Genomic DNA, 230,686 nt, shown 5'->3' on the forward strand with positions numbered 1-230,686 from the left:
CAATCTGCTTGGCGCCGACAAGCGCATCACCAATTACGGCGGCGGAAACACATCCGCGAAGGTGCTCGAAACCGATCCGCTGACGGGCGAGAAAGTCCGCGTCATGTGGGTTAAAGGGTCCGGCGGCGATGTCGGTACCATCAAGCTCGATGGTTTTGCGACGCTTTATCTCGACAAGCTGGAAGCGCTAAAGGGCATTTACAAGGGTGTCGAGGATGAGGACCGCATGGTCGGCTTCCTGCCGCATTGCACTTTCAACCTCAACCCACGCGCCGCCTCCATCGATACGCCGCTGCACGGCTTCGTGCCTTTTGATCATGTCGATCATATGCATCCGGATGCGATCATCGCGATTGCCGCCTCCAAAAATTCGAAAGAACTGACGCAGCAGATCTTTGGCGATGACATCGGCTGGCTTCCCTGGCGCCGTCCCGGTTTCCAACTGGGTCTCGATCTCGAGGCTTTCGTAAAAGCCAACCCCGAGGCCAAGGGCGTTGTGCTGGAAAGCCACGGTCTGTTCACCTGGGATAACGACGCCAAGACATGTTACGAACTGACGCTCGCCATCATCAACAAGGCGATCGAATGGTTTGCGGCCAAGACCGAAGGCAAGACGATTTTCGGCGGTGCCGTTGCCAGGAGCCTGCCACTTGCCGAACGCCGCGCGATTGCTGCGCGGTTGATGCCGGAAATCCGTGGTCGGATCGGCCGCAAGGAGCGCAAGCTCGGCCATTTCGATGATCAGGACGCGGTTCTGGAATTCGTCAATTCCAAGGATCTGAAGCCGCTCGGAAATCTCGGCACCTCCTGCCCGGATCATTTCCTGCGCACGAAAATCCGCCCGCTGATCCTCGATCTCGATACGGCAAATCCCGATGTGGATGCGCTGACAGCCGGTCTCGACAAGGCGCTAGAGGCATACCGCGCCGACTACGTCAGATATTATGAGGCGTGCCGCCATGATAATTCGCCTGATATACGCGACCCGAACCCCGTGATTTTCCTGATCCCCGGTGTCGGCATGCTGTCCTTCGCCAAGGACAAGGCAACCGCCCGTATCGCCGGTGAATTTTACGTCAACGCCATCAACGTCATGCGCGGCGCTTCCACCGTGTCCGAATATCAGGGCCTACCCGAACAGGAAGCCTTCGATATCGAATATTGGCTGCTGGAAGAGGCAAAGCTCCAGCGCATGCCGAAGCCGAAAAGCCTTGCCGGACGCGTGGCCTTTGTCACCGGTGGCGCCGGCGGCATCGGCCGGGCGACGGCGGAAAGGCTGGCAGCGGAGGGCGCCTGCGTTGTTCTCGCCGATATTGACGAGGCGGCGCTGGAAGCGGCCAAGGGCGATTTCGCGAAGCGCTACAGTGCTGATGCGGTGCGCAGCGTCAGGCTGGATGTGACGCAGGAAGACGCGGTCATTTCCGCCTTTGCGGAAGCGAGCGTGGAATTTGGCGGCGTGGATATTCTCGTCTCCAATGCCGGCATCGCCTCGTCTGCACCGGTGGAAGACACGACGCTTGCCATGTGGAACAAGAATATCGATATTCTCGCGACGGGCTATTTCCTCGTGTCGCGGGAAGCATTCCGGCTACTCAGGCGTCAAAATCTCGGCGGCAACGTGGTGTTCGTCGCCTCTAAAAACGGTCTTGCCTCTTCGCCCAATGCTTCTGCCTATTGCACGGCCAAGGCGGCGGAAATCCATCTTGCCCGTTGCCTTGCTCTGGAAGGGGCGGAAGCCGGCATTCGCGTCAACACCGTCAATCCCGATGCCGTTCTGCGCGGTTCGAAGATCTGGAACGGCGAGTGGCGCGAGCAGCGCGCGGCCTCGTCCAAGATCGAGGTGACCGATCTGGAGGAACATTACCGCAAGCGCTCGATGCTGAAGCTCAATGTATTCCCGGAAGACATCGCCGAAGCGATCTACTTCCTGGCGTCCGACGCGTCGGCCAAATCAACCGGCAATATCATCAATGTCGATGCCGGCAATGCGCAGAGCTTTACGCGGTAGGAATTTCGGCACGTCTCACCTCCGTCATCCCGGCTTAACGCCGGAATGACGGAGGGGGCGATGATCGAGCATGCACTGGACCGATTCCGGGGAGGAAGAGATGACCGACACCAAAATCGCCGCCGATGTGATCGCGGCCGAAAACGACAAGCGCGCCGCCGCGCTGAAGGACGACTATGATGCGCTGGGCAACCAGCTCGCGCGTCGCAACATCGATATCGATGCTGTCACCGCCAAGGTCGCGGAATTCTTCGTCGCTGTTCCATCCTGGGGCGTCGGCACCGGCGGCACCCGTTTCGCCCGCTTTCCGGGCGAAGGTGAGCCCCGCGGCATTTTTGACAAGCTGGATGATTGCGCCGTCATCAACCAGCTGACACGGGCGACGCCGAATGTCTCCCTGCATATTCCGTGGGACAAGCAGGACCCGAAGCGTTTGAAGGACCATGCCGACACGCTGGGTCTCGGCTTCGACGCCATGAATTCCAATACCTTCTCGGATGCACCGGATCAGAGCCATTCCTACAAATACGGTTCGCTCAGCCACACCGATGCCGCAACGCGGGGCCAAGCCGTGGAGCACAACATCGAATGTATCGAGATCGGTAAAGCCATTGGTTCCAAGGCGCTGACGGTGTGGGTTGGCGATGGTTCCAACTTCCCCGGCCAGAGCAATTTCACCAGAAGTTTCGAGCGCTATCTCGCGGCCATGGCCGACATCTACAAGGCGCTGCCGGATGACTGGCGCATCTTTTCCGAACACAAGATGTTCGAGCCGGCCTTCTATTCCACCGTCGTGCAGGATTGGGGCACCAATTACCTCATCGCCAATACGCTCGGTGAAAAGGCGTTCTGCCTCGTTGATCTCGGTCACCATGCGCCGAACACCAATATCGAGATGATCGTCTCCCGGCTCATCCAGTTCGGCAAGCTCGGTGGTTTCCACTTCAACGATTCGAAATATGGCGATGACGATCTGGATGCCGGCTCCATCGAGCCTTACCGCCTGTTCCTCGTCTTCAACGAGCTGGTAGATGCCGAACATCGTGGCGTGAAGGGCTTCCATCCCGCCCATATGATCGACCAGTCGCACAATGTGACCGACCCAATCGAAAGCCTGATTTCCAGTGCCAACGAAATCCGCCGCGCCTATGCGCAGGCGCTGCTGGTGGATCGCGCGGCTTTGGATGGCTACCAGCAAGACAATGATGCGTTGATGGCCTCCGATACGCTGAAACGGGCCTATCGCACCGATGTCGAGCCGGTTCTCGCTAAAGCAAGGCAGTTGGCGGGCGGCGCGATCGATCCTGTTGCCACCTACCGGGCGAGTGGTTATCGCAAACGGGTTGCGGCGGAACGCCCGGCTTCGATCGGTGGCAGCGGCGGGATTGTTTAGGGGTTGGGGTTTGAGGGGACAGGCGGAGAAGCCGAGCCTACTTACAAACCTTGCCTCAAACGCGACGTCATCCTCGGCCTTGTGCCGAGGATCTGCCGACATTTCACAAAATAGATAGGTAGCAGATGCTCGGGACAAGCCCGAGCATGACGAAGGTGAAGGTGTATGTCACCACCTCACCAACTCCTCTGCGCCGTTCCCTCACTCCGCCAAAGGCGATTGCCTGCGGACCTGAAACGTATGCTCCGGCCCCGGAAACGCACCGGAGCGCACCTCTTCGGCATAACCTGCCGCTGCCTGTGAAACGGTCGCACCCAGATCGGCGAAACGTTTGACGAATTTCGGTTTGAAATCGGTGAAGAGACCGAGCATGTCGTCGGAAACCAGCACCTGCCCATCGCAGGCCGGTGATGCGCCGATGCCGACAGTCGGGACGGAGAGTTTTTCGGTCAATTCGCGCGCAAGCGGCTCGACGGTACCTTCCACGACAATGGCGAAAGCACCGGCCTGATCGACCGCAATCGCATCGCGCCAGATTTTCTGCGTTTCCGCATCTGAATGTCCAAGAGAGCGGAAACCTCCGGCGGTGTGGACCAGCTGCGGCATCAGCCCGACATGGCCGAACACCGGAATGCCGCGCGCCACGAGAAAGGCGATGGTTTCGGCCATTTCCTCACCGCCTTCCAGCTTCACGCCATCACAGCCGGTTTCCTGCATCAGCCGCACGGCGTTGCGGAACGCCTGTTCCTTTGATTCCTGATATGTCCCGAAGGGGAGATCGACGATGACGCAGGCGTGTTCCACACCACGCATGACGGCGCGGCCATGGGCGATCATCATATCCAGGGTGACGCCGACCGTCGTGTCCATGCCATAAAGCACCATGCCGACTGAATCGCCAACCAGCAGCAGGTCGCAATGCGGATCGAGCAGGCGGGCAATCGGCGTCGTATAGGCGGTGAGGCAGACGATGCGCGCACCGCCTTTCATTTGCTTGATGGAGGCTGTCGTCAGCCGCTTCTGTTTCGCGTGCGTGCTCATCGTGCAGCCTCCTGTTTGCCGGTTTTATCACGTCCGATGACGCGGTTGTCGAGAAGGCGGGTGCTGCCGACCCGCACGAACAGTGCCACTAGCACAGGCCGGGCCTGCAGCGAAGCCACGGGGGCCAGCGTGTCGGGATCGCGCACTGCCACGACTTCGGGCAACGCCAGCTTCTCCTTGGCGATGAATTTTTCTATTGCTGCTTCGAACGCGGCCGGGTCGTCGCATCCCTCATTATACAGCCGCTCGGCCTCATCAAGCGCGCGCGGCACAATTACGGCGGCGGCACGCTCTTCAAGGCTCAGGTAGACATTGCGCGAGGAGCAGGCGAGCCCATCCGCCTCACGTACGGTGGCGACGGGAACGACGCGGACTGGCTGGGCGAGATCGTCCACCATGCGCCGGATCAGCGTTACCTGCTGGTAGTCCTTTTCACCGAAATAGGCGGCATCCGGCTGCACGAGATTAAAAAGCTTGGTGACAACAGTCGTAACCCCGGCAAAATGCCCCGGCCGTACCGCACCTTCCAACTGGCTTCCCAGTTCCGGCACATCCACCACGGTCTGCATCGGGCGCGGATACATCTCCGTAACCTCGGGTGCGAAAAGAATGTCGACACCTGCCTCTTCCAGCAGCGCGCTATCGCGGGCGAGATCGCGGGGGTAACGGGCAAGATCCTCATTGGCCCCGAATTGCAGCGGATTGACGAAGATCGAGACCACCGTCACGTCGTTCTCCGCCTTCGCCCTGGCAACCAGCGTCAGATGGCCGATATGCAAAAAACCCATGGTCGGCACGAAGCCGACGGTCTTGCCATCGCGACGAAACTTGGCGGTCAGACCGCGCAACTCGGCGACGGTTTTTACAAGGCGCATAGGTTCTCCTCCGGCTCCCCGATCGCCCTCCGGCGAAAGGTGGTGGATAGAACTCGATTTGCCGAACGGGGTCAACGCGGCTGTGGGCATTATATCGATTAAGACCTTGAGCGGTGGTTCAGGACCCGCCAGCCCAAATCGGCGGGCGTTTTCCAGCGAAGGCGTCTCTGCCTTCGCGCGCCTCCTCGCTGCTGCTGATCTTCGCGATGACGCTTTCGGCAAAGGCGAGCCGTTCACTGGCCGGCATGTCGCGCATCGTCAGCAGCGCTGCCTTTCCGGCGGCGACTGCGCCCGGCGCGTTCTGCCGCAAGCGGGCGAGTACTCCCTCGATCACGCCATCGAGTTCGGCACGTGGCGCCGTGCGGTTGATGAGGCCGATGCCTTCGGCCTCTGCGGCGGTGACCGGTTGCCCCAGATAGGCCATTTCGTGGAGGCGGCTCAGCGGTATTTTGGCCAGAAGTTTCGCCGCCACCATGGCCGGGAAAAGCCCGACGCGAACTTCCGGCAGGCCGAACTCAGTATGATCGGCAGCATAAGCGAGATCGCAGGCCGCGATAAGGCCTAGCCCACCCGCCAGCACCCGGCCATTGACGCGGGCGATGACGATTTTGTTGCAGGTCTCGATAGCGCGCATCACATTGGCGATGGGGTTCGTTCCGTCTCGCGAGAGGAACATGCCACCAGCGCTTTCCTTCAGATCGGCCCCTGAGCAGAAGCTACGGTCGCCCGCCGCCGTTATCACCACGGCACGCAGGTCGCCGTCGCTGGATGCCGTCCGGATCGCATGCGTCAAGGCGTCCGTCATCGCGGCGTTCATGGCGTTGTGGACGTCCGGCCGGTTAAGCGTCAGCCACAGAACGTCCTTGCGCTTCTCGCTCAACAGCTCACCCACCATGTGCATTATCCTCCATCTTTACGGCAAGCAGTGCCTTACCGGCGCGTGCCGCATTTGCCCTGCCGAGATGGCGACTTATCCAGTCTCCCGTTCTCGCCACCGCCATCAGGTCGATGCCGGTTTTGATGCCAAGCCCGTGCAGCAGATAAACAACGTCTTCGGTGGCGACATTGCCGCTTGCGCCCGGCGCAAAGGGGCAACCGCCGAGCCCGGCCACGGAACTGTCGAACACACAAATACCTTCCTCAAGCGAAGCCAGCACATTGGCGACGCCCTGCCCATAGGTGTCGTGGAAATGCATGGCGAGTTTTTCGCGCGGGATGCGGGTCGATACATGTTGGATGAGCTTGCGGATTTGCCCGGCAGTGCCGACACCAATCGTATCGCCGAGCGAGATTTCGTAGCATCCCATGGCGACAAGCGCTTCGGCCATCGCCGCCACATCTTCGGGTGCGACCGCGCCGTCATAGGGGCAACCGGCGATGCAGGAGACATAGCCGCGCATGGGGATGTTACGGCTGGCCGCTGCCTCCGAAACATCGCGCAGGCGCTCGAGGCTTTCGGCGCGCGAACAGGCGATATTGTGCTGGCTGAAGCCTTCGGATGCGGACACGAAAACGGCTATCTCCGTCACACCGGCTTCAACGGCGGCCTCGAAACCCTTGATATTGGGAACGAGCGCCGGATAGGCGGTATTGGGATGTCGTTTGAGGCCTAGAAGCACCTCCTTCGACCCTGCCATTTGCGGAACTTTTTTTGGCGAAACGAAGGCTCCCGCCTCCACCACCGCCAATCCGGCCGCAGCCAGCCGCTCGATCAACCTGATCTTGATGGCGGTGGGAACCTCAGCAGTTTCGTTTTGCAGGCCATCACGTGCACCGACCTCGACGATCTTGACGGTTTTGGGCAATGCCATCTCATGCGCCCTCCGGTTCGAAATCCACCAGCATGGCGCCGGCTTCGACCATATTACCTTCGGCGCAGTTGATGGCGGTGACGGTGCCTTTTGCTGGCGCACGGATAGTGTGCTCCATTTTCATCGCTTCCATAACCACAAGCGCGTCACCGGCCTCAACCGCTGCGCCCTGCTGGCTTAGAATGGCGCGGATGACGCCGGGCATCGGGGCTTCCAGACCGCCGGTATGAGCGGAGGTATCCGCTACATCGACGGGGTCGGGCTGGCTGATGCGATAGTGCTCGCCATCCAGAAAAAGCGCGTGGCCGTTATCGCTGGCAAAGAAACGGCACTGTCTTTGCCTGCCATCGACGGTAGCCCGCAGTATGCCGTCTTGTGAGATGCTGCCATGAGCGCGGATAGCCCGCGTGCCGATCTCCAGTGAAAAACCATCTGGCTCATGTGTAACGGCGACATCGACCGGCTGTTGATCCAGGACGAAACGCAGGGTTTCCCGCGCTGGCGCATTGAGGCGGAAAGAGTTCGTATTGTTCCAAGGGCTATAAGGATCGGCCTGCGGCTTGGCCCCGTTCCGGCGTGAGAGAAGCAGGCCGAGCGTGGCCAAAGCTATTTCGTTCTCGCTCGTGGCTCCGGGGGCAAAGAGCGCCGCTTCGTTGCGGGCTATGAAGCCGGTATCGAGTTCGGCGGCGGCGAAAGCATCCAGCCCCGCAAGCCGTGTCAGAAAGGCGGCATTGCTGGTGACGCCGCAAATCGCCAGTTTTTCGAGTGCAAGACGCAGACGCCGCACGGCAGACGGACGGTCGTAGTCCCAGACGATCAGCTTGGCGATCATCGGATCATAGTGCACGCTGATGGCGTCGCCGGTGCGTATGCCGCTATCTATCCTAAGGTGAGGTCCTTCTTCCGGAAAGGCGAGGTGGCTGACCGTGCCGATTGACGGCAGAAAATCATGCGCCGGGTCTTCGGCGTAAATCCGGGCCTCGATGGCATGGCCGTTGATGCGCAGATTGCCCCAGTCGTCCGGCAGCGCCTCTACATTCGCAACACGGATCTGCCATTCGACCAGATCGAGCCCGGTAATATATTCCGTGACCGGATGCTCGACCTGAAGCCTGGTGTTCATTTCCATGAAATAGAACGCGCCGGACGGGTCGAGCAGGAACTCCACCGTTCCAGCCCCGCGATAGTCGATGGCGCGGGCGGCGGCCACCGCCGCGTTGTACATGCGTTGCCTGAGCGTATCGGGCAGGCCGGGGGCAGGGGCCTCCTCTATGACTTTCTGGTGCCGGCGCTGGATCGAGCAATCGCGCTCGAAAAGCGAAAGACAATTGCCATGGCCATCGGCAAAGACCTGCACCTCCACATGTCGCGGCCGTTCCAGATATTTCTCGATCAGCATACGGTCATTGCCGAAGGCGGCGAGCGCTTCGCGTTTTGCGCCGGCGAGCTCTGCCGCAAATTCACGCTTTTCACGGACAACGCGCATGCCCTTGCCACCGCCGCCAGCTGAAGCCTTGAGTAAAACCGGATAGCCGATGGCTTCTGCCTCGCCGGCAAGCTTTTCGTCGGCCTGATCCTCGCCGTGATAGCCGGGCACCACGGGAACGCCCGCCTGCGCCATAAGCGCCTTCGCCTCGCTTTTTCCGCCCATGGCGCGGATGGCATCGGGTGTCGGGCCGATGAAAATGATGCCGGCAGAGGCGCAGGCTTCGGCGAAACCGGCATTCTCCGAGAGAAAACCGTAACCGGGATGAATGGCTTGCGCGCCGCTTGCCTGTGCGGCGGCAATGATCTTTTCAGCATCGAGATACGACGAACGAGCGGGTGCCGGGCCGATGGCGATGGCCTCGTCGGCCAGCGCCACATGCATGGCGTCGCGGTCGGCATCCGAATAGACCGCGACGGTGCGGATGCCCATCTTGCGGGCGGTGCGGATGATTCGGCAGGCGATTTCGCCGCGGTTGGCGATCAGTATTTTTGAGAACATCGTCGCCTCACATCCTGAATATGCCGAAACGGGTGGGTTCAATCGGCGCGTTCAGCGCGGCCGACAGGCCAAGGCCGAGCACGAGGCGGGTGTCCTTCGGGTCGATGATGCCATCGTCCCACAGTCTTGCACTGGCATAATAGGGGTGACCTTCCCGCTCGTATTTTTCCCGGATCGGCTGTTTGAACGACTCCTCGCCCTCCTTGGACCAGTGGCGGCCATCCGCCTCGATGCCGTCGCGCCGGATTTGCGCCAGAACGGATGCCGCCTGCTCGCCGCCCATGACGGAAATGCGGGCATTAGGCCACATCCACAAAAAGCGCGGCGAATAGGCGCGCCCGCACATGCCGTAATTGCCCGCACCGAAGGAGCCGCCGATGATGACGGTGAATTTCGGCACTTTAGCCGATGCAACGGCCGTAACGAGCTTGGCGCCATCCTTCGCGATACCATCAGCCTCATAGGCCTTGCCGACCATGAAGCCGGTGATGTTCTGCAGGAAAACCAGCGGAATGCCGCGCTGGCAGCAGAGTTCGATGAAATGCGCGCCCTTGAGCGCCGATTCCGAAAACAGAATGCCGTTATTGGCGACGATGCCGACGGGATAACCGTGGATATGGGCGAAACCGCAGACCAGCGTCGTGCCGTAAAGCGCCTTGAACTCGTCGAATTCGGAACCATCCACCAGACGCGCGATGATCTCGCGCACCTCGAAAGGCTTGCGCGTATCGGTGGGCACGATGCCGTAAAGCTCCTCCGATGGATAAAGCGGTTCTGCGGGTTCGCGAATATCCAGCTCCACGCGTTTGCGGCGATTGAGGGTGGAGACGATCCTTCGGGTCAGCGAAAGCGCGTGGCGGTCATCGTGGGCATAGTGATCAGTCACGCCGGATTGCCGCGAATGCACATCCGCGCCGCCCAGTTCTTCCGCGCTCACCACTTCGCCCGTTGCGGCCTTCACCAGCGGCGGGCCGCCGAGGAAGATCGTGCCCTGATTTTTGACGATCACGGACTGGTCGCTCATAGCAGGCACATAGGCCCCGCCAGCCGTACAGCTTCCCATCACCACGGCGATCTGGGCGATGCCTGCCGCCGACATATTGGCCTGATTGTAAAAGATGCGGCCGAAATGATCGCGGTCGGGAAAAACCTCGTCCTGATTGGGAAGGTTCGCACCGCCGGAATCGACCAGATAAATGCAGGGCAGGTGGTTTTCGGCAGCGATCTCCTGCGCGCGCAGATGTTTCTTGACCGTCAGCGGATAATAGGTGCCGCCTTTCACCGTCGCGTCATTGGCCACGATGACGCATTCACGGCCTGCGACCCGACCGATGCCAGTGACGATGCCGGCAGCCGGAACGGGTTCGTCGTAGACCTCGTATGCTGCGAATTGCGAGAATTCGAGAAACGGACTCCCGGGATCGAGCAGTGCTTCTATCCGGTCGCGCGCAAGCAATTTGCCGCGTGACAGATGCCGTTCGCGCGCCTTGTCGCCGCCGCCCTTGGAGATTTTTTCGACATGCTGCCGCAGGTCATCCACCAGGCCCGACATGAAGGTGACGTTGGCGGAAAAGGTAGGATCGCGGTTCAGACTGGATGTAAGCTTCATCGCATTCCTCACCCATTGCCTTTGACCAGTTCGCGGCCGATCAGCATCCGGCGGATTTCGCTGGTGCCCGCGCCGATTTCATAAAGCTTGGCGTCCCGGAGCAAGCGACCCGCCGGACTTTCATTGACATAGCCGGAACCGCCGAGAAGCTGGATTGCATCCAGTGCAACTCGCGTCGCCCGCTCGGCGGCAAACAGGATCGCACCTGCCGCATCCTGCCTTGTGATGCGGCCATTGTCGCAGGCGCGCGCCACGGCATAGACATAGGCGCGGGAGGCGTTCATAGCCGAATAGATATCGGCAAGCTTTCCCTGCACCAGCTGGAATTCGCCGATCGGCTTGCCGAATTGCTTGCGCTCGCGCGCATAGGGCAGCACCAGATCGATAGCCGCCTGCATGATGCCAACAGGGCCGGCAGCCAGAACGGCGCGTTCGTAATCAAGCCCGCTCATCAATACCGTCACGCCGTCGTTCAAACGCCCGAGGATGTTTTCCTCCGGTACCTCGCAATCCGTGAACACCAGTTCGGAGGTGGGTGAGCCGCGCATGCCAAGCTTGTCGAGTTTTTGTGCGGGGCGAAAACCCTTGAAGCCTTTTTCGATCAGAAAGGCCGTGATGCCACGCGCACCGGCGGAGATGTCCGTCTTGGCGTATACAACCAGCGTGTCTGCCTCGTGACCGTTGGTGATCCACATCTTTGTGCCGTTCAGCACATAGACGTCGCCCTTACGTTCCGCCTTCAACCGCATCGAGACGACATCCGAGCCGGCTTCCGTCTCGCTCATGGCGAGCGAACCGACATGCTCGCCCGACACCAGCTTGGGCAGATATCGCCGCTTTTGCTCTTCCGTTCCCCAGCGATGAATCTGGTTGATGCAGAGGTTGGAATGGGCGCCATAGGACAGGCCGATGGACGCGGAAGCGCGGCTTATCTCCTCCATCGCCACGCAATGAGCGAGATAGCCCATGTCAGCACCGCCGAATTCCTCCGAAACGGTAATGCCGTGCAGACCGAGTTCACCCATCCGCGGCCAGAGCTGGCGCGGAAACTGATCGTTGCGATCGATTTCTGCGGCGAGCGGCGCTATTTCATCGTCGGCGAATGCTCTTGCGCTGTCGCGCAATGCTGCGATTTCCGGGCCGAGATCGGCATCGAAAATGGCGGCGAGGTTCAAACTCATCGCGTCTCCTCCTCCGGACGGCCGTTTATCTCCGTCCCTCTCGTCAGCGGCCAGCACCTCCTCCGTGCTGGCAACTCTCATTTATGGCGCGTCACCTCCGGTGAAGGCGGCGGAACGGCGCACGAATGTCTTGATGGCGAAATTGGACTGGATGCGCGACACACCGGGAACCGTGGTCAGGAAATCCAGAAGCTGCTGATAATGCGGTAGATCCCGCACCATGGCATGAATGAGATAGTCGGAGCTGCCGCTCGTCTGGTAGCCGCCCACCACTTCCGGAATGGAGGCGACATGGTGCTCGAACGTCGTCAGCGCTTCCTTGATCTGCCGTTCCAGCGTGACGGAAATGAAGACGCCCATATTGCCGAGCAGCCGGTTCTCATCGAACACGGCGGTATAACCGCGAATGATGCCTTCTTCTTCCAGCTTGCGCACGCGGCGCAGTGTCGGGGTGAAGGAAAGCCCGATCCGGGCCGCCAGATCGCGCCAGCTCACACGCCCGTCATCGCCAAGCACATGGAGAATCTTCTGGTCGAAACTGTCGAGCTCAATCATGGATCATTTGCTCTATGATATGACTAATTGTTGGATCAAAGATATCGCCAATCAAAAAACTGTCAATCAAAATAGCTTTGAAATGAATTCGAGATAGTGATAGCGTTCACGTCAGTCGCGGTCTGGAGGAGATTGCGATGACGGTCGTTCTCTCGGTGGGAGGATGGCCAAGGGAGGTGAATTTGGCTGTGCATGACCCTGTCGTTATCGTCGGGGCCGCCCGTACTGCTATGGGTGGGTTCCAGGGCGAATTCAAATCGGTGGCGGCGTCCGATCTCGGGGCGGCGGCAATCCGCGCGGCCGTCGAACGGGCTGCAATTTCTTCCGCTGACATTGACGACGTGTTGATGGGCTGCGTGCTCTCAGCCGGGCAGGGACAGGCTCCTGCCAGACAGGCAGCGATTGCCGCCGCCATTCCCAACTCGGTTGGCGCAACAACAATCAACAAGATGTGTGGCTCGGGCATGAAAGCGATCATGCTGGCACATGACCAGCTTGTGGCGGGAAGCTCTTCCATCGTGCTTGCAGGTGGCATGGAAAGCATGAGCAACGCCCCTTATCTGCTGGACCGCGCCCGCAACGGCTATCGTCTTGGCCACGGCAAGCTCACCGACCACATGTTTCTCGACGGTCTCGAAGACGCCTATGACAAGGGCAGGCTGATGGGGACTTTTGCTGAAGATTGCGCGCAAGAGTATCAATTCACTCGCGCGATGCAGGATGATTTTGCGCTCGCCTCACTGGAACGGGCACGACGCGCCATAGAGGAAGGTGCGTTCGAAGCGGAAATCGCGCCTGTTGGCGATGATGGCGTGGACGAGTTGCCGGGGAAGGCAAAGCCGGAAAAGATACCGCAGCTTAAGCCCGCCTTTCGCGACGGCGGAACGGTGACGGCGGCGAATTCCAGTTCTATCTCGGATGGTGCAGCCGCTCTCGTTCTTACGCGCCGTTCCGAAGCGGAAAGACGAGGCCTTTCACCGCTGGCGACCATTATCGGTCAGGCATCCCATGCGGATGCACCCGCCGGATATCCGACGGCTCCCATCGGCGCGATGACAAAGCTGTTCGAAAAAACCGGCTGGTCGGCGAAGGATGTCGATCTGTTCGAAATCAACGAGGCTTTCGCGGTTGTGGTGATGGCGGCCATGCGTGATCTCGATCTGCCACATGAGAAGGTGAATGTGCATGGCGGTGCCTGCGCGCTCGGCCATCCCATCGGGGCTTCCGGTGCACGCATCGTCGTCACGTTGCTGGCCGCTTTGCAGCGTCACGGACTGAAACGCGGCGTTGCCGCCGTCTGCATCGGCGGCGGCGAGGCGACTGCGCTTGCGGTCGAGCGGCACTGAAGGGAGGCGGAGATGATCCTGAACGAAGCCCAGCAACAGATCAGGGACATGGCCCGCGATTTCGCCCGCGAGCGGCTCGCCCCCGGCGCTTCCGCGCGCGACCGGGAAAGCCGGTTCCCGAAAGACGAGCTGAAAGAAATGGGTGAACTCGGCTTTCTCGGCATGCTGGTCTCGGAAGATTATGGCGGGTCGGAAACCGGTGCGGTCGCTTACGCCCTGGCGCTGGAGGAAATCGCTGCCGGTGACGGCGCCTGTTCCACCATCATGAGCGTCCACAATTCGGTTGGCTGCGTGCCGATCCTGAAATTCGGCACGGAAGAGCAGAAGCAGCGTTTCCTCCCCAAGCTCGCCTCCGGCGAATGGATCGGCGGTTTTGCGCTGACCGAACCGCAGGCCGGTTCCGACGCCTCCAATCTGAAGACAAAAGCGCGGCGCGATGGCGACCGCTATATCATCGACGGCGCAAAACAGTTCATCACGTCGGGCAAGAATGGCGATGTCGTCATCGTCTTCGCCGTCACCGATCCTGCTGCTGGCAAAAAAGGTATCACGGCATTCATCGTGCCGACAGATACGCCCGGTTACGAGGTAATCAGGGTCGAGGAAAAACTCGGTCTGCATTCTTCGGATACCTGCCAGATTGCCTTTACCGACATGGCGGTCCCAACCGAATTGCGGCTCGGTGAAGAGGGGCAGGGGTATCGCATCGCGCTCGCCAATCTGGAAGGCGGTCGTATCGGCATTGCCGCACAGGCGGTTGGCATGGCGCAGGCGGCTTTCGAGGCGGCACGGGATTATGCCCGCGAGCGCAAGGCCTTCGGGCAAGCCATCATCGAGCATCAGGCCGTGGCGTTCAGGCTTGCGGATATGGCAACGCGCATAACGGCGGCGCGGCAACTGGTGCTGCATGCGGCGGCGCTGAAGGAAGCGGGCGAGCCCTGCCTTTCGGAGGCCTCGATGGCCAAGCTCTTTGCCTCGGAAATGGCGGAGCGTGTCTGCTCGGACGCCATCCAGATTCACGGCGGTTACGGCTACATGGTGGATTATCCGGTGGAGCGGATCTATCGCGATGTGCGCATCTGCCAGATTTACGAGGGAACCAGCGATGTCCAGCGCATGGTCATCGCGCGAAACCTCTGAAAATTGTTTCGTCGTCTGGAGGAGATGGCGATGGGAGGAGTAGAATGGATATTACCGAAACCACGCATCTCAGCCTGCATGTTCCCGAACCAGCGGTGCGGCCAGGCGACCAGCCGGATTTCTCCAATGTGAAGATACCCAAGGCCGGCTCCGTGCCACGCCCGGAGGTGGACGCAGCACCTGAAGACATGCGCGATCTGGCCTATTCCATCATCCGCGTCCTCAATCATCAGGGTGAGGCTGTCGGCCCGTGGGCCGGGCTGCTTTCGGATGAGGATTTGCTCGTCGGCCTGAAGAACATGATGCGGCTGCGGGCTTTCGATGCCCGCATGCTGATGGCACAGCGGCAGGGCAAGACCTCCTTTTACATGCAGCATCTGGGTGAGGAAGCGGTCAGTTGCGCCTTCCGCAAGGCGCTCTCCAAAGGCGACATGAATTTCCCGACCTACCGGCAGGCGGGTCTGCTGATCGCCGACGATTACCCGCTCGTCACCATGATGAACCAGATCTATTCCAACGAACTGGACCCGCTGCATGGGCGGCAATTGCCGGTTCTTTACTCCTCGAAGGAGCATGGCTTCTTCACCGTGTCCGGCAATCTTGCCACGCAATATGTGCAGGCGGTCGGCTGGGCGATGGCATCTGCCATCAAGGGCGATACGAAGATCGCGGCAGCATGGATCGGTGACGGCTCAACGGCGGAATCGGATTTCCACTCGGCGCTGGTCTTCGCCTCCACCTACAAGGCGCCGGTCATACTCAACATCGTCAACAACCAATGGGCCATTTCCACCTTTCAGGGTATCGCGCGCGGCGGTTCCGGCACCTTTGCGGCCAGAGGCCTGGGCTTCGGCATTCCGGCGCTCCGGGTCGACGGCAACGACTATCTCGCCGTTTATGCCGTGGCACGCTGGGCGGTGGAGCGGGCGCGGCGCAATCTCGGACCGACGCTGATCGAATATGTGACCTACCGTGTCGGTGCGCATTCCACTTCCGACGATCCGAGCGCTTATCGCCCCAAGACCGAGTCCGAGGCATGGCCACTGGGTGACCCGGTTCTGCGGTTGAAGAAACATCTCATCCTGCGCGGCGTCTGGTCGGAGGAGCGGCACCGGCAGGCGGAAGCGGAAATTGCCGACGAGGTGCTTGAGGCGCAGCGTGAGGCGGAAAGCCACGGTACGCTGCATGAGGGCCGTAAGCCGCCAAAGAAGGATATTTTCGAGGGCGTTTACGCCGAGATGCCGCCGCATCTCGCCCGCCAGCGCCAGAAGGCAGGGTGGTGAGACATGACAAGAATGACGATGATCGAAGCCGTCCGCAGCGCCATGGATGTGTCCATGGAGCGCAGCGACGATGTGGTGGTTTTCGGTGAGGATGTGGGCTATTTCGGCGGCGTGTTTCGTGCGACGCAGGGCTTGCAGGGCAAATATGGCAAGACCCGCTGTTTCGACGCGCCGATCAGCGAATCCGGTATTGTCGGCACGGCCATCGGCATGGCCGCTTATGGCCTGCGCCCCTGCGTCGAAATCCAGTTCGCGGATTACATGTACCCGGCCTATGACCAGATCACCCAGGAAGCGGCGCGCATTCGTTATCGCTCCAATGGCGATTTCACCTGCCCCATAGTCCTGCGCATGCCGACCGGCGGCGGCATTTTTGGCGGGCAGACGCATAGTCAGAGCCCGGAGGCGCTTTTTACCCATGTCTGCGGGCTAAAGGTGGTGGTTCCCTCCAATCCTTACGACGCCAAGGGGTTGCTGATCGCCTCGATCGAAGACCCGGATCCGGTGATGTTTCTGGAGCCGAAGCGGCTTTATAACGGTCCCTTCGACGGCCATCACGACCGGCCGGTAACGCCATGGTCGAAGCACGAGATGGGCGAGGTGCCGGAAGGGCATTACACCATTCCGATCGGCAAGGCCGAAATCCGCCGCGCCGGGCAGGATGTCACTGTCATCGCTTACGGCACCATGGTGCATGTTGCGCTCGCCGCAGCGGAAGAAACGGGCGTGGATGCCGAGATCATCGATCTGCGCAGCCTTTTGCCACTCGATCTGGACACCATCGTGAAGTCCGTTGCCAAGACCGGCCGCTGCGTCATGGTGCATGAGGCAACGCTCACGTCAGGCTTCGGCGCGGAAGTCGTGTCGCTGGTGCAGGAACACTGCTTCTATCATCTGGAAGCACCGGTCGTCCGTGTGGCTGGTTGGGATACGCCTTATCCCCACGCGCAGGAGTGGGATTATTTTCCGGGGCCGGCCCGCGTCGGGCGCGCTCTCGTCGAAGTCATGGAGGCCTGAAGATGGCGGAATTTGTTATCACTATGCCTGATGTCGGCGAAGGTGTTGCGGAAGCCGAACTGGTGGAATGGAATGTCAAACCCGGCGATCCCGTGCACGAGGATATGGTGCTGGCCGCTGTGATGACCGACAAGGCGACGGTTGAAATCCCATCGCCGGTTGCGGGCGTCGTCACATGGTTGGCAGCGGAGGTGGGTGATACGGTGGCGGTTAAGGCGCCGCTGGTGCGCATCGAAACCAATGCCTCCGCTGTTGCTGCTGCCCCCGCGGATGTAACCGAGCCGGAAGCGCCATCCGACATGACGGAAGAGCCGCCAGCGGCTGAAATCCAGCCCGCCCGCGAAATACAGGATGCGCCGCCTTCCCCTGAGGTGGAACACCATAAACCTCTGGCGTCGCCAGCCGTTCGCCAGCGCGCCGACGATCTCGATATCGATCTCGGACAAGTGAGGGGAACAGGGCCGGACGGGCATATCACCCACGCCGATCTCGATACATTTCTGACCGCACGGTCGCAATCTGAGCGGCCCGCTGCGCCGATAGCTTCCCGCGATAGCGCTGTCGAAGAGGTGAAGGTGACAGGGCTGAGGCGCAAGATCGCCGAGAAGATGACGCTGTCCGTCTCCCGCATTCCCCACATCACCTATGTCGAGGAAATCGACGTGACCGATCTGGAGGATTTGCGCACGACCATGAATGGCAACCGCCGGTCAGGACAGCCGAAACTGACGATCCTGCCGTTCCTGATGCGCGCACTTGTGAAAACGGTCGCCGATCATCCCGGCATGAATGCCACCTTCGATGACGAAAAAGGGGTCGTCAGTCACTACGAAGCGGTGCATATCGGCATAGCCACGCAGACACCTACGGGGCTGATGGTCCCGGTCGTTCGCCACACGGAAGCGCTCGGCCTTTGGGAGTGTGCTGCTGAAGTTGTGCGCGTGGCCGAGGCGGCGCGCACCGGCGCCGCGCAACGGGACGAGTTGACGGGGTCCACCATCACCATCAGCTCGCTTGGCCCCCTTGGCGGTATCGTTTCGACGCCCATCATCAATCACCCGGAGGTGGCGATCATCGGCGTGAACAAGATCGTGACGCGACCGGTCTGGGATGGTAGCGGTTTCGTGCCGCGCAAGATGATGAACCTCTCCTCCAGTTTCGATCACCGGGTCGTCGACGGCTGGGATGCCGCCGTCTTCATTCAGGCTATCAAGGCGCTGCTGGAAAAGCCGGCGCTGATCTTCATCGACGGCTGAGCTTCGTTCGAAAAGGATTTTCTTCCGTGAAGCACTTCAGCTTCACGGAACTGTTTCGGTGTCGGTATAGGCTTGCGTTCGCGATCTTCGAGTATAGAAGAGAAAGAACGAGAAGCGTGTTTTCTCATCATGATCATAGTGGCGGACGGGGGCGCTCCGGTGCTCAGCGCTTCGCTGTTCGTCGGCAACCGAATGAAGAAGAAGGTCCTTTCATGAGCACTCCCAAACCCGTTGTCCTGACTATTCTCGATGGCTGGGGACTGAGCGAGGACACGTCCAGCAATGCGCCGGTACTGGCAAACACGCCCACCATGGATCGGCTTTTCGCCACCTGCCCGAATGCGCGGCTGACCACCTTCGGCCCGAATGTCGGTCTGCCCACAGGGCAAATGGGCAATTCGGAAGTTGGACACACCAATATCGGCGCCGGTCGCATCGTCGCCATGGATCTTGGCCAGATCGATCTGGCTATCGAGGACGGCAGCTTTTTCAGGAACGCTGCGATGCTCGATTTCGCCGCCAAGGTGAAGGCTGCGGGCGGCGTGGCGCATGTGATGTGCGTCGTCTCCGATGGCGGCGTTCACGGCCACATCGTCCACGGTCGGGCGGCGGTGAAGCTGCTGACCGATCTGGGTTTGAAGGTCGTCGTGCATGCCATCACCGATGGTCGCGATGTCGCACCGCAGTCCGCGGAAGGCTTCGTCGCCGCATTTGCGGCAAGCCTGCCGCAAGGCGCCAGCATTGGCACGGTGATCGGCCGTTATTATGCGATGGACCGCGATAATCGCTGGGAGCGTGTTGAAAAGGCCTATGACGCCATGGTTCTCGGCCGGGGCGAACATGCGCCGGACGCGGTGAGCGCCGTTGCCGCAAGCTACAAAAATGATGTTACGGACGAATTCATCCTGCCAACGGTCATCGGTGGTTACGAAGGCTTCAAATCCGGCGACGGTCTCTTCTGCCTGAATTTCCGTGCCGACCGCGCTCGTGAAATCCTGCTTGCCATCGGTGCGGACGATTTCGACGGGTTCGTGCGTGAAAAGCCAGTGCTTTCGGCGCTGCTTGGCATGGTGGAATATTCCACCAAACATGCGACCTTCATGACGACGGCTTACCCTAAGCGCGATATTGAAAATACGTTGGGCGCCTGGGTTGCCAAGCAGGGTCTGCGGCAGTTCCGTCTGGCCGAGACGGAAAAATATCCGCATGTCACTTTCTTCCTGAATGGTGGCAAGGAAGAACCTGAAGTGGGCGAAGACCGCTTCATGCCGAAGTCTCCCAAGGTTGCGACCTACGATCTGCAGCCGGAAATGAGCGCGCCTGAGGTGACGGAGAAATTCGTCGAGGCGATCGGCAAGGGTTACGATCTCATCGTCACCAATTACGCCAATCCCGACATGGTGGGCCATACCGGCGATCTGCAAGCCGCGATCAAGGCTTGCGAAGCCGTGGACCGGGGGCTCGCCGCAGTCGTTGCCGCTCTGGAAAAGGTTGGCGGCGCCATGTTGGTGATTGCCGACCACGGTAATTGTGAAACCATGGTCGACCCGGTAACCGGTGGCCCGCACACCGCGCACACCACCAATCCGGTGCCGGTGATCCTGTTCGGCGGACCTGAAGGCGCGAAGCTGCATGACGGTATCCTCGCCGATGTCGCTCCCACGCTGCTGCAATTGATGAATGTGCCGCTGCCTGCGGAAATGACGGGCAAAAGCCTGATCGACCTGTAATCCAGCGACGATGCGCGAGAGCCTGCTGCTCTCGCGCATGTCCAGGCAAGGCGGAAATGCCTACCGTTTGGCGTAGATTCGGTCGTGAACGAGCATGCCGGCGATCATGGCGCAAACGAAGAGAATGACCGGCATTAGGCCGAGAGCAAGCGCCGATATCGCCGGGCCGGGGCAGAAACCGGCAAACCCCCAGCCTGCGCCGAAAATAGCCGAGCCCACAACCAACGGCGCGTCGACCCGAGTTTTGGCGGCAAGGTGAAATTCCGCACTGAGAACTGGTTTGGCAAGGAAACGGCACAACAGAACGCCCGGCACGGCGACCAAAACCGCACCGCCGAGAACGAACATCAGGCTCGGATCCCAATGGCCGCTTGCCACGTCGAGAAAGCCTGAAACGCGGGCAGGATCGATCATGCCGGACAGGGAGAGGCCAAATCCGAACAGTGCCCCGGCCGCAAGTGCCACCACGAAACGCGCCATGACCTGATTTTTCATGACAGCGCTCCGGTTATCGTAGCGGCAAGGATACCGGTGATCAGGAAGATGGCAGTGGCGGTGATGGAGCGCCGGGAAAATCGAGCAAGACCCATGATGCCATGGCCGGATGTGCAGCCGGATCCCATGCGCGTACCGAACCCCACCAGCAGCCCAGCAATGACGATCAGCGGCCAGGGTGCAGATATGGTGAGCGCGGGAAAGCGGCCGAATGCGGCGGCGTAAAGATACGGGCCTGTCAGCAAACCTGCGACGAAGGCCACATCCGTCAAGCGCCGTTCCTTGCCGAGCACATTGCCCAGGATGCCGCTGATACCGGCGATGCGGCCGTTAAAGAGAAACAGAAGAATACTCGCGAGGCCGAGCAGCATACCGCCGAATAGAGAGGGCCAATAGGCTGTCACGGGTTTTCCTCCGGCGCACAGAAGATGGTATAGAGAGCCTCGATCAGCTGCGCCGCTTTTTCCTCGGTTAACCGGTAGAAGATCTGTTTGGCCTCGCGCCGCGTTTCAACAACGCCCGCCTCACGCAAAACCCCAAGTTGTTGGGAAAGTGTGGGCTGGCGGATATCCAGCTTGGCTTCCAGCTCGCCAACAGAAAACTCCCCCTGCGCCAGCGTGCAGGCGAGCATCAGCCGCGCGGGATGGGCAAGTGTCTTCAAGAGTATGGCGACCTCGACTGCGCGTTCCTCCATCTCGGCAAGCGGGATTTCGGTGATATCAGGTATCTGTTTCCGCATGTTTTCCTTTACCATGTGCTGCCCCCCAGCACGTCAAGCGGGAACTTCAGATAACGTTTGCCATTGGCCTCCGGCTCAGGCAGGCGCCCGCCACGGATATTGACCTGCAAGGCGTGCAGAATGAGCTTCGGCATCGGCAAGGTGCGATCCCGCGCCTCACGCAGCTGGATGAAGCCTTCCTCTGTCATGCCAGCCAGATGCGGATTGCCGCGTTTCTGTTCTCCAACAGTGCTTTCCCATTTGGGCGCGCGGCCACCGGGTTGATAGTCGTGTCCGGTGAAAAGCCGCGTTTCGTCGGGAAGGGCGAGAATCTCCTGAATGGATGCCCAGAGTTCTCTGGCGCTGCCGCCTGGAAAATCGGCGCGCGCCGTGCCGGAATCAGGCATGAAAAGAGTGTCATGCACGAATGCGGCGTCGCCCACCACGTAGGTTACGGAGGCGAGCGTATGTCCGGGTGAAAACAGCACGCGAACTTCCAGCGAGCCGATGTTGAACCGGTCTCCCGCTTCAAACAGCCTGTCCCATTGCGAGCCGTCTGTTTCAAGATCGGGCCAGTTATATTTCTCCTGCCACAGCCGCTGCACACCGGTGACCTTGGCGCCGATTGCCGTTTTCGCGCCGGTTCTTTGGCTGAGATAGTGGGCGGCGGAAAAATGGTCGGCATGCGGATGCGTGTCTAGAACCCATTCCACCGCCAGGCCTTGCTCCTTGACATAGGCCAGAATGGCATCGGCATTCACCGTGCCGGTCGCCCCCGATTTCTCGTCGAAATCGTAGACCGGATCGATGATGGCGCAGCGCCGGGTTGCGGGGTCGGAAACGACATATTGCACGCTCGATGTGCTCTGATCGAAGAAAGCCTTGACGTGCGGCTTTGCCGCAGCCTGCCGCTCCAGCCAGCGGACGGCGCCGGCAAGATCGAAACCATGCTGTTGGCCGAAAGTCGCGATCTCGCTTTGTTTCATGCGCCCGTCCAGCGCTTCGCCAAGCACATAGAGGGTCAGCGCTCGCGCTCCACCCTTGCAATGGGCAAATACGGGGCCTTTTGCCTCGGTCATCGTCTGCTGAAAGGCACGAATATCGGCTTCGGTAATAGTCGGGCCATTGACCGGAATGAAACTGTAGGCAAGACCCGCAGCATTGGCGGCGCTTTTTTCATGTTCATTGCCCGGCTGGCCGGGCTCTTCGCCATCCGGCCGGGCATTGATGATGCTTTTGTAGCCCTGATCGGAAAGCGATGAAAAGTCGGAGATATCCGGCTGGCCTGCGACCGTCAGACGTTCGTTGATCCTCACGGCACTCATCGGCTTCTCCTGTAGCTCTAAATTAATATACGTTATCATATAATGTATATTGTTCGGCGGCAACAGACGGAAGAGAAAATTTCAGAGGTGGCGATTTCCTGTGTTCGCGACGAAATCACAAGCTTGCCCGAAGGGGATCGAGCAAGTGTGCTTTTCCGGGAAGCCCGCAGGTGAGTGTGGGCGGGGGCTGGCTTCAGGCTAAAAGCTTGCGGCGCGTCGCTTTCCAGCCAAGACAGATTGCCGCAACAAGCAGGGCGAGTTGAGCGACAAGGAATGGTGGTTCGTTGCCGTTTGGAGCCAGTGCGTTCAGTGCCTCGACCTTGAGAAAGGACTGAACGATCAGCACGAACATATTCAGATAAAGGCCCATCGTAGCGGTGATCGAATAAACAGTTCGCGCCCTGCCATTGAGACCGTATCCGTAAAGCGCGACCAGCGCGACCGCCAGAATGATGGTCGAGATGATGCCGACGCCGAGTGCCGGTGTGAAGTTGCCGATTGGAAACAGGAAGCCGGTGAGCGTTGTGGCGAGCGTGGTGACGAGAAACAGCGCCATCATGCGCGGCATCCATCGCCCTGCCGCATAAGCGGGCAGGGCGATCAATCCGGTTACGATGCCTATGAGGCTCAAGGCAACGTGCAATGTCGTGAATTGGGGAATGGTCAGTCCGAGGATCATGATGCGTCTCCCTCTATTCAGTTTGGGTTGCACCATACCGACTGGCGGCATGTGCATGCGATAGATTGGGCCTCAATGCAGCGCGGGCCGCAAGGAAATTTTCAAGGTCTGCCGTATCCGGCAGGGAAGGAATGGTCAGCGTCTCGCCCAGATCAAGACCGGCCAGGGCTGCATCCACCATCTCGTGAGCATCCATGACCATGGCGGCGGGAATGGCGTCGAGACGTTCCTCTTCCCAGATGGCCGTGCGGGTGATGCCCGGCAGGACACCTTGAACCCGAACGCCGGAAGGGGAAAGCTGCGCGTGCAGCGCCTCGGTGAAGGCAAGCACAAAGGCTTTGGTCGCCGGATAAACGGCGGTAAATGCCGCCGGCATCAAGGCAGTGACCGAGGTGATATTGATGATCGTGCCCTTTCCATCTGCTGCAAGACGCGGTGCGATCGCCGCTGCAAGCCGGGTGACGGCAAGGATATTGAGATTGATCATCGTCGTGACATGGGCCGGGTCCAGTTCCGTGATAGCGCCGTCTCCGGCAATACCGGCATTGTTGACGAGACCGGTGATCCGTCGGTCCTCGCGCAGCCGTGCCTCTACCCTTTCGAGGTCTTCCGCCCGTGAAAGGTCTGCTGCCAGAACCTCGACAGCGATCTGGTGATCCTTTTCCAGCCGCTCGGCCAGCGCCTTCAGCTTTTCGGCGCGTCGCGCCACGAGGATAAGATCGTGGCCGCGTTTTGCGAGGCGCTCGGCATAAACAGCGCCAATGCCATCGGACGCGCCGGTGATGAGAAACGTATTCTGTGTCATGTCCCGTGTTTCCTTTGTCTGGTGGTTTCAGGCGTTGATGAAAGCAAGAAGGTCGGCGTTGAACCGGTCCTGATGGGTCTGTGTCAGTCCATGGTCGGCGCCCTCATAGACCTTGAGGGTCGCATGTTTGACGATCTTGACCGTGGAGAGCGCCGAAGCGCCGATCGGCACGATCTGGTCGTCGTCGCCGTGCAGTACGAGCGTTGGCTTGTCGAAAGCCTTCAGGTCCTGATAAAAATCGCTTTCCGAAAAGGCGCGGATGCTGTCTAGCTGGCCCTTGAGGCCGCCCATCATGCCCTGCCGCCAGAACTCGTCGCGAATACCTTCAGAAATCACAGCACCTTCACGGTTATAGCCGTAGAAAGGAATGGTCAGATCCCTGAAGAACTGGCTGCGATTGTCGTAGGTACCCTTGCGGATGCCGTCGAAAACATCGATCGGCAGGCCGATGGCATTGCTTTCCGTCTTCAGCATCAGCGGCGGTACTGCGCCGATGAGGGCGATCCTGGCGACGCGGGCCGTACCATGGCGGCCGATATAGCGCGTTACCTCGCCGCCGCCGGTGGAATGGCCGACGAGAATGATGTCGTGAAGATCGAGCTGTTCGATCAGCTCGGCCAGATCGTCAGCATATTGATCCATGGTGTTGTTGTGCCAGACCTGGTCGGAGCGGCCGTGGCTGCGGCGATCATGGGCGATGGTGCGGAAACCGTTATTGGCAAAGAATACCATCTGCGCGTCCCATGCATCGGCACTGAGCGGCCAGCCGTGGGAAAAGATGATGGGCTGGCCGTCTTTCGAACCCCAGTCCTTGTAGAAGATGTGCGTTCCGTCTCTGGTGACTATCGTTGTCATGGCTCTCTCTCCTGTTGCGGGTGGTTTGCTTGCGTCCTGTGGGAATAGAGATACTCTGGAGACAGCCGGGGCTGGATTGGCGCTTCTGACAGAAAACGAGCCGAAACTGACAAAACGGGGATGTGGGGCATGGCGGGTGTTGCGGGAAGTGCGCTGGAAGTCGGTCTGGTTCTCTACCGGGACTGTCAGGTCGCCATGGTGCACGGCATCACCGATCTTTTTGCCATCGCGTCGGTCTTCTCAGAGGATCGTGGTGGGCCGAAACTGCGCGTCAGCCACTGGAGCATGGGTGAGGGCGGTGAGTTTTCCCGTTGTCATGACACCGAGCCGGGCAGGCCGGGGCATCCCGATATCTTCGTCGTACCCGGCCGGCTGACCGGGCCAGCCGAAATCGACGAGGCCGGGCCCTATGCCCGCTGGCTGCTGGACCGGCATGCGCAGGGCGCGACGCTGGCCGCCAGTTGCGGAGGTTCCTTCATCGTCGCTGCGACAGGTCTTTTGGCCGGCCGCCCCGCCACTACCCACTGGCTGTTTGCGGAACGGTTTCGCGAGCGCTTTCCCGATATCCGCCTGGAGATAGACAAGATCGTCATCGAAGACGGCGATATCATCACGGCGGGTGGGCTGATGGCATGGACCGATCTTGGTCTGCGCATTGTTGACCGGCTGCTTGGGCCTTCGGTGATGATCGAGACCGGTAAGTTCCTGCTGATCGACCCCTCCGGTCGGGAGCAGCGACATTACAGCAGTTTTGCGCCGCGGCTGACGCATGGCGACGAGCCGATCCTGAAGGTTCAGCACTGGCTGCAGGCGCGCGCGGGGAGGGCGACCAGTGTCTCCGATATGGCCGCACATGCCGGGCTTGAGGAGCGAACCTTCCTTCGCCGCTTCAAGGCCGCCACCGGTATGAAGCCTATCGAATATGTCCAGCATCTTCGTGTCGGCAAGGCGCGGGAACTGCTGGAATTCACCCGTCGTTCGGTAGACCAGATCGCCTGGTCGGTGGGATACGAGGATGCCGCTGCCTTCCGTCGTGTATTTCACCGTATTCTCGGCCTCTCGCCGGGCGAGTACAGAAACCGCTTTTCCAGCGGTTCGGCCATGGTGGCCGCCTGAGGGCAAATCCCGCTGTTGCGACATTGCCGCTTCGCAACGAGGTTGGTGCGAGAAGCGCGGCCCTTGCAATGTGGCGGGTGTTTGCTAACATGCCAGACAAGTTTAAAACAGGTGGGCCGGAATGGACGTTGAGAGCAGCACGAAGCCGGGAATATCGCTCGCGGCGAAAATCAGCTCCGCATTGCGGCGGGATTTGTCTGAAGGCGTGTTCCGTCCCGGCGACCGTCTCCCGAGTGAGAGCGCGCTGACACGCGAATATTCCGTCAGCCGCACCGTGGTGCGTGAGGCCATCGCCATTCTGCGCGCGGATGGTCTCGTTGAGGCCCGCAAGGGAGCGGGCGTTTTTGCCATTGAGGTGAAACCGGCCAAGGAAGTGCCTTTCAATGATCTCGCCGTGGGGCGGATCTCCTCGGTAATCGAACTGCTGGAATTGCGCACCGTCTTCGAAGTTGAGTCCGCCGGGCTTGCGGCATCGCGCCGTTCCGCCGTGCAGGTGGAGTCGATTGTCGATGCGCATCGGCGCGTTGGCGACTGTCTCGCCGCCGGGTTGCCGACGCGGGATGCCGATTTCGAGTTCCATCTGGCCATTGCACAGGCGACGCAGAACAGGCGATTCCCCGAGTTTCTTCAACTCATCCGCTCCGGCATCATCCCGCGTGGCGAATTACAGGGGGCGGCGCCCGGTTCCCGTCCGAAGGACTACAATCTTCATCTCCAGGAGGAGCATGCGAAGATCGTTGACGCCATCATCGAAGGCGATGCCGATGCTGCCCGCCAATATATGGCGGCGCATCTGCGCGGTAGTCTTGAGCGCTACAAGGTGCTTTTGCGCTCCCGTACAGCCGCCGAATAACTCGGAAATTTCAGCTTTTTCAGCAGGTTAAGCGCTCGCCCGTCGGTAGAAGGCAAGAGAGGCGGCAAGCGTCAAAAGTGCGCCGCCGCAAATGCGGTCGAGCCATAACGCCCCTGACTTCCGCAACAGTCTGACGGCCTGCGAGCCCAGCAGGGCATATCCGAACATGACGATGAAATCGATGCCGGCAAAAACCAGCGCAAGCACCGCATATTGCTGAATCTGCGGTGCTGCCGGATCGATGAATTGCGGCAGGAAAGCCGAAAAGAACAGATATCCCTTGGGGTTGGTCACGGCCACAAGGAAGCTTTTGAGGAAAATCGAGCGGGCGGAAGTGGCCCCGGAAGTGTCTGCCGATTGAAGAGCGCCATCGAGCGAGCCTCTGGAGCGCAAAAGCATGACGCCCAGGAAGGCGAGATAACAAACGCCGACCCATTTGACGACGCCGAACCAGAACTCCGAGGCGGCGAGCAATGCTCCCAATCCCAGTGCAACCGCGCCGATCAGGACGAAATCTGACAGCACCGCACCAGCCATGCCGGTCAAGGCACGGCGGACCCCGAAACGCGAGCCATTCGCAAGCGCCAGCAAAACCGTCGGGCCAGGTGTGGCAATACCGATAAAGGCAACTATCGCAAATGCCAGAAGTGTCATTTCCGCCATCTCTTACTCCCCCTTGAAGCAGGAGATATGCCGGTGCCAGACCGGCATCTCCCAGGCAGTTCGAAGCGAAGAATACAGGCTTTTGTCATCGCGGCAATATGTGTGATTCCTTTCTCCGGCAAAGCAAAGAACCGCTAGATTTCGGATGAAATCTCGGTCTTGAAAGGCAGCGTTGTTGCCTGCTTCAGTCATTTTCCAAGCGTGCCGCAGGACCAATTTTATCGGCATATGCTTGACAGCTCTCCACACCTGTGACAACTTGCGAATAGTTGTCAGACAGGATTGCGCCTTTGTTATTTTGTGCAATCGACTTCTGGCAAGGGAGGAACCATGCCAAAAAGACGCCTTTCGCCGTATGGCCTGTCCGGCCAGATCGGAAGTATTGCGGTCACGCTGCTCGGATTGCTGCTGCTGACCTTTTTCATCGGCCGCCTGATGCCCGCTGATCCGGTGCGGGCCATCGTCGGCGAGGACGCGACCCGCGAAACCTATGAGCAGGTTTACCATGCGCTCGGTTTCGACCGTCCGCTCTGGCAACAATTCATCTATTATCTCGGCGATGTGTTCACCGGCGATTTCGGAACCTCGATCCGCACGGGCCAGCCCGTCATCCAGGATATCATACGCGTCATGCCGGCCACGATGGAGCTCGCGACCTTCGCGATCCTGATCGGTGCCGGCCTTGGGATTCCCATGGGGGTTTATGCCGCCGTCAAGAAAGACCGCTGGCAGGACCATTTGGTCCGGGTGCTCAGCCTGTTCGGCCATTCCATGCCGATTTTCTGGACCGGTATGATTGCGCTGATCGTTTTTTACGCTCATCTCGGGCTTGTCGGCGGCGGTGGCCGCATGGACCAGTTCTATATCGGTCTCGTGGAGGAACGAACGGGCTTCCTCCTCATCGACAGCCTGCTGGCGGGCGATATGGAAGTCTTCTGGTCGGCCATCAATCACCTCATCCTGCCCGCCGCTCTGCTTGGTTATTCATCGTCGGCCTATATCACCCGTATGACGCGCAGCTTCATGCTCGACCAGCTGGGCCAGGAATATGTGACGACTGCGCGCGTCAAAGGCCTGTCGCAACGCCAGACGGTGTGGCTGCATGCTTTCGGCAATATCCGCGTGCAGCTCGTCACCATCATTGCCCTTGCTTACGGCTCACTGCTGGAAGGCGCTGTCCTTATCGAGACCGTCTTCGCCTGGCCGGGCTTCGGCCAATATCTCACCAGCAATCTTATCATCGGCGACATGAATGCCGTGATGACCTGCGTACTTATCGTCGGCGTCATCTTCATCGGGCTCAATCTCCTGTCCGACATTCTCTACCGCTTTTTCGATCCGAGGACCCGCTGATGACGGCTCGTGCAGAAACTTCCTTGCGTCTTCCCGTGCCATTGAACGCGCTGAAGAACATCATTGTCTTCCTGCTGAAAAGCCCGACATCGGCCTTCGGCCTGGTGATATTGCTGCTTCTCGTCATCGCGGCGATTTTCGCGCCCTGGCTTGCGACGCATGATCCTTACGTGCAGGATCTCGCCAAGACGCTGCAGCCGCCCGGTAACGGCCATTTCTTCGGCACGGACGAGCTTGGACGCGATATTTACAGTCGCCTTCTGTGGGGCGCGCGCATCACTCTCACCATCATCACGCTGGTGTCGATCATCGTCGGTCCGGTCGGTCTGCTGGTCGGCACGGCCTCCGGTTATCTCGGCGGCAAGTTCGATACGGTGATGATGCGCATCACGGATATTTTCCTGTCGTTCCCGAGCCTCATCCTGTCGCTCGCCTTCGTGGCCGCGCTCGGACCCAGCCTCAACAATGCGATCATCGCGATCGCGCTCACCTCATGGCCGCCGATCGCGCGGCTCGCACGCGCCGAAGCGATGACATTCCGCAAGGCGGACTACATTGCCGCCGCAAGGCTTCAGGGTGCTTCGCCGCTGCGCATCATCATAAAATCGATCATGCCAATGTGCCTGCCTTCGGTCCTGATCCGTCTGACGCTGAATATGGCGACCGTCATTCTGACCGCCGCAGGCCTCGGCTTCCTAGGCCTTGGCGCGCAGCCGCCCCTGCCTGAATGGGGCGCGATGATCGCGACCGGACGCCGTTACATGCTCGACAGCTGGTGGCTCGTCACTTTCCCCGGCGTTGCGATCCTTTCCGTCAGCCTTGCCTTCAACCTTCTGGGTGACGGCCTGCGGGATGCGCTCGATCCGAAGCAGATGAACCGGAAATAGGGCCATGGAAAAACCAATCCTCGACGTCGAAAATCTTCGCATCCGTTATGGCGGTTCGCCCACCGAGGCCGTGCGCGGCATCTCCTTTACCCTTGGCCGGGAGCGTCTCGGCATTGTCGGCGAAAGCGGATCGGGCAAGTCCACCGTCGGCCGGGCTTTGCTGCGCCTCCTGCCATCGGCGACGATAACGGCCGACAAGCTTGATTTTGATGGCCTCGATCTTCTGTCGCTCAGTGAGAAGGAGATGCTGAAGGTTCGCGGACGGCGCATGTCGATGATCCTTCAGGATCCAAAATTCTCTCTCAATCCCATCCGCCGTGTCGGCGATCAGGTGACGGAGACCTATCTGCGCCATTTCAAGGCGTCGAAATCGGAAGCCCGGGAAAAGGCGCTCGCCATGCTCGATGCGGTCAAAATCCGCGACGCCGCGCGCGTCTACGAGCAATATCCGCACGAGATTTCCGGTGGCATGGGCCAGCGCGTCATGATTGCGATGATGCTGCTTGCCGATCCTGATCTGGTCATTGCCGACGAGCCGACCTCCGCGCTGGATGTGACGGTGCGGCTGCAGGTTCTGAATATTCTCGATGGCCTCGTTCGGGATAGAGGCATCGGTCTCATCATGATCAGCCACGACCTCAATCTCGTGCGCAATTTCTGCGACCGGGTACTCATCATGTATGCTGGCCGGGTGGTGGAAACGCTTGCCGCGCGCGACCTCGATCAAGCGCAGCACCCCTACACGCGCGGCCTGCTCGCGGCGCAGCCGCGGATTGGCGGCACGCGTGCGCCACTTGCGGTGCTGGATCGCCGCCCTGAATGGCTGGAGGAGAAAGTATAATGGCCGTTTCCGTTGAAACCCGCGATCTCTCCATCACCTTCGGCAGCGGCCACACGGCGCTGAAAGTGCTGCCTTCGGTGTCCTTTCGCGTCGAGCCGGGTGAGTGTTTCGGTCTGGTCGGTGAAAGCGGTTCGGGCAAATCAACAGTGTTGCGCTGCGTGTCGATGCTGAATGATTTCTGGAGCGGCGAAATCCTCATCAATGGAAAGTCGGTTCGCGACATGCCGCTGATCGAGCGATGCCGCACGTTGCAGATGGTGTTTCAGGATCCCTATGGTTCGCTGCATCCGCGCCAGTCGGTGCGCACCGTTCTCGGAGAATCGCTTGCCATCCATAAACTGGGCGATCGTGAAGAGCGCATGCGCAAGGTAATTACGGATGTCGGTCTGCCCGTGTCGTTCCTGGACCGCTTCCCGCATCAGCTTTCCGGCGGCCAGCGGCAGCGCGTGGCGATTGCGCGTGCGCTGATACTTGAACCGTCTCTGCTTCTGCTCGACGAGCCGACCTCGGCGCTCGATGTTTCGGTGCAGGCCGAAATCCTCAACCTGTTGCAGCGCCTGCGCGAAGAGCGCGGCTTCACCTATATCATGGTGACGCACGATCTCGCCGTGGTCGACCACATGTGCGACCGCTTCGCTGTGATGCTGCGCGGCGAAATCACCGAAATCCTGCCGCGTGAGGCAATCGCCGGCAATGGCGCGACACATCCCTATGCGCGCGAACTGATCGGCGCCTCGCTGGAATATGAAGGCGCATGACACCTCCCAAAGCGTGATCGTCCTCCTCCGGGGCATCACGAATAATAAAATCCTCCTTCCTTGCCCGGCCTTCAGTGCCGGGCAATTTTTTTTGGATGGCTACGGCGGGAGGGCGGGCCGCCAACTGCGCTTAGGCTGCTCACACAAGACCCCGGATCTCGTCCGGCGTGACAGAGTGCGGAGGCTTCGCTTGCGCCTAACACATTGGGTGAATGGAGCTTCATTACAGCAAAAAGGCGCGGGGTTAGCCGCGCCTTCTCCTACTCGCAGATATGGCAGCCGATCACCGCTCCTTGCTCACCTCTTCAAAGCGCGAGAGCCAGGGGCTGACGATCATACCCTTGATGTCGCTGCGGAAAGCGGCGGTGTCGACGACTTCGGAGAATGGCTGAATGGACATGACGATCTCGTCCATATAGGCCTGAAGGTCCTCGTAGAGCTTCGTCTGTTTCGCCACGTCGCGCTCGACAAGGGCTTCCTCGATCATCTTGTTCAGCTTTTCATCGAAGAAGCTCGTGCGCCAGCTCTGATAGTTGGTGAGCTTGGCGTCGTCCGCATTGTTCGGATTATAGGCGATGGAGCGCAGGTTGTTGTCCGGATGCGGCTGCTGACCGCCGCCGCCGCGGCCGAGAAGCAGTTCGAAGTTGCGCTCGCGCATGGCGCCGTAAATCTGGTCGCCGGAACCGCTGATAAGTTCGGCCTGGATGCCGGCCTGGGCCAGTGTGTTCTGGATTGCCGTTGCCGCTTTCATGAAGGGGTCTTCCGAGAGCACGCGCAACGTCGTCTTGAAACCGTTTGGATAACCGGCTTCAGCCAGAAGCGCCTTGGCTTTTGCGATGTCGAGCTTGTAGCCCTGATCCGGCAGCGCGCCCATCACACCGGTGCTGAGAGAGCGCTGATGCAGCTTGCCGTAATAGGGCATGACCGCCTTGTCGAGACCGTCGTAGTCGATCAGGTAACGCAGGGCTTCGCGCACTTTCTTGTTCGCAAAGCGCTCGTCTTTCATCGAAACGCTGAGGTAATAAAAACCGGAGCCGGGTGTGGATTCGATGGCGATGGTCTTGTCGGCTTCGAGCGACTTCAGGTCCGGCGCCTGCAGGGAATAGGCGACATCAATATCGCCCTTTTCCAGCATCAGCCGCTGCGATTGCGATTCCGGCAGATGGCGCATCAGGACGCGCTTCATCTTGGCTTTTTCACCCCAGTAATCGTCGTTGCGGGTGAGAATGATATATTCGTTGGATTTCCACTGGGTTAGCTTGAACGGGCCGGAGCCCGCCGAATTGAGCGTCAGCCACGCGCCACCGAGATCGCCGTCCTTTTCGTTTGCAAGCGCCGTCTGGCTGTCGATGATCGAGCCGGGCCCATTCTGTGCAAGGATCATCAGCAGCAGGTTGGGATCATCAGGCTTCGGAATATTAAGCACGAAGGTCTGGTCGTTTTCGGCGACGAAAAGCTTGTCGGCATCCTCCAGCTTGAAGCCGCGCGTTTTGAGGAAAGACGATTGCGCCAGATTGCGGGCGAGCAGACGTTTCAGGCTCCATGCCACGTCCTTTGCCGTCACGGCGTTACCCGACGCGAACTTGGCGTCGGCGCGCAGGTGGAAGCGGATCGATTTCCGGTCCTCGCCGATTTCCCAACGTTCGGCAAGGCGGGGCTGGACGCTGCGATCTTTGGGCGAAAGCACGACCAGCGTGTCGTAGATATTATTCAGAACCTGCACCGTCTCGCGGCCGGTAATGGCGGCTGGATCAAGGGTCAGGATATTGCTCATGGTCGTGGCGACGATGAGCTGGTCCTTCGGCGTTTCGGCAAAGACGCTGAGCGGCACGGCGCCGATCAGCAGTGCACCGAGGGCTGCGGTTGCAAGAAAATGTCTCATTTTTCCTCCCATATGGCCGGTTCATACGGCCTTCCACGTTTCGATCCGCGCGCCTGTTCCTCCACAGGCTTCGTGTGATCAGCCAAGAATGTCTCTGACCGGAGCGGCGAGCGCCCGGCCGATTGCGGCCGTTGCCAGCGCTTCCAGATGCACGCCATCCACTGGCGAGGCGCTGGCGACCGATCCGGCATCAAAGAAGTGATGCCCAAGTTCGGCGGCGAGTTTGTGATAGAGCGGCGCAAGCCGTAGTGATTGTCCGATATCGCGGCCGCCCGCCGGTTCTCCAGCGGGGCCGGCGACGCAGGGCGGCGGCGCGACGATCAGAAGCTTAGGCACTGCATCTCGCGGCTTGTAGATGAAGGTCTCGACGATTTGCGCCAGCCGCCGCATGCCCGAAACGGCGGCTTCCGCGCGACCGCCATGTACCGGCTTGATGTCGTTGGTGCCGAGCATGACGATGACGAGATCAAGCGGCATGTGGCACGAAAGCGCGACTTCAAGCGCTCGCGCGCCATTGCGGCAGGCCGGGCCGGCATGGTCGTCATAACAGGTGGTGCGTCCGCCTAGCCCTTCGGCATGAACCTTCGCCATTCCGGAAAGCTCTGCCTCCAGCACCTCCGGCCAGCGATGCTCAGGTCGGTGGCGGAGACCCGTTGCCGGGTCTGCGCCCCAGGTGAGGCTGTCTCCAAAGGCGAGCACGGTTTTCATAGCCTTATCTCACCCGGTTGTTGTCGATGAAATCGAAATCGATATCCTCGCCAAGGCCCGGCCGGTCGGGAACGTGAACGAACCCATCGCGGTCCATTGGGTCGGACAAAGACTTCAGATAGTCGTGGCCGTCATCATATTCGAGGAAGGGATGCAGGAGGCCACGCTCGTACCAGCGGCAATTCTTGGTGGCGGCGACCACATGCAGGTTCATGGCCGTATTGCCATGCACCTCGCATTCCATGCCGAAGGCTTCGGCCAGATGCATGGTCTTGAGCGCCGGCGTGATGCCGCCTACATCGTTGACGCCGGTGCGAAGAATATCGCAGGCGCCGGCCTTGATCCATTCTGCGCGGTGCCAGTGCTTGCCAGCAGCACTTTCCGGGCCGACGACGGGAATATCGAGATTGTCGGCGAGCCACTTGTAGGAGGAGAGCGACTGCTCATCCATCGGCTCTTCGATCCAGTCGAAGCCGAGCTTTTCAAGGCCACGTCCCAATGCCAGCGCATCGGTGCGGGAATACCAGTGAAAGGCGTCGATCATCAGGCGGATATCGGGCCCGACCGCTTCGCGCACGGCCGCGCAGGCCTTGAGGTCCATCTTCACATCCGGCGCCCAGCTGACGGGCGGCATCCAGGTGTGAAGCTTGATGCCCTTGTAACCGCGCTTCACCAGCGTTTCGGCAAACCGGCCGTAGTCTTCAGGCGTTGCTAGGCCGCCTTCCAGCTCGTCCCCGCACATGATCGAGCCATAGGCGAGCACCTTGTCGCGATAACCGCCGATCAACTTGTATACAGGTTGTCCGAGGCTGCGACCGGCAAGGTCCCAGAGCGCGCAGTCCACCACCGCCAGCGTGCGGTCCGTCAGCTGCGCCGCCGAGCCGCGTTGCCAGTGAGCAAGGTCCTGCCAAAGGCGTTCCCGGTCGCGATAATCCTCGCCGATCAGCACCTTCTTGACGAATTTTTCGATGACATGCGGGCGAACGATTTCCGGCGCTGTGAAGGAATGGCCTTCTTGCCCGTCTTCCGTGCGGATGGTCAGCATGGCCTGTTCCACCTGATGCGCCGGACCCGGATGTGCGTGACCGGCACTGTCCGAGTGCCGACGGGTCGTCGTGCGGAAAACACGGACCTCGACGTCGGTGATGATCATAATTCCTCCCTCATGCAGGTATCGCAGCGTTCGTGATGGCTGCAATGTCATACATGTATGCATTATTTGTCAACATGTATGATAATCTGTATTACATGTTGGGGAGGAAAATCAAGGGCATTCGCGCGGCGCTCGATACGTCGGCGTATTTAAAAGGATGGAGAGGGGACAAAGCGACCGCTCCTTGAGGATTAATCTATAATTTTAGTAGACTACTGAATCGCGCAACGATCTTTCAAAAATCGCCGGGACTATAAAAGACCATGCCGCGCCAGCGATGCCGGTCATCGTGCATTCTGCTTGGGTATGCGCGGTACAGGATGATGGCCGCACCTGCGCTGTCTGAGCTTCATCATGCCTCAACAAACATTCCCGGATGCACACCATGCCTATTTCCCATATCTCGCATTTTGCTTTTCTGGTTCCCGGCAACTATCACGATGATGATCCTGCGCAGGGGCTGGAGGAAACTCTGCAGCTTTTCGAAGCCGGCGAGGCGCTGGGTTATGATAGCGCCTGGGTCCGCCAGCGCCATCTGGAACGCGGCGTGTCCTCGGCCGCCACCTTTCTCGCGGCGGCGTCGCAGCGCACCAAGCGGATTGGCCTCGGCACCGCCGTCATTCAACTGGGTTATGAAAACCCTTTCAGGCTGGCGGAAGATCTCGCCACCGTGGATGTGCTGTCACACGGACGGTTGAATGTCGGCGTCTCTGTCGGCGCGCCGCCCTTCGCCCATCTGATTTCGGATTATGTCGATACGGCGCCCGATGCGGATTACAGCCATGCCCGCGCCGAGAAGCTCGCCAGGGCCTTGAGATCAGAACCGCTGTCCAGCGAAACGGAGGCGGGCAATGCAGCGGGCGCGCAGGTGCCGCGCCTTCGGCCCTTCGCCAAGGGGTTGACCGACCGGCTGTGGTATGGCGGCGGATCGCAGAATTCCGCTCGCTGGGCGGGGAAGGCGGGATTCAATCTGCTGACCGGCAATATCGTCAGCGGTGAAAATACCGATGATTTTCTGACGGCGCAGGCGGCCCTCGTTGCCCGGTTCCGGCAGGAATGGGCGCATGAGCGCCAGCCGCGCGTCGCCCTTGGCCGCGTGATTTTACCGACGGACAGTGCCAGCCCTTCGACACGCCGCCGTTATGCGGAGTTTGCGGCCGAGCGCGACAAGCGCACGCATACGCCGCATGGTGCGCGCCGCACGCTTTTTCTGCCTGATATTGTCGGGACGACGGATGAAATTCTGGAGAAGCTGTCGCGCGACCCCGTTCTGCCGCATGTCTCGGAATTCCGTCTGGAACTGCCCTATGAATTCCAGCCGGAAGATTATCGCCAGATCGTGACGGATTTCGCCTCTGTGCTGCCGCAGCTTTCCGGCGAAAGGCCGGTTTTGAAAGTGGCAACAGCTCAATAGTGCGTTCACAACGTCGCCATTCCTGCGCCGAGCGTGGGAATGGCGAACGAGGCGAACAGCGTCAGTTTGGTTGAGGCAGGTCGTATCTCTCGCGTATGGTCGTGCCTTCGTATTCGCGCGGATAAACGCCGCGGTCTTGCAGCACCGGCACGACTTGTTCGACGAATTCGGCGATATCGTCAGGGGCACGGGGCGGCTGCAATGTGTAGCCGTCAACCGTTCCGTCCTGCCAGAGACCGATGATGCCGTCCGCCACCTCTTCCGCTGTGCCGAGCAGCAGCCGGTGATGCCCCTCCGAGCGCCGCACGGCCTCGCGGGCGGTGAGCTTTTCATGGGTCAGCAGTTCGGAAAGGCCAAGCCCCATGCCGACAGCCCATTGCCGGTTCTGGTCGGGAATGAAGCGCTCGCCATCCAGTTTCGCATCGGGATCGAAATCGCGGGGATCGATACCGTTTTCCTTGGCGAAGCGTGCCAGAAGACCGTCTTCCGAGCCGGTTCCGCTGTAGAGTTCGTGTTTGCGCAGCGCTTCCTCGCGCGTCTCGCCGAGAATGACGACGAGGCCGGGAACGATGCGGATGCCGGAGGGATCGCGGCCGAAAGACACTGCGCGGTCACGGACCTTTTTGCCAAAGGCCTGGCCGGCGGGACGGGACAATATGTTGCAATAGATAATCTCGCCATGACGTGCCGCCAGATCGATGCCGCCCTCGGAAGCGCCCGCCTGGGCGATGACGGGGTGCCCCTGCGGTCCACGAGGGACGTTGAGCGGGCCTTTGACATGAAAATATTGCCCCTCGTGATCGATGGTCTCGGCCGTCGCCGCATCCCAGAAGCGGTCTTCCGATATCTCGCCTTCGCGGCGCGGATCCCAGCTCGACCAGAGCTTTTTCGCGACATCGAGAAATTCCGTGGCCTTGGCATATCGCTCATTGCGCGGCGGCAGCGGGTCGTTGCCGAAATTGGCGGCGACGTTCGGATTGAAGGAGGAGACGATGTTCACGATCAGCCGACCGCCCGTGACGATATCGATGGATTGCGTTCGTCTCGCAAAATTATAGGGCGAGTTATAGGTGGAGGACACGGTCGCCACGAACCCGATGTCCGGCACCTGTGCGGCAAGCGATGTGGAAAGGATGAGCGGATCGATGGTGTGAAATGGCCGGCTTGTCGGGTCGGTCAGCAATGCCGGGTGATCCGAAAGGAAAACGGCGTCGAACCGGCCTTTGTGAGCCAGTTCCGTCAGTCGCCGGTAATAGCCGATATCGTTGATATCGTGCCGGTCTCCGCTTCTGTATTTCCAGGCATTGGCGAGGTATCCGGTGGTATTGATGCCGACATTGAGATTGAGCCGGCGTTTGTTCGTGCTCATGCTGCCACTTTTTCTTTCAGGTCTGTTGGATTGCCGGCTTGCGGGTCCGGCGCAATTGCGGGGAAGCGTAACAGCCGGTGTTCCGGTCGCGAGTTAAAAATCCTTGCTGTCAGGAGAAGAAAAACTTCCGAGCCATGGCCGACGCTCCCAAGGAGAGGCTCACATCGCGTGCCGCTCTCAGCCGAAGTATCGCTCGCGAATGACGCCGTTTCCGAAAGGATATTTTACCGGAAGCACGAAGCCATGCTGATATGGAAACGAATTTCCTCAATGGCCTCTCAAATAGTACACTTTATCTATAGAAAATATTTTATGGCGTGTAGCGTGTCGTAGAGATCGCAATTGAGAGGACGAACGCCATGGCTGATGCGGCCCTTCGCCAGATAACCCACCCTGAAACCGTCTGGTACACGCGCTGCCCGGCGCCGACGCCGCTTTCCATCGCGGTGCAGCTTGGCTGGATCGAGGAGAGTTTCGCCGGCCACGGTATTACTGTGTCCTCCATTCGCGATGCGGCGGATCCGGCCATTCGCCAGAGCCATTTCGATCACCGTCTGGACTGGTCCTTCCGTCAGGGCGGCAATATTCCGCCTATCTGGGCAAAATCCGGCGGACGCCAGACGCGTCTGGTGGGGTTGACCAGGACCGACGAGTTTCAGGCGGTCATAGCGCTGCCAGCCAGTGGTATAACAAAGGGCGGCGAGCTGAAGGGCCGGCGCATCGGGCTGCCGAAACGACCGAACGAAACCATCGACTTCCAGCGCGCCACATCGCTCAAGGGCATCGTGTCGGCACTGACCGTTTCCGGCCTTTCCGTGGCGGAGGTCGAGCTGGTCGATCTCACCGCAACCGAGCCGGTGCTGCTCGGACCGCCTGACGACAGGTTCCATGGCCTGCACCGACGGCTGCCCTATGGGGAGGAGATCGCGGCACTGCATCGCGGAAAGATCGATGCGTTTTTTGTCAAAGGAGCGGAGGGCGTCACCGTCGCCAATCTCATTGGCGCGCACGTCGTCGTGTCGACCGGGTTTCACCCCGATCCGAAAATCCGCATCAATAACGGCACGCCACGTCCTTTGACCGTGGATGCCACCTTTGCCGATGAAAGGCCCGATCTCGTCGCCGACCTCGTGGCCACGGTACAGCGGGTTGCCGGCTGGGCGAATGACAATCCGGCGGAAGCGGTGCGTTTCATCGCCCGCGAGATCGGCGTCAGCGAGGAAGCGGTTATCGTCGCCAACGGGGCGGATGTGTACCGAAGCCTGAGGCTCGATCTCGATCCGGCGGAGCTGGATGCGCTCAGCCACTTCAAGGATTTCCTGCTGGAATGGAAATTCATCCCTGACGATTTCGATGTGAACGACTGGGCCGATCCGCGCGCCCTTTCTTTACTGCAACAGGCTGCGGCGAAGTGAGGGCGTCATGACAGCAACCATTCTTGTAACGGGTGCAACCGGCAAGCTCGGCCAACGCGTCGTCAGCCGCCTTTTGCAGAAAGAGGCGAAGGTTAGGGTGCTGACCCGGCGGGGTGAGGACGCGCTCAAGCTTTGGGGCGACAGGGTGGATATTTCGGAGGGTAATTTCTCCGATCCCGCCAGCCTGAAAGAGGCCTCACGCGCAACAGACACGGTGTTCCTGCTTTCCCCAATCGGTGAAACGCTGGCGGCGGACCAGAAAGCGGTCATCGATGCCGCTCTCTCCGCCAGCGTATCGCGGATCGTGAAAATATCCGGCTCCGACTGGACCATCGCCAATGCCGCACGCTCCATCTCGGGTGCCGCCCATGCCGAGGTCGAAAAACATCTGGCCGGGAGCGGCATTGCGCATACGGTGCTGCGGCCGAATGCCTGGATGCAGGCGGCGCTGGAACCCGTCGTCGCAGCACTACGCCAGGGGGAGGATGTGCCCGCCCGTTTCGGCGATGCGGCCGTTTCCTTCATTGATGCCGACGATATAGCCGATGTGGCGGTTCACGCCTTGACTGCGAGCACGTCTGTTTCCGGCGCCTTGGTGCTAACCGGCGGTGAAGCCTTGACGGCACTGGAAATCGCCCGCATCGCGGCCCGTATCCTGCATCGCCCCGTGGGGATATCGCATCATTCCGCTTCCGTTTTTCCGCCGCATATCGGAGCGTTCGAACAGACGGCGATTGGTGAATTTGGCCAACTCATCCGCGAGGGCCTCGCGGCCCCCGTCAACGACAACATCGAGCGGATTACCGGTCGGCAGCCCCGCAGCGTGGAGGCCTATTTGCGCGCCCGGCTGGCAGCGACCACCCCGCAGAGTAATCATTCCGAGGGAGAAAAGACATGGCGCTGACTGTTTCACTGCCTGAAGGTCCCGAACTGAAAAGCCCCACTGATTTCGAAGACAGCCCGCTCAGCCGCGCGGTGAAGCAGCCACTGATGCTGGGGCTGTTCCTCAATCTGCAGGACATCAACTTCTCCAGCCTGCCAACCAGCAATAGCTGGACCTTCGACTACAATGCGGAGCTGGTGAAGCGCGCGGAGGAGCTTGGTTTCGAAATCGCGTTCAGCCGCACGCAATGGCTGCCCAAGGGCGGTTATGACGGAGAATCCTCGCTCGACAGTTTCATCGCACTCGGCGCCATGGCGGCGGTCACGAAGAGTATTCTTCTAATCTCCACCATCCATGTGCTTTACGGTCCCCTGCATCCGCTTCATATCGCGAAATATGGCGCAACGCTGGATCATATCGCCAGGGGACGATGGGGCATCAACATCGTCACCGGCCACCGCGCCATCGAGCATGAAATGTTCGGCTGGCAGCGGATCGACCATGACAAGCGCTACGACATGGCGGGCGAGTTGTTCGATGTGCTGCATCGCCTGTGGGGAGAAACCGAAAACTTCTCCTACGAGGGCAAGCTTAACCCCTGGGCCATCAACAACGGCTGGATAACGCCAAAGCCCGCCTTTGGCCGCCCGCCGCTGGTGACGGCGACCGGCTCGCCGGCCGGTATCGATTTCGCCGCCCGCCATTCCGATCTGGTTTTCGTTACCTCGCCCGGCGGCGCGCATATCGATAGCGCGCTGGAAACGCTTCCCGATCATATCGCCACCATCAAGAACCGCGCCAGGGCCTATGGCCGTCATGTGAAGACGCTCATCAATCCGATCATCGTCAGCCGCGATACGGAGAGGCAAGCGATCGCCTATGCCGACGCCATCGAGGCGGGAAAACCGCAGCCCGGCACCCGTGCCTTTGCGACCAACAATTACGACAGCGACGCCCATGCCTGGCGGGGTCGCGGCGATGCACGCCACAAGCAGGGGCGCAATCTCGGCGGCAATATCGAAATCATCGGCTCGCCGGAGCAGGTGGTCGAGCAGCTTGTCGGCTTGAAAAAGGCTGGCATCGATGGCGTGCAGCTGAATTTCTACGATTTCCGCGAAGATCTCGAATATTTCGCTGAGCGCATTCTGCCCTTGATGAAGGAGGCTGGCCTGAGGCTCTGACGCCTCTCCCGCCTCAGATTTCCAGTTCTGAAGCTTAGCACTTCGCAATCACAGAGATTGCGAGAACGATCTTTTTTGCCCTGAGGAGATACCGTGAATATTGCCGTCGATCCCGTCAAAACGCCCGCGCCGAAAGTCATAGACCGGATCGGGACCTATGTTCCCGAACTCGTCTCCATCCGCCACGATCTGCACCAGCATCCGGAAATCGGTTTCGAAGAGGTGCGCACCTCCGGCATCGTCGCCGAGAAGCTCACCTCCTGGGGCATCGAGGTGCATCGCGGTTATGGCAAGACCGGCGTGGTCGGCGTGCTGCGTGGCCGTCATGCTGGCAACCGTTCAATCGGGTTGAGGGCGGATATGGATGCCCTGCCGATGCCGGAAGAAACAGGGCTGCCTTATGCATCGGTCTATCCCGGTAAGTTCCACGGCTGCGGGCATGATGTGCACACCACCATATTGCTTGGCACCGCCCGTTATCTGGCGGAAACCCGTGATTTTGCCGGCACGGTGATTTTCATTTTCCAGCCCGCCGAAGAAGGACTGGGTGGCGCACGCGCCATGATCGCCGATGGGTTGTTCAAGGATTTCCCCGTCGATGAAATTTACGGGTTGCACAATTCCTCCCATGCAGCACCCAACCATCTGAAGGTCTCGCCCGGCACCATTCTGGCAGGCGCCGATTTCTTCGATATCCGGCTGAAGGGCAGGGGCGCGCATGCGGCTCACCCGGATGTCTCGCGTGATCCGGTACCGGCGACGGGTGAACTCATCCAGGCATTGCAGACCATCGTCAGCCGCAATGTGCCGCCGACCGATCCGGCCGTCTTGTCGATCACCCGCATCGAGGCGGGATCTGCCTATAACGTCATCCCCGAAACGGCCTCGATTGCAGGCACGGTGCGGGCCTTCTCCGACAGCGTGCGCGAGACCATAAGGGGCCGAATCCGCACGATTTCCGATCACATTGCCGCCGCTTACGGGCTCACCGCCGAGGTGGATATTCGCGACATATTCTCGGTTCTGACCAATGATGACGCATCGGTGGAGATTGTGGCCGGGGTGGCGCGCGAAGTTCTCGGAGACGAGCGCGTTTCCACCGAGCCCAGCCGCTTCATGGGCAGCGAGGATTTCGCCGACCTCCTGAAACATGCGCCCGGTGCGTTTTTCACCCTCGGTCATTCCGGCACCGTGCCGGCCCATAATCCCGGTTTCATTGTCGACGATGCCATCCTGCCGGTCGGCGCCACCTTGTTTGCCCGGCTGGTCGAAACCCGGCTGAAGCCTGCCTGAAAATTTGAAAACAAGCCTGCAAGAGGAAACATCCATGGATATTACAAGACGTAAGACATTGCTTTTGAGTGCTGCGCTAGGTGTGGCCATGCTGCTGCCATCCGTGCCGGTGCTGGCGGCGGAAACGCCGAAAAAGGGCGGTATTGTCACCCTTGCGGGTCTCGGTGAGCCGACGACGCTTGTGCCGCTTTCCGATTCCAATACGCGAACGCGCGCGATTTCCACCAAGATCCTGGAAGGGTTGGTACGCTTCGACAGCGAGTTCAAACCGCATCCGGTTCTCGCCGAAAGCTGGGAAACCTCCGCCGACGGGCTGCGCTACACCTTCAAGCTGCGCAAGGGCGTCAAATGGCATGATGGCAAGGATTTCACTGCACAGGATGTGAAATTTTCCCTGCTTGCCTTCAAGAAGGTGGGCCCACGCGGCCGTATCACTTTCGCCAATGTTGCCGATATCGAAACGCCCGATCCGCTGACGGCGGTAGTGGTGCTTTCCAAACCTGCGCCTTATCTTCTGCGGGCGCTGACCGGTGGCGAAACGCCCATTTTGCCGGCCCATGCCTATGCTTCGGAAAACTACAATGAGAGCCCGAACGGCAACGCGCCCGTTGGCACTGGCCCCTTTGTGTTTGAGGAATGGAAACGCGGCAGCTATGTGAAGCTCAGGAAGAACCCGAACTACTGGCAGGCCGATCTTCCCTATCTCGATGGCTTCGTGGCGCGGTTCGTCGCTGACGCGGCCTCCACCACCATCTCGGTGGAAACGGGCGAGGCGGATTATACCGCCGATGTCTCCTACAGCGATCTGGAGCGTTTGCGGCAGAATCCCAAGCTTTCGGTGGAGGTCTATACCGACTCCTATCTCAATAACGCCGCCGTATTCGAGTTCAATCTGGAGAACCCGATCCTCGCGAAAAAGGAGGTGCGGCACGCGCTGGCACATGCCATCGACCGCAATTTCATCAACGACGCGATCTTTTTCGGCACGGCGAAACCCGCCGGTTCGAACATTCCAGCGGTATTCACCGCCTATAATGACGAGAAGCCCTTTACCTATCCCTTCGATCTGGCCAAAGCGAACGAGCTGCTGGACAAGGCGGGGTATCCGAGGGGTGCGGATGGCACGCGTTTTTCGCTGCGGCTGGCCTTCCTGCCCTCCGACGTTTTCCGCAAAACCTCCGAATATCTACGCTCGTCCTTCGGCAAGCTCGGCGTGAAGGTGGATATCGTCGAAGGCGATCTCGCGACCTTCATCAAGCGCGTCTATACGGAGCGCGGTTTTGACCTGACGGTGAACGGCATCAGCCGGTTGTTTGATCCGACAGCGGGCGTGCAGCGGCTCTACTGGTCCGATGGCATCAAGAAACCCGCGCCATACGTCAATGCCGCCCACTACAACAATCCCAGGGTGGATGATCTTTTCCGCGCCGCTGCGATTGAAGTGGATGAAACGAAACGGGCGGGGCAGTTCCACGATATCCAGAAAATCACCGGTGACGAATTGCCGAATTTCTCTATCGTCGCCCTGCCGACCGTCATTCTGCGCAACACCAGCCTGCAGTCTCTCGTCACCACCATCGACATTGCCTATGGCGATCTGTCGACGGCCTGGAAGAACGAGTGAGCGTTTTGCATATGGCAATAAAAAACCCGGTAATTCTGCCGGGTTTTTTATTGCTGAAAACGGCCCTCCGGCCTTTTTTCACTATCGCGGGATAACGGCGTTTTCGGGAAAAACGTTGCCTTTGGAACAGGCCGGCAGGAACGGTGATGCCAATTATCGGAACTCTAAAAAAATCAATTTCTTCAATAATTTAGGGCGAAGGAATTCTTCGTTTTGCGGGAAGAATAGCTTTCTGGACCTCTGATTTCTCTGCCTGCACTGTGTCCATGAAATCTCACCCGCACACGATGGATGCCATGGCCAAGGATACGCTTTTTTTGATCGCCCCCGGTTTTGAAGACCCCAAGCACCCCGGTGTCCGGTTCGTCTGCCCGCATTGTAACCAGATCGAAGGCCTGCTTGCCGCCTTTCCGGACCTTGCCGCCGGGATCGATATCCACCGGGTCGGTTTTCAGCGTCCGCGCGAAGCGGTCATCGCCGTCGTGGGTGAGGAAAACCAGTCGTTGCCGCTGTTCGTCTTTACCGGCGATGCACCAGCCGATGCGACGACCAAAGGCGACACGCACTTCATTCAGGACACGAAACGCATTTTGCAAATCCTCGCCGAGCGTCACGGGTTCCCGCAACTGCACTGAGATGCCGCACCCCGCACATCGGATTTTTATCGGAGACAGACATGACCTTTTCCAGACGCCAGTTTCATAAAATTGCACTCGCCGCCGGCGCTTTCGTGGCGCTTCCAGGTGGTTCTTTCGCTGCTGCTGAAGAGCCGGTTTCGGGCGGTACGCTCAAGATCGTCTATTTTCCCGAGCCGACGCAGCTCGTGGCAATCAATACCAGTGCGGGCGGTCCGCAGTTCATTGGCTCGAAGATTTATGACGGGCTTTTGACGTACGATTACGAACTTTCGCCCAAGCCGAGCCTTGCCAAAGAATGGAGCGTTTCCGCCGACGGGCTGGAATATGTCTTTCATCTGCAGCCGAATGCGAAATTCCATGACGGCAAGCCGGTGACATCGGCGGATGTGGAGTTCTCGATCTTGCGGCTGAAGGAAGCCCATCCGCGCGGCCGGGCGACTTTCTCGCATGTTGAAAGCGTCGATACTTCCGATCCGCTGGTCGCGAAGGTGAAGCTTTCCAAGCCGGCGCCGGGATTGATAACCGCGCTCGCCTCGTCGGAATCGCCTGTTGTGCCAAAGCACATCTTCGAGACCTTCAAGCCGACTGACAATCCAAAACCCGCCCAGATCATCGGCAGCGGTCCCTTCGTCCTGAAGGAATGGGTGCCGGGCAGCCATATTCTTCTGGAAAAGAATGCCGACTACTGGGACGCGTCAGGTCCTTATCTCGACCGCGTCATCATTCGCCTCATCAACGATGCGGGCGCTCGCGCGGCGGCGCTGGAAACCGGAGAGGGCGACATTGGCCCGAACCCGGTGGCGCTTGCCGATCTGGAACGACTGAAATCCATCCCGACGCTGAAGGTGGATGACCGCATCTACGCCTATGCCGGCCAGCAGAACCAGCTCGTCATCAACCTTGAGAACGAATATCTCAAGGAATTGAAGGTGAGGCAGGCTATTGCCCACGCGATCGACGTTCCGGCGCTGATCGATACCGTGCTTTACGGTTACGCCGTGCCATCGCCCACGCCGATCAGCCCCGGCCTTGCGAAGTTCCACAATCCGGATATCGGTTTTGCCAAATTCGACGTCGCGCTGGCGGAAAAGCTGCTGGATGAGGCGGGCTTTCCGCGCAAGGATGGCGGCAAGCGCTTCAAGCTCAGGGTCACCACCAACCCGTTCAACCCGCAGACCTATTCGGATTTCATAGCGCAGGCGCTTTCCAAGATCGGCATCGAGGCGGATATCCAGAAATTCGATTTCGGCACCTATGTGAAGGTCGTTTATACCGATCGCGCCTGGGACCTTTCAGTCGAATCCCTCTCCAATACCTTCGATCCGACGGCCGGCGTGCAGCGTGTCTACTGGAGCAAGAACTTCAAGATCGGCCTGCCGTTCTCAAACGCCAGCCACTACGCCAATCCGGAAGTGGACTGGCTGCTGGAAGCGGCCGCGGTGGAGCCGGATATCGAAAAGCGCGCAGCCTTCTTCAAGGAGTTTCAGGCCGTCGTCGCCAAGGATCTTCCCGTCATCAATCTCGTTTCGCCAATCCAGCCGGTCGTCGGCAGCGTCCGCATCAAGGATTACGCGACAGGGGCGGAGGGGCTCAGCGGCAATCTCGCCAAAGCGTGGGTGACGAAGGAGGCGTAAGCGCATCCTCACCTCTCGTTTAAAGCCGCGTCAAAGTTGAAAAGGGTTCATCGCCATGAGCAGAAAATCCGAGAAGCTGGTCCTCAATGCGTTCATCTATCCGGGTGGGCACCATGAAGCAGCCTGGCGCCACCCCGAGTCGGAGCCACTGCGCGTCACGGATATAAGGCTCTACCAGGATATCGCCCGCAAGGCCGAGGCGGCAAAGCTGGATGCCATTTTCTTTGCCGATGCGCCGGTGCTGGACGCCAATATCCGCTATGCCGCCCGGCACCGGCTGGAACCGATCACCATGCTGGCGGCCTTGGCGGCCGTCACCGAAAAGATCGGCTTCATTGCGACGGCCTCCACCACCTATTACGAGCCTTACAATCTAGCGCGGCTGTTCGCCTCGGTCGATCATATCAGCGGCGGCCGGGTCGGCTGGAACATCGTGACGACCTCGGCCGATGCGGCGGCCGGAAACTTCAATCTCCAGCAGCATCCGCCGCATGCCGACCGTTACCGGCAGGCGACTGAGTTCGTCGATGTGGTGACGAAGCTCTGGGACAGCTGGGAAGACGATGCCATCGTCGCCGACAAGGAGAGCGGTCTTTTCGCCGATACCGACCGCATCCATCCTGCCAATCACGAGGGCGAGTTCTACCGGGTGCGGGGCGCGCTCAACCTGCCACGCTCGCCGCAGGGCAGGCCGGTCTATGTGCAGGCCGGCTCTTCGGAGGACGGTCGTGGCTTTGCTGCCCGTTATGCCGAGGCAATCTTTACCGCGCATCAAACTCTGGAGAGTGCGCGGTCTTTTTATTCCGACATAAAGAGGCGCGTGGCGGCCACGGGGCGCAATCCCGCCCATGTGAAAATCCTGCCGGGGATCAGCCCCTTCATCGCCTCCACCGAAGAGGAGGCGCGAAAGCTCGAGGCGAGTTTCAACGATCTCATCCAGCCGGCCTTTTCGCTGGGGCAGTTGCAGCGCATTACAGGCATTGATCTCTCATCGGCCGATCTCGATCAGCCGTTGCCGAAGGAGGCGGTGGAAGCGACGCGCGCGCAGGCGGATAGCAGCCGGCATCAATTGGTTCTCGATGTCATCGACCGGGAAAATCCGACGATCCGGCAATTGTTGCACCGGCTTGCCGGCGGGCGCGGCCACAAGGTGATTTCGGGAACGCCGGAACAGGTGGCAAACTGGATAGAGACCTGGTTCCGTGAAGGTGCTGCCGACGGCTTCAACATCATGCCGCCATGGCTGAATGGCGGGTTCGATATTTTCGTGGACGAGGTCGTGCCGATCCTCAAACAGCGCGGGCTGTTCCGCGAGGACTACGAGGGCGACACGCTGCGTGATCATTACGGCCTGCCCCGGCCGGAAAACATCCATACGACCAGGGAGTTGCAAAGGGAACGCGCCTGATGTGGGACGGGCGTGTTCAGGCGGCGGCTTCGAGAGAGCGTGTATCCTCGCGCAACAAGGCGAGTAGAGATGCGATTTCCGGCAGCCGCCGCCTGTCAGGACTGGTCAGAAGATGATACCGGCTGGCGGTCGGCTGAGGCACACCGAAAGGTGCGATCAGACGGCCGGTTCGAAGCTCTTCGGAAATGAGCGAGTGGCGCGCAAGGCCGATGCCGTGGCTGGACAAGAGTGCCTCTATCAGCGCGGTCTGACGCGAAAAGCGCGGTCCTGCTGCGGAAAGCCGAAGCGGAATGCGGCAGGCGCGCAGCCAGTTTGCCCATTCGAAGGCAGCATCGGTGCCGTTGCCGCGCAACATCGCAAAAGAGATATCCCGAAGCCGCTCGGGTTCACCACCAAGCTGGTAGCGGGTGGCAAAATCCGGGGTGCAGACGGCACTGACGGTGTCGGCAAAAAGCGGTTCGTGAATGAAACCGGGGATTTGTCCGTGGGTGGCGACGATCGCGCAATCGGCATCGAAATGCGTGAGGTCGATGGCGTCGCCCTCGAGAGATTCAATCGAGATATCTACGTCTCCAAGGGCTGGAACGATGGTTCCCAACCGTGGTGCCAGCCATCGGGCCGCAAAACAGCCTTCCGCCAGAACCCTCACCTGCCGCCGGCCGCCGGAGGCCATGAGATCGGAAAGACTGCCGATCATCGTCTCGAAAGCGTCCGCAAGGCCGGGGTAAAGCGTGCTGCCGGCCTCGGTCAGCACCAGCTCGCCGCGCTGGCGGCTGAAGAGTGTTTGCCCGAGATGGGTTTCCAGAATGCGCACCTGCTGGCCGATTGCGGCAGTCGAGACATGCAGTTCTTCCGCCGCCCGCGAGAAGCTGGCGTGACGCGCGGCCACGACAAATGCGCGCAGGGCCGTCAGCGGCGGCAGCCGGGAAAGCGTCGGCAACCGGAAAGCCGCTCTTGCGACCGAAGGAGGGATGAATTCCGTTCTCATGGCCGTTTTCCCTTTATCGCTAGAATACCCGGCCTTCCCTGAGGTGCGTCGTGGTGCCGTTGAGATAATAGTCGCCGATGACACGCGCCTTGTGGGCAAGCGGATTGTGGTTGTAGACCGTGCGGATGTTGCGCCAGTGGCGGTCGAAATTCCGCTCGCTGGACGTCGCCGATCCGCCGCCGAGTTCGTAAAGGTTGGTGGCGACCGTTAGTGAAAGCTGCGATGCGATGATCTGGGTACGGGCGGTGGCGAGAGAACCTTCCAGCAAAGCCGCTTCTATCGCCTCTTCGTCGCCGCTGGAAAAGGCGGCGGCGGTCCTGTCGAGCGTTCTTGCCGCCTCGCGGATCAGCGTCTTGACGGCGAAGGCACCGGCGCTGATCTCGCCGAGCATCTTCTGCACAAAGGGGTCCTGATTGGCGGTTTCGGCGCTGCTGTGGAGCGTGGTGCGCGCCTGGCGCAGAACATAGTCGATGCCATCGTTGAGTGCACCCTGAACGGCACCGGCGGCAGAGGCAGCGAGGTGCAATTGTCGCATGGCCGAGCTGTGGCGCCCGATCTGGCTGCCGAGCTTGCGGGTCGTCAGTTCATGCGGGAGCACCTCGACATTTTCAAGCAAAACGCCGCCGCTTGCCGTCATGCGCTGGCCCATGCTGTCCCAGTCGTCGAGGATGGTGATCCCGGGCCGATCAAGCGGAATGAGGACGCCGATCGGCTGTTCGTCGTCGCCGACAGCGCTAAAGGTGCCGAAATCTGCGAAGGCGGTGCCGGTCGCATACCATTTGCGGCCGTTCAGACGATAACGGTCGCCATCGGCGCTGAGGCGCGTGGTGATTTCGCCGGGACGTTTGGTGCCCTGTTCCGTGCTGGCGCCCGCAAAGAGCTTGCCGGTGAGGACATTTTCGAGGTGCCGCCGATCCTCGAGCTCGATCGGTGTGAGAGCGAGGTTTTCTGTGAAATTGAAATGGCTGCGGAGTGCGTGCGGAATATTGCTGTCGGCTTCCCCGAGGATCATCAGGACTTCTATATAGTCCGCAATCGAGCCTCCCGGCCCGCCTTTGGCCTCGGGGATGCGCAGCGTGCCGATCCTGGCTTCTTTGATCAGGCCGAAGATTTCGAAGGGAAGTTCCCGCTGACGCTCACGGCGAGCGGCATCCTTGGCGGCAACAGCCGCAATGTCCCTGGCGCGGGCCAGAATGTCGTCTCGGCTCGGCACGCTGGAATTATCGGTGGTTGCGGTCTGTATTTTAGGATTGGACATTGCGGATTTCCCTGAGCGGATGTGATGACCTGCGGCACGGTCGCGCCGCAGGCATTTTCTTCTGGACGATCAGGCGACCGCGCGCGGCTTGACGACCGGGCGGGGAGCCGGTTCGATATTGCGCGGCACGCGGCCTTCGACGGGATGGCTCGGATCGTTGAAGCCGGGTGTCGAGGGATGGCCTGTCGTCACAAGGCTGTCGACCAGCGCCTCGTCTTCCGCATCGATCTTCACATCGAGGGCGCGGACGTAACCGTCCCAATGGTCTTCAGTGCGCGGGCCGGTGATCGCGGCGGTGACGAACTTGTTGTTCAGCACCCAGGCGAGCGCAAAATCCGCTGCCGAAACACCCTTTGATGCGGCGTGCGCCGCAACCTTCTGGGCGATTTCGACCGACTCGGGGCGCCATTCGGTTTCCAGAACCCGCTTGTCGCCACGGCCGACACGGGTATCTGCGCCCGGCTGCTCACCCGGCTGATATTTGCCGGTCAGCACGCCACGTGCCAGCGGCGAATAGGAAACGACGCCCAGCCCGTAATTATGTGCCGCAGGCAGCTGCTCGGCTTCGGCCGTGCGGTTGACGATGTTGTAGAGCGGCTGGCTGGCGATAGGCCGGTCGATGCCGAGCTGATCGGCCAAATGCGAAATTTCGGCGATGCGCCAGCCCCGGAAGTTGGAAACGCCGAAATAGCGCAGCTTGCCCGCACGGATGAGATCGGCAATGGCGCGTACCGGCTCTTCCAGCGGCGCGTCGAAGACGGCGCGGTGGAAATAGAGGATATCGATGTAGTCGGTGTTGAGACGGCGAAGCGAATTCTCGACGGTCTCGATCACCCATTTGCGCGAATGGCCGCCAAGGTTCGGACCCTTGGTGTGGGAATTGACGAATTTCGTTGCCAGAACCCAGTGATCGCGACTGGCCTTGATACCGCGACCAACGACTTCTTCCGACTTGCCGTCGTGATAGACATCGGCAGTGTCGATGAAGTTGATGCCCTGCTCGCGTGCCTTGTCGATGATGCGGAAGGCCACGTCATCCGGCGTCGGGCCTCCGAACATCATCGTGCCGAGGCTCAGCGGTGAAACTTTCAGCGCGCTGCGTCCGAGATAGCGATAGTCGACCATTATGGTTGCTCCTTCAGTTTATTGGGCATGGTGGCAAGCCACGGCGTGGTTCTTGCCGAAAAGGGTGTAATCCGGCGCTTTTTCGCGACAGAGATCGGTGGCGAGCGGGCAGCGGGTGTGAAACCGGCAGCCGGATGGCGGGTTGTGGGGGCTCGGCAGGTCGCCGGAAATGGGCGCTGCCTGCTTGCGGCGCGCGGGATCGGGAACGGCTGCGAGAAGCGCACGGGTATAGGGGTGTTTCGGCGAGGCCCAAAGCTCCGCGGTCGGCGCGCTTTCCACGATCTTGCCGAGATACATGACGAGAACGCGATCGGAAAAATAGCGTACGACCGAAAGGTCGTGGGATACGAAGAGATAGGACAACGAAAGCCGTTTCTTCATCTCCACCAGAAGGTTGAGGATCTGCGCCTGTATGGAAAGATCGAGCGCCGAGACAGGCTCGTCGCAGACGACCAGTTCCGGCTCGAGAACGAGCGCCCGGGCAATGCCGATGCGCTGGCGCTGGCCGCCGGAAAACTCGTGCGGATAGCGGTCGAGTGCATCAGGCGGCAGCCCCACCTGCGCGACGATCGCCTCGACGATCTCCCGCTGTTGCGCCCTGTCGCCAATGCCGTGCACCTTCAACGGCCCGGTAAGGATGGTTCGCACCGTCTGGCGCGGATTGAGCGACGCGAATGGGTCCTGAAAGATCATCTGGATGCGGCGGCGGATGCCGCGCAGCTGCGACGACGACATCGCCGTGACATCGGCGCCCTTGAAGGTGATCCTGCCGGAAGTGGGCTCCACCAGCCGCATCAGCGACTTGCCGAGCGAGGATTTGCCGCAGCCTGATTCACCCACCAGCGCCACGGTCTCGCCCGCCTCGATGTCGAGCGACACATCGTCGACGGCGCGGACTGTTCCGCGTCCTCCCGAATAGTGGGTGGAAAGACTATGCACTGACAAGAGCGTCATCGGATACCTCTTGGGATGTGGGGGATACGAAGGGGCAGGCGGCGTAGCGGCCTTCCGAGACGAGCCTCAGCGGCGGTACGAACTGCCCGCAGAAACCGCGGGCGCTCGGACAGCGTGGCCGGAAGGCGCAGCCGCGCTCCCCCGTGGCCGAAACGATTGAACCCGGAATTTCGATGAGTGGCCCGTCGCGATAATGCTGGCCGTCTTCGGCGCGCGGAGAGGCAGCCAGCAGGCCGCGCGTATAGGGGTGGTAAGGATTGGAGAAAACCGGTTCAGGCAATCCTTCTTCCACCTTGCGGCCGGCATACATGACCATGACCCGATCGGCCCATTGCGCCACAATGCCAAGATCGTGGGTGATGAGGATGACGGCCATGTTGAGATCGCGGCGCAGATTGTCGAGCAGCTGCAGGATCTGCGCCTGTATCGTCACGTCGAGCGCGGTCGTCGCCTCATCGGCGATCAGTAGTTTGGGATTGCAGGCAACGCCGATGGCGATCATGACGCGTTGGCGCATGCCGCCGGAAAGCTGGTGCGGATAATCGTCCACGCGGCGCTGGGCGTCGGGAATATTGACGAGGTCCAGAAGCTCGATGGCGCGTTTGCGCGCCTGGTGCCTGTCGATCCTTTCATGGATGCGCAGCACCTCGATGATCTGTTCGCCCACCGTCAGGACCGGGTTCAGCGAGGTCATCGGTTCCTGAAAGATCATGCCGATATCGCGGCCGCGAATGCCGCGCCATTGCCGCTCGGAAAGCGGCAGGAGATCGCGGCCTTCGAGCAGAACACGCCCGCCGGTTTTTGCATGCGACGGCAACAGGCCGATCAGGCCGAGCGCAGTCAGTGATTTTCCCGAGCCGCTTTCGCCGACGATTGCCAGCATTTCGCCGGACTCCACATCGAAGCTGACGCCCTTGACCGGTTGGGCTGAGCCGAAGCTGACGGAAAGATCGTGGACTTCGATAAGTTTGCTCATCGGCGTTCCTCCGAAAAACGGGGGTTGAGCGCATCGTTGAGACCGTCGCTGATGAGGTTCAGCGAAATGACGGTGAAGACGATGGCGAGGCCGGGAAGGGCGGTCAGATACCAGGCGGTGCGAATGACGTCGCGTCCCGACCCGATCATCGAACCCCAGGAAACACGGTTGGGGTCGCCAAGTCCCATGAAGGAAAGGGCTGCTTCCATGAGGATCGCACCCGCCACCATGACGGAGGAGGTGACGATGATCGGCGGCAGGGCGTTGGGCAGAATTTCCTGAAACACGATACGCGCATGGCCATAACCGAGGCTTCGTGCGGCAAGCACATAGTCCTTCTCGCGGATGGCGCGGAATTCGGCGCGGGTCAGGCGCGCAACAAGTGGCCAGGTAATGATGCCGATTGCCGAGGTTACCGTGGTGACCGAAGGCTGGGCAATGGCGACGAGCACCACCAGCAGCACGAAGTTCGGCAATGTCTGGAAGATTTCGATGATCTTCACAAGAATATCGTCGATGATGCCACCGAAATAACCGGCGAAAGCACCGATTGTTATGCCGATCGTCAGCCCTATCAGGGTGGCGACGACACCGACGGTGAGCGAGATGCGTGCGCCATGCACGATGCCCGCCAGCACATCACGCCCCATGGAATCGGTGCCGAGCGGATAGGCTGGATTCTGGCCGGGCCAGAGGAAGGGGCGGGCCACCATTTCCAGCGGATCGCCCGGATAGATCAGCGGGGCCGTGACAGCGGCGATGAGGACGGTGGCAAGGAACAGCAGCCCAACGATGGCGTTGGGATTGGTCAGGAAAATCTTCAGTTCCCGCCGCAAGCCGCGCCGCGGCACGGAGACGGAGCGGGCTGAAAGCGCGTCCGGCGCATGGATATAGGGCCAGACTTTTTCTTCAGGTTTTTTAGGTTTGGGATTGCTCTCTTCGGCACTGAGTTCGGCCGCGTCGAGAACTGCTGATGTCTGGAAGGAATTCATCGGCTTTCTCCGATGCGGGGGTCGAGCCATGCCTGCAACAGGTCCACGGCGGCATTGACAATGATGACGACAAGGGAAGAGAGAAGCAGAATGCCGAGCAGCACGCTGAAATCGCGGGCCATGACGGCCTCGAAAGCAAGACGGCCAAGGCCTGGCCAGCTGAAGACCGTCTCGACCACGACCGCACCGCCCAGCAGGCCGCCAATATGCATGCCGGCCATGGTGGTGATTGGGATGAGCGCGTTGCGCAGAATATGGCGTGTGGTGAGCCGGAAAGGCGAAACGCCTTTTGCCCGTGCCGTGCGCACATAGTCCTGGGATTTGACTTCCAGCATCGCCGCGCGGGTGAGGCGGGCATAAATCGCCAGAAAATAAAGCGCCAGCGAAAGGGCGGGGAGAACGATATAGCGCAGCCTGTCCAGAAAAGCGTCGAGGCCGGTGAGGCTGCTGCCGATGGTGCTGTCGCCGCCAGACGGAAGCCAGCCGAGCTTGACCGAGAACGTGAGGATAAGCATCAGGCCGATCCAGAAGCCCGGCACGGAATAAAAGATTAGCGAGCCAATCGAAATGATCCGGTCCGGCAGCTTGCCGGAAAAGAGCGCCATGATGGAGCCGAGGAAAACGCCGACGAAAATCGCAATGCCAAGTGCTGCTCCCATCAGCGCCAGCGTGCCGGGCAACCGCTGGCCGATAAGATCGGCGACCGGCATGCCGTAGCGGGGTGAAAAGCCGAGGCTGAACTGGGCCAGATTGCCGAGATAGTTCATGAGCTGATGGACGACCGGCAGGTCGAGCCCGAAGCGTGAGCGAATTTCGGCCATGGTCTCGACGGTCGCCGAACCCGCTTCCGCGGCCAGCACGTCAGCCGCATCACCAGGCGCCAGCTGCAGCAGGAAGAAGTTCAGGATGACGATACCGAGAACCGTCGGGACGGCCTGAATGGCCACCCGCCTTGCCTGCGATAAAATCCGTTTCGAATTCGACATCGGCTCCAGTCCATTCGCTTGAAAACATGAAATCGGCCCGTAAAGGCGTTGGTATTAGTTGACTAATTTTATGGAATTTGTCAAAGAGTAATAGAATTATTTTCTGAAATTTACGGAAAAATGCGCCATAAAGAAAAGATAATTCCTATTTATGAGAATGGTTGGTGCTTCATGCCAATCTCACTCTCGTCTGCGGAACAAACTTCTTCCCAAGCGCGGCCGTTCAGTTTTGCCGGTTTTTCGCCGGTTCAATTAAGGAGAGGTATCGCATGACTGTTTTCAACCAGACGACGCGCCGCGGATTTCTGCTGGCGTCGGTGGCGCTTGGCGTGGTGTCGTTGCCGGGGCTGAAGCTCAACGCAGCAGAGCCGGCAAGCGGCGGAACGGCCACTTTGCTCATCTCATCGGAGCCGCCGGTTCTGACGACGATCGCGCACACGGCCTATAATTCCGTCTACATATCGCCCAAGGTCACGGAAGGGCTGCTGACCTATGATTTCGACCTCAATCCCAAGCCGCTCCTGGCCAAATCATGGGATGTCAGCGGCGATGGCCTGCGTTACACCTTCAATCTGAGACCCGGTGTAAAATGGCATGACGGCAAGCCTTTCACATCTGCCGATGTGGCGTTCTCCATCAACACCATCAAGGAAGTGCATCCGCGCGGTCGCAATACATTCCTGAACCTCACTGCTGTCGAGACGCCGGACGAGCTGACGGCGGTTCTGGTTCTTTCCAAACCTGCGCCCTATCTGATTACGGCGCTTGCCGCCGCCGAAACGCCCATCGTGCCGAAACATCTTTATGAGGGTACGAAAGTGACCGAAAATCCGGTCAATCTCGCACCCATCGGCACCGGCCCGTTCAAGTTCAAGGAATGGGTGCGCGGCAGCCATATCGTTTTTGAGCGCAATGCCGATTACTGGGATGCGCCGCGCCCCTATCTCGACAAGCTTATCGTTCGCTTCATTCCAGATGCGTCGGCCCGTGCCATCGCAATCGAAACCGGTGAGATCGATCTCGCTCCGAGCACCCCGGTCGCCTATAGCGATCTCGACCGCCTGAAGGAACTACCGAGCCTCGGCTTCGAGACCAATGGCTATCAATATACCAATTCTATCAGCCGCGTTGAGTTCAACCTCGAAAAGGATGTGTTCAAGGACGTACGCGTCCGCCGTGCCTTCGCGCATGTGATCGACCGCAAAGTCATTTTCAACACGGTCAATTATGGCTATGGCGCGACAATCACCGGCCCGATCAATCCGAAGCTGACGAAATGGTTTGTCGAGGATCTGAAGACCTATCCGATCGATCTGAAGGCGGCCGAAGCGCTGCTGGACGAGGCGGGATACAAGCGCGGCGCGGATGGCATCCGTTTCAAGCTCAATCTGGACTATGTGCCGAGCACCGAAGCCTATCCGCGCGGCGCAGATTACATTCGCCAGGCACTGGCAAAGGTCGGCGTGGATGTGACGGTGCGGACGCAGGATTTCGCCACCTACACGAAGCGCATCTACACGGATCGTGATTTCGACTTTGCCTATGAGGGCATGAGCAATCTCTTCGACCCGACAGTCGGTGTGCAGCGGCTCTACTGGTCCAAGAACTTCAAGAAGGGTGTGCCCTTCTCAAATGGCGCCGCCTACAGCAACCCCAAGGTGGATGCGCTGCTGGAAGCTGCCGCTGTCGAGATCGATCCGGACAAGCGTGTCGCGCAATGGAAGGAAATACAGCAGATCCTCGTCGATGACGTTCCTGCCATCGATATCGTTGCGGCACCTGAAATCACCATCTTCAACAAGCGCATTGCCGATCACACGATCGGTGCAGAAGGCGTCGCGGGCAGCCTGGCCTTCGCGCATATTGCGGCATCCTGATCGTCTCGCCAGACCCTGCCCACCGTTTGCGGCGGGCAGGGACATCTCCCTTTCGTCGACGGGCACCGCAGCATCTCTTTCTGGTGTCATCGTTTTCATCGAGGCCAAAGCCATGAGCACGACACTTTCTGAAATCTGGTACACACGTTGCCCGGTGCCCACGCCCGTGGGGCTTGCGGCGCAGCTCGGTTATCTCGCGCAGACCTTCGAGGATGTAGGGATATCGCTGAAATCCATCATCGATTCACCGGATCGCCCCGTGCGGCAGAGCCATTTCAACCACACGCTGGAATGGTCCTTCCGCCACGGCGGTAATGTGCCCCCTATCCGCGCCCGCTCGGAAGGGCGCGATACGCGTCTTATCGGCATTACCTGGACCGATGAGTTCCAGGCGATCATCACCCTTCCGGAAAACGGTATCCGCTCGTTTGCCGATCTCGTCGGCCGCCGTTTCGGTGTGCCGCGCAGACCTGATGGCATTGTCGATTTCATGCGAGCGACAGCATTGAAGGGCATCGTTTCGGCGCTTTCGCTGGAGGGGCTGAGGGTCGAGGATATCGAGCTGAAGGATATCGTGATCAAGGATTCCGTGCTGGCGACACAGGAGGGACCATCCCTTTTCGGCCTGAAGCGGCGACAATCGTTCGGTGAGGAGATCATCGCGCTGTTGCGGGGTGAGGTCGATGCGATTTTCGTCAAGGGTACTGCCGGTATCGCCGCCGCGAACCTGATCGGCGCCGTGCAGGTGGCGGAATTCGGTTTTCACCCCGACCCGAAGATACGCATCAACTCCGGCTCTCCCCGCGTGCTGACAGTTGACGGACGACTTGCCGATGAGCGCCCCGATCTGGTGGAGCGGCTGGTTGCCGCCATTGCCAAAGCCTCGCTCTGGGCGGAGCAGCATCCGGAAGAGACCCGCCGTTTTATCGCGCGCGAGGCGGGTGCGACCGAAGAGCAGGTTCTGGCCGCCAACGGCCCGGATGTCCACCGCCATCTAGGTCTTGGCCTTGATGCAGACCTCGTCGCCGCCGTCGGCCATTACAAGGATTTCCTGCATCAATGGGGTTTCCTTGAAAACGACTTCGATCTCGCTGCGTGGATCGATGACCGTTTTGTCACGGCCAGTGAAAGGGCGGTGGCATGAGCGGCGCTTTATCCGCCGTTCCGAGCCCGGAGCAGCACTTGAATCCCGTCGCCATCGCAACCGCGCTCGCCGAAGATTTCAGCCTGACTGCGGCGGAGTATGACAAAAGCGGTGAATTCGCCGCCGGTAATTTCGAGGCGCTTTTCAAGTCTGGCCTGCTTGGTCTCGTGACGGCTGAAAAGGACGGTGGCTGGGGGGAGGGCATGGAAACCGCGCATGCCGTCATCGCCGCCATTGCCAAGGGTGATCCGTCAACCGCCCTCATCCTTGCCATGCATTACAGCGTTCATGCTGCCATCCGGCGCGGCAGGTGGCCGGCAGATCTCGCGGCAAAAGTGCTGGCAGCCAATAACAGGGAGCGGGCGCTTCTGAACAATGCGCAGGCAGAGCCGGGGATCGGTTCCCCGGCCCATGGCGGCCTGCCGGAAACGACGGCGCGGATCGAGGGCGATTTCTGGGTGGTCAATGGCCGCAAGAGCTTCGTCACCGGCCTGCCGGGTCTGAAATGGGCGATTGTACTTGCCGTCACGACGGAAGAGGTGCCGCGCCTGATCCAGCTTCTGGTCCCGCTCGATGCGCCGGGCATCGGCCGGGAAAAGGCATGGGACGCGACCGGAATGTATGCCACCGCCAGCGACGATCTCCTGCTTGAGAATGTGAGGGTGCCGCTCGCCGATATCGTTGCCGAACAGCCGGCGGACGAGCCGTTGCGGCGGGATGAGGCGGACGGTTACAATTTCTTCGTGCTGCTGGCCTCCGTCTATCATGGTGTCGCGCTTTCGGCGCGTGACGCCCTCTTGCGCCATCTGACAGGCCATGTTCCGGCAAGCCTCGGCGCGCCGCTGTCATCCATTCCGCGTATTCAGGAAGGTCTGGGCGAGATCGAGGTGCTTCTTGTGGCCAACAGGCGTCTGCTCCGCTCCGTCGCGCGTGATGTCGATGCGGGTGAGAGGGTAGGCACGGATGCGCTCGCCGTTCGTCATGTGGTGATCGACAATGCGGTGGCGGTGACGGATTTGGCGCTGGAGCTCGGCGGCAATCGCGGCCTTCGCCGCGACTATGATCTCGAGCGGCATCACCGCGACGCCATAACGGCAAGGGCGCATGCGCCGCAAAGCCACATGATCCGAACTATCCTCGGCCGTCAGAGCATCAAGGCTGTTGGCGGCTGACCGTAGAAGACATGGGCGGCTTTGTTCGGCAGGCCGCCCATGTTGACGCCGCTCGCATCAGTCCCGGAGTAGCGGCAACAGCTTGTCGCCCTGCCGTTCAATTTCCTGAAGATAGGGCGTGTCGGAAAGCACGAAATGGGTGATGCCAAGCGAGCGGTATTTGCGCAGCGACGCGGCGACGTCTTCCGCCGAACCGACGAGCCATGTCGTTGCGGCACCGCCTCCGCCAAATTTGCCGGGTGCGGTATAAAGATTGTCGTCCAGCACATCGCTCTGCGTGTGCAGATCCAGCAGGCGGCGCTGGCCGACCGCGACACCTTGCAGATGATCGTTCCAGCGCACGCCATTGTTCGCAGCCATCTCCGCCACCTTTGCTTCCGCATCGCGCCAAGCCTCAGCCGTGGTTTCGCGCACCAGCGTGGTGATCCGCAGACCGAATTGCAGCGGCGGCAGGTCACGGCCGAGGGTCTCACTGAAATGTCTGAGACGTTCGATCCTTTCGCGCACGCCGGCGAGCGGTTCGCCCCAGAAGAGCTGGACATCGGCTTCAGTTGCGGCAACCTGTTCGGCGGCCTCGGACGCGCCGCCGAAATAGAGTTTGGGATGTGGCCGGCCGGCACGTTCAGTGGTGCGCGGCGAAACGGTGGAGTTCCTGACCCGGAAATGGTCGCCATCGAAAGTGACGTTTTCCTCAGTCCAGAGCCGCCGCACCAGCCGCATGAACTCCTTCGTGCGCGCGTAACGCTGCGCCTGATCGCCTTCTTCGTCGCCATAGGCCGCAAGCTCGTCCCGGCCGGAAACGACATTGATTCGTACCCGGCCACCAGAAAGCTGATCGAGCGTGGCGGCGGCCGATGCGAGATTGGCCGGCTTCCAGTAGCCGGGGCGGATAGCGATCAGTGGCTCGAAAGTGGTGGTACGCGCGGTAAGCGACGCCGCAACCGTAAAGGTATCCGGACGCCCCCAGCCGGTGCCGATCAACGCGCCCTTCCAGCCATGGTTTTCCAGCGCCCTGGCATGGGTAGTTAAAGTATCGAGGCTGTTGTGGTTTTCGCTGACGGCGTCGCCCCGATGTCCGGGTTTTACGTCATTGGGTATGTACCAGAGAAATTCGCTCGTGCTGCTCACATTATCCGCCTGAATTTTCGCTTTATTTCGCGGTGGAATGGCCCTGCCGAGGCTCGGCATCTGCCATTTTGGGGTTCGGGAGGTTGAGGTCTCCGATAGTGCGAGAATGACAAACCGGCGGCGGCACGGCCAAGCAGCGGCGTTTCTTTTCGGATGCGGCAGAGGAAAAGCTTTCCGCGTCTTTTGCTCAATTAGAACATATTTTCTATGGAAAATATTTTAGGCAATGATTCCACATGCGCAGTTTTAAGGCCCGCTGCCGAGGACGTATTTTTTGCCAGAACGGAATTGTATGGATCGATTTTTCTCGAGTTCGGAAAAGCTGAGCAAGGCAATAGTCGACTAAAATTGCGAAATTCACCATTCTTGGCACACCCCGCCCGCAAACCACGGAGTAGGCATGTGTACCACCTTGATTGTCCCCGGCCTCAACGGTTCGGATGAGGGGCATTGGCAGCGGCACTGGCTGCTGGAAGATTCGGAGGCGCAGCTGGTCGATCAGCAGAATTGGGAATGCCCGGTTCTTGAAGACTGGCTTGAGCGTCTGGAAGCGGCGCTCGCCGCAACCGAAAGCGCCTATATTGTCGCCCACAGCCTGGGTTGCCTGCTTGTCGCCAATATGGCGACACGACCCGTGGCCAGCAAAATCAGGGGTGCGCTTCTGGTGGCGCCCGCCCATCTCGACAGAGTGGAGGCAATGCATCCATGCATCGTCCGCTTCGGCGCATTTCCTCGGTCGCCGCTCGCCTTCCCCAGTCTCGTCGTAGGTAGCATGAACGACCCCTATATGAATCCGGACGAGTTAGCCCGCACCGCTGCTGACTGGGGAAGCGATATCGTCAATCTCGGCTCCGTTGGACACATCAATATTGCCGCCGGTTTCGGCCGGTGGTCCGAGGGCTATGCTCTTTTCGCACGCCTGAAAGCGGCGTCCGAAATCAAGGCCAGCAGATCGAGGAAGCGCGGATCACCCGTTCTGCACGGTGCGCTGCTGCAGGGTGATGCCGGCGCTCTATAGTCTTTTCGTCCCAAGTCCGTGCTTTGAGCGGCCATCGCGTCGACGCCATTGCGATGACCCCTTTATTGGCGGTTCGAAACGGAATTTTTCCCGCTGCCGCAACCTTAGTCCACGTTTGCCGGCAATCCGCCAATTATAGAATAGTAATTTTATGGAAAATATTGACCAATCTGGGCGCTCGCCGGAGGATAGAGCGAATTGACCAAAGGAGGCGCACATGCCGCAGGGACTTCATGCGTTTACTGTCGATCTGTTCGGTCTGGCCAGGCGTAGGCCGCGAGGGGATGATGAGGGCAGGCTCCAGCCGCTGGATCATTCCGGTCGTATCAAGCGGGAAAAGAGCGATCTCGACCTTGAGCGGGAAGAGATTTACGAAATGAATTTCGCGATGCTCGGACTTTATCCGGTCCTCTGACACAGGGAGGCGAAAGGTTTGTTTTCGCTTCCCAGACCTATTTCCCAGCGGAGATAAACTCTCCTTGCGGCACGGAAATTGGAACAAAATTTCTTAAACGCGGCGGGGAATTGGCTACCCTTTTAGTACCAAGCCGAATTGCCCGATGGGCGGATTGCAAAGGACCTGTCGATGAGTACAGCTGACAAACCACTCGATTTTCTGTGGTTCATACCCACCTCAGGCGACGGCAGCTACCTTGGCTCCGACGATCTGTCACGTCCCGCCGATCCCGGCTATTTCCGGGAAATAGCGCAGGCTGCGGATCGGCTCGGTTATTCCGGGGTGCTTATTCCCACCGGCGTCGCCTGCGAGGAATCCTTCATCCTCGCGGCCAATCTCGCCGCCTATACCGAGAAACTGAAATTCCTCGTCGCCATCCGTCCGGGCGTTGCCTCGCCGGCCTATTATGCGCGGCTGGCCTCCACGCTGGACCGTGTTTCCCATGGTCGGCTGCTTCTCAACATCGTCGTTGGCGGCAGCGCGCAGGAGCTGGCTGGTGATGGCATCTTCCTGCCGCACGACGAGCGTTACGACCACGCTGACGAGTTCTTCCAGGTGTTCAATTCGTTGATCGAAACTGGCAAGGGAGATCTCGACGGCAAATATATCAAGGCACAGGGTGCCAGGCTCGGCCTGCCACCGGTGCAGGAACCGCGTCCGCCGCTTTATTTCGGCGGCTCCTCCGATGCCGGGATCGAGTTCTCGGCCGGTATCACCGACAAATATCTGACCTGGGGTGAGCCGCCGGCACAGGTGGCAGAAAAAATCGCCAAGGTTCGCGCCGCCGCAGCGAAAAAGGGGCGAGAAGTAACATTCGGCATTCGCCTGCATTTCATCGTGCGCGAAACCGATGAGGAGGCCTGGGCCGATGCGGACAAACTGATTTCCAAGCTTTCCGACGAAACCATCGCTTCCGCTCAGGAGGCCTTCTTAAAGGCGTCGGATTCGGTCGGTCAGGCAAGGATGCGGGCGCTGCATAATGGCCGGCGTGACCAGCTTGAAGTCTCTCCGAACTTGTGGGCGGGAATCGGTCTTGTCCGCTCCGGCGCCGGCACCGCGCTGGTGGGTTCGCCGAAGACAGTTGCGGCGCGGCTGCGGGAGTATCAGGCGCTGGGCATCGATACCGTCATCGCATCGGGCTATCCGCATTTGGAGGAAGCCTACCGTCTATCCGAATTGCTGTTTCCGGAAATCGGGCTTGATGGGCCACGTAATCAGATCCGTTCGTCTTTCGGCACGAAACAGGTTTTCGGCGGCGGTGGCCACGGCGGTAACGTCAAGCTGGTATCCGGCTCGTGATCAATCGCCGGAAGGCAGGCGGCCCTGTCTTCCGGTTAGCCTTTCCTATGGGCGTCATTCGGCGGAGCGTTCACGGGAGAGCGGCATATAAAACATTATTTCCATAGAATATAAGTATTATGGAAAACGATGTCTATTTCACGCCCCGCCGCCGCTGCTAACTATTGAGCAACAAGCTGTTTTCAGGAGCGATCGATGACATTGCAATATGCGGCCAAGGATCAACAATTCATCAATCTCCGCGATCCCGTCTCTGGCAAGGCGCCGGATGCCGATAGCCTTAAGGCGGCGCTCAGGACGCTGGGCGGCGGTGTCAGCGTCATTACGGCGGGCGAGGGTGATGCGCGCACGGGTGCTACGGTAACATCCGCCACCGCCCTGTCGGTCGATCCTCCAAGAATTCTGGTTGCGCTCAACCGCTCCTCCTCCACATGGCCTGTGGTGCAGCGCTTCGGCCATCTGGCGGTGAATATTATCGGCCCGAACCATCAGTTCATTGCCAACCAGTTTGCCGGTGTTGGCGGTCTGAAAGGTGTGGACCGTTATCGCGGCGCGGAATGGACCCGTCTGGCGAGCGGCGCGCCCATCCTCGAGGACGCCGTTGCCGCGATCGATTGCACCATCGAGGAGGCGATCGAGCGCCACAGCCACGTCATCATCATCGGTAAGGTGGAGGCGATCCGCATCGGGTCGGGTCACTCGCTGGTCTATCAAAACGGCCGTTATCATTCGCTGGACTGAGCTCCGGCCTTTCCGGCGCTTTCACTGGGTCATTCTTTGAGGGAGTTGAGCATGGGATCTGTCACGCCGCTCGGCGAAAGAATTCGTTTCGTGTCCCCGCGTCTCGGCGCGGATGGGGATGTACTGAACGTTGCCCGGACGATTGCCGAAAAATGCGCGGTGGAAAGTGCCGCACAAATCCACGCGCGGATTGCCCGTTCCGGCCTTCTCGCCCTCTCCGTTCCAAACGATCTGGGCGGGGCGGACATCACAAACGACGTTCTCTCGCAAGCTCTCTCGATTATTTCCGCGGCTGATGCGGAGGCGGCGCATGCGCTTGCCGAACACTTCACGGCGCTCGAATTCATCAGGAACGCCGGTAGCGAAGAGCAGCGCAAAACCCTCTTCGCCCGCCTCGATCTTGGTGAGACTTTTGCGCTTGCCTCATCTGACGCCGGCGTGGATCAGGCGGTTCTGTTGACTGGCGACGACTATGGCTTGCGGCTGCCCGATGACATTGCCCGATCTGTTACCTCAGATGCAGACTGGATCGTTGTCCCGGCAGTCAATACGGCAGGGCAGGCCGTACTCGTTGTTCTTCGCAATCGCCCGGATACATCATGGGACGGCCTGCTGCGCGCCGATCAGGTCGCGTTTCTTGCCCAGGGCGCTGGAAATCTGGCAGCCTCCGTTTTCACCCTTCTGAAGGCCGCCGTGGCTCTGGGTGAGAAACAGCGTGAGCTTTCAGCATTGCTGATTGACAGATTGGCCGAGGAAGGTGATGCGCGCCCCCTTATCGGCGAAATATTTCTCGCAATCGAATTGCTGAAGGCACAGATTTCCCGCCTCGCGGCCAATATTGATGCGGCGCAGGTGGGGGCGGAAAGCGTGACCTTTCGCTCTGTCCGCAACAATGCCATCACGCTGGAAATTCTAATGGCCCGTCTCGGCCTTATCGATGGTGCAAGCGAATCCGGGCTGATTGCGACCCTGGGAGACGATCTGCGCCGGCAGTAAACGGCGCTTATTCGCCTGCCGGAATAAATTGCGCGTCTTGTCCGCCTTTTGCCACGAATTGTGCGAGCGTCATATTGTCCAGGATTGTTGCGATGGCGTCCCGCACGTCCGTCATCGAAACCCTGACCTGACAGGTCTCGGGATCGTCGCAGTCGTCGCAGGCTTCAAAGGCGGTGCGGCTGGCACAGCGGATGGGGGCCAAGGGCCCGTCCAGCGTTCGGATGACCTGCCCGATCATGATTTCCGATGGCATTTTCGACAACGAATAACCGCCATTCGGTCCCTTCTTGGAACGCAGAATGCCGCTGTTGCGCAGTTCCAGAAGAATAGTATCCAGAAATTTTTTCGGAATATTGTTGCGGGTTGCAATCTCGGTCACAAAGGCGGTCTCGCCCTGGGGCAACCGCGCCAGATCGACAAGAGCCTTCAGTCCGTATTTGCCTTTTTTGGTCAACATCGCATGATCCGCAAAGAGGGCCAGCACCTTCTGAGTGCCGGGTTATGGTGTTCTCAACTTACTAAGTAGTTTTTACCGAATTCCCGCGCAAGTCCGTTTCGTCCCGGCTCGATGCACAAAGCGGCTTTACACCATCGTTTTTCGCCCTGTTTCCTCATCGTTTCGGATTGCTTTGCCAAAGACGCCTGCCGAAACCATAGCGGGAAACAATATTTTCTCTGATCGCGTCGCAACGTGGAACGAACGTCCTTTATTACTATATAAAATCAGTAGACAAAGTATGCATCAAAAGACATGCGAGGTGATGATGTATACTCTCAGTTTGCTGGACAAGAGCCCTGTTCCAACGGGTGAGAACGCGGCAAGCGCGTTCCGCGACACGATCAATCTCGCCAAACGCGCCGAAGAACTGGGCTATCGCCGATTCTGGGTGGCAGAACATCACAATTCGCCGGAGCTTGCCGGTTCCGCGCCGGAAGCGCTGGTTGCATGGATTTTGGCGAAGACCTCTCGTATCCGCGTCGGCTCGGGCGGCGTGATGCTGCAGCATTACAGCCCTTACAAGGTCGCCGAGGTTTTCAACGTGTTGTCGTCGCTCGCCCCCGGTCGGGTCGATCTCGGCGTCGGCAAGACACCGGGCGGGCTGCCGCTTGCGACGTCTGCCCTACAGCAGGCCTATGATCCCGCTCGCAAGCCGGATTTCGAAACGGCTTTTGGTGAGCTTACCACATTTCTCTCCGGTGCCGCGCCGAAGGGGCATGCGCAGGCCGGGTTGCAGGCAACACCGGTGCCGCCGGTTGCGGTGGAACGGTTTCTGCTCGGTGCCAGCCCGGAAAGCGCAAGGCTTGCAGCTTCCAAAGGATGGAATTTCGTCTTTGCCGGCCACCTCAATGGTGATCCGGAGGTTCTTCGCAGCAGCCTGTCGGCTTTCCGTGAGGAGAGCGGCGGAAGGGCGCCGATCCTTGCCCTCTCCGTCTTTGCCGCCAGTGATCCCGACCATGCGGCGCGGCAGGTGGAAGGTCAGCGCATCTACCGGGTGTTCCTCAGCGACGGCAAGGCGTTCAACCTTGGCCGCCGTGAACAGGCGGAAGAATTCGCCCGCCAGTCCGGCGATACCGATTATCGCATCGAGGAGCGTAAGCCCAACGTCCTGCATGGCGGGCCGGACGATATTCACAAGGCGCTGCGCGCGCTTTCCGATGAGCACGGTATCGAGGAATTCATCGTGGAGCCGCCGCATGTGGGGGCCGATCAGAGGCTCGCCTCGATCGAATTGCTGGCCACACACCGCCTTTCCAGGGCCGCGTGAACTTGTCCTCAGGAGGAAATGACATGACGAAAAAGACAATCCGTTTCGGCATCATGCTCCAGGGCCCCGGCGGGCACATGAACGCCTGGCGGCACCCGAAAAGCCCTGTTGATGCCAGCGTCAACTTCGATTTCTTCAGGAAGAACGCGCTGAAGGCAGAAGCCGCCGGCATCGCCTTCGCCTTCGTTGCCGACGGGCTTTACATCAACGACAAGTCCATTCCGCATTTCCTCAACCGGTTCGAGCCTTTGACCATCCTTTCGGCGCTGGCCTCCGTCACCTCGAAGATCGGTCTTGCCGGCACGGTTTCGACCTCCTACAGCGAGCCCTTTACCATCGCGCGCCAGTTCGCCTCGCTCGATCTTCTGAGCGGTGGCAGGGCCGGCTGGAATGCAGTGACGACGCCACTCGAAGGTACGGCGAAGAACTACAGCCGCAACCATCCCGAACATGCGCTGCGCTACGAGATCGCCGATGAATATCTGGAGGTGATCAAAGGCCTGTGGGACAGCTGGGACGACGATGCCTTCGTGCGTAACCGCGAGACGGGACAGTTCTTCGACAGGCAAAAACTCCACACGCTCGGCCACAAGGGTCGCTTCTTCCAGGTGGAAGGTCCGCTGAACATCCAGCGTTCGCCGCAGGGACAGCCGGTGATTTTTCAGGCGGGGTCTTCGGATGCCGGTATCGGGCTTGCGGGCAAACATGCCGACGCCGTTTTTACCAATTCCGCATCGCTCGAGGAAAACCAGACATTCCTCAAGCGCGTGAAGCAGAGTGCTGTCGCGCAGGGCAGGTCCGCAGCCGACGTGAAGATTTTCCCTGGCATCGGGCCGATTGTGGGCGAGACGCAGGAGGAGGCGGAAGCAAAATACGACATCATCCGCAACCTCATCACCATCGAGGATGCGCTCGCCTATCTCGGCCGTTTCTTCGATCACCACGACTTCAGTGTCTATCCGCTGGATGAGCCTTTCCCCGAACTTGGCGAGATCGGCAAGAACAGCTTCCGTTCGACGACCGACCGCATCAAGCGCCGTGCGAAGGAAAAGAGCCAGACGTTGCGCGAAGCGGCACTGGAGGCGGCGACCCCGCGCGAAGGTTTCATCGGAACTCCGGACAAGGTGGCGGACGAGATCATCCGCTGGGTGGAGCACGATGCGGCCGACGGTTTCATTCTGGGCTTCCCGGTGATTGCCGAAGGGCTGGATGATTTCATCCGCCTCGTCATACCGGTGCTGCAACGGCGCGGATATTTCGAACCGCATCTGGAAGGCAGAACGCTGCGTGAGCATCTCGGCCTGCCTTTCAAGGACAGCATCTATTCCCACGCTGAAAGCGGTTCCAGCAAGGCGATCGCATAAAAGCGGGGTCGGGCGACAGCCATTGCCGCCCGGAGAGAATTTCAAGGTGCTGTGCGGGTAAAGCGCAGCGCAGGAGACCAGGACCATGAATATCCGCATTGACGGCGCGCGTCCGCAGGACGACGCCGAACGGGGAATCCTTGCCTTCATCGAGGAAAGCATCGCCATCCGGCACGATCTTCACCGACATCCGGAGCTTTCGCTTGGGGAAAAGCGCACGGCGGCGCTCGTTGCCCGTTATCTCCTCTCCTTCGGATATGAGGTGACCGAGGGTGTCGGGGGCCATGGCGTCGTCGCCACCTTGAAACGTGGTCATGGTGACAAGCGTCTGGGTATCCGCGCCGATATCGACGCCCTGCCCATCGTCGAGGAAACCGGTCTTGCCTATGCCAGCCAGACACAGGGTGTGATGCATGCCTGCGGTCATGACGGTCACACGACTATCCTGCTCGCCGCTGCCCGTTATCTAGCTGAAACATCGAGTTTTTCCGGCACGCTGACGCTGATTTTCCAGCCCGCCGAGGAAATCGGTGCGGGTGCTAGAGCGATGATAAAGGACAGGCTTTTCGAGCGGTTTCCCGTCGATGCCGTGTTCGGGCTGCACAATTGGCCGGGTGTCGAAACCGGACAATTCGGCTTTGTCGAAGGGCCTGCCATGGCCTCCGTCGACAAGGCGAAGGTTCGGATCATCGGCAAGGGCGGGCACGGGGCGGCGCCGCATGAAACGGTTGATCCGGTTCTTGCCTCGGCAAGCTTCGTCACCGCCTTGCAGAGCATCGTCTCGCGCAATGTCGACCCGCGAGACATGGCGGTGCTGACGGTAGGCTCCATCCATGGCGGAACTGCTTCCAACGTCATTCCCGAGAGTGTCGAACTGCAGATTACCGCGCGGGCCTTTTCGCCCGCCGTGCGCGACAGACTGGAGGAGCGGCTTCCCGCCCTTGCCAAAGCACAGGCGGAAAGCTTCGGTGCAAGCGCCGATGTCACCTACTCCCGTGGCTTCCCGCCCGTCATCAATCACATCAGGCAGACAGCTTTTGCCCGCGACGTCGCCAAACGGCATTTTCCAGCCGAACAGGTTGCAGAAGGCTTTCAGCCGCGAACGGCGAGCGAGGATTTCGCCTTCATGCTTCTGGAGCGGCCGGGCTCCTATCTCTTCGTCGGCAATGGCGACAGCGCGCCACTGCACAGCCCTCACTACGATTTCAACGATGCGATCATTGCGCCTGCGGCACGCTTCTGGGTGCGCCTGGCGGAAGCATACCTCTCCTGATGCAACGAGTTTAGGACAACGAGATGAGCGACAGTTTTCTCTACACATCGGTCAAGGATCCGCTCGCAACCCCGCTTCTGGAGGAGTTGCTGTTCGAATATGACAGCCGCTACGGCACATATTTCAACGCGGAAGGCGCCAAGGCGGAACTTAACAAATATCCGCCGGAGGCTTTCAGCCCGCCGTCGGGCAATTTCCTGCTGCTCTTGCGTGGCGGCAAGGCGATCGCCGGCGGTGCCTTCATGCGCTACGACGAGGAAACCGCCGAGTTCAAGCGGGTCTGGACGCATTCGGCCCACCGCCGGCAGGGGCTTGCCAAAATAGTGCTTCAGGAGCTGGAGCGGCAGGCGATCCGGCAGGGTTACGCCCGTGTCTATCTGACCACGGGCTTCCGCCAGCCGGAAGCGGTCGGCCTATATCTCACCAACGGTTATCGCGCGTTGTTCGATACGTCGGCCGATCCTGAAACGATCAGGTCGCTGCCTTTCGAAAAATGGCTTGCCGATAGCGCCTCCGCCTCCGTTGCGGAAGGCGCGTCGATACCGGCGGCCCGGCCGCATTCTTCCCCGGCCCACCCGTGAAAGGCTTTTTCAGATGACGATAGCCTCTGATTTTCCGCATGTTGCATTGAACGACCAGAAGGGTGAACCGATCAAGGGTGGGTATTCCCATTTCCGCATCGTGCCGGCCCGCTACCCCTTGCGGACGGTGGGAACGGTCTTCTCCGTACTCATCATTGCGGCCGTTCTGCATTCCGTTTTCGGCAATCCGCGCTGGGGCTGGGATGTCTTTGCGGAATGGTTTTTCGCTGAACCGGTGTTGGTTGGCTTAGGACGGACGCTGCTGCTGACCGCGCTCGGTGCGGTGCTCGGCTTCGCGCTGGGAACGCTGCTGGCGCTTGCCCGCGTTTCACGCTCGCCACTGCTGGTTGCCGTATCCTGGACCTATATCTGGATTTTTCGATCCATTCCGCTGATCGTGCTTTTGCTGATCCTCAACAACCTGGGTTATCTCTATGATACCGTGACGATCGGTGTGCCCTATACGGGCATCAACTTCTTCAGCTGGAATACCACGCAGCTGATGACGCCGTTTGCGGCCGCCGTTCTGGGGCTGACGCTCAATCAGGCCGCCTTCGCATCCGAAATCGTCCGTGGCGGCATTCTCTCGGTTGATCAGGGGCAGCTTGAGGCTGCCGCAGCACTCGGCCTTCCCCGGCGGCGGCAGGCGTCCCGCATTGTTCTGCCGCAGGCGATGCGCTCCATCTTGCCCACCGCCTTCAACGACATCATCGGCCTCGCCAAGGGGACTTCGCAGGTCTATATCCTTGCCCTGCCGGAGCTGTTCTACACGATCCAGATCATCTATCGCCGCAATCTGGAAGTGATCCCGCTGCTGATGGTCGCGACCGTCTGGTATCTGGTGATACTGACGGCGCTTTCGATCGTGCAGCACCATATCGAGCGGCATTTTTCACGCGGTGCGCTGCGCAATCCGCCGCCGTCACTGTTCGCCACGATTTACCGCACCTTCCTGCCGCGCAAACCCTTGCCTGAAGCCGTGGAAACGGTGGCCACGACAGCCGTAAGGCCCGAGCGTTCGGTGCCTGCCCGTGCCGTGAGCTTTCAGCTCGGAAATCGTGGCGGGTCGGTCAATATTCATGGCGTTTCGAAATCCTTCGGGTCGCTGAAGGTGCTTGATGATATCAGCCTTTCCATTCCGGCAGGCAGTGTCACCACCATTCTCGGCCAATCCGGCTCCGGCAAGTCCACATTGCTGCGCTCCATCAACCATCTCGAGCGCGTCGATGACGGTTTTATTGCCATAGACGGTGAACTGGTCGGTTATCGTCAAAAGGGCGATACGCTTTATGAGCTGAAGGAACGGGAAATCCTCAAGCGCCGCGCCGAAGTGGGCATGGTGTTTCAGAGCTTCAACCTGTTCCCGCATCTGACCGCGCTTGAAAACATCATTGAAGCACCCATCGCCGTTCGTGGCATATCGAAAGAGCAGGCGCAGGCCGAGGCGCGCGATCTTCTGGCTCGCGTCGGCCTTGCCGAAAAAGCTGGCGCTTATCCCCGTCAGCTTTCCGGCGGTCAGCAGCAACGCGTGGCGATCGCCCGGGCGCTGGCGTTGCGGCCGAAGGTGTTGCTGTTCGATGAGCCGACATCCGCGCTCGATCCTGAACTCGTCAACGAAGTGCTTGATGTCATCAAGGAGCTTTCCCGCTCCGGCGTCACGCTCATCATCGTTACCCATGAAATCGGTTTTGCCCGTGAAGTCTCCGACAGGGTCGTCTTCATGGAACAGGGCCGCATCATCGAAACAGGCACGCCGGACCAGGTGTTCAACAGCCCTGAACATCCCCGCACCGCCGAATTCCTCGCAAAAGTTCTCTAATCAAAACAACAAAGGAAACACTCGCATGGCTTTTTCATCGAAATTATTGTCGTTGCTTGCAGGCGGTCTTTTCACCGCTACCACCGCGCTGATATCGGCTGCGCATGCGCAGGAAATCGACCTGTCGCCGGAGCAGAAGGGGCGAGTGCGCGCCGAGAAGGTGGAAGAAGCGATCAAGCTTCTGCCCGCTGGCCACAAGTTCGTCGCGGATGGAAAGTTGACGGTCGCGACCGTGCCTTTCCGGCTGCCGCTGGTCGATTATGCCAGCGATACGAAAACGCCTATTGGCGTGGAGCCGGATATCGCCCAGCTGGTTGCTGACAGCCTTGGCCTTGAACTTCAGCTAGTTCCCATCGCCTGGGCCGATTGGCCGCTGGGTCTCACCTCCGGCAAATATGATGCCGTCACCTCCAACATCACGGTGACGGAAGCCCGCAAGGAAAAGTTCGACTTCTCCAGCTACCGCAACGACCTGCTCGGCTTTTACGTCGGCAGCAACAGCAAGGTGACGAGCATCAGTAAGCCCGAGGATGTTGCCGGGTTGAAGGTTATCGTCGGCGCTGCCACCAATCAGGAACAGATCCTGCTGAAATGGATCAAGGACAACAAGGCCAAGGGTCTGGCCGACACCGATGTGCAATATTACGACGATCAGGCCGTGCTCGATGTCGCCCTGCAATCCGGCCGCGCGGACGCCTATCTCGGCCCCAACGCGACGTCAGCCTTCCAGGCAGCAAGCCAGAAGAAGACCAAGCTCGTTGGTACCTTCTCCGGCGGCTGGCCGGAAGCGGCGGAAATCGCCGTTGCCTCCAAAAAGGATGCCGGAATTGCCGCAGCCATCACGGCGGCACTGAACGCCCAGATCAAGAACGGCAATTACGGCAAGGTTCTCGCCCGCTGGAACCTCGGTTCGGAAGCCATCACCGAATCCCGCACCAATCCGCCCGGTCTGCCCAAGAGCTGAGTGCTGGTTTGCTGCCAGAAAGCTGAGTTTCCACAAAGCTGAGTTGAAGGTGGGACATCACTCAGCCGGTAGCGCGGGCCTCCTCCCGTCCGCGCTACCTCCGTCCCGCAATTCATTTTATCGGGGAGCCAGAATGGCACTCACCTCTCGTCTTGCCACAGTCACGTTCGGCGTTTTTCTCTCTATCGCCGCTTTCGGGTCGGCTTTCGCAACTGATGTCTTCGATGTTTCGCCAGACCAGCCTGGCCGGATCAGGGTAGAAAAAGACCCCGCAGCGATTGCCGCCATCCCGAAAGATTTCAAGTTCATCACCCCGGGCAAACTCACGGTCGCGGTTGCACCTGGCGGACCACCGCTCGCGACCTATGCGACGGACGCCAAGACCGTGGTGGGTGCCGATCCGGACTATGCGCTTGCGGTGGCTGATAGTCTCGGCCTTGAGCTTGAGCTGGTTGCTGTCGCCTGGGCCGACTGGCCGCTGGGGCTTGCCTCCGGCAAATACGATGCTGTCATCTCCAATGTCGGGGTGACCGAGCAGCGCAAGGAGAAGTTCGACTTCTCCACCTATCGTCAGGGCCTGCACGGCTTTTTCGTGAAGTCCGACAGCGGCATCACCGCCATAAATGAGCCGAAGGATGCGGCGGGCCTGAAGATCATCGTCGGCGCTGGCACCAATCAGGAGCGTATTCTGCTGAAATGGAATGACGAGAATGTAGCCGCCGGTTTAAAACCGCTCGAGCTGCAATATTATGACGACGAGGCCACCCGGCTTGTCGCGCTTTCTGCCGGGCGGGCCGATGTGATCGTCCAGCCGCATGCGCAGCTGGTCTTCATCGCCGCGCGTGACAAGACCATCAAGCGTGTCGGAACACTCTCCGCCGGCTGGCCGGAACGTTCGGATGTGGCCATCACCACCCGCAAGGGTTCGGGACTGGCCGATGCGCTGACGCTCGCCACCAACGATCTGATCAAGAGCGGCGCTTACGCGAAGATACTGGAACGCTGGCAGCTTTCGGAAGAGGCCTTGCCGGAATCGAGAACCAACCCACCCGGCCTGCCGAAAAGCTGACCGGTCGAATAAATGCGGTGGACGGCAGCACCCGCAGGTCATGCCTGCGGGTGCTGTTTTGATTCGTCTGTTGGCCTGCGCAGAACAATCAGAAATCCGCGACCTTGCCCCATGACGAGTCAAGGAAACGGCTGGGATGATACGGGGCGGGGTCAACGATCGGGGTTGAACCCGTCACGATATCGGCGATCAGGTGGCCAGCGCCGGGGCCGATGCCGAAACCGTGGCCGCTGAAACCGGCGGCGAGGATGAAGCCGGGCAATTCGCTGGTCTCGCCGATGGCGGGCACACCATCCGGCGTGCTGTCGATGAAGCCGGCCCAGGCAGCGGATATCTGGGTTTTGCGGAGTGCAGGCAAAAGTTCCAGCGCCCTTTTGTGGGTCTCACGTATGGCGGCGGCATTCGGTTTCGGATCGAGAATACGAACCCGTTCCATCGGCGTCGGCGCATCGAGCCGCCAGTGCTTCAGCGTTTCGTGCCCACCGCGAACCCCTTCCAATCCACCCGGCCGCAGGCTGCGCCAGCGTTTGAGGAACATCGGAACGAATTCGCGTGCAAACCGCATTTGCTGCGCGGTCGGGTCGATGCGACCGAGGCCGCTGATGGCGAGCGTGTAACCGCCGTTGCTCCGGCGTGTTACAGAAACGGCTTTTGTATGCAGCGCATCCGGCAGTCCTTCCGCACCTGCTGTGACGGACAGGATCGAGGAGCGGACAGCGGCCTGCGGAAAACGAATTCCGAGCTGGCGGCAGAAGGACGAGGCCCAGGCACCGCCGGACATGATGGCGGTTTTGGTGCGGATCGTGCCTTTTTCGGTAACGACGGCGCTAACGCGACCACCTTCCGTCTCCAGACCGCGCGCGGCGCAATTCTGGTGCACCGTTCCGCCCAGCTTCATGAGGGCACGCGCGACGGCCGGCGCCGCCATCGAGGGATCGGCGGTGCCGTCCGTTGGCGAAAAGACGCCACCCTTCCAGCGTTTCCCAGTCGCGCGTCCGCGGTTGCTCGCCTCATCCGCGCTCAACATATGCGTCGTCACGCCTGCGGTGATGGCAAAGTCGCGCCAGCGCGCCCAGCCGGCAATTTCAGCTTCGTTGTCGCTCAGGTAGAACAATCCGCAGCGGCGGAAACCGGTGTCTTCGCCGCTTTCTGCGGCAAACCGTTCCCAGAGCGTCAGGCTCTGCGTTGAAATCGGCAATTCGCGGGCGTCTCGGTTCTGCTGCCGGCACCAACCCCAGTTGCGGCTGGATTGCTCCGCGCCAACAAGACCTTTTTCGACAAGAGCCACTTTCAGGCCACGCCGGGCGAGGTAATAGGCTGCGAACACGCCGACGATACCGCCGCCAATAATGACGGCGTCCGCCGATTTCGGCAGTTCCGGTGATGTCGTGATCTGTTGCAGCGGCGCAGGCATGGTGGGGCTCCTTGTATTCGTCTTAATTTACCTTGGTCGCCGGGTAAACGCTGCCAGACTGCGCCGATTGCCGGAATCTCCTGCTGTTCGTAGCCATGTCTGCAACTCTTTATGCTGGATGAAAAAAACATCCCCGCGTCGACAGGGCACGCTCATGTGATAAGATTTCCATGGCCGCGTCAGAATTTTATGCCGCGTGCACGAAAAAATATAAAAGGGGTTCCGCACGTGATGAAACTTGACCGGATCGACATCAAGATCCTTTACGAACTCCAGAAAAATGGTCGCATCACCAATGTCGAGCTGGCGGAGCTTGTCAATCTCTCGCCAAGCCCCTGCCTGATGCGCGTCAAGAAGCTTCAGGCCGAGGGCTATATCGAAGGTTATTCGGCACAGATCAACATCAACAAACTCGGCCAGACGCTGACGGTATTCACCGAGATCACGCTCAAGAACCACCGCCAGATCGACTTCGCCCGTTTTCTCGGCGTTATCGAAAAGATCGATCAAGTGGTAGAATGCCACCTCGTTTCAGGCGGTTACGATTACCTCCTGAAATTCGTCACCTCCGGCATCGTCGAATATCAGTCGATCATGGAGCGGCTGACGGACATGGATGTCGGTATCGACAAATATTTCAGCTTCGTTGTGCTGAAATCTCCGATCATCAAATCGCATATGCCGCTGACCAGCCTGTTTCCGCTTTGAGGTGGAAGACGTCCCTTAGCAGGGGCGCCAGAGTATCGAGATACGTCGCTTCATACTCAACGTCATCCTGGGGACGAGCCCGAGGATGACGAAAGTGATGTTGTCACCTCTTGGAAAACGCCCGCACCAACTCTGCATCCTGCTGAAGATTGTCGAGCCATTTCGGGTCGAGCTTCGGTACCGAGGAGAACAGGAGCTTCGAATAGGGATGGGTCGGCGACTTGATCGCTTCCGTTGCCAGATGCTCCACTTTCTGCCCGCCATACATCACGACGATTTCGTCGCAGATGGTTTCCACCACAGAGAGATCGTGGCTGATGAAGATGTAGGAGAGGTTCAGCTCTCGCTGGAGTTCGCCGAGCAGGTCGATGATCGCGGCTGCGACGACCGTATCAAGCGCCGAGGTAATTTCATCGCAAATGATGAGCGATGGTTCTGCTGCGAGCGCGCGGGCGAAGTTGACGCGTTGCTTCTGTCCGCCCGACAGGCCGGAAGGATGGCGGTGGCGAACCGAGCGCGGCAGCTTCACCATATCCAGCAACTGGTCGATCCGGGCGTCGCGCGCCTTGCCTCTCATGCCGTGATAAAAGGTCAGCGGCCGGCCGAGAATATCCTCGATGGATTTGGCCGGGTTGAGCGCCGTATCGGCATATTGGAAGACGATCTGCATGCGGCGCAACTGATCGCTGGTGCGTTGGCGGGCATCGGCGTCCAACTGCCGACCTTCGAAGATGACATGACCGCTGGCGGCGGGCAGAATGCCGGCAATGGCGCGCGCCAGCGTCGATTTTCCGCAACCGGATTCGCCGATGATGCCGAGATTGCGTCCGGGATAGACTGCAAGGCTGACGGAATCGACCGCACGCACCAGCGGCATATGGTCTTCGCCTTTCGTTCCATATCCGGCGATCAGCTTCTCGATATCCAGCAGCGGCTTCGCGTCACTTTGTTTTAGCGGCGCTACGGTGCGTACCTTGTCGTTAAAAGCGGTGAGCAACTCCCGCGTATAAGGATGCTGTGCATTCTCGAGAATATCCGTGGTCGTGCCGGTTTCCTGTATCTCGCCGCCTTTCAGCACCACGATCCGATCGGCAATCTGGGCGACGACTGCGAGATCGTGCGAAACATAAACGCCGCCGATACCGCCCTTGCGCATCGCTGATTTGAAGGCGCGGAGAACCTCGATCTGTGTCGTTACGTCGAGTGCTGTGGTCGGTTCGTCGAAAATGACCAGTTCCGGGTTGCCGATCAGCGCCATGGCGGCGGAGAGACGCTGAAGCTGGCCGCCGGAAACCTGGTGCGGATAACGGTCGCCGATGGTTTCGGGATTGGGCAGCGACAATGCCTTGAACAGTTCCACCGCTCTTTGGCGCGCCTCCTGCGGCGGCATCAGATCGTGGATGCGGGTGACCTCTATGACCTGGTCGATAATCTTTTGCGCCGGATTGAAGGCGGCTGCGGCGCTTTGAGGGACGTAGGAAATTTTTGTACCGCGGATCTTTGCCCGTTCCATTTCGGAAAGCTGTACCATATCGCGGCCTGCCACCGTGACGCTGCCGCCGGAAATACGGCAGCCTGGGCGGGCATATCCCATCAATGTCAGTGCAATGGTGGTCTTGCCGGAGCCGCTTTCACCGATCAATGCGACGATCTCGCCATCGGCGATATCGATGTCTACACCCCTGATGATTTGGATGCGGCGGCCGGAATCGGTGGTCGCCTCGACTTTAAGTCCACGGATTTCAACAAGATTTGTCATTATTCGCTCCTGTCGCGGATTTTCTGCGGCAGATTGTCGATCAGCAGATTGACGCTGATCGTCAGGCTGGCAATCGCCAACGACGGAAAGATCACGGCTGGCGCAGCAAAGGGCAGGCCGCCGATGTTTTCACGCACCAGCGCACCCCAGTCTGCATTCGGCGGCTGCAGGCCGAGACCGAGGAAGGAAAGGCCCGACAGAAGCAGCACGATGAACACAAAGCGCACGCCGAGATCGGCCAGCACAGGACGGATGATGTTGGGCAGGATTTCGGAGCTGATGAGGTGCAAGAGGCTCTCGCCGCGCACGCGGGCCACGGTGACGAAATCCATGGTGTTGACATTGACGGCGAGCGCCCGGGCAAAGCGATAGGCGCCGGGCGTATAGATAACCGACAGGGTGACGATCAGCACAGGAATGGATGAGCCAACGGCAGCGACAACCACAAGCCCGAAAAGCTTGCTTGGGATGGAGTTCACCGCATCGAGAAAACGGCTGAGGGCCGCATCGAACCAGCCGCCGACCACGGCTGCGCTCATGCCGAGAACGACGCCCGACACGCAGGCGATTGTTACGGCCGCAAGTGAAATGCCGACCGTGAAACGCGCGCCCATGAGAATGCGGGAAAACACGTCGCGGCCGAGATAGTCGGAGCCGAGCCAGAGATCGGAGGTCATCGGACCGAAATAATCGAGATCGACGATTTCACCGACGGGATGCGGGATGAGATAGGGTGCAAAGATCGCAACCATGGCCCAGAGAAAAATGACTAGAAAGCCGAAAACGCCGACGACGTTGATTTTGTAACCCAAGCGCGAGGTCCCCGAAGTTGTTTTGATATTGTCGGTCATCAGCGCAGCCTCGGATTGGACATGATGGCGATGATATCGGCGGTTGTGATGAGGAGGAGATAACCGACGCAGAAAATCATTGCGCAGCTCTGGATCAGCGGCAGATCACGGGTCGCGACGCCATCAACCATCAGCTTGGCGATGCCTGGATAATTGAAGATAGTCTCGACGATGATGACGCCGCCGACGAGATAGGAAAGCGAAAGGGCCACCGCATTGACGATGGGGCCAAGCGCATTGGGAAGTGCGTGGCGCAGGACGATGCGCATGCGCGGTGCGCCTTTCAGGAGCGCCATTTCCACATAGGGCGTATCGAGCGTCTCGATGACGGCGGCGCGGCTCATGCGGATCATCTGTGCCGACACGACGAAGGTGAGCGTGATGACCGGCATGGCGTAAACCCGCAGCACATCGAACACGGTATGCACCTCGCTGACCAGCGACAGGGCTGGCAGCCACTTCAGATATACGGCGAACAGCAGAACCGCGAGCGTCGCGATCATGAATTCCGGCACCGAAATGACACCGATGGTCAGGATGGTGACGGCGCGATCATAAAGCGTTCCACGCAGCATGGCGGAGCTGATGCCGAGCGTCAGGGCCAGCGGCACGGCGATAACAGTGGTGATGCCGGCAAGCTTCATGGAGTTGACGAAACGTGGGCCTATGAGGTCGGCGATCGCCATATTGTTGGCGTAGGACGTGCCGAGTTCGCCGTGTAGCAGGCCAAAAAGCCAGCGGACAAAACGCAGAAGGGCCGGGTCGTCGAGATGCATGGCGGTGCGCAGACCAGCCACGGCCTCCGGCGTTGCCGACTGGCCAAGAAGGATCGTTGCCGTGTCGCCGGGCAGCAGGCTGGTGGCGGAAAAGACGATAAACGATACGATAAGCAGCGTCGTCAGCATGACGACCAGCCGCCTGGCGATAAGGGAGAGTATCCGGCTGTTCATTTACATGCTCCTGCGACCTGCCTGGATCATGATGATTTCAGGCCCGATCGACCTGAAATCATCATGATCCAAATTATTTGGCTGGAGCGAGATATCAGGCGAAAACCGCTTGTTTTTCAACGTGTCGCTCCAGCTGTGGAGGCTTCCCGCACCGGCGGAAAGGTTGCCGGGCGCATCGGCGCCCGGCCCCTTGGTCTATCAGGCTTCGAGCCAGACGTATTCAGCAAACGCGTAACCCATCATGCCGCCGAGCGGATTGGCTTCCAGACCCTTCAGCTTGGAGGTGATGGCGTCGACATTGGTGATATAGGCGGGAATGATGGTGCCGGCTTCGTCGGCGATCATCTTTTCCATTTCGAAGTAGATCTGCTTGCGCTTGTCCATGTCCAGCATGCCACGTGCTTCGAGCATCATCTTGTCGAACTTCGGCGACTTGTACTGGCTTTCGTTCCACGGCGCGTCGGAGGCGTAAAGCAGCGAGAACAGAATATCCGGGGTCGGGCGCGGGTTGATATTGCCGAAGTGAATAGGCGCCTTGAGCCAGTAATTGCTCCAGTAACCGTCCGAGGGAACACGCTGCACATCCAGCTTTACACCGATTTCTGCGGCCGACGCCTGGATGATCATCGCCATGTCTACGGCAGAGTTTGCAGCATCCGAGGTGATGACGGGGATGGACTGACCGATAAGACCCGCTTTTTCAAAGTGGAACTTCGCCTTATCAGGATCGAAGGCCTTCGGCTTGAGGTCCGGATTGTGGTAGGGACTCATTGGCGGCACTGGCTGGTCGTTACCGACTTCGCCGAGGCCACGCAGAGCCGCTTTGACGATCTGCTCGCGGTTGACGATCGACTTCATGCCAGCGATGAAATCGGCATTGTTGCCGGGCGTCTGGTCCAGCCGCATATTGAGGTTGGTGTAGTTGCCGGACGTTCCCTTGGACAGAACGATGCCTTCCTGCTTGTCGAGAAGGCGCAGCGAACGCGGATTGATAGCCGCTGCGAGGTGGATATCGCCCGAAATGAGGGCGTTAACGCGGGCATTGTCTTCGGCAATCGCGAAGAATTCGAAGCTATCGACGTGCGGACCACCCTGTTTCCAGTAATTGGTGTTTTTCGACATGATCGAGCGGACGCCGGGTTCGAATTTCTCCAGCTTGAAGGCACCGGTGCCGTTCCCCTTGGAGAAATCGGTCGCGCCATCGGCAACGATCATGAAGTGATGCAATGCCAGGATGGCCGGCAGGTCTGCATTCGCGTTTGCCAGCGTGATCTCGACGGTGCTCTTGTCGATCGCCTTGAAGCCGGTCATCTGGGCGGCGATCTTGGCGACCTTCGAACCGACGGCCGGGTCAAGGTGACGCTTCAGCGAATAGACCACGTCATCGGCGGTCAGTGCCTTGCCGTCATGGAAGGTGACGCCGGAACGCAGCTTCACGGTCCAGGTCTTGGCGTCCTTCGTTTCGATGGATTCGGCCAGCTCCATCTGGGGCGTGCCGGAAACATCGAGGAAGCTCAGCCGGTTATAGAGCGCGCAGCAACGAACGTAATCCGTCGAAAGCGAGGCTTTTGCGGGATCGAGCGTGTCGGCCGTGGAGGAGGACCAGCCGGCCGCCTTCAGCGTGCCGCCGGAAACGGGAGTGGCCGCCAGAGCCTGCGAGGCGCGGCCAAGAATGGCCGAACCGGCGGAAAGTGCTACGCCGCCGGCCAGCATCATGTGAAGCAGCTCTCGCCGCGTCGCGCCGCGACGGATAGCCTGTTCAACGGCGGCATCGTCAGAGCGGGTCCAATTTGTAATCCTGTCACTCATGGTCTTCCCCTTTTGTATGATTTGTTGAAATGGCATCTGCAGTAATTTTCGGCATCCACGCCCTAGTGCGCGTCATGCCACAGGCGGTTCAGCGGCCCGAGTGTCTCGTGGCCTCGGCAAGGCCGGCCATCGAGGTGAAATGGTAGTCCGGTTCGGTAAAGTTCTCCGGCTCGATGGTGCCGCCATATCCCTTCTGGGCGTGGCGGCGCTCTATCCAGCAATTGGTCATCCCGAGTTTCCGTGAAATGCCGATATCGTGGTACTGGCTCTGCGCAACGTGCAGAATGTCGTCCTTCGATGCGCCTTCGCTTTCAACGAACGCGAAAACCTTCTCGAAGAATGCGGGATCCGGCTTTTCCGTGCCGGTATCATCCGCTGTGAAAGCGGCGTAAAAGGGACTACCGAGTTCCTTCGAGAAATACTCGAAGGCCCAGCGCTGGGCGTTGGTCATGGCAATGAGACGATGCGTCTTTGCAAGCTCGGCCATCGCGGCACGGCTGTCTTCAAAGCCTTTCCAGTTTTTTGCCGCGTCGCGCAGGCGCTCACCCAGAGCGCGCTCCGCCGGCAAACCGAGTTCCGGAGCGATGATCAGGTAGACGCGGACGAGATCGTCCGGAAACAGATCGGTGGCGTCGGAGTAACGCGCCGCGCGGTAAAGGCTAAGCGCCTTTTCACCGTCGACCTCAACGCCGTTTTCAGCGCCGATCTGGATCAGGGTCGATTTCAAGCCACCTTCGAAATCGATGAGAGTTCCCACCACGTCGAAGCTCATATATTTGAAGTCGCTCAGTTTCTTGGGCAATGTCGGTCTCCGCTTTGCCGCGCAGAGCCCTTGGGAAGGCTGCGGCATTTTATTCTGTTCCCGGACGGGATCCTTGCCCCGTTCCCATTCTCGCTAACGCCCTTTTTTATGGCGTTTAGTGCTTTTTCTGTTGATAGTTTGGCAGTTCCAGCGCGCCGGATTCTCCGAAAAGGATCGGGTCTTCGGCAGAATATTGCGAATATGTGCGGCGTTGCGACATTTCGAGAAGGTGCCGCAACGCCATCCACTGTTCGCCTCAGGCCATGGCGGCCCGCACTGCCGGGTCCTCGAGCGTCTGGTCGAGGGTTTTCCGCGTCCGCTCTATAATGGCGTCGATCTCGTCATCGGTGCAACACAGCGGCGGCGCGTAGCCGAGGATGCCGTTGGCGAAGGCGCGCACGATGAGGCCGTTTTCCCAGGCGCGGTCAAAAACCTTGCGTGCAGGGGCCGCTGCAGCCGGCAGCGGGGTTTTCTTCTCTTTGTCGGTCACGAGTTCGATAGCGGCAAGCATGCCCCGGCCACGTACATCGCCAACCAGCGGATGGCTTCTCAATCCTTCCAGCCCGGCCATCAGCCGCTGACCGGCGCGCCGGCCGTTTTCCAGCAGCCCGCCCTCGTAAAGTTTCAGCACTTCGAGACCAACGGCGGCACTGACGGGATGGGCGGAATAGGTATAACCGTGCCCGACCGCGGCATCGCCGGCGAAGTCGGCTATTGTATCATAAACATGGTCGGCCATGAAGACGGCGCCCATCGGCACATAGCCCGAAGTCAGACCCTTGGCGGCCGTGATGAAGTCCGGCACGATATCTTCGTCGGCACAGGCAAACAGTGGTCCCGTGCGGCCGAAGCCGGTGATGACTTCGTCGGCAACGAAGAGAATGCCGTAGGAACGGCAGAGTTCTCGCATGGCCTTGATCCAGCCAGGCGGCGGCACCAGAACGCCACCGGAGCCCTGAATGGGCTCGGCATAAAAGGCGGCGACCCGCTCCGGGCCGATAGCCTCGATCTTGTCCTTCAGGATTTGCAGGGAAGAGGCGATGATGGCGGCGGGGTCGCTGCCGACCGGATTGCGATAGGCATAGTGAGACGGAATTTTGTGCTGCCAGTCGTAAGGCACGCCGAAACCTGCATGGAAGGCGGGCAGCGCAGTCAGGCCTGAACCGGCGGTGGTGGAGCCGTGATAACCCTGTTCGACGGAAATGAACTGGTCGCGCTGCGGCTGGCCTTTGGCGTGCCAGTAATATCGGATGAAGCGGATGGTGCTGTCCACCGCGTCGGATCCGCCAAGCGTGAAATAGACGTGGTTGAGATCGCCCGGCGCGCGGTCGGCGAGTTCGGAGGCGAGGCGGATGGCGGGTTCGCTGCCAATGTCGAAATAGGCAGTGGCATAGGGCAGTTCACGCATCTGCTTTGCCGCCGCTTCCACGATGCTGTCATGGCCATAGCCTGCATTGACGCACCAGAGGCCGGCAAAACCGTCGATCAGCTGGTGGCCGGTCATGTCGGTAATCGTGGCACCCTTTGCCGATTTCAGCACGCGAACGCCAAGCTTTTCATGGCCGCGGAAGGAAGAGACAGGGTGCACCAGATGGGCGCGGTCGAGCTCGATCAGTGAATTGCTTAACATGGGTCTCTCCGGATTCAGCCCAGCGCCTGGCTGGTCAACGCGAATGTTTTCAGTTTTTTGTCGGCAGAGGTTTCCGCCTTCGGCCGGCGCATGGCGATGCCGCCACCGACATGGGCAAGACCGTATTCGGCAAGCCAGGGACCGAGTCCCGTCTCGGTGGTGGTGTCTACGCGCAGGAATGCGCCGGGGCGCTCGGAAACTACGAAGGCAATCAAATCCTTTGCGATTTCAGCAGTTTCCGCGACAATCGGGCCGATGACTTCACCACGGCCAAAGGCGCGAAGGCCTGCAAAGCCCATGATGGCGCCATGCTTTTGAACCACCGCAAACCGTGCCCTATCCGCAAGCTCGGTAAAGAGTGCCGTACGATCCGCACCGAATGCCTGCGCGTCGAGTGCGGCAAGCTCGGCCGGTACAATCGTTTCTGCCCATGCCACGTTAGCGGGCTTATCGGCGGCCGTAGGAATTCCCTGGTGCTGACGCACCTCGCCGCATGCGACGAAACCCATCTTCTCATAGAGTGGGAGGCCTTCAGCGGTGGCGGTCAGACGGCACTCGCGATTTTCCGCAGCATCGACGACCGCCTGCATCAGCTTGCGTCCGAGACCACGGCCGCGCATGGCCTCGTCCACGATCACCATGTTGACGGTGGCGCAGGTGTCTCCGAGAAGCGTGGCCATTGCGGTTCCGACGACGCGACCGTTTTTGATAGCGACGAAACCCTTGCTCAGTGAAAGGACGAGCGCCCAGTCTTCCCGGCGGTGTGGCCAACCGGCCTGGCGGGAAAGCTCGACGGCGGCGTCGAGGTGTTGCGGCTCAAATTTCTGGATATCGATGAGGCTGGCTTGCATGGCCCAACTCCGTTTTATTCTTCATGTTCATTGATAGACCGGCGGCAAAAGAACATTGTCCCGACGAATGGCAAGGTTCGATATGTTTCACTGTTGCTTTTACCCGCCGCCGCATCTTATGCCGCACATCATCTGCTTCCATCCGCAGAACGGGGGTGGGCGGCGGCTTCCGGTTTTGTCGCACGCAACTCTCTGCCAAACTGGCGGCTGCATACGCAACAATCTGCTTTCGCGAATGGCAATTGCAGTGCGTCGACCGGGCAAAGGCCTCTATGATCTTGTTATTGCAGCCACCACCCATCCCCAAGCAAGGACGACGACGACATGACCATCTTCCGCCCGAAATACATCACTTTCGATTGCCACGGTACGCTGATTCATTTCCAGATGGCAGAAGCTGCCCGCGATCTCTATGGTGATCGTCTGGGCGAGGCCGAGATGCAGCAATTCATCAAGGACTTCTCTGCATATCGCCTGGACGAGGTCATGCATGACTGGAAGCCTTACGCCGAAGTTGTCCATAACGCCCTGTCGCGCACCTGCAAGCGCAACGGTGTGGCCTTCAAGGACGAAGATGCGGTAATGGTGTATGAGCGCGTTCCGACATGGGGTCCGCATGCGGACGTTCCGGCCGGTCTGGCGAAGGTTGCCAAGGAAATTCCGCTGGTCATTCTGTCTAACGCCATGAATTCGCAGATCATGTCGAATGTGGCAAAGCTTGGCGCGCCGTTCCATGCTGTCTATACCGCCGAACAGGCGCAGGCCTACAAGCCGCATTTCAAGGCTTTCGAATATTTGTTCGACATGCTCGGCTGCGGCCCGGAAGATATTCTGCACGTCTCGTCCTCCTTCCGCTACGACCTGATGTCCGCGCACGATCTCGGCATCAAGAACAAGGTCTGGGTCAACCGCGGCCACGAACCGGCAAACCCCTATTACGGTTATACGGAGATCTCCGATATTTCCGGTCTCGCGGGCGTCGTTGGACTGTAAGGAAGGACCGGATCATGAAGCTCGTCTCCTATTGGCACGACACGGCGCCCCTGTTTGCGGGGGCGGCGCAAGGTCCTGTCGAAGGCCATTACGATGTGGCCGTCATTGGTGGCGGCTTCACGGGTCTGGGTGCTGCGCGCCAGCTGGCAAAAGCGGGCGCGCGCGTGGTTGTTCTTGAAGGACAGCGCGTCGGCTGGGGTGCTTCCGGGCGCAATGGCGGCCACCTCAACAACGGGCTGGCCCACTCCTACCTCTCCGCCAAGGCGGAACTCGGTAAGGAGCGCGCCATCGCGCTCTACAAGGCGCTGGATGCCTCGATCGACACGCTGGAAAGCCTGATCGCCGAGGAAGGGATCGATTGTAATTTCCGCCGCGCCGGCAAGCTGAAAATGGCTTCGAAACCGCAGCATTTCGAAAGTCTGGCGAAAAATTTCGAGGCTGTTCATGCCGAGGTGGATCCCGACACGGCGCTTCTGTCGGTTGACGATCTCAAGGCGGAAATCGGCTCTCCCTTTTATGGCGCCATGCTGTCCAAGAAGAGCGCTATGATGCATATGGGCCGCTATGTGGCCGGCCTTGCGCAGGCTGCCAGCCGCCATGGTGCGGTGATCTTTGAAAATGCGGCGGTGACGAAACATACTCAGAACGGAAAGACACACACGCTGGAAACGGCGCGCGGCAAGGTCACCGCGGATAATGTTCTTGTGGCAACCGGCGCCTACACGCCCTCCGGCTTCGGCTATTTCCGCCGCCGCATCATCGCGGTCGGCAGTTTCATCATCGCCACGCGGCCGTTGACGGATGCCGAGATCAAGGCGTCCGTCCCGGGTAACCGCACCTACGTCAACACCATGAATATCGGCAATTATTTCCGCCTCGCACCGGACAACCGGTTGATCTTCGGCGGCCGCGCGCGCTTTTCCACGACATCGGACCAGCGTTCGGATGCCAAAAGTGGCGCGATCCTGATGGATAGCCTGCACCGCATATTCCCGCAGCTTGCGCATGTGCCAATCGATTATTGCTGGGGCGGACTGGTTGATATGACCAAGGACCGTTATCCCCGCGCCGGTTTCCATGATGGCGTCTGGTACGCCATGGGCTATTCCGGCCACGGCGCCCAGCTTTCCACCCATCTGGGCATGATCATGGCTGACGCCATTCTGGGCCGCCCGGACAACAACCCGCTGAAGGGGATGGACTGGCCGGCGGTGCCTGGCCATTTCGGCAAGCCCTGGTTTCTTCCCTTGGTGGGGCTTTATTACAAGATGCTGGATAAGATTCAGTAGCGCGTCAGTTCATTCCTTCGTCATGCTGGACTTGATCTGGCATCCAGCGACTGCGCGCCTGCACGGTGAATAGTCTCTTACGATCAATGACGTGATCGCGCTGGACCCCGGATCCAGTCGGGGGTCACGACACGTGAATGCCGTGGCTTTGCCAAACCAATTCATTCCTCCGGATTTTTCTTCCACCCCTGGGAATGCTGCTTTTCAATTTCGCACCAAAAAAAGAAGGGCCGCAGAGCGGCCCTTTAGGCGGGGAGAAAGAAACAGTCTTCAGGCAAGTCCACCGATGTGGAACGTCTTCATTTCCAGATATTCCTCGATGCCGACCTGTGCGCCTTCGCGGCCGAGGCCGGATTGCTTGACGCCGCCGAAGGGGGCGACTTCGGTGGAGATCGCGCCGGTATTGAGGCCGACCATACCGAACTCCAGCGCCTCGCCCACGCGCCAGGCGCGTTTGAGGCTTTCAGTGTAGAAGTAGGCGGCAAGGCCGAAGGGCGTGCCGTTGGCGATCGCAATCGCCTCCTCTTCCGTCTCGAAGCGGAAGAGCGGGGCGACTGGCCCGAAGGTCTCTTCGCTCGCCAGCCGCATGGCGGTTGTTGCGCCCGTCAGCACCACCGGTGCGGTATATTGCGAACCTGCAGGCAGATCATGAGGCTTGGTAATGATCTCGGCGCCCTTGGAAACGGCGTCATCGATATGCGCGCGGATTTTTGCGATTGCCGGCTCATTGATCATCGGACCGATGGAAACACCCAGTTCCGTTCCGGGTCCGACACGCATGGCATCGACGCGATCAGCCAGTTTTTTCGCAAATGCATCGTAAACGCTCGCCTGAACGAGAATGCGGTTGGCGCAGACGCAGGTCTGACCGCCATTGCGGAATTTCGAAACGAGCGCGCCTTCGATGGCGAGATCGAGATCTGCATCGTCGAATACGATGAAAGGGGCATTGCCGCCGAGTTCCAGCGACAGTCGTTTTACACTGTCGGCCGCACCGCGCATCAACAGCGAACCGACACGGGTAGAGCCTGTGAAGGAAATTTTCCGCACCGTCTCATTGGCCATGATCTCGTTGCCGATCTCCGTCGGCATGCCGGTGACGATGTTGATGACGCCAGCCGGAATGCCTGCACGTTCGGCAAGAACGCCGAGCGCTAGGGCCGAATAGGGCGTGAATTCCGAGGGCTTGATGACTACGGTGCAGCCAGCCGCCAATGCAGGTGCGACCTTGCGGGTGATCATGGCGTTCGGGAAATTCCACGGTGTGATGATGCCGCAGACACCGACCGGCTCCTTCAGCACCACGATACGGCGATCCGGCGTCGGAGAGGGAATGGTGCCGCCGCTGATGCGTCGGCCTTCTTCCGCAAACCACTTGACGAAGGATGCTCCGTAACGGATTTCGCCCTTGGCCTCTTCAAGTGGCTTGCCCTGTTCGATGGTCAACATCAGGCCGAGATCGTCGATGTGTTCGATCATCAACGCGAACCATTTTTCCAGAAGCGCCGCGCGCTCCGCGTGCGTTTTCTTCTTCCACGGCCCGAAGGCAGCGTTGGCGGCTTCGATGGCCGCGCGGGTTTCCACGCTGCCCATATCCGGCACGGTGCCGATCACCGCCTGCGTCGCCGGGTCGATCACGTCGACCGTCTTGCCTGATGCGGCCGCTTTCCATGCGCCGCCGATCAAACCCATCTGGCGAAAGAGTTCCTTATCCTTCAAGCCCTGCATTATCTGTCTCCGAAATCAGTCGAGAGCCGCGACAACTGCGGCAGTTATTACGTCTGTCTTGTCCTTGCCCGGCACGGTGCCAATGCCCTGGCCGGTCGCCTTTTCCAGCGCCGCCATGACCCGCTTGGCCGCATCCGCCTCACCCAGATGCTCCAGCATCATGGCGCCGGACCAGATGGCGGCGATGGGGTTGGCAATGCCGAGATGGGCGATGTCAGGGGCTGAACCGTGCACCGGCTCGAACATGGAGGGTGCCGTGCGGTTGGGATTGATATTGGCGGAGGCGGCAAAACCGAGGCCGCCCTGAATGGCTGCGCCGAGATCGGTCAGGATATCGCCGAAGAGGTTCGAGGCGACCACGACATCAAGGCTTTCCGGCGCCATCACCATGCGCGCCGCCATGGCGTCGATATGGTAACTGGAAACTTCAACATCCGGATATTCGGCGGCGAGCTTTTGCGTCACCTCGTCCCAGAACACCATCGAATATTTCTGGGCGTTGGATTTGGTGACGGAAGCCAACTTGCCGCGACGCTTTTGCGCCTGCTCGAAGCCGAAGCGCAGGATGCGTTCCACGCCCTTGCGGGTGAAGATGGAGGTTTCGACAGCGACCTCGTCTTCGGTGCCCTGATGCACGCGTCCGCCGGCACCGGAATATTCACCTTCGGTATTTTCGCGGATGCAGAGAATGTCGAATCCATCCGCTTTCAACGGTCCCTGCACGCCGGGCAGAAGCCGGTGCGGGCGGATATTGGCGTATTGCACAAATGCCTTGCGGATCGGCAGAAGCAGGCCGTGCAACGATACCGAATCCGGCACCTCCGCTGGCCAGCCGACCGCGCCCAGCAGAATGGCGTCGAAGCCGCGCAGGGTCTCGATGCCATCCTTCGGCATCATCGCGCCGGTCTCCTTGTAGAAGGCGCAGGACCAGGGGAATTCGGTGCCTTCAAGCGCAAAACCGGAGCTTTTTGCTGCGGTGTTGAGAACCTGCCAGGCGGCATCAGTCACGCTTTTGCCGATGCCGTCTCCGGGAATGAGTGCGATGCGATGCGTTTTCAAGATGTTTCCCCTGTTACAGTCCGATCAGGACGCTTTTGCTCTTGCGGTTGGCGAGATAGGCCTCCCGTCCGAGATCCTTGCCGATGCCGGAGCGTTTGTAACCGCCGGTCGGCAGGATATGGTCGCGGGAGCGGCCATAACGGTTGACCCAGATCGTTCCTGCCTGGATGGCGCGAGACAGGCGCATGACGCGCGAGATATCGCGGCTGAAAAGACCCGCGGCAAGACCGTAGGTAGGATGATCGGCGAGCGCCAGCGCCTCTTCTTCCGTCTTGAAGGTTTGCAGGGTCAGCACTGGCCCGAATATCTCTTCTGTGACAGCAGGGGAGGTCTGGTCGACATTTGCGATCAAGGTCGGCTGGTAGAAATAACCCGGACCGTCCATGATCGCGCCACCCGTCAGGCATTCGCCGCCATGGGCGACAGCCGCCTGCACGATGCCGTCAATGCGCTGGCGCTGCACTTCGGAGATGATCGGCGAATACTGTGTTGCTTCGTCCCAGGTCGGGCCGGGCTTCACTGTCTTCATGCGAGCGATAATTGCGGCGGAAAGCGCCTCTGCGACACTCTCTTCAACGATGATGCGCGAGCCGGCAACGCAGGCCTGCCCGGCATTGGACAGAATATTGCCGGCGATCGCGGCGGCGGCTTTTTCGATATCGGCATCTGCAAAAACCAGCTGCGGACTTTTGCCGCCCAGTTCCAGCGTCATGGGCTTGACGCCGGTACGCGCGATATTTGCCATGATGGCCGAACCTGCTGCCGTCGATCCGGTGAAGCTGACCTTGGAAATTTCGGGATGGCCGGTGATGGCATTGCCTGTCACAGGCCCGTCACCCAGCACGATGTTGATGAGCCCGGCGGGCAGCCCTGCCTTGATGGCCAGTTGCGCCATGAAAATGCTGGAGAAGGGCGTCATTTCCGATGGTTTCAGCACTACGGCATTGCCGGCTGCGAGTGCCGGGCCAAGCTTCCAGCCCGCCATGGACACCGGAAAATTCCAGGGCGTAATGGCGCCGACGACGCCATAGGGCTCGGTCATGATCATGCCGACGCTTGTATCGTCGGTCGGTACGAGATCACCGCCCTCCTTGTCTGCAAATTCGGCAAAGAAGCGGATCTGTTCGGCAGTGACGGCGATATCGCCGGCAATCAGGTGGCCCACGGGCCGGGTCGAGGAGAGCGCCTCGATTTTTGCCAGCGTCTCGGCTTCCTGCTCGATCAGGTCTGCCCAGCGTTGCAGCACCCTGGTGCGCTCACGCGGGCGCACGCCGCCCCAGTTACTGCTCTTCAGTGCGGCTTTGGCGGTTTGCACCGCCTCATCGACAAGTGCCGCATCCGCCTTCGGGCAACCGGCATATTCGATGCCGTCCGAAGGACGATGCATGTCGATGCCGTTTTTAGCCGGGACCAGCCGGTCGCCGATGAAATGGCCGATCGGCAGGGACAGGCTGTCTGGATCGAAGCTGAGCGTCATGGATGATCCTCTGTGGATATGCGCCAAAGCTACTCCCTGATGGCAAGCAGCATCGACCGACTGCGGCGGGGGCGGTGAACGAAAATCCTGTTTTGCTGGTGGCCCACAGCGCAATCTTCGGCGGGCATGAAGACCGCGCCGAAAACCTTGCGACGGGTCCGATCGAGGGCCGTAAATCCGGTCGAAAGGCATCCGGGCAGGATACCCATGTAAACCATGGCTGGCATCCGCCTGCGGATTGCCAGCCATCGCTGTTCTCAAAAATGCCTCTCCATCAGCCGGGATGCCAGGCATGCTGTTCGGCAAATCATCCGTTCACGGTCACATAGATCTTGCGCACGGTTTCGATTGTCTTCCAGACGCCAACGAAACCGGGCTTCATGACGAAGCTGTCGCCCGCCGTGTAACGCAGCGGCGCGCCGCCCTCCGGTGTGATCTCGATAACGCCTTCGAGAATGTGGCAGAACTCGAATGTCTCGCCCTTGATCGAGCGGCTTTCGCCGGGGGTCGCTTCCCAGATGCCGGTATGCACGGTGCCATCACGGGCTTCATCTAGCGGCCAGGTTTTGAACGACGGGTCGCCGGCGATGAGGCGTTCGGGCAGGGCCTTGGAGGCTTTCGGTTCAAAGGTGGGATTGGTGTCGATGGTCTTGAGGAGAGACATGGGTGTCCTTTCTTGGAACGGTAGGATCAATATCCGCGGCTACGGTCAACGAGGCCGAGCGGTTCGAGACCGGATTCGTATCGTTTGATATTTTCGACGACGGTGCGGGCAGCGGAATGGGGCTGGGTGACGCTGGCAATATGCGGCGTCAGGAGAATTTTCGGATGGGTCCAGAAGCGGTGGTCTTTGGGCAGGGGCTCCGGATCGGTAACGTCAATCACCGCACCTGAAAGCCTGTCGCTGTTGAGTGCATCGAGCAAAGCGTCATGATCGAGCTGTTTGCCGCGCCCGGCGTGAACCAGAGCAGCCCCTTCGGGAAGCATCCCAAGACGCTCGGCGTTCAGAAGCCCCGTGGTCTCTTCGGTGAGAGGCAGCAGGCAGACGAGAATATCGCTGGTGGAGAGAATGGATTTGAGGCCGTCGTCGCCATGATGGCAGGTGACGCCATCGATCTGACGCTGTGAGCGGCTCCAGCCGGAAAGCGGAAAGCCGAAAGGTTTCAGCCGCTCCAGCGCCGCAACGCCTAGCATACCGAGGCCGAGAACGCCCACCCGGCACTCTTCCGCCTGACGCTGGGGCAGGGCATTCCACAGTTGCTGGCGCTGCTGGTTTAAATAGACTGGCAGGTTGCGGTGGAGGGAAAGTACGCCGAGGCAGATATATTCCTGCATCATGCGGATGATGCCCTCATCCACCATGCGTACGACCTTTACCGTCTCAGGGATCGCCTCGATGTGAAACTGGTCGACACCCGCGCCAATCGAAAACAGGACTTCGAGATTGCGATACCGGGCAATGTCCTGTGGTACCGTCCAGGTGATGAGGTAACGGACTGCATCGGGATCGACAGTTGATGCATCCATCGAAAACGGCAGATCAGGCAGTTCTGCAGCTAGGGCCTGCCGGAAAATCTCGCCGCGCTTGGCGTCGGAATTGAAGAGAAACGTCATCTGAAATCTATGCTTCCCGAAGGTTCAAGCCGCACAGCGGCTTGCGAGTGTTTCCAGCATCGACTGGCAGGCCGAAAGTTCGCCCGTCGTTATGAACTCGTCCGGCTTGTGGGCGCGGCCGATATCTCCTGGTCCGCAGATGATGGCGTCGATGCCCGCCGCCTGGAACAGCCCCGCCTCCGTGCCGTAGCTGACGGCGGCGAGACAGGGGGTGCCGGTCAATTCCTCCAGAAACAGAACAAGGGGAGCATTGGCTGCAAGCGAAAGCGCCGGATAATCGCTCATAGGCGTCCACTCGATATCGACACCCTTTGCTGCAAGAACCTCGACGCTTGCGCGAATCGGCCCGAGCAGTTCAAGCGGCGATATGCCGGAAATCGCCCGCGCTTCCAGCTCGATGGCCGAGAAATCGGGGATGATGTTGATCGCCTGGCCGCCCTTCATCGTGCCGATCTGCAGCGAGGAATAGGGCGGCTCGAAAGTCGCTTCAAAGGGGCCTTTCGTCAGCTCATGTGCCGTCTCCACGGCCTTTGCCATGATGCCGGTCATCAGGTGAATGGCATTCACCCCCTGATCAGGGCGGGACGAATGGCCGGAACGGCCACGGATGGTAATGCGAGCTGCTGCTTTGCCCTTGTGTGCACGAACCGCCCGCATATTGCTCGGTTCGCCGATAATTGCGCCCGCCGGTGCGGCGCACAGTTCAGGCAATCTGGCGAGAAGATGCGGAACGCCACGGCAACCCGCCTCTTCGTCATAGGAAAAGGCGATATGCACGGGACGTTTCAGCGCCATGCGCGAAAATGCAGGCGCCGCGGCGAGAACCGTGGCCAGAAAACCCTTCATGTCGGTGGTTCCGCGCCCGTAGAGACGATCATTTTCCGCCCGCAGTGTAAAGGGATCGGAAGACCATTCCGGCTCGCTGGCGGGTACGACATCCATATGGCCGGACAAAACATAGCCGGCGCGATCGGCCGGGCCGAAGGTGGCGAAGAGATTGGCGCGGTCGCCCTCCGGTCCCGCAAGCAGCGATACTTTCGCGCCGTGGCTTTCAAGATAATCGGCGATCCAGCCGGCAATATCGCCATTGGCGGTTCCAACGACCGACGGGAAACCGACGAGACGCTCAAGGATTTCGATTGCGTTCAATGGTCGTCTCCGCTGACCGGATTGTCATCCCGAAAGCTTAGAATGGCCTGCCACGTTTATCTGCTGAAATGCGAATGATTTCGGTAGATTGTTGTGACCTTCCAGTGCTTTCAGAAAATTCGTGCTGGCGTAACCGGCTACCGTCGGATGTCGTGGGCTAGGCCGGGACCGGATGAAGGTTGTGAGCCGTAGGGGATGAGGGCCGTTGGTTATGGACCTGCTCAAAGTCGATAGTTTCGAGCTGCGGACCGTGGATATCGCGGACGTGGATGCCGATCATCTGCATGCACTCTCCATGGCCGTCGGATGGCGATATCACGCGAATGAATGGTGTTTTCTGCGGCAATGCGGCGTGGGTCTCGCTGCGCTCGATGAGATCGACCGTGTTGTCGCAACCGCGATGCTCTTTCCCTATGATCAGGGGTTTGCGACGCTTGGCATGGTCATTGTTTCCCCCCGTTTGCAGGGGCAGGGCGTAGCACCATGGCTTGTGCAGAAACTTGTCGCGAAATTCCCCACTGTCTCCCTGCGGTTGAACGCGACGGGAGCGTCGCGGCGGTTGTTTTCAAGGTTGGGTTTTGCCGGTGATACGGAAAAAGTATATCTGTTCCGGGGAAGGGCGAATTGCCTTTTCGAGATACCGCCGCCCGGCAGAAAACAACGAATAGAGCCGTTATCCGCAGATCATCTGACTGATGTGGTGGAACTAGACCGGGCGGCTTTTGGCGTTTCGCGCCGGAACGTTTTACAGCGACTTTTGACGCAGAATGCGGGTTACGGTGTGTTTGAGGCGGACCGTCTTACCGCTTTTGCGCTGCGCCGTGCGGCGGGGCGGGGCCACATTATCGGTCCGGTCGTTGCGGGTGCGGACATGGATGCGATTGCGCTTGTGAGGCGGCATTTTACCGATCTGGACGATGAGCTGGTGCGTCTCGACACCATCAGCGACAACAATCTCTTTATTGATTTTATTGCGCAATCCGGGCTGGTGGTGATTGAAACCCTTACCACGATGTCCAAAGACGCGCCGCAACCGGCGCCTTCCGGCGCTACAAAAATTTTCGCGTTGGCGGGTCCGTCTTTGTGCTGAGCTGCAGCACTATCGCAATTGACGCCCCGGCGCTTGCCCCTTATGTCAGAAAGCGACGGTTCCTGAAGCCGAAGGGCAAAGGGATTAATAGGGAACATGGTGCGGGTGATTTCTATCGCCCAATGCCGTGGCTGCCCCCGCAACTGTAAGCGGATTGCCGCTCATCCTCGTGACGCCTGAAACGCGTCATGCCACTGCACCCTTCAAGGTGCGGGAAGGCAGATGAACGGCGCATATTCGTGAGCCAGGAGACCTGCCGTCATAATATTGACCATCGTTACGGGCGGGGATGCCCGGAAGAGGAGCTGATTATGACCTTTCCGTCCGCGGAAACGTATTTAGAGTCCCGTTCTCCATCTCCACACTTGTTGTCGCTCTGTCACTACGCGTTTTGACGCGCGGCCTGCGGATCACGCCACTTTATTTAGACTGGAGAACATATGTTTCATTTCAAACGCCTGCCGGTTTCCGCCGGTCTTCTGGCTGTCGCATTAGCGGCCTTGCCCGCCGGTGCCGCTCAGGCTGCCGAAACCACCTATCCGCTGACGATCAATAGCTGCGGCCACGAAATCACCTTCAAGCAGGCGCCCGCCCGCACAGTATCGGTCGGCCAGAGCACGACCGAGGTTCTCTATCTGCTCGGCGTGGCCGACAAGGTGGTAGGCACGGCGCTGTGGATCGGCCCGGTTCTGAAGGGTTACGAAGACGCCAATGCCAAGGTGGAGCGGCTTGCCGACAATGATCCGAGCTTCGAGGCGGTGGTTGGCAAGAGGCCGGACCTCGTGACGACGCAGTTCCAGTGGCAGATCGGTCCCGAAGGCGTTGTCGGAACACCGGAGCAATTCGCCGAACTCGGTATTCCCGTTTATACCTCCCCTGCCGATTGCATGGGCAAGGACAATTCCGGCGGCGGCGACGGCGTGCGCAAGTCCGTTTTCACCATGGACCTGATCTACCAGGAGGTCCGCGACCTTGCGAAAATTTTCAACGTGCAAGATCGCGGCGAGGAAGTCGTTGCCGACCTGAAAAAGCGTGAGGAAGCCGCCCGCGCCAAGATCGCTTCGGCGAATGGCAAGATTTCAGCAGTCTTCTGGTTCTCCAGCGCCGAGTTGGATATCGATCCTTACGTGGCGGGCCGCAATGGTGCGCCGGGTTACATCATGTCCGCGCTCGGACTGAAGAACGTTATCGAAAGCGATGAGGAATGGCCGACTGTTGGCTGGGAAACCATCGCCAAGGCCAATCCGTCCGTGATCGTTGCCGGCAAGATGGACCGCCGGCGTTTCCCCGCCGATGATGTCGCCGTCAAGCTCAAGTTCCTCGCTACCGATCCGGTTGCCAGCATCATGCCCGCCGTCAAGGCGGCCCATGTCTTCGAAATGGACGCGCAGGCGATGAACCCGACCATCCGCACGATCGAAGGCATTGAAACGCTGGCCGAGGCGATTTCCACAGCCGGTCTCGCCAAGTGAACGGTCTTTCCGTCAATCTCGGCAGGGCGGGTCTGGCTTTTGCCGCACTCGCCCTGCTGCTCGTCGCACTGATGGCCGGTGCGGCCATCGGCGAGACTGCCATTCCGTTCGACGTGGTGGCAAAGACCATTGCCAATCGTGTCTTCCATGCGGGTTATCCGCTGGAGCCGCTGGATGAGGGCATCGTCTGGAGTTACCGCCTCAGCCGCGCCGTTGTTGCCGCGTGCTGTGGCGCCTCGCTGGCGCTGGCCGGTGCGGTGCTTCAATCACTTCTGCGCAACCCGCTCGCCGATCCCTATATCCTCGGTATTTCCGCAGGCGCCTCAACCGGGGCCGTGGCCGTGGCGCTTCTGGGCTTCGGGGCGGGGTTCCTGACGATGCCGGCCGGCGCCCTGATCGGGGCTTTTGTGGCTTTTTCGCTTGTCAGCCTTCTGGCGGTGCGGGCAGGGCACGGCAACAGCGCCATCATCTTGGCGGGGGTCGCCGGTTCGCAACTGTTCAACGCCATGACGTCGTTCATCGTCACCAAATCCGCCAATGCCGAACAGGCGCGCGGCATCATGTTCTGGCTGCTGGGCAATCTTTCGGGCGTGCGCTGGCCGGATGTCTGGCTGGCTTTGCCGGTCAGTATTGCGGGTCTAGGGGTGTGCCTCTGGTACGCACGCGCGCTTGATGCTTTCGCTTTCGGCGGTCAGGCAGCAGCTTCGCTCGGTATTCCGGTGCGCCGGGTCTATGCGGTGCTGATCTCGGTTTCGGCGGTCATGACGGCAGTCATGGTGTCGCTGGTCGGTTCCATCGGCTTCGTCGGTCTCGTCATCCCGCATGCGGCGCGCATCTTCGTTGGCGTTCGCCACGGCATGTTGCTGCCGGTGACGGCGCTAACCGGTGCAATTTTCATGATCATCGCAGATATTCTTTCGCGCACCGTCATTCCGGGGCAGGTGCTGCCGATCGGCGTGATCACTGCGCTGGTCGGCGCGCCCGCCTTCGCCTTCATTCTCGGGCAGAAGAGAGGCCGGTCATGAAATTATCCGCCCACGATCTGCATTTTCATGCCGGCAATCTCGACATCGTGCGCGGTGTTTCGCTGGAGGTCGCCCCGGGCGAGTTTCTGGGTATCATCGGGCCGAACGGTTCGGGTAAAAGCACGCTGCTTTCCATGCTGGCCGGCATTCGCATGCCGCGTCGGGGTCATGTCATGCTTGGTGAGGAACGGCTTGCCACATTCGGGCGGCGCGAACTTGCCCGCAGGCTGGCCTTTGTGGAGCAGCAGGCCGAAACCACCGAGCGCATCAGCGCGCGACAGGCCGTGGAACTGGGGCGCACGCCCTATCTCGGCCCGCTTTCCGCATGGTCGCCAAAGGACGATGCCATCGTCGATGCGGCGCTCGGAAATGTCGATATGGCGGACAAGGCCGAGCGAAACTGGCATCACCTTTCCGGCGGCGAACGCCAGCGCCTGCACATTGCCCGCGCATTGGCGCAGGAGCCGCATATTCTGCTGCTGGACGAACCAACAAACCATCTCGATATCGGCCACCAGATCGGCTTGCTCGATCTGGTGCGCAGGCAGGGACTGACGGTTGTGGCGGCGCTGCATGATCTCAATCACGCCGCCATGTTCTGCGACCGCGTCGCCATCATGCATCGCGGTGAAATGATCGCTGTCGGCCCACCGCGCGAGGTCCTCACCTCTGCGACCATCGCCGATGTGTTCGGGGTGCAATCCGTCGTCACCACGGATGAAAGCGGATTTTCACATATTCGTTTTCTGCCGGCCCACGGTGCGGCCGATCACGCAAGGAAAGCAACGGCACGATGATGAAATTGAAAAGACTTGTAAATCTCCGCTTTGGCGCGCGACAGCTTTGCGTTTCCGCGGGACTTGCCATGGTTGTGGCCACAGGGTTTTCCATTCAAGCCGGAGCCGAGACCTTCGAGGTGAAGATGCTGAACCGTGGCGAAAAGGGCTCCATGGTGTTCGAGCCCGATTTTCTGGAGATCGCTCCCGGCGACCGCGTGCGCTTCGTGCCGAGCCACAAGAGCCATAATGCCGCGACGATCGATGGTATGGTTCCCGAAGATATTGAAGGTTTCAAAAGCCGGATCAACGTCGAATTCGAGACCGGTTTCGAAAAGCCAGGCTTTTACGGCATCAAATGCTCGCCGCATTACGGCATGGGCATGGTTATGCTGATCAAGGTGGGGGACGCGGTTTTGCCGCAGAGCTACAGGACGGTAGAGGTCCCAGGCCGGGCGAAGCCGCGCTTTGAGGAGCTATTCGAGCGGGCGGAAAAATGAGGTCCCTGCATCGCGTTTTCATGCGTCATGCACGACTAGATCCGGCATCCAGCCACGGCGCGTCTGCACCGTGAGAAACTATTATTAAGCGATCAAGGACTTGGTCGCACTGGACCCTGGATCACATCCGGGGTGACGGAGAGCTGGGCGGCAGCTTGGTGGCTTTGGTCGCCCTATCCCTTGCCGGACGTGTGCGGCTTCACGGCGCATATTGCATAACGGTGCTGCAATCCCCGCAAAATGCCTTTCAGCAGACTGAAATTTTTCGCCTGGGCACGATGAATGGCCTGAAGTTCCTGATCGATGGCAACGGGCTCGAAGCCGGTTTCACGCAACAGCGCTGCAACGTCACCAGCTCTTGCACCCTGTGAAAAATAGACCCGCGATAGAATGCTGTTGAAGGTGTTTTCCGGATCCGCCGGCTTGTGCGGCTGGTCCGGCTTCACAAGGCCGATGCTTTCCAGACCCGCCGCCAGCTTCTTGACCAGTCTTTCGCGCCAGCCGGTGTTGACGAAATCGCCATCGACGATCAGCAGGCGTCCGCCGGGTCTCAAGACACGGAACCATTCGGCAAAGCTCGCCTTCGGGTCCACCAGCGTCCAAACCAGATGGCGGGTGATGATGACGTCGGCGCTTTCGTCCGGCTCCATCGTGTTTTCGGCGTCGCCGACAAAAAAGCGGATATTGCGCCCGCGGGTTTTCGCCTTCGCCCTTGCAAGCTCCAGCATGGTTTCCGACCAATCCATGCCGGTGACCTGAAAACCGAGATCGTCCATCAGGTGCGAGATAACGCCGGTGCCGCTGGCCAGATCCAGCGCCTTGCGGCCTTCTCCCTGGCCCAGATGCTTCAAAACCAGCGCGTGCCAGGCCTTGCGCTCTTCTTCGGAGAAAATCTCATGACCCGGGGAAAGGTCGAAAGTCGCGGCGCGGCCGGACCAATAGGTTTTGATTTCGTCTCTCAGACTGTCGTTTTTGCCATAGTGGATAGTGTCGATCATCGGTCTTCAGCTCACATACCGGTCAGTTAAGAATGGCTCTAAAACATAAAACTTGACTAGTATAGTCAGAAAATAATACAGCCGCGCCAGTCAACACTGGAGAGCAATATCCGATGCGCATCTCAGCCAAATCCGCGGCACTTGCCCTTGGCCTTCTCGTATCCGCAGCGTGGCCTGCATTGGCCGAAAAGGTCACCGTCAAGGATGTGACCGGCCGCGACGTGGAAGTCAATGTGCCCGTTTCGCATGTGATCCTCGGCGAAGGCCGTCAGATCTACTTCCTGGCGGCGCTCGACAAGGAAAACCCTTTCCAGCACGTTGTCGGCTGGCGCGACGACCTGGCGAAAGCCGACCCGGAAACCTATGCGGCCTATCTTGCCAAGTACCCTGATATTGCCAAGCTGCCGACCTTTGGCGGCATGAAAGACGGCACCTTCGACATCGAGCAGGCCATTTCGCTGAAGCCAGACGTGATCCTGATGAACATCGACGCGAAGACCGCGACGCAGGAGGCCGGTTACATCGAGAAGCTCGAAAAGGTCGGCATCCCGCTTGTTTACGTCGACTTCCGCGAAAAGCCGATGGAAAACACCGAGCCGAGCATGCGTCTGATGGGCCAGCTGACCGGCAAGGAAAAGATCGCCGAGGACTTCATCAAGTTCCGCGCGGACTCCATCGCCAAGGTCACCGATACGCTCGAAAAGGCCAATCCGAAGAAGCCTGTCGTGTTCGTCGAACGCGCCGGCGGTTATTCCGACGATTGCTGCATGTCCTTCGGCAACGAGAATTTCGGCAAGATGGTCGAACTCGCCGGCGGCATCAACATGGCCAAGGACATCATTCCCGGCACGTTCGGCAACGTCAATCCGGAACAGATCATCGCCTCCAATCCGGAACAGATCATCATCACGGGTGGCAACTGGAACGGTTATGTTCCCGGCGGCAACTGGGTCGGTGTCGGTTATGGCGCGGATATGAAGGAAGCCCACCGCAAGCTTGAAAACCTGACCAAGCGCCCGGCTTTCACCGGGGTACAGGCGGTCAAGAACGGCAATGTCCACGCCATCTGGCACCAGTTCTACAACAACCCGTATCAGTTCGTGGCCATTCAGGAAATCGCCAAGTGGCTGCACCCGGACCTCTTTAAGGATCTCGACCCCGAGGCGACCTTCAAGGAGCTGCATGCCCGCTTCCTGCCGCTCGACTACAAGCCCGGTTACTTTGTGTCGCTGAAGGACACGAAATAAGACAGGGACGGTGAAGGGGAGCGCCGTCCGATCGATGGATGAAGCCGCAGCCATGCGGCTTCATCATTTTCTTTTGGAACTAAGAGGACTTCTCATGCGGCTTAACGCTCTCAGGCATCTTGCGGTGCTGGCTTTGTCTCTTCTCGCTTTACCGGCTTATGCCGGAGAAATCACCGATGTCACCGGACGCAAGGTCGAGCTGGACCTGCCGGTCAAACGTGTCATCGTCGGTGAGGCGCGCCAGATCCACGTCATCGCGGCGCTCAAGGGCGACCAGACCTTCGACACCATTGTCGGCTGGCGTGACGATCTCCTCAAGAAGGACCCTGACAGCTACGCCGCCTATGTCGAGCGCTTTCCGCAGATCGAAAAACTGCCGCGCTTCGGTTATGTGCCGCAGGGCGATTTCAGTCTGGAAACGGCCATTACCCTTTCGCCTGACGTGATCACCCTCAATCTGGAAGCGGAAAAATCCGCCAAGGAAAGTGGTTTCGAAGAGAAGGCCGCCGCCGCCGGAATCAAGATCGTCTATCTCGATTTTCGTATCGATCCCGAAAAGAACAGCGAAGCCTCGATTGAAATTCTCGGGAAAATGTTTGGCGCGCAAGAGCGTGCAAAGGAATTCATCGCCTATCGCCGTGCAGAAATCGCCCGCGTGACCGACCGGCTCGCCAGCGTCAAGGACCTGAAGCGTCCCGGCGTCTTCATCGAGCGCGCGCCCGGCATTTCCGGTGAAGACAATTGCTGCCGCACCTTCGGCCCGGTCAATTTCGGCGCGATGGTCGATCTCGCTGGCGGCCATAATATTGCCGACGGCATCATCAAGACGACGTTCGGCGATCTCAATCCCGAGCAGCTCGTCGTTGCCGATCCGGATCATGTCATCGTCACCGGCTCAAACTGGGCGGCTGAATCCGATATCAACCAGTTCGTTCCCGTTGGACGCGGAGCCGACATGGCTCTTTCCCGTAAAAGACTGACAAACCTGATGAAGCGCACGCCGTTTCCGGAACTGAAGGCTGTCAAACAAGGCAATGTCCATGCCGTGTGGCACCAGTTCTACGGCGCGCCCTACGAGTTCTTTCCGATCCAGCAATTCGCCAAGTGGTTCCATCCCGAGCTCTTCGCCGATCTCGATCCCGAGAAGAATTTTGAGGACTTTCACCGGAAATTCCTGCCCGTCACCTACAAGCCGGGCTACTTCGCATCCCTCGAAAAAGGTTCGAATGAATGAGTTCGTTGAATGAAATCGCCGTTGGCGTGAGTGGGCGCGATCAATATCGCGCCCTTGCCGCACGAAGGATCGTTATTCTCTTCGGGCTTTTCATCGCCCTTTGTTTCAGTATGGCTGCCGACATGGCACTTGGTCCGGCGCGCTACACGATATCAGAAGTTCTGGCGACGATTGCCGATCCGGCTGCTGCTGCAAACCAGCTTCGGGTGGTGATATGGGATATCCGCATGCCGATTGCGCTGATGGCGGTCACCGTCGGCGCGTCGCTTTCGGTTGCGGGCGCACAGATGCAGACCATCCTGTCCAATCCTCTCGCCAGTCCGTTTACGCTCGGCATTTCGGCCGCTGCCAGTTTCGGCGCCGCGCTGGCCCTTGTTGGCGGCGTTGCGATCTTTCCCGGTGCCGTCCAGTACATGGTGCCGATCAACGCCTTCATCATGGCGATGATTGCCGCCCTGTTCATTCATTTTGCCTCGACGATGCGCGGCGTAACCGTGGAGACTATCGTCCTTCTCGGCATCGCGCTGGTGTTCACCTTCAATGCCGCATTGTCGCTGCTTGAATATCTGGCTTCCGAACAGGCGCTCGCCGCCGTCGTTTTCTGGACCATGGGCAGCCTGACCAAGGCCACGTGGGAAAAGGTCTATATCACCGGTGGTATTCTTCTCGTTACGGTGCCGATGTTCATGCGCAACGCATGGGCGCTGACGGCGCTTCGGCTGGGTGACGACAAGGCAGCCAGCATGGGCATCAATGTGCGTCGGCTGCGGCTGCAGACCATGCTGACGGTCAGCCTTCTGGCCGCGATTCCGGTTTCTTTCGTTGGTACCATCGGTTTCGTCGGGCTAGTCGGCCCGCATATAGCCCGCATGGTGGTAGGCGAAGATCAGCGGTTCTTCCTGCCGGGCTCGGTGATCTGCGGGGCGCTGCTGCTTTCGGCAACCTCTGTCATCAGCAAGATACTCATTCCCGGCGCAATTCTGCCAATCGGCGTCATCACGGCGCTGGTTGGCGTACCGTTCTTTTTCGCGCTCATTTTCGGCAACAGGAGACGCGCATGGTAGCGCTCGCATTGAAGGATGTCGGCGCTGCCTACGGCCGCACGACTGTTCTCTCCAAGGTCGGCATCGATACGCTGGAAAGCGGCAGTGTCACGGCGGTTATTGGCCCGAACGCTGCCGGCAAGTCCACGCTTTTCAAGCGCATCGCCAGCTTGATCTCCGGTCCCGGGCTTGTCGAGTTGTCAGATACGGCACGCGGCAACCGGGCCATCTGCTACATGCCGCAGGACACCGGCGCCAACGCCGTGCTGACGGTTTACGAATCCGTGCTTCTGTCCGCCAAGCAGGGCGGCGGGTGGCGTGTTCACGACGATGAGCTGTTTGAGATCGACGCCATTCTCAAGGCGCTGAAAATCCACGATCTCGCCTTCCGGGGGCTCGGCGAATTGTCTGGCGGTCAGCGGCAGCTTGTGTCCCTGGCGCAGGCGCTGGCCCGCAAGCCGGAGGTGCTGTTGATGGACGAGCCGACATCTGCTCTCGACCTCCACCGACAGGTCGAGGTTCTGGGGTTTGTGACCGACCTTGCCCAGAAGACTGGCATGATCGTGCTGATCGCCCTGCACGACCTCAATCATGCGCTTCGTTATTGCGAGAATACGATGGTGATCGCGCGCGGCGAAATGGTGGTGAGCGGCAGCACCGAGACGGTGATAACTCCGGCCATGCTGCGCGATATCTACCGCATCGATGCGCGCATCGAAACCTGTTCGCAGGGCAGGCCGATGGTAATAGTCGACGGCGCAATCTGACGCTATCACAGGACCCGGCCGCGCCTGCCGCCGGGTCTGCGAGTCTCTGGCTGTTGCAGGACCCGCGACCGCACAAATTCTTGATAATAATAGTCATGAAATAGCTGTTCGGTCGAGAGTTTGGGTGCTAGAGGTTTAGACGGGAAAACTGCTTTGTCGTTTGGGGGCTTGCAGTTTCGTTTATCCTTGAAATTTCTCTCGGTTGAGACATGGGCATACGGGAAGATGACAAGCGTTATAACGCTTACGTCGCGCACAGGGTTGACCTGATCAAATACGCCACGCTTATTTTAGGGTCGCGGGCGGACGCGGAGGACGTGGTTCAGGAGGCATTCCTGAAATTCGTTCCCGAAGGTTCCGGCAATCCTTCCAACCTCAAATCCTATCTTTTCCGCATCGTCCGCAACCTCGCCCTCGATAATCGCCGCCGCAACCGGCAGGACCTGCGGGAGCGGCCCGACGATACCCCGTTCTGGGGCATACCGCAGGGTCACGGCACACCAGAAGAGCATGCCCTGTTCTGCGGCGAGGTCCGGCAGATGCAGATTATTTTGGCCTCTCTGCCGGTTCAGGCGCGTGTGGCATTGGAAATGCATAGATTTGGCGGCTACAATATGGAAGAGATCGCCCGTCACCTCGGCGTATCCGTGGCTAGCGCCCACCGTCTGATTAAGAGTAGTATTGCCGCCATTACCAAAGAAATGCAGTAAAATAGCCTTTATTGTTTCATCTTGTGAAAAAAAGTTCTCCCTCAAACGTCTTTAAAGCAACACGGAAGACGAGGCATCTCCTCCGCCCAGTCAAAGGAACTGACCGGCTCAATGACAATTGATCCCGATAAAAAAATAACATTGCCGACCGGGAAGGCGGAGGAGGCTGCCGACTGGCTGATACGCCTGCAGACGGGTTCGGCGGAACCGCGGCTGAAGGCGGAATTTGATCGATGGTTGGCTGCTTCGCCGGCAAATCGTCTGGCCTGGGAGCGGACATGCAAGACTTGGCGGAATCTCGGTCTGGTCGAGCCGGGTTTAAAAAGCCTCTGGGAAGACGCGCCGCACCTGCCTGGCGTTGCCGGAAAACAGGCATCGCGACGGCGCTGGTCCTTGCGGCATTATGCCGGCATGGCGGTGGCAGCAGTGTCTCTCTGTCTTGCGGTGCTGTTCGTTCCCACGCTTTTCGTCCATATCAAGGCCGAATATCAGACCAGTACCGCAGAGAGCCGCACCATAACCCTTGAAGACGGCAGCAGGGTGCAGCTTGCCGCGGCAAGTGCGCTTACCACTGATTTTGCTAATGGCCGCCGTAATGTGAAGGTGCTGAAGGGCGAAGCTTTTTTTGATGTCGTGCCGGATAGCGACCGTCCCTTTGTCGTGGAGGCGAAAAACCTGACCGTCCAAGTGCTCGGCACGGCTTTCGATGTCGACATGACGGATGGCGTGACGCAAGTCGCGCTTGCGCATGGTTCCGTGGAAGCTTCCTTCCGCAACGCGCCACCAACGCGGCTGGTGCCGGGTGAGATGCTGGTTGTCGACGCCTCCGGTACAATCCGGAAAGAGACCGTTCCCGTCGAGGATATTGGTGGCTGGCGCAACGGCGAGCTTTACGTTGTGGATGCGACGATCGGTTCTGTCGTCGAGCAAATCCAGCGGTATCATCCCGCATGGCTGACGATGGCGGACAAGACGCTTGCAGAGCAGCGTGTGACTGGCTTCTACAATCTTCGCGATCCGGACCGTGCGCTGGAAGCATTGGTGGAACCCTATAAGGGCAAGGTGCATGCGATTGCCAATACTGCCCGCATCATCACCCGTTTCTGAAGCGCAATAAAACAAAAAATCGTATTTATTTTCAGTCGTTTATAAAAAATTCTCCGAAACCCTGAAAAAAACTGCCGAGGCAATCGTCTTTTTGTTGAGTAATCCGGTCAAGATATAGCCGGAGCGAAGACAGGAAGACAAAAGCAGTATGCGCCTCCAGATACGTAAGAACGGTTCAGGGAAAAACGCGGCAAAGCCGGCACGTATGACGGTGCTTTTGGCGACAACGGCGGTGGTCGTTTCAATGTCGGTACCGGCTTTTGCGCAGAGCGGACCGAATGCCGCCAATGGTCAGCGCTCCGGTGGCGAGCAGGGTGCAACGCGGCCTTTTAATATTCCCGCCCAGCCGCTGTCCTCCGTTGTCGGCTTTTTCGGGCGGCAATCCGGTCTGCAGGTTACGCTTGCCACACCGTCCGCCGGCAATGTGCGCACCAATGCCGTTACCGGCAGTTTTACGGTGCGGGATGCGCTGTCACGGCTTCTGGCAGGCACGGGCGTGAATTTCCGGTTTGCCGGAAATGGCAGAACCGTCGTCATAGGCTCGGGGCAGGCCGCTGCCGATCTTTCCGGGGCGGAAGGCACCACCGTTCTGGAAGAAATTACCGTGACGGGAAAAACCGGACGCAATTCCATTGCCGGCACCGGTTATCAGGGAACGCCCGACTGGGTTTATGAAACACCCGCCAGTGTCAGCGTCGTCAGTCGCGAGGCGATCCAGTCCGCCGGCGTGCGCAACACGCGCGATGTCTTCAACCGCGTCTCCGGCGTCTACGCCGGTGAGGGCAACGGCAGCTTCCCTACCGTTTCGCCCAATATACGTGGCTTGCAGGAAAGCGGCCGCGTGGTCGTCTCCATCGATGGTGCGCGGCAGAATGCGCAGCGTGGCGCAGCTTTCGGCGGCGCCACGAGTTACACCGCGAGCGCCGGGCAGGGTTACGTCGATGTCGCCTTTATCCGTGCTGTCGAGATCGAGAAAATAACCAATGCGAGGTCGGGTAACGCGGGTTCGCTTGGCGGGAAGGTTGAGTTCCGTACCGTCAGCGCCGCCGATCTGATCCCCGAGGGTGCGAACAAGGGGGCTGAGGTGAATGTCTCCCGTGGCACCAATGGTTACGATTTTCAGGGTTCGGTTCTGGCCGCAGTTCGTGAGCCGAATGGCCCTCTCTCCTTTGTTGCCGGTTACAGCCGCACGATCATGGATGAATACAAGATCGGAACCAAGGGTGAGGCCCGAAGCACCGCTTTGACGATGAAGGACCTGCTCGGCAGGGACGGTTGGTCGACATTTTTCAAGGGCGAAGGTGACTTCGGGGATGTGCAGACTTCGTTGTCATGGATGCATCAGCAGAATGATTTTGTTCAGGGTGCGTCCACCGTGGTCGACAGGGAAAGTGTACGCAACGACAGCGTCGTCGCGAAGCTGGACTGGGACCCCGAAAGCGAACTCATCGATTTCAAATCGTCGTTGTGGCTGAACGACAATATGACGCACGAGTTGCGATCGGCGCGCACTTATGCGGTGGAGACCAATCTAGATATGGGCCTGCGCAGCTTCGGTGGCAACTTGGAAAATACCAGTCGTTTCGACACCAAGGCGGGTGCGCTCAGCCTAAATTATGGGGCCGAAGCCTTCCGGGATATAGCCACATCCGTTGCTATTAGCTCCAAGATCAAGGAAAACCCCTCCTTTGCTACCAGCTACACGGCTTTCAGCCCCGCCGGGCGGCGCGATGTCGCGAGCCTGTTTTTAAACGGTGAGCTGGAGCCGGCGGATTGGATCACGCTAAGTGGCGGCGTGCGTTACGACTGGTCACGCCTGAAGGGATCGGCGACTTATTACAGTACCCGCAGCTATCTCGTAGACACCTCTGTCCCCTGCGATCCAGTCGGCAACCATTACACACCTCTCGACTATTTCAATCAGGTGTTCCTTCCCGCCAACCCGTCCTGGGCTGCGCGCTACGCGCTTTATCTGGCGCGTGCCTGGCCTAATGCTTCGGCAGGTTGCATGCCTGGAACTGGCACAATTACGCCACCGATACCTGTTACCGAATACCCGGAGCACAATGTCGATATCGATCGCACCTACAGTGCCTGGCTACCCTCCGCCACGATTGAACTGAAACCCGTCGACTGGTTCCGTCCCTATGTGAGCTATTCCCAAAGCCTGCGTCCGCCGACAATTCTCGAGGCTCTCTTTGCCGGTGCCCGTCCGGGGGACAGCCCCGGATATGAATATGCCCCGAACACATCCCTGCGGGCCGAAAAAGCCACCACCTACGAAATCGGCGCGAATATGAGCTTTGACGGCGTGCTGCTGGACAACGATTCCGTCCGCATCAAAATGGCCGCCTTTCGCCGTGGGGTGAAGGATTACATCGCTCTCGGTTATCTCGTCACGGATCAGGTGGCGGATCGGACCTATACCAGCTTCGTCAATCTCGACGGCACGACCTATATGCGCGGCCTTGAATTCGAGGGCAATTACGATGCCCGAAGCTTCTGGCTTGGTGGCTCAGCGACGCTGCTGAAGACCGATTGGCCGGACAAAACCCAGGTTTTCTCTAACGGCACGACCACGACAAGCGGCGAGATCGTCGCATGGCCGGGCGATGTTGCACCCAAGGTGAAGCTGACGCTCGATGGCGGCATGCGTTTCTTCGAGGAAAAATTCTCTTTGGGCGCACGGCTCAACCATGTCACGCCGACGCAATCGCGGACGCTCGATACGGAGGGTAATCTGCGGGAGGTAACCGATCCCTACACGACGGTAGACCTATACGGCTCCTATGCCTTCAACGAAAAGGCGACGCTTCGTTTCGCGGTCAACAACCTGACCGACCGCAAATACATCCCGGCAGCCAGTGCCTATACCGCGCCGGGCCGCACATTTATCGCAACGATGAACGTGAAGTTCTGATGCGCGGAAGAAATTCTCCGGGCTGGGGTTGCAGCCCGTCCCGGAGATGAAACGCCTTCGTCACATGACAAAGGTATCCCTATTGGCCAGCAAAGGAGTACACCTATGGCTACCACAATTCAACTGACGCAATCTTCCTCCGACCTGATCGGTTACCTCAACGGTTGGACGAGCGGTTTCGGTTCGACCTATGGTGCGTTCTACGACGCTCAGACCAGCTCTCTCGCCACTACCACTATCGATCCGAACACGACCTATGAGGCGTGGGGCGATGGCAGCAACGGTGGCAAGGGCATTGTCATGAGCGGTGCCCTGCAATACTCCCAGGGCAACCTGACAGGTTCGGTCGACAGCATCGTTCTCGGCACCGGCTACAGCCAGTCCACTAGCGGCATCGCCGTCAGCCAGCAGGAACTGTTGATCGATCCCGACGGCTCCTACTCGCTCGCAGGCGCGCGCGATCTTCTCGATCTCGCCGTTTACCAGCTTGCCCGTTTCGGCTCTCTGGCCGGCTTCTATGACTACTTCGCGGCCACCGGCACGGTGGTCGAGGATACGGCCGCTTCCAATACCCTGACGGGCTTTGCCGGCGCGGACACCTTCGTATTCTCCGGCGGCAATGACGTCGTGAACGCCGGCCCGACCGGAACCTACGGTTATCAGGATGGTACGGATACGCTTGATGTTTCCGCCTGGGGTGCAACTTCGGTGAATGATTTGTTGTGGTATAACGATAATGGAAATGCCGTTATCCTTTCGGCAGCAGACACGTCCGTATCCATCACGCTCAACGGTGTCGATGCAAGCGTACTGGACGCATCGGACTTCATTTTCGCCAGCGCATCGGCGCTTGCCGCTTAAAGGAAAATCAGGCTGTGGGCTTTCAAAACCACCAGCAGACACCGCCGCAGTCCCTCACTGCGGCGGTTGTTTCGCCCCTTAAAAGCACGTTTTTCGGTGTGGCGCTCGTCAGCGGTGTGGTCAACATCCTGGCGCTGACGTCGCCCCTGTTCATGCTTCAGGTTTACGACCGGGTGCTGGCCAGCGGCAGTCTGCCGACACTTGTCGGGATCGCCATTCTTGCGCTCGGCCTCTATGGCTTCCAGTGCCTGCTCGACATCATCCGCGCCCGGGTCCTGATCCGTATCGGCGAGGACTTCGACATGCGCTATTCCGGCAAGGTGCATGATGCGGTGGTGTGCCTGCCGCTCGTCAACCGCATGCCGGGGGACGGCCTGCAGCCGCTGCGCGATCTCGACAACGTGCGCGGTTTTCTGTCCGGCACGGGGCCGACCGCCTTTTTCGATCTGCCTTGGATGCCGCTCTACCTTGGCATATGTTTTCTGTTTCATTTCTGGATCGGCGTGACGGCTCTTGCCGGTGCCGTTCTGCTTATATCCCTGACCATCTTGACCAATATGTTCTCGCAGAAGCCGATCCGCGACACCATGGTCGAAAACATGGCGCGCAACCGGCAGCTGGAAGCCTCGCGCCGCAACGCCGAAGTCGTGCAGGCCATGGGGCTCGGCGGCCGGCTTGGCAAACGCTGGCAAATCTCCAACGAGGCTTATCTCGCCGCCAACCGCAAGGCGGGCGACGTGGCCGGCGGCCTCGGCAATATCGCAAAATCCCTGCGGATCGTGCTGCAATCGGCCATTTTGGCGGTCGGCGCATGGCTGGTCATTCAGCAGGAGGCCTCAGGCGGCGTGATGATCGCCAGTTCGATCATGATGGGTCGGGCTTTGGCGCCCGTCGATCTTGCCATATCTAACTGGAAGTCCTTCGTTGCCGCCCGCCAGAGCTGGGCGCGGCTAAGGGAGCTTTTTGCGCAGATGCCGGTAACGGCGACCGCAATGGCACTGCCGAAGCCTGAGAGAGAATTGAAAGTCGAAAACGTCACCATCATTCCACCGGGAGAGAGAAAACCGACCGTCGCGGGCCTTGGTTTCGTCATGACCGCCGGGAATGCGCTCGGTGTCATCGGCCCATCCGGCTCGGGAAAATCCACCCTCTCGCGCATTCTCACCGGAGCCTGGATGCCCGCCGCCGGTAAGGTGCGGCTTGATGGTGCGAGCTTCGATCAATGGGATCGCGAAGCCCTCGGCCGCCATATCGGTTATCTGCCGCAGGGCGTGGAGCTTTTCGACGGCACGATCGGCGAAAACATTTCCCGTTTCGAGGACAATCCCGATCCCGACGCAATCATTGCTGCTGCGAAAGCCGCCGGTGCGCACGAACTGATCCTGCGCTTCGAAAAGGGGTATGACAGCGATATAGGTGAGGCCGGTTCCGCGCTTTCGGCAGGACAACGCCAGCGTATCGGTCTCGCGCGTGCGCTTTATGGCGATCCCTTCATCGTCGTGCTGGACGAGCCGAATGCCAATCTCGATGCGGAGGGCGAAGCCGCCGTTGTCAGGGCGATTGCGTCGGTTAAGGCGCGCAACGGTATCGCCATCGTCGTCGCGCATCGGCCCAGCGCGATCGGTGCCGTCGATTTCATTCTGATGATGGAGGAAGGGCGGATGAAGGCCTTCGGTCCGCGCGACGAGGTTCTCTCTAAAGTGCTGCGCACTCCGAATGCTCAAGCGGCGAAAGGTTTCACCGCATCCGCGCACACGGTTTCACCATTGCGTGTCGTCGCGAATACCCAGCCTAAGACGGTGGCGCTGCAAGAGATTGGCGAAGAGAACAGGCAGGAAGGAGATACGGATGTCAAAAATTGACCAGCGCACGCAGGTGTCCCGCTCCATCCGCAAACATCTTCTTGCCGGTCTTGCCGCAAGCGTCGCACTGCTGGCCGGCGTCGGCGGATGGGCAGCGACGACAAATCTTGCTGGCGCGGTCGTGGCGTCCGGTCATCTTGTGGTCGATTCTTATATCAAGAAGGTACAGCACCCCAAGGGTGGCGTCGTCGGTGAAATTCTGGTGAGCGAAGGTGGCAGGGTAAAGGCTGGCGACGTCGTCATGCGTCTCGACGCCACCCAGACCCGCGCTAATCTCGCCATAGTGACCAAGCGGCTGGATGAGCTGAGCGCGCGCATGGCAAGGCTGGAGGCCGAACGGGACGATCTGCCGGAACTCGTTTTTCCACAGGCTCTGGTGGCGCGCAAGGACGATCCCGATGTCGCTTCCGCCATGCGTAGCGAAACCAGGCTGTTCGAATTCCGCAAATCTTATCGCGAGGGGCGCAAAGCGCAGCTTGTGGAGCGTATCACCCAGTTCGAACATGAAATCGAAGGATTGAGGGCACAGGAAGTCGCCTACGACAACGGGCTTGCGGTTTTGCAGGCTGAGATCACCTCGCAGAAATCCTTGCGGGAGCAGGGCATCGTGTCCGTGCAGCGGCTGAACAGCCTGCAGACCCAGGCCGCGACATTTGGCGGTGAGCGTGGCGAAAAAATCGCCTATCAGGCGCAGACGGCGGGCAGGATCACCGAAACGAAACTGCAGATCCTGCAGATCGATCAGGAACTGCGCACCGAAGTGGGCCGGGAACTGCGCGAGATACAGGCGCAGACGGGTGAATATGTTGAGCGGAAGGTCGCTGCGGAGGACGAGCTGAAGCGCATCGATATCATCGCGCCGCAATCCGGCATGGTGCATGAAATGGCGGTGCATACCGTGGGCGGCGTGGTGACGCCGGCCGACCCGATCATGCTCATCGTGCCTGATGGGGACGAACTGGCACTCGAGGTGCAGATCGTGCCGAAGGATATAGACCAGTTGCAGGTAGGGCAAAAAGCGATGCTGCGGATGACCGCGTTCAACCAGCGTGTCACGCCGGAACTGGAAGGCCATGTCAGTCGCATCGCCGCCGATATCACCACCGATCAGAGGACCGGCCTCTCCTATTATCTGGCGCGGATTTCCATACCGGTTGCCGAGCGGGAAAAGCTGAACACTGCGCCGCTGATGCCGGGCATGCCTGCCGAGGCCTTCATCCAGACCAGCGAGCGCACCGCGCTGTCCTATATCGCCAAGCCGCTGACGGACCAGATCAACCGCGCCTTCCGGGAAGAGTAGCGGGCTTTTCTGATCGGCAGTCACGACTTGAGATCAAAGCCAGCCCAGCGCTTTCGCTGCGCGGATCGCTTCCGCGCGGCGTTTGCAATCCAGCTTGCGGAACAGGTTTCCGAGATGGAATTTTACCGTCACTTCCGAGATGTTGAGGGTCTGCGCGATCTTCTTGTTAGACATGCCGCTGGCCAGCAATTGCAGCATCTGTGCTTCCCGCTGTGAAAGCCCGCCATGCAGGGCGCGTGCCTGCGGCGAGTTGACCGAGGCGGCGAAAATCGACAGCGCGTTCCGGACATCGGAAGAGGTTTCGATGAAACCGCGGATACGGCGATTGTTCAGAAGCGGCGACAGGAATATGCGCTCCTCCGACAGGACGCCGTTGCAGCCAAGGCGCGTCGCCGATTCAAGTGCGTTGAGGATATGGGCGCGGGCGCCGGCACTGTCACGACGCTGGTGTGCGGCATAGCTCTGCCATATTCTGAGCGCGACCTTTTCGCGGTTGGTGACCTTGGGGTTGGCGATCATTGCATCCATCTGCCGGGCGAGATAGGCGCGCGGCGTGAAAAGATGTACCGCGTCGCGGAGCCAGGCCATCACATAGGCGATTTCGTCGCGCCGTGTGAGCCGGGCAAGGTCCTCATTCGCGCTCTCCACCCAGTTGCGACCCATCGGCATGCGAATTGCCGATAGCGTCGCTGCCGCATCCGCCCAGCGGTTGGCGTTCTGGTAGGCAATGGCCGTTCTGATCTCCATCATCGCATGGAATTGCAGGCCTTCCGAAAGGTGAATCCACAGGCCGTCGAGAAAGCCCGGACGAACGGTCATCGGAAAATGATCGATCAGCACCTGCGAGGCATAATGCAGGGCAAACTGCATCAGGCTCGGCCATATCTCGGCGGCGGCGAAGTGGTCGAATTCATGCTCGACGAAGTGCAACAGGTCGCGCGGTTTTCCCGCCTCATAGGCAAGGCAGGCTTCCGCCAGCCGCAGCATTCGGAACTCCTGCGCGGCGTCGTGTGGCACCTGTTCCAACCTTGTGCGCGCATCCTGTGCCGCGCGACGGGCCAAGAGCACATCACCGCTCATCAGTCGCAGGACGATCTGGTGCAGATGGATGAAGAATTCGAGCAGCGGCTGCCCGCCCATCTTGCGCAGATAGATAAGCGCGCGGGCGGCGGCGGCCTCGGCCTCGCGAAAATTACGGCGGCGGATTTCGAATTCCAGCAGCGCATTGTAATAGGCCGCCCATTTGCCGTGATCGTCCATGGGGTAATCGGCCATGAATTCCCCGAGGCGCGTTATCACAGCGTCATTGGGGGTCAGGTCCTCGGCAATCATCAGGTTCAGCCGGAAGGTGCGGGCGGCAAAGGAAAAACGCGAACCGCGGGCAAGCACCTTGAGTGGATCGAGATAATCCGAACCGAGGCTCTTGCCAAGCAGATGGCGCACGCGTTGCAATTCGCCCTGTTTCAGCAATGCGCGGGTGACGGCGAAGAGGACTGTTTCATTCGCCGCGATCATGTCCTGCGAAAACCGCATGATGATCTCACGAAACCTGTCGACGCTGCTTCGGTAGATCAGTTCGCGCCCATGGGCGCGTTCTAGGATTTGCGCGGCGTGGGTCTCATAACCGCGGTCAAGCAACATGGCCATTGCCGCAAGCGCCCGCCCTTCCTTCTCGAATGCGGAAGCGACCTCTACCACTGCCCTGCCAGCCTGTAATGTGGCGAGACGTTCTCCCGCTGCCACGGTCAGAAGCCTTATCAGTGTGTCGTGTTTTTCGGGGTTTGCGATCAGGAAGGGCGGCAGAAGTTCTGCCCATTCAGCGTCGGGTTCTGCCGAGGGATTTTCCAGCCAGAGCGAAAGCGCGACCGTCTGGGCCGGTGACAGATGCGGCAGATAATTTTCCCGCAGATAGTCGACGCATAGTTTTTCGTCGGCGAGGCGAGCGAGAGACAGAAAGGCCGGCCACCCCGCATAATCATGGAGCGCCAGACGCTTCTGTTCTGTTGGAAGGCCCGCGGTCTCATCTTGGCCAAAGGCCAGTTCATTTGCTCCGATCGTCAGCGAACCACGATGCAATATTTGCCGCGCCAGCCCGCTGATACGTTGATCCGGACGGCAGGCGATGACCACGAAACGCACGGTTTCCAGAATAGGGGCGGGCATGCGGACCGCGCGTGCAAAGACCGGCACATCCCATAGCAGACAGCCTTTTGCCGCCTCATCACTTCTGGGCTGGTGCGTCCGGCATACCTCGGTCCCCAGCTCTTGTGCCAGCAAGTCCATAAGAACGCTTTTCCCGGCGCCCGCCGGCGCGCGCAGAAAGATCACGCCTGCGGTTTCGCTGGCGATACGGCGGCAGAGTGTGGTGCGCGGCAGAAGCGTCATTCAGACAGGGATAGGAGATCTGAATTCAAAAACCTATACTCATTTATCAAAAAACTATACCTTTCTGCGATTGTTCAAAAGGACATGTGGTGAAAACTTGTGCTCAGGAAACTGATGCACAAGGAACGGTCCACCGATGCAGCAACATCCGCTGGTCGCGATTTTGAACAGGCTCGGCGCTTTCGTACTGGTCATGATCGCCCTGTCCATCATGATTTTTGCTCTAGCCCGTGTGGTGCCGGGTGATCCCGCGCGCATGGCGCTCGGGCCTGCGGCAACACAGGAACAAGTTGATGCGCTGCGCGGCGAGATGGGTCTCGATAAGCCGCTCGCCGCCCAATACCTCGACTATATCGGCAACGCCCTGCACGGTGACCTGGGCTTCTCGCTGGTTTCCCAGCGCCCCGTCACCACCGATCTGGCCCAGACCGTTCCTGCGACCGTCGAACTGGTTCTGGTCTCAGTCATCTTCATGTTTGCCGTCGCCATCCCGCTTGGCGTCATCACCGCGCATTACCGCGACCGTCCGCTCGACCATATCGGCCGTATCCTCTCGCTCACCGGCGTGACGATCCCGAGCTTTTTGTTTGCCATCACGCTGCAATTGCTGGCCGCTCGCTTTCTCTCCGGCTGGCCGATCATCGGTAGGATCGATCATTCGTTTGGCTGGCAGGGTGGCCCGACGGGCTTCATCCTGATCGACGGTACGCTTGCCGGACGGTTCGATGTGGTGCTGGATGCGATGAAGCACCTTGCGCTGCCGGCCTTTGCGCTCTCCATGGCCGGTATCGGCCAGATCACCCGCATCACGCGTTCCTCGATGATCGAGAACCAGCGCAAGGATCACGTGCTCACCCTGCAAAGCTTCGGCGTGCCGGAGCGGGTCATCATCTTCCGTTATCTGCTGAAGCTTTCCTCCATCGCGCCGCTGACGATCATGGGGCTCGAATTCGCCTCGCTGATCGGCAATGCCTTCGTGATCGAAATGGTCTTCGCCTGGGGCGGATTCGCGTCCTACGGGCTGAACGCCATCCTTCAGAAAGATCTCAATGCCGTGACTGCCGTGGTGCTGGTGGCCGGCCTGTTCTTCATCGTTGCGAACCTGATCGTTGATGTCCTGATCTCGATCATCGACCCGCGCCTGCGCCGCAAGGAGGCTCGCTGATGGCTGATATGAAAATGCTCGAACCCACCGATCGGGGCTTAAGCGCCGGTTACATGATGTGGTACCGCTTCAGCCGCAATCCGGCAGCGGTCATCGGTTCGCTGATCCTGTTGTCGGTGCTGGTTCTGGCGATCTTTGCGCCCTGGCTTACACCCTATCCCAAACATATCGGCGCGGTCGTCGATTTCCGTGCCCGCCACATGCCGCCGGATCTGGAGCACTGGTTCGGAACCGACAAGGCCGGACGCGACATCTTTTCCCGCACTGTCTTCGGGCTCAGGGTCTCGCTTCTTCTCGTCATCGGCGTGCTCGGCATCTCGGTCCCGGTCGGCACCGTGCTTGGCCTGGTCGCCGGTTATTTCGGCGGCTGGACCGAGAAAATCATCAGCGGCCTGACGAACGTGATGCTGGCCATGCCGCCCCTCGTCATGGCGCTGGCGGTCTCCAACCTGCTGGAACCCACCTTGATGAACGCCATGATCGCGATCACGCTTCTATGGTGGACCTGGCATGCGCGGCTGATCTATTCGGTGTCGAAATCCATCGCATCCGAGGACTACATCGAAGCGGCACGCCTTGCAGGTGCGGGTCCGCTGCACATTCTCTTTCGCGAAATTCTGCCCAATTGCGTCTCGGTCATATCAGTCAAGACGACGCTGGATGCGGCATTCGTCATCCTCTTTGGCGCGACACTGAGTTTCCTCGGTTTCGGCGTCAAACCGCCAACTCCCGATCTCGGCTCGATGGTTGCCGATGGGCGCCAGTTCATGCCGGATTTCTGGTGGGAAGTCCTCTGCCCCGGCGCGGCCGTGCTTTACGTGACGCTGGGTTTCAATCTGCTGGGCGACGGCCTGCGTGACATGTTCGACGTGGAAAGCTAAAGCCATGACTGAACCGCTTCTCAAAGTCGAAAACCTCAACGTCACCTTCACCAACTACGGTCGCACGCGCCAAGTGCTGCGCGATGTCGCCTTCACAGTCTCAGCCGGCGAGCGGGTGGCGCTGATCGGCGAAACCGGATCGGGTAAATCGGTCACCGCCAAGGCGATCATCGGCACTTTGCCGAAGAATGCCACTATTGCCTCCGGCGCCATTGTCATCGACGGGCGGGATGTGCTCGCCATGCCGCGAAGGGAACGCGAGGCGCTTAAGGGAACGGCGTTTTCGCTGATCATGCAGGACCCGCTGTCTTCCTTCAATCCGGTCTTTAAGATCGGCACGCATCTCGATGATGTCATGCGCTTTGCCGACAAGCGCAACGGCATCAACTCGTCCAAGGCAGAGCGCCGCACCCGTATCGCAGCGGTTCTGCGCCGCGTGCAGCTTGGCGATACCGAGCGGGTCATGAATGCCTATCCGTCCGAGCTTTCGGGCGGCATGCGCCAGCGCGTGTTGATCGGGCTTGCGCTGCTGCATCAGCCGAAGCTCCTCATCGCGGATGAGCCCGGCACCGCGCTCGACGTCACCACGCAGGACGAAATTCTCAATCTCATCAACCAGCTGGTTGCCGAAGAAAATATGGCGCTGCTGATGATCACCCATAATCTCGGTGTCGTACGTAAGGTGGCGGATCGGGTCGTGGTTATGCACCATGGCGACATCGTCGAGACCGGTCCCTGCACGCAAATCCTGCACGCTCCCGCTGCGGACTACACGCGTTCGCTGCTGGATGCGGTGCCGCCGCTCTACGGTCCGCGTGTCGCCGATCTGGCGCAGAGCACACGCTCGCCGATCGTTACCATCGAGGGCCTGAACAAGATTTACGGCAGACGCAACGGTTACCACGCCGTGCGCGACGTGAACCTGACGCTGAAGGACGGCGAAATTTTCGGTCTTGCGGGCGAGTCCGGTTCTGGAAAAACCTCGGTCGCCCGGATGATCATGGGACTTTCTCGCCCGACCTCCGGCAATCTTGTCGTCGACGCCCCGTCTCCCAGCCGTGGCAAGCGGTTGACGCAGATCGTCTATCAAAATCCGGGCACTTCCCTAAATCCGAAGCGCACGGTCAGGCAGACGCTTACCCTACCGTTGAAATCCATCGGTATGGACGGTGAGGCGCGCGAACGCCGGATGCAGGAACTGATGGGGCTGGTGCGATTGCCGCAATCCTATCTCGGTAAATATCCGCATGAACTTTCCGGCGGACAGAAGCAGCGTGTCGCCATTGCCCGTGCACTCGCGGCTGAACCGAAGATCCTCATCCTCGACGAGCCGACGGCGGCGCTTGATGTCTCCGTGCAGAAGACCGTTATCGACCTTCTGCTGCAGCTGCGGGAAGAGCTTGGCCTGACCTATCTGATGATCTCGCACGACCTCTCGCTGATGCGCAATTTCTGTTCGCGCATCGCCATCATGCTGCGTGGCGAGATCGTCGAGGAAGGGGTGACGTCTGCGGTTTTCGCCGAGCCGAAGCATCCCTACACCCGCGCCCTTATCGCGGCGATCCCCGTCGTCACCGACGAGGAAGAGCGCCTGAAACCCACCGTGACAGAGGAAGAGCGTATGCGCTTCCTCGTAAAAACGACCGATTGATAAAAGAGGAGCCTGACGTGTATCGCGTTGGAATTGACGTCGGCGGCACAAATACCGATGCCGTTGTGTTACAGGAAAAGACTGTTCTGGCGGGGGTGAAAGCCTCCACCACCGAAGATGTGACGTCCGGTGTCATCGAAGCCCTTGAAAAGGTGATCGAGGCGTCGGGCATCGACAGGGCACACATCGGTGCCGTGATGATCGGCACCACGCATTTCACCAATGCGGTGATCGAGCGGCGGCATATGGACGAGGTCGCCGCCATCAGGATCGGCCTGCCGTCCGGCGCCGGCCTGCCACCGATGGTCGACTGGCCGGATGACCTCCGGGAAATCGTTGGTAACCACGGTTATCAGGTCCGCGGTGGATATGAATTCGACGGACGCGAAATCTCAGCGCTCGATGAGGACGAGATTGTCCGCATCGCCGCCGATATCCGCGCAAAGGGCCTGAAGGCCGCGGCCGTCACCTGCGTTTTCAGCGGCATCAATGATGCGATGGAAGTGCGGGCGAAGGATATCCTGCAGGAGCGCTGCCCCGGCCTGCCGGTGGTTATGTCCAAGGATATCGGACGGCATGGTCTGCTCGCCCGCGAAAGTGCTGCGATCATGAATGCCAGCCTTCTTTCGCTTGCGGACCGCACCGTTGCCGCTTTCGGCGAGGCGCTGAAGGCAGCGGGCATAACCTGCCCGTTTTACATCACCCAGAACGACGGCACGCTGATGGCGGCGGATGTGGTGCGCGGCTTCCCTGTGCTCACCTTCGCCTCCGGCCCGACGAATTCCATGCGCGGCGCTGCTTTCCTCACCGGCCTCAAGGATGCCGTGGTCGTGGATGTCGGCGGCACCACCTCCGATGTCGGCTCGCTGTCGCACGGCTTTCCGCGCCAAGCGTCCACGACGGTGGATATTGGTGGCGTGCGCACCAATTTCCGCATGCCGGATGTTTTCTCGATCGGTCTCGGTGGCGGCTCGCTGGTGGTCAATGGCGAACATGGCCTCACCGTTGGTCCGAAATCAGCCGGTTACCGCGTCCGCCGTGAGGCGCTCTGCTTCGGCGGCACGACCCTGACTGCAACCGATATCGCTGTCGCCTCCGGCAAGGCGGACGTGGGCGAGAAGGCTCTGGTTTCCACTCTGGACAAGCGGCTGGTGGATGCCGCAGTCAAAAAGATCAACGACATGCTCGAGTCCTGTGTGGAACGCAGCCGCATCTCGTCATCACCGGTGCCGGTGATCGCCGTTGGCGGCGGCTCCATTCTCATGCCTGACCGTATCGGTGATCTGGACGTCATCCGCCCCGAGAATTTCGCGGTGGCGAATGCCGTGGGTGCAGCGATCGCGCAGATTAGCGGCGAGACGGACCGCGTCTTCTCGCTGATCGAGGGGCGCACGCGTGAAAGCGCGCTTGCGGAGGCGGAGGCCGAGGCACGCGAAAAGGCGATTGCGGCTGGTGCAGTGGCCGAAACGCTGGAAGTCATCGAGCGCGAGGATATGCCGCTTGCCTATCTGCCCGGCAATGCCACCCGCATTCATGTGAAAGTCGTTGGAGAAATGGGAGCCAATCATGGCTGAGACGCGCAAGCTGAAATATGACGAAGCGGCATTGCGTACGCTGACGAGGGAAGATCTCGACGCGCTGGAAATCGGTGCGGGCATTCTCGGCACTGGCGGCGGCGGCAATCCCTATCTGGGCAAGCTGCTTGCACTCGAGGCCATGAAGGCCGGTTACGAGATGAAGATCCTTGCGACAGACGCCATCGAGCCGGACGCGCTTTGCATGTCCATCGGCGGCATTGGCGCCCCCGTTGTCGGCGTGGAGCGCATTCGCGAGGGCCGTGAGGGGCTGCGTTGCCTGCGCGCCATGGAAGAGCTGATCCGCACGCCGGTAGACGCCATCGTCTGCGAGGAAATCGGCGGCTCGAACTCCATGAACCCGCTGGTGACGGCGGCGCTTGGTGGCCTGCCGATCCTCGATTGCGACGGCATGGGCCGGGCTTTTCCCGAGATGCAGATGACGACCTTCTCCATCTATGGCCACAGTTCGACGCCATCGGTGATGTGCGACCTGCACGGCAATGCCGTGATCTTCAGCCACGCCGTTTCCGAAGTCTGGCACGAGCGCATGGCCCGTGCCTGCGTCGTTTCTCAGGGCGGCGGCGCAATGCTGGCGACCGCGCCGATGCAGGCCCACTACGTGCACCAGTATGGTATTCCGAAAACCTACACCAAGGCGATCGCGCTCGGCGAGGCGGTGATCCGTGCCCGCAAGCAGCAGGAAGACCCGATTGCGGCAGTCTGCGCGCTTGAAGGCGGACGGCGCATCTTCAACGGCAAGATCACCGATCTGAAACGCCATCTGCGCGGCGGTTTTGCCGTGGGCGATGTCGAGCTTTCCGGCTTCGACGATTGCTCGGGCCAGACGGCGAGCGTGGCGATCCAGAACGAATTCCTGCTGTTCCGCCGTGACGGCAAGGTGGAAGTGACCGTTCCTGATCTGATCGTCTTGCTCGATGTCGATACCGGTTACCCGATCACCACCGAAGTCCTGCGTTACGGCCAGCGCGTGGCCGTGGTCGCGATCCCCTGCCACGATCTGCTGCGCAGCGCCCGCGCGCTCGAAGTCGTTGGACCGGCGGCTTTCGGTTACCCGGACATTCCTTTCTCACCGCTGCCCGTCCCGGTCGGCAAGGCTGCCTAACCATAAGCGGGGCAAATGACCCGCAATAAAGAGGAGAACGACAATGAAAATGCCAGGACTTCCTTCCCGCCTTGCCGTGCTTGCGCTCGGCACGGCAATCGCGTTGCCGCTTGTTTCTTCCGCTGCTTTTGCGGATGACAAGGTTTCGGTCGCGGTCAACACGATGCAGATATTCAGCTCGCTCGACCCGGCGAAAGTGACTGACTATACCGGCTACATGGCTATTGTGAACATGTATGACGGCCTGACCACGGTGAACGCCAAGGGCGAAATCGTGCCGCATCTGGCAAAGTCCTGGGATATTTCTGAAGACGGCCTGACCTATATCTTCCATCTGCGCGACGATGCGAAGTTCCAGGATGGCACGGCGGTGAAGGCTGCCGATCTCGTCTGGTCGGTGCAGCGCCTGCTCGGCATCAACAAGGGGCCGTCGAACCTCATCGTCGGCGTACTGAAGCCCGAAAACGTCAGCGCGCCTGATGATGCGACGCTCGTCATGAAGATCGAGCGTCAGTTTTCGCCCTTCATGGCCTCCACGCCGCTGATGATGGCGTTGAACAAGACGTTGATCGAAGCCAATGCTAAGCCCGAAGACAAGTGGGGCGAGGCCTATGTGGGCGAACATTCCGCCGGTTCCGGCCCATACAAGCTCGTCAGCTACAACCGTTCTGCCGATATGGTCATTGCCCGCAATGCGGACTATTTCCTTGGCTGGACCAAGGGCAAGCCGATCGACGAAGTACGCTTCGTCCAGACGAGCGACGACGCTACCGTCAAGGCGCTGGCTGAAAAGGGCGAACTTGGCCTTTCCTCGCACGGCCTTGGCAACGACACTTATGAATCCATCGGCCGGATGAAGGGTTACAAGCTCATCCAGACCCGCACCGCCGGCGGTTTCGTCATCAAGCTCAACACCAAGGTTTACCCGACCGACGACGTTCACGTTCGTCGCGCCATTGCCTATGCGACGGATTACAAGACGATCCAGGAAGTGATCTATCCCGGTTTCGACATGCAGGGGCCGCTATCCGACGCTTTCAAGGACGCGCATAACGGCGATATTCAGCCCGGCGTCTACGATCTGGAAAAGGCGAAGGAAGAACTGGCGAAGTCGAAATATGCCGGCCAGAAAATCACGCTGGTCAACAGCTATGTCGCTTCGCTGGCCTTCGAGGCGGAAGTGGCGCTGCTTTTGCAATCCAGCCTCGAGCAAATCGGTATTACCCTCGATATCAAGCCAGAGCCGTGGAACCGTATTGTCGAGCTTTCCTCCAAGCCTGAAACGACGCCTGCGTCGACGCAGGTGAATATCTCGCCGACCTATCCGTCTCCGGATGCGATGTTCTACAACCAGTATCACTCCAAGGCATCAGGCACATGGATGTCGATGGAATGGCTGCAGAATGCGGAAATCGACGGGTTGATCGACAAGGTCCGTGCCACGACCGATACCAGCGAACAGAACGCAACCTACAAGGAACTGCAGACCAAGATCGCCGATCTTCAACCGGATGTCTGGGCGGTTGCGCCGAACCGCCGTTATGCGGCGAACAAGTGCCTTCAGGGTTACGAGTTCATTCCCATGCAGAGCTGGGACCTGAACTTCTCCAACTTCCATTGGGACTGCAAGGCGGAGTGATCTCCGTCCCATGAAAAGCGGTCCCGCCGCAGGGCGGGGCCGATGAGACTTGGAACGATAAAGGGAAGGAGCATCGCTTGCGCCGGAACGGCTGCGGCATGCCCGAGGATGACGCATGATCCAGGAATTTTCCGAAGACGACATCGAACCTCTTGCCACCGGCGCCTGGATTCTGGGAACGGGCGGTGGAGGCAATCCCTATATCTCGACGCTCAATCTGCGCCGTCTTTATGCCGAAGGCAGGCGGGTGAAGGTCATGGACCCCATGGCGCTTGCTGATGACGACATGGTTGCGGTCGTCTCCAAGATGGGTGCACCGCTTGTTGGTCAGGAACGGCTGGGAGACCCCGTTCATCTTGCCCGCGCGGTCGAGGTCATGGAGGATTATCTCGGCAAGCCTTTCCGGGCGATCATGAGCGTGGAAATCGGCGGCTCGAATGCGTTATCGTCCTTCCTCGCCGCCGCCATGCTCGACCGGCCCGTCGTCAATGCCGATGCCATGGGACGTGCTTATCCCGAAGCGCAGATGACCTCATTCGCCATCGGCAATCTGCCGATGTTTCCGCTGTCGCTGGTCGATGTGCGAGACAATGAGGTGATCGTGACGCGCGCTGCATCGTGGAAATGGATGGAGCGCATCTCGCGCAAGGTCTGCACCGAAGTCGGCTCTACCGCCGCCACCTGCAAGGCGCCGCGCACCGGCAAGGAAGTGAAGGAATGGGGCATTCATTACACCGTCACAAAGGCGACCGAACTCGGGCGCGCGGTGATGGAGGCGCGTGCACGCCATGATGACCCGGTTCAGGCGGTTCTCAACCATGAGGGTGGCAAACAGCTGTTCCGCGGCAAGGTGGTGGATGTCGCCCGCGAGACCACCGGTGGCTTTCTGCGCGGCAGTACGACCATTGAAGGCATCGACGCCGATCGCGGCTCACGCATGGAACTTGCCTTCCAGAACGAGTGGGCAGTCGCCTTCCGCGACGGCCAGCCGGTCGCCATGACGCCCGATCTGATCTGCCTTCTCGACACTGTTTCGGGCAGCGCCATCGGCACGGAATCGGTGCGCTATGGCCAGCGTGTCACGGTTATCGCCCTGCCGGCGCCGGAACTCTTGACGACGCCTGCCGGCATTGCTGCCGTTGGCCCGCGTGCCTTCGGTTATGACATTGATTTCAGATCGGTATTCCCATGAAACGCATCGGTATTGACGTTGGCGGCACCAATACGGATGCCGTTCTGATCGATGGAGACGCCATCGTTGCCTCGATCAAGGTTCCGACCACGCAGGATGTCCTGTCCGGCGTGAAGGCGGCCCTCGCTCACGTGTCTGGCCATGTCGGCGCGGCAGATCGCCCGATCGATGCGGTCATGATCGGCACCACCCATTTCACCAATGCTGTCGTGGAGCGCGCCCGGCTGGAGCGAGTTGCGGCCATCCGCATAGCGCTGCCGACCGGTTCTTCACTGCCGCCCATGTGCGACTGGCCGAAGGATCTCTACGAGGCCGTCGATCCGCTGATCTTCATGGTTCATGGTGGCCATGAATACGATGGCAGTCCGCTGGTGCCGATGATCCCGGATGAAGTCCGTGAAGCGGCGATGAAAATCCGCGATGCAGGCATTACCTCGATCGCCATTTCGGCAACCTTTTCGCCGCTGACCACGGAGTGCGAGGTGAGGGCGGCGGAGATTGTCCGTTCGGTGATCCCCGATGCACGCATCACGCTTTCCCATACGCTGGGCCGTATCGGGCTTCTGGAGCGCGAAAACGTTGCACTTCTGAATGCCGCCTTGCAGACCCTTGGCAGGACCACGGTACAGGCATTTTCGGATGCGCTGCGCGAAGCAGGTGTGAAGGCGCCGTTTTATCTTACACAGAATGACGGCACAGTGGCGCTTGCGGACGTAGCTGCCGCAAACCCCGTGCACAGCTTCGCTTCCGGCCCGACCAATTCCATGCGTGGTGCGGCTTTTCTCACCGGGCTTTCCGATGCCATGGTTGTGGATGTCGGCGGCACCACCTCCGATATTGGTTGCCTTGTCGGTGGTTTTCCGCGTGAGGCAAATAATATCGTCCATATTGGCGGGGTCCGCACCCTGTTCCGCATGCCCGATCTTCTACCTGTAGCACTGGGCGGCGGCACCATTGTCGACCCGCAGACAGGCAAGATCGGCCCGCGCTCGGTGGGGTATCGCATCCTGACCGAAGCCCGCGTTTTCGGCGGCGAGACACTGACGGCATCGGATATCGCCGTTGCGGCAGGCCTGATCGAGATGGGTGACAGGGATCGTGTGAAGGGCCTCGATCCGGCATTCGTGCAGGCGACGCTCGGCCGTATCCGCGACATGGTGGCCGACAGTTTCGACCAGATGAAGACATCAGCCGAAGACGTGCCGCTGGTTGCGGTCGGCGGCGGCGCATTCCTGATACCGGAGCAGGTGCCGGGCGCATCCGAGGTGCTGCGTGTGGAAAATGCAGGCGTTGCCAATGCGCTCGGCGCAGCGATGGCGCAGGTGTCCGGTGAGGTGGATCAGGTCTTTTCCGGGTTGAGTCGCGACGAGGCCCTTGCGAAAGCCGAGACCGAAGCGCAGAACGCAGCGGTCGCTTCGGGAGCGGAGCGCGCGAGCCTCAAGACGCTTGAGGTGGAGGATATTCCCATCGCCTATCTGCCTGGCGGCGCCCGCAGGGTCCGCGTGCGTGTTATCGGCGATATCGCCTTTCATTGATGGTAAGAGGCCCTGCCTGCGGCGGGGCAACAGTGGAGTGAGGATATGACGAAGATCGCACTGGCCATTCACGGTGGTTGCGGGGTTATGCCGGAAGACAGCATGACTCCGGAGGAATGGGAAGCGGCGCGCCTCGATCTGGCGGCGGCACTGCGCGCCGGTTATGGTGTGCTCAAGGCTGGCGGAACTGCGCTGGAAGCGGTTGAGGCGGCAGTCGTCGTTATGGAGGACAGCCCGCATTTCAACGCAGGCCATGGGGCGGCGCTCAACGAGAATGGCATTCATGAACTCGACGCGTCGATCATGGATGGCAAGACCCTTGCCGCAGGCGCAATCAGCGCCTCCCGCGCCATCCGCAACCCGGTGAAGGCGGCCCGGGCGCTGATGGAGGATGAACGCGCAGTCTATCTCACCGGTGAAGCGGCTGACCGGTTTGCGCAGGAGAAGGGGCTTGCCACGGAGCCTCAATCCTATTTCACCACTCAAAAGCGTGTCGAGGCGCTGGCGGCCATGAAGGCCCATGCCACCGCAGGTACGGAAGCGACGGAAAACGAAAAACACGGAACCGTCGGTGCCGTGGCACTCGATGCTGCTGGGCATCTCGCAGCCGCGACATCCACCGGCGGCTACACCAACAAGCCTGACGGCCGGGTGGGTGACAGCCCTGTGATCGGGGCGGGCACCTATGCACGCGACGGCGCCTGCGCCGTTTCCGGCACCGGCAAGGGTGAATTTTTCATCCGTTACGTCGTCGGCCATGAGATCGCGTCCCGTGTCGCCTATCTCGGGCAGGATCTGGAAACCGCCGCCGGCAACCTCGTCCACAAGGATCTGGCGCCCTACGATATCGGTGCGGGTCTTGTCGCCATCGATGCCGAAGGCGGCATTGCCGCACCCTATAATACGCCCGGCATGTTCCGGGGCTGGGTGACCCCATCAGGAGAGGCCCGTGTTGCCACCCACGACAGGGTCTACGACGTGGAATTGTAACCGGCGACCGACCGGGCCGAATGACAATGCTAAAAAAAACGGTGACATGAAGGCCTATCGGCGGCAAAAGGTCTGAACCGAAACCGGCTCGTCATTTCATCCCATGGTGCTGGCCTCATGAATATCAAGCAGCTCGAAGTCCTTCGCACGCTTCTTTCCACCGGCTCGACCATCGCCACCGCCAAGGCCATGGGGCTAAGCCAGTCCGGTATCAGCCGGCTTCTGGCTCAGCTCGAGGCGGACCTGTCGCTGACGCTGTTTGCCCGTGACAAGGGGCGGCTGATCCCGACGCCGGAGGCAGCGCTTCTCGCGCGTGACGCGGAAAATGTGCTGCTTGCTGTCGATCGCATGTCCGGCCACGCCGAAGATCTGCGCAATGGTGCGGCCGGTCCGGAAATCGTCCGCATCGGCCTGCCGAGCAGCATGTGGGAGAACTTCGCGCCCGCCATGCTGATAGACTATGTCAGGGATTTCCCCGGCGTGCGCATCGAGACTTTCTTTGAAACGACCACCGCCATCAACAGGCTGGTTGGCGAGCGGGTGATCGACCTCGGTTTCCTGCGCATGGAAGGTGAGATTGGACCGGGCATTGATGTCGAGCGTGTCGCCACCGGCAAAAGCGTCTGCGTGGTCCGTCAGGATCACCCTTTAGCCGAGCTTACCGAGATAACAGTTAAGGACCTGCGCAACATTCCGCTCATTCTGATCGGCCGGCAGCGGCCGAACCGAATGGCACTCGAGCAGGTCTTCAAGAAGGCGGGCGTCAAGCCCATGGTGAAGATCGAGACCCACACCAACAGTTCCGCATGTGCCTATGTCGCGCATGGTCTGGGCGTTACGATCATCAGCAGTTTTTATGCTAACCTCTACAGGCACCTTCCCGTCGTGGCGCTGCCCTTCATTCCGCAATCAACCCAGGAGTTCGGTCTTGCCCGGGCCTCGGGCGCACCGCTGTCCATCGCGGCGCAGGCACTCAGCGACGCCTTGAAGCAACAAATCCAGCTTTCGCAAAAAATCGACTGAAAACAGAGTTTTTCGCGAGAAATCTCATTGTCCCTGTCAGGATGAAACGTGCCACCATTCTGCATAGGCATATGACGTTTATGCATAATATTGCGCGTTATTTATCAATCCGTCATAGTCTTTCGCAACGAAACCGATAGAGGCGGGAGCACGTTCCCGGCCATCAATCGTGGGGAACCGATGATAAGATTCATACTGAGCCGTCTTTTGATGGCGCTGCCGACGATCGCCTTTGTGTCGATCACGGTCTTTGCGCTCATCCGCTTCATTCCGGGTGATCCGGCCGCCCTGATGCTGGGCGACATGGCGCAACCGGAACAGATCGAGGCGATGAGAACAGAGCTTGGTCTCGACAAGTCCATGCCGCAACAGTTCGTCATCTGGGCGGGCAATGTGGTGCAGGGCGATTTCGGCCGGTCCATCGTCAACGACGAGGCAGTATTGCCGCTGGTCGTGTCGCGGTTCCTCGTCAGTGCTGAGATCGTCGTCGTCGCCGTTCTGCTGGCCAGCCTGATTGCGGTTCCGGCGGGTGTGATCGCCGCCTGGAAACAGAACAGCCTGACCGATCTTGCACTGGTTGGAACGGCAACCCTGCTTTTGTCCATACCGACATTCTGGCTCGGGCTTCTGCTTCTGCTGTTCTTCGGTCTAAAGCTCGGCTGGCTACCGGTGCTGGGATACGTATCGATCAGCGACAATCTCGTTGGCGGCATGCTCTATCTTGTCCTGCCTGTCATGACGCTGGTGATCCACGAGATGGGTGTCTTGATCCGCATGGCCCGCGCCTCAACGCTTGAAGTGCTGCGGCTGGATTACATTACCCATGCCCGCGCCAAGGGACTTTCGGAGAGTGCCGTCCTCTGGCGGCACGCCTTCAAGAATGCCTTTGGTCCGACATGGACAATGATCGGCCTCATCCTCGGCAATCTTCTCGGCGGCATCGCCGTCATCGAGACGGTCTTTACCATTCCGGGGCTCGGGCGGCTGATGGTCGACAGTATCTTTGCGCGTGACTACCCCGTCATACAGGGCTGCCTGCTGTTCGTTTCCCTGTCCTACGTGCTGGTCAATCTCTTCGTCGACCTTCTTTATCCCCTCTTCGATCCGCGTGTGGTTGCCGAATGAAAAAGTTCACACTCAACGGGCTTATCGGCGGCGTTCTCATCGGCCTCCTGCTCATCACCGCCATTACCGGCCTATTCTGGACGCCCTATGATCCGATGAAGCTCGGTTTCGCCTCGCGGCTGGCCGCGCCCGGTCCCAGCCATCTTCTCGGCACCGACGAATTCGGGCGCGATGTTCTCAGCCGCCTGATGGTCGGCGCGCGTGCCAGCGTCTGGATCGGCTTCCTGACGGTCAGCTTCGCGACGATCTGCGGCACTCTGATCGGTCTTGTCAGCGGTTATGCGCGCGGCTGGATTGATGGCGTCATCATGGCCATCAACAATGCGCTTCTCGCTTTTCCCGGCATTCTCCTGGCGCTTGGCCTTCTCGCGGTCTTTGGTGCCAACCAGTACGGCATCATCTTTGCGCTCGGCATCGCCTACACGCCATCAATGGCCCGCGTGGTGCGTGGCGCCGTATTGTCGCTGCGTGAGCGCGAGTTCATCGAGGCATCGCTGGTGATGGGCAATGGCGAGATCTACACCATGTTCCGCCACATCCTGCCCAATTGCATCGCGCCGATCACGGTGCTTGCCACGTCCATGTTCGGCTGGGCAATCCTCTCGGAAAGCGCACTGTCCTTCCTCGGCCTTGGCGTGCCACCGCCGGCCCCCACCTGGGGCAACATGCTGGCCGCTGGCCGGCCCTTCATTCAGCAGGCCGTCTGGCTCGGGCTTTTCCCCGGTCTCTGCATCGCGCTGACACTGCTCGGCATCAATCTTCTGGGCGATGCCCTTCGCGACAGGCTTGACCCGCGCATGAGAGGTCTCAAATGACGGACAATACTCTTCTTACCGTGCGCGGCCTTTCGCTGGAGGTCGCGGGAAGCGGCCACCGGGTAGTCAAGGATGTTTCCTTCGATATTGCGCCTGGCGAAATCTTCGGCATCGTCGGCGAAAGCGGATCGGGAAAGACGCTGGCCACCCGCGCACTCATCTCGCTTCTGCCCCCGGCAATCGCCGTCACCGGTGGATCAGTCATCTACAAGGGAAGGGACGTGATGTCCCTGCCGGCAAGGGAACTTCGCCGCCTGCGCGGCGCGGAAATCGGCGTCGTTTTCCAGGAGCCGATGACCTCTCTCAATCCGTCGATGACGATTGGCCGGCAGTTGGAAGAAGGCCTGATCCTTCACACCAAGTTATCGCCGGAAGAGCGCCGCGAGAAAATTCTCGAGATGCTGAGACGGGTCGGTATCCGCGATCCCGAAGGGGCGCTTGCTGCCTATCCGCATGAGTTTTCCGGCGGCATGCGCCAGCGCATCATGCTGGCCTCGGTCATGCTCCTGAAACCGGCGCTGCTGATCGCCGACGAGCCGACGACGGCGCTCGATGCCGTCATCCAGCGCGACGTCATGGAGCTGATGGTCGAACTGACACGGGCGGAGGGAACAGCCGTCCTTCTCATCAGCCATGACCTGCCGATGGTGGCCCGCTATACGAGCCGTATCGTGGTCATGGAGAAGGGCGCGATTGTCGAACAGGGTCGCACCGAAGACCTGCTCGATGCGCCGCAGCATCCCTATACGAAAAAGCTGCTTTCCTCCCTGCCCTTCCGGGGCGAGCCGCGTGTCGTCGACACCAGCAAGGCGCCGATGATTTCGGCCCGAAACATTGTTGTCGATTATGCCGGACGCAAGTCACTGCTGAAGAAAGCCAAGCCGAAGCGGGCGCTGCATGGGGTCAGCATCGATATTCACGAAGGTGAGGTCGTGGCACTGGTCGGTGGCTCCGGCTCCGGCAAGACCACGCTTGGCCGCACCATTGCCGGTCTCGTAAAGGAAAGCGAAGGGCAGATCCAGTTTCAGGGGCGGGAACGCAAAGAGGACTGGAACGACTATCGCCTGAATTGCCAGATGGTGTTTCAGGATCCCTATTCCTCGCTCGATCCGCGAATGACCATTCAGGCGCTGGTGGAGGAGGCGTTGCGTCTCGTCCCCGGCCTGGATCAGGCCGCCAAGCGCAAGCGGGCGCTGGAAACGCTGGAAGAGGTAGGGCTTGGCGCAGACTATGCCAGCCGTTATCCGCACGAGCTTTCCGGCGGCCAACGCCAGCGCGTGGCGATTGCCCGTGCCATTGCCCGCCGTCCGCGGTTCCTGATCGCCGACGAACCGGTTTCCGCCCTTGACGTGACGGTGCGGGCGCAGGTGCTCGATCTCTTTTCCGATCTGCAGAAACGTTACGGCTTTTCCTGCCTGTTCATCAGCCACGATCTCGGCGTGGTCGAACAGGTGGCCGACCGTGTCGTCGTCATGCAGGACGGCCGTATCATCGAAGAGGGCGACCGCGACACGATTTTCGACAGCCCGAGAGAGGCCTACACACGCCGGCTCCTCTCGGCCATTCCCGCCCTCGACCAGAATGAAAAGGGCGGTGTGACACTCAAATGGCGTCTGGAAGAAGAAGTTTAACAGGAACATGACAATGACTGTGGCTGCCCAACTGAATGCTATCTGTGATGCACAGCCTTTTGTGACGCGCTTCATGGTGCGCAATCTCCTGACCGGCGAAGAGATCGGAAGGGGAGAAAACGAGGAGACCCCGTCGGGCAGCACCCGCAAGACGTCGATCATGATGGCCGTGCTCAAGGCTGCCAGCGAAGGGCGGCTCGATCTCGACCAGCCGGTCACCTACGAGAAGAGGCTGGCGGAAGAGGTGGCCAGCGGCATGTTCCGCTATCTGACGCCGGGCATCGTCATTTCCCTGCGCGATGCACTCGCCGGCATGATGGTGCTGAGCGACAATGTCTGCACCAAGATGGTGCTGGAGCGGCTGACGCTTGAGGAGGTGGACAGCTATTGCAAGACGCTCGGCATGGCTAATACCCACCACCGTTTCCTCATTCCACCGTTGGCGCTGGCGGCCGATCATCCGCTGAAGACCGTCACCACCACCTCGGCGGCGGACCAGGTGCTGCTGCTTCAGACCATTCTTGATGCCCAGTCCTCGCCAGAGGCGCAGGCAAAGCTCGGCTGCAGCCCGCAATTGTGCGGCTGGGCAATGCAGACGCTGAAAAACCAGATATTGCGCTACGGAATCCGCTCCCGCCTGCCATTCGAGGCTGTGGTGGCGAGCAAGAGCGGACGCGGCAAGCGCGGGCGTATGGACGCCGGCATCGTCTACAGAAACGGCGCGCCGTCTTTCATCATCACCGCCTATACCGATGAAGTGCCGCAGGTGATGCCTGACGGCACGCCGGGATACACCATCGCGCTCGAAACGATCGGCCGGCTGGCGCAGGCCTGCTGGGACGGCTTTCAACAATGATAATCAACGACAACAAAGAGGGTAGAACAGTGAACAAACTTCTTCTCGCAGGCGCGGCCCTGCTCGTAACAGCCAATATCGCGGCGGCTCGCGACATCACCATCGCGCAGAGCTCCGATCTGCGCAGCAGCAATCCCGGCGTCAATCGTGACGGCAATACGGACGGGGTGATCCTGCACATCGTCGAAGGCCTCGTCGGTTACAACAATGGCGGCGAAGTAAAGCCGCTGCTTGCCGAGAGCTTCGAGGTTTCGCCAGATGGCCTCACCTATACGTTCAAGCTGCGCGCGGATGTGAAATTCCATAACGGCAAGCCGCTCACCGCAGAAGATGTCGTCTGGAACTGGACGCGCTATCTGAAGCCCGAAACCAAATGGGCCTGCCTGAATGATTTCGTGGAAGGCGGTGCCGCGCATGTCACCGGCGTCAAGGCCACGGACGCCTCCACGGTTCAGATCACGCTTGAAAAGCCGTCAGCCGTTTTCCTCGGCCTGATGTCGCGGCCCGAATGCGGTTATACCGGCATGATCTCGCCGGAATCTGTTGCCGCTGACGGCAGCTTCGTCAAGCCCATCGGCACCGGTCCGTTCCAGTGGAACGAATGGAAGAAGGGTGAATATATCCGCCTCGCCAAATTCGCGGATTATGTTTCGCCTGTAAATGACGGCAAGCCGGATGGCATGGTCGGCTCCAAGCGGCCGCTGGCCGACGGCATCAAGTTCATGGTTATTCCGGACGCCTCGACCGTGAAGGCGGGCCTCGAATCCGGCGTGCTCGACACCGCCGAGATTTCTCCCGATCTCATTCCGGAGTTCAAGACGAATGAGAAGATGCAGCTCATTGTTGCCCGCAACAACGGCAAGAACCTTTTCTATATTCAGACCCGCGACAAGGTGCTGAGCAATCCCGGCGTACGCCGCGCCATGGCGATGGCGCTTGATCTCGATGAACTGGTCGCCGCCGCATCGAACGGTACGGGCGAAGCCAACGGCTCGATGGTTTCGCAGGACTCGGTCTATTTCGATGAGACCCAGAAGAAGCGTCCGGCCTATGACATCGAGGCAGCCAAGAAGGAACTGGAGGCAGCCGGTTACAAGGGCGAGCCGATCTCTATCATCGCCAACAAGCGCGGCAATGTGCCGAGTTTTCCGGCAGCCGTCATGGCGCAGGCCATGATGCAGCAGGCGGGTCTGAACGTACAGATCGAGGTGCTGGACTATGCCACGCAGGTGGATCGTCGCCGTTCCGGCAATTATCAGGTGATCTCGCAGTCTGTCGCGCCGCGTCTCGATCCGGCCCTGATGTATGCATTCTACGTCGGTAACAAGGACAAGAACGCCTCCCTGATGTGGGATGATCCGAAGGCGATCGAGCTGATGAAGGCTGCCTATGTCGAGGCCGACCAGGCGAAGCGCCAGAAAATTTTCGACGAGTTCCACGAACTGATGCTGAAGGAAATGCCCGGCATCTTCCTTTACGACATGGTCGATGTCTGGGGCGCGACCAAGAAGCTCAAGGGTCAGCCGGTCTGGCAGTCGAACGCCCGCCTCTGGGAAGTCTCGGTCGACAACTGATCCAATATTGCCCGCGCCGGAAGCAAAGCCCGGCGCGGGCATTTTCCATCATGACCGTAATGATTTGGCGGCCCCCCGCCGAAGCGTTTGCGTGCGCCCTTAAGGGGCAGGAATGCGAGGACAAGCCATGAACCGTGAAGCCGTGATGTCGATTGCCGCCGAAATCGAGTCAATGAAGCCACATTTCACCACTTTGAGCGACAGCATCTGGGATTTTGCCGAACTCAAATTCGAGGAGAGGCAATCTGCCGGGGTTCTAGCAAACGCGCTTGAGGAGAACGGCTTTGTGGTCCGCCGCGGTGTAGCTGGCATGGACACGGCCTTCATCGGTGAATTCGGCCACGGCAAGCCGGTTATTGCCTTCCTCGGTGAATTTGACGCGCTTGCTGGCATGAGCCAGATGGCCGGCGTGGCCGAGGCAAAACCGCTTCAACCCGACGCCTCCGGCCATGGCTGCGGCCACAATCTGCTCGGCGTCGGCTCGCTGATGGCCGCTATCGCACTTGCCCGGCATCTGAAAGCCAACAACCTGCCCGGCACGGTGCGTTATTATGGCTGCCCCGGCGAAGAGGGCGGTTCCGGCAAGACTTTCATGGTGCGTGCCGGTCTTTTTGACGATGTCGATGCGGCTTTGACATGGCATCCCGCGCCCTTCAACGGCGTGCGCTCCACCAACAATCTCGCGGTGCTGGAATATTTTTATCGTTTCAAGGGCGTTGCTTCCCATGCCTCCAACGCCGCCCATCTTGGTCGCTCGGCGCTCGATGCCGTTGAACTGATGAATGTCGGCGTCAATTTCCTGCGCGAACACATGCCGCAGGATTGCCGGGTGCATTATGCGATCACCGATGCCGGCGGCAAAGCGGCAAATGTGGTGCAGGCAAAGGCCGAAGTGCTCTATCTGATCCGCGCACCTGAAATGCGCCAGGCGCTCGATCTCGCAGCCCGTGTGGACAAGGTCGCGCGTGGCGCGGCCATGATGACCGAAACAGAGGTGGAGATCGTCTTCGATACCGCCTCCACCAATCTCCTGCCCAACATCACGCTCGAAACGGCGATGCATGAAAACATGGTGGCGCTTGGACCCATAGCCTTCGACGAGGCCGATCAGGCCTTCGCCAAGGTCATTCAGGACACGTTCACGGAAGAGGCGATCAAAAGCAGCATCCGGCTCTACCAGATCAAGGGCGACGTCTTTTCCAACGGGAAGATCGACGGGTCGACGCCGCTGCATCTCGGCCTGCGCGATTTCGAGGGGCAGTCGCATTTTCGTGCCGGATCGACCGATGTCGGTGATGTCAGTTGGGTGACGCCGACAGCGCAATGCTGGACACCCGCATGGGCAATCGGGACCAATCCGCATACGTGGCAGGTTGTGGCGCAGGGCAAAAGCCCGGCCGCCCACAAAGCCATGGCACACGCCGCCAAGACGCTCGCATCGACAGGTCTTTCGCTGATGACCTCGCCCGAGCTGCTTGAAAGTGTCAAAAAAGAATGGCTGGAGAAAACCGAGGGCAGTGATTATGTCTGCCCCATTCCGGCGGATGTGATGCCCGGTTTTCACGATTAAGACGTGGCGCGTCTTTCGCGCCCGTCCAACTTTTCCATTTGTCCGTGACGTTTTATCGCAGGCAGCCCAGCGACTTCCGCGAAAGTGCTCAGCAAGCGCATGAGCCCCCTCCGCCCACGCCAGGGCGAAGGGGGCTATCCCCGTTTTCTCTGAAAACTCCTGGTCATCACCGCCTTGTGTGCCGTCTCGCTCCACGACCACGAAGAAAGCATTGACGTTCGAACCAAAAATGGAATAAATATATCGAACAACAGAAATTCGGTTTCATTATTCCGTTTTCTGGATGTGAGGAGTTAGCGGCGGGCTCTCGGGTCCGTTTCCGGCTGGGAGAGGTGGCGCTGGACACCGAGGAGGAGAAAACAATGAAAAAGCTTATTATCAGTGCGGCTATGTCTGTGCTTTTGGGCACGGCGGCACATGCCGAGACCGTCGGTGTTTCGATGGCCCTGTTCGACGACAACTTCCTGACCGTGCTGCGCAACGGCATGCAGGATTATTCCAAGGAGCTGAAGGGCGTCACCCTGCAAGTTGAGGACGCGCAGAACGACGTTGCCAAGCAGCAGAGCCAGATCCAGAATTTCATCGCCTCCAAGGTCGATGCGATCATCGTCAATCCGGTTGATACGGATGCGACGGCGGCCATGTCGAAACTTGCTGCTGAAGCCAAGATTCCGCTGGTTTACGTCAACCGCCAGCCGGTAAACGTGGATTCCCTGCCAGACGGCCAGGCCTTCGTGGCATCGGAAGAAACCGTGGCCGGCACGCTTGAAACCAAGGAAGTCTGCCGCCTTCTCGGTGGCAAGGGCAAGGCCGTGATCATGATGGGCGAGTTGTCCAATCAGGGCGCGCGCATGCGCACGCAGGCCGTTCACGATGTTCTGAAAACCGATGAATGCAAGGGCATTTCCGTGGTTGAAGAGCAGACGGCCAATTGGCAGCGCACGCAGGGTTCCGACCTCGTCACCAACTGGCTGTCCGGCGGTATCGAGTTCAATGCCGTCATTGCCAATAACGATGAAATGGCGATCGGCGCTATCCAGGCTCTGAAGGCCGCGGGCAAGGACATGAAGGAATATGTCGTTGCCGGTGTGGACGCCACGCAAGACGCGCTTGCCGCCATGCAGGCAGGCGATCTCGACGTGACGGTCTTCCAGGATGCGGCTGGCCAGGGCAAGGGTGCTCTCGATGCCGCACTGAAGCTCGTCAAGGGCGACAAGGTGGATAAGAAGGTCTACATTCCCTTCCAGCTCGTTACCCCGGAAAACGTCAAGGACTACGTAGCCAAGAACTGACGACCCTTTACCGGCATTTGCGACCGTTTCAAGCAATATCGGAAGCAAATGCCGGTTCTGGACGGCAGTCGGCGTCTCAGACGCCGAGTTGAAGCAGGCTAGAATAGTATTTCAGTGAATTCAAAGTGTTACAGCGCTTTTGTGTGTCTTGATCGGCACGGCGCTGTAAGCCTCCCCGGAGGATGGGCGCCTTTTGGCGAAACCTCTTCCCCGGTCATTTTTGTCTATCGTGGAGGATAAGATGGTCGTCAGCCCATCGACAATGGCCGCCGTGCGCGCCAGCGGCGCCGTGCCCAATGCAGAATATCTTCTCGCAGCGGACGGCATACGCAAGGAATTTCCAGGCGTTGTCGCGCTGGATGACGTTTCGTTCCACCTCAAGCGCGGCACCGTGCATGCGCTGATGGGTGAGAACGGCGCCGGTAAATCGACGCTGATGAAGATTCTGGCAGGTATCTACCAGCCGGATGTCGGAGAAATTCGCCTGAAGGGCGCTGCGATACGCCTCGATTCACCGCTTGATGCGCTCGAAAACGGCATTGCGATGATCCATCAGGAACTCAACCTGATGGCCTATATGACGGTGGCGGAAAATATATGGATTCGCCGAGAGCCAAAAAACCGACTGGGCTTTATCGACCATGGCGAAATGTATCGCCGCACCCAGACATTGCTCGAAAGGCTCGGTATCGATCTCGATCCGGAAATGCGTGTCGGCGAACTATCGGTCGCAAGCCGGCAGATGGTCGAAATCGCCAAGGCGGTTTCCTACGACTCCGACGTTCTCATCATGGACGAACCGACGTCAGCGTTGACTGAGCGCGAGGTGGAACATCTGTTCCGCATCATCCGCGACCTCAGGGACCGCGGTATCGGCATCGTCTACATCACTCACAAGATGAATGAGCTTTTCGAGATCGCCGATGAGTTTTCCGTCTTTCGCGACGGCAAATATATCGGCACCCACGCGTCCACCGATGTGACGCGAGACGACATCATCCGCATGATGGTGGGGCGCGAAATTACCCAGATGTTCCCGAAGGAAGAGGTTCCGATCGGCGATGTGGTGCTGTCGGTCAAGAACCTGACGCTGAACGGCGTCTTCCATGACGTGTCATTTGATGTTCGCGCCGGGGAAATTCTAGGTGTCGCCGGCCTTGTCGGTTCTGGCCGCTCGAACGTGGCGGAAACGGTGTTCGGCGTTACGCCGGCGTCTTCTGGCACTGTGGAAATCAACGGCAAGCCTGTGTCGATCGCAAGTCCGACAGAGGCGATTCGTCACCGCATGGCGTTCCTGACGGAAGACCGCAAGGATACCGGCTGCCTGCTGATTCTCAATATTCTTGAGAACATGCAGATCGCGGTTCTTCAGGACAAATATGTCGCCAACGGCTTCGTGCAGGAAAAGACGCTTTCGGAAGCCTGCGACGACATGTGCCGCAAGCTCCGGGTCAAGACGCCCAATCTTTACGAGCGCATCGAAAACCTGTCGGGCGGCAATCAGCAGAAGGTGCTGATCGGGCGCTGGATGCTGACACAGCCACGCATCCTCATTCTGGATGAGCCGACGCGCGGGATCGATGTCGGGGCAAAAGCCGAAATCCACAAGCTGGTCGGCGAGATGGCGCGCAATGGCGTCGCCGTCATCATGATTTCCTCCGAAATGCCGGAGGTTCTGGGCATGAGCGACCGTATCATGGTCATGCATGAAGGTCGCGTGACTGGCTTCCTTGACAGAAGTGAAGCCACACAGGTGAAGGTGATGGATCTCGCATCGCGGTGAGGCGCGCCGGGATTTCTCGAGGAGGAATGACTATGAATACGAACGCCGCCGCCAACGCAGAGTTGGATGCAAAATCCGGACGCAAGCCGCACAGGCGCATACCGCCCGAAGCAAATATATTTTTCGTGCTGATTGGCATCGCGCTGGTTTACGAAATTCTTGGCTGGATTTTCATCGGCCAGAGCTTTCTGATGAACCAGCAGCGCCTGACGATCATGATCCTGCAGGTGTCCGTCATCGGCATCATCGCCGTCGGCGTCACGCAGGTCATCATCACCGGCGGCATCGATCTGTCCTCCGGTTCGGTCGTCGGTCTGACGGCGATGTTGTCCGCCAGCGTGGGGCAGTCCTCCACATGGCCGCGGGCGCTTTATCCGGGTCTGACCGATCTGCCTTTCTTCATGCCGCTGGCTGTCGGCATTCTGGCTGGCGCTTTGGCCGGTTTCATCAACGGGCAGCTTATAGCACGCACGAAAATCCCGCCGTTCATCGCAACCCTCGGCATGATGGTGACGGCGCGCGGCCTTTCCAAATGGTACACCAAGGGCCAGCCGATTTCCGGTCTGACCGACGGTTTCACCTTCATCGGTACAGGTGTCTGGCCGGTCGTGGTTTTCCTCGTCGTCGCGGTTATTTTCCACGTTGCGCTACGTTACACCCGTTACGGCAAGTTCACCTATGCCATCGGCGCCAACCAGCAGGCCGCCCGCGTTTCCGGTATCAATATCGAGGCGCATCTGATCAAGGTCTACGCCATTGCCGGCATGCTGGCCGGTCTTGCTGGTGTCGTCACCGCTGCCCGTGCACAGACGGCGCAGGCCGGCATGGGTGTGATGTATGAACTCGACGCCATCGCCGCGGCCGTTATCGGCGGCACTTCGCTCGCCGGCGGTGCTGGCCGTATTACCGGCACAGTGATCGGCACCATCATTCTCGGTGTCATGACATCCGGTTTCACGTTCCTCAGGGTCGATGCCTATTACCAGGAGATCGTCAAGGGACTGATCATCGTGGCCGCCGTCGTCGCTGACGTCTACCGCCAGAAGAAACGCGCAAAACGCTAAGCACTCCTCCTCCCGGACCTGGGGCAGGCCTTCAGGCTTGCCCCTTTTTTTGTCCTATCGACAAGGACCTGAATGGCCTTGGAGGGGAGGGGTCGGTTTCAGGTCTTGCTGTTCCGGTACTCGTGAACTGCCTTGCCGAAAGCTTCGAACAAAGCGCGCGAGGGTGCGTCTGTCTCGGCCCAATATTCCGGGTGCCATTGCACACCAACGGCAAAGCCCTTGGCATCGATGACGGAAACGGCCTCGATCGTGCCGTCTGCCGCCGTCGCCTCCACCTGCAGGCGTGGCGCGGTCTCGGCAATTGCCTGCCGGTGCAGCGAATTGATCTGGATTTCTCCCGACACGCCAAGATGCTGCGCAATGCAGGAGCCTTCGCGCACATGCACCGGCTGGCGGATTGCGAAGGCCACGTCGCGGTCCTCATGTTCCGGCTTGCGGTGGTCCCATATTCCGGGCTGTTCCTGAATTTCGGAAGCAAGCGTGCCGCCCAGCGCGACGTTCAGCTCCTGAATGCCGCGACAGATGGCAAGCATCGGAATGCCGCGTTCCAACGCCCGGCGGATCAGCGGCAGGCTGGTGGCGTCGCGGGCTGGATCGAACGGACCGTCACTCTCCTTTGCCTCTTTTCCGTAAAGAGAAGGGTGAACATTGGTGGCCGAGCCGGAGACGAGCAGGCCATCGACCCGGTCGAGGATGGCATCGACCTCATTGCCGTCCTCAAAGGCCGGAACGATGAAGGACATGACATCAGCCACCTTCAGCGCCGCGGAAAGATACTGGTTCTGCGCGGCGTGCCAGTCGGCTCCGGTGAAATGCCGGATGTCGGCGGGGACGGCGATAATCGGTTTTGGCATGGTGGCTCCGGGGGCGAATCTTCGAAAATTTGTGCGACTGCCAGCGGGCCAAGTCAAGCATGTGTTTCGTCCTCGGAACGCAATATATGCGGCTAAAGTATAAGGCGGCGTCGCGATATTTCAGTTGCAAATAAAATAGCGAAGAGGCCGCCGAAAAAATCCTGATATGGCTGGTTTTCCGGCAATTAATTCTTGGCGCGGGTGCTTGTCAGCTGGGCGGTAACCGTGCTTACTTTGCTGCGATGCCTGAACAGCACGAGGGGAATTCAAGCTGCGGGCAGCGTTGATATCTGGGAGGATATAGATGGATCGCCGTTCCTTTATGAAAAAAGGTGCGCTGGCGGGGGCTGCTGCGACAGCCTTGGCTGCGCCCGCAATTGCACAACAGAATACCAAGATCACCTGGCGACTGACGTCTTCGTTTCCGAAGTCGCTCGATACGATCTATGGCGGCGCCGAGGATATTGCCAAACATGTGGCGGCCGCTACCGACGGCAATTTCACCATCCAGCCCTTTGCGGCTGGCGAAATCGTGCCCGGCCTGCAGGCGGCCGATGCCGTATCATCGGGTACGGTGGAGATGTGCCATACCTGCTCCTATTATTACGTCGGCAAGGATCCGACCTTCGCTATCGGCACGGCGATACCGTTCGGTCTTAATGCCCGCCTGACCAATTCCTGGTTCTACGAAGGCAACGGCAACAAGCTGCTCAACGAGTTTTACGCCAAGCACAATCTCTACGGCATGATATCAGGTAATACCGGCGCCCAGATGGGCGGCTGGTTCCGCAAGGAAATCAACACCGTCGACGATTTCAAGGGTGTGAAGATGCGCATTGCCGGTCTTGCCGGCAAGGTGGTGGAAAAGCTCGGCGTGGTCCCGCAGCAGATCGCCGGCGGCGATATCTATCCGGCGCTGGAAAAAGGCACCATTGATGCCGCCGAATGGGTTGGTCCGTATGACGACCACAAGCTCGGTTTCCAGAAGGTGGCGAAATATTATTATTACCCGGCCTTCTGGGAAGGCGGACCGGTCATCCATTCCTTCGTCAATCTGGACAAGTGGAACAGCCTGCCGAAGAACTACCAGACGGTGCTGCAGGATGCCTGCGCTTTCGCCAATACCAGCATGATGGCGAAATATGACGCGAAAAACCCTATCGCCATCAAGCAGCTGGTTTCGGAAGGTGCCGTGCTGCGGCCCTTCAGCCAGGAAATCCTCGAGGCCTGCTATAAGGCAGCGTTGGAAGTCTATGCCAATATTTCAGCAACCAACCCGGACTTCAAGAAGATCTACGAGGATCAGGTCGCCTTCAAGCGCGAGGGTTACCTGTGGATGCAGCTTGCGGAATATACTTTCGATACTTTCATGATGATCCAGCAGCGTAACGGCAAGCTCTGATTATTCGGTGCGGCGGACCGGACAAAAGCCTCGGGGACTTCGGTCTCCGGGGTTTTTGTTGTGCCGTCGCGCGCCTGCATCCGCCCGACAGGAAAGGGCGATTGACGATCAGGGCTGTCGGAAGCAAAAGCAGCAGGCTCAGTGACCAGGCGCAGTCCCGGCAATCATTGGCCACGCTGACCTCGGAAAAACCGGACAGGCTGGCCGATGACTGTCAGGTTCAATTTTCACACAGAGTAAATGGAAGGCAGGGGTGCAACCCTGTCTTCCACTCAGCAATGATCAGTTCTCCGAAAAATCCGTAAAAGACGCTGGTTAAGGCCCGATCTTCGGTGGTTCACCGAGGTTAGGCATACCTGGCAACCCACCCGGCTGGCCTCCTGGCAGGCCGAAATTGGGCATGGTGCTGCCGCCCTGATTGCCGAAGGCAGGCACTTCGATCTTGATGGAGTTGAGGTCCACCTGGGGTGCTTTATCCAACCAGTAGGTGACGGATTCCGGCCAGAAGATCACGATGGCGACGAGGATGAGCTGCATGCCGAGCCAGGGAATGGCACCCATGTAGATATCCGAGGTCTTGACCGTGCGCGGCGCGATTGAGCGCAGGTAAAACAGCGCGAAACCGAAGGGCGGGTGCATGAAGCTGGTCTGCATGTTGATGCAGATCAGCACGCCGAACCAGATCAGGTCGATGCCGAGCGCCTGCGCGATGGGTGCGAGCATCGGGATGACGATGAAGGCGATCTCGAAGAAATCGAGGAAGAAGGCGAGAAAGAAGATGAAGATGTTGACGAAGATCAGGAAGCCGATCGGGCCGCCCGGAATGCCCGACAACATGTGCTCGATCCACAGCGAACCGTCCATGCCCTGAAAGACGAGGGAAAAGCAGGTGGCGCCTACCAGAATGAACACCACCATGGACGTGATGTGCATGGTGGAATGCATGCCCTGCTTGACGAGATCCCAGGTGAGGCGGCGGTGGGCTGCGGCCAGCGCCATGGCCCCGACGACGCCGAGCGCGCCGGCTTCCGTTGGTGTTGCAAGGCCGAGGAAGATGGTGCCGAGCACGAGGAAGATCAGCACGATGGAGGGCACCATGCCCGCCAGCACGCGAAATACCAGTGCACGGTTGAGTTCGCCCCGCGCTTCTGGCGGCAAAGCAGGCAAATCCTTCGGCCGCACGATCGACATGAACAGGATGAAGAGCATGAAGATGGCGACTTGCAGGATCGACGGGCCAATCGCGCCGAGATACATGTCGCCCACGGATTTACCGAGCTGGTCGGCAAGAACGATCAGCACGAGCGAAGGCGGAATGACCTGCGTGATGGTGCCGGATGCGGCGATGACGCCGGTGGCGAGGCGCGGATTGTAACCGTATTTCAGCATGATTGGCAGCGAGATGACACCCATGGTGATGACGGAGGCGGCAACCGTGCCTGTGATCGCGCCAAGGATTGCGCCGACGATGATGACGGCATAGGCGAGGCCGCCTGGAATGGCGCCGAACAGCTTGCCCGTGCCTTCAAGCAAATCTTCGGCAAGCCCGCATCGCTCCAGGATCGCGCCCATGAAGGTGAAGAACGGAATGGCGAGCAGCAGGTCGTTCGAGACGATGCCGAAGATGCGCAGCGGCAAGGCCTGAAGGAAGGCCGGCGAAAAATGCTCGGTGAAGATGCCGATGACGCCGAAAACCAGACCGACGGTGGCAAGAGAGAAAGCAACCGGAAATCCGTAGAGCATGAAGATGATCATGCCGAGGAACATCAGTGGCGGAAGAATTCCATATTCGAACATGGGAAATATCCTGAAGGTTCAGATCGCGGCGATCATTGCAGGGGTTTTTCGTACTTCGTATCGAGCGCATAAAGCCCGTTGAGGGCGCCGATGCGCTTGATGAGTTCGGAAAATCCCTGAAGAACCAGAAGGGCGAAACCGGCGAAGATGATGAGTTTCACCGGCCAGCGGATAAGCCCGCCAGCATTGGAGGACATTTCGTTCTGATGCCAGGAAAGCATGAACATCGGCCAGGAAAGCCAGGCCAGATAAAAGCAGGCGGGCATAAGAAAAAGTACGATGCCGATGATGTCTACCCACAGGCGCGTGCGAGACGAGATAGCCCCGTAGATGATGTCCACCCGCACATGTTCATTCATGCGCAGCGTGTAGGAGGCACCCACCAGCACGATGAAGGCAAACATGTACCACTGGATTTCGAGCCAGCCGTTTGAACTATAGTTGAAGGTATAACGCACCATGGCGTTTCCGGCGCTGACGAGGCAGCAGACAAGCACCAGATAACCGGCGACCTTGCCCAGAGCTTCGCTGACAAGGTCGATCAGCGCACTTAATTTCAAAAGCGGTTTCATTACTTTCCCCTCTTCCCTTGCCGGGCCCTTTGCGGGTTATGGTGGCAAGCAAGCCGGTCGGCCATCGTGACGGGCACGCCTCCACGCGTATCCGCACAGCCAAATTCCGGCGTTCCTCCCCACAGAATCCCGTGTATGGGCAGGCTGTCCGAAAAGCAACCGAAACCACTATTAAACCGGCCGTATGGCCGCCGTTTTCAACCGTTTACAAAAGAATGTTGCACGACGGCACGCTTTGCACGGCATACCGTTTGCCCCGCTTGTCAGCGATGTTCTTTCGTGTGGAACGCATTGCACTTTTCGCCGACTTCATGTTACCTCTGGCTCCGGAGAATCCGGCATGGGCCCGTTATCGTCCGCAGGGCAAATTGTCTTGTGCGGCGGGTATGGCGGATGGAGCAGAAGGGGAAGCGGAATGAGCGAACACCACACAGGTCCGGTCGAAGTTGGCGCCGAGATGAACTACGCCGAGCATGAAAAGACCTACAACGCTTTTCTTGCCATGACGAAGTACGGCACGATGCTGGTCTGCGTGCTGATGCTGGCCATGGTCGCGGGTTTCTTCACGTCCGTGGGTTTCCTTGGCGGCCTTATCGTTTTCCTCGTGCTTTCGGCTGCGGGTTTCATTCTGCTGCGCTGAGCAACGCTGTTAACAAGCGTTTCGCGGCGCGGACGTTGCGATGCCTTGCTACCGGCAAGCCCAAACCCGGAAAGGCGAAGCAATGAAACGCCTGTTTGCCTGGCTGTTATTGCTGGCGGTTATGTCGCATCCCGCTTTGTCGCGCGATCTTTTGCCGTCTGAGCAAGACAAGCTGCAAACACAGATAGAGCGGTTCAGCGCCGCCTTGAATGCGCAGGATTTTGATTTTGTCGGCCGGACGGTGCCGCCGAAAATCTTTGAGTTCATTGCAAACGACGCGGGTGTTTCCGTCGGGCAGTTGCGTAGCGCTCTGACCACGCAGATGCAAATGGCGCTTGCAGCGGTGAAGATCACCGAATTCACCATGGACACGGCGGCGATCAGTGTGCAGCAGACGCCTGATGGAACGCCCTATGCGCTCGTTCCGACGAAAACGGTGATGGAAACCGGCGGCCAGACAATCGAAGCGAAATCCCATACCCTGGCGCTTATAGACGGTACGCAATGGTATTTGCTGCGTGTGAGCGATCAGCAGCAGGTGACCATCCTGCGAAAGGTCTATCCATCCTTCGCCACGGTGGAGTTTCCGGAAGATTCCGTACAGCAGGTGAAATAGCGTGCAGGCGTCCGCTAAACCGTAGAAACTCTAACCGGCTTGAAACCGGATTTCCGCATTGTCAGGAAAAACGCCCCGGACGGAACGGATCGACCGATATTGCGGTCTCCTCGCCGTTTGCCAGTTGCGTCACGAGGCGGGCGGTAGCTGCCGATTGCGTCAGCCCCAAATGACCATGGCCGAAGGCATAGATGACGGAAGGTGTGGTGCGCGCGGTGCCGATGACGGGAAGACAGTCCGGCATCGAAGGGCGGAACCCCATCCATTGCTGGCCGCCTTCAACCTTGAGACCGGGCAGGAAACGACCGGCTTTTTTGAGCATGGCCTCGGATCGCTTGAAATTCGGCTTCAACTCCAGACCGCCCAACTCGACTGCGCCGCCAACGCGGATGCCAGACGATAGCGGTGTAACGACAAAACCGTGGTCGTTGAAATAAAGCTGGCGCGTGAGGTTGAAGGCGCCAGCGGGCAGGGTGGTGTTATAGCCGCGTTCGGTTTCCAGCGGCACGATGTTGCCAAGTGTTGCGGCAAGCGGCTTGGACCACGCGCCGCAGGCGATCACCACCTTGTCGGCGTCGATCTTGTCGCCGTTTTCCAGGGTCACGATCGTACTTTCGCCGACAGCGTCGATGCGTTCTGCCTCGCCCTTGCGCAGCTTTCCGCCACGGGCGATCACCAGGTCGAAAATGGCACGGGTGAAGTCGTAGGGATCGGAGACCTGCAAGCCATCAGGCGAGAACATGGCGTGGCGGAATTGCGGGGCAAGACCCGGCTGCAATTCGTCTATCTCGTTGCGGGCGACACGCTTGGAAGAGAAGCCTGCCTGTTCCTTTTCATCCCAGTCCTTGCGGGCAGCGTTGAGGCTGGCTTCGCTGTCGTAAAGATCGAGCGTGCCGGTTTTCGCGACAAAGTGCGAGAGCTCCGGCATGGCGGCGACATGGGCCATTTCGGTGGCAGACAGCCGGTTGATCTCGCTGAGCGTTCTCAGGCCGTGGCGAAAGTTGCGCTCAGCGCTGGCGCGCCAGAAACGCCACAGCCACGGCGCGATCTTCGGCGCATAGGCAGGCGGCACGCTGAGCGGGCCGAGCGGATCGAAAAGCCAGCGCGGTGCTTTTCTCATGATGCCGGGGGCGGGAATGGGGATGATTTCGGGAAAGGCGAGGATACCGGCATTACCGGAGCTTGCGCCCCGGGCAACTTCACCGCGCTCCAGAAGAAAGACCTCACGCCCGGCATTTTGCAGGTAAAGCGCCGCCATGGAACCGATAATGCCGGTGCCGATCACCAGCACGTCGCATTTCAGGGTTTTGGTCATCGGCGCTCCTGCAACACAAATCTCTCAAGCCCGCCATAACAATGAATGCCGTACCGATGAAAGCCCGTATCGCTCTGCGGCGGCAGAAATATCAGCACTGTGGCAAATAAGCGGTTCTCATCCGGTGCGGACGGGTTGGTAAAGGCAGCTCGGTCTGAAGTATTCTTGCCAACAGTTTCGGTCATTGGACCAATAGTTATGGGTCATCATTAATTGCTATTTAACAGTGTCCGGCTAGGTTTCGCGTACACGCAGACCGATCCTTTATTTTCATCTCTTTGGCATCGAGGAGGAAAGGTCCGCATACAAGTTATTGTTGGGAGTTCAAAGACATGTCTCAATTTTTCAAACTCGGTACGGACGCATCTGCGGTACTTGATGCCCTAGGCCGCTCGCAAGCCATCATTGAGTTCGATCTGACTGGCAAAATTCTGAAAGCGAACGACAATTTCTGCAAGGCGGTCGGCTATCAGCAATCAGAAATCATCGGACGCCCCCATAGCATGTTCCTGTCTCCCGAAGATGCAGCGTCACCCGAATACAAGGCCTTCTGGGCGAAACTCTCACGCGGCGAATACGATCAGGGCCAATATCGGCGGCGGTCGAAAACCGGCGACGACATCTGGATTGAAGCCTCCTACAATCCGGTTTTTCGTTTCGGCAAACCTTACAAGGTGGTCAAGATCGCTTCCGATATCACGTCGACGAAGCGCCGAAGCACCGAGGATAACGGCAAGCTGGCAGCGCTTTCGCGTGCGCAGGCGATGATCGAGTTCACTCCCGAGGGGAAAATTCTCTCCGCGAATGAAAACTTCCTGACAGCACTCGGCTACACGGCGGAAGAGATCATCGGCAATCATCATTCGATGTTTTGCGAGCGTGGCTACGTGCAGTCCGAAGAGTACCGCAATTTCTGGAAAGATCTTAGTAAGGGAGAGTTCTCGACCGGTCAGTTCATGCGGCTTGGCAAGAACGAAAAACGCGTCTTCATCCAGGCGTCCTACAACCCGATCATCGACGAGCGGGGAAAAGTCGTCAAGGTGGTGAAATTCGCCTTCGATATAACGGACCGCGTGCATGCGGTGGAAGAACTGGGCGCTGCGCTTGAGCGTCTTTCCCAGTGCAACATCCGCGTCACGCTCGACAAGCCTTTCGTGGGTGAGTTCGAGGGGCTGAGACGGGATTTCAACAAGTCCATCGCCGAATTCCAGAAAACCCTGGAAAATGTTCTTGGGCAGACCGATGACCTGACCAGAAGCAGCCAGGAAGTCAGCGAAGCCTCTGTTCATCTCGCCGAAAGATCGCGTGAGCAGGCCGTGGCGCTGGAGGAAACCTCGGCGGCGCTGGAAGAAATCACCGCGACTGTACGGGCATCGACGGAAAACACCAAGGAAACCCGAAAACTCGTTCAGAGTGCGCGGACGTCAACGGCGGCTTCCACCGAAGTCGTTGGGCGTACCGTCAACGCCATGCAGCGCATCGAGACGGCATCGCGGGAAATCAGCCAGATTATCGGCGTTATCGATGAAATCGCCTTCCAGACCAACCTTCTTGCCCTGAATGCGGGCGTCGAAGCCGCGCGCGCGGGCGATGCGGGCAAGGGTTTTGCGGTCGTGGCACAGGAGGTGCGCGAACTTGCGCAACGCTCCGCCAGTGCCGCCAAGGAAATCAAGGCGCTCATCAACAATTCCGGCACCGAGGTTATGGAAGGCGTGCGGCTTGTCGGCGAGACGGGTGAGGCGCTGAAGCAGATCGATGCGCTGGTGAAGCACATTGACGGCAATGTCGATATGATCGCCAAGGCCGCCGATGAACAGGCCTTAGGCATCAGCGAAATCAACCGTGCAGTCAACCAGCTCGACCGGATGACGCAGGAAAACGCGGCGATGAGCGCGCGCACGACCGCCATTAGCGCTACCCTTGCCCAGGGTGCGGATGTGCTGGCGCAACTGGTCAGCCTGTTCAAACTGAACCGCCGCGCGACCCAGCGCGACGACGGGGCATCCATTTCATCCAACTCGTCGCGGACGAGCCACAGTGTGAAACTGTCGGGAAGGAAAGCAGCCTGACGGATCGGCGACAGCCTGCTTCCACGTGAGCCTATTGTCATGCGGATGCCCGTCGCCGGGCATCCGTTTTTTATGCCCGCAGGGCAGGCCTGTTGATGCCGAGATGGTCGCGCAACGTCGAGCCTTCGTATTCCTTGCGGAACAGGCCACGTTCATGCAAGAGCGGCACGACTTCGCGGTTGAATTCTTCCAACCCACCGGGGAAGAAGGGCGGCATGACGTTGAAGCCGTCTGCTGCGCCGTTCTCGAACCACTCCTGCATGCGATCCGCAACGTCCTTGGCCGTGCCCATGACGATATGGTGGCCACGACCAGCTGCAACGCGCAGCGCCAGTTCCCGGATCGTCAACTTTTCGCGGCGCGCCAGTTCGGTCAAAAGTTCGGCGCGGCTGCGCAACTGGTCGGAAATAGGCAGGTCCGGCAGCGGGCCGTCAAGATCGTACTCGGTAAGGCTATGGCCGATGCGTTCCTCAAGCAACGGCATGGCGCTCTTGATGTCGGTCCAGCGGTTCAGCTCCTTCAGCTTTTCGCCGGCCTCTTCGAAGCTCTTGCCGATGATGGGCATGAAACCCGGCATCACGGCAACGCTTGCGGGATCGCGGCCGAATTTCTCCACTCGCGCCTTTAGGCTGGTGTAGAAGGCCTGCGCCTCGGAAATGGCCTGCTGTGCGGTGAAGACGATATCGGCAGTGCGGGCGGCGAGATCCTGTCCCGGGCCGGAGGAGCCGGCCTGAATGAGAACCGGGTGACCCTGCGGCGAACGCGGAATGTTCAGCGGCCCCTTCACCGTGAAATATTTGCCTTCATGATCGAGAATATGCACCTTCTGCGGATCGACGTAACGGCCGCCTTCCTTGTCCTTGACGAAGGCGTCGTCGTCCCAGCTGTCCCACAGGCCACGCACGACGTTCACATATTCTTCCGCAACGGCATAACGCTCGTCATGCTCGGGATGGCTCTTGGAGAAGTTCGCCGCCGTGCGGGCATAGGAGGTGGTAACGATGTTCCACGCCGCACGCCCGTGGCTGAGATGGTCGATGGAGGCGAAGGCGCGTGCGGTGTGGTAGGGCTCACCATAGGTTGTGGAGGCGGTGGCGGCCAGTCCAATCTTGTTTGTCACCATGGCAAGCGCCGCAAGCAGGGTAAGCGGCTCGAAACGGGCGATCATCGAGGGATGGGCGTCGACGCCGCTTGTGAGGCCATCGGCCAGAAAGACCATGTCGAACTTGGCATCTTCGGCCATTTTCGTGACACGGGTCAACAGGTCGAAATTCTCGCTGCCGGCTTCCGCATCCGGGTGACGCCAACCGGAAACGTGGTGGCCGGCTCCTTGCAGGAACAGGCCAAGATGCATCTGTCTTTTGCGGGTAGTCGTGGTCATGGTGATCATGCCTTTATTTCGGTCGTGTTATATTTGCGTTGCCAGAAGCACTTCTAGCTTCTTGAGGTCGGCTGAGGTTTTCATGGTCCGCACCAGTGCCGGAATTCCGGCGAATTTTTCATTGCCGCCAGTGGCGTCGGCAAATTTTTCCGTGGGGTCATCAATGCCGGGAAGACCGTCAATGCGGCGCGACAGCACCGTGCCATCCTTCTTCGTCACGTCGATGACCACGAAACGGGTGGTCGGATCCGGCGAGAGGCGGCGGGCGGTCTCATCATGCCGGCGCGAGACTTTTGCGGAAAGTCCAAGCAGGTTAGCGCGTGCAGGGCGTTCGTCGAAATGGCTGATGCCGAGTGCGCCATCCGTCAGTGCGGCGGCGAAGACATATTCAGCGCTGAAACGCGCATCGATGCCCGTGGCGGGTGTGGCCGAACCCACAAGAGCGGCATCGCCTCCCGGGGGAAAGGTGATGACGACAGTTTCGATTTCATCTGGTGCCAGATCATTGGCGCTGCGCAGTGCAAGCGCACCAACGGCAACAGGGTGGCTGGCGGTGCAGCAGGGAAATGCCTTGAGCGTCAATCCGGGAGAGACGATCTGCCAGGGTGTACCCCAGCCGGACAGGAGCCGTTTCGGCTGTTCCGCGCCAAAGGCGAAGGCGGAATAAAAGCCGATAGGGTTTTCCAGAAAATCCGGCGCGCCCTGAAAACCTGATCTTGCCAGCTGCGCGGCGGTGAGGCCAGCGCGTGTCGCAAGCCCGGCATGCAGGGGCTTCGCATCATAACCAAATTGCAGGCGAAGTCCGGCCGACTGCGTGGCGGCAAGGCCGAGTGCGATAGCGGTCGTCTGCGGGGTGAATTTGAGAAGATGAGCAATGGCGGCCGCCGCACCGATGGGGCCAAGGGTCGCGGTGGCGTGGAAGCCATTTTCGTAATGCTTGGTGCCGAGCGACAGGCCAAGCCGCGCCATGGTTTCCAGCCCGACAATATAGGCGGCGATAAATGCATCCGCCGTAGAGCCTTCCTCGACCGCAACAGCCAATAGAGCGGGAACGATGGCGACGGTGGGGTGGCCGCGCACGCTGCCATGGACGTCGTCATAATCCAGCACGTGCCCCGCATGACCATTGATAAGTGCGGCGGTGAAAGCATCCGTGCGCAGATCATGGCCGACAATGCCCGCCGTGCCGGATGTGCCTGACGTAAAGCTGTCGATGAGGATTTTCGTGCTTCGGTCGGAAGCGCCACCCAGCATACAGGCAAAAAAGTCGATCAGCGCCGTGCGGGCGATCGTCACAGCCTCTTCGTCGCGGAGCGGATCAGAGGCGGCGATGGCTTCTGCCAGATGAAGGGTGAGTTTTTCGTCGGCGGTCATGGCGTCAGATCCCTTCGCCGTCGGCGACCCGTGCCACCTGTCCGCCGAGACCCTTTACGAAGGCGTTGATACGCGGATTGGTCGACTTGTAGAAGATGTGCTCCGGCGTGCCCTGATCAACGATCAGGCCGTTTTCCGTGAAGACGATATTGTCGCTGATTTCCTCGGCGAAGCGCATTTCGTGGGTCACGAGAATGCTGGTCATGCCGTCATTGACGAGATCGCGGATGACGGCGAGCACTTCGCCCACGGTTTCCGGATCAAGTGCGGAGGTAACTTCGTCAAACAGCACCAATTCAGGCCGCATGGCAAGCGCGCGGGCAATGGCCACACGCTGCTGCTGGCCGCCGGACAGCTGACCGGGATAGGCATCCACCTTCTGCGACAGGCGGACTTTTTCCAGCAATTCGCGGGCATGACGCTCGGCTTCCGCCTTCGGCGTGCCGAGGATTTTAATCGGCGCGATGGTGATATTTTCCATGACAGTCAGATGCGGGAAGAGGTTGAACTGCTGGAAGACAATGCCGATGCGCTTGCGCAGCGTTATGCGCTCAGCTTCCGTTTTCAGCTGATCGACGCGGGTGCCCCCCACGGTGATCTTGCCAGATTGCGGAATGAGCAGGCCGTTGATGCAGCGCAGGATCGTGGATTTGCCCGAGCCGGAAGGGCCGATGATGGAGACGGCGTCGCCCTTGTTGACGGTGAGATCAATGCCTTTGAGCACTTGATTGTCGCCGAAGGACAGGTGCACGCCTTCCAGTTCAACCAGAGCTTTGGCGGCGGTTTGGGGGGCGGATGCGGACATGGTGTATTCCAATCAGCGGGAAGCGAAGCGCCGTTCAAGGCGCTGCGTGAAACGGGACACGGGATAGCAGAACAGGAAGAACGCCATCAGGACGGTGAGATAGACCACGACGGTGAAATCGTTGCGCTGCACGGCGGTGCTGGCATCGGTTGCGGCGTGGAGAAGCTCATGCACGCCGACCAGCGAGGCAAGCGCCGTGCCCATGGTGATGGAGGCGTAAAGGTTCATCCACGGCGGCAGCGAGCGCTTCACGCATTGCGGCAGGATGATCCAGCGCAGCGTCTGGTTGCGCGAAAACCCGAGGCCCTGCGCCGCTTCCCATTGTGCGGTGGGAATGGACTGGATGGCGCCCCGGGTGATTTCGGCGATGTGGGCGCTGGCCGGAATCGCAAGCCCGACCACGGCCTTGATCCAGTCTGGAAACGGAATGTAGTTGCCGAAGGCGACGATCTCGAAGGGGAAGATGTAGGTCGCGGCGAAAATCAGCACCAGATGCGGGGCGTTGCGGAAGATTTGCACGTAGGTGAGCGCCGGCGCGCGCACAAGGCGATAGGGCGCAAGCTCCATGATGCCAAGCAAGACGCCGATGATGGTGCCGATGGCAATCGCCAGGATGCTGATCAGCACATTCATGGCAAAACCCTTGCCGAGATATGGCAGCCATTCCAGCAGCACCTGTCCGAGCGAGGGATCGAGAACCAGCCACAGCACGACGGCAACCAGCACGCCGCACAGAAGAATGGTGCCGAAAGGCAGCTTCTTCGCCGCCCGTGTTGGAGAGACCACCGCGCTCATTGACCGAACCCCGGAACCGCAAGACGCCGCTCAAGCCACAGGCCCGCCCTTGCGACGATGAAATTGATGACACTGAAAAAGATGAGGATCACCAGCATCAGTTCGACCACATTGTCGCGCTGCGTCCAGATCAGGATCGAGGCATAGGTGATTTCACCGACCGCAATCGCCGAGCCGACGGTGGTGAGCTTCACCAGATTGATGAGATTGTTGATGATGGAAGGAAGTGCCGTGCGGATTGCCAGCGGAAATTCCACGTAACGTAAAATCTCGAAAGAGCTGAAACCGATGGCGCGTGCCGCCTCGATGGTGGTAGCCGGCACCGCCTCGATACCGCCGCGCAAGGCTTCCGCATGGAAAGCGGCAACGTGCAGGCCGGTGATGGCGACGACCCAGAAGAACGGTGTGAGCGGATTGTTCTGCGCGCCGCCGAGCGCGTTTGAAATCAACATGTTGAGCACAAGGAAACCACACATCAGCTGCACCAGCGTCGGCGTGTTGCGCGTCAATTCCACATAGGCGCGAACCGGACCGGCGAGCCAGCCTTTGCCTGACGTGAGCATGGCGGCGAAAATGAAGCCGAAAACGAGGCTGAGCGGCAGGGTGACGGCGACGAGGATGAGCGTCATCTTCATGCCGTCGAGCCATATCTGAACCTCGTAGCCGCTGTTCAGAAAGTCATAGTTGAGGCCTATATGCGCGGCCAACTCTATGAAACGCGCTGTAAATCCATCCTGCATCGGATATCCATGCTGTTGTCGCGGCTGCCGCCCGGCAGGCGGTGCCAGAATGACCTGTCTTGCTATAAAGCAGAAAAGAACGGCGGGCGAAACCGGCCGTTCTCAGTGGTGAGGGGAAATCTCCGTGATGGCAGATGCCCCTACGACATGCCGGTCCCCAGGACCAGGTCCGGGGTGACAGAGCAAGCGGGATTGCCCAGCCTTTACTGCGCCGCGGAGAGCTTCGTCTTCTGCTCTTCCATGAAGCCGATGCTCGGCAGGCGGTTGGCCTTGGCGAATTCGATCATTTTGCCGGAAGCATGCAGCTCCTTGACGATCTTGTCGAGCGCAGCCTGCGTGTCGGCCTCGCCCTTGCGCAGCCAGATGACGGAGTCAGAAGGGATAAGGTCGGTGGGGATCAGGATGCCGTAATCCTTCCACTCATCGGCGCGGTCCTGAAGCATCAGGCTCAGCGTGCCGTTGACGTGCACGGAGACATCGCAATTGCCGCCCTTCAGCGCGAGCAGCGATTCCGGCTGGCTCGGCAACGCCTTTACCTGCGCGCCATATTGCTCGATCAGCGGCTGGGTGTAGTTGGAGCCCTGCGACACGCAGGCAATCTTGCCCTTCAGGTCCGGCCAGTCCTTGATGCCCGAGTCCTTTCGGCCGATGGCTGCGCCGCCCTGGCGGTCATAGGGGGTGGGCACGTAATCGAGCGTTTTGGCGCGCTCTTCCGTGTACTGCATGTTGGCGATCAGAATATCAACCTTGCCCTGCTGCAGGAACTGCACGCGGTTGGGCGGGGTCACGGTTTCGGTCACCAGCTCCACACCGAGACCGGCGGCCAGTGCCTTTGCGACGTCGATGTTGAGGCCCTTCTGCTCCTGCGTCTTCGGATCGATGAAGCCGAAAGGCGCGCCAGACAGGATGACGCCGACGGTGAGCTTGCCGCGACCCTTGATACGGTCGAGCGTCGCATCCGCGTGAGCGGCGGTGGCCATCGAAGCGATGACGACGGTTCCGGCGATGAGTTTTGCGGCAAATCTGGAGAAGGAGAGGGCCATGGGTATTTCCTTTTGGTTGTGGGTGGAAACTACATGAGGCGTCCGTCGAGAGCGAGAATTGGCGTTGCGCAAAAAATCGTATAAATAAAATCGTGTTCCAATAAGTTCTCTGGTGGGAAAAAATAACCTAATAATTTGAAATCGTAGAATCTTGTTCTTATGGTGCCGGGGTTCGGCGCTTTGGAATATCCTCGCCACAGGGGCGAGGATATGTTGGCTATGCCTGGGCATTTTGAGCGCCCTTCTCCCGAAGAGCGCTCCCACATCGTTACCGACCGGCGTTATAGGCCGCGATCGCCGCCATATTGACGATGTCGCTGTCCTTGGCACCCATCGAGGTGATCTGCACCGATTTGTCGAGGCCGACGAGAAGCGGGCCGATGACGGTCGCGCCGCCCAGTTCCTGTAGCATCTTGGTGGAGATCGAGGCGGAATGGATGGCGGGCATGACCAGCACGTTGGCCGCACCGGAAAGGCGGGCAAAGGGATACTGGCTCTGCATGCGATGATGGTTCAGCGCCACATCGGCCGACATTTCCCCGTCGACCTCAAAATTGACGTTGCGCTTGTCGAGGATTTTCACCGCTTCGCGCACCTTGTCGGAGCGTTCGCCAACCGGCTGGCCGAAGGTGGAATAGGCGAGCATCGCTACACGCGGTTCGTAGCCGAAACGGCGGGCAAGACCGGCTGCTTCTTCGGCGATATCGGCAAGGTCTTCGGCAGACGGCATGTCGTGCACGGCGGTATCTGCCACGAAGACCGTTCGGTTGCGCGACACGACCAGCGAAACGCCGATGACACGGTGGCCGGGTTTGGTGTTGATGCAGCGGCGGATATCCTCGAGCGCCGTGGAATAGTTGCGGGTAACGCCGGTGACCACGGCGTCCGCATCGCCCATCGCCACCATGCAGGCGGCGAAATGGTTACGGTCGTTGTGGATCAGGCGCTGCACGTCGCGCAGCAGGAAGCCGCCGCGCTGCAAACGCGCATAGAGATAATCGACATAGGCATCGACGCGGCTGGAAAGGCGGGCATTGGTGATCTCGATATTGGCGCGGTCGAGATCGATGCCGGCACGCTCCGCATTGGCCTTGATGATGTCGTCACGGCCGAGCAGGATGGCGGTGCCAAGCCCCTGCGCGGTAAACGAGATCGCTGCGCGCATCACCTGTTCTTCTTCCGCTTCGGCGAAAACGACCCGCTTCGGAGAGCGGCGCACACGCTCGTAAAGGCGCTGCGTGGTCGACGCCATGGGGTCTCGGCGGGCGGAAAGCTCGCGGGCATATGCATCGAGATCGGGCAGTTCGCGGCGAGCGACGCCGGTTTCGATGGCGGCCTTGGCCACGGCCACCGGAATTGCCGAGATCAGGCGCGGATCGAAGGGAACGGGAATGATATATTGCGATCCGAAGCGCGGGCGGTTGCCCTGATAGGCGGCGGCCACATCATCCGGCACATCCTCGCGGGCAAGATCGGCCAGCGCCTGTGCAGCGGCAATCTTCATTGCGTCGTTGATCTGGCTTGCACGGACATCGAGCGCGCCGCGGAAGATATAGGGAAAGCCGAGGACGTTGTTGACCTGGTTCGGATAATCCGAACGCCCCGTCGCCATGATGGCGTCATCGCGGATGCGGGCGACTTCTTCCGGGGTGATTTCCGGGTCAGGGTTGGCCATTGCGAAAATGATCGGCTTCGGCGCCATGGAGCGGATCATCTCTTCGGTGAAGGCACCCTTCTGCGACAGGCCGAAGACGACATCCGCGCCCTTCATGGCCTCAGTCAGCGTGCGGTTGTCAGTCTTCACCGCATGGGCGGATTTCCACTGGTTCATGCCTTCGGTGCGTCCCTGGTAGATCACGCCCTTGGTGTCGCAAAGCGTGATGTTTTCGGGGTTGAAACCCATGGCCTTGATGAGGTCCATGCAGGCGATGGCAGCAGCACCTGCGCCGTTACAGACGAGCTTCGTCGTCTTGAAGTCTCGGCCAGTCAGTTCGATGGCGTTGATGAGACCGGCGGCGGCGATGATGGCGGTTCCGTGCTGGTCGTCATGGAAAACGGGAATGTCCATCAGCTCGCGCAGGCGGCTTTCGATGATGAAACATTCCGGCGCCTTGATGTCTTCCAGATTGATGCCGCCGAAAGAGGGGCCAAGGTAGCGCACGCAATTGATGAATTCGTCGGCGTCTTCGGTATCGACCTCGAGATCGATGGAATCCACATCCGCAAAGCGCTTGAACAGAACGGACTTGCCTTCCATGACAGGCTTGGAGGCGAGCGCGCCGAGATTGCCGAGACCGAGGATCGCCGTGCCGTTGGAGATCACTGCTACCATGTTGCCGCGTGTCGTATAATCGTAAGCGGTCGCCGGATTTTCGGCGATGGCTTTCACCGGCACGGCCACTCCCGGCGAATAGGCAAGCGACAGATCCCGCTGAGTCGCCATCGGCTTAGTCGGGGTGATTTCCAGTTTCCCCGGTCTGCCTTGCGCGTGGAAATCCAGTGCTTCCTGATCTGTAACCGATGTTCTGGGGCTGGCGGGCTTCGTCGTGTCGGACATGGGCTGAGTGTGCTTTCGTGTCGATAACAGTGCAAAAATATCCGTCGTTGTTATTGTATTTTTCGCGCGCGTGCCAAGCGTTGAATGTTGTTCAGTGCAGCAAATTTAGCCGTGGCGAAATTTGTGGCCGATTCAATCGATTAAGTGCGTATTGTCGGCATTATAGGTGGGACTGGTAGGCCTGCCGTACCATATTCACGAAGGCCTCCACGTGGAGGGCAAGCGGACCGCGTCTGACGACCAGCACGCTATCTGACCAGGCATCGGCGCTTTCGAGCGGCACACCTGTGATGCCTCTTGTGGAGCGCACGGTGCTTTCCGGCAGAATTGAAATTCCCGCGCCAGCTTCCACGAGGGCAAGGATGGTGTTGACGTTAGCAATGCGCATGCCGATTTCCGGCTCACAGCCTGCATCCTCGAAAAGGGAAAGCGCGCTGCTGCTGAGCCCCAGGCCGATCTCGTCCACCGGCAGCAGCAGTTTTTCCTGCACGATATCGCCAACCGAAACTCTGGGGCGGGAGGTGAGCGGATGGCGCTCCGGCAGGGCGACGCACAGTTTGGAGCGGTCGAAGGGCATGGCCCGCAAGCTCTGCGGCAATTGGGGCAGGGGTGCGCGAATGAAAGCGACGTCTGTCTTGCGCGTCGCCACCTGCTCGATCAATTGTTCCATCGTCATGCCGGGCAGGAGTTCAAGCGTCACCTCCCTGTGGTCGTTGCCATAGCGGGTGATCAGCGCCGGCAATTTTCGTTCCGCCATTACGCTGGTGCCGAAGCCGATGCGCAGCGTGCCGAGCTGGCCGCGCCTGATCTGGTGTGCCTTTTCCAGCGCGCCCTTGGTGCGGGCAAGAATTTCCTCCGCATCTAGCAGCATCGACTGCCCAGCCGGCGTAAGTTCCACACCGCGGTTGACACGGAGGAAAAGCTTGAAGCCCAGATTCTCTTCCAGTTGCCGGATACGCTGCGTTACGGCTGGTTGGGCGATGCCCAGCTGCAAAGCGGCCGCGCGGAAATTTTTGGCCCTTGCGGCTTCCACAAAAATGGCGAGCTGGCGAATATCCATCGGCGGAGAGGTCTTTGTGTTGTAGGTGTTGATATGGTATAAGCGCAGCTTATCAAAAATGCCCGTCTTGCGCATTGTCATCTTGTCGCAGGCGACGTTATACCGCACCGAGGTTTCGGTCGCCCAGTGCCCGCATGCGGGCCTCTGCGATACGAACTTGGGAGGATTTGTTCGAGCACATTGTCCGCCGTCCATTGGGGCCGGTGATAAACTGCAGTGAATGGGTCAAAATGACAGTCACCACGGAAGTCTCCCCCACCATTGTTCCCCGTTTCGCCTCGTCGCCTTCAGCGCATCTTCGCTCAGCCGTAAGTGCGGCGGACTGTCTGGCCTGGGCCGGGCATTGAAAGATCATCGGGCGTCAGCCTTCGCGGCGGCTCTCCTAACCGGATATTTAATTTCATGAGTAAACCAGCAACCTCAACGTCGCTTGCAGCCAGATTATGGCTCTTCGTGCTCGGCGCCGTCATTGTCGCTGCGGGACTGTTCTTCGCCATTGGCGGCGGGCAGCTCGCAACACTCGGCGGCAGCCTCTATTTCGTCTTGGCGGGTATCGCGCTGATCGTCTCCGGCTTGCTTATTCTCCTGCGCAAGCCTGCCGGCGCGCTCCTGTTCGGCCTTGTCTTCATCGTTAGCGGTGTTTGGGCAGTGTGGGAAGCCGGACTGCACTTCTGGCCGCTCATCTCCCGCCTGCTGGCGTTGGGCGTGGGCGCCACGGTGGTTGCGCTCTCCTATCCGCTGCTGCGGCGCGCGGCTGGCAAGACGCCCGCTTACGGCGCGTCCTTTGCCCTTGCTGGCGTTCTGGCCATCGCGTCCGCTGCCGGTTTTGCCGGCATGTTCGTGCCGCATCCGACCGTCGCCTTCAAGGGTGAGGTTGCTGCACTGACGCCGGTAACGCCGGAAAAAGAGCAGAAGAACTGGGAACATTACGGCAATACGGCGGGCGGCAGCCGCTTTGTTGCGCTTGACGAAATCAACCGCGATAACGTCAAGAACCTTGAGGTGGCATGGACCTATCGGACCGGCGACATCCCGATCAGCCCCGGCGCGAACGGTGCGGAAGATCAGGAAACGCCGCTTCAGGTCGGCGACACCGTGTTTGTGTGTACACCGCACAACAATGTCATCGCGCTCGACGCCGATACCGGCGCGCAGAAGTGGAAGACCGAAATCAACGCCAAATCCACCGTCTGGATGCGTTGCCGCGGTCTCGCCTATTTCGATGCCAAGGCGCCGCTGAAGCAGCCGACCGCTCCGGGCGCAACGCCTGTCACCCCGGCGATCGTAGCCGACGGCGCGCTTTGCCAGCGCCGCATTCTCATGAACACCATCAACGCGGAACTCATCGCGCTCGATGCCGACACCGGCGCGTTTTGCCCGGATTTCGGCACCAATGGCCGCGTCGATCTGAAGATCGGTCTTGGTGATGCGCCGGACCCGCAATATGTGCTGACATCGGCCCCCACACTGGCCGGCACCACCGTCGTGGTCGGCGGGCGTATCGCTGACAACGTACAGGTGGATATGCCTGGCGGCGTGATGCGCGGTTTCGACGTGGTGACGGGTGAGCTTCGCTGGGCTTTCGATCCCGGCAACCCTGAAATCACCAAACTGCCGCCCGAGGGCCAGACCTATACCCGTTCCACGCCGAACGTATGGGCATCCATGTCCTACGATCCGGAGCTGAACACGGTCTTCATGCCGGTGGGCAGCCCCTCGGTCGATCTTTATGGCGCGACGCGGACACCGCTCGATCATAAATACGGCGCTTCCATGCTGGCGCTCGATGCCACGACCGGCCGCGAAAAGTGGGTCTACCAGACGGTTCATAACGACCTATGGGACTTCGACGTGCCGATGCAGCCGAGCTTCATCGATTTCCCGAAGGCTGACGGAACGACCGTTCCGGCTCTGGTCTTCGGCACCAAGGCCGGTCAGATCTATGTGCTGGACCGGGCGACTGGCCAGCCGCTGACCAAGGTGGAAGACGTTCCGGTCAAGGCCGGCAACATTCCGAACGAGCCATATGCACCAACGCAGCCGCGTTCGGTGGGCATGCCGCAAATCGGCGCGCAGACGCTGACGGAAGCCGATATGTGGGGTGCCACCCCTTTCGATCAGCTTCTTTGCCGTATCGCTTTCAAGGGCATGCGTTATGAAGGCCTCTATACGGCGCCAGGCACGGACCTCTCCCTCGCCTTCCCGGGTTCGCTCGGTGGCATGAACTGGGGCGGCATCTCGACTGACCCGACGACCAACACAATCTTCATCAACGACATGCGCCTCGGCCTGTGGATTGAGATGAAGGAAGCCGCTCCCACCAAGGCAACGGCAAGCGGCGGCGAAAGCGTCAATACCGGCATGGGCGTCGTTCCCATGAAGGGCACGCCCTATGCGGTGAACAAGAACCGTTTCCTGTCTGCTCTCGGCATTCCCTGCCAAGCTCCACCCTATGGCTCGATGACTGCGATCGACATGAAGACGCAGCAGATCAATTGGCAGGTTCCTGTAGGCACCGTTGAGGATACCGGTCCGCTTGGCATCAAGATGGGTCTGCCTATCCCGATCGGCATGCCTACGCTCGGCGGAACGCTTGCCACCCAGGGCGGTCTCGTCTTCATCGCCGGCACACAGGATTATTATCTGCGCGCCTTCGATACGGCGACCGGCAAGGAAGTCTGGAAGGCCCGCCTTCCTGTCGGCAGCCAGGGCGGCCCGATGAGCTACAAGTCTCCGAAAACAGGCAAGCAATATGTCGTCATCTCGGCCGGCGGTGCACGTCAGTCTCCTGACCGTGGCGACTACGTGATCGCTTACGCGCTGCCGAACTGATCCTGACAGGTCATCGCTCTGAAAACGGAAACCCGGGCCATTCGCCCGGGTTTTTCTTTGCGGCATTTCAAAGCGACTGATCGCCCTTTGCGCGGAACCTCACCCTGCGCGTTGCGTTAGCAAAACGGGTCCGACATTCACCAAGCTTTCACAAGGCGAACTTATGAGCTTGCGCTTATCCGCCCGTGAACCGATGATGGCAGCATTGGTAAATATGTATATTGTCCGGCCCGCCGGAAGTTTTTTAAAGTTGGAAAGGTTTTTATTGTGACGGAACAATCTCGAAAGATCACGCCGGTTCTTCTTGCTGGTGGGGCGGGATCACGGCTTTGGCCGGTATCGCGCGATCAGTTGCCCAAGCAGTTCCAGCCGCTGGTCGGCAATCTTTCGACCTATCAGCAGACACTCACGCGCGTGGCCGACAAGGCGCTTTATGCCGAGCCGCTGGTGATCACCAACGAGGATTTCCGCTTCTTCGCCCGCCGTCAGGCTGAGGAGATCGATCTTCCGGCGACGGTGGTTCTCGAACCCGCCCGCCGCGACAGTGCCGCCGCCATGGCCGCTGCCGCCGTGCTGGCCGAGCGCCGGGAGCCGGGATGCCTGGTGCTGGCGCTCGCCGCCGACCATGTGGTGCTGGATGCCGACAAATTTTCAGAGTCCGTGAGGCTTGGCGCCAAGGCCGCCGATCAGGGCAATATCGTCGTTTTCGGTCTGGTGCCAACCGAGCCGCGCACCTCCTACGGCTACATCAAGCCTGGTGAAGCAATTGATGGTGAGGCTGACTTGAGCATCGTCGAGGCATTCGTGGAAAAGCCGGACGTGAAGACGGCAATCTCCTATCTGGAGAAGGGGTATCTCTGGAACTCCGGCAACTTCCTGTTCCGTTCCGACGTGATGATTGCCGAACTCAAGGCATTCGCGCCGGAAATTCTTGCGGCAGTAACGCAGTCGGTCGAACAATATGAAAGCGACCTTGGCTTCGTGCGCCTGCATCAGGCGAGCTTCGAAGCCTCGCCGAAAAACTCCATCGACTATGCGGTGATCGAGAAGACCAAGCGCATGGCGGTGGTGCATGGCCATTTCCGCTGGTCGGATATCGGCAGCTGGGACGCGATCTGGGAAATCGCCGACAAGCATGGCAACGACAATGCGCTCGAGGGCGACGGCGTCTTCATCGATTCCGAGGGCTGCCTGATCCATTCCACGCAATTGCTGACGACCGTGGTGGGGGCAAAGGATCTGGTGGTGGTGGCTACCAAGGATGCGGTTCTGGTGGTGCCGAAAAACCGGGTTCAGGACGTGAAGGGCCTGGTGGAGACACTGAAGGATGGCGAACACGCGCCGCGGACGCAAGCGCACAGGCGAGTGTATCGTCCATGGGGTTACATCGAACATATGTATGTGGACGAGCGCTACCGCGTGGGCCACATCACGGTTGATCCTGGCCACCGCATCTCGTTCCAGAAACACTATCACCGCTCGGAGCACTGGATCATCGTCAAGGGCACGGCAACCGTAACGATTGGCGACGAAACCCGGCTGCTGACGGAAAACCAGTCCGTCTATATCCCGATTGGTCAACCGCACCGGCTTGCCAATGAGGGGCAGATTCCGCTCGAGTTGGTCGAAATCCAGACCGGCGCCTATCTTGGCGAAGACGACGTCATCCGCATCGAGGATGATTATAAGAGGCATTAGGACTGCTGCGCGCACCGACGCGGCATTTTATCCCGGCCGGCGAGGCCGGGATGATAAATCCCTGACTTATCTGTCGGCTCGACGGATCAGGAGACAGTTGCATTCACGCAGTGGGCGAAAGCGTGGGAAAGCATCGCTGCTTCCAGCCCGCGACGCCAGAACAGCCACCCGAACATCAGTCCGGGGATAAAATTGCCGAGCATGACACTGACAATCAGCAATGGTTGCGGATGAACGGTAATGGCAAAAAGGAAGGGCAGGTGGCCCACGGCAAAAAGGGCCGCTGCGATGACAATGGCAGTCCACAGCATGACCGGTTGGACTTGCCCCTTGCCCACTATTCGCCAGAGCACCCATGCGAATAATGTCATCAAGCCCCATCGGGTCAGCAGCTCCTCCGTTATGCCACCATAGAGAACCCGGGTGACAAGTGGGACTTCAAACGCCGCCATTTTTTCCATGGTTGCCGTATCGGTGAAGGCAGGCAGGATCACAGACGAATAAGCGATCATCAGCAGGCCGACGATAAGACCCGTCAGCAAAGCTGCTGGGGCTTGCCTGCGCAAGACTGGCCCGAACCCGGTTCCTTTCAGCCAGGCATCGATCAGCGGAGTGCCGAGCCCGAGTTTGCCGGCAAGCGCTTGACCCGTCGCCACCGCAGCAATGATCAGGACTGCCGGCTGGACGAGCATCACAACCCGTATCGTGAAGGAAAGATCCTGTCCCGACGCCAGTCGTTCGAACGGTGCGAGCAAAAGCGATAACACGCCCGCCAGACCGATCATCAAAAGAATGTGCCAACGTTTTACCATCGCTCACCTTATGTTCGCCCGTCCATGCGGGCTTGGCACTCTGTGCGCAGGAACCGACGCCAAAGTCGGAAGACTATGAAGATACTACGTTGCCTGCAGATTACCGGTGCGCAGTCTTTGTCGTGCCATTCGGCATCCTTCCAATTTCCCAATCTTCTTTCTCAACAAAATCTAGCCGTTCGGCACGTTTGTAGCTGCTCGACACAGCGCGGCGAGCTGCGGCGAGATTCATTTTTTAGGCGGTTGCCTAATCAAAAATCTTCGCTTACGTTCCAACTGCAACGTTTCAGTGAGGGAGGAGACTCATGCGAATGCGCTTTATTTCTGCGGCCTTTTTGGCCAGTGTTATGATTCCGGCGGGTGTCGCTGGGGCTACCGATCTTGAAGTTACCCATTGGTGGACATCGGGCGGTGAAGCCGCTGCCGTTGCCGAACTTGCCAAGGCTTTTGATGCCACCGGCAACAAGTGGGTAGACGGCGCTATTGCCGGTTCGGGCGGCACCGCCCGTCCGATCATGATCAGCCGTATCACCGGCGGCGACCCGATGGGTGCCACCCAGTTCAACCATGGCAGACAGGCGGAAGAGCTGGTGCAGGCCGGCCTGATGCGCGACCTGACCGACGTTGCCGAAAAGGGCAAGTGGAAAGACGTCATAAAGCCGGCAAGCCTGCTCGACAGCTGCACCATCGACGGCAAGATCTATTGCGCGCCGGTCAACATCCATTCCTGGCAATGGCTGTGGCTTTCCAACGAAGCGTTCAAGAAAGCGGGCGTCGAAGTTCCCAAGAACTGGACTGAATTTGCTGCCGCAGCACCGGCACTGAAAAAAGCCGGCATCCAGCCGCTCGCGCTCGGCGGTCAGGCATGGCAGGCCAATGGCCTGTTCGACACGTTGACGCTTTCGATCGGCGGCAAGGATCTTTATCAGAAGGTCTATGGCGACAAGGATGCCGAAGCAGCGGCCGGTCCCGACATGGCCAAGATTTTTGCGGCCGCCGTCGAGGCCCGCGACATGGCCAAGGGCACCAATGTTCAGGACTGGAACCAGGCCACCAACATGGTCATAACAGGCAAGGCCGGCGGCCAGATCATGGGTGACTGGGCGCAGGGCGAGTTCCAGCTTGCCAACCAGAAGGCGGGTACGGACTACACTTGCCTGCCGGGTCTCGGCCTTAACGACTATCTCACCACCGGCGGCGACGCCTTTTATTTCCCGCTGCTGAAGGATGAAGCAAAATCCAAGGCGCAGGACGTTCTGGCCGCAACCATCGTCGATCCTAAAACGCAGGTGGCTTTCAACCTTAAGAAAGGCTCGCTGCCGATCCGTGGCGACGTCGACCTCAATGCGGCCAATGACTGCATGAAGAAGGGTCTGGAAATTCTGGCCAAGGGCAATGCGCTGACCAGCACAGACCAGCTGATTTCTGCTGATACGCAGAAGCAGAAAGAAGACCTGATGGCAGAGTTTTTTGCCAGCGCGATGACTGCAGAAGATGCACAGAAGCGCTTCGCCGGCATCATCGGTTCCGCTGACTAACCGCAACCTCTTGTGCGGCGGGTGGCATCCATCCGCCGCAAGCTCCCTGCGGGATGCGTAAACGCGCAAGCCCGGAGGATTGGGGCGAGGTCTTTGAGACCTTGCCTGGGTATCAACGGCAACGTTACAGGAGGGTCATCCATGGCGGGTCTAGCGCGCTCCGGCCGCCCCAACCAGCTTTTCCGCAATCTCAATTCGAAGATTGCTTCCATTCCCATGATATTGACCGCCGTCGTGATTTTTCTCGGCGGAACGGTCTGGACGGTGATTTATTCATTCACCAATTCCAAGCTTCTGCCACGTGCAAGCTTCATCGGTTTCGACCAGTATGAGCGGTTGTGGGCCGCGCCGCGCTGGATCATTTCCATCCAGAATCTGGCGATCTACGGCATTCTGTCGCTGATCTTCAGTCTGGTGATCGGCTTCGTGCTGGCGGCGCTGATGGATCAGAAGATCCGTTTCGAGAACACCTTCCGCACCATCTTCCTTTATCCCTTTGCTCTGTCGTTCATCGTAACCGGCCTTGTCTGGCAATGGCTGTTGAACCCGGAATTCGGCATTCAGTCGGTGGTCCGCTCGATGGGGTGGGAAAGCTTCACCTTCGACCCGCTTTATAATTCCGAGATCGTTATCTACGGCATCCTGATTGCTGCGCTCTGGCAGGGCACGGGGCTCGTCATGTGCCTGATGCTGGCCGGTCTTCGCGGCATAGACGAGGATATCTGGAAGGCGACGCGCGTCGACGGCATTCCGATGTGGAAGACCTATATCCTCATCATCATTCCCATGATGCGGCCGGTCTTCATCACCACGCTTGTCATTATCGCGAGCGGCATCGTCAAGGTGTACGATCTGGTGGTGGCGCAGACCAGTGGCGGACCGGGCATCGCATCCGAAGTGCCGGCGAAATATGTCTACGACTACATGTTCCAGGCGCAGAACCTGGGGCAGGGCTTTGCCGCCTCCACCATGATGCTTCTGACCGTCGCCATTATCGTCATTCCATGGGCGTACCTCGAATTCGGAGGCAAGAAGCGTGGCTAATATCAGCACATTGAACACGGTCGCCGCCGCAACCGATGCGGTTGCCACGGACCTTTCCGGTCCCCGCGGCAAGAAGCCGAAAAAAACGTTTTCCCGCCGCAACATCATTCTCTACGGCACGCTGTTTGTCGCTGCCGCCTACTACCTGCTGCCGCTTTACGTGATGGTCGTCACCTCTCTGAAGGGTATGCCGGAAATACGGCTCGGCAACATTTTCGCGCCACCGGTGGAAATCACCTTCGAACCCTGGGTGAAAGCCTGGGCGAATGCCTGCACCGGGCTGAACTGCGACGGGCTTTCACGCGGCTTCTGGAACTCGGTACGCATCCTCATACCGTCGGTCGTGATCTCGATCATCGTGGCTTCCGTCAGCGGTTACGCCATCGCGAACTGGAAGTTCAAGGGTTCGGAACTGTTCTTCTCGATCCTCATCATCGGCGCCTTCATCCCCTATCAGGTAATGATCTACCCGATCGTCATCGTGCTGCGCGAATTGGGCATTTATGGCACGCTGACCGGCCTCGTGATCGTGCACACGATTTTCGGCATGCCGATCCTGACGCTGCTCTTCCGCAACTATTTCGCGTCGCTGCCGGAGGAATTGTTCAAGGCGGCACGTATTGATGGCGCCAATTTCTGGCAGATCTATTTTCGCATCATGCTGCCCATGTCGCTGCCGATCTTCGTCGTGGCGATGATCCTGCAGGTCACCGGCATCTGGAACGACTTCCTGTTCGGCGTCGTGTTCACGCGGCCGGAATATTACCCGATGACGGTGCAGCTCAATAATATCGTCAACTCCGTGCAGGGCGTGAAGGAATACAACGTCAACATGGCTGCAACCCTTCTCACCGGGGCCGTGCCGTTGATCGTTTATTTCGTCTCCGGCAGGCTTTTCGTCCGTGGCATCGCCGCAGGCGCAGTAAAAGGTTGAGTTATATGAACAAAAGCGTTTCCATTCGCGATCTTTCCCTGTCCTTCGGTGCCGTTACCGTCCTGAAAGACCTCAATCTCGATATTTACGACGGCGAGTTCCTCGTGCTGCTCGGCTCTTCCGGCTGCGGCAAGTCGACACTTCTCAATTGCATTGCGGGCCTTCTGGAGCCAACCGACGGGCAAATCTTCATCAAGGACCGCAACGTTACCTGGGAGGAGCCGAAGGATCGTGGCATCGGCATGGTGTTCCAGTCCTATGCGCTTTATCCGCAGATGACGGTGGAGAAGAACCTCTCCTTCGGCCTTCAGGTCGCCAAGGTTCCGAAAGAGGAAATCGACCGGCGCGTCAAAAGGGCGGCGGGCATATTGCAGATCGAACCACTCCTGAAGCGCAAGCCCGCCGAGCTTTCCGGCGGCCAGCGCCAGCGCGTGGCGATCGGCCGGGCGCTGGTGCGCGATGTGGATGTGTTCCTGTTCGATGAACCGCTTTCCAACCTCGATGCCAAGCTGCGCTCGGAACTGCGCGTGGAGATCAAACGGCTGCACCAGGCGCTGAAAAACACCATGATCTACGTGACACACGATCAGATCGAGGCGCTGACACTGGCTGATCGTATCGCCATCATGAAAAGCGGCGTCATCCAGCAGCTTGCCGATCCCGTCACCATCTACAACAAGCCAAGGAACCTCTTCGTCGCGGGCTTCATCGGTTCGCCCTCGATGAATTTCCTGCGTGGCGAATTGATCGAGAAGGACGGCAAGGTGGTCTTCACCACCAACGGCGTCACCTTCTCACTGGATGGTTATCAGCCGGAGGCGCCGCTTGTCGCCGGTCGTGCCGTGGTTCTCGGTGTGCGTCCCGAACATGTGCGCGTCGATGCCGACATCGTCAGCGGCGAGGTGCATGAGGCGATCGTTGACATCGAGGAGCCGATGGGCGCCGACAATCTGATCTGGCTCAAACATGCCGGTCATACCTTGTCCGTGCGCGTTGGCGGCCACAGGCGGTTTGCGCCGGGCACCCGGGTTCGCCTCGGCCTAGACCTCACCATGGCCTCGCTGTTCGACGCACAGAGCGAAGAGCGGCTTTAGGAAGGGCCCCGTTTTACCCCCAACACCATCCCAAGCACCCACATCTCTATGGAGGAGATAATGACAGAACTCGGTTTCCAGCTTTACAGCGCCCGCAATTTCCAGCCGTTTTCCAATATTTTGAAGAAGCTTTCGGCGGCTGGTTACAAACATGTCGAAGGTTACGGCGCCATGTACGCCTCGCTTGATGACGCCGGGTTGAACAGCCTGCGCTCCGAACTCGATGCCAATGGTCTTGCCATGCCGACCGGCCATTTCGGCCTTGACCTTCTCGAGGGTGATCCGAAAAAGGCTCTGAACATCGCCAAGGTTCTGGGCGTGGAAGCGATTTATTGCCCTTACCTGATGCCCGACCAGCGCCCGGCGGACGCGGCTGGTTGGTTCGCCTTCGGCAAGCGCCTGCAGGAAGCGGGTAAGCCATTCGTGGATGCCGGGCTGACCTTCGGCTGGCACAACCACGATTTCGAGTTCCAGGTGCTCCCGGACGGCTCCACCCCGCAGGAGCAGATTTTTGCCGGCGGACCGGACCTGAAATGGGAAGCGGATATCGCCTGGATTATCAGAGGCAACGCCGATCCGCTCGCCTGGATCGAAAGCTACGGCAAGCGCATTACCGCCGTGCACGTGAAGGACATCGCACCATCAGGCGAAAATGCGGATGAGGACGGCTGGGCGGATGTCGGCCACGGCACGGTGGACTGGAAGGCCCTCGTGGCAGCACTGAGGGCAAAATCCGCCACGAAACATTTCGTGGTCGAACACGACAATCCCAAGGATATCGATCGGCTGATCACTCGCTCCATCGCATCCTTCAAAACCTATTGAGCATCAATCCGGAGTTTTCATCATGCAAAGGGAACTGGGCGTCGGCATCATCGGGTGCGGCAACATCTCGTCTGCTTACTTTTCGCTGGCACCGCTCTTCAAGGGCATCAAGGTGCTGGCCTGCGCCGACCTTAACCGCAATGCGGCGGAACTGAGGGCAGAAGAATTTGGTGTCACGGCGCAGTCGATCGAGGAACTCCTCGCCAACAAGGACATCGACGTGGTGGTGAACCTCACCATTCCCGCCGCGCATTTTCCCGTGTCGAAAGCGGCACTCGAGGCGGGTAAACACGTCTATTCGGAAAAGCCGCTGGTGCTTTCGCTGGAGGAAGGCGAGGAGTTGCGGCGCATCGCCCGCGAGAAGAACCTTTCCGTTGGCTGCGCGCCTGATACTTTCCTTGGCGGCGCGCATCAGCTTGCCCGGCAATATATCGACGAGGGCAAGGTCGGGCGCATCACCTCCGGCACCTGCCATGTGATGAGCCCCGGCATGGAGATGTGGCACCCCAATCCGGGCTTCTTCTTCCTGAAGGGGGGCGGGCCGATCCTCGATCTTGGCCCCTATTATGTGGCGAACCTCATCAACCTCATCGGCCCGGTCAAGCGCGTTGGCGCACTGACATCAATGGCCAACCCCACCCGAACGGTGACCAGCCAGCCGCTGAACGGCGAGATCATCCCGGTAGAAACGCCTACCAACATCCATGCGCTTCTGGAATTCGTGAACGGAGCAACGATCACACTTTCGGCCAGCTGGGATGTGTGGTCGCATCGCCACGCCAATATGGAACTTTACGGTACGGAAGGATCGATCTACGTGCCGGACCCCAACTTCTTCGGCGGTGTGGTGGAGGCGAGCGGACGCGACAAAAATATCCAGCCGCTGGAAGACTGGGCGCATCCCTTCGGCATTGCCAACCAGGAAAGCCCGAATGGCTCGCGCGCCAACTATCGCACGGCAGGCCTGGCCGATATGGCGATTGCTATCCTTGAAGGCCGCGATGCCCGCTGCTCGCTGGATCGCTCCCTGCACGGTATCGACGTGATGACCTCCATCCTCAAATCCGGGGAAGAAGGCCGCTTCATCGAGATGACCACAACCTGCACGCAGCCGGCAGCACTCGGCATCGAGGAGGCGCAGGCGCTGCTGCGCTGAGCCCGGTCTATCGAAAAAAAGAGCCCGGCGCACTGCCGTTTTGCCGGGCTCCTTCCGCTCCGCCGCATCATGGCGAGCTTCGTTTCTCAAAAGCCAATGAAAAAACCAAGCCATCGTGCGACGGTCGTAACCATCCAGATCAGGAAAACGAACGGGGCGATCCCTATCGTGGCGACGAGCGTAGCGGAGGCCACGAAAAGTAAGACTGCAAGATTGCGCCTGAGCCCTGGGCGCCTGTTGCCGAGTGCCTTATCCATGACGCACGGTGGCCATCAGCCCACGAATGGTAAGGGCGACATAGAGCGTGCCTGCCAACGCCATCAAAATGCCGGAGCCGATGGAGCTGAGATCGCTTAGCGAAAAGAGGAACATAGAACCGGACGTCATCGGCAACACCCTTCAAGAATTGCAACGTTCAATCCGTTCTAGATCAAGCCGGTTTCCCGCTTATGTCGCGATTGTTTCGTCTTGTTGCTGCGGCGGGGCAATTTCGTGGATTGCGCGGAATTTCCGCTATTTCCGCAAAGCCCTTCACAATTGCTTCGCTTTGGTTTAAAGCCGCCCCCGTAATCCGGTCGCAGCCCACCCGGTCAAAACAAGGGATCCCAACGTATGAAAACCATCGTCATCTGCTCCGGCGGATTGGACTCCGTTTCGCTTGCGCACAAAATCGCGGCGGAACATGAACTTCTCGCTCTTGTCTCCTTCGATTACGGCCAGCGCCACAAGAAGGAGCTGGATTTCGCAGCCGACTGCGCAAAACGTCTCGGCGTGCCGCATCATGTCATAGACATCACAACCATCGGCGCGCACCTCACCGGTTCCGCGCTCACGGACGATATCGACGTGCCGGACGGACATTATGCGGAAGAGACCATGCGCTCCACGGTGGTGCCGAACCGCAACGCCATCATGCTGACCATCGCCTTCGGCCTTGCCGCCGCCCAGCAGGCGGAAGCGGTGGCGATCGCCGTGCATGGCGGCGACCATTTTATCTATCCCGATTGCCGGCCGGGCTTCATCGACAGCTTTAATGCCATGCAGGCGCATGCGCTGGAAGGCTACGCAGACGTCACCTTGTTTGCGCCCTATGTCACCGTCTCCAAAGCGGCGATTGTGACTGACGCGGTGAAATACGGCACCCCATTTGGCGAAACCTGGTCCTGTTACAAGGGCGGCTCTCGCCATTGTGGCCGTTGCGGCACCTGCGTGGAGCGGCGCGAGGCCTTCCATCTGGCAGGTGTTACCGATCCGACGGACTATGAGGACCCGGATTTCTGGGTGGCGGCCACCCATGCCTATTCGGCACAGGAGGTGCGTTGATGTTTCGCATCACCAAGGAGTTCCATTTCTCCGCCTCTCACCAGCTGAAAAGCCTGCCCGCCGACCATCAGTGCGCCCGCCTGCACGGGCATAATTACATCGTTGAGGTCGAACTATCAGGCGAAGAGCTGAACGAGCACGGTTTCGTGCGTGATTACCACGAACTCGCGCCGCTGAAGCGCTACATCGACGATCATTTCGATCATCGCCACCTGAACTACGTTCTCGGCCATGACCGGGTCACCGCGGAATGTCTGGCGAAGCACTTTTACGATTGGTGCAAGACGAGCCTACCGGAAACCAGCGCCGTGCGAGTGAGCGAAACCGCCAAGACCTGGGCGGAATACCGGCCATGACGGCGGCTGCACAGAAAGTTGCAGCGAAGGAAACAGCGATCCGCATCAGCGAAATCTTCGGCCCTACCATTCAGGGCGAGGGTTTGCTGATTGGTCTGCCTACCGTTTTCGTTCGCACTGGCGGCTGCGATTACCGCTGCTCCTGGTGCGATACGCTGCATGCCGTCGACAGCGAGTATCGCGACACATGGAAACCGATGTCCGTCGAGTCGATCTGGCAGGAGGTGCGACGGCTTTCCGGCGGTGTGCCGCTGACGGTGTCGCTTTCGGGCGGCAATCCCGCCATCCAGCCCCTTGGGCAACTAATCGCGAAGGGGCAGGGCGAGGGCTATAGGTTCGCGCTGGAAACGCAGGGCAGCATCGCAAAAGACTGGTTTGGCGATCTCGATCATCTGGTGCTGAGCCCGAAGCCACCATCGAGCGGCATGGAAACCGACTGGCAGGCCTTTGAAGACTGTCTTGCCGCCGCCGGCGATGGACCGCAGGTGGCGCTGAAGATCGTGGTGTTTGACGATGCGGACTATGCTTATGCCAAGGCTGCATCGGCCCGTTTCCCGCATTTGCCGATTTACCTCCAGCCCGGCAACCACACCCCGCCGCCGCCTGATGACGACAACGCGCGTGTGGATATCGATGGGATCATGGATCGCATGTTGTGGCTGGTGGACAAGGTCAGCGAAGACCGTTGGTTTTCCGCCCGGGTGCTACCGCAGCTGCATGTGCTCTTGTGGGGGAATAGGCGAGGCGTTTGAGGTAGTACCTCCGTCATACAGCGCTAGATTCGGGGTGACGGGAGATAATAGTACACGCTGCAGTATTGGAAGCGGCGGCTTACGCCGCCGCGCCCTTGCAATTCAAGCCGAGACGGCCAGCTCCCGCCGTTCGCGGTCGGCGATGATCGAGAGATCAAGCACCTTCTGCAAATTCGCCGCGTGGCGGAAGTCCGGATCAGCAATGCCACCTTCCATGACGGCCTTGGCGAATTTTTCGTAATTCGTCGGCACCGGGTCGACATCGATTGTCTTCCAGATCGCCTTTTCCACATCGTCGCCGATGCAGGCCCGCAGGCTGGAATAGTCAGGCGTGTGAATCACCTCCAGCGCACCCTTGTCGCCGTGGATGCGCAGGCGCAGTTCGTTGAGATGGCCCGTTGCCCAGCGGCTGGCGTGAATGACGCCCATGGCGCCGTTTTCTAACTCGGCGGTCATGGTGAAGCTGTCATTGGCGTCGAGATCGTAGGCGCCGATCTTGTTGCCTTCATATTTGTCGAAGGTCTTCAGGCGCGTGAAGATCCGCTCCACATCGCTGCCCGCGCCATAGGAGGCGAAGTCGAGAATGTGGATGCCGACATCACCCAGAACACCGTTTGAGCCGTGCTTGGTGGAAAGCCGCCACAGCCACTTGCTCTCCGTCATCCAGTCGCCCCAGGCCTTGGAAACGAGCCAGCTCTGGAGATAGGAGGCTTCCAGATGGCGCACCTTGCCGATCTTGCCAGCCAGCACCATTTCGCGTGCCGCCTGCAAGGGGGCGACATTGCGATAGGTGAGGTTGACCATGGCAACAAGGCCCGCTTTTTCTGCGGCATCGGCCATTTCGGCGGCCTTGGCGTAGTTTTCCGCCAGCGGCTTTTCGCAGAAAACATGTTTGCCCGCCGCCAGAAGCTTGAGGCTGGTCGGGTGGTGGATGGCATCCGGCGTGACGTTTGCCGCCGCGTCGAACTCGCCCCAGGCAATCGCGTCATCCAGCGAGGTAAAGGAGAGTGGAATGTTGTGGCGAAGCGCAAAGCCCCGCACAACCACATCATCCACATCCACCGCAGCCACCAGTTCGACGCCGGGGATTTGCGAAAAATATGTGGCATGGTTGTTAGCCATGCCGCCGGTTCCGAGAATGAGAAGTCTCATGGCTGTTTACCTGTAACCTGCTTCGCCTGCCTTGTGCAGCTTGGGGCCGCGTTCTTCGATAGGCTCCAGCGCCTTGTCGACGGGAACGTTGGGGGCGTCATGAATGCTTTTCAGCGCGCCGACCGGATTATAGGCCCATTTCACCGAATTGCTGATGACCTTCTGTACATTGGCGTCGTGATAGGTCGGATAAGTCTCGTGACCGGGGCGGAAATAGAAGATGTTGCCTGCGCCACGGCGCCAGGTGAGGCCTGAACGAAAGACTTCGCCGCCCTGGAACCAGGAGATGAACACGGTTTCCAGCGGCTCCGGCACGGAGAACTGCTCGCCATACATCTCTTCGTTTTCCAGCTCGAAATGCTCGGGCAGGCCGGCTGCAATCGGGTGGCGCGGATTGATCGTCCACAGGCGTTCGCGTTCGCCCGCCTCACGCCATTTAAGCGCGCAGGGCGTACCCATCAGTCGCTTGAAAGGCTTGGAGAAGTGGCCGGAATGCAGGACGATGAGGCCCATGCCTTCCCAGACACGCTTGGCAACGCGCTCGACGATCTCATCCTGAACCGCACCGTGGTCCTTGTGGCCCCACCAGACCAGAACGTCGGTCTTGTCCAGACGCTCCTGCGAAAGGCCGTGTTCCGGTTCCTGAAGCGTGGCGGTGGTGGCGCTGATCTCAGGGTTGGTATTCAGCGCATCGGCAATGGTGTTGTGCATACCATCAGGGTAGATCGAACGCACCGTCTCGTTGATGTGTTCGTGGATATTTTCGCCCCATACAACGGTGTTGATGGTCATTTTCTTGCTCCTTGGTGAAAGCCGGAAGCTTGGGTGATCCGGCGAAAGTTAATTGTTCAGGCGGCGCCGCGCACGGGATTGCGCGCAAGGGCCTGGCCCTGCGCGTCGAAGCGGTGGATCTGCGCCACATCCGGCACGAGAACGATTTTTTCTCCCGGCTTGCGGTCGGTCACGCCTTCCTCACGAACGACGATGGGTTCGCCAGCACCAATCTCGACATAGATGTAGCTGTCCGATCCCAGCATTTCCGAATGGATGATTTCGCCGTTCCAGCCGGTCTCACCGGCACCGATCGCAAGGTGTTCGGGGCGGATGCCGATGGTCGCGGCACCTTCGACTTCCGCATATTTGCCGGCAAGGAAGTTCATCTTCGGCGAGCCGATGAAGCCGGCAACGAAGGTGTTGAGCGGGCTTTCGTAAAGCTCGAGCGGCGTGCCGATCTGTTCGACGCGGCCATCGCGCAGAACGCAGATGCGGTCGGCAAGCGTCATGGCTTCCACCTGATCGTGGGTGACGTAGATCATCGTCGTATCATGCATCTCCCGGTGCAGCTTGGCGATTTCGAGACGGGTTGCGACGCGCAGCGCCGCATCGAGGTTGGAGAGCGGTTCATCGAACAGGAACACCTTCGGATCACGCACGATGGCACGGCCGATGGCGACACGCTGGCGCTGGCCGCCGGAAAGCTGCTTCGGCAGACGTTCCAGATAGGGCGTGAGCTGCAGCATTTCCGCTGCCGCCTCTACACGCTTGCGGCGCTGCTCCTTGTCGGCGCCAGAGAGTTTCATGCCGAAGGCCATGTTTTCGAATACGGTCATATGCGGATAAAGCGCATAGGACTGGAAGACCATGGCGACGCCACGCTTGGCGGGTGGCAGGCGGTTGACGGCTTCTCCGTCAAAGGAGAGCGTGCCGCCAGTGATTTCCTCGAGCCCGCAGATGAGGCGTAGCAGCGTGGACTTGCCGCAACCGGAAGGGCCGACGAAAACCATGAACTCGCCGGAGCGGATGTCCATGTCGATGCCCTTGATGACATCGAAGGCGCCGAAGGATTTGCGAAGATTGCGCAGTTGAATGGTGGTCATAAGTTTTCTCCTAGCCTTTGACGCCGCCGGCGGTGAGGCCGGAAATGATGCGTCGCTGGAAGATAAGAACGAGGACGACGAGCGGGGCGGTGACGATGACTGAGGCCGCCATGATCGTTCCCCAGGGGATTTCAAACTGCGAACCGCCCGAAAGAAGTGCGATGGCGACGGGCACCGTGCGCTGTTCGTTCGATGAGGTGAAGGTGAGCGCGAAGAGGAACTCGTTCCACGCCGCAATGAAGGCGAGGAGCCCTGTGGTGACGAGCGCCGGCCACATCAGCGGCATGAAGACCTGGGTGATGATGACCCATGGCGTTGCGCCATCGACGATTGCCGCTTCCTCGATTTCGATCGGCAGGTCGCGCATGAATGTCGTCAGCACCCAGACAGTGAAGGGCAGAGTGAAGATCATGTAGGAAAAGATCAGCGCGAGCGGCGTGTTGAAGATGCCAGCCCAGCGGATGAGTTCGAACAGGCCGGCGAGAACGGCGATCTGTGGAAACATCGAGACCGAGAGGATGGTGAGCAGAAGCAGCGAGCGGCCGCGGAAACGGACACGGGCCAGGGCATAGGACGCCGTTACCGCAAGGAACAGCGACAGTACGACGACTGAAGATGCAACGAACAGCGAATTGCCGAGATTGCGCAGGAACGTGCCGTTGCCGATGACGAAGTTGTAATTGGTCAACGAGAATTCACGCGGCCAGTAATTCACCTGGAACAGCGCTGAGCCGGATTTCAGGCTGGTCAGTATCGCGTAATAGAACGGGAATACCGAAATCACCATGATGACGGCGACCAGCGCATAAAAGGCTGTGGTTTTCAGGATGCTTGGCAGGGTCATCGCGAAGCTCCATCTGTGTTGACGCGCCCGAGCCACATATAAACGACTGTTATCGAGGCGATGATGAGGAACAGCATGGTGGAAGCGGCTGCGCCATAGGCGAACTTGTCGAAATCGAACAGGTTCTCACGCGCCAGCACCGACATCGTGCGGGTCTGGGCGTTATTCGGCGTCAGAATGTAGATGAGGTCAAAGACGCGCATCGCATCCAGCATACGGAAGATGACGGCAACCATGAGCGCTGGCCGGATCATGGGCAGGGTGACGCGGAAGAACACCTTGACGGGGTGGATACCGTCCACCTTCGCCGCCTCATACATGTCCTTCGGCACCATTTGCAGGCCGGCGAGAATGAGCAACGCCATGAAGGGCGTCGTCTTCCAGATATCGACAATAAGAACGGCGACCATTGCAGTGTCCGGATTGGCGGTCCATGCGATCTTGTGGGAGATCAGCCCAAGATTGAGGAACAGGTCGTTCAAGATACCGAACTGGTCGTTCAGCATCCACGCCCACATCTGCGCCGAAACGATGGTGGGAATGGCCCATGGAACGAGGATGGCGGCGCGCACGAGACCGCGTCCCTTGAATTCCGCGTTCAGCACCAGCGCAACGATAAGGCCGAGAACGGTTTCGAAGCTGACCGAAAGGATGGTGAATTTCAGCGTGTTGAGAACCGCGCCCCACCAGGCGGGATCAGCCAACAGTCCGCGATAGATGGTGCGGCCGCTGCTGAGCGTGATCCAGGTGAGGTAGTTCTTGAAGCCAACGAATTGTGCGCCGTCGAGATTGGTCAGCGACGCGTCGGTGAGGCTGAACCAGACGGTGCGTACCAGCGGCCAGCCGGCCACCATCGCAAGTACCAGAAACGTGGGGGCAAGGAACAGCCATGCGGATTTCAGGCGTTCCGACTGAAGGTCGGAGCCTGTGCCGGATGCCGCGGCCGGTCTTTGAAGGGCGGTATCGTTCATGGGGATATCTCGCAGTTGGGGTGTGGGAAACGCTCAGGCGAGACCGCTTCCCACACGGGCCGGATTACCAGCCGTTGCCTTTGAGATCGGTCAATTCGACTTCAAGGAGCTCAAGGTTTTCCGCCGCCGTGCCGTTGCCGGAGAGCGTGTTGTGCACGGCACCCCAGAATTTGGCCGAAACCTCGTTGTATTTCACCTTCGCCGAGGCAGAGGGGCGTGGAACGGCGGTCTGGAAAATCGGCTTCCATGTCGGCATGAAAGGCTGTGCGTCCGCGACATCTTTGTCGTCGTAAAGCGAGGCGATCGTGGGCATGTTGGAAAGCTGGATCGCACGCATCTTCTGGGTATCCTTCGATGCGAGGAACTTCACGAGCTGGATGGCAGCTTCTTGATCGTCGGAATATTTCGAAACGGCGAGGTTCCAACCGCCGAGCGTTGAGGCGGGTGCCGCACCCTCTTCACCGGCCGGCAACGGCGTGACGCCGAATTTGCCCTTGATGGCACTGTCGGCACCGTTTCCAAGCGCATAGGCATAGGGCCAGTTGCGCATGAAGACGGAATTGCCGGTCTGCCAGACGCCACGTGCTTCCTCTTCCTTGTAGGCAAGCACGCCCTGCGGCGCGATGGTGCCGACCCAGCCCTTGGCGGCTTCGATCGCGGCTGCGGCTTTCTCGTTGTTGATGGAGATGTCGCCGTTGGTCTCAACGATATGACCGCCACCGGCGGATGCAATCCATTCCAGCGCGTTGCAGGTCAGACCTTCATAGGCGCTGCCCTGGAAGACGAAGCCCCAGAGGTCCTTCTGCCCGCCTTCGCGTTCCTTGTCCTGAATTTCCTTGGCGGTCTCGCCCAGTTCCTTCCAGGTTTTCGGCGGCTGCTTGCCGTATTTTTCCAGAAGGTCCTTGCGGTAGAACAGAGCGGGTGCATCGGTGAACATCGGCATGGCGACAAGCTTGCCGTCCACGGTCTGTGACGCCACGATGGAGGGGAAATGATCGCCAATGACATCCTTCGTCGCTTCGGTCAGATCCACGAATTGGTCGGAGAGCTGCGGCGCCCAGATCACGTCCGTCTGATAGACGTCGACATCCTTGTTGCCCGCGGCAAGCCATAGCCTGTACTGGCTGAACTGCTCACTGGACGATGACGGCATGGTGACGAGATTGACCTTGTGGCCGGTCTCTTTTTCGAAGGCGGCGATCCGCTCCTTGAAAAATGCAATGTTCTTGCCGGTCGAGTTGGCGGCGATGGAAAGTTCGGCCGCCTGCGCGGAAACTGCCGCAGACAGCACGCTGCCACACAGCAACAAAGTCTTCATGGAAATATTCATTGTCAAACTCCTCCGTTGACGCTTCCAATCATCCTCAAAATTGAAAGCGCTTTTGACTGGTGTGAAGTTCGCAAAAGCCGACAAATCTGTCAATACTCTTTCTTATGGCGTGGAAATTGGGCATCTTCGGGTGTTGCCACGGAGGGTTTGCCTTTCGAAACGGCGAACTGTAAGGTTTCAGGTGGGAATAAATTGAAAGCGATTTCAATTTTTGTCCGCTTGAAAAATCTGCGGCGGCGACGCATGCAGGAGCAAATTGGCAGAAAACATGAAGCTCAAGGAATTCGCAGAAAAGGTCGGGCTGTCGCCCACCACCGTCAGCCGCGCGCTTGGCGGCTATCCCGAGGTGCGTGAAGAAACGCGCCAGCGGGTGATGGATGCTGCGCTGAAATACGGCTACCGGCCCAATGCCAACGCGGTCAGGCTGGCAACAGGCAGGGCCGGCGCCATCGGTGTCGTGATGGGCCGTTCGGGCGGCGGGCATTTCTTTTCGGAATTTATGGGCGGCATGGCGACGCGGCTGGAAGGCGAAGAGACCGACATTCTCGTCAGCGTCACCGTCGACAATAACATTGAGGAAGAGCTCGCGATTTTCAGCCGGCTGGCGTCGAGCGGACGGGTGGATGGCATAATCGTGCATTCGCCGCGTCCGGAGGACGAGCGCATCGCGCTGCTCAATCGGCTGGGCGTGCCTTTCATCGTGCATGGCCGCTCGAAGACGGCGTTCGAGCACGCCTGGCTCGATATCGACAATCATGATGTGACGTATCGTCCGACAATCCATTTTCTGGAACGTGGCCACCGTCGCATCGCGATGATAAACGGCCCGACAGGCCGTACATTCGTGCAGGACCGCGAACAGGGTTTTCGTGATGCGCTCGCGACCCATGGCATCACGCCTGATCCGCGCCTCATGATGAGCGAGCATTTCAGCGAAGATGCCGCCTTCCGTTTCGCCCGCTCGCTGCTGGAGCAGACGCCGCGCCCGACCGCCTTCGTCGCCGGCGCGATGATGACGGCGCAGGGCGTCTATCGCGCGGCAACACAGCTGGGACTGGTGATCGGCAAGGACGTGTCCGTCATCGCCCATGACGACGTGTTTCCTTACCTCACTCCGGAAAGCATGATGCCGCCGCTTTCCACCACCCGCTCGCCCATGCGCATGGCTGGCATGCGGGTTACAGACCTGCTTCTGCAGATCGTCGGCGGCCGTCCCGTCCGCGAGGTTCAGGAATTGTGGCCGGTCGAACTGATCTTGCGGGAATCGGTCGGTCCAGCCTGACCTCGTCGCCATAGCTCACTGATTCCATTCCATTTTGTGAACGTCAATTGATTGCCGTTCGTCTTTCATCGCCTATACGGCAGCGTCATCTCGTGTATAATCGAAGCTGAACAGGCCTTTTGGAACAGGACCTGGGCCAGCGCGTTGAGGGGACGTGTTGAAGGAGGTGACCGATGTTTGAATTTTTAAAGCCGCAACAACAGACTGTGATCGATGATGTGGAGGCAACCGGTACCTATGCCGACGCGCTGCTCAACGTACCCAGCCCGGAACTGACCCGTTCCACCGCTCGCGAACACGGCCATGAGGCCCACTCCCGCGACTATTGCGAAAACCGCGATATTTCCCGCAGCTCGCTCGGTTTCGCCTGAGCCCTCGCAAAAGCTTCCCAAAAAAAACGGAACTGACCGGCGTTTTCCCGCGTTTGCCTTGTACAATCCGCACGGCGGCGCAATGAAACCGAAGGGACCTGACCGGCATTTGACCGATGGGCGAATTGGGTGTTGCGCCGCCTGGGGAGCGGCGGCGCGCTCGCGTTGTCTCAGCAGATGAAAGCGCATTTCGATTCCGCATTGGAAGAAAGCGCTTATATCCAGGAGCTGCAATGTCAACTGTTCCCGTTGAACCCTATCCAGACCCGCCAATGCCGGTGCCGCCACAGCCGGATATACCGCCGGTCAAAGAGCCGGAGCCCGATAGGCTGCCGGACGAGGCGCCAAACCCCAATCCAGATGAAAACGACGGACCGCCCAAGGTATTGTAGGTTTCAGGCTTGTTCGAATTTCCTGCTGAGGAAGGCCGAGCCTTCAAGCCCGAAGCGCCAAGGATAGTCCTGCGCGCGGCTTATGCCGATGCGTCTGCCGCTGGTAACGGCAGCGGCCTCCTTTGGCAGACGGAGGAAAAACGGCGGGCGGTCCAGCGGTGCTCCGTCCATTTCTCCGGTAATGGCCAAGGCCTGACAAAGCCTGCCGGGGCCGGAACATAACAGTTTCAGTTTGTCAGTTCCTCGCCGTAGTTTCATCATGTCTATGCCGGTGAGGGGTTCGATGGCGCGCAGAAGCACGGCGGAGCCCGGAGCGCATACGAAGTTTGCGCACCAGTGAATGCCGTAAGACCGGTAGACATAGAGATGGCCGGCCGGGCCGAACATCGCCTTGGTGCGCGGGGTCTGCCCATTGAAACTATGGGATGCCGGATCATCAGGATGATAGGCTTCGGTTTCCACGATGATGCCGCCTGTATTGCCAACGCGGAATTCCACGCCGATGAGGGCGCGCGCAACGTCAACGGGATCGCGCTGAAAGAAGCGCTCCTGCATTTCCGGGCCCAAGGCCTGATCCATCTGGAACCCCTTCTGCTCCGCCATCGTTGTGAATTCAGGTTTCAGTGTGTTGTCGCATCGGATTACGCCGATGCTTTTTCAAATCGGAGGGCATGTCATGCAACTTTCTACGACCTATGTAAAACGGGATAACGGAGTGATTTCCGTGGAATTTGTCGGCAGCGACGGCGATCAGGTCTCGGTCCGCCTTGCCGACGGTCTTGATGGCATCGACGATGCGGAGGCCATCAAACGCGCGAGCGCGGTGATGGTTCAGCTGACGGCATTCGGAACGCGTCAGGGCGCCGATGCGCCGTCGCAGTTTTCCGCTCTCGGCACGGCGCAGGATGAAGTCCCGCACGGTCAGGCGAGCGCCCGCACATCGAAGGATCGTGACATTCTTGAAGAGGAACTGGAAGAGGGGCTGGAAGACAGTTTTCCGGCCAGCGACCCCGTCTCGGCAACGGTCACCTCGATCGCGTCTAGAAAAGGAGGGCTGTGACCTTGGCCACTGGTAAAGTCGCCCTCGTGACCGGCGCTGGCTCCGGCATTGGCCGGGCTGCTGCCCTTCATCTGGCTGCGGAAGGCTTTTCCGTAGGCCTTCTCGGTCGTACCGAATCTGAATTGCAGGCGGTGAAAAATGAGATTTCCGCCTTATCCGGCGCTTCTAAGGTCCTCGTCGCCGATGTGGCGGAAGAGGCAGTCATGCGACACTCCGTTGCAGAGCTTGTGGATGCTTTCGGCCGTCTGGATGTCGTGGTGGCCAATGCGGGCGTCAACGGCGTCTGGGCACCGATTGACGAGCTGACGCCTTCGGAGTGGGACGATACGATCCGCATCAACCTGCGAGGCACCTATCTCACTATCCATGCCAGTGTGCCGCATCTGAGGGCGGCGGGTGGTGGCTCCATCATCATCGTCTCTTCCATCAACGGCACACGCACTTTCAACTCGCCTGGCGCTACCGCCTATTCGGTGACGAAGGCCGGGCAGCTTGCCATGGCCCAGCAACTGGCGCTGGAGCTCGGGCGTCATCGCATTCGTGTCAACGCGGTGTGTCCGGGCGAAATTGAAACGGCGATTGACGAAAATACCGACATACGCGGGCGCGACAGGACCGAAGTGCCAGTCCGTTTCCCGGCGGGTGACATTCCGGTCACCGGCGGGGTTGCAGGGACGAGCGAGGATGTTGCTGCATTGATCGGTTTTCTGGCATCGGACCAGTCGCGCCATATCACCGGAACGCCGGTATGGATCGATGGCGGGCAGGGGCTTCTTCGGTAGCGGCAGTTCCATCACAGGCTTGTGTGCGTATGATTAACGAATGGGTAACGTCTGTTCACGAGACTTTGTCCTTGCGGGAGGTTGCCGCCATATGGCCACCTTCGCTAGTTAAGCCTCTGCCACAAAGGCGGGCAAATCGGGCGGGCAGAACGATCCATGGGTATGAATGCATTGCTGAACTTCGCAAGTGCGGGGCTGCGGCGCAGGGTAAAAGTGGGAATGAGAATAGCTGCGGTCGTCGCGATCGGCAGCGGTCTCGCCGCGTGCACCTCCATGGGTCTCGACAGCGTCAAAAAGGACCCGCCGAAGCTGTCATCCAAGATGATGGCGCAGATGTCTGCCAAGAGCATGCGCCCGGAAAGCCCGGTTCTCGTTCGCATTTTCAAGCAGGAAAGCGAGCTTGAGGTCTGGAAGATCGACAAGACCGGTAATTATGCGCTGCTCAAGACCTATCCCATGTGCCGCTGGTCCGGAAAACTTGGCCCGAAGACGAAGACGGGCGACCGGCAGGCGCCGGAAGGATTTTATCATGTCTCCGCAGGCATGCTGAACCCCAATTCGCAATATTACGTCTCCTTCAATCTCGGCTATCCCAACCGGCTGGAATCGGCGCTTGGTTACACCGGCGAAGCGTTGATGGTGCATGGCGCCTGTTCTTCGTCGGGCTGTTACGCGATGACCGATCAACAGGTCGGCGAGATTTATGCGGTCGTGGCGCGCGCGCTGCAGGGCGGGCAGGACCGCTTTCAGGTTCAGGCCTATCCCTTCCGCATGAGCGCGCGGAACATGGTGGCGAATCGGGACGATCCCAATATGCCCTTCTGGAAGACGCTCAAGGAAGGCTATGACTATTTCGAGGTGACGCGCCGCCAGCCAAAGGTTTCCGTTTGCGGCCGGCGATACGTTTTTAACAGCGAATTTGCCGGCGGTGAGCCTGCCGATCCGCTGGCGGCCTGCCCACCTGCGATAAACCAGCCGGACCCCTTGGTGGCGTCGAAAATGGCCGAAGAGCAACAGAAATTTGCCGCCGCGATGAACGAGGGAACTTCTGCCCCGGTCAGCGCGTATGTAGACGGCGGCATGCACCCAAGCTTCCGTGCCATCCTGAAATCCAGTGGCGCAAAGGCCATGGCATCGCAGGTCTCCGGCACGAAGTACCCTATAAGCCGCCCCGAGGCGGCGCTGGCAGATCCCTTTGCCAGCGCAAGATGACGCAGATGAGGTTTTTCAATTGAACGACACGACAACGACCCGGCGAGGTTTCCTGCTTGGAGCGGGTGGATTGGCGCTGGCCGGCCTTGCAGGCTGCAACACCACCGCGCGTGAGGCTACACGGCCAACAGCCCCCGCCGACGACCCGATGTATGCCCTGATGTACGGTCCGAAGCCCGACGAGCAGTTTCCGTTGCCGGAAATTCCCTACAAGCGGATCCCGCGCCAGTTCCTGCGCCAAATGGTGGAAAATCCCACCGGTGAGCGTCCCGGCATCATTGTGGTCGATACCGCCAACCATTTCCTTTATCTCACCTACGAGAATAACCAGGCCATGCGTTACGGCGTCGGTCTCGGCCGCGCGGGCTTCGAATGGGCCGGACGCGGCGTTATCCAGTACAAGCGTCAATGGCCGCGCTGGACGCCGCCCGACGAGATGATTGCCCGCCAGCCTGAGCTGGAACCCTATAGCGGCCGCAATGGCGGCATGGAGCCGGGCCTCAAGAACCCGCTCGGTGCGCGTGCACTTTATATCTTCAAGGACGGCAAGGACACGATCTACCGTCTGCACGGCTCGCCGGAATGGTGGACGATCGGCAAGTCGGTTTCCTCCGGCTGCGTGCGTCTGCTGAACCAGGATATTGTCGACCTCTATAACCGTGTGCCTGATGGTACGCCGATTGTGGTGACGGCGCTCGGGCCGGCACAGCAGGGTGTTCCTATCGGGCAGGCGGGCGTGCCCGTGGCGCAGTATGGCGGCGGCGTGGTCGGCGACGGCCTGTCGCAACCAATGCAGACCTATTGATAGACAAAATTTCCAGCCGCCTGAGAGGCGGCTGGAAATGGGTAATGAATGAAGGCGCAATCAAAGCGCTCCGATACTGCTGCTGCCGGCTCGATCTGCGGCAGCGACCTCAGGCAACGCGACGGGTAACGTCGCGGCTACCGGCACTTTCCATTTCCAGACGGAACCGCGATACAAGCGAGCGCAGCTTTGCCGTTTCGGCGGCGAGCATTGCAGAAGCCGCGGTGGATTGTTCCACCATGGCAGCATTTTGCTGGGTGGCGTGATCCATGGAGTTTACCGCCGCGTTGATTTCGGCAAGACCGGTCGATTGTTCGGTCGCCGATGTGGCGATGGCGTTCATATGGCGATCGATGCCGGCGATACGCTCGCCGATCTCCTTCAGCGCCGTGCCGGTGTCGAGAACCAGTTTCACGCCGCTTTCCACTTCCGTCGAGGATTGCCGGATATGATCGCGGATTTCGCTTGCGGCCTTTGCTGCGCGCTGGGCGAGATCGCGAACTTCCTGCGCCACTACCGCAAATCCCTTGCCGGCTTCACCGGCACGCGCGGCTTCCACGCCTGCATTCAACGCCAGAAGATTTGTCTGGAAGGCGATCTCGTCTATGGCGCCGACGATGCCGGTGATCTGCCGGGACGAGGTTTCGATGCGGCGCATCGCCTCTTCGGCATGGCTGACAACCTCCACAGATTTCAGTGCGCTGTGGTTGGCATCGGTGGCGGCGAGCCGCGCTTCGGCGGCACGCTTGTTGGCGTTTGAAACATTGACCGTGATTTCATCGAGCGCTGCTGCGGTCTGTTCCAGAGACGCTGCCTGATTTTCCGTGCGGCGGGAAAGATCGCCGGCACCTGCGGCGATTTCCCGGCTGCTGCCGTCAATCGTGCTGATGCCATCGGAAATGGCGAACAGCGTTTCGCCGAGTTGACGCACTGAGCTGTTGAAATCGTGTCGCAAGGCCTCGAATTGAGGGGCAAAGGCCTGATCGAGCTGAAAGGCCAGATCGCCCGATGCCAGCCGCTTCAGTCCTGTCGCAAGACCGGAAGTGGCGATGCGCAGCCGCTCAGACGCATCGTCCTCCGCTTGCTGTCGCGCGGCCGCCTGATCGGCTTCTGCCTGCAGTCTGGCTGCTGCTGCCTGTTCTTCGAGCGCCCGATTGGCAATCGCCGCCTGCCGGAATATTTCGACCGCGGCGGACATGGAGCCGATCTCATCCTTCCGGTCCATGCCGGAAGGAGGCTGTGACGTGTCGCCGCTGGCAAGGATTTCCATCGTCTTCGACAGGCGCAGGATTGGACCCGTTACCGTTTTGCGAGTGAGGATAAAGAGGCCTACGCAGAAGAGTGTCGCCAGAACCAGCAGCCCTTCTAATACGAGCTCGATTACCGCCTTCGTCTCCTGGCTTTCCGCGACAGTTGCTTCGGAAAGCGCGTCGATCTGTTCGCTCGCCGTTTCCATCGCGGTTTCGAGAGTGGTGAACTGGCGCATGAAGTCCGGAATCATTTTTGTCGCCGCGCCCGGATCGGCTTTGACGAGGCCAACCACCGTTTTGGCGCTTTCAAGATAGGACTGAAGCGGTTTTTCAACGCTCTCGATAACGGCTTTGGCGTTCGTACCTTCGGTAAGCGCCTTGTTTAGCTTCAATGCTTCAAGGAAAGTGGCTTCATGTTCGGCAAGGTCGGCCTTTACCGCGTCGAACGACAGGCCCATCGTATCATTCGTGGAAAGAATGGCTGCCAGCACGTCTGAGCGCAGCGCATCGTGCATCATGTCGGCTCGCATATGATTGTGAAGTATCTCGGCGGACCGCGATACATCCGTACTATTGCGATTGAGCGTATTCGTCGCCCAGATACCGACCCCCGCCGCGCTTCCGGTGATGGAAAAGATTGCAATGCTTGCCAATATGATTTTTTTCTGAATCGACGCCATGAGGCCATTCCCGCTCGGTTGGTTATACTACGGGAAATTAATAGAATATGCTTAAGAAATGATCTATTTTTGTTGCGGTCTTGATAAATGCAAAAAAAGGTTGCAATAGAAATTGCAGCCTTTTATTTATTAGAGATTTATACTTTTAATCCGCTCTTTTCAGCGCGTCGCCCAAGATCGAGACGATATCGTCGAAATGGGATTTTTCGGCGATAAGCGGCGGCGAAAGGGCAATGATATCGCCCGTGACGCGAATGAGCAGACCGCGCTCGAAGCAATCCACGAAAACGTCATAGGCGCGTGCGCCGATAGCTCCATCACGCGATTGCAGCTCGATGCCGGCGATGAAGCCGATGGTGCGGATGTCGATGACATTGGGCAGGCCCTTCAGCGAATGGATGGCGTCGTGCCAGACATCCTGCATTTCTGCCGCGCGGGTAAACAGCCCTTCGTCGCGGTAGATGTTGAGCGTGGCGATGCCGGCGGCGCAGGCAACCGGATGTCCGGAATAGGTATAGCCGTGGAACAGCTCTATCTGGTTGTCCGGCCCATGCATCAACGCATCGTGCACCTTGCGGCTGGTGAAAACCGCACCCATCGGGATTGCGCCGTTGGTCAGCCCCTTGGCGGTGGTAACGATGTCAGGCGTCACGCCGAAGTAGTTGCTGGCAAAGGACGAGCCCATACGGCCGAAACCGGTGATAACCTCATCGAAGATCAACAGAATGCCGTGCTTGTCGCAGATGGCCCGCAGGCGCTCCAGATAACCCTTCGGCGGCACCAGCACGCCGGTGGAGCCGGCTACCGGTTCAACGATACAGGCCGCGATTGTTTCGGCCCCATGCAGAGCAACCAGCCGTTCCAGATCGTCTGCCAGTTCGGCACCATGCTCGGGCTGGCCCTTTACGAAGCTGTTTTTCGCCAAATCGTGGGTGTGACGCAGGTGGTCGGCCGGGATTTGCGGAAAAACACGGCGGTTGTTAACAAGGCCGCCAACGGAGATGCCGCCGAAACCGACGCCGTGATAACCGCGCTCACGGCCGATCAGACGGCTGCGGGTGCCCTGACCGATGGCGCGCTGATAGGCGATGGCAATCTTGAGCGCCGTATCGACTGATTCAGAACCCGAGCCGGTGTAGAACACGCGGTCGAGCTTCGCGCCTTCCGGGCCGGGCGCGATTTCCGCCAGCCGCTCGGCGAATTCGAAGGCGACGGGATGGCCCATCTGAAACGAGGGCGCATAATCCATGGTCGAAAGCTGGTGTTTGACGGCGGATGCAATCTGGTGGCGGCCATGGCCGACATTGACGCACCACAGGCCAGCTGTGCCGTCGAGAACCTGACGACCGTCATTGCTGGTGTAATACATGCCCTCCGCGCTCGTCAGCAGGCGGGGATTGGCCTTGAACTGCCGGTTGGCGGTAAATGGCATCCAGTAGCTGTCGAGTGAGGTGGAGTTGGATCGGTTGGGGTTGTCCATAACGGTTCTCCTGTTCGGTGCCGGTGATTGAAAGCTATTTTCCGGGCTGAACAAGCCCTTTTCTCGCTGTGGCCAAGCCATTGAAAATGTTATAGGCGGGAAAGGTAGTTTTCGATATTTCGAACAACGGCAACGGGGGATCACGCATGTCGGTGGATATAGGCGGGCGTTTGCGCCATTTGCGGCTGCGTCACAATATTTCCCAGCGTGAACTGGCAAGACGTGCTGGTGTTACCAATTCGACGATTTCCCTGATCGAATCCAACACCTCCAACCCGTCCGTCGGCGCGCTGAAGCGCATTCTCGACGGTATACCGATCGGCCTTGCCGAATTTTTCGCCTACGAGCCGGAGACCAGCCGCAAGGCATTTTACCGCGCGGATGAACTTGTCGAAATCGGCAAAGGACCGATATCCTTCCGGCAGGTGGGCGAAAATGTTTTCGGCCGCAGCCTGCAAATCTTGAAGGAATGTTACCAGCCGGGTGCCGATACCGGCAAGGTGCCACTGGTCCACGATGGAGAAGAGGGTGGTATCATCCTCTCCGGGCGTCTGGAGGTGACGGTCGACGAGGAGCGGCGGGTTCTCGGTCCGGGGGATGCCTATTATTTCGAAAGCCGCAGGCCGCACCGCTTCCGTTGCGTTGGTCCAGTGCCGTGCGAGGTCATCAGCGCCTGCACACCACCCACCTTCTGATTCTATGGCTTTCGCGTAAAGTCACGCCGGAATGGCGGTCGGACCGTTGCAGCCGGAGATAATATGGTCCAGCCGGAGAGATTTTCTACGAGCCGACCGAACTTTGATACGGGTTCCTGCCATTATTTTGCCGCTTTTGCGCCGCTTTTGCAATTTTTCCATCGCTTTTTCTTGGCGAAGTTGGCGTGCCGGCAAAAAAATCCCGGTTAATATGTCAAATTTTATATGCATTGCCACAATCTTGCTGCGCTGCAAAAAAATTTAATATTCTTCCAGACGCATGGCTGTTCTTGGCGTTCCTGTCTCACCTGATTAAGTCACAAGAAACATATAAGAAAAGACTATCTGTTGTCGAAAACGCAATACATGCGGGAGCGGCACCCATGCTCTCAACACATGGCCGCCGGCACATTTGTTGCTTTTTTATGCAACCGTTAATATTGCCCTGACGTTGATCGGCCGCTCTCGCAAGAAATCGCATAGACGGTCAGGGGCAATGTGCCTTACAAAAAATCCATTAGCATCAAATTCAGAACACAGACTTGTTATCTCTTTTAGACGGAAAGACACGCCTCCGGGCACCGACCAATCGCAAAACATAAATGGAGTTCTCTCTATGAAGTCCGCGACCCAATCGGCTGAACAGACACTCAGCAGTTCCGAAGACTTCGATGTCAGTTTCCCTATCGGGGGCATCGCAAAACGCAGCTTCGATATGACATCGGCCCTGCTTGCGCTGCTCATCTTCAGCCCGATTTTTCTGTTGATCGCCGCACTGGTGAAATTGTCCGATCCCGGCCCGATCTTTTATGGTCACCGGCGTGTGGGACATAATGGCCGCTATTTCCATTGCCTGAAATTCAGGACGATGGCGATGAACGGTGATGAAATGTTGCGGCAATATCTTGCCGCCAATCCGGAGGCCGCCGAAGAATGGCGTGCGACCCGCAAACTCAAGAATGATCCGCGCGTAACCGCAGTTGGTGCCGTGCTGCGCAAGCTCAGCCTTGATGAGCTGCCGCAGCTTCTCAACATCATCCGCGGCGAAATGAGCGTCGTAGGCCCGCGCCCCGTCGTCGACGAGGAGCTGAGCTACTACGAAAGCGATGCCGCCTATTACCTCAGCACCCGTCCGGGCCTGACCGGCCTTTGGCAGATCAGCGGCCGCAATGACGTCAGCTACAAGACCCGCGTGGCTTTCGACACGCAATATGTGCAGAACTGGTCGATGCGACAGGACGTCTTCATCATCGTCAAGACCATTCCCGCCGTGTGCCTTTCACGCGGAAGCTACTGAAAACCGATATTGAGTTTGGCTTTATCGATCTTTGTTTTGCCACGCACCCTGACCGGGATCCCAAGTCCGGTCTTTGGGTGCGTCATTGGTGCAAATCATAATGGCCGCTTTTTGCGGCGCTGTGCAGCCGGCACCGTCCGGCTGCTCTATCGCCTGATCGCCCGCGCGGCGATCCGCAAACAGGGAGTTTCCCGATGAACGGTCCTATTGCCGTCGCTAGCCGTCCGCTTGCAAAAAAAACCGCCGGACGCACTTTCCCCGCCCTTCTGCTTGTCGCATCCGTCGCATTCGGAGCGCCGCTTTCCGCAATGGCTGCGGAAGGCGCTCAATACAAGCTCGGCACCGCCGACAAGCTGCGCATCCGCGTTGCCGAATGGCAACCGGCGGATGGCAGCATCCGCAACTGGGATGTCATCAACGGCGATTATTCCGTCGGCCCATCCGGCGCGCTGTCGCTGCCCTTCATCGGCCAGCTGGATGTGGCGGGGAAGACGTCCGCGGAGGTCGGTGAGGCGATTGGAGCCCAGCTTCAGAGCAAGTTCGCCCTTCGCAACCTGCCGTCGGCTTCTGTCGAAATTGCCCAGTTCCGGCCGATCTTCCTCAGCGGAGATGTACAGACGCCAGGCGAATATCCCTATGCTGCCAATCTCACGGTGTTGAAGGCCGTAAGCCTTGCCGGCGGGTTGCGGCGCTCCGATGCCGGGCAGCGTTTTGCCCGCGACTTCATAAATGCCCGCGGCGACGCAGCCGTTTACGACAACCAGCGCGCAAGGCTGCTTGCCCGTCAGGCGCGGTTGATCGCCGAGGTCAAGGGTGACACGGTCATCGCCAAGACGCCGGAGATGGAAAAGATTGCCGAGATCGACGCGCTTCTCGCCAGCGAAAGTGCGCTGATGAAATCGCGCACCGAGCGTTACACTTTGCAGCTCAAGGCACTGACGGATCTGCATGCGCTTCTGGAAAGCGAAGTCGAATCGCTGAAAAAGAAATCGGAAACGCAAAACCGCCAGCTCGAGCTTGCCAATGAGGACCGAGACCGCGTCAACCGGCTGAACGAGCAGGGCCTTGCACTATCGCAACGGCGTATTTCCGCGGAAGAACGTGCAGCGGAGGTGGAAGCCGCACTGCTTGATATCGACACGCAGTCATTGCGTGCCAAGCAGGATATCAACAAGGCGACCCAGGATGAAATCAACCTGCGCAATGACTGGGTGGCACAGCGCTCCAAGGAATTGCAGGACACGGAAGCGGAACTCGACAAGCTCAATCTGCAACTGGGTACAAGCCGGGAATTGATGTCGGAGGCGCTCGCACAATCGGCTGAGGCGATCCGTTTCGATCCGTCGGGAAAATCCGCGACAATCAGCTACGTCGTGGTGCGTGAGGAAAACGGCAAGCCGAAGGAAGTGAAGGTGGATGAAAACGCCATGCTTCAGCCAGGCGACGTCATCAAGGTCTCGTCCGAAATCCTGATGCAGTGAGGTATTCATGCGGATCGCCAAATCGGCACTGATCGATCCCGAACGCAATGAGGTCTACGGAATGGCGGCGATTGCGCTGTCATTCTTCGTTTTCGCCTATTCGTCGCGTTTCGGGCAAATCTCGATTCTGGCCTATTATGGCATGTGGCTGCCCCTTGTAGTGGTCAATTACCGGCGCGTGCTGGGTAACTATCCGCGCTATCTGTGGATATTCGCCTTCGGCATCCTGACCGTGCTGTCGAGCTTCTGGTCGGAGGCAGCATCGGTCACAATGCGCGCTTCCATCCAGTATATGACGCATATCGTCTGTGCACTTATCGCCATGCGGGTGGTGTCCATCCGCACGCTGACGCGTGGGGCGTTGATCGGCATCACCGTCATTCTGCTCTATTCGCTGCTGTTCGGTGTCCACCTTTTCGATGCGCTTGATGGAACCTACAGTTTTGTCGGGGCTTTCTCATCGAAGAACCAGCTTGGCTTTTACGCCTCGCTCGGCGTCATTTTCGCTGTCTCATCCGTGCTGATCCTCAAGCAAAGGGGTATCTGGCTGCCGATCGCGGGCATCACCGGGCTCCTATCGGCCTATAGCCTAATTGCTTCGCAATCGGCCACATCCACCATTACCACGGCGGCGGTGGTCGCCCTCATCATCGGTTTCATCCCGATTGGCATGCTTTCACCCGCCAACCGCAAGATGACCTTTTTCGCACTCGGCGGTATTGGCATATTGCTGGTGGTCGCGTCCCTGCAGTTCGGCTTGCTTGATGCCATTCTCGGCCTTTTCGGCAAGGATTCGACACTGACAGGACGCACCTATCTCTGGCAGCAGGGCATCGAAGCGGCAAAGCAGACACCGATCCTCGGCGTTGGTTACCAGGGGTTCTGGGTGGTGGGTTTTGCCGATGCCGAGCGCCTGTGGAACGACTTCTTCATTACCGGACGCAGCGGCTTCCATTTTCACAACACCTATATCGAGACGGTGGTGGAGAATGGCATCGTTGGCATGGTTCTGCTCGGCATGGTGCTTTACGGAACGCTGCTCGGCCATCTGCGCTCGGTCCTGATGCGCCAGCGCGATCCGCAGGGCGTCATTCTCTTTGCCATCTGCGCGCTGTTCGTCGTCCGCTCCTTCGTGGAGATCGATATCATCTTCCCATTCCAGATCGGTTCGTTCCTGCTGTATTTCGCCGCCGGAAAACTGTGCCTGCCGGCGAAAGCCACGCAGAATAGCGAAACTCATCCCGCGATTGGCGTGCGGTTACAGACGCGAGCCTGAGCATTCGCTCTGCCCGATCCTAGAGGTAATCCGATGAGACGTGCGGGCTGGCGTGGATGAAACTCCACATGTCCTTGCTGACAGAGACGATGTCGGCGATGGATTTCTCGAGGTGTTCGATTTCTTTCTCGTCCATGCGTTCTACCTTGCCGTAACGGACCTGGGTTTCGTCCTCCACCAGTCGCATGAGCTGGGTGCTGGCAATTTCGCCCTTTTCGTCGAAGGAGTAGATGCAATGATTGTATTTGTTGCGCGTTTTCGATTCTTTCTTGAGCCGCGCCATGATGGATAGAATGGTCTTGCGATCCGGCGCCGGCGTTGAGGGAAGTTTTGCCAGACGCTCGATGAGATCCATGCGCGCGCGCGTGGTGTTGAGCGTCAGAAACACGACGATGGCCGCTTCCTTCTCCACTTTCAGGAGATGGACGATCAGATAGATCATCAGGCTTTCGGTGTTGGTCCACACGTAATTCAGCCTGCCGACCATCAGCAATATATCCGACATTGCCGCCATGCTGTTCTCCCGCCCCACCAGACATATACTGGCATTCTATGCCGATCTGGACGGGATTGACAGTGTAGGTCCTTCTGCGTTCCGCATTTTCCCGACGCAAAACCGCCGTCCAACCTTCCTGGAAAAGCGGTATTTCTTCATCTTTCCTTGAATGCTCGGGACATGCTCTCGGAGATAGGCTTGGTCAGATATTCGAAGAAGGTTCGCTCCGAAGTCTGGATCAGGACATCCGCCGGCATGCCGGGAACGGGATGGAAATTATGGACCTTCGCGATCTCCTCGTCTGAAACCTGCACGCGCACGATATAGACGTCCTTAACCTGCAGGCCTGCATTTTCCTCGATGCTATCGGCGGAGACGTAAAAGACCTTACCGTTCAGAACAGGCGTGGTGCGGCGGTTCAGTGCCGAAAGGCGGATCGCTGCCGTCTGGCCTTCATGCAACTGGTCGATGGAGGTTCTCAGAACCTGCGCCTCAAGGATCAGGGGAACGTGGGCGGGCAGGATTTCCATGATTGGCTTGCCGGTGGTGATGACGCCGCCTGCCGTGTGGTAATAGGCGCGCACCACGGTACCGTTGACGGGGGAGCGGATGACGGTGCGTTCCAGCACTTCGGCGGCACCGCGCACTTGCTCGCGCACGCTGTCCAGATCGGCTTCTGCGGTTTCGAGCGCGTCGAGAGCAGCCTGCTTGTTGGCGTTGATGGCAATGACCGCTTCCTGCTTGAACTTGGCGATTTCAGCCTCGCTCTGGTTCATCTCGCCGGTCAGTCGGGCGATATCGCCCATGGCATCGGCAATGGCGCGCTCCAGCGCCAGCATGTCGGTCTTGCGGATGACACCGTCCTTGGCAAGCCTTTCCTTGGAATCACGCTCCTGGGTCAGAAGTGCCAGTTGACGGTCGAAGGACTGCTTCTGCCCCTCATAGCCTGCATAACGAAACTCCAGCGACTTGATGTTCTTTTCGATGAGATTCAGTTGCTCGTCGAGCTTCACGATCTTGCTGTGGAACACGATGTTCTGGCTCTGGATGATGGATTTGATATCAGGATCGCTGGCTTCCTTCATGACGATGTCAGGCACCTTGAAGCTTTTTTGGCCCTGCGCCTCGGCGCGCAGGCGCGTGACGATGGTTTCGAGGCGAAGGCGTCTCAGCTGGAACATGCGCTCGTTGGCGAGCGCCGTCGTCTTGTCGAGCGTCAGAAGCACGTCGCCTTCCTTGACGGTGTCGCCTTCGCTGACCATCATTTCCTTGATGATGCCGCCCTCCAGATGCTGCACGACCTTGTTGTTGCCTGTGGCGACAAAGCTGCCCTGGGCAATGATGGCGGCGGAGAGCGGTGCGGTGCCGGCCCAGTACCCGAAGCCGCCGAAGGAGGCGAGCAGCACGGCAAGACCGATTGAACTGTGGAGGCGAATGGAACGTGGCACTTCGCTGTACCACTCAAGCTGGCCCTGGGGTTTTACCTCTGCGACGGCGACGGCGGTTTTTTTCTTGAACATGACGATCCTCAACCCTCGATCTGCGGAGACTGGCTACTTTGCCGGCCATTGCCGGAAATAGCCTTCAGTACGTCCATCCGTTCGCCGAACATGGCGACCGATCCGTCCTTCAGCACCATTATCTTGTCGACGCACTGAAGAAGTGCGGGTCGCTGGGTGATGGTGACGGTGGTGATGCCCTGTTTCTTGGCGTGCAGAATGGCTTTTGCCAACGCCTGTTCGCCCTGCGTATCAAGGTTGGAGTTTGGTTCGTCCAGAACCACGAATTTGGGATCACCGAAGAAGGCGCGGGCAAGCGCGATGCGCTGCTTCTGGCCGCCCGAAAGCGGTGCGCCATCGGCGGCAACCACGGTTTCGTAACCCTGCGGGAAACCGGCGATCAGCTCGTGTACGTCAGCGAGCACAGCCGCCTCGTAGATCTGCCGGTCTTCAACATCGTCACGCATGCGACAGATATTGGCCTTGATGGTGCCGGGAAACAGCTGCACGTCCTGGGGCAGATAACCGATGCTTTCACCGAATTGCCGCTGGTCCCAGTTGCGCAGGTCCATGAGGTCAAGGCGGACATTGCCGGAAGTGGGAAGGATGGAGCCGACCAGCATCTTGCCAAGCGTCGTCTTGCCGGAACCGGAATTGCCGATGATGGCGAGGGATTCACCTTTCTTCAGCGAAAAGGAAATGCCGTTCAAGATCACCTTCTTCTGCGGCGGCGGCACGAAAAGGATACGTTCCACATCCAGACGCCCTTCCGGATTGGGCAGGCGCAGACGCGGGAAATTGAGCGGTGAGGTGATGAGAAGCTGCTTGATACGGCTATAGGAGGCTGCAGATTTGTTGAACTGATGCCAACCCTCGATCGCCCCTTCGATGGGCGCCAGCGCGCGGCCGGAAATGATGGATGCTGCGATCACCATGCCGCCGGTCAGTTCGCCTGCGAGAGACAGATGCGCGCCCCAACCCAGCAGTGCGACCTGCGTGATCATGCGGGCTGCTTTGGAAACACCTGAGAACATGATGTTGCGATCCTGCGCCGCCACATGCGACTTCAGTGATCCGGCTGTTTCACGACCCCACATCTTCACGGCCTCTGGGATCATCGCCATGGCATTGATGATCTGCGAGTTGCGCGACATGGAATCGAGATGGAAATTGGCGCGGCTCAGATAACCGGAGGCTTCCGCGAACTGTCTGGCGGTGAAGCGCTGGTTCAGCCAGGCTATGATGAACAGCACCGCGCAGCAGACCATGATGATGATGCCGAGATGCGGATGTACAAGATAAACCACCACGATGAAGAGGGGCATCAACGGCGCATCGAGAAAGGCGATCAGGGTGCCGGAGGTAATGAAGGAACGCAGCTGCTGCAGGTCCTGCAGAATCTGGTAGTCCTTGCCGCTGCCATGCAGGGAGGCACGGGCCGCTGCCGACAGGATCGGCGCTCCAAGCTGCACTTCAAGCTCGACAGCGGTGCGCATCAGGATGAAGCGCCGGATGGCGTCCATGAAGGCTTGCAACAGAACCGCGCCGAGAACGGCGACCGTCAGCATGACGAGTGTATCCATGGAGCGGCTTGTCAGGACCCGGTCCGAGATTTGAAACAGATAGAGCGGGATGGCAAGCAGCAGAACGTTGATGGCGATGGTGAACAGCATCACGATCGCCATGTTGCGCCGTATCGCGGCGATGCCCTTGGCGAGGCTGGCGGCGAAATTGACGGGTTCACTGCGCTTGTGGAAGCCGCTCTGGCTTCCGCCGCCTCCTCCGCCACCACCGCCATTCTCCGTCGGCTCCTTGCCGTTGCCGCCGCCGCCCGTCACCGGACGGCGCTCGTTTTCACGTATAGGCCCGTCATTATTGTCGATGGTCTTGACGAAGGGCAGGTCGGGTGAGCTTTTCAGCTCGGTATTGTCCACCTTTGCTTCCGGCTCCGGCGGTGAGGCGGGGCGCCGGTCTTGCTGCGGCGGCACTGGCCTTTCCTGCGGAACGTCACGCATTTGCGGTTGTTCGGCGTATGGGGAATGTTGCGGAAGGGGCCGGGGCGGTGTGATCTCAGGGGAGGGCGGGGCTGCTTTCACGGTCGGTTCCGCGCCGGACAGATGGCGCAGGTTTTCGACGGCCTCGTTTATGGCCGAAATGCAGGCATCAGTCAGCTTGCTGTCTTCCGCATCCTGATCCAGCGGCAAGTCCAGCGAGTGCCCGGCGGTAATGGTTTTTCTTGAAATATGATCCATTTTTTTATTAATCCCCTCGGTGATCTCGCGGTTTCTGCGGCTTTGGCGGCGGGTGTTTCTCCCCGCCTGTCAAAACCTATGCAGTGACCGCCTGCATGACGTCGGATGAATGCGCGCTCGACCACGACATGTCGTGACCGGCGTTGATGACGCCATCGGATTCATTCTGAATGGTGGCGGGATCGTCGTGCAGAAACGCGATCACTTCGTTTGCCAGCTGCTGGCCTTGGTGACCCGGTTGCGACGCATCATTTTCGATGATGCCGCCCTGTATAAGGATAGCATCCGAATAAAGCCCGCCTGCGACGTAGGTGGTGGAACCGAAGCTGTCGTAATCGATAATCTGCGCGAGATTGATGACGGCGTTGCTGCCGGTATCGATATGGATCGTGACGTTCTCGTTGTTTTCCAGAATCTTTGCGGCTGCCTGCGTCACATAGTCGGAATCGCCCAGCACGCTCACCTGTTTGATGATGCTGACGTCATAAAGATTGCCAGTGATGTAAAGGACGTTGATCCCCTGATAGCCCGCAAAATTGGCATCGTGGGCAAGCGCGTCCGGCATGTTCGGATCACGCTCGTTAATCGCTTTCACCGTCTGCGCCATATAGTCCGGCATGGTTTCGAAACGGTCGTTGCCACCGACATTGTGGATGCTGGCGTCGTTCCACAACAGGTTGTTGCCGGACTGAACGGTGGCGCCCTCAGGCGCGTCGGGGTTGGCGCGGATCCAGTCATTGTCGTAAAGCACGGCGATCTGGCTGATGAGGTTCATGTCCAGCACATTGCCGCCGACGATGACCAGATCGTACTGCATGCCGATGCCGAGGAAATTGGCGATGTTGAGGGCAGCGTTGCCACCGCTCAGCAAGCTGACGCTGGCACCCGAAGAGGTAACCGTCAGTGTGTCGTTGTCGCTGATGAACTGGTACTGCTCGATCCAGTGGACGAAAGACACGTCTCCCTCGAGGACGCTGACACGCCAGGCAGTGGGAAATATTGGCGGTTCACCACTATCGTGGCTGCTATCGGCGCTTTCTGCACCCGGATAGACACTGCGTGAGAAGGTCGCAATATTGTAGGCGGCGGTTGCGTCATGGTCTTCGGACTGCGTGAAAACGGAATCGACCTCATCGCGGTCGCTATAGACATAGGCCTGGGTGATTGCATCGATCTGGTGATAATCGCCCATGACGGTGGTGACGGAGGCCATGACGGCAGTATTGACCAGCGTTGCTATGTTGGCGACGACATTTGCGCCGGCAGCCACATCGAGGCTGTTTCCGGCGGGGCTATCCTCATGCAGCGAAACATCGCTCTTTTCAGGCTCTTCAGCGGGCTTGGCAATGCCACGATCCGGCATGAAGTCGTCGAGCATTGGCTTTTCGCTTGCCATGGAGCCATTGATGTAGAGGCCGTTGATGTCATTGCCGGCGAGAACGAAATCCTGTTCCGCGCCGGTTCCAAGGGACGTCACGTCATTTTCGCGCGCATGGTCGATATAATCATGTGCTGATTTGGCGAGCGCCTGCAACGCGTCGTAGCTGTCGGTGCGCTGGAAAACGGAAAAGGGCGTGAAGACGGCTGCTTCGTTATGGAACTCGACGGTGCGCTGGGTCACGAAACTGGTGTCGCGCGCCACATTTGGGCCGTCCGTCATGTTCAGATAGTCGTCGTCCTGAAGAATGTTGACCTGCGTGACATGCGCGATAACCGAGCCCGGGCCGGTGTGCACCACCAGTTCGCGTTCTTGCTCAAAGGAGACACTGCCCGGAAAACGGAAATGCGCGGCTGACATATCTACCGGTATCGCATTTGCAAGCTGCTGCATGTCGTGTTCGACCATGCGAGCGAAATGCGGTTGCAGATAGTCGAAGTCGTAATAGCCGGCGCGATATTTAACGCCGGGATCGTAATCCTGAAGCTGCAAGTCGTAGGTCTTGTCTAGCAGTCTTGCCGCGTCATCATCCGACAACCGGTCTTTGTTCGCGTGTGCCGTGCCTTCGGCATAGTTGCTTCTTAGACGCGCTTCCTCGATCACCGTGTCGAACAGGCCGATGAAATGCGCAATCATGTCTGAAATTCTGTCGATTTGCATTGCAGGTCCCTCCCTGATCATCGCGGCAGAGCCTGGGCGGCGGGCGGCACACGTCCAAGAGGCGGTGCTTCGTCTTCGCGCAAACCCGGTCCTTCAACCGCAAACTGCACCGGCGAATGCCGGTGCAGCTTTTTTCATAGAGAGGTACTCGTCAGGAGCCGCTGTCCTCGCCGGTATCAGAAACATGCGAGTTACCGCCTGTGACCGAGACATCAACGGCATTGGAGAGCATGTTGGCGCCCTGCACCAGTTCCAGATGGAAGCCGGAGTTTGCAAGGATAGCCGATGCATCTGCAGTGCTGGTACCCGCAGCGTCGTCGCCAGCCTTGAGGTCCCATCCCTTGCCGTCCATGCCTTCTGCGCCAAAGGCGTCGCCGGCATTCGCGCTCAGGTGGTTCTGGGCACCACCATTGTCCATCCTGACATCCCAGGCCTGATCCTGATCCGCCAGGTGGTTGGCCTGCACAAGGCTGAAGCCCGTGTCGTTGCCTTCGCCGTTGAGCGAGCTGTTGAGGATATTGTCGACATCAAGTGTGAAGGAGAAGTCGTCACCGAGGTTAAAGGTGAGGTCTCCGCCAGCGATGCCGAGATTGCCGACATCCTTGACGCCGGCGATGTTGCCGAAGTCGTCATCCGACTTGTAGAAACTGTCAGCGGAGTTGAAGCTGTCGGAAGTCGTCGTTGTTGTTGTTGTCGTGTCGTCGTCGGAATAGGAGAAGGTCTTGGTGTCCGTATCCGTGACCGTCTTCACGTTGGTGTCGTTGTCGCTGTACGACTTGCTTTCATAGCTCCAGTCGTAATCGGTCTTGATTTCGGTGCTGGTTTCGGTGCTCGTCTTTACGGTCGTATCGTTGTCGCTGTAAGACTTGCTGTCATAGCTCCAGTCATAGTCGTTGTCGCGATTGTCGCCGTTGCCCACTGCAACGTCGATTTTGGCGTCAACATCCACATTGGTGCTGTTGTCGCTGTTGTCGTTGTTGCGGTTTTCACCGTTTGCGGTGCCGACGTTGCTGTCGTCCACCTTTGCGTCATTGGTCGAGGTGTTGGCGAAACCCTCCGAAAGCGCGCCAATCTTGGTGATGTCGTCGCCCGCAGGCTGTGGATTGTAACCCATGTCGATTTCCTCCGAAAAAGCTCGGAGCAGCTTTCGAAATCCCTCTCATCTAAAACGGGATTTTTTCGCGCTTGCTCCGCGTTGCACAAAGATTGATGTTCTGCAGATGCACTCGGTACGTCTCATCTGCGGCTTGGCATCGGCCCGTAACCGGGCTCTTCTCGTTCAGCCCTTGTGCGCTACTCGGTATTAAGGCGCACAAATCCGTTCCTCGCTCCGTTGGGAGCGCGGTGGCTTCGTCTTTTTGCTTTCGTTATGTCTTGAAAAGGAACCGGCGTTTGCAAACACACGTCAAAGGCCAGGGTTGTCTTTCCATCGGTCACTGTTTGCAGCGACGGTCAGACTGTGCAGCAGAAAAATCGCGCTTCCTAGCTATCAATTCGGGCTAAACATATCGGCACCCTTACCACCAATATATATGTCGGAAGGCGGTCGCATGGAGATTTGCCGCCGGTTCAGACGCAAATAATCGCGCTCAGGCCGGGAAAAGCTGCTTTTTCTAAAAATGTAGTCAATGGCGGTGAGAAGGGTCCCTATCCCGAAATGGCACATTCCGGAAGCTCCTTTGCCGGGCAGGTATGTAAAGGGATATCAACCAAAAGTTATATTTTCCCGGATTGCAAAACCGGAGCGAAAGCTTTTCCGATGTGTTTGTTTTTACACTGGTTCCGGGCTCAACGATTCATTACGGGCGTAACCAATTTTGTACGTCAATTGCAAGAAATAACCCATTTGGGCCATTTCTTTGCACAGCTTTTCGTATTAGCCTCCTTAATTAACGGGTAATTAATGATAGTTGACATGGCGTGAAGCGGGAGTTGCCCCTTTTGTTTCTAGGGGTATCCCGGCGAATGACAGAGCACACAACCAAAAAGAACGTAATGCGTAGCGCTTTAGGGGAGACGTCGATGTTCATGGGAACTTCAGATTATGCGGCAAAACAAAGTGGAGCCGTTGCGCCTATAAATGGGACTTTATTGATCATCGCGGATCCGGACCTGTTTTCCGAGTGCCTCGTGGAGGCGCTGGGCAAAAAGTTCCCTACATTCGCTGTGATGAGCGTTATGTCGTCGGCAACGATCGACGATGACTATGGCGCCGATGTCCGGCTGGTCCTGCCGTACCGTATGTCGGGCGAGCGGCTTCATAGCGTTCTTTCGGCAGTCCGCGAAAAGCATCCGGATGCCCCAATTGCACTTGTCGTCGAAACCATCGACAAGTTTGAGGAGCCGCTGAAGCAACTGGTGGGGATGCGTATCATCGATGGCGTGCTGCCGCTTAATCTGCGGCTCGACGTTTTCATGGCGGCGGTTGATCTCCTCATGAAGGGCGGGGAGCATTTTCCCGCTGCCCTTCTCGGCAAGCTCACCCCCTATTCCCAGGCCGTGAACGGCAAAAGCGTTCAAAGCAACGCCGTGATCGCCAACCGCGCCGACGCTCTTGCCGTCAGCAAGAGTGAAATGGCGGCGCTGACGACGCGCGAGGTGCAGATCCTCGACCTGCTTTGCAAGGGAACGCAAAACAAGATCATCGCCGACCGGCTTCACCTGTCCGAGAATACCGTGAAGGTGCACGTTCGCAACATCTACAAGAAGATGAATGTGCGCAACCGAACGGAGGCAGCGTCGCGCTTTTTTCACAAGGACGACGACGCGGCTATCTCCGGCTGGAGAAACTGAACATCTGGCGGCCCGATGCCGCAAGGACGCCAGTTTCAAGCAGAGGTTATGCCTGAGGCTTAGGGCCTCAGGAAGCAGCGGGACTTCTGACCAAATCCGCTCGGTGAGCAGATATAGGGAGAAGAACCGGAATAGGAATGCCGCGGCGATATCGTCGGTGTCTCGTAAGTATCGGCAACAAGCGTGACGGCTGCGTTGCCTGTCTTGTCATAGCCGTAGGACGCCTTGGCTGGAGCAACCCGGCTCTTGATCGTCGCCGTATTAGCAGATGCGGTCTTGATCAGAACGGCATCTTCAACGACGGAGCACGAGGCCGTAGCGAAAGTGAACGTCGCAAGTGCGGCGGCAACAAGTGCAAAACGACAGCGGCGGGCCGCTTTGCTGTTATGGGAATAAGGCATTTCATTCATGATGTATGTCCCCTGAAATCGACTAGCTGTCGCATCTCGCCGGGTGGTTTTGCCCCGGTGGACCGAGCCTTACAAAACCAGAATAGTCCCGACTGGTTGAGCGAAGCTTGCGCTAATGCTCAATAAGAAAGGCATAATGGAGGCGTAGTTAAAAAGTATTAAATCGAGTGATTAATACGAGTAATTCGGGGTAATCAATTGTAATATTTCGATAAAATAAAGTTGACCTGTTTTATGACGCGCCTATCATAAAAGTTGAAATATACCGAATCCAAATATTAAAACCTCCAGAAGAAATAAAAACCGGAGGTGACATTCGAAATATCCTGCAATCTGGAGTTTGATCTAGTTCAAGTCGAATCAGCCGGGCTGGTTCCTCATTGGGAGGAGTGTGTAATGCGTAATTTCGTTCCCAACGACCATGACAACGGCGCTACAATCTATTCCGAGTGGCGGCCAGGCCAGCGCGTTCTGGTCAACGGCGGGGCTGGTTTCCTTGGCTCCCATCTTTGCGAACGTCTGTTGGCTTGCGGTCATGAGGTGATCTGTCTCGACGATCTCTCGACTGGACGGACCGTGAATGTTGAGCATTTGCAAGCCAACAAGCGGTTTTTGATGGTCGAGCATGATGTCCGCAAGCCCTATGACATCGACGTCTCGCTGATCTTCAACTTCGCGTCGCCGGCCTCGCCGCCGGACTACCAGCGTGATCCAGTCGGCACCCTGCTTACCAATGTGCTTGGCGCGGTCAACGTTCTCGAAGTCGCTCGCAGATGCGGTGCAACCGTGGTGCAATCCTCGACATCGGAAGTCTATGGCGACCCGCTCGTCAATCCGCAGCCGGAAAGCTATTTCGGCAACGTAAATACAATCGGGCCGCGAGCCTGCTACGATGAGGGCAAGCGCAGCGCCGAAACGCTTTTTTTCGATTATCACCGCTTTTATGGCGTCGATATCAAGGTTGGGCGCATCTTCAACACCTATGGGCCGCGCATGCGCCCCGATGACGGGCGGGTGGTCTCCAACTTCATCGTCCAGGCGCTGAAGGGTTCGGACATCACCATTTATGGCGACGGCAGCCAGACGCGCTCCTTCTGCTACGTCGATGATCTGATCGACGGGTTCCTGCGTTTTTCAGCTAAGCCGAAGGATTGCACCGGACCGATCAATCTCGGCAACCCGACTGAAATTCCGGTGCGGCAGCTGGCCGATATCGTCATCCGCATGACGAATTCCCGCTCGCGCATCGTGCATCTGCCCGCTGCGATCGATGATCCGCAGCAGCGTCGTCCCGATATTTCGCGTGCCAAGGAAATGCTCAGATGGCAACCGCGCGTACCGCTCGAAACCGGTCTGGAGAAAACCATCGTCTATTTCGATGCGCTGCTGGCCGGCAAGAAGGTTGCGGAGGCCGTATGAGATGTCCCGTACAATCCTCGTCACGGGCGGGGCCGGATTCATAGGCAGCCACATCTGCAAGGCGCTGGCGCATTCCGGCTTCAAGCCCATTGCTTACGATAATCTCTCGACGGGTCACGCGGATTCAGTTCGCTGGGGTCCCTTCATTGAAGGCGACATTCTGGATCGTAGTCTCTTGAAGGCCACGCTCAAGGAGTTCTCGCCAGCCTTCGTCATCCATTGCGCCGCAAATGCCTATGTCGGCGAATCCGTTGAGGATCCGCGCAAATATTACCGCAACAATGTCGGCGGCAGTCTGGCGCTTCTGGATGCTTGTCTCGACCAGAATATCGGCGGGCTGGTATTTTCCTCCAGCTGCGCCACCTATGGCGTGCCGCCGCAATTACCGATCCGCGAGGAAACGGCGCAGATCCCGGTCAATCCCTACGGTCGTACGAAGCTGATTTTCGAAATGGCGCTCGATGATTACGCTGCCGCCTATGGCATGCGTTTCGTCGCTCTGCGCTACTTCAATGCGGCGGGTGCCGACCCGGATGGCGAACTTTACGAACGCCACGAGCCGGAAACCCATCTGATCCCCCGGGCACTGATGGCCGCCGCCTCGCGGCTGCCGCAACTTGACGTCTTCGGCCAGGACTACGACACCAGCGACGGCACCTGTATCCGCGACTACATCCATGTCAGCGATCTGGCTGACGCCCATGTGGCCGCCGTCAACTATCTTTCCGATGGCGGCGAGACCCTGCGTGTCAATCTCGGCTCCGGCCACGGCACATCGGTCGGGGATATCATCCGCGCGATCCATCGCGTCACGGGACAGGAAGTGCCGGTACATTTCGGCGCAAGGCGCGCCGGTGATCCGCCCGCCCTGTTCGCTGATATAGAAAGAGCGAGGGCGACCCTCGGCTTTGCGCCGAAGCGCTCCGATATAGACACCATCATCCGCACGGCTGGTCCCGGCTTCGGGTTGGAGGTGCTGTCATGAAAGCTCGCTCTACCCCTTCCGTACCATCATCGCGTCCCGTCGCGGGCCAATTGCCAATGCTGCCCGTCTTCACCGGCTGGAACCGCATGGCCTATCGTCTCGGCATTGGCGGTTGGCTGGTGACGCTTGCCTATTTCTGGATCTGGTGGCTGGACCGGGATCGGGTCATCGACTGGCCGTATTTTACGATCGTTACGGTAACACTCGCGTGGATCACGCTTCTGCCGTCCTATTTCATCTTCATCTTCCTGAACGCAAGGGTCGTCGACCGGCGCTCTCCTCTGCCGCAGGGCAGGGTGGCGATGGTTGTAACCAAGGCGCCGTCGGAGCCATTTACCGTAGTACAAAAGACGCTGCAGGCCATGCTGGAGCAGAAGGGCCTGGAATTTGACGTGTGGCTTGCGGATGAGGACCCGGATGCGCAAACGTTGAAATGGTGCGGCGCGCACGGTGTTTTCGTTTCGACCCGGAGGGGTGTCGTCGATTATCACCGCAAGACATGGCCTCGCCGCACCCGTTGCAAGGAAGGCAATCTCGCTTATTTCTACGATCATTACGGGTATGAGCGTTATGATTTCGTCGCGCAATTCGACGCCGATCACGTTCCGGAACCGGACTATCTGAGTGAAATCATCCGTCCTTTCGCCGATCCGGCGGTTGGATATGTCTCCGCACCAAGCATCTGCGATGCCAATGCAAAGGAGAGCTGGGCTGCGCGTGGCAGGCTTTATGCCGAGGCAAGCCTGCACGGCGCCCTGCAGCTGGGTTACAACAACAGCTGGGCGCCGCTTTGTATCGGCTCGCATTACGCCGTGCGCACCAAAGCCCTGCGTGAGGTGGGCGGTCTGGGACCCGAGCTTGCCGAGGACCATTCCACCACGCTTTTGATGAATGCGGGCGGCTGGCGCGGCGTCCATGCCGTCAACGCAATCGCGCATGGCGACGGGCCGGTGACTTTTACCGATCTCGTGGTGCAGGAATTCCAGTGGTCACGCAGTCTGATGACCATCCTCTTGCAATATTCGCGGCATTACGTGCCGAAGCTTCCCTTGCGGTTGAAATTCCAGTTCCTGTTTTCACAGCTCTGGTATCCCCTGTTTTCCGGCTTCATGGCACTGATGTTCGTGCTTCCCGCTTTTGCACTGTTGAGCGGCCAGGTACTCGTCAATGCCTCCTATCCAGTGTTTCTGGCGCATTTCCTGCCGATTTCGCTCATCATGATCGTGTTCGCCTTTTTCTGGCGGGCCACGGGGGCCTTTCGCCCGCATGATGCGAAACTCTTCGGGTGGGAAGCCATCGTGTTTCTGTTCCTGCGCTGGCCCTGGTCGTTGATGGGTGTGCTTGCGGCGATACGCGATACGATCCGTGGTGATTTCGTCGACTTTCGCATTACACCCAAGGGCACGCAGGCAAAACCGCCGCTGCCGCTGCGTGTAATCGCGCCTTACATGGTTCTGGCGGCACTAAGCCTTCTCGCAATGGTGCTGGCGCCGCGTGAAAACGCTGCGGAAGGTTTCTTCGTCTTCGCCGCGATCAATGTGGCGATCTACGCGGGCCTTTCGGTTTTTCTTCTCGTCCGACACACCATGGAAAACGGCTTGCCACGGCTGCCGGCATTGCGCGGTGGGGCGACGGTTGCCGCCTGTTCGTTACTGCTTGTGGCAGGTAGTGCCGCGGAACTCAGCTCCCATGCGATTGGTGGGCTGGAGGCCCTGTCGCACGGGCAACCCTATGTCAGCTTCACCGAAACGCGGTTCACCGTGGCCGGTGCTGGCGTGGAGGGAGCGAGATCGGTGCGTCTGAAACTGCGCATCGTACTGCCGGGAATGCCCGGAATTCGAAACATGCAGGCGGAGCCCATGGTGCCGCCACCGGTCATGACAACCGGAGAAATCATGCTGGCCGACAATAGGGTCGGACAATAGAAGGAGGAGGCTGTGATGAGAACAACAATAAGCAAATGCGGGTTCTCCGCTTTCGTACTCTGCCTTGCGGTGATCGCGCCAAGTGCCGTCCACGCCGCTGGCGGCACGAAGACGCCGAAACCGCTCCGGACCAGCGAAGTCGTAGATATGTATTACGACAAGACCTGGAAATGGGAGACTGGTGGCGGACGCTTCATCGCCGATGGCCGCAAGTTCATCGCCCTGACTGAAGAGAAAGGCAAGAAGGCCGTCGGTGAAGGCCGCTGGACCGTCGATGCCAAAGGTACGCTGTGCATGCGCGCTACCTGGAAAACCGATGCCGGAAACGGCAAGGCCGACACGTGTTTCGACCACGGTCGCATCGGTCAGGTGCTTTACCAGCGCAAGCAGGGCGGGCCCTGGTACGTCTTCCGGCATAATCCGCCACGGCCCGGAGATGAATTCCTGAAACTTGTCCGCAAGGACGACGTCACCCCGCAAATCGCCGCCTATGGCAAGGCGATGACTGCGACGAGGTAGGAGGAAAGTGTCATGCAAATAACAAGAAGAAGACTGCTCTTTGCAAGCGGGGCTGCTGTTGCTGCTTCAGCCAGCATGTACCCCATATTCAAACTGGATGCCCAAGGGGTCGCGCCCATGGGCTCCACGGGCATGAAGACGCTTGCCGACAAACGTCCGACATTGCACGCGGATGGTATACGCTTCGGCGCCTACGATCCGCACGGCGATTTCACCGGCCAGACCGGGGTGGCGACGGAACATCTGTTCCTGCCCTGGGAGGACGTGGATCTCGACAGCCTCGCGCTCGCAGACGCTTACGCTCTGGAGCGCAAGCGTAACGTGCTGATCACGGTCGAACCCTGGTCATGGGACGTCAACTGGCGGCTCACCTCCGACGAGTTGCGCCGCAAGGTGATGGGAGGCGATTACGACAAGAACATGCAGGCGATCGCCGCACGCATGTCCGCAATGAAGAGCCCGCTGATCCTGCGTTGGGGACAGGAAATGGAAGACACATCCGGCCGCTTCTCGTGGTCGGGCTGGAACCCGCAGGACTATATCACGGCCTACAAACGCATGGTGGACATGACCCGCAAGGCGGTCCCCGGCGTCAAGGTGATGTGGTCGCCGAAAGGTCTCGACGGTCTGCGCGCTTACTATCCTGGTGACAATTACGCGGACCTGGTCGGTCTCTCGGTCTTCGGTCTAGAGGACTATGACAAGATCGAATATGGCGGGCCGCAGAAGTTCACCGATCTCCTGCGCAAGGGCTATGGGCTTGTCGAAACCTTCAATAAACCGGTCTGGGTTGCTGAACTGGGTTATGAAGGCGGCGATTCCTACGTCCGTCCATGGATGAACGACGTGACGCTGAAACAGGCGGATTTTCCCAAGCTGGAAGAGGTCGTCTATTTCAACGACAAGGACGTGCATCCATGGCCGCACAATCTCGGCAAGCCCGACTGGCGCGTTGTGCGCCCGGCGCGGCTTAACTGAGGCTGGAGCGGGTAGAGCGGACGCCCGGCCCGCTCGCCCGCCCGGACTCTAATGGCTGGAGGCGAGTACTGCCTCAGCCTCATAGATGGCGCAGACGATGTGGTAGAAAGTGCTGGCCGGTGCCGGTTCGTCCAGCATCGGCTTGTCGGCCGGCCATTTGTCGAACCAAAGCCCTTTGACCGGTGTGTCGAGGAAAGGCTGCAGCGCGCCGATGGCCCTCAGGCCCGAGGCAAGATAACGCTGTCTTTCTTCACCAATGGTCACGCTGGCAAGGCGCAAGGCTGCCTTCAGCCATTCCGTCTGCGGCCAGAGCCGTGCCAGACCGTCATGTACCGAAAAATCATCGTACAAGCTCATGATCGCGACCTTGCGGCGTGGGCAGATGCCATGCGCTTCGCCGATCTCGAACATGCGCTTGGCCTTGGCGATTGCCTCGCCATTGTTGCGCAGGCTGCCCCAGCGCACCAGAAGCCAGGCCCATTCGAACTGGTGACCGGGCTCCATGATGCGGCCCTTCTCACCTTCAAACGGCATCCAGTCATGGCCGAAGAATTCGCGCAGCCCGCCATTGGTGCCATCGATGAAGCGGGTGAGTGCAAGGCCGGCGATCTCGTCGGCCAGCGCGGTCCATGGACCTTCGGGGTCCTGCACTTCCCAGGCAAGCATCGCCTCGAAAAGATGCATATGCGGATTGGAGCACAGCGGCGTGCGCGGCGGGTTCGCTTCCTCAAAGCCGGCGACGGGGTGTTTGTAGTCGCGATTGAGGACGGCGAGGATCTCGAGCGCCCGGGCACGCATCTCGTCCTTGCGGTCGGGAAGGGCTGCGGCCGTCTGTGCTGCGGCGAAAAGCGCGAAAGCCTGATTGTAGAGATCGAAGGACGGATCGATCAGCTTGCCGGTCTGGTCGGCGAGGTTGCCGTAAAGGCCGTTATCGAGGCGATAGACCTTTTCGAACCAGCTCAGCCCATGCAGCAACGCATCCTTCCACGGACCCTGCCAGCCGTTCTGGCCGGCGGCAGCGAAACAATAGGCCTGACGCGGCTGCACGCGGGCGCGGCGGTCATCAGAAAAAACCGGTTTCGCATCCTGGCCCAGGCGCTCGTAAAAACCGCCGTCCGGACGGGCGGAGCCCACCTCCCACCACAGCGGTAGCGCGTCCTCTTCAAGCCATTTCCGTAAGGTTCCGATCTCTTCGGCAAGCGCCTGAACGATACTCGGAAATTGCACAGTCATGCGTCAACTCTCTGTTTTTACAGTTGAATGAAAAAAGTGATCAATAAAAATACGTCATTATAGACGCAAGTAGACCATGGGACATATTGCGCTGCAACCGTAAAAATATCGACCTCACGCCGAGCGAACCCGCACCAGCGCGATTTGGTTCCGTCGTCTCGTCCGGCAAAGAAGGGATCCGAAACGATTCGGAGGCCACAAAGCATCAGAAATTACAATATAAATTTGATATTGCTTATTCGCCTGCCTCCAGTATTTCGTAACAATGGTCTGGTCATTAGTGATTCGGTCTCCTTTTAACCTGTTAGGGCTTGGGGAAATAAAGGGGCACGGGGCAGTGAAATTTTCTGCCTTTACTTCATTGCTATTCTCTATTGCAGTTCTTTCGGGCTGCAATACTCCCTCGGGCGTCAGGTCGTTCGGGGGCGCAAAGATGTTGTCTGCGTCCGAAGCACTGGTTTTCCCACCGCCCGGCGGTCCGGAAATCGTCACCGTAGTCAATCGCACCTACTCCAATGCCGTGGCACAGCAGGTCGTATTGCGCGCCGAAGCCGCTACGCCCGGACAGAACTACATTAAGGCCGAGTTCTTCGGTCCGCAGCAAGCCGGCGACACTGATCGCGATGCTTTGACTTTCTCCGGCTTTAAGGCATCCTCCGTCGCGCGGGAAATCCGCTCGGAGTTTCCGGGTGAGAACATCGTCATGTCGGCGAATTATCTGCAGAACGGTTACGGCGCCTTTTCTTATGCGGCCGGCAAGGGCCGAGGCAGCGATACCTGCCTTTATGGCTGGCAGGACATCCGCTCACCCGAAAGCATGCGGCAGGATTTCCGCAACCTGGGGCGTATCAAGGTGCGACTGCGCCTCTGCCAGTCGGCGGCAAGCGTCGAGCAGCTTCTGACGGTCATGTATAATTACACGATCACCGGCACCTATGCCTCGCAAAGCTGGAACCCCTATGGCACGCCGCAGGCGGTGGATCAGAACCTTGGGCGGCCGGGCCATCCGGTCTATCCCATGAAGACCAATGAGGTGCCGATGCGGCCCGGCAGTGAAGTGACTGCGAGCATACCATTGCAACCCGTGCGCCGTGCTGCCGTACCCGTCACGCCTGTTCAGCCAACGGCGCAGCCCCTACCGCCGGTTGCGGCAGTCAGTATTCCGTCACCCGCATCCGTTGGCGCGCCCGCCCAGCCCGCAAGGCCTGCTGTAGTCGGCAGGCGCGCGGCCAGCGTGCAGGTGGAGAGCCAGCAGCCGACGCAGGTTCCGCAGGTGGCCATTCCGTCGCCCACATGTCTGTCCGGTTCGGCAGCGCCTCCGGGATGCAGGTGATGGCTGGAGCAACAGCAGAAGAGGGCATTGCAAAAGATCCCGGTAAAAATTCCGGGCGGGGAAGAGAGCGGAAAGTTTCGGGATGAACAAGGCCATCACAATCATTGTCTGGTTTCTTGTGTCGCTTTGTGTTCTGGCCATCGTCACGATGCCGGTCAGCCTGCAGACGCACTTGGTCGCCACGGCGATCTCACTTGTCCTTCTCGCAACAATAAAGAGTTTCAACGGGCAGGGAGCCTGGCGGCTCGTGGCGCTTGGTTTCGGCACGGCCATCGTGCTTCGCTATGTCTATTGGCGCACCACGAGCACGCTGCCGCCCGTCAACCAGCTCGAAAACTTCATTCCCGGCTTTCTGCTTTATCTCGCTGAAATGTACAGCGTCGTGATGCTGGGTCTCAGCCTCGTCATCGTGTCGATGCCGCTGCCTTCCCGCAAGACCCGGCCTGGCTCGCCCGATTACCGGCCGACGGTCGATGTTTTCGTGCCGAGTTACAACGAGGACGCGGAGCTTCTCGCCAATACGCTGGCGGCGGCCAAGAACATGGATTACCCGGCCGACAAGTTCACCGTCTGGCTGTTGGACGACGGCGGCTCGGTGCAGAAGCGCAATGCCAGCAATATCGTCGAGGCGCAGGCGGCACAGCGCCGCCATGAGGAGTTGAAGAAGCTTTGCGAAGACCTCGACGTGCGTTATCTGACGCGCGAGCGCAACGTCCACGCCAAGGCCGGAAATCTCAATAACGGCCTCGCCCATTCCACTGGCGAACTGGTGACTGTATTTGACGCCGACCATGCGCCGGCGCGCGATTTCCTTCTGGAAACGGTGGGCTATTTCGAGGAAGACCCCCGGCTCTTTCTGGTGCAGACGCCGCACTTCTTCGTCAATCCCGATCCGATCGAGCGCAATCTGCGCACCTTCGAGACGATGCCGAGCGAAAACGAGATGTTTTACGGCATCATCCAGCGCGGTCTCGACAAGTGGAACGGCGCGTTCTTTTGTGGTTCCGCCGCCGTGCTGCGGCGCGAGGCACTGCTGGATACAGAAGGGTTCAGCGGCGTCAGCATCACCGAGGACTGCGAAACGGCGCTCGCGCTGCATTCGCGCGGCTGGAACAGCGTCTATGTCGACAAGCCCCTGATCGCCGGGCTGCAACCGGCCACCTTCGCAAGCTTCATCGGCCAGCGCAGCCGCTGGGCGCAGGGCATGATGCAGATCCTGATCTTTCGCCAGCCTCTATTCCGCCGTGGTCTCTCCTTCACGCAGCGTCTTTGCTACATGTCGTCGACGCTGTTCTGGCTTTTCCCGTTCCCGCGCACGATCTTCCTGTTTGCGCCGTTGTTCTACCTGTTCTTCGATCTTCAGATTTTCGTGGCTTCCGGCGGCGAGTTTTTGGCTTATACGGCCGCGTATATGCTCGTGAACCTGATGATGCAGAACTATCTCTATGGCAGCTTCCGCTGGCCGTGGATTTCTGAACTCTACGAATATGTGCAGACGGTCCACCTTCTGCCAGCCGTCGTGTCGGTGATCTTCAATCCCGGCAAGCCGACCTTCAAGGTGACGGCGAAGGACGAATCCATCGCCGAGGCGCGGCTTTCGGAAATCAGCCGCCCGTTCTTCGTCATTTTCGCACTTTTGCTGGTTGCGATGGCCTTTGCCATCTGGCGCATCTACGCCGAGCCATACAAGGCGGACGTCACACTCGTCGTCGGCGGCTGGAACCTGCTCAACCTTATCTTCGCGGGCTGTGCGCTTGGCGTCGTCTCCGAGCGCGGCGAAAAATCGGCGTCGCGGCGCATCACCGTCAAGCGGCGCTGCGAGGTCAAGCTTGAGGGTAGTGATGCATGGGTGCCGGCCTCCATTGATAATGTGTCGGTGCATGGCCTGCTGATCAATCTTTTCGACAGCACCACCGCTATCGAAAAGAACACGACAGCGATCATTAGGGTGAAGCCTCATAGCGAGGGCGTGCCGGAAACCATGACCATCAATGTGGTCCGCACGGTCCGGAACGACGGTTTCATTTCCATAGGCTGTACATTCTCGCCGCAGCGCGCCATCGATCATCGCCTGATCGCCGACCTGATCTTCGCCAATTCCGAGCAATGGAGCGAGTTCCAGCGCGTGCGCCGCAAGAACCCCGGCCTCATCAGAGGCACGGCGATCTTTCTGGCGATATCGCTGTTCCAGACGCAGCGCGGCCTGTTCTATCTGGCCAAGGCGCTCCGGCCCGCCTCCAAAACCGTCAAACCTGCCGGAGTTGTAAAATGAACGGCGGTAAAACGATCAGGAGTTCACTGACAGCGCTGATGTTGGGTGTCGTCGCAACCGGTGCGATGGCGCAGTCCTCACCCTTCGACATGTCGCCGGAGAAGCCTGCACAGACAGCCCCGGCACCTGTGCCGCCGCCGACACTTCCCCCCGCTGTACCGCGCCAGCCGCAGCCAGCCCAGCAATCGACCCAGCCTGCAGTGGGCCAGCCTCCTGTGGTAATGCAGCCCGCACCTGCGCCGCAACCGCCGCTGCGGCCGCTGACGCCACCCGTATCCATGCCGCCGCAGGGTCAGGCGAGACCCGCACCCGTTCAGGCATCGTCACCCGCGGCGGATAGCCGTCGCCGGTATATCTTGCCGTACGAAAAGCTCAGCCTTTCCGGCGAAATGGATCGGCGGCAGTGGAGCATTTATCTGACGCCCGAGCAGGTGAATGCCGCCGTTTCGCTGAATATTGGTTATCAGAACGCCATCGTGGTCGCGCCGGAAGACTCGAATTTCCAGGTCAGCCTCAACAATGTTCCGCTGGAGACGGCGCGCATTGAGGCGCCCGACGGTGAGGGCAATGTTTCCTTGAAAATTCCACCCGGTGTCCTGCAGGTGGGCGCGAATGTCGTGACGCTTGGCGTGCAGCAGCGCCACAGAACCGATTGCACGATCCAGTCCACTTATGATCTGTGGACCGATGTTAATCCGGCAAATACCTATATCGGCTTTAACGCCGATGTCGCGGGCAACTTCACCAATATTGACGATATCCAGGCAACCGGTCCGGACGCCAAGGCGGCGACGTCGATCGAGATCGTTGCACCTGCGCTCGGCAATCCGGCATTTGCAGATTCGCTGCTGCGCCTTTCGCAGGCTCTGGCGCTCCGAACCCAGATGCCGAACCAGACGATCCGTTTCGTGGCAGCACCCTCCGCCGAACGCAAGGCGGGAACGCTGGTAGTTCTTGTCGGCACCGCACGCGAGATTGCCGGCTTCACCGGCGCGGTGCCGCCCGAGGCGTCGGCGGGTGCTTTTGCCGGCTTCGATACCACTGCACCGGGTGGCCTCTCGCCACTCTTCGTCAGTGGTCCCACCCCGCAGGCGGTGCAGGCGGCGATTGAGACGCTGTTTTCCTCGATCGCGCGCACGCCCGGTGCCCAGAGAACGACCTTTTCCACCCGCAGCTGGCACGCGCCGGATGTGCCGCTCGTCATGTCGGACCGTCGCATCGCGCTTTCCGAGCTTGGGCTTGAGAGCAGCGAATTTGGTGGACGGCGTTTCCGCAACGAATTCTACGTCGGCATGCCCGCCGACTTTTATGCGTCGGCCTATGGCGAGGCGGCCATGCTGCTCGATGCCGCATATTCCTCGCAGGTGCTGCCCGGTAGCCATATAGACATCTACGTCAATGACGAGATCGCCTCGACCGTGCCGATCTCCAACAATGGTGGCGGCATTTTCCGGCATCTGCCCATCAATGTAACGATGCGCCACTTCAAGCCTGGCCCGAACAAGATCACCATCGAGGCCGTGTTGATGACGGCGCAGGATCAGGTCTGCGCGCCGGGAGCGCCGGCCAGCACGACCCCGCGTTTTGCCCTGTTCGACACATCGGAAATCCATATTCCTGATTACGCGCAGATCGGTCGCAAACCGGATCTCGCCGCGATGTCTGGTGCCGGGCAGCCCTACAGGTTTGCCGCAAATCCCGTCGCGCTGTCGCTTGATCGTTTCGATAACGACACCATGTCGGCGGCGGCGACATTGGTCAGCCGGCTGGCAAGCGCTGCGGGATATCCGATCAATGTCGAGACCGTGGCCTCTCCGCTGGTGATCGGCGACCGTGACGCCCTGTTCGTCGGGACGATTTCGCAATTCCCGCAATCGCTGATCAGCCAGTTCAATCTTGTCCCTTCCAGCCAGATATCCTGGAAAATGGGAACGGGCGTTCAGCCGCCTGCGCAGAACAGCGAAACCCTCTTTAATGACTGGCGAGAGCGGGTGGACGGCGGCATCTGGCAAGGCCAGGTTTCCTCCTTTGAGGAGTGGATGAAGCGGAATTTCGATCTGAGTTCCGATACGCTGCGTTTCCTGCCGGCGGCCGAGCAGCCCTATGCGCCGCCCGGCAATGTCTCCTTCATGCTGGTGCAGGGTCTAAGCCCTTCCGGCGAAGGGGTCTGGACGCTGGCTACCGCCCCGACGTCGGCGGAGCTTCGTGACGGCATGTCTTCGATGGTGCGTGAAAACCATTGGCGCGACGTCACCGGGCGGGTCGCAGCTTACGATGCCGGTGCAGAAAAGATCGAAACGGTCGAGGTGGGGCAGCCGTATTTCTACGTCACGCGGGCGTTTTCCCTCTCGAACTGGAGGTTGATCGCTGCTAATTGGCTGTCTTCCAATGTTCTTTCCTATTCGCTGGCATTCATCGGGTTCGTGTCGCTCCTGGGCTTTGCCACCTTCGCGATGCTGCGTATGATGGGGCGACACCGATGAGGCGTGGGATTTTTAGACTTGCCGGCATTTTCTGCGTGTCGCTGATGGCGTTGATCTCAAGCATCTCGATTGCCCGCGCCGCATCTGTCTCGCCTGAGGCCTGGTCGGCCTATAAAAGCGCGTTTCTCGATCCCGGCGGGCGCATCATCGATACCGGTAACGGCAATATCAGCCATAGCGAAGGCCAGGGTTACGGCATGTGGCTTGCCGTTCTTTCAGAGAACATTGCCGACTTCGAGCTGATATGGAGTTTCACCCGCACGGAACTCCTGGTGCGCGACGACGGTCTCTCTGCGTGGAAATGGGATCCGCGCACCAGACCGCATGTGACTGACATCAACAATGCCACGGATGGCGATATTCTGATTGCCTACGCGCTGGCGCTGGCTGCCGGCCAGTGGAACCGGCAGGACTATGCCGAGGCATCGGCTGCCATCGCATCAGCCGTCCTCAAGAAGACTGTCGTTCAGCGCGGCGGGCGAACGCTGCTTTTGCCCGCCGCCAGCGGCTTTGGCGAGGTTGACCGGGGCGACGGCCCGGTGGTCAATCCTTCCTATCTAATTTTCGAAGCATTTCCGGTTCTCAATCTCGTCGCACCATCGCCACTCTGGAAGGCGCTTGCCGACGACGGCGTGGCGCAGATCGGTACGTTTGCTTTCAGCGACAGGAAACTGCCCGCCGACTGGGTGTCGATGAAGACGAAACCGCAACCGGCATCGGCGTTTCCTCCCGAGTTTGGTTACAATGCAGTGCGGATTCCGCTTTATCTTGCAAGGGCGAAAATGGGCTCGCCGGAGCTGCTTGACCGCCTGAAAAACGGCATGACGCTGGAAAGCGGTGCTGCGGGAACCTTCGATCTCAAGAGCGGCGCGGTCAAGGACGTTCTGTCGGATCCCGGTTATCGCATCATTCCGGCGCTCGCGGCTTGCGCCGGCGGCGGCCCGGCTGTGCCTGCCGAACTGAAAGGCTTTCAGCCAACGCTTTATTATCCTTCTACATTGCATCTTCTGGCATTGTCGTTTCTGGCAAGGAATAACGGGGAGTGCCGATGAACAAACCGCTGTCTACCTCGGCTCTCATCCTGCTTCTGATTGCTCTCGCCGCCTTCCACTGGCGCGACACCATTCTCGGACGTGTATCGGACATTCATACTTCGGCGGTTGGCGACAACCGTGCGGCGCAGCGCGTTTCTCCAGCGGCAGCCAATCCGGCCCAGATCAACGCGTTCCTTAAAAATCGCGAGATGGCGCAGCTAACCCAACCCGTGACGCCAGCGGTAACGGTGCCGGCGACTGATCCGCAACCGCCGGTTACGCAGACACAGACGGGTGGACAGATATCGCAGCCCCAAATGGCGCAGGCGCCCGCACCCCGCCAGACCCAGCCAGCGTCATCAGACATGCCCGAGGTCGATCTCAGCGCGCTGCGCTATTTCGCGGCCAAGGGCGATACCCAGCGGCTTCAGGCTGAAATCGCGAGGCTGCGCACGCTCTATCCGAACTGGACACCGCCTGCCGATCCGCTCGCCATTCCCGTGAACGGGGATCCCCGGCTCGATGCCATGTGGCAGCTTTATAGCGACGGCCGTTACGCCGAGGTCAGAAAGGCGATCGCCGACCGCCAGCAGGCGGAACCCGGCTGGCAGCCTCCCGACAATCTGACCGGCATGCTTTCCCTCGCCGAGGCTCGCCAGAGGCTCGTCAACGCTTCCGATCTCAAGCAATATTCGACAGTGGTGGACGCGGCCGCCAGCAATCCCGGCCTGCTGACCTGTAGCGAGGTGGATGTCCTGTGGCGGGTTGCCGATGCGTTTGCCAATACCGACCGCATGGGACGGGCGCGCGACGCCTATCTCTACATTCTCAACAATTGCACGACGCCAAGCGACCGGCTCGCCACGGTGCAGAAGGCATCCGCGCTTTTGCCTGCGGAGATGATCGGCGATTTGCTTGCCAAGGAAAAGCCCAACGCAGACGGTCAGCTGGAATTCGAACCGGTCAAGAACGATCTCGCCCGCCAGTTCGTGGCCAAGGCAGGGGAGAAGGAGGGAATTTCCGTTCCTTCCGCCTATCTGATGCGGCTTGAAAGGCTTGCCGAGACCGACAAGCTTGCAAGCGATGCCTTGTTGCTCGGCTGGTATAATATCCGCCAGAAGAACATGGCGGAGGCGGAAAAGTGGTTTCGCAAGGCGCGGGAAGAGGAAGACAGCGCGTCTGCTTCGCAGGGTTTGGCGCTGGCGCTGATCGACCGCAACGAGCCACGTGAAGCTGAGGAGGTCATGTATAAGTGGCGCACCGCTTCGGACGACGGGCTTGCGACCTATCTTGCCGCGACAGCCAATCTTCTGGCGCTTGAGCCGCCTGTGGTCCTGCCGCCGGATGTGCTGCAGCGCATCGCCGCTGAAACAATAACTCGCAAGGATGCGGCGACCGCGCAGCAGTTCGGCTGGTATTCGCTTGCTTTCCGGCAGACGCCGCTCGCCTTGCAATGGTTCAGCACTGCGCTTGGCTGGAAGGCCGATGACGAACCATCGGCCTATGGCATGGCAGTCAGCTATCACGATCTGCGCAATCTCGCCGGTCTGCGCAGCATACAGCAGCAATGGGCAAGCCGCTCGCAACGCATCGCTGATGTCGGAACGGCACGTATGGTGGACCAGTCCGCGCAGCAGATAGCGCCTGTCACCGCACCGCCTGTCGCCACAGCTTCCCAGACAACGGCACCCGCGCCCTATGCGCCGCAGCCTGAGACAGTGGTGGCTTATAGCCAGCCGTCTGTCCAGCAGCCGGCTCCGGAACCTTCGCGCAAGCAGGCGCGTCTGCCAGCGCAGACGCAGAGGACCGTAAGTGCCTCGTCACGTCCACGCTCCTGCGCGGTCTATCCCGATCCCCAGCGCCTGCCCGCACAGCAGGCGCTTGATCTCGGCTGGTGCCTGATGGAGACCAACCGGCCGGCGGAAGCCCTGAAGGCTTTCGAATCCGCCATTGCCGGCGGCCAGTCGACTGTTAAAAGCGATGCGGCCTATGGCCAGAGCCTTGCCTATCTGCGCATGGGGCTGACGGACCATGCCGCTGTCTCGGCGACGAAATCGCGCATGGACCGTCCGCGCGCGACTGAGTTGCAGGTTTCAATCCTGGCCGACAGGGCGGTTTCCGCCTTCCAGTCCAAACGTTATGCGGAAACGCTTCTCCTGCTTGATCAGCGGGCGCGGCTTGCCGATGAGCGTACCGATCTCATGGTATTGCGCGGTTATTCCTATCTTGCCATGAACCGCTACGCCGATGCTGCGCAGATTTTCGAGAGTCTGACGTCCATTGGCGATAAGGAGGGCATCAGGGGACTGGCAGCGGTCCGTGCCGCCCGGCCAAGCAGAGGGCCCCAGGGCGGCTGATGGCGTTGGGCGGCAATGGGCTGCCGTTGCTTACCCCGCGTCTGTGAGGTTGCGGATGATGCGCATGAAGATGCGTGCGCCGATATCGATCAGCCCATCCGGAAAGTCGTAGTCGGGATTGTGGAGGTTGGGATAGTCCTTGCCTGCACCCAAAAAGAACATGGCCGATGACGAGACGGCGCGGAACCTTCCGAAATCCTCGGAGGCCCGCATCGGCAAACCTTCCGAACCGTGGGAAATTTTCTCTGCAGTCAGCGCCCGCAGGATATGGTCGACGGCTTCCGGCGCATTTTCGCAATGCAGGAAAATATCGTCATAGGCGATATCGAGTGTCAGTTTCTGTTCTTCGGCCACCTTTTTTGCCAGCGCTTCCGCATCCGCGCAGAGTTTTTCCATTCGGTCGTCTGTCAGCGTCCGGAGCGTCGCCCAGATTTCCGCGTCTGCCGGAGAAATGCCGAAGGCCGCTTCACCCATCAGGGCATGGGTGATTGTCACCATCGAAAAATCGGGTTGCGGTGGAAAGCCGGAGCCGAGATCGTTCAATGCCGGCATCAACTCAGATATCCCCCGCATCGGCGAGACGCCATGCTCCGGTGAGGAAGCGTGCGCGGTCTTGCCGGAGAAGCGGATTTTGATGCCGCGTGATGCGCAGTTGACCGGCCCTTCCACCACGCTGACATGGCCGAATGGCAGGCCTGGAAGATTGTGAAGAGAAAAGGAATAATCCGGCTTCATCTCGCCAAAGCGCGGATCGGCGATGACGGCGGCCGCGCCCGCACCTGTCTCTTCTGCCGGTTGGTAGAGCAGTACGACGCTGCCGGTTTCCGGGCGCTTTCTGGAAAGTCCGAGTGCAAGCGCCGTTAGAATGGTGGAATGACCGTCATGGCCGCAAAGATGGCCCTTACCATCTGTGCCGGAGCGGTATGCGGCGTCGGTTTTTTCCTGAATGGGCAGAGCGTCGAGTTCCGAGCGGATGAGGACTACCGGACCGCTTTTGCCGCTGTCATAGACCGCTGCCACGCCATGACCACCCAGATCGGTGAACATCCGATCCGGTTTTGCCTGCTCGAGGAAATCGCGAATACGCCGCGCTGTTTCCTTCTCCTCGCCGGAAATCTCCGGATGGCGGTGCAGATCATGGCGCAGCTCGATGAGGTCAAGCATATCCTTGTTGGTCAGAAACATAAAAAACCCTTGCAAGTCGTCCGGCCGATTTTTTCTGCCGCAACTTACAGGTCATTACGTTCAATGCAAAACCTTTGGCGGACGCCAGCGCTTGCCCGTCGATTTTGGCCTGGCGCTCAGCGTGATGACATCGGCAGGCAGCGGAATCCTGGCCTTTCCCAGTTCCAGCCGGGCAAGGGCTGCGCGCGCCTTTTCGGCATATTCCAGATGCGTAGCGTCGTCAGAATGGTAATGCTGCAATCTGTCGAGGATTTCGGCGCCTTCCATCGTTCTTTCGGCCGCAATCAGCGCCACGGCGCATTTGTAGAGCGCCTCGCGGTGGAAGGGGGCGCGATTGGTCACCTGACGGAATGCTTCGGACGCCTCATGATATTGCCGTTGCGCCAACCGCGCTTCGCCTATGCGCATCCATAGCAGAACCGGGTCCTGACCGCTGCCGAGGAGACCGAGGAAAGCGATTTCCGCCTCACGGAATTCACCGCGGTCGAAGGTCAGATTGGCCAGCCCGAATTGTGCGCCAAGGTGATCGGGCGCGGCTGCCAGCACCTGGGAAAAAGCGATGTTGGCCGCCGCCTTCTTGCCCGTCTTGTAAAGTTTGAGACCCTCTTCGTAGACGAAGCGTATGCTGCGCGGGTGGAGCTTGCCGCCGAGATTGTCGCCCGAGCGGGTGCGGAACAGCGTGCAGCTGAGCTTGTGCTCCTCCGGGCCGAAGAAATATTTGTACGGCTCGTTGCCTCGCAGGAAATCATAAGTCTTGAAACCCTGTTCGATCGCCCTGCGGATGCAGTGTCCGTGCAGCACGAGGCCGGGTGAGGGGGTCTTCCAGTTCTCGTCACGACCGGTAATGTAGAACAATACCGACTTTTTCTGCCGGTCGATGATATTGGCAAGCGCGCCGAGCGGCTGGTCTCCGAACCACAGGACCGGCACTTCCAGATCGCCGCGTATATACACATCCATCAGCATTTGCCGTGTTGCGCCGATCAACAGTTCGGTGCGCTCCTTGCCCTTGTGCGGCGCCCAGCGGATGCGCCAGAAATCGAACAGGATGCCCATGTCCCGCTTGATTGTTTCTTTCGTTGCGAAGGTGATGCGGTATTCGTCACCGCTTTCCACCTTCCTCATGAAGCGCCGGAGCTTTTGCCGGGACTGGCTGCTCATATGGCTGTCGAGATAGGAGTCGAACGTGTCCGGCAGGGCCACGACCGGGCAGATGCAATTGTTGATGTTATAGGGGTTGGTCGGCATGTTGTCGCGAAACATGACGAGCGGCCCCTGAAGCGCGCGGATCATCGCGTCGCGCCGCTCCGGTGGGCCGGAAAGATAGTCGAGCTTGAGTTCGGTCCAGTTCTGCTGCCGAATATAGGAACAGAAACCGGCAACCGCGTTATTTTCATATTCCGGCAGAGTGATGAAGCCGGTGTAATCCGCCGCGGCATTGCCAGCCATGACGATGCTGTCGTGGAAGCGGCCGGTTTTCTTGTCTGGTTCGGTGACGATGCGCAGCGGAAAAAATGCCACATAGGGCGAGCCTTCGGGACGTTCCCTGAGCGCCAGGATGAACCAGCGCTTGCGGCGCGGCATGTAATCCCGCAGCCAGCCCCAGGACAGGAAGTGTCGGGAATGGGGATCGGCCATGAACACCGTTTCCCAGTTTTGCCGGATAGCCTCGAAGCCTGCGTCGGTGTCGATGATGTCGATACGCATTCGTCCCCCTCCCAATACGGATCACAGATTCGGGAGGTTGCATTTTATGAGCAAATGGCTGGCTTCAAATATTCCCTTCGGGTGAAAGGCCTATATCAAATGGGATTAGCCCGTGACGCGGCAACCATTCGTGCACCGCGACAAAATAGCCCTTGTCAGCGGGTCGCAGCACTCTAACATGCGGGCTGAATGCGCGGCCGGCTCAACGGTTCGCATGGCAAAGGAGTTCTTTCATGGCTGTTCCTTTTATGCTTTTGACTGGTGCGAGCCGCGGAATAGGGCATGCCACCGTCAAGCTGTTTCAGGAAAAAGGCTGGAGAATCCTGACCGTATCGCGACAACCCTTTTCGGAGGAATGCCGCTGGCCATCTGCGCGCGAAAGCCATATCCAGGCCGATCTGGAGGACCTGTCCCGCATCGACGATCTGGCCGACGAGGTGCGCTCGCGCCTGCCGGAAGGAAAGCTGGCCGCACTCGTCAACAATGCCGGAATCTCGCCGAAGGGCGAAGGCGGTAGCCGCCTTGGCGTTGCCGACACAACGGCGGAGATCTGGACGCGGGTGCTAAACGTCAATCTCGTCTCGACGGCGCTTCTTGCCCGTGCGCTTTTGCCGGAACTGGAGGCGGCAAAAGGCTGCATCGTCAACGTTACCTCCATTGTGGGCTCGCGGGTGCACCCTTTCGCGGGCGTCGCCTATGCCGCATCGAAGGCGGGACTTGCGGCGCTGACACGGGAGCTGGCGCATGAATTCGGGCCGCGCGGCGTGCGCGCCAATGCCATAGCGCCCGGCGAAATCAACACCGCCATCCTTTCACCCGGAACCGCTGAACTCGTGGAAGCGCAGGTCCCGCTCGGGCGGCTAGGCACAACGGCGGAGGTGGCGCAGACCATCTACTTCCTCTGCTCGGAGCAGTCGAGCTACATCAACGGCGCAGAAATTCTCATCAATGGCGGCCAGCACGTCTGACGCTTCAGCCCATCCAACCGAAACGGAGCCTTTATCCCATGACCATTCTGCCGAATTCCGTCGAGGCACGCGATATCGCCTACCAGATGCATCCGAACGTCAATCTGCGTAAATTCGAAAAGACCGGTGGTCTGGTCATCGAAAGTGGTGAAGGCATCTATGTGACCGACAGCAGCGGCAAGCGTTATATCGAGGCGATGGCAGGGCTTTGGTCTGTGGCGCTTGGCTTCGGTGAACAGCGACTGGTGGACGCTGCGACAAAGCAGATGCAGAAGCTGCCCTATTACCACACCTTCTCCTACAAGACGCACGGCCCGTCGGTCGATCTTGCCGAGTTGCTGATCGAGCTTGCGCCAGTGCCGATGTCGAAGGTTCATTTCACGTCTTCGGGATCGGAGGCGAACGATCTCGTTGCCAAGATGGTGTGGTATCGCTCCAATGCGCTGGGCAAAAAGGACAAGAAGAAGATCATTGGCCGCATCAAGGGTTATCATGGCGTGACGATTGCCTCTGCCTCGATCACCGGCCTGCCGCGCAACCATGAAAGCTTCGACCTGCCGCTGGACCGCATGCTGCATACGGCCTGCCCCTCCTATGTGCACTTCGGCAAGCAAGGTGAAAGCGAGGCGGATTTTACCGCGCGTATTCTGAAGGAACTCGAAGATCTGATCCTCAGCGAAGGCCCGGAAACCGTTGCCGCCTTCTGGGGCGAGCCGGTGATGGGTGCCGGCGGGGTTCTTCTGCCGCCTGAAGGTTATTGGGAAGGTGTGCAGGCGATCCTGAAGAAATACGACATTCTGCTTGTCGTGGACGAGGTCATCTGCGGGTTCGGCCGCACCGGCAAGATGTTCGCCTGCGAGACCTACGGCATCAAGCCGGATGTGCTTGTTGTTTCCAAGCAGATATCCTCATCCTACATGCCGCTGTCGGCGATCATCATGAATGACGGTTTCTACCAGCCGATCGCCGACGAATCCGACCGGATCGGCTCCTTCGGCCATGGTTATACCGCCTCCGGCCACCCGGTCGCGACGGCCGTCGGTCTCGAAAACCTGAAGATTATTCAGGAGCGCGATCTGGTCGGTAATGTCGCGAGGCTGGAAGGCAAGTTCCTCGATCATCTGAAAGCGCTTTCCGACCATCCGCTGGTGCATTCCTCGCGCGGCGTCGGTCTTCTTGGCGCGCTGGAGATAAAGCCGTGGGAAGGTACGAAGCCGGGCGATGCGACGCTCGCCATTGCCGCCGGCATTGAGGATGAGGGCGTGATCACTCGCCCGATCGGCGAATCGATCTGCTTCTGCCCACCGCTGATCATCACGGCCGAGCAGCTTGATGAGCTGTTCGCCGGCGTTAAGCGGGGACTGGACAAGGTTGCGGCCGCACGCGCCTGATGACTTTGCGAATGTCCTGGCCGGTTCGTCCGGCCGGGCACCGCTGTCAGCTTGCCTTATCCCCGGTATGCCACAAGCACCGCGCCGCAGGCGATTAGCACCACACCCAGCCAGTTTGGCAGCGACAGCCGTTCCCCTAGAAACAGAACCGCGAAGACGGCGACGAACACGACACTGAGCTTGTCGATAGGGGCGACGCGGGCGGCATCGCCGATTTTCAGCGCCCGGAAGTAACATATCCAAGATGCGCCGGTCGCCAGCCCCGAAAGCACGAGAAAGGTCCAGGTCCGCGCCGAAATGGTGGAGGGCTGCTGCCAGTTGCCGGTAACATAAACCATCAGGCCAGCGGCAGCGAGAATGACGATGGTGCGTATGAAGGTGGCGAAATCGGAATTGACGTTTTCGATGCCGATTTTCGCAAAAATCGCGGTCAATGCCGCAAAGGCCGCCGATAGCAGCGCCCAGAATTGCCAGGCCAGAAACAGGTTCTTCATAAGGGCCTACTCCGTTTTTCGCATTCGTTCTCGCTCGATCTGGCCTATAACATCCGCACGGCGATAAAAACCGTTTTCGACGGTTGGGAGGGCTTCAAACGATGAAAGGCCGGAGCATCGATCTGATGCGCCGGCCTTCATGCGAGAGCCTGCCCGGACAAACCGGGACAGGCTGGACCTTGGGAGGTCGTGTTATTCGGCGGGCTGAACCGCACCCGGAAGCGAATCCACATCGGCGATGCCGGTGAATTCTTCCTTGCCGCTGAGAACGCGGGCGAGCTGTTCCTGATCCAGTTCACCTTCCCAGCGGGCAACAACGATGGTGGCGACCGCATTGCCGACGAAGTTGGTAAGTGCGCGGCATTCCGACATGAAGCGGTCGATGCCGAGGATGAGCGCCATGCCGGCAACCGGAACCGACGGCACGACGGAGAGCGTTGCGGCCAACGTGATGAAGCCAGCGCCTGTGATGCCGGCAGCACCCTTGGAGGAGAGCATGGCCACGAGCAGCAGAAGGATCTGTTCGCCGAAGGAGAGGTGGATGCCGGTCGCCTGTGCGATGAACAGGGCAGCCAGCGTCATGTAGATGTTTGTGCCGTCGAGGTTGAAGGAATAACCGGTGGGGATGACGAGACCGACGACAGAGCGCTTGCAGCCCGCCTTTTCCATCTTGCTCATCAGGCCCGGCAGGGCGGCTTCAGAAGACGAGGTGCCGAGAACCAGCAGCAGTTCTTCCTTGATGTAGCGGATAAGCGCGACGATCGAGAAGCCGTTATAGCGGCAGACAGCGCCGAGGACCACGAACACGAACAGTGCTGATGTGACGTAGAAGGTGCCGATCAGCATCGCGAGGTTGGTGACGGACGAGATGCCGTATTTGCCGATGGTGAATGCCATGGCGCCGAAGGCACCGATGGGGGCGGCCTTCATCAGTATCGCGACCAGCTTGAAGATCGGATACATCATGGCATGCATGAAATCGGTGACGGGCTTGCCCTTTTCGCCGACGATACCGAGCGCGATGCCGAACAGCACGGAGAAGAACAGCACCTGCAGGATATCACCGCTGGCAAATGCGCCGACGATGGTGGTCGGGATGATGTTCATCAGGAAGCCGGTGATGGTCTGCTCATGGGCCTTGTCGGCGTAGGTCGCTACGGCCTTGGCATCCAGCGTGGCCGGATCGATATTCATGCCGGCACCCGGCTGCACAGTGTTGGCGACGATGAGGCCGACAATGAGCGCAAGGGTGGAGAACACGAGGAAGTAGATCATGGCCTTGCCGGCCACGCGTCCAACCTTCTTCATGTCGTTCATGCCGGCGATGCCGGTTGCGACAGTGAGGAAGATGACGGGAGCGATGATCATCTTGACGAGACGGATAAAGCCGTCGCCGAGCGGCTTCAGCTGTTCGCCAAAGGCCGGATAGAAATGGCCAAGCGCGATACCGGCGATAATGGCGACCAGAACCTGGAAATACAGGTGCTTGTAGAATGGCTGCTTGGCGTGGCCTGCCGCCACGGTTGTTGTATCGATCATGTTTTTTCCTCCTCGGCCTCACCCTGCCTTAATTGGCCTCCCGGGATCGCCGTGTCGTTGACGGCTTCGCGCCGATTGAGGAGTCATGTGCAATACGCATGCCAGACTTGCTTATTTGGTGTAACTGGCTGATTTAAAAAGTACTTTCTATTGACGCGGTATCAGCTCGCCGGCGTATGTGCGGATATCCGGACAAAAGCTCTTGCGGTCTGTGTGTAAATCCGCACAATTGTCGCATGACCCAAGAAGATCAGGCCTCTCATTCCCAGGCACGACGGCGCGCTCAATGGCTGGCGTTGGCGGGCTTGTGGCTGCTCGTCAGCCTGGGAGTTCTGTTGGTTGCCGATGACTTTGCGCGAAACCAGGCAATACGCACCGCCGCGTCCGAGGCCTCCACCGATGCCGAACTCAAGATCGCGCTTCTGAATGTTGCGCTGGAGCGGCCGCGCGCCATTCCGCTGGTTCTGTCCGGCGACCCCGACCTTGCGATTGCGCTGGATGGCGGTGGCGCGCCTGCCATTGACCGGCTGAACCGCAAGCTGGAGGGGCTGATCGAAGGTACGCAGTCCTCTGTCATCTATGTGACCGGACCGACCGGCTTGACAATTGCCTCGAGTAACTGGCGACAGGCCGACAGCTTCGTCGGCTCCAATTATGCCTTCCGCGAGTATTTTCAGGCGGCGATGAATACCGGCATGTCCGAACATTATGCGCTTGGCAATGTCAGCCGCCGGCCGGGCCTTTATATCTCGCGCCGCATCGATGCCGCAGACGGTCGGCCGCTCGGCGTCGTCATCGCCAAGGTGGAGTTCAACCGTCTGGAGGCGGATTGGAACATCGGCGGCAAACCGGTCTATGTGGTTGACAGGAACGGCGTCGTGCTGATGACGAGCGTGCCGGATTGGCGCTTCAAGACCGTAGCGCCGATTGACGAGGCGCGACGCAAAGCCATTTCCGAAAGCCTGCAATTCGGTAACGAGGCGCTTACGACGCTGCCGTTCCGGATGGCGCGACTCTCGAGCGACGGCGTTCCGCTCATCCGTGTCGATGACCCGGCAAGTGAGCGCGGCGATTATCTGCGGTTGGAAACGCCGGTGCCGACGACCTCATGGACACTGCATTATCTGCAACCGGTGGCACCGGCGCTGAACGCCGCCATTCGCGAGGGCAGGGTGGTGGCGCTGGCAACGCTGATGCCGCTGATGGCGCTTTCGGCTCTGTGGCTGTGGCGCAGGCACAAGGCGCTGAGGGAAAAGGAAGAGGAGCAGCGCGCCCGCACCGAGCTGGAAATGAAGGTGCAGGAGCGCACCCGTGACCTGACGAGGACCCGCGACCATCTTCAGGCGGAAATTGCCCTGCACGAAAAGACGACAGGTGAATTGCGCAACGTGCAGCACGAGCTGGTGCAGGCCAACCGTCTCTCCATTCTAGGGCAGGTGGCGGCGGGCGTTGCCCACGAAATCAACCAGCCGGTAGCGACGATCCGCGCCTTTGCCGACAATGCCCGCACCCTGCTGAAACGCGACCGCATGGCGGAGGCCAACGAAAATCTCGAAAACATCGCGGCATTGACCGATCGCATCGGCACGATTACCGGCGACCTGAAGATATTGGCGCGCAAGGGCCGCACCGCTGCCGAACCGGTCAGTCTCAAACTGGTCATCGAAGGCGCGGTGATGCTGTTGCGCAGTCGTTTTTCCGGACAGATGGATGCACTTGATATCGTGTTGCCGGATCAGGACCTGAAGGTGCTTGGCAGCCGCATCCGGCTCGAGCAAATTCTCATCAACCTTCTGCAAAACGCACTGGAAGCCACTGAAGCGATTGATGCGGCGCGTGTCGAGGTGCGGGTGCGCGAGGAAGGGGACATGGTCTTGCTTTCGGTCAGCGACAATGGGACCGGCATTCCCGAAGCGATCCGCGCCCAACTTTTTTCGCCCTTTAATACATCTAAGGAAAGCGGCCTAGGCCTTGGTCTCGTCATCTCCAACGATATCGCCTCCGACTATGGCGGGCGGATTGAGGTAACGAGCAGCGAGGCAGGCACGTCTTTTTCCGTATATCTGAAGCGAGCATGACATGATGGCAGGTGGAACCATAGTTCTGGTGGATGACGACTCCCAGCTGCGCAAGGCGATGGTGCAGACGTTGGAACTCGACGGATTGCCCGTTACCTCCTTTTCCCGCGCCGAACAGGCACTTGCGGCGCTCAACGAGGATTTCGACGGCGTCGTCATCACCGATGTGCGCATGCCCGGCATGACCGGGCTTGAGTTCTTCGACCATGTCCGCAGGATCGATGCCGACCTGCCTGTTATCCTCATCACCGGCCACGGTGATGTGCCGATGGCGGTCGATGCCCTTCACAACGGCGCCTATGATTTCATCGCCAAACCATTCCCCGCCGAACGCATGGTTGAAAGCGCCCGCCGCGCGCTGGAAAAGCGCCGCCTCGTGCTGGAAAACCGCGCGCTTCGCCGGGCGAGTGCTCAAGCCGAGGACGATTTGCCGCTGATTGGCCAGACGCCCGCAATGGAACGCCTGCGCACCACGCTCCGGCACATTGCTGATACGGATGTAGACGTGCTGGTGGCAGGTGAGACGGGCAGCGGCAAGGAAGTGGTGGCAACGGCGCTGCATCGCTGGAGCAAGAAGCGATCCAGGGGCAATTTTGTGGCGCTGAATTGCGGTGCGCTGCCGGAAACGGTGATCGAAAGCGAGCTTTTCGGCCATGAGCCGGGTGCTTTCACCGGTGCGCAGAAAAAACGCGTTGGTCGCATCGAACATTCAAGCGGCGGCACGCTGTTTCTCGACGAGATCGAAAGCATGCCGCTTGCCGTACAGGTGAAGATGTTGCGCGTTCTGGAAATGCGCGAGGTCTCGCCACTCGGTTCAAATGAGGAGCGACCGGTCGATATTCGCGTGGTGGCGGCGGCGAAGGTGGATCTCGGCGACCCGGCCGAGCGTGGCACGTTTCGCGAGGACCTATATTACCGGCTGAATGTGGTGACGCTGTCGATACCGCCGCTGCGCGAACGCAAGGCGGATATTCCGTTGCTGTTTTCGCACTTCGTCACCAAGGCCGCCAACCGGTTCAACATGCCGGTGCCGCAGATCAGCGCCGGCGTTTCCCGCCGCCTTAACGACTACGACTGGCCGGGCAATGTGCGCGAACTCGGGCATTTCGCTGAAAGGGTAGTATTGGGGCTGGAGATGGATGCGGCCACCACGACTGTTTCGCAATCGAGCATTCCGGCTTCCGGCACCCTGCCGGAGCGAATGGATGAAATAGAAGCGCAGATCATCCGCGAAACGCTTGTGCAATCTAATGGCGACGTGGCCGAAACCATTGCGACACTCGGCATTGCCCGCAAGACCTTTTACGACAAGCTGCAACGTCACGGCATCAACCGGGCGGATTATGTGAAGAACGGCGCCGCTTGAGGTGTCGCAGGATCTGGGGCGACACTTAATGAAAAGCCGCGGACGTTTCCGTCCGCGGCCTGATTATTAACAGCGATAACTGCGCAGACGTTGTCCCAGATCAACCCGCTACGCAGAAATGACGCTGGCCGTCATTGCCGACATAGGTGCCGGAGCGGCCGTTGAAGCTGCGATAACGTTGCGAGCAATAGTCGTACCAAGCATTCGTCCATGGCTCGATGGTGCGGTAGGTACGGCGTTGCTGGTAGTAGCCGGA

Annotated in this window: 196 protein-coding genes and 1 riboswitch (2 of these 197 running past the window's edge); of the genes, 115 read left to right on the forward strand and 81 right to left on the reverse strand. The window is 59.4% G+C overall.

The features are described 5' to 3' along the window. Both ACQZ63_RS08535 and rhaI read left to right on the forward strand, forming a co-directional pair. Nucleotides 1–2,008: the 3' portion of a bifunctional rhamnulose-1-phosphate aldolase/short-chain dehydrogenase gene (locus ACQZ63_RS08535; RefSeq protein ID WP_113555410.1), read on the forward strand. 89 nt of this gene lie to the left of the window's left edge; the window shows 2,008 of its 2,097 coding nt (coding positions 90–2,097); the start codon falls outside the window, past its left edge; it ends in the stop codon at nucleotides 2,006–2,008. A 100-nt stretch (nucleotides 2,009–2,108) separates the two neighbouring features. After that, nucleotides 2,109–3,401 (forward strand): L-rhamnose catabolism isomerase, encoded by a 1,293-nt coding sequence (gene rhaI, locus ACQZ63_RS08540; RefSeq protein WP_019564794.1) that lies wholly within the window; start codon nucleotides 2,109–2,111, stop codon nucleotides 3,399–3,401. A 201-nt stretch (nucleotides 3,402–3,602) separates the two neighbouring features. Here rhaI and panB read toward each other — a convergent pair whose 3' ends face one another. The 8 genes from panB to ACQZ63_RS08580 all read right to left on the reverse strand — a co-directional run bounded on the left by panB (nucleotide 3,603) and on the right by ACQZ63_RS08580 (nucleotide 12,460). After that, nucleotides 3,603–4,442, reverse strand: a complete 840-nt coding sequence (panB, locus tag ACQZ63_RS08545) for a 3-methyl-2-oxobutanoate hydroxymethyltransferase (RefSeq protein WP_113555409.1) — start codon at nucleotides 4,440–4,442, stop codon at nucleotides 3,603–3,605. Further along, a complete protein-coding gene (gene panC / locus ACQZ63_RS08550; protein ID WP_112178406.1) occupies nucleotides 4,439–5,317 on the reverse strand; it encodes a pantoate--beta-alanine ligase in 879 nt (292 codons plus the stop codon). Before panC ends, panB begins: the two co-directional genes overlap by 4 nt. A gap of 118 nt (nucleotides 5,318–5,435) precedes the next feature. Further along, nucleotides 5,436–6,212 (reverse strand): enoyl-CoA hydratase-related protein, encoded by a 777-nt coding sequence (locus ACQZ63_RS08555; RefSeq protein WP_113555408.1) that lies wholly within the window; start codon nucleotides 6,210–6,212, stop codon nucleotides 5,436–5,438. Then, nucleotides 6,202–7,128 (reverse strand): hydroxymethylglutaryl-CoA lyase, encoded by a 927-nt coding sequence (locus ACQZ63_RS08560; protein WP_113555407.1) that lies wholly within the window; start codon nucleotides 7,126–7,128, stop codon nucleotides 6,202–6,204. The genes ACQZ63_RS08555 and ACQZ63_RS08560 overlap by 11 nt, the downstream gene beginning before the upstream one ends. 1 nt (nucleotide 7,129) lies before the next feature. Continuing rightward, nucleotides 7,130–9,115, reverse strand: a complete 1,986-nt coding sequence (locus ACQZ63_RS08565) for an acetyl-CoA carboxylase biotin carboxylase subunit (RefSeq protein ID WP_113555406.1) — start codon at nucleotides 9,113–9,115, stop codon at nucleotides 7,130–7,132. A gap of 7 nt (nucleotides 9,116–9,122) precedes the next feature. After that, the gene (locus tag ACQZ63_RS08570; protein ID WP_113555405.1) at nucleotides 9,123–10,724 is read right to left on the reverse strand and encodes a carboxyl transferase domain-containing protein; all 1,602 of its coding nucleotides are present in this window, start codon (nucleotides 10,722–10,724) and stop codon (nucleotides 9,123–9,125) included. Nucleotides 10,725–10,732: 8 nt separating this feature from the next. After that, nucleotides 10,733–11,905 (reverse strand): isovaleryl-CoA dehydrogenase, encoded by a 1,173-nt coding sequence (locus ACQZ63_RS08575; RefSeq protein WP_111842151.1) that lies wholly within the window; start codon nucleotides 11,903–11,905, stop codon nucleotides 10,733–10,735. Between the two features lie 81 nt (nucleotides 11,906–11,986). Beyond that, nucleotides 11,987–12,460 (reverse strand): Lrp/AsnC family transcriptional regulator, encoded by a 474-nt coding sequence (locus tag ACQZ63_RS08580; RefSeq protein ID WP_003500312.1) that lies wholly within the window; start codon nucleotides 12,458–12,460, stop codon nucleotides 11,987–11,989. A gap of 137 nt (nucleotides 12,461–12,597) precedes the next feature. Between ACQZ63_RS08580 and ACQZ63_RS08585 the strand changes: the two genes are divergently transcribed. From ACQZ63_RS08585 to gpmI, 6 genes are all read left to right on the forward strand, one after another. Next, nucleotides 12,598–13,806 (forward strand): acetyl-CoA C-acyltransferase, encoded by a 1,209-nt coding sequence (locus ACQZ63_RS08585; RefSeq protein ID WP_113555404.1) that lies wholly within the window; start codon nucleotides 12,598–12,600, stop codon nucleotides 13,804–13,806. 12 nt (nucleotides 13,807–13,818) lie between these two features. After that, on the forward strand, nucleotides 13,819–14,946 hold the full coding sequence (locus ACQZ63_RS08590) for an acyl-CoA dehydrogenase family protein (protein ID WP_113048843.1): 1,128 nt from the start codon (nucleotides 13,819–13,821) through the stop codon (nucleotides 14,944–14,946). A gap of 44 nt (nucleotides 14,947–14,990) precedes the next feature. Then, nucleotides 14,991–16,229, forward strand: coding sequence for a 3-methyl-2-oxobutanoate dehydrogenase (2-methylpropanoyl-transferring) subunit alpha (locus ACQZ63_RS08595; protein ID WP_003511177.1), 1,239 nt, complete (start codon nucleotides 14,991–14,993; stop codon nucleotides 16,227–16,229). A gap of 3 nt (nucleotides 16,230–16,232) precedes the next feature. Then, nucleotides 16,233–17,246 carry an alpha-ketoacid dehydrogenase subunit beta gene (locus ACQZ63_RS08600; protein ID WP_013761697.1) on the forward strand — a complete coding sequence of 338 codons (1,014 nt, stop codon included), beginning with the start codon at nucleotides 16,233–16,235 and terminating at the stop codon, nucleotides 17,244–17,246. A gap of 2 nt (nucleotides 17,247–17,248) precedes the next feature. Beyond that, nucleotides 17,249–18,502, forward strand: coding sequence for a dihydrolipoamide acetyltransferase family protein (locus ACQZ63_RS08605; RefSeq protein WP_019564783.1), 1,254 nt, complete (start codon nucleotides 17,249–17,251; stop codon nucleotides 18,500–18,502). A gap of 212 nt (nucleotides 18,503–18,714) precedes the next feature. Further along, nucleotides 18,715–20,232, forward strand: a complete 1,518-nt coding sequence (gene gpmI / locus ACQZ63_RS08610; protein WP_060642349.1) for a 2,3-bisphosphoglycerate-independent phosphoglycerate mutase — start codon at nucleotides 18,715–18,717, stop codon at nucleotides 20,230–20,232. 60 nt (nucleotides 20,233–20,292) lie between these two features. On the opposite strand, the gene ACQZ63_RS08615 is transcribed toward gpmI, so the two are convergent. The 7 genes from ACQZ63_RS08615 to ACQZ63_RS08645 form a co-directional block, all read right to left on the reverse strand. Continuing rightward, the gene (locus tag ACQZ63_RS08615) at nucleotides 20,293–20,727 is read right to left on the reverse strand and encodes a YeeE/YedE family protein (protein WP_013761694.1); all 435 of its coding nucleotides are present in this window, start codon (nucleotides 20,725–20,727) and stop codon (nucleotides 20,293–20,295) included. Further along, entirely contained in the window at nucleotides 20,724–21,131 is a 408-nt protein-coding gene (locus tag ACQZ63_RS08620; protein ID WP_003511172.1) for a YeeE/YedE family protein, read from the reverse strand. Before ACQZ63_RS08620 ends, ACQZ63_RS08615 begins: the two co-directional genes overlap by 4 nt. Continuing rightward, nucleotides 21,128–21,481, reverse strand: coding sequence for a sulfite-sensing transcriptional repressor BigR (bigR, locus tag ACQZ63_RS08625; protein WP_003511171.1), 354 nt, complete (start codon nucleotides 21,479–21,481; stop codon nucleotides 21,128–21,130). Before bigR ends, ACQZ63_RS08620 begins: the two co-directional genes overlap by 4 nt. Further along, complete coding sequence (blh, locus tag ACQZ63_RS08630; RefSeq protein WP_113555402.1) at nucleotides 21,475–22,770, reverse strand: bifunctional sulfur transferase/dioxygenase Blh; 1,296 nt, start codon at nucleotides 22,768–22,770, stop codon at nucleotides 21,475–21,477. The genes bigR and blh overlap by 7 nt, the downstream gene beginning before the upstream one ends. 193 nt (nucleotides 22,771–22,963) lie before the next feature. Further along, nucleotides 22,964–23,449, reverse strand: a complete 486-nt coding sequence (locus ACQZ63_RS08635) for a hypothetical protein (RefSeq protein WP_003511169.1) — start codon at nucleotides 23,447–23,449, stop codon at nucleotides 22,964–22,966. Nucleotides 23,450–23,462: 13 nt separating this feature from the next. After that, nucleotides 23,463–24,254, reverse strand: coding sequence for an SDR family NAD(P)-dependent oxidoreductase (locus tag ACQZ63_RS08640; RefSeq protein ID WP_003511167.1), 792 nt, complete (start codon nucleotides 24,252–24,254; stop codon nucleotides 23,463–23,465). A gap of 27 nt (nucleotides 24,255–24,281) precedes the next feature. Continuing rightward, on the reverse strand, nucleotides 24,282–25,109 hold the full coding sequence (locus ACQZ63_RS08645) for an alpha/beta fold hydrolase (protein ID WP_113555401.1): 828 nt from the start codon (nucleotides 25,107–25,109) through the stop codon (nucleotides 24,282–24,284). Nucleotides 25,110–25,238: 129 nt separating this feature from the next. Here ACQZ63_RS08645 and ACQZ63_RS08650 point away from each other — a divergent pair, with 129 nt between their 5' ends. Together ACQZ63_RS08650 and ACQZ63_RS08655 are read left to right on the forward strand one after the other, a co-directional pair. Further along, entirely contained in the window at nucleotides 25,239–26,225 is a 987-nt protein-coding gene (locus tag ACQZ63_RS08650; RefSeq protein ID WP_035200579.1) for a GlxA family transcriptional regulator, read from the forward strand. A 121-nt stretch (nucleotides 26,226–26,346) separates the two neighbouring features. Next, entirely contained in the window at nucleotides 26,347–27,078 is a 732-nt protein-coding gene (locus ACQZ63_RS08655; RefSeq protein ID WP_003511162.1) for a FadR/GntR family transcriptional regulator, read from the forward strand. A gap of 27 nt (nucleotides 27,079–27,105) precedes the next feature. Here ACQZ63_RS08655 and ACQZ63_RS08660 read toward each other — a convergent pair whose 3' ends face one another. Next, the gene (locus ACQZ63_RS08660; RefSeq protein ID WP_035200576.1) at nucleotides 27,106–27,741 is read right to left on the reverse strand and encodes a LysE family translocator; all 636 of its coding nucleotides are present in this window, start codon (nucleotides 27,739–27,741) and stop codon (nucleotides 27,106–27,108) included. Between the two features lie 330 nt (nucleotides 27,742–28,071). On the opposite strand from ACQZ63_RS08660, the gene ACQZ63_RS08665 reads away from it, so the two are divergent. The 4 genes from ACQZ63_RS08665 to ACQZ63_RS08680 are packed head-to-tail and all read left to right on the forward strand — an operon-like array spanning nucleotide 28,072 to nucleotide 31,580. Beyond that, on the forward strand, nucleotides 28,072–29,094 hold the full coding sequence (locus tag ACQZ63_RS08665) for an ABC transporter permease (protein WP_112355434.1): 1,023 nt from the start codon (nucleotides 28,072–28,074) through the stop codon (nucleotides 29,092–29,094). Further along, complete coding sequence (locus ACQZ63_RS08670; RefSeq protein ID WP_065662536.1) at nucleotides 29,094–29,981, forward strand: ABC transporter permease; 888 nt, start codon at nucleotides 29,094–29,096, stop codon at nucleotides 29,979–29,981. The genes ACQZ63_RS08665 and ACQZ63_RS08670 overlap by 1 nt, the downstream gene beginning before the upstream one ends. Nucleotides 29,982–29,985: 4 nt before the next feature. Next, the gene (locus ACQZ63_RS08675; RefSeq protein WP_013761686.1) at nucleotides 29,986–30,822 is read left to right on the forward strand and encodes an ABC transporter ATP-binding protein; all 837 of its coding nucleotides are present in this window, start codon (nucleotides 29,986–29,988) and stop codon (nucleotides 30,820–30,822) included. Continuing rightward, nucleotides 30,822–31,580, forward strand: coding sequence for an ABC transporter ATP-binding protein (locus tag ACQZ63_RS08680; protein WP_003511153.1), 759 nt, complete (start codon nucleotides 30,822–30,824; stop codon nucleotides 31,578–31,580). The genes ACQZ63_RS08675 and ACQZ63_RS08680 overlap by 1 nt, the downstream gene beginning before the upstream one ends. 283 nt (nucleotides 31,581–31,863) lie before the next feature. Here ACQZ63_RS08680 and ACQZ63_RS08685 read toward each other — a convergent pair whose 3' ends face one another. The 3 genes from ACQZ63_RS08685 to ACQZ63_RS08695 form a co-directional block, all read right to left on the reverse strand. Continuing rightward, complete coding sequence (locus tag ACQZ63_RS08685) at nucleotides 31,864–33,462, reverse strand: ABC transporter substrate-binding protein (RefSeq protein WP_003511152.1); 1,599 nt, start codon at nucleotides 33,460–33,462, stop codon at nucleotides 31,864–31,866. A gap of 78 nt (nucleotides 33,463–33,540) precedes the next feature. Beyond that, on the reverse strand, nucleotides 33,541–34,170 hold the full coding sequence (locus tag ACQZ63_RS08690) for an SGNH/GDSL hydrolase family protein (protein ID WP_112155339.1): 630 nt from the start codon (nucleotides 34,168–34,170) through the stop codon (nucleotides 33,541–33,543). Between the two features lie 4 nt (nucleotides 34,171–34,174). After that, complete coding sequence (locus ACQZ63_RS08695; protein ID WP_003511150.1) at nucleotides 34,175–35,323, reverse strand: mandelate racemase family protein; 1,149 nt, start codon at nucleotides 35,321–35,323, stop codon at nucleotides 34,175–34,177. Between the two features lie 385 nt (nucleotides 35,324–35,708). On the opposite strand from ACQZ63_RS08695, the gene ACQZ63_RS08700 reads away from it, so the two are divergent. Next, the gene (locus ACQZ63_RS08700; RefSeq protein ID WP_113555472.1) at nucleotides 35,709–36,737 is read left to right on the forward strand and encodes an LLM class flavin-dependent oxidoreductase; all 1,029 of its coding nucleotides are present in this window, start codon (nucleotides 35,709–35,711) and stop codon (nucleotides 36,735–36,737) included. Between the two features lie 61 nt (nucleotides 36,738–36,798). Here ACQZ63_RS08700 and ACQZ63_RS08705 read toward each other — a convergent pair whose 3' ends face one another. After that, the gene (locus ACQZ63_RS08705; RefSeq protein WP_113555400.1) at nucleotides 36,799–38,106 is read right to left on the reverse strand and encodes an NtaA/DmoA family FMN-dependent monooxygenase; all 1,308 of its coding nucleotides are present in this window, start codon (nucleotides 38,104–38,106) and stop codon (nucleotides 36,799–36,801) included. 359 nt (nucleotides 38,107–38,465) lie between these two features. Between ACQZ63_RS08705 and ACQZ63_RS08710 the strand changes: the two genes are divergently transcribed. The 8 genes from ACQZ63_RS08710 to ACQZ63_RS08745 all read left to right on the forward strand — a co-directional run bounded on the left by ACQZ63_RS08710 (nucleotide 38,466) and on the right by ACQZ63_RS08745 (nucleotide 48,182). Beyond that, nucleotides 38,466–39,521 (forward strand): ABC transporter substrate-binding protein, encoded by a 1,056-nt coding sequence (locus tag ACQZ63_RS08710; RefSeq protein ID WP_065704287.1) that lies wholly within the window; start codon nucleotides 38,466–38,468, stop codon nucleotides 39,519–39,521. Between the two features lie 7 nt (nucleotides 39,522–39,528). Then, nucleotides 39,529–40,425, forward strand: coding sequence for an NmrA family NAD(P)-binding protein (locus tag ACQZ63_RS08715; protein WP_113555399.1), 897 nt, complete (start codon nucleotides 39,529–39,531; stop codon nucleotides 40,423–40,425). Further along, nucleotides 40,416–41,585: an LLM class flavin-dependent oxidoreductase gene (locus tag ACQZ63_RS08720; protein ID WP_113555398.1), complete on the forward strand. Its 1,170-nt coding sequence runs from the start codon at nucleotides 40,416–40,418 to the stop codon at nucleotides 41,583–41,585. The genes ACQZ63_RS08715 and ACQZ63_RS08720 overlap by 10 nt, the downstream gene beginning before the upstream one ends. Nucleotides 41,586–41,678: 93 nt before the next feature. Then, the gene (locus ACQZ63_RS08725; RefSeq protein WP_019564768.1) at nucleotides 41,679–42,878 is read left to right on the forward strand and encodes a M20 aminoacylase family protein; all 1,200 of its coding nucleotides are present in this window, start codon (nucleotides 41,679–41,681) and stop codon (nucleotides 42,876–42,878) included. Between the two features lie 34 nt (nucleotides 42,879–42,912). Beyond that, a complete protein-coding gene (locus tag ACQZ63_RS08730) occupies nucleotides 42,913–44,502 on the forward strand; it encodes an ABC transporter substrate-binding protein (RefSeq protein WP_019564767.1) in 1,590 nt (529 codons plus the stop codon). Nucleotides 44,503–44,798: 296 nt separating this feature from the next. Further along, on the forward strand, nucleotides 44,799–45,137 hold the full coding sequence (locus ACQZ63_RS08735) for a DUF3088 domain-containing protein (RefSeq protein WP_026330699.1): 339 nt from the start codon (nucleotides 44,799–44,801) through the stop codon (nucleotides 45,135–45,137). A gap of 41 nt (nucleotides 45,138–45,178) precedes the next feature. After that, nucleotides 45,179–46,774, forward strand: coding sequence for an ABC transporter substrate-binding protein (locus tag ACQZ63_RS08740; RefSeq protein ID WP_113555396.1), 1,596 nt, complete (start codon nucleotides 45,179–45,181; stop codon nucleotides 46,772–46,774). Between the two features lie 55 nt (nucleotides 46,775–46,829). Continuing rightward, complete coding sequence (locus ACQZ63_RS08745; RefSeq protein WP_112424316.1) at nucleotides 46,830–48,182, forward strand: LLM class flavin-dependent oxidoreductase; 1,353 nt, start codon at nucleotides 46,830–46,832, stop codon at nucleotides 48,180–48,182. A 16-nt stretch (nucleotides 48,183–48,198) separates the two neighbouring features. On the opposite strand, the gene ACQZ63_RS08750 is transcribed toward ACQZ63_RS08745, so the two are convergent. The 7 genes from ACQZ63_RS08750 to ACQZ63_RS08780 all read right to left on the reverse strand — a co-directional run bounded on the left by ACQZ63_RS08750 (nucleotide 48,199) and on the right by ACQZ63_RS08780 (nucleotide 55,461). Next, nucleotides 48,199–49,170, reverse strand: a complete 972-nt coding sequence (locus ACQZ63_RS08750) for a LysR substrate-binding domain-containing protein (protein ID WP_065704272.1) — start codon at nucleotides 49,168–49,170, stop codon at nucleotides 48,199–48,201. A gap of 19 nt (nucleotides 49,171–49,189) precedes the next feature. After that, on the reverse strand, nucleotides 49,190–50,428 hold the full coding sequence (locus tag ACQZ63_RS08755; RefSeq protein WP_019564762.1) for an acyl-CoA dehydrogenase family protein: 1,239 nt from the start codon (nucleotides 50,426–50,428) through the stop codon (nucleotides 49,190–49,192). Nucleotides 50,429–50,497: 69 nt separating this feature from the next. Further along, nucleotides 50,498–51,553 carry an aldo/keto reductase gene (locus ACQZ63_RS08760; protein ID WP_003511118.1) on the reverse strand — a complete coding sequence of 352 codons (1,056 nt, stop codon included), beginning with the start codon at nucleotides 51,551–51,553 and terminating at the stop codon, nucleotides 50,498–50,500. Between the two features lie 18 nt (nucleotides 51,554–51,571). Next, nucleotides 51,572–52,507, reverse strand: coding sequence for an ABC transporter ATP-binding protein (locus tag ACQZ63_RS08765; RefSeq protein WP_003511116.1), 936 nt, complete (start codon nucleotides 52,505–52,507; stop codon nucleotides 51,572–51,574). Beyond that, on the reverse strand, nucleotides 52,485–53,483 hold the full coding sequence (locus ACQZ63_RS08770; protein WP_019564760.1) for an ABC transporter ATP-binding protein: 999 nt from the start codon (nucleotides 53,481–53,483) through the stop codon (nucleotides 52,485–52,487). Before ACQZ63_RS08770 ends, ACQZ63_RS08765 begins: the two co-directional genes overlap by 23 nt. Then, nucleotides 53,480–54,475, reverse strand: coding sequence for an ABC transporter permease (locus tag ACQZ63_RS08775; protein WP_113555394.1), 996 nt, complete (start codon nucleotides 54,473–54,475; stop codon nucleotides 53,480–53,482). Before ACQZ63_RS08775 ends, ACQZ63_RS08770 begins: the two co-directional genes overlap by 4 nt. Beyond that, nucleotides 54,472–55,461 (reverse strand): ABC transporter permease, encoded by a 990-nt coding sequence (locus ACQZ63_RS08780; protein WP_026330697.1) that lies wholly within the window; start codon nucleotides 55,459–55,461, stop codon nucleotides 54,472–54,474. Before ACQZ63_RS08780 ends, ACQZ63_RS08775 begins: the two co-directional genes overlap by 4 nt. 269 nt (nucleotides 55,462–55,730) lie before the next feature. On the opposite strand from ACQZ63_RS08780, the gene ACQZ63_RS08785 reads away from it, so the two are divergent. The 3 genes from ACQZ63_RS08785 to ACQZ63_RS08795 all read left to right on the forward strand — a co-directional run bounded on the left by ACQZ63_RS08785 (nucleotide 55,731) and on the right by ACQZ63_RS08795 (nucleotide 59,654). Further along, nucleotides 55,731–57,338 (forward strand): ABC transporter substrate-binding protein, encoded by a 1,608-nt coding sequence (locus ACQZ63_RS08785; protein WP_019564757.1) that lies wholly within the window; start codon nucleotides 55,731–55,733, stop codon nucleotides 57,336–57,338. A gap of 112 nt (nucleotides 57,339–57,450) precedes the next feature. Further along, a complete protein-coding gene (locus ACQZ63_RS08790; protein WP_113555471.1) occupies nucleotides 57,451–58,482 on the forward strand; it encodes an ABC transporter substrate-binding protein in 1,032 nt (343 codons plus the stop codon). Continuing rightward, nucleotides 58,479–59,654 (forward strand): acyl-CoA dehydrogenase family protein, encoded by a 1,176-nt coding sequence (locus ACQZ63_RS08795; protein ID WP_113555393.1) that lies wholly within the window; start codon nucleotides 58,479–58,481, stop codon nucleotides 59,652–59,654. Before ACQZ63_RS08790 ends, ACQZ63_RS08795 begins: the two co-directional genes overlap by 4 nt. Nucleotides 59,655–59,711: 57 nt before the next feature. On the opposite strand, the gene ACQZ63_RS08800 is transcribed toward ACQZ63_RS08795, so the two are convergent. Continuing rightward, a complete protein-coding gene (locus ACQZ63_RS08800; protein WP_026330695.1) occupies nucleotides 59,712–60,782 on the reverse strand; it encodes an LLM class flavin-dependent oxidoreductase in 1,071 nt (356 codons plus the stop codon). Nucleotides 60,783–61,182: 400 nt separating this feature from the next. On the opposite strand from ACQZ63_RS08800, the gene ACQZ63_RS08805 reads away from it, so the two are divergent. From ACQZ63_RS08805 to ACQZ63_RS08825, 5 genes are all read left to right on the forward strand, one after another. Next, a complete protein-coding gene (locus ACQZ63_RS08805; protein ID WP_013761667.1) occupies nucleotides 61,183–61,800 on the forward strand; it encodes an alpha/beta hydrolase in 618 nt (205 codons plus the stop codon). A 217-nt stretch (nucleotides 61,801–62,017) separates the two neighbouring features. After that, nucleotides 62,018–62,215 (forward strand): hypothetical protein, encoded by a 198-nt coding sequence (locus ACQZ63_RS08810; protein WP_019564753.1) that lies wholly within the window; start codon nucleotides 62,018–62,020, stop codon nucleotides 62,213–62,215. A 171-nt stretch (nucleotides 62,216–62,386) separates the two neighbouring features. Further along, nucleotides 62,387–63,556 (forward strand): FMNH2-dependent alkanesulfonate monooxygenase, encoded by a 1,170-nt coding sequence (gene ssuD / locus ACQZ63_RS08815; RefSeq protein WP_003511099.1) that lies wholly within the window; start codon nucleotides 62,387–62,389, stop codon nucleotides 63,554–63,556. A gap of 195 nt (nucleotides 63,557–63,751) precedes the next feature. Then, nucleotides 63,752–64,297 carry a flavin reductase family protein gene (locus ACQZ63_RS08820; protein ID WP_003511097.1) on the forward strand — a complete coding sequence of 182 codons (546 nt, stop codon included), beginning with the start codon at nucleotides 63,752–63,754 and terminating at the stop codon, nucleotides 64,295–64,297. Between the two features lie 51 nt (nucleotides 64,298–64,348). Then, nucleotides 64,349–65,293, forward strand: coding sequence for an acyl-CoA dehydrogenase family protein (locus ACQZ63_RS08825; protein WP_019564752.1), 945 nt, complete (start codon nucleotides 64,349–64,351; stop codon nucleotides 65,291–65,293). A gap of 7 nt (nucleotides 65,294–65,300) precedes the next feature. Here ACQZ63_RS08825 and ACQZ63_RS08830 read toward each other — a convergent pair whose 3' ends face one another. Continuing rightward, on the reverse strand, nucleotides 65,301–65,750 hold the full coding sequence (locus tag ACQZ63_RS08830; protein WP_003511094.1) for an RrF2 family transcriptional regulator: 450 nt from the start codon (nucleotides 65,748–65,750) through the stop codon (nucleotides 65,301–65,303). 304 nt (nucleotides 65,751–66,054) lie between these two features. On the opposite strand from ACQZ63_RS08830, the gene ACQZ63_RS08835 reads away from it, so the two are divergent. From ACQZ63_RS08835 to ACQZ63_RS08865, 7 genes are all read left to right on the forward strand, one after another. After that, nucleotides 66,055–67,059, forward strand: a complete 1,005-nt coding sequence (locus ACQZ63_RS08835) for an LLM class flavin-dependent oxidoreductase (protein WP_065704254.1) — start codon at nucleotides 66,055–66,057, stop codon at nucleotides 67,057–67,059. Between the two features lie 23 nt (nucleotides 67,060–67,082). Next, nucleotides 67,083–68,423, forward strand: a complete 1,341-nt coding sequence (locus ACQZ63_RS08840; protein WP_019564749.1) for an LLM class flavin-dependent oxidoreductase — start codon at nucleotides 67,083–67,085, stop codon at nucleotides 68,421–68,423. 85 nt (nucleotides 68,424–68,508) lie between these two features. Next, on the forward strand, nucleotides 68,509–69,696 hold the full coding sequence (locus ACQZ63_RS08845) for a M20 aminoacylase family protein (RefSeq protein WP_013761660.1): 1,188 nt from the start codon (nucleotides 68,509–68,511) through the stop codon (nucleotides 69,694–69,696). Between the two features lie 23 nt (nucleotides 69,697–69,719). Beyond that, nucleotides 69,720–70,277, forward strand: a complete 558-nt coding sequence (locus ACQZ63_RS08850) for a GNAT family N-acetyltransferase (RefSeq protein WP_003511088.1) — start codon at nucleotides 69,720–69,722, stop codon at nucleotides 70,275–70,277. Between the two features lie 13 nt (nucleotides 70,278–70,290). Next, nucleotides 70,291–72,096: an amino acid ABC transporter permease/ATP-binding protein gene (locus ACQZ63_RS08855; protein ID WP_113555392.1), complete on the forward strand. Its 1,806-nt coding sequence runs from the start codon at nucleotides 70,291–70,293 to the stop codon at nucleotides 72,094–72,096. 25 nt (nucleotides 72,097–72,121) lie between these two features. Beyond that, a complete protein-coding gene (locus tag ACQZ63_RS08860; RefSeq protein WP_113555391.1) occupies nucleotides 72,122–73,060 on the forward strand; it encodes an ABC transporter substrate-binding protein in 939 nt (312 codons plus the stop codon). Between the two features lie 133 nt (nucleotides 73,061–73,193). Then, complete coding sequence (locus tag ACQZ63_RS08865; RefSeq protein ID WP_113555390.1) at nucleotides 73,194–74,129, forward strand: ABC transporter substrate-binding protein; 936 nt, start codon at nucleotides 73,194–73,196, stop codon at nucleotides 74,127–74,129. 88 nt (nucleotides 74,130–74,217) lie between these two features. On the opposite strand, the gene ACQZ63_RS08870 is transcribed toward ACQZ63_RS08865, so the two are convergent. Next, complete coding sequence (locus tag ACQZ63_RS08870; RefSeq protein WP_019564745.1) at nucleotides 74,218–75,543, reverse strand: NAD(P)/FAD-dependent oxidoreductase; 1,326 nt, start codon at nucleotides 75,541–75,543, stop codon at nucleotides 74,218–74,220. Nucleotides 75,544–75,774: 231 nt separating this feature from the next. Between ACQZ63_RS08870 and ACQZ63_RS08875 the strand changes: the two genes are divergently transcribed. Beyond that, nucleotides 75,775–76,251 (forward strand): Lrp/AsnC family transcriptional regulator, encoded by a 477-nt coding sequence (locus ACQZ63_RS08875; protein WP_013761655.1) that lies wholly within the window; start codon nucleotides 75,775–75,777, stop codon nucleotides 76,249–76,251. Between the two features lie 103 nt (nucleotides 76,252–76,354). On the opposite strand, the gene ACQZ63_RS08880 is transcribed toward ACQZ63_RS08875, so the two are convergent. From ACQZ63_RS08880 to ACQZ63_RS08910, 7 genes are all read right to left on the reverse strand, one after another. Continuing rightward, nucleotides 76,355–78,010 carry an ABC transporter ATP-binding protein gene (locus ACQZ63_RS08880; protein ID WP_080801358.1) on the reverse strand — a complete coding sequence of 552 codons (1,656 nt, stop codon included), beginning with the start codon at nucleotides 78,008–78,010 and terminating at the stop codon, nucleotides 76,355–76,357. Beyond that, nucleotides 78,010–78,861, reverse strand: a complete 852-nt coding sequence (locus tag ACQZ63_RS08885) for an ABC transporter permease (protein WP_013761653.1) — start codon at nucleotides 78,859–78,861, stop codon at nucleotides 78,010–78,012. The genes ACQZ63_RS08880 and ACQZ63_RS08885 overlap by 1 nt, the downstream gene beginning before the upstream one ends. After that, entirely contained in the window at nucleotides 78,861–79,811 is a 951-nt protein-coding gene (locus tag ACQZ63_RS08890; RefSeq protein WP_003511075.1) for an ABC transporter permease, read from the reverse strand. The genes ACQZ63_RS08885 and ACQZ63_RS08890 overlap by 1 nt, the downstream gene beginning before the upstream one ends. Before the next feature lie 198 nt (nucleotides 79,812–80,009). Continuing rightward, on the reverse strand, nucleotides 80,010–81,620 hold the full coding sequence (locus ACQZ63_RS08895) for an ABC transporter substrate-binding protein (protein WP_013761652.1): 1,611 nt from the start codon (nucleotides 81,618–81,620) through the stop codon (nucleotides 80,010–80,012). Nucleotides 81,621–81,708: 88 nt separating this feature from the next. Next, nucleotides 81,709–82,422, reverse strand: coding sequence for an HAD-IA family hydrolase (locus tag ACQZ63_RS08900; protein WP_019564741.1), 714 nt, complete (start codon nucleotides 82,420–82,422; stop codon nucleotides 81,709–81,711). Nucleotides 82,423–82,678: 256 nt separating this feature from the next. Further along, nucleotides 82,679–84,052, reverse strand: coding sequence for an aspartate aminotransferase family protein (locus ACQZ63_RS08905; RefSeq protein WP_019564740.1), 1,374 nt, complete (start codon nucleotides 84,050–84,052; stop codon nucleotides 82,679–82,681). Between the two features lie 14 nt (nucleotides 84,053–84,066). Then, entirely contained in the window at nucleotides 84,067–84,903 is an 837-nt protein-coding gene (locus tag ACQZ63_RS08910; protein ID WP_113555389.1) for a GNAT family N-acetyltransferase, read from the reverse strand. Nucleotides 84,904–85,227: 324 nt separating this feature from the next. Here ACQZ63_RS08910 and ACQZ63_RS08915 point away from each other — a divergent pair, with 324 nt between their 5' ends. Together ACQZ63_RS08915 and ACQZ63_RS08920 are read left to right on the forward strand one after the other, a co-directional pair. Beyond that, nucleotides 85,228–85,896: a haloacid dehalogenase type II gene (locus ACQZ63_RS08915; protein WP_003511068.1), complete on the forward strand. Its 669-nt coding sequence runs from the start codon at nucleotides 85,228–85,230 to the stop codon at nucleotides 85,894–85,896. A 14-nt stretch (nucleotides 85,897–85,910) separates the two neighbouring features. Beyond that, a complete protein-coding gene (locus ACQZ63_RS08920; protein WP_003511067.1) occupies nucleotides 85,911–87,185 on the forward strand; it encodes an NAD(P)/FAD-dependent oxidoreductase in 1,275 nt (424 codons plus the stop codon). Nucleotides 87,186–87,455: 270 nt separating this feature from the next. Here the strand turns inward: ACQZ63_RS08920 and ACQZ63_RS08925 are convergent, their stop codons facing one another. The 6 genes from ACQZ63_RS08925 to argE form a co-directional block, all read right to left on the reverse strand. Beyond that, nucleotides 87,456–88,913 (reverse strand): NAD-dependent succinate-semialdehyde dehydrogenase, encoded by a 1,458-nt coding sequence (locus ACQZ63_RS08925; RefSeq protein ID WP_019564737.1) that lies wholly within the window; start codon nucleotides 88,911–88,913, stop codon nucleotides 87,456–87,458. A gap of 15 nt (nucleotides 88,914–88,928) precedes the next feature. Continuing rightward, a complete protein-coding gene (locus tag ACQZ63_RS08930; protein WP_019564736.1) occupies nucleotides 88,929–89,972 on the reverse strand; it encodes a tartrate dehydrogenase in 1,044 nt (347 codons plus the stop codon). Between the two features lie 13 nt (nucleotides 89,973–89,985). Beyond that, a complete protein-coding gene (locus ACQZ63_RS08935; protein WP_019564735.1) occupies nucleotides 89,986–91,449 on the reverse strand; it encodes an aldehyde dehydrogenase family protein in 1,464 nt (487 codons plus the stop codon). A gap of 307 nt (nucleotides 91,450–91,756) precedes the next feature. Beyond that, on the reverse strand, nucleotides 91,757–92,113 hold the full coding sequence (locus ACQZ63_RS08940) for a cupin domain-containing protein (RefSeq protein WP_019564733.1): 357 nt from the start codon (nucleotides 92,111–92,113) through the stop codon (nucleotides 91,757–91,759). Between the two features lie 26 nt (nucleotides 92,114–92,139). After that, entirely contained in the window at nucleotides 92,140–93,063 is a 924-nt protein-coding gene (locus ACQZ63_RS08945; protein ID WP_019564732.1) for a 2-hydroxyacid dehydrogenase, read from the reverse strand. A 24-nt stretch (nucleotides 93,064–93,087) separates the two neighbouring features. Next, nucleotides 93,088–94,212 (reverse strand): acetylornithine deacetylase, encoded by a 1,125-nt coding sequence (argE, locus tag ACQZ63_RS08950; RefSeq protein ID WP_019564731.1) that lies wholly within the window; start codon nucleotides 94,210–94,212, stop codon nucleotides 93,088–93,090. Nucleotides 94,213–94,423: 211 nt separating this feature from the next. Between argE and ACQZ63_RS08955 the strand changes: the two genes are divergently transcribed. The 5 genes from ACQZ63_RS08955 to ACQZ63_RS08975 all read left to right on the forward strand — a co-directional run bounded on the left by ACQZ63_RS08955 (nucleotide 94,424) and on the right by ACQZ63_RS08975 (nucleotide 99,075). Beyond that, the gene (locus tag ACQZ63_RS08955; RefSeq protein ID WP_019564730.1) at nucleotides 94,424–95,302 is read left to right on the forward strand and encodes a GNAT family N-acetyltransferase; all 879 of its coding nucleotides are present in this window, start codon (nucleotides 94,424–94,426) and stop codon (nucleotides 95,300–95,302) included. Nucleotides 95,303–95,341: 39 nt separating this feature from the next. Continuing rightward, nucleotides 95,342–95,577, forward strand: a riboswitch (cobalamin riboswitch). 165 nt (nucleotides 95,578–95,742) lie between these two features. After that, nucleotides 95,743–96,774 carry an ABC transporter substrate-binding protein gene (locus tag ACQZ63_RS08960; protein WP_019564729.1) on the forward strand — a complete coding sequence of 344 codons (1,032 nt, stop codon included), beginning with the start codon at nucleotides 95,743–95,745 and terminating at the stop codon, nucleotides 96,772–96,774. Next, the gene (locus ACQZ63_RS08965) at nucleotides 96,771–97,799 is read left to right on the forward strand and encodes a FecCD family ABC transporter permease (protein ID WP_003511052.1); all 1,029 of its coding nucleotides are present in this window, start codon (nucleotides 96,771–96,773) and stop codon (nucleotides 97,797–97,799) included. The genes ACQZ63_RS08960 and ACQZ63_RS08965 overlap by 4 nt, the downstream gene beginning before the upstream one ends. Beyond that, nucleotides 97,796–98,596 (forward strand): ABC transporter ATP-binding protein, encoded by an 801-nt coding sequence (locus ACQZ63_RS08970; RefSeq protein ID WP_113555387.1) that lies wholly within the window; start codon nucleotides 97,796–97,798, stop codon nucleotides 98,594–98,596. Before ACQZ63_RS08965 ends, ACQZ63_RS08970 begins: the two co-directional genes overlap by 4 nt. Continuing rightward, on the forward strand, nucleotides 98,593–99,075 hold the full coding sequence (locus ACQZ63_RS08975; protein ID WP_019564727.1) for a pseudoazurin: 483 nt from the start codon (nucleotides 98,593–98,595) through the stop codon (nucleotides 99,073–99,075). Before ACQZ63_RS08970 ends, ACQZ63_RS08975 begins: the two co-directional genes overlap by 4 nt. A gap of 173 nt (nucleotides 99,076–99,248) precedes the next feature. Here the strand turns inward: ACQZ63_RS08975 and ACQZ63_RS08980 are convergent, their stop codons facing one another. Continuing rightward, entirely contained in the window at nucleotides 99,249–100,073 is an 825-nt protein-coding gene (locus tag ACQZ63_RS08980; protein WP_019564726.1) for a class I SAM-dependent methyltransferase, read from the reverse strand. 113 nt (nucleotides 100,074–100,186) lie between these two features. Here ACQZ63_RS08980 and ACQZ63_RS08985 point away from each other — a divergent pair, with 113 nt between their 5' ends. The 10 genes from ACQZ63_RS08985 (at nucleotide 100,187) to ACQZ63_RS09030 (ending at nucleotide 113,124) form a co-directional block, all read left to right on the forward strand. After that, nucleotides 100,187–101,320, forward strand: coding sequence for an ABC transporter substrate-binding protein (locus tag ACQZ63_RS08985; protein WP_003511043.1), 1,134 nt, complete (start codon nucleotides 100,187–100,189; stop codon nucleotides 101,318–101,320). A 94-nt stretch (nucleotides 101,321–101,414) separates the two neighbouring features. Then, the gene (locus ACQZ63_RS08990) at nucleotides 101,415–102,554 is read left to right on the forward strand and encodes an ABC transporter substrate-binding protein (protein WP_013761636.1); all 1,140 of its coding nucleotides are present in this window, start codon (nucleotides 101,415–101,417) and stop codon (nucleotides 102,552–102,554) included. Then, nucleotides 102,551–103,618, forward strand: coding sequence for a FecCD family ABC transporter permease (locus ACQZ63_RS08995; RefSeq protein WP_019564724.1), 1,068 nt, complete (start codon nucleotides 102,551–102,553; stop codon nucleotides 103,616–103,618). Before ACQZ63_RS08990 ends, ACQZ63_RS08995 begins: the two co-directional genes overlap by 4 nt. Continuing rightward, nucleotides 103,612–104,364, forward strand: a complete 753-nt coding sequence (locus tag ACQZ63_RS09000) for an ABC transporter ATP-binding protein (RefSeq protein WP_019564723.1) — start codon at nucleotides 103,612–103,614, stop codon at nucleotides 104,362–104,364. The genes ACQZ63_RS08995 and ACQZ63_RS09000 overlap by 7 nt, the downstream gene beginning before the upstream one ends. A gap of 209 nt (nucleotides 104,365–104,573) precedes the next feature. Beyond that, on the forward strand, nucleotides 104,574–105,074 hold the full coding sequence (locus ACQZ63_RS09005) for an RNA polymerase sigma factor (protein WP_019564722.1): 501 nt from the start codon (nucleotides 104,574–104,576) through the stop codon (nucleotides 105,072–105,074). Nucleotides 105,075–105,185: 111 nt separating this feature from the next. Beyond that, on the forward strand, nucleotides 105,186–106,181 hold the full coding sequence (locus ACQZ63_RS09010; RefSeq protein ID WP_019564721.1) for a FecR family protein: 996 nt from the start codon (nucleotides 105,186–105,188) through the stop codon (nucleotides 106,179–106,181). A gap of 148 nt (nucleotides 106,182–106,329) precedes the next feature. Further along, nucleotides 106,330–109,101: a TonB-dependent receptor gene (locus ACQZ63_RS09015; protein WP_026330691.1), complete on the forward strand. Its 2,772-nt coding sequence runs from the start codon at nucleotides 106,330–106,332 to the stop codon at nucleotides 109,099–109,101. A 105-nt stretch (nucleotides 109,102–109,206) separates the two neighbouring features. Next, nucleotides 109,207–109,962, forward strand: a complete 756-nt coding sequence (locus ACQZ63_RS09020) for a hypothetical protein (protein WP_019564719.1) — start codon at nucleotides 109,207–109,209, stop codon at nucleotides 109,960–109,962. 14 nt (nucleotides 109,963–109,976) lie between these two features. Then, complete coding sequence (locus ACQZ63_RS09025; protein WP_019564718.1) at nucleotides 109,977–111,824, forward strand: type I secretion system permease/ATPase; 1,848 nt, start codon at nucleotides 109,977–109,979, stop codon at nucleotides 111,822–111,824. Next, the gene (locus ACQZ63_RS09030; RefSeq protein ID WP_013761628.1) at nucleotides 111,811–113,124 is read left to right on the forward strand and encodes an HlyD family type I secretion periplasmic adaptor subunit; all 1,314 of its coding nucleotides are present in this window, start codon (nucleotides 111,811–111,813) and stop codon (nucleotides 113,122–113,124) included. The genes ACQZ63_RS09025 and ACQZ63_RS09030 overlap by 14 nt, the downstream gene beginning before the upstream one ends. Nucleotides 113,125–113,157: 33 nt before the next feature. On the opposite strand, the gene ACQZ63_RS09035 is transcribed toward ACQZ63_RS09030, so the two are convergent. After that, nucleotides 113,158–115,509: a helix-turn-helix transcriptional regulator gene (locus ACQZ63_RS09035; RefSeq protein ID WP_019564716.1), complete on the reverse strand. Its 2,352-nt coding sequence runs from the start codon at nucleotides 115,507–115,509 to the stop codon at nucleotides 113,158–113,160. A 136-nt stretch (nucleotides 115,510–115,645) separates the two neighbouring features. Here ACQZ63_RS09035 and ACQZ63_RS09040 point away from each other — a divergent pair, with 136 nt between their 5' ends. The 19 genes from ACQZ63_RS09040 to ACQZ63_RS09130 all read left to right on the forward strand — a co-directional run bounded on the left by ACQZ63_RS09040 (nucleotide 115,646) and on the right by ACQZ63_RS09130 (nucleotide 139,995). Further along, on the forward strand, nucleotides 115,646–116,674 hold the full coding sequence (locus ACQZ63_RS09040; protein WP_113555386.1) for an ABC transporter permease: 1,029 nt from the start codon (nucleotides 115,646–115,648) through the stop codon (nucleotides 116,672–116,674). After that, nucleotides 116,674–117,555 (forward strand): ABC transporter permease, encoded by an 882-nt coding sequence (locus ACQZ63_RS09045; protein ID WP_019564714.1) that lies wholly within the window; start codon nucleotides 116,674–116,676, stop codon nucleotides 117,553–117,555. The genes ACQZ63_RS09040 and ACQZ63_RS09045 overlap by 1 nt, the downstream gene beginning before the upstream one ends. A 4-nt stretch (nucleotides 117,556–117,559) precedes the next feature. Beyond that, complete coding sequence (locus tag ACQZ63_RS09050; RefSeq protein WP_113555385.1) at nucleotides 117,560–119,206, forward strand: ABC transporter ATP-binding protein; 1,647 nt, start codon at nucleotides 117,560–117,562, stop codon at nucleotides 119,204–119,206. A 17-nt stretch (nucleotides 119,207–119,223) separates the two neighbouring features. Continuing rightward, the gene (locus ACQZ63_RS09055) at nucleotides 119,224–120,780 is read left to right on the forward strand and encodes a hydantoinase/oxoprolinase family protein (protein ID WP_113555470.1); all 1,557 of its coding nucleotides are present in this window, start codon (nucleotides 119,224–119,226) and stop codon (nucleotides 120,778–120,780) included. Next, nucleotides 120,773–121,906, forward strand: a complete 1,134-nt coding sequence (locus ACQZ63_RS09060) for a DUF917 domain-containing protein (RefSeq protein ID WP_013761623.1) — start codon at nucleotides 120,773–120,775, stop codon at nucleotides 121,904–121,906. The genes ACQZ63_RS09055 and ACQZ63_RS09060 overlap by 8 nt, the downstream gene beginning before the upstream one ends. Before the next feature lie 43 nt (nucleotides 121,907–121,949). Beyond that, complete coding sequence (locus ACQZ63_RS09065) at nucleotides 121,950–123,545, forward strand: ABC transporter substrate-binding protein (RefSeq protein ID WP_162763571.1); 1,596 nt, start codon at nucleotides 121,950–121,952, stop codon at nucleotides 123,543–123,545. A 115-nt stretch (nucleotides 123,546–123,660) separates the two neighbouring features. After that, nucleotides 123,661–124,737 carry a DUF917 domain-containing protein gene (locus ACQZ63_RS09070; protein WP_003506758.1) on the forward strand — a complete coding sequence of 359 codons (1,077 nt, stop codon included), beginning with the start codon at nucleotides 123,661–123,663 and terminating at the stop codon, nucleotides 124,735–124,737. Then, nucleotides 124,734–126,272 carry a hydantoinase/oxoprolinase N-terminal domain-containing protein gene (locus ACQZ63_RS09075; RefSeq protein ID WP_065704205.1) on the forward strand — a complete coding sequence of 513 codons (1,539 nt, stop codon included), beginning with the start codon at nucleotides 124,734–124,736 and terminating at the stop codon, nucleotides 126,270–126,272. The genes ACQZ63_RS09070 and ACQZ63_RS09075 overlap by 4 nt, the downstream gene beginning before the upstream one ends. Nucleotides 126,273–126,317: 45 nt before the next feature. Beyond that, on the forward strand, nucleotides 126,318–127,262 hold the full coding sequence (locus ACQZ63_RS09080) for an isoaspartyl peptidase/L-asparaginase (RefSeq protein ID WP_113555383.1): 945 nt from the start codon (nucleotides 126,318–126,320) through the stop codon (nucleotides 127,260–127,262). 117 nt (nucleotides 127,263–127,379) lie between these two features. Then, the gene (locus ACQZ63_RS09085; RefSeq protein ID WP_003511007.1) at nucleotides 127,380–128,285 is read left to right on the forward strand and encodes a LysR family transcriptional regulator; all 906 of its coding nucleotides are present in this window, start codon (nucleotides 127,380–127,382) and stop codon (nucleotides 128,283–128,285) included. A gap of 180 nt (nucleotides 128,286–128,465) precedes the next feature. Beyond that, complete coding sequence (locus ACQZ63_RS09090) at nucleotides 128,466–129,410, forward strand: ABC transporter permease (protein ID WP_003511005.1); 945 nt, start codon at nucleotides 128,466–128,468, stop codon at nucleotides 129,408–129,410. Beyond that, nucleotides 129,407–130,225 (forward strand): ABC transporter permease, encoded by an 819-nt coding sequence (locus ACQZ63_RS09095; protein WP_013761618.1) that lies wholly within the window; start codon nucleotides 129,407–129,409, stop codon nucleotides 130,223–130,225. Before ACQZ63_RS09090 ends, ACQZ63_RS09095 begins: the two co-directional genes overlap by 4 nt. Continuing rightward, nucleotides 130,222–131,856, forward strand: a complete 1,635-nt coding sequence (locus ACQZ63_RS09100; RefSeq protein WP_013761617.1) for an ABC transporter ATP-binding protein — start codon at nucleotides 130,222–130,224, stop codon at nucleotides 131,854–131,856. The genes ACQZ63_RS09095 and ACQZ63_RS09100 overlap by 4 nt, the downstream gene beginning before the upstream one ends. A gap of 13 nt (nucleotides 131,857–131,869) precedes the next feature. Continuing rightward, the gene (locus ACQZ63_RS09105) at nucleotides 131,870–132,712 is read left to right on the forward strand and encodes a serine hydrolase (protein ID WP_026330689.1); all 843 of its coding nucleotides are present in this window, start codon (nucleotides 131,870–131,872) and stop codon (nucleotides 132,710–132,712) included. A 29-nt stretch (nucleotides 132,713–132,741) separates the two neighbouring features. Further along, on the forward strand, nucleotides 132,742–134,286 hold the full coding sequence (locus tag ACQZ63_RS09110; RefSeq protein ID WP_060642500.1) for an ABC transporter substrate-binding protein: 1,545 nt from the start codon (nucleotides 132,742–132,744) through the stop codon (nucleotides 134,284–134,286). 127 nt (nucleotides 134,287–134,413) lie between these two features. Then, entirely contained in the window at nucleotides 134,414–135,856 is a 1,443-nt protein-coding gene (locus ACQZ63_RS09115; protein WP_003510996.1) for a M20 family metallopeptidase, read from the forward strand. A gap of 362 nt (nucleotides 135,857–136,218) precedes the next feature. Further along, complete coding sequence (locus tag ACQZ63_RS09120; RefSeq protein WP_003510994.1) at nucleotides 136,219–137,148, forward strand: sugar ABC transporter substrate-binding protein; 930 nt, start codon at nucleotides 136,219–136,221, stop codon at nucleotides 137,146–137,148. A 241-nt stretch (nucleotides 137,149–137,389) separates the two neighbouring features. Further along, nucleotides 137,390–138,931 (forward strand): sugar ABC transporter ATP-binding protein, encoded by a 1,542-nt coding sequence (locus ACQZ63_RS09125; protein WP_003510992.1) that lies wholly within the window; start codon nucleotides 137,390–137,392, stop codon nucleotides 138,929–138,931. Between the two features lie 32 nt (nucleotides 138,932–138,963). Next, entirely contained in the window at nucleotides 138,964–139,995 is a 1,032-nt protein-coding gene (locus ACQZ63_RS09130; RefSeq protein WP_003510990.1) for an ABC transporter permease, read from the forward strand. Between the two features lie 98 nt (nucleotides 139,996–140,093). Here the strand turns inward: ACQZ63_RS09130 and ACQZ63_RS09135 are convergent, their stop codons facing one another. Beyond that, the gene (locus tag ACQZ63_RS09135) at nucleotides 140,094–140,849 is read right to left on the reverse strand and encodes a gamma-glutamyl-gamma-aminobutyrate hydrolase family protein (protein ID WP_111800241.1); all 756 of its coding nucleotides are present in this window, start codon (nucleotides 140,847–140,849) and stop codon (nucleotides 140,094–140,096) included. Nucleotides 140,850–141,153: 304 nt separating this feature from the next. Between ACQZ63_RS09135 and ACQZ63_RS09140 the strand changes: the two genes are divergently transcribed. Then, the gene (locus ACQZ63_RS09140) at nucleotides 141,154–142,251 is read left to right on the forward strand and encodes a TRAP transporter substrate-binding protein (RefSeq protein ID WP_003510986.1); all 1,098 of its coding nucleotides are present in this window, start codon (nucleotides 141,154–141,156) and stop codon (nucleotides 142,249–142,251) included. 315 nt (nucleotides 142,252–142,566) lie between these two features. Here ACQZ63_RS09140 and ACQZ63_RS09145 read toward each other — a convergent pair whose 3' ends face one another. Then, a complete protein-coding gene (locus tag ACQZ63_RS09145; protein ID WP_113555382.1) occupies nucleotides 142,567–144,048 on the reverse strand; it encodes a TRAP transporter large permease in 1,482 nt (493 codons plus the stop codon). Between the two features lie 32 nt (nucleotides 144,049–144,080). Continuing rightward, a complete protein-coding gene (locus tag ACQZ63_RS09150; RefSeq protein WP_003510982.1) occupies nucleotides 144,081–144,620 on the reverse strand; it encodes a TRAP transporter small permease subunit in 540 nt (179 codons plus the stop codon). 415 nt (nucleotides 144,621–145,035) lie between these two features. Between ACQZ63_RS09150 and ACQZ63_RS09155 the strand changes: the two genes are divergently transcribed. Then, complete coding sequence (locus ACQZ63_RS09155) at nucleotides 145,036–145,260, forward strand: aa3-type cytochrome c oxidase subunit IV (RefSeq protein ID WP_003510978.1); 225 nt, start codon at nucleotides 145,036–145,038, stop codon at nucleotides 145,258–145,260. 82 nt (nucleotides 145,261–145,342) lie between these two features. After that, nucleotides 145,343–145,876, forward strand: coding sequence for a hypothetical protein (locus ACQZ63_RS09160; RefSeq protein ID WP_035199477.1), 534 nt, complete (start codon nucleotides 145,343–145,345; stop codon nucleotides 145,874–145,876). A gap of 61 nt (nucleotides 145,877–145,937) precedes the next feature. On the opposite strand, the gene ACQZ63_RS09165 is transcribed toward ACQZ63_RS09160, so the two are convergent. Continuing rightward, on the reverse strand, nucleotides 145,938–147,191 hold the full coding sequence (locus tag ACQZ63_RS09165; protein WP_003510975.1) for an NAD(P)/FAD-dependent oxidoreductase: 1,254 nt from the start codon (nucleotides 147,189–147,191) through the stop codon (nucleotides 145,938–145,940). A 332-nt stretch (nucleotides 147,192–147,523) separates the two neighbouring features. Here ACQZ63_RS09165 and ACQZ63_RS09170 point away from each other — a divergent pair, with 332 nt between their 5' ends. Then, on the forward strand, nucleotides 147,524–149,260 hold the full coding sequence (locus tag ACQZ63_RS09170; RefSeq protein ID WP_111795342.1) for a methyl-accepting chemotaxis protein: 1,737 nt from the start codon (nucleotides 147,524–147,526) through the stop codon (nucleotides 149,258–149,260). A gap of 70 nt (nucleotides 149,261–149,330) precedes the next feature. Here the strand turns inward: ACQZ63_RS09170 and ACQZ63_RS09175 are convergent, their stop codons facing one another. From ACQZ63_RS09175 to ACQZ63_RS09210, 8 genes are all read right to left on the reverse strand, one after another. Continuing rightward, entirely contained in the window at nucleotides 149,331–150,650 is a 1,320-nt protein-coding gene (locus ACQZ63_RS09175) for an LLM class flavin-dependent oxidoreductase (protein ID WP_162763570.1), read from the reverse strand. Nucleotides 150,651–150,668: 18 nt separating this feature from the next. Further along, nucleotides 150,669–152,015: an MmgE/PrpD family protein gene (locus tag ACQZ63_RS09180; RefSeq protein ID WP_113555381.1), complete on the reverse strand. Its 1,347-nt coding sequence runs from the start codon at nucleotides 152,013–152,015 to the stop codon at nucleotides 150,669–150,671. A gap of 4 nt (nucleotides 152,016–152,019) precedes the next feature. After that, nucleotides 152,020–152,820, reverse strand: a complete 801-nt coding sequence (locus tag ACQZ63_RS09185) for an amino acid ABC transporter ATP-binding protein (protein WP_013761605.1) — start codon at nucleotides 152,818–152,820, stop codon at nucleotides 152,020–152,022. Nucleotides 152,821–152,832: 12 nt separating this feature from the next. Beyond that, nucleotides 152,833–153,615, reverse strand: a complete 783-nt coding sequence (locus ACQZ63_RS09190; RefSeq protein ID WP_112178382.1) for an amino acid ABC transporter permease — start codon at nucleotides 153,613–153,615, stop codon at nucleotides 152,833–152,835. Then, nucleotides 153,612–154,355: an amino acid ABC transporter permease gene (locus ACQZ63_RS09195; RefSeq protein WP_003510965.1), complete on the reverse strand. Its 744-nt coding sequence runs from the start codon at nucleotides 154,353–154,355 to the stop codon at nucleotides 153,612–153,614. Before ACQZ63_RS09195 ends, ACQZ63_RS09190 begins: the two co-directional genes overlap by 4 nt. Nucleotides 154,356–154,558: 203 nt before the next feature. Further along, entirely contained in the window at nucleotides 154,559–155,398 is an 840-nt protein-coding gene (locus ACQZ63_RS09200) for a transporter substrate-binding domain-containing protein (protein ID WP_003510963.1), read from the reverse strand. A 268-nt stretch (nucleotides 155,399–155,666) separates the two neighbouring features. Further along, nucleotides 155,667–157,955, reverse strand: coding sequence for an NADP-dependent malic enzyme (locus ACQZ63_RS09205; RefSeq protein ID WP_003510961.1), 2,289 nt, complete (start codon nucleotides 157,953–157,955; stop codon nucleotides 155,667–155,669). A 160-nt stretch (nucleotides 157,956–158,115) separates the two neighbouring features. Beyond that, nucleotides 158,116–159,090: a LysR family transcriptional regulator gene (locus tag ACQZ63_RS09210; RefSeq protein ID WP_162763569.1), complete on the reverse strand. Its 975-nt coding sequence runs from the start codon at nucleotides 159,088–159,090 to the stop codon at nucleotides 158,116–158,118. Nucleotides 159,091–159,417: 327 nt separating this feature from the next. On the opposite strand from ACQZ63_RS09210, the gene ACQZ63_RS09215 reads away from it, so the two are divergent. Together ACQZ63_RS09215 and ACQZ63_RS09220 are read left to right on the forward strand one after the other, a co-directional pair. Next, entirely contained in the window at nucleotides 159,418–161,847 is a 2,430-nt protein-coding gene (locus ACQZ63_RS09215) for a glucose/quinate/shikimate family membrane-bound PQQ-dependent dehydrogenase (protein ID WP_448799121.1), read from the forward strand. A 267-nt stretch (nucleotides 161,848–162,114) separates the two neighbouring features. Further along, complete coding sequence (locus tag ACQZ63_RS09220; protein ID WP_025595636.1) at nucleotides 162,115–163,545, forward strand: mannose-1-phosphate guanylyltransferase/mannose-6-phosphate isomerase; 1,431 nt, start codon at nucleotides 162,115–162,117, stop codon at nucleotides 163,543–163,545. Nucleotides 163,546–163,631: 86 nt separating this feature from the next. Here ACQZ63_RS09220 and ACQZ63_RS09225 read toward each other — a convergent pair whose 3' ends face one another. Next, the gene (locus tag ACQZ63_RS09225) at nucleotides 163,632–164,330 is read right to left on the reverse strand and encodes a CPBP family intramembrane glutamic endopeptidase (protein WP_448799146.1); all 699 of its coding nucleotides are present in this window, start codon (nucleotides 164,328–164,330) and stop codon (nucleotides 163,632–163,634) included. Nucleotides 164,331–164,662: 332 nt separating this feature from the next. Between ACQZ63_RS09225 and ACQZ63_RS09230 the strand changes: the two genes are divergently transcribed. The 6 genes from ACQZ63_RS09230 to ACQZ63_RS09255 all read left to right on the forward strand — a co-directional run bounded on the left by ACQZ63_RS09230 (nucleotide 164,663) and on the right by ACQZ63_RS09255 (nucleotide 170,948). Further along, complete coding sequence (locus tag ACQZ63_RS09230; RefSeq protein ID WP_026330684.1) at nucleotides 164,663–165,895, forward strand: ABC transporter substrate-binding protein; 1,233 nt, start codon at nucleotides 164,663–164,665, stop codon at nucleotides 165,893–165,895. A gap of 141 nt (nucleotides 165,896–166,036) precedes the next feature. Further along, nucleotides 166,037–166,939 carry a carbohydrate ABC transporter permease gene (locus tag ACQZ63_RS09235; protein ID WP_003510951.1) on the forward strand — a complete coding sequence of 301 codons (903 nt, stop codon included), beginning with the start codon at nucleotides 166,037–166,039 and terminating at the stop codon, nucleotides 166,937–166,939. Beyond that, nucleotides 166,932–167,873 carry a carbohydrate ABC transporter permease gene (locus ACQZ63_RS09240; protein ID WP_003510950.1) on the forward strand — a complete coding sequence of 314 codons (942 nt, stop codon included), beginning with the start codon at nucleotides 166,932–166,934 and terminating at the stop codon, nucleotides 167,871–167,873. Before ACQZ63_RS09235 ends, ACQZ63_RS09240 begins: the two co-directional genes overlap by 8 nt. A gap of 5 nt (nucleotides 167,874–167,878) precedes the next feature. Continuing rightward, the gene (locus ACQZ63_RS09245; protein WP_003510949.1) at nucleotides 167,879–168,967 is read left to right on the forward strand and encodes an ABC transporter ATP-binding protein; all 1,089 of its coding nucleotides are present in this window, start codon (nucleotides 167,879–167,881) and stop codon (nucleotides 168,965–168,967) included. A gap of 60 nt (nucleotides 168,968–169,027) precedes the next feature. Further along, nucleotides 169,028–169,792 carry a sugar phosphate isomerase/epimerase family protein gene (locus ACQZ63_RS09250; RefSeq protein WP_065704077.1) on the forward strand — a complete coding sequence of 255 codons (765 nt, stop codon included), beginning with the start codon at nucleotides 169,028–169,030 and terminating at the stop codon, nucleotides 169,790–169,792. Nucleotides 169,793–169,814: 22 nt separating this feature from the next. Further along, complete coding sequence (locus tag ACQZ63_RS09255; protein WP_112155376.1) at nucleotides 169,815–170,948, forward strand: Gfo/Idh/MocA family protein; 1,134 nt, start codon at nucleotides 169,815–169,817, stop codon at nucleotides 170,946–170,948. 249 nt (nucleotides 170,949–171,197) lie between these two features. On the opposite strand, the gene ACQZ63_RS09260 is transcribed toward ACQZ63_RS09255, so the two are convergent. Continuing rightward, the gene (locus tag ACQZ63_RS09260; RefSeq protein WP_173739223.1) at nucleotides 171,198–171,335 is read right to left on the reverse strand and encodes a hypothetical protein; all 138 of its coding nucleotides are present in this window, start codon (nucleotides 171,333–171,335) and stop codon (nucleotides 171,198–171,200) included. A gap of 225 nt (nucleotides 171,336–171,560) precedes the next feature. Between ACQZ63_RS09260 and queC the strand changes: the two genes are divergently transcribed. The 3 genes from queC to queE are packed head-to-tail and all read left to right on the forward strand — an operon-like array spanning nucleotide 171,561 to nucleotide 173,379. Further along, nucleotides 171,561–172,271: a 7-cyano-7-deazaguanine synthase QueC gene (queC, locus tag ACQZ63_RS09265; RefSeq protein ID WP_448799122.1), complete on the forward strand. Its 711-nt coding sequence runs from the start codon at nucleotides 171,561–171,563 to the stop codon at nucleotides 172,269–172,271. After that, a complete protein-coding gene (queD, locus tag ACQZ63_RS09270; protein WP_113555378.1) occupies nucleotides 172,271–172,627 on the forward strand; it encodes a 6-carboxytetrahydropterin synthase QueD in 357 nt (118 codons plus the stop codon). The genes queC and queD overlap by 1 nt, the downstream gene beginning before the upstream one ends. Further along, nucleotides 172,624–173,379, forward strand: a complete 756-nt coding sequence (gene queE / locus ACQZ63_RS09275; RefSeq protein WP_113555377.1) for a 7-carboxy-7-deazaguanine synthase QueE — start codon at nucleotides 172,624–172,626, stop codon at nucleotides 173,377–173,379. Before queD ends, queE begins: the two co-directional genes overlap by 4 nt. A 102-nt stretch (nucleotides 173,380–173,481) precedes the next feature. Here queE and ACQZ63_RS09280 read toward each other — a convergent pair whose 3' ends face one another. The 6 genes from ACQZ63_RS09280 to ACQZ63_RS09305 all read right to left on the reverse strand — a co-directional run bounded on the left by ACQZ63_RS09280 (nucleotide 173,482) and on the right by ACQZ63_RS09305 (nucleotide 179,553). Then, nucleotides 173,482–174,531 carry a Gfo/Idh/MocA family protein gene (locus tag ACQZ63_RS09280; RefSeq protein ID WP_003510934.1) on the reverse strand — a complete coding sequence of 350 codons (1,050 nt, stop codon included), beginning with the start codon at nucleotides 174,529–174,531 and terminating at the stop codon, nucleotides 173,482–173,484. 6 nt (nucleotides 174,532–174,537) lie between these two features. After that, entirely contained in the window at nucleotides 174,538–175,323 is a 786-nt protein-coding gene (locus ACQZ63_RS09285; RefSeq protein WP_003510932.1) for a ThuA domain-containing protein, read from the reverse strand. 56 nt (nucleotides 175,324–175,379) lie between these two features. Next, the gene (locus ACQZ63_RS09290) at nucleotides 175,380–176,408 is read right to left on the reverse strand and encodes an ABC transporter ATP-binding protein (protein ID WP_113555376.1); all 1,029 of its coding nucleotides are present in this window, start codon (nucleotides 176,406–176,408) and stop codon (nucleotides 175,380–175,382) included. Nucleotides 176,409–176,418: 10 nt separating this feature from the next. Further along, nucleotides 176,419–177,252, reverse strand: coding sequence for a carbohydrate ABC transporter permease (locus tag ACQZ63_RS09295; RefSeq protein WP_003510927.1), 834 nt, complete (start codon nucleotides 177,250–177,252; stop codon nucleotides 176,419–176,421). Next, complete coding sequence (locus ACQZ63_RS09300) at nucleotides 177,249–178,223, reverse strand: carbohydrate ABC transporter permease (protein ID WP_003510926.1); 975 nt, start codon at nucleotides 178,221–178,223, stop codon at nucleotides 177,249–177,251. Before ACQZ63_RS09300 ends, ACQZ63_RS09295 begins: the two co-directional genes overlap by 4 nt. Nucleotides 178,224–178,287: 64 nt before the next feature. Continuing rightward, nucleotides 178,288–179,553 (reverse strand): ABC transporter substrate-binding protein, encoded by a 1,266-nt coding sequence (locus ACQZ63_RS09305; RefSeq protein WP_025595656.1) that lies wholly within the window; start codon nucleotides 179,551–179,553, stop codon nucleotides 178,288–178,290. Between the two features lie 268 nt (nucleotides 179,554–179,821). On the opposite strand from ACQZ63_RS09305, the gene ACQZ63_RS09310 reads away from it, so the two are divergent. Both ACQZ63_RS09310 and ACQZ63_RS09315 read left to right on the forward strand, forming a co-directional pair. Further along, entirely contained in the window at nucleotides 179,822–180,835 is a 1,014-nt protein-coding gene (locus tag ACQZ63_RS09310; RefSeq protein ID WP_003510924.1) for a substrate-binding domain-containing protein, read from the forward strand. A gap of 173 nt (nucleotides 180,836–181,008) precedes the next feature. Further along, a complete protein-coding gene (locus ACQZ63_RS09315; RefSeq protein ID WP_003510923.1) occupies nucleotides 181,009–181,206 on the forward strand; it encodes a hypothetical protein in 198 nt (65 codons plus the stop codon). A gap of 395 nt (nucleotides 181,207–181,601) precedes the next feature. Here the strand turns inward: ACQZ63_RS09315 and ACQZ63_RS09320 are convergent, their stop codons facing one another. Further along, nucleotides 181,602–182,177: a DNA-3-methyladenine glycosylase gene (locus ACQZ63_RS09320; RefSeq protein ID WP_112153076.1), complete on the reverse strand. Its 576-nt coding sequence runs from the start codon at nucleotides 182,175–182,177 to the stop codon at nucleotides 181,602–181,604. 97 nt (nucleotides 182,178–182,274) lie between these two features. On the opposite strand from ACQZ63_RS09320, the gene ACQZ63_RS09325 reads away from it, so the two are divergent. The 4 genes from ACQZ63_RS09325 (at nucleotide 182,275) to ACQZ63_RS09340 (ending at nucleotide 185,457) form a co-directional block, all read left to right on the forward strand. Next, complete coding sequence (locus tag ACQZ63_RS09325; protein WP_019564682.1) at nucleotides 182,275–182,658, forward strand: hypothetical protein; 384 nt, start codon at nucleotides 182,275–182,277, stop codon at nucleotides 182,656–182,658. After that, the gene (locus tag ACQZ63_RS09330; RefSeq protein WP_111789781.1) at nucleotides 182,655–183,440 is read left to right on the forward strand and encodes an SDR family oxidoreductase; all 786 of its coding nucleotides are present in this window, start codon (nucleotides 182,655–182,657) and stop codon (nucleotides 183,438–183,440) included. The genes ACQZ63_RS09325 and ACQZ63_RS09330 overlap by 4 nt, the downstream gene beginning before the upstream one ends. A 156-nt stretch (nucleotides 183,441–183,596) precedes the next feature. Next, nucleotides 183,597–184,652 (forward strand): L,D-transpeptidase family protein, encoded by a 1,056-nt coding sequence (locus ACQZ63_RS09335; protein ID WP_162647910.1) that lies wholly within the window; start codon nucleotides 183,597–183,599, stop codon nucleotides 184,650–184,652. 19 nt (nucleotides 184,653–184,671) lie between these two features. Next, nucleotides 184,672–185,457, forward strand: a complete 786-nt coding sequence (locus tag ACQZ63_RS09340) for a L,D-transpeptidase (protein WP_035251547.1) — start codon at nucleotides 184,672–184,674, stop codon at nucleotides 185,455–185,457. A 109-nt stretch (nucleotides 185,458–185,566) separates the two neighbouring features. Here ACQZ63_RS09340 and ACQZ63_RS09345 read toward each other — a convergent pair whose 3' ends face one another. Both ACQZ63_RS09345 and aptA read right to left on the reverse strand, forming a co-directional pair. Then, complete coding sequence (locus ACQZ63_RS09345; protein WP_025595667.1) at nucleotides 185,567–187,387, reverse strand: HAMP domain-containing methyl-accepting chemotaxis protein; 1,821 nt, start codon at nucleotides 187,385–187,387, stop codon at nucleotides 185,567–185,569. Between the two features lie 145 nt (nucleotides 187,388–187,532). Next, nucleotides 187,533–188,867: an omega-aminotransferase AptA gene (gene aptA, locus ACQZ63_RS09350; RefSeq protein WP_003510911.1), complete on the reverse strand. Its 1,335-nt coding sequence runs from the start codon at nucleotides 188,865–188,867 to the stop codon at nucleotides 187,533–187,535. A 146-nt stretch (nucleotides 188,868–189,013) separates the two neighbouring features. Between aptA and ACQZ63_RS09355 the strand changes: the two genes are divergently transcribed. Then, complete coding sequence (locus ACQZ63_RS09355) at nucleotides 189,014–189,562, forward strand: cupin domain-containing protein (RefSeq protein ID WP_003510910.1); 549 nt, start codon at nucleotides 189,014–189,016, stop codon at nucleotides 189,560–189,562. 21 nt (nucleotides 189,563–189,583) lie between these two features. Here the strand turns inward: ACQZ63_RS09355 and ACQZ63_RS09360 are convergent, their stop codons facing one another. Then, nucleotides 189,584–189,793 (reverse strand): hypothetical protein, encoded by a 210-nt coding sequence (locus tag ACQZ63_RS09360; RefSeq protein ID WP_162763568.1) that lies wholly within the window; start codon nucleotides 189,791–189,793, stop codon nucleotides 189,584–189,586. A 385-nt stretch (nucleotides 189,794–190,178) separates the two neighbouring features. Here ACQZ63_RS09360 and ACQZ63_RS09365 point away from each other — a divergent pair, with 385 nt between their 5' ends. From ACQZ63_RS09365 to ACQZ63_RS09375, 3 genes are all read left to right on the forward strand, one after another. Continuing rightward, nucleotides 190,179–190,859 (forward strand): sugar transferase, encoded by a 681-nt coding sequence (locus tag ACQZ63_RS09365; RefSeq protein WP_003510909.1) that lies wholly within the window; start codon nucleotides 190,179–190,181, stop codon nucleotides 190,857–190,859. Between the two features lie 194 nt (nucleotides 190,860–191,053). Continuing rightward, on the forward strand, nucleotides 191,054–192,340 hold the full coding sequence (locus tag ACQZ63_RS09370; protein WP_162633636.1) for a polysaccharide biosynthesis/export family protein: 1,287 nt from the start codon (nucleotides 191,054–191,056) through the stop codon (nucleotides 192,338–192,340). Between the two features lie 7 nt (nucleotides 192,341–192,347). Beyond that, complete coding sequence (locus ACQZ63_RS09375; protein WP_003510903.1) at nucleotides 192,348–193,616, forward strand: O-antigen ligase family protein; 1,269 nt, start codon at nucleotides 192,348–192,350, stop codon at nucleotides 193,614–193,616. Nucleotides 193,617–193,635: 19 nt separating this feature from the next. On the opposite strand, the gene ACQZ63_RS09380 is transcribed toward ACQZ63_RS09375, so the two are convergent. The 5 genes from ACQZ63_RS09380 to ACQZ63_RS09400 form a co-directional block, all read right to left on the reverse strand. Next, on the reverse strand, nucleotides 193,636–194,130 hold the full coding sequence (locus ACQZ63_RS09380; protein ID WP_013761578.1) for a hypothetical protein: 495 nt from the start codon (nucleotides 194,128–194,130) through the stop codon (nucleotides 193,636–193,638). Nucleotides 194,131–194,267: 137 nt separating this feature from the next. Continuing rightward, a complete protein-coding gene (locus ACQZ63_RS09385; RefSeq protein ID WP_003510897.1) occupies nucleotides 194,268–195,632 on the reverse strand; it encodes an HlyD family type I secretion periplasmic adaptor subunit in 1,365 nt (454 codons plus the stop codon). Nucleotides 195,633–195,640: 8 nt separating this feature from the next. Beyond that, nucleotides 195,641–197,863 carry a type I secretion system permease/ATPase gene (locus ACQZ63_RS09390; RefSeq protein WP_112752773.1) on the reverse strand — a complete coding sequence of 741 codons (2,223 nt, stop codon included), beginning with the start codon at nucleotides 197,861–197,863 and terminating at the stop codon, nucleotides 195,641–195,643. Between the two features lie 76 nt (nucleotides 197,864–197,939). Then, nucleotides 197,940–199,961, reverse strand: coding sequence for a hypothetical protein (locus ACQZ63_RS09395; RefSeq protein ID WP_035199460.1), 2,022 nt, complete (start codon nucleotides 199,959–199,961; stop codon nucleotides 197,940–197,942). A 151-nt stretch (nucleotides 199,962–200,112) separates the two neighbouring features. Beyond that, on the reverse strand, nucleotides 200,113–201,075 hold the full coding sequence (locus ACQZ63_RS09400; protein WP_035199459.1) for a hypothetical protein: 963 nt from the start codon (nucleotides 201,073–201,075) through the stop codon (nucleotides 200,113–200,115). Between the two features lie 908 nt (nucleotides 201,076–201,983). Between ACQZ63_RS09400 and ACQZ63_RS09405 the strand changes: the two genes are divergently transcribed. Further along, complete coding sequence (locus tag ACQZ63_RS09405) at nucleotides 201,984–202,754, forward strand: helix-turn-helix domain-containing protein (RefSeq protein WP_060642288.1); 771 nt, start codon at nucleotides 201,984–201,986, stop codon at nucleotides 202,752–202,754. 59 nt (nucleotides 202,755–202,813) lie between these two features. On the opposite strand, the gene ACQZ63_RS09410 is transcribed toward ACQZ63_RS09405, so the two are convergent. Beyond that, the gene (locus ACQZ63_RS09410) at nucleotides 202,814–203,164 is read right to left on the reverse strand and encodes a hypothetical protein (protein WP_060642287.1); all 351 of its coding nucleotides are present in this window, start codon (nucleotides 203,162–203,164) and stop codon (nucleotides 202,814–202,816) included. 396 nt (nucleotides 203,165–203,560) lie between these two features. Here ACQZ63_RS09410 and ACQZ63_RS09415 point away from each other — a divergent pair, with 396 nt between their 5' ends. The 5 genes from ACQZ63_RS09415 to ACQZ63_RS09435 are packed head-to-tail and all read left to right on the forward strand — an operon-like array spanning nucleotide 203,561 to nucleotide 208,990. Continuing rightward, nucleotides 203,561–204,583, forward strand: a complete 1,023-nt coding sequence (locus ACQZ63_RS09415; RefSeq protein ID WP_013761571.1) for a UDP-glucuronic acid decarboxylase family protein — start codon at nucleotides 203,561–203,563, stop codon at nucleotides 204,581–204,583. 1 nt (nucleotide 204,584) lies between these two features. Beyond that, nucleotides 204,585–205,568 carry a UDP-glucose 4-epimerase GalE gene (gene galE, locus ACQZ63_RS09420; protein WP_013761570.1) on the forward strand — a complete coding sequence of 328 codons (984 nt, stop codon included), beginning with the start codon at nucleotides 204,585–204,587 and terminating at the stop codon, nucleotides 205,566–205,568. Next, on the forward strand, nucleotides 205,565–207,493 hold the full coding sequence (locus tag ACQZ63_RS09425; RefSeq protein ID WP_025595678.1) for a glycosyltransferase family 2 protein: 1,929 nt from the start codon (nucleotides 205,565–205,567) through the stop codon (nucleotides 207,491–207,493). Before galE ends, ACQZ63_RS09425 begins: the two co-directional genes overlap by 4 nt. Nucleotides 207,494–207,508: 15 nt before the next feature. Then, complete coding sequence (locus ACQZ63_RS09430) at nucleotides 207,509–208,012, forward strand: DUF995 domain-containing protein (RefSeq protein ID WP_003510879.1); 504 nt, start codon at nucleotides 207,509–207,511, stop codon at nucleotides 208,010–208,012. A 12-nt stretch (nucleotides 208,013–208,024) separates the two neighbouring features. After that, nucleotides 208,025–208,990: a glycoside hydrolase family 26 protein gene (locus ACQZ63_RS09435; RefSeq protein WP_003510877.1), complete on the forward strand. Its 966-nt coding sequence runs from the start codon at nucleotides 208,025–208,027 to the stop codon at nucleotides 208,988–208,990. Nucleotides 208,991–209,038: 48 nt separating this feature from the next. Here ACQZ63_RS09435 and ACQZ63_RS09440 read toward each other — a convergent pair whose 3' ends face one another. Next, nucleotides 209,039–210,223, reverse strand: coding sequence for an AGE family epimerase/isomerase (locus ACQZ63_RS09440; protein WP_113555688.1), 1,185 nt, complete (start codon nucleotides 210,221–210,223; stop codon nucleotides 209,039–209,041). A gap of 433 nt (nucleotides 210,224–210,656) precedes the next feature. Here ACQZ63_RS09440 and bcsN point away from each other — a divergent pair, with 433 nt between their 5' ends. The 5 genes from bcsN to ACQZ63_RS09465 all read left to right on the forward strand — a co-directional run bounded on the left by bcsN (nucleotide 210,657) and on the right by ACQZ63_RS09465 (nucleotide 219,702). Then, nucleotides 210,657–211,556, forward strand: coding sequence for a cellulose biosynthesis protein BcsN (gene bcsN / locus ACQZ63_RS09445; protein ID WP_035199452.1), 900 nt, complete (start codon nucleotides 210,657–210,659; stop codon nucleotides 211,554–211,556). A gap of 82 nt (nucleotides 211,557–211,638) precedes the next feature. Next, nucleotides 211,639–213,828 (forward strand): UDP-forming cellulose synthase catalytic subunit, encoded by a 2,190-nt coding sequence (gene bcsA / locus ACQZ63_RS09450; protein ID WP_003510865.1) that lies wholly within the window; start codon nucleotides 211,639–211,641, stop codon nucleotides 213,826–213,828. Next, nucleotides 213,825–216,311: a cellulose biosynthesis cyclic di-GMP-binding regulatory protein BcsB gene (locus ACQZ63_RS09455; protein WP_112650750.1), complete on the forward strand. Its 2,487-nt coding sequence runs from the start codon at nucleotides 213,825–213,827 to the stop codon at nucleotides 216,309–216,311. Before bcsA ends, ACQZ63_RS09455 begins: the two co-directional genes overlap by 4 nt. Further along, nucleotides 216,308–217,363, forward strand: a complete 1,056-nt coding sequence (locus ACQZ63_RS09460) for a glycosyl hydrolase family 8 (RefSeq protein WP_003510860.1) — start codon at nucleotides 216,308–216,310, stop codon at nucleotides 217,361–217,363. The genes ACQZ63_RS09455 and ACQZ63_RS09460 overlap by 4 nt, the downstream gene beginning before the upstream one ends. Continuing rightward, nucleotides 217,360–219,702 (forward strand): cellulose synthesis protein, encoded by a 2,343-nt coding sequence (locus ACQZ63_RS09465; protein ID WP_013761565.1) that lies wholly within the window; start codon nucleotides 217,360–217,362, stop codon nucleotides 219,700–219,702. The genes ACQZ63_RS09460 and ACQZ63_RS09465 overlap by 4 nt, the downstream gene beginning before the upstream one ends. A gap of 30 nt (nucleotides 219,703–219,732) precedes the next feature. Here the strand turns inward: ACQZ63_RS09465 and ACQZ63_RS09470 are convergent, their stop codons facing one another. Beyond that, nucleotides 219,733–220,887, reverse strand: coding sequence for an amidohydrolase (locus ACQZ63_RS09470; protein ID WP_113555689.1), 1,155 nt, complete (start codon nucleotides 220,885–220,887; stop codon nucleotides 219,733–219,735). Nucleotides 220,888–220,947: 60 nt separating this feature from the next. Further along, entirely contained in the window at nucleotides 220,948–222,594 is a 1,647-nt protein-coding gene (locus ACQZ63_RS09475; RefSeq protein WP_113555690.1) for a GNAT family N-acetyltransferase, read from the reverse strand. A 233-nt stretch (nucleotides 222,595–222,827) separates the two neighbouring features. On the opposite strand from ACQZ63_RS09475, the gene ACQZ63_RS09480 reads away from it, so the two are divergent. Continuing rightward, the gene (locus ACQZ63_RS09480; RefSeq protein WP_003510849.1) at nucleotides 222,828–223,562 is read left to right on the forward strand and encodes an SDR family NAD(P)-dependent oxidoreductase; all 735 of its coding nucleotides are present in this window, start codon (nucleotides 222,828–222,830) and stop codon (nucleotides 223,560–223,562) included. Nucleotides 223,563–223,600: 38 nt separating this feature from the next. Next, nucleotides 223,601–224,953, forward strand: a complete 1,353-nt coding sequence (locus ACQZ63_RS09485; RefSeq protein ID WP_003510848.1) for an aspartate aminotransferase family protein — start codon at nucleotides 223,601–223,603, stop codon at nucleotides 224,951–224,953. A 56-nt stretch (nucleotides 224,954–225,009) separates the two neighbouring features. Here ACQZ63_RS09485 and ACQZ63_RS09490 read toward each other — a convergent pair whose 3' ends face one another. Then, nucleotides 225,010–225,447, reverse strand: a complete 438-nt coding sequence (locus tag ACQZ63_RS09490; RefSeq protein WP_019564660.1) for an EamA family transporter — start codon at nucleotides 225,445–225,447, stop codon at nucleotides 225,010–225,012. 192 nt (nucleotides 225,448–225,639) lie between these two features. Next, complete coding sequence (locus ACQZ63_RS09495; RefSeq protein WP_013761559.1) at nucleotides 225,640–226,986, reverse strand: dicarboxylate/amino acid:cation symporter; 1,347 nt, start codon at nucleotides 226,984–226,986, stop codon at nucleotides 225,640–225,642. Nucleotides 226,987–227,222: 236 nt separating this feature from the next. Here ACQZ63_RS09495 and ACQZ63_RS09500 point away from each other — a divergent pair, with 236 nt between their 5' ends. Both ACQZ63_RS09500 and ACQZ63_RS09505 read left to right on the forward strand, forming a co-directional pair. After that, nucleotides 227,223–229,064, forward strand: a complete 1,842-nt coding sequence (locus tag ACQZ63_RS09500; RefSeq protein ID WP_065703066.1) for a sensor histidine kinase — start codon at nucleotides 227,223–227,225, stop codon at nucleotides 229,062–229,064. 1 nt (nucleotide 229,065) lies between these two features. Beyond that, entirely contained in the window at nucleotides 229,066–230,430 is a 1,365-nt protein-coding gene (locus ACQZ63_RS09505) for a sigma-54-dependent transcriptional regulator (protein WP_113555691.1), read from the forward strand. A 100-nt stretch (nucleotides 230,431–230,530) separates the two neighbouring features. On the opposite strand, the gene ACQZ63_RS09510 is transcribed toward ACQZ63_RS09505, so the two are convergent. Then, a protein-coding gene (locus ACQZ63_RS09510; RefSeq protein WP_003510838.1) for a BA14K family protein crosses the window boundary here: on the reverse strand, nucleotides 230,531–230,686 show its 3' end. Its footprint extends 357 nt past the window's final position; the window shows 156 of its 513 coding nt (coding positions 358–513); the start codon falls outside the window, past its right edge; it ends in the stop codon at nucleotides 230,531–230,533.

It is taken from the genome of Agrobacterium sp. CG160-95 (assembly GCF_053521725.1).

Coding starts and splice junctions, on each gene's coding strand:
- rhaI (WP_019564794.1), top strand. CDS start 2,109: ATGACCGACACCAAAATCGCCGCCGATGTGATCGCGGCCGAAAACGAC.
- panB (WP_113555409.1), bottom strand. CDS start 4,442: ATGAGCACGCACGCGAAACAGAAGCGGCTGACGACAGCCTCCATCAAG.
- panC (WP_112178406.1), bottom strand. CDS start 5,317: ATGCGCCTTGTAAAAACCGTCGCCGAGTTGCGCGGTCTGACCGCCAAG.
- ACQZ63_RS08555 (WP_113555408.1), bottom strand. CDS start 6,212: ATGGTGGGTGAGCTGTTGAGCGAGAAGCGCAAGGACGTTCTGTGGCTG.
- ACQZ63_RS08560 (WP_113555407.1), bottom strand. CDS start 7,128: ATGGCATTGCCCAAAACCGTCAAGATCGTCGAGGTCGGTGCACGTGAT.
- ACQZ63_RS08565 (WP_113555406.1), bottom strand. CDS start 9,115: ATGTTCTCAAAAATACTGATCGCCAACCGCGGCGAAATCGCCTGCCGA.
- ACQZ63_RS08570 (WP_113555405.1), bottom strand. CDS start 10,724: ATGAAGCTTACATCCAGTCTGAACCGCGATCCTACCTTTTCCGCCAAC.
- ACQZ63_RS08575 (WP_111842151.1), bottom strand. CDS start 11,905: ATGAGTTTGAACCTCGCCGCCATTTTCGATGCCGATCTCGGCCCGGAA.
- ACQZ63_RS08580 (WP_003500312.1), bottom strand. CDS start 12,460: ATGATTGAGCTCGACAGTTTCGACCAGAAGATTCTCCATGTGCTTGGC.
- ACQZ63_RS08585 (WP_113555404.1), top strand. CDS start 12,598: ATGACGGTCGTTCTCTCGGTGGGAGGATGGCCAAGGGAGGTGAATTTG.
- ACQZ63_RS08590 (WP_113048843.1), top strand. CDS start 13,819: ATGATCCTGAACGAAGCCCAGCAACAGATCAGGGACATGGCCCGCGAT.
- ACQZ63_RS08595 (WP_003511177.1), top strand. CDS start 14,991: ATGGATATTACCGAAACCACGCATCTCAGCCTGCATGTTCCCGAACCA.
- ACQZ63_RS08600 (WP_013761697.1), top strand. CDS start 16,233: ATGACAAGAATGACGATGATCGAAGCCGTCCGCAGCGCCATGGATGTG.
- ACQZ63_RS08605 (WP_019564783.1), top strand. CDS start 17,249: ATGGCGGAATTTGTTATCACTATGCCTGATGTCGGCGAAGGTGTTGCG.
- gpmI (WP_060642349.1), top strand. CDS start 18,715: ATGAGCACTCCCAAACCCGTTGTCCTGACTATTCTCGATGGCTGGGGA.
- ACQZ63_RS08615 (WP_013761694.1), bottom strand. CDS start 20,727: ATGAAAAATCAGGTCATGGCGCGTTTCGTGGTGGCACTTGCGGCCGGG.
- bigR (WP_003511171.1), bottom strand. CDS start 21,481: ATGGTAAAGGAAAACATGCGGAAACAGATACCTGATATCACCGAAATC.
- blh (WP_113555402.1), bottom strand. CDS start 22,770: ATGAGTGCCGTGAGGATCAACGAACGTCTGACGGTCGCAGGCCAGCCG.
- ACQZ63_RS08635 (WP_003511169.1), bottom strand. CDS start 23,449: ATGATCCTCGGACTGACCATTCCCCAATTCACGACATTGCACGTTGCC.
- ACQZ63_RS08640 (WP_003511167.1), bottom strand. CDS start 24,254: ATGACACAGAATACGTTTCTCATCACCGGCGCGTCCGATGGCATTGGC.
- ACQZ63_RS08645 (WP_113555401.1), bottom strand. CDS start 25,109: ATGACAACGATAGTCACCAGAGACGGAACGCACATCTTCTACAAGGAC.
- ACQZ63_RS08650 (WP_035200579.1), top strand. CDS start 25,239: ATGGCGGGTGTTGCGGGAAGTGCGCTGGAAGTCGGTCTGGTTCTCTAC.
- ACQZ63_RS08655 (WP_003511162.1), top strand. CDS start 26,347: ATGGACGTTGAGAGCAGCACGAAGCCGGGAATATCGCTCGCGGCGAAA.
- ACQZ63_RS08660 (WP_035200576.1), bottom strand. CDS start 27,741: ATGGCGGAAATGACACTTCTGGCATTTGCGATAGTTGCCTTTATCGGT.
- ACQZ63_RS08665 (WP_112355434.1), top strand. CDS start 28,072: ATGCCAAAAAGACGCCTTTCGCCGTATGGCCTGTCCGGCCAGATCGGA.
- ACQZ63_RS08670 (WP_065662536.1), top strand. CDS start 29,094: ATGACGGCTCGTGCAGAAACTTCCTTGCGTCTTCCCGTGCCATTGAAC.
- ACQZ63_RS08675 (WP_013761686.1), top strand. CDS start 29,986: ATGGAAAAACCAATCCTCGACGTCGAAAATCTTCGCATCCGTTATGGC.
- ACQZ63_RS08680 (WP_003511153.1), top strand. CDS start 30,822: ATGGCCGTTTCCGTTGAAACCCGCGATCTCTCCATCACCTTCGGCAGC.
- ACQZ63_RS08685 (WP_003511152.1), bottom strand. CDS start 33,462: ATGAGACATTTTCTTGCAACCGCAGCCCTCGGTGCACTGCTGATCGGC.
- ACQZ63_RS08690 (WP_112155339.1), bottom strand. CDS start 34,170: ATGAAAACCGTGCTCGCCTTTGGAGACAGCCTCACCTGGGGCGCAGAC.
- ACQZ63_RS08695 (WP_003511150.1), bottom strand. CDS start 35,323: ATGATCATCACCGACGTCGAGGTCCGTGTTTTCCGCACGACGACCCGT.
- ACQZ63_RS08700 (WP_113555472.1), top strand. CDS start 35,709: ATGCCTATTTCCCATATCTCGCATTTTGCTTTTCTGGTTCCCGGCAAC.
- ACQZ63_RS08705 (WP_113555400.1), bottom strand. CDS start 38,106: ATGAGCACGAACAAACGCCGGCTCAATCTCAATGTCGGCATCAATACC.
- ACQZ63_RS08710 (WP_065704287.1), top strand. CDS start 38,466: ATGGCTGATGCGGCCCTTCGCCAGATAACCCACCCTGAAACCGTCTGG.
- ACQZ63_RS08715 (WP_113555399.1), top strand. CDS start 39,529: ATGACAGCAACCATTCTTGTAACGGGTGCAACCGGCAAGCTCGGCCAA.
- ACQZ63_RS08720 (WP_113555398.1), top strand. CDS start 40,416: ATGGCGCTGACTGTTTCACTGCCTGAAGGTCCCGAACTGAAAAGCCCC.
- ACQZ63_RS08730 (WP_019564767.1), top strand. CDS start 42,913: ATGGATATTACAAGACGTAAGACATTGCTTTTGAGTGCTGCGCTAGGT.
- ACQZ63_RS08735 (WP_026330699.1), top strand. CDS start 44,799: ATGGCCAAGGATACGCTTTTTTTGATCGCCCCCGGTTTTGAAGACCCC.
- ACQZ63_RS08740 (WP_113555396.1), top strand. CDS start 45,179: ATGACCTTTTCCAGACGCCAGTTTCATAAAATTGCACTCGCCGCCGGC.
- ACQZ63_RS08745 (WP_112424316.1), top strand. CDS start 46,830: ATGAGCAGAAAATCCGAGAAGCTGGTCCTCAATGCGTTCATCTATCCG.
- ACQZ63_RS08750 (WP_065704272.1), bottom strand. CDS start 49,170: ATGAGAACGGAATTCATCCCTCCTTCGGTCGCAAGAGCGGCTTTCCGG.
- ACQZ63_RS08755 (WP_019564762.1), bottom strand. CDS start 50,428: ATGTCCAATCCTAAAATACAGACCGCAACCACCGATAATTCCAGCGTG.
- ACQZ63_RS08760 (WP_003511118.1), bottom strand. CDS start 51,553: ATGGTCGACTATCGCTATCTCGGACGCAGCGCGCTGAAAGTTTCACCG.
- ACQZ63_RS08765 (WP_003511116.1), bottom strand. CDS start 52,507: ATGACGCTCTTGTCAGTGCATAGTCTTTCCACCCACTATTCGGGAGGA.
- ACQZ63_RS08770 (WP_019564760.1), bottom strand. CDS start 53,483: ATGAGCAAACTTATCGAAGTCCACGATCTTTCCGTCAGCTTCGGCTCA.
- ACQZ63_RS08775 (WP_113555394.1), bottom strand. CDS start 54,475: ATGAATTCCTTCCAGACATCAGCAGTTCTCGACGCGGCCGAACTCAGT.
- ACQZ63_RS08780 (WP_026330697.1), bottom strand. CDS start 55,461: ATGTCGAATTCGAAACGGATTTTATCGCAGGCAAGGCGGGTGGCCATT.
- ACQZ63_RS08785 (WP_019564757.1), top strand. CDS start 55,731: ATGACTGTTTTCAACCAGACGACGCGCCGCGGATTTCTGCTGGCGTCG.
- ACQZ63_RS08790 (WP_113555471.1), top strand. CDS start 57,451: ATGAGCACGACACTTTCTGAAATCTGGTACACACGTTGCCCGGTGCCC.
- ACQZ63_RS08795 (WP_113555393.1), top strand. CDS start 58,479: ATGAGCGGCGCTTTATCCGCCGTTCCGAGCCCGGAGCAGCACTTGAAT.
- ACQZ63_RS08805 (WP_013761667.1), top strand. CDS start 61,183: ATGTGTACCACCTTGATTGTCCCCGGCCTCAACGGTTCGGATGAGGGG.
- ACQZ63_RS08810 (WP_019564753.1), top strand. CDS start 62,018: ATGCCGCAGGGACTTCATGCGTTTACTGTCGATCTGTTCGGTCTGGCC.
- ssuD (WP_003511099.1), top strand. CDS start 62,387: ATGAGTACAGCTGACAAACCACTCGATTTTCTGTGGTTCATACCCACC.
- ACQZ63_RS08820 (WP_003511097.1), top strand. CDS start 63,752: ATGACATTGCAATATGCGGCCAAGGATCAACAATTCATCAATCTCCGC.
- ACQZ63_RS08825 (WP_019564752.1), top strand. CDS start 64,349: ATGGGATCTGTCACGCCGCTCGGCGAAAGAATTCGTTTCGTGTCCCCG.
- ACQZ63_RS08830 (WP_003511094.1), bottom strand. CDS start 65,750: ATGTTGACCAAAAAAGGCAAATACGGACTGAAGGCTCTTGTCGATCTG.
- ACQZ63_RS08835 (WP_065704254.1), top strand. CDS start 66,055: ATGATGTATACTCTCAGTTTGCTGGACAAGAGCCCTGTTCCAACGGGT.
- ACQZ63_RS08840 (WP_019564749.1), top strand. CDS start 67,083: ATGACGAAAAAGACAATCCGTTTCGGCATCATGCTCCAGGGCCCCGGC.
- ACQZ63_RS08845 (WP_013761660.1), top strand. CDS start 68,509: ATGAATATCCGCATTGACGGCGCGCGTCCGCAGGACGACGCCGAACGG.
- ACQZ63_RS08850 (WP_003511088.1), top strand. CDS start 69,720: ATGAGCGACAGTTTTCTCTACACATCGGTCAAGGATCCGCTCGCAACC.
- ACQZ63_RS08855 (WP_113555392.1), top strand. CDS start 70,291: ATGACGATAGCCTCTGATTTTCCGCATGTTGCATTGAACGACCAGAAG.
- ACQZ63_RS08860 (WP_113555391.1), top strand. CDS start 72,122: ATGGCTTTTTCATCGAAATTATTGTCGTTGCTTGCAGGCGGTCTTTTC.
- ACQZ63_RS08865 (WP_113555390.1), top strand. CDS start 73,194: ATGGCACTCACCTCTCGTCTTGCCACAGTCACGTTCGGCGTTTTTCTC.
- ACQZ63_RS08870 (WP_019564745.1), bottom strand. CDS start 75,543: ATGCCTGCGCCGCTGCAACAGATCACGACATCACCGGAACTGCCGAAA.
- ACQZ63_RS08875 (WP_013761655.1), top strand. CDS start 75,775: ATGAAACTTGACCGGATCGACATCAAGATCCTTTACGAACTCCAGAAA.
- ACQZ63_RS08880 (WP_080801358.1), bottom strand. CDS start 78,010: ATGACAAATCTTGTTGAAATCCGTGGACTTAAAGTCGAGGCGACCACC.
- ACQZ63_RS08885 (WP_013761653.1), bottom strand. CDS start 78,861: ATGACCGACAATATCAAAACAACTTCGGGGACCTCGCGCTTGGGTTAC.
- ACQZ63_RS08890 (WP_003511075.1), bottom strand. CDS start 79,811: ATGAACAGCCGGATACTCTCCCTTATCGCCAGGCGGCTGGTCGTCATG.
- ACQZ63_RS08895 (WP_013761652.1), bottom strand. CDS start 81,620: ATGAGTGACAGGATTACAAATTGGACCCGCTCTGACGATGCCGCCGTT.
- ACQZ63_RS08905 (WP_019564740.1), bottom strand. CDS start 84,052: ATGTTAAGCAATTCACTGATCGAGCTCGACCGCGCCCATCTGGTGCAC.
- ACQZ63_RS08910 (WP_113555389.1), bottom strand. CDS start 84,903: ATGCAAGCCAGCCTCATCGATATCCAGAAATTTGAGCCGCAACACCTC.
- ACQZ63_RS08915 (WP_003511068.1), top strand. CDS start 85,228: ATGACCATCTTCCGCCCGAAATACATCACTTTCGATTGCCACGGTACG.
- ACQZ63_RS08920 (WP_003511067.1), top strand. CDS start 85,911: ATGAAGCTCGTCTCCTATTGGCACGACACGGCGCCCCTGTTTGCGGGG.
- ACQZ63_RS08925 (WP_019564737.1), bottom strand. CDS start 88,913: ATGCAGGGCTTGAAGGATAAGGAACTCTTTCGCCAGATGGGTTTGATC.
- ACQZ63_RS08935 (WP_019564735.1), bottom strand. CDS start 91,449: ATGACGCTCAGCTTCGATCCAGACAGCCTGTCCCTGCCGATCGGCCAT.
- ACQZ63_RS08940 (WP_019564733.1), bottom strand. CDS start 92,113: ATGTCTCTCCTCAAGACCATCGACACCAATCCCACCTTTGAACCGAAA.
- ACQZ63_RS08945 (WP_019564732.1), bottom strand. CDS start 93,063: ATGACGTTTCTCTTCAATTCCGACGCCAAGCGCGGCGAGATTTTCCGG.
- ACQZ63_RS08955 (WP_019564730.1), top strand. CDS start 94,424: ATGGACCTGCTCAAAGTCGATAGTTTCGAGCTGCGGACCGTGGATATC.
- ACQZ63_RS08960 (WP_019564729.1), top strand. CDS start 95,743: ATGTTTCATTTCAAACGCCTGCCGGTTTCCGCCGGTCTTCTGGCTGTC.
- ACQZ63_RS08970 (WP_113555387.1), top strand. CDS start 97,796: ATGAAATTATCCGCCCACGATCTGCATTTTCATGCCGGCAATCTCGAC.
- ACQZ63_RS08975 (WP_019564727.1), top strand. CDS start 98,593: ATGATGAAATTGAAAAGACTTGTAAATCTCCGCTTTGGCGCGCGACAG.
- ACQZ63_RS08980 (WP_019564726.1), bottom strand. CDS start 100,073: ATGATCGACACTATCCACTATGGCAAAAACGACAGTCTGAGAGACGAA.
- ACQZ63_RS08985 (WP_003511043.1), top strand. CDS start 100,187: ATGCGCATCTCAGCCAAATCCGCGGCACTTGCCCTTGGCCTTCTCGTA.
- ACQZ63_RS08990 (WP_013761636.1), top strand. CDS start 101,415: ATGCGGCTTAACGCTCTCAGGCATCTTGCGGTGCTGGCTTTGTCTCTT.
- ACQZ63_RS08995 (WP_019564724.1), top strand. CDS start 102,551: ATGAGTTCGTTGAATGAAATCGCCGTTGGCGTGAGTGGGCGCGATCAA.
- ACQZ63_RS09000 (WP_019564723.1), top strand. CDS start 103,612: ATGGTAGCGCTCGCATTGAAGGATGTCGGCGCTGCCTACGGCCGCACG.
- ACQZ63_RS09005 (WP_019564722.1), top strand. CDS start 104,574: ATGGGCATACGGGAAGATGACAAGCGTTATAACGCTTACGTCGCGCAC.
- ACQZ63_RS09010 (WP_019564721.1), top strand. CDS start 105,186: ATGACAATTGATCCCGATAAAAAAATAACATTGCCGACCGGGAAGGCG.
- ACQZ63_RS09015 (WP_026330691.1), top strand. CDS start 106,330: ATGCGCCTCCAGATACGTAAGAACGGTTCAGGGAAAAACGCGGCAAAG.
- ACQZ63_RS09020 (WP_019564719.1), top strand. CDS start 109,207: ATGGCTACCACAATTCAACTGACGCAATCTTCCTCCGACCTGATCGGT.
- ACQZ63_RS09030 (WP_013761628.1), top strand. CDS start 111,811: ATGTCAAAAATTGACCAGCGCACGCAGGTGTCCCGCTCCATCCGCAAA.
- ACQZ63_RS09035 (WP_019564716.1), bottom strand. CDS start 115,509: ATGACGCTTCTGCCGCGCACCACACTCTGCCGCCGTATCGCCAGCGAA.
- ACQZ63_RS09040 (WP_113555386.1), top strand. CDS start 115,646: ATGCAGCAACATCCGCTGGTCGCGATTTTGAACAGGCTCGGCGCTTTC.
- ACQZ63_RS09045 (WP_019564714.1), top strand. CDS start 116,674: ATGGCTGATATGAAAATGCTCGAACCCACCGATCGGGGCTTAAGCGCC.
- ACQZ63_RS09050 (WP_113555385.1), top strand. CDS start 117,560: ATGACTGAACCGCTTCTCAAAGTCGAAAACCTCAACGTCACCTTCACC.
- ACQZ63_RS09060 (WP_013761623.1), top strand. CDS start 120,773: ATGGCTGAGACGCGCAAGCTGAAATATGACGAAGCGGCATTGCGTACG.
- ACQZ63_RS09065 (WP_162763571.1), top strand. CDS start 121,950: ATGAAAATGCCAGGACTTCCTTCCCGCCTTGCCGTGCTTGCGCTCGGC.
- ACQZ63_RS09070 (WP_003506758.1), top strand. CDS start 123,661: ATGATCCAGGAATTTTCCGAAGACGACATCGAACCTCTTGCCACCGGC.
- ACQZ63_RS09075 (WP_065704205.1), top strand. CDS start 124,734: ATGAAACGCATCGGTATTGACGTTGGCGGCACCAATACGGATGCCGTT.
- ACQZ63_RS09080 (WP_113555383.1), top strand. CDS start 126,318: ATGACGAAGATCGCACTGGCCATTCACGGTGGTTGCGGGGTTATGCCG.
- ACQZ63_RS09085 (WP_003511007.1), top strand. CDS start 127,380: ATGAATATCAAGCAGCTCGAAGTCCTTCGCACGCTTCTTTCCACCGGC.
- ACQZ63_RS09090 (WP_003511005.1), top strand. CDS start 128,466: ATGATAAGATTCATACTGAGCCGTCTTTTGATGGCGCTGCCGACGATC.
- ACQZ63_RS09095 (WP_013761618.1), top strand. CDS start 129,407: ATGAAAAAGTTCACACTCAACGGGCTTATCGGCGGCGTTCTCATCGGC.
- ACQZ63_RS09100 (WP_013761617.1), top strand. CDS start 130,222: ATGACGGACAATACTCTTCTTACCGTGCGCGGCCTTTCGCTGGAGGTC.
- ACQZ63_RS09105 (WP_026330689.1), top strand. CDS start 131,870: ATGACTGTGGCTGCCCAACTGAATGCTATCTGTGATGCACAGCCTTTT.
- ACQZ63_RS09115 (WP_003510996.1), top strand. CDS start 134,414: ATGAACCGTGAAGCCGTGATGTCGATTGCCGCCGAAATCGAGTCAATG.
- ACQZ63_RS09120 (WP_003510994.1), top strand. CDS start 136,219: ATGAAAAAGCTTATTATCAGTGCGGCTATGTCTGTGCTTTTGGGCACG.
- ACQZ63_RS09125 (WP_003510992.1), top strand. CDS start 137,390: ATGGTCGTCAGCCCATCGACAATGGCCGCCGTGCGCGCCAGCGGCGCC.
- ACQZ63_RS09130 (WP_003510990.1), top strand. CDS start 138,964: ATGAATACGAACGCCGCCGCCAACGCAGAGTTGGATGCAAAATCCGGA.
- ACQZ63_RS09135 (WP_111800241.1), bottom strand. CDS start 140,849: ATGCCAAAACCGATTATCGCCGTCCCCGCCGACATCCGGCATTTCACC.
- ACQZ63_RS09140 (WP_003510986.1), top strand. CDS start 141,154: ATGGATCGCCGTTCCTTTATGAAAAAAGGTGCGCTGGCGGGGGCTGCT.
- ACQZ63_RS09145 (WP_113555382.1), bottom strand. CDS start 144,048: ATGTTCGAATATGGAATTCTTCCGCCACTGATGTTCCTCGGCATGATC.
- ACQZ63_RS09150 (WP_003510982.1), bottom strand. CDS start 144,620: ATGAAACCGCTTTTGAAATTAAGTGCGCTGATCGACCTTGTCAGCGAA.
- ACQZ63_RS09155 (WP_003510978.1), top strand. CDS start 145,036: ATGAGCGAACACCACACAGGTCCGGTCGAAGTTGGCGCCGAGATGAAC.
- ACQZ63_RS09160 (WP_035199477.1), top strand. CDS start 145,343: ATGAAACGCCTGTTTGCCTGGCTGTTATTGCTGGCGGTTATGTCGCAT.
- ACQZ63_RS09165 (WP_003510975.1), bottom strand. CDS start 147,191: ATGACCAAAACCCTGAAATGCGACGTGCTGGTGATCGGCACCGGCATT.
- ACQZ63_RS09170 (WP_111795342.1), top strand. CDS start 147,524: ATGTCTCAATTTTTCAAACTCGGTACGGACGCATCTGCGGTACTTGAT.
- ACQZ63_RS09175 (WP_162763570.1), bottom strand. CDS start 150,650: ATGATCACCATGACCACGACTACCCGCAAAAGACAGATGCATCTTGGC.
- ACQZ63_RS09180 (WP_113555381.1), bottom strand. CDS start 152,015: ATGACCGCCGACGAAAAACTCACCCTTCATCTGGCAGAAGCCATCGCC.
- ACQZ63_RS09185 (WP_013761605.1), bottom strand. CDS start 152,820: ATGTCCGCATCCGCCCCCCAAACCGCCGCCAAAGCTCTGGTTGAACTG.
- ACQZ63_RS09190 (WP_112178382.1), bottom strand. CDS start 153,615: ATGAGCGCGGTGGTCTCTCCAACACGGGCGGCGAAGAAGCTGCCTTTC.
- ACQZ63_RS09195 (WP_003510965.1), bottom strand. CDS start 154,355: ATGCAGGATGGATTTACAGCGCGTTTCATAGAGTTGGCCGCGCATATA.
- ACQZ63_RS09200 (WP_003510963.1), bottom strand. CDS start 155,398: ATGGCCCTCTCCTTCTCCAGATTTGCCGCAAAACTCATCGCCGGAACC.
- ACQZ63_RS09205 (WP_003510961.1), bottom strand. CDS start 157,955: ATGTCCGACACGACGAAGCCCGCCAGCCCCAGAACATCGGTTACAGAT.
- ACQZ63_RS09210 (WP_162763569.1), bottom strand. CDS start 159,090: ATGCGCAAGACGGGCATTTTTGATAAGCTGCGCTTATACCATATCAAC.
- ACQZ63_RS09215 (WP_448799121.1), top strand. CDS start 159,418: ATGAGTAAACCAGCAACCTCAACGTCGCTTGCAGCCAGATTATGGCTC.
- ACQZ63_RS09225 (WP_448799146.1), bottom strand. CDS start 164,330: ATGATCGGTCTGGCGGGCGTGTTATCGCTTTTGCTCGCACCGTTCGAA.
- ACQZ63_RS09230 (WP_026330684.1), top strand. CDS start 164,663: ATGCGAATGCGCTTTATTTCTGCGGCCTTTTTGGCCAGTGTTATGATT.
- ACQZ63_RS09235 (WP_003510951.1), top strand. CDS start 166,037: ATGGCGGGTCTAGCGCGCTCCGGCCGCCCCAACCAGCTTTTCCGCAAT.
- ACQZ63_RS09245 (WP_003510949.1), top strand. CDS start 167,879: ATGAACAAAAGCGTTTCCATTCGCGATCTTTCCCTGTCCTTCGGTGCC.
- ACQZ63_RS09250 (WP_065704077.1), top strand. CDS start 169,028: ATGACAGAACTCGGTTTCCAGCTTTACAGCGCCCGCAATTTCCAGCCG.
- ACQZ63_RS09255 (WP_112155376.1), top strand. CDS start 169,815: ATGCAAAGGGAACTGGGCGTCGGCATCATCGGGTGCGGCAACATCTCG.
- ACQZ63_RS09260 (WP_173739223.1), bottom strand. CDS start 171,335: ATGACGTCCGGTTCTATGTTCCTCTTTTCGCTAAGCGATCTCAGCTCC.
- queC (WP_448799122.1), top strand. CDS start 171,561: ATGAAAACCATCGTCATCTGCTCCGGCGGATTGGACTCCGTTTCGCTT.
- queD (WP_113555378.1), top strand. CDS start 172,271: ATGTTTCGCATCACCAAGGAGTTCCATTTCTCCGCCTCTCACCAGCTG.
- queE (WP_113555377.1), top strand. CDS start 172,624: ATGACGGCGGCTGCACAGAAAGTTGCAGCGAAGGAAACAGCGATCCGC.
- ACQZ63_RS09280 (WP_003510934.1), bottom strand. CDS start 174,531: ATGAGACTTCTCATTCTCGGAACCGGCGGCATGGCTAACAACCATGCC.
- ACQZ63_RS09285 (WP_003510932.1), bottom strand. CDS start 175,323: ATGACCATCAACACCGTTGTATGGGGCGAAAATATCCACGAACACATC.
- ACQZ63_RS09290 (WP_113555376.1), bottom strand. CDS start 176,408: ATGACCACCATTCAACTGCGCAATCTTCGCAAATCCTTCGGCGCCTTC.
- ACQZ63_RS09295 (WP_003510927.1), bottom strand. CDS start 177,252: ATGACCCTGCCAAGCATCCTGAAAACCACAGCCTTTTATGCGCTGGTC.
- ACQZ63_RS09300 (WP_003510926.1), bottom strand. CDS start 178,223: ATGAACGATACCGCCCTTCAAAGACCGGCCGCGGCATCCGGCACAGGC.
- ACQZ63_RS09305 (WP_025595656.1), bottom strand. CDS start 179,553: ATGAATATTTCCATGAAGACTTTGTTGCTGTGTGGCAGCGTGCTGTCT.
- ACQZ63_RS09310 (WP_003510924.1), top strand. CDS start 179,822: ATGAAGCTCAAGGAATTCGCAGAAAAGGTCGGGCTGTCGCCCACCACC.
- ACQZ63_RS09315 (WP_003510923.1), top strand. CDS start 181,009: ATGTTTGAATTTTTAAAGCCGCAACAACAGACTGTGATCGATGATGTG.
- ACQZ63_RS09320 (WP_112153076.1), bottom strand. CDS start 182,177: ATGGATCAGGCCTTGGGCCCGGAAATGCAGGAGCGCTTCTTTCAGCGC.
- ACQZ63_RS09325 (WP_019564682.1), top strand. CDS start 182,275: ATGCAACTTTCTACGACCTATGTAAAACGGGATAACGGAGTGATTTCC.
- ACQZ63_RS09335 (WP_162647910.1), top strand. CDS start 183,597: ATGGGTATGAATGCATTGCTGAACTTCGCAAGTGCGGGGCTGCGGCGC.
- ACQZ63_RS09345 (WP_025595667.1), bottom strand. CDS start 187,387: ATGGCGTCGATTCAGAAAAAAATCATATTGGCAAGCATTGCAATCTTT.
- aptA (WP_003510911.1), bottom strand. CDS start 188,867: ATGGACAACCCCAACCGATCCAACTCCACCTCACTCGACAGCTACTGG.
- ACQZ63_RS09355 (WP_003510910.1), top strand. CDS start 189,014: ATGTCGGTGGATATAGGCGGGCGTTTGCGCCATTTGCGGCTGCGTCAC.
- ACQZ63_RS09360 (WP_162763568.1), bottom strand. CDS start 189,793: ATGCATATAAAATTTGACATATTAACCGGGATTTTTTTGCCGGCACGC.
- ACQZ63_RS09365 (WP_003510909.1), top strand. CDS start 190,179: ATGAAGTCCGCGACCCAATCGGCTGAACAGACACTCAGCAGTTCCGAA.
- ACQZ63_RS09370 (WP_162633636.1), top strand. CDS start 191,054: ATGAACGGTCCTATTGCCGTCGCTAGCCGTCCGCTTGCAAAAAAAACC.
- ACQZ63_RS09375 (WP_003510903.1), top strand. CDS start 192,348: ATGCGGATCGCCAAATCGGCACTGATCGATCCCGAACGCAATGAGGTC.
- ACQZ63_RS09380 (WP_013761578.1), bottom strand. CDS start 194,130: ATGGCGGCAATGTCGGATATATTGCTGATGGTCGGCAGGCTGAATTAC.
- ACQZ63_RS09385 (WP_003510897.1), bottom strand. CDS start 195,632: ATGTTCAAGAAAAAAACCGCCGTCGCCGTCGCAGAGGTAAAACCCCAG.
- ACQZ63_RS09390 (WP_112752773.1), bottom strand. CDS start 197,863: ATGGATCATATTTCAAGAAAAACCATTACCGCCGGGCACTCGCTGGAC.
- ACQZ63_RS09395 (WP_035199460.1), bottom strand. CDS start 199,961: ATGCAAATCGACAGAATTTCAGACATGATTGCGCATTTCATCGGCCTG.
- ACQZ63_RS09400 (WP_035199459.1), bottom strand. CDS start 201,075: ATGGGTTACAATCCACAGCCTGCGGGCGACGACATCACCAAGATTGGC.
- ACQZ63_RS09405 (WP_060642288.1), top strand. CDS start 201,984: ATGTTCATGGGAACTTCAGATTATGCGGCAAAACAAAGTGGAGCCGTT.
- ACQZ63_RS09410 (WP_060642287.1), bottom strand. CDS start 203,164: ATGAATGAAATGCCTTATTCCCATAACAGCAAAGCGGCCCGCCGCTGT.
- ACQZ63_RS09415 (WP_013761571.1), top strand. CDS start 203,561: ATGCGTAATTTCGTTCCCAACGACCATGACAACGGCGCTACAATCTAT.
- galE (WP_013761570.1), top strand. CDS start 204,585: ATGTCCCGTACAATCCTCGTCACGGGCGGGGCCGGATTCATAGGCAGC.
- ACQZ63_RS09425 (WP_025595678.1), top strand. CDS start 205,565: ATGAAAGCTCGCTCTACCCCTTCCGTACCATCATCGCGTCCCGTCGCG.
- ACQZ63_RS09430 (WP_003510879.1), top strand. CDS start 207,509: ATGAGAACAACAATAAGCAAATGCGGGTTCTCCGCTTTCGTACTCTGC.
- ACQZ63_RS09435 (WP_003510877.1), top strand. CDS start 208,025: ATGCAAATAACAAGAAGAAGACTGCTCTTTGCAAGCGGGGCTGCTGTT.
- ACQZ63_RS09440 (WP_113555688.1), bottom strand. CDS start 210,223: ATGACTGTGCAATTTCCGAGTATCGTTCAGGCGCTTGCCGAAGAGATC.
- bcsN (WP_035199452.1), top strand. CDS start 210,657: ATGTTGTCTGCGTCCGAAGCACTGGTTTTCCCACCGCCCGGCGGTCCG.
- bcsA (WP_003510865.1), top strand. CDS start 211,639: ATGAACAAGGCCATCACAATCATTGTCTGGTTTCTTGTGTCGCTTTGT.
- ACQZ63_RS09455 (WP_112650750.1), top strand. CDS start 213,825: ATGAACGGCGGTAAAACGATCAGGAGTTCACTGACAGCGCTGATGTTG.
- ACQZ63_RS09460 (WP_003510860.1), top strand. CDS start 216,308: ATGAGGCGTGGGATTTTTAGACTTGCCGGCATTTTCTGCGTGTCGCTG.
- ACQZ63_RS09465 (WP_013761565.1), top strand. CDS start 217,360: ATGAACAAACCGCTGTCTACCTCGGCTCTCATCCTGCTTCTGATTGCT.
- ACQZ63_RS09470 (WP_113555689.1), bottom strand. CDS start 220,887: ATGTTTCTGACCAACAAGGATATGCTTGACCTCATCGAGCTGCGCCAT.
- ACQZ63_RS09475 (WP_113555690.1), bottom strand. CDS start 222,594: ATGCGTATCGACATCATCGACACCGACGCAGGCTTCGAGGCTATCCGG.
- ACQZ63_RS09480 (WP_003510849.1), top strand. CDS start 222,828: ATGGCTGTTCCTTTTATGCTTTTGACTGGTGCGAGCCGCGGAATAGGG.
- ACQZ63_RS09485 (WP_003510848.1), top strand. CDS start 223,601: ATGACCATTCTGCCGAATTCCGTCGAGGCACGCGATATCGCCTACCAG.
- ACQZ63_RS09490 (WP_019564660.1), bottom strand. CDS start 225,447: ATGAAGAACCTGTTTCTGGCCTGGCAATTCTGGGCGCTGCTATCGGCG.
- ACQZ63_RS09495 (WP_013761559.1), bottom strand. CDS start 226,986: ATGATCGATACAACAACCGTGGCGGCAGGCCACGCCAAGCAGCCATTC.
- ACQZ63_RS09500 (WP_065703066.1), top strand. CDS start 227,223: ATGACCCAAGAAGATCAGGCCTCTCATTCCCAGGCACGACGGCGCGCT.
- ACQZ63_RS09505 (WP_113555691.1), top strand. CDS start 229,066: ATGATGGCAGGTGGAACCATAGTTCTGGTGGATGACGACTCCCAGCTG.